At 66.8% G+C, this 230,686-nt stretch carries 199 protein-coding genes, 1 tRNA gene, 1 pseudogene and 1 riboswitch (1 of these 202 running past the window's edge); of the genes and pseudogenes, 79 read left to right on the top strand and 122 right to left on the bottom strand.

The window, feature by feature from the left end; genetic code table 11:
* On the top strand, positions 1-1,348 hold the 3' end of the coding sequence (locus DD559_RS03870; RefSeq protein ID WP_133243769.1) for an autotransporter outer membrane beta-barrel domain-containing protein. Its footprint begins 4,397 nt before the window's first position; the window shows 1,348 of its 5,745 coding nt (coding positions 4,398-5,745); its start codon lies off the left edge, out of view; the stop codon is at positions 1,346-1,348.
* A gap of 76 nt (positions 1,349-1,424) precedes the next feature.
* Here DD559_RS03870 and asd read toward each other — a convergent pair whose 3' ends face one another.
* Positions 1,425-2,276 (bottom strand): archaetidylserine decarboxylase, encoded by an 852-nt coding sequence (gene asd, locus DD559_RS03865; protein WP_116468024.1) that lies wholly within the window; start codon positions 2,274-2,276, stop codon positions 1,425-1,427.
* Between the two features lie 349 nt (positions 2,277-2,625).
* Between asd and DD559_RS03860 the strand changes: the two genes are divergently transcribed.
* On the top strand, positions 2,626-3,033 hold the full coding sequence (locus DD559_RS03860) for a VOC family protein (protein ID WP_116468023.1): 408 nt from the start codon (positions 2,626-2,628) through the stop codon (positions 3,031-3,033).
* Here DD559_RS03860 and DD559_RS03855 read toward each other — a convergent pair.
* From DD559_RS03855 to DD559_RS03840, 4 genes are read right to left on the bottom strand one after another with little or no spacing between them, the layout of a single operon-like run.
* A complete protein-coding gene (locus DD559_RS03855) occupies positions 3,021-4,424 on the bottom strand; it encodes an MFS transporter (protein ID WP_240610108.1) in 1,404 nt (467 codons plus the stop codon). The genes DD559_RS03860 and DD559_RS03855 overlap by 13 nt on opposite strands.
* Positions 4,408-6,093: a GMC oxidoreductase gene (locus DD559_RS03850; RefSeq protein ID WP_116470697.1), complete on the bottom strand. Its 1,686-nt coding sequence runs from the start codon at positions 6,091-6,093 to the stop codon at positions 4,408-4,410. Before DD559_RS03850 ends, DD559_RS03855 begins: the two co-directional genes overlap by 17 nt.
* A gap of 14 nt (positions 6,094-6,107) precedes the next feature.
* Entirely contained in the window at positions 6,108-6,740 is a 633-nt protein-coding gene (locus DD559_RS03845; protein ID WP_116468022.1) for a gluconate 2-dehydrogenase subunit 3 family protein, read from the bottom strand.
* A 59-nt stretch (positions 6,741-6,799) separates the two neighbouring features.
* A complete protein-coding gene (locus DD559_RS03840) occupies positions 6,800-9,103 on the bottom strand; it encodes a TonB-dependent receptor (protein WP_116468021.1) in 2,304 nt (767 codons plus the stop codon).
* Positions 9,104-9,332: 229 nt separating this feature from the next.
* Here DD559_RS03840 and DD559_RS03835 point away from each other — a divergent pair, with 229 nt between their 5' ends.
* The 5 genes from DD559_RS03835 to DD559_RS03815 all read left to right on the top strand — a co-directional run bounded on the left by DD559_RS03835 (position 9,333) and on the right by DD559_RS03815 (position 14,382).
* A complete protein-coding gene (locus tag DD559_RS03835) occupies positions 9,333-10,100 on the top strand; it encodes a TIM barrel protein (protein ID WP_116468020.1) in 768 nt (255 codons plus the stop codon).
* Positions 10,101-10,107: 7 nt separating this feature from the next.
* Positions 10,108-11,445, top strand: a complete 1,338-nt coding sequence (locus tag DD559_RS03830) for an MFS transporter (protein WP_116468019.1) — start codon at positions 10,108-10,110, stop codon at positions 11,443-11,445.
* Positions 11,446-11,574: 129 nt separating this feature from the next.
* The gene (locus tag DD559_RS03825) at positions 11,575-12,594 is read left to right on the top strand and encodes a sugar phosphate isomerase/epimerase family protein (RefSeq protein ID WP_116468018.1); all 1,020 of its coding nucleotides are present in this window, start codon (positions 11,575-11,577) and stop codon (positions 12,592-12,594) included.
* A 13-nt stretch (positions 12,595-12,607) separates the two neighbouring features.
* On the top strand, positions 12,608-13,000 hold the full coding sequence (locus DD559_RS03820; RefSeq protein ID WP_116468017.1) for a C-glycoside deglycosidase beta subunit domain-containing protein: 393 nt from the start codon (positions 12,608-12,610) through the stop codon (positions 12,998-13,000).
* Positions 13,001-13,170: 170 nt separating this feature from the next.
* Positions 13,171-14,382: an MFS transporter gene (locus tag DD559_RS03815; protein WP_116468016.1), complete on the top strand. Its 1,212-nt coding sequence runs from the start codon at positions 13,171-13,173 to the stop codon at positions 14,380-14,382.
* 60 nt (positions 14,383-14,442) lie between these two features.
* On the opposite strand, the gene DD559_RS03810 is transcribed toward DD559_RS03815, so the two are convergent.
* Genes DD559_RS03810 through DD559_RS03800 form a run of 3 tightly spaced genes read right to left on the bottom strand, consistent with a single transcriptional unit; the run spans position 14,443 to position 18,500 of the window.
* On the bottom strand, positions 14,443-16,818 hold the full coding sequence (locus DD559_RS03810; protein WP_240610106.1) for a beta-glucosidase: 2,376 nt from the start codon (positions 16,816-16,818) through the stop codon (positions 14,443-14,445).
* A gap of 8 nt (positions 16,819-16,826) precedes the next feature.
* The gene (locus DD559_RS03805) at positions 16,827-17,393 is read right to left on the bottom strand and encodes an NADPH-dependent FMN reductase (RefSeq protein ID WP_116468015.1); all 567 of its coding nucleotides are present in this window, start codon (positions 17,391-17,393) and stop codon (positions 16,827-16,829) included.
* A 3-nt stretch (positions 17,394-17,396) separates the two neighbouring features.
* Positions 17,397-18,500 carry an LLM class flavin-dependent oxidoreductase gene (locus tag DD559_RS03800; RefSeq protein WP_116468014.1) on the bottom strand — a complete coding sequence of 368 codons (1,104 nt, stop codon included), beginning with the start codon at positions 18,498-18,500 and terminating at the stop codon, positions 17,397-17,399.
* A gap of 92 nt (positions 18,501-18,592) precedes the next feature.
* On the opposite strand from DD559_RS03800, the gene DD559_RS03795 reads away from it, so the two are divergent.
* Together DD559_RS03795 and DD559_RS03790 are read left to right on the top strand one after the other, a co-directional pair.
* Positions 18,593-19,267, top strand: a complete 675-nt coding sequence (locus tag DD559_RS03795) for a TetR/AcrR family transcriptional regulator (protein ID WP_116468013.1) — start codon at positions 18,593-18,595, stop codon at positions 19,265-19,267.
* A gap of 156 nt (positions 19,268-19,423) precedes the next feature.
* Positions 19,424-19,979 (top strand): annotated as a pseudogene (locus DD559_RS03790) (hypothetical protein).
* A 9-nt stretch (positions 19,980-19,988) separates the two neighbouring features.
* Here the strand turns inward: DD559_RS03790 and DD559_RS19730 are convergent.
* The gene (locus DD559_RS19730) at positions 19,989-20,153 is read right to left on the bottom strand and encodes a hypothetical protein (RefSeq protein WP_165830965.1); all 165 of its coding nucleotides are present in this window, start codon (positions 20,151-20,153) and stop codon (positions 19,989-19,991) included.
* On the opposite strand from DD559_RS19730, the gene DD559_RS19555 reads away from it, so the two are divergent.
* Positions 20,140-21,084 carry a helix-turn-helix transcriptional regulator gene (locus DD559_RS19555; protein ID WP_133243768.1) on the top strand — a complete coding sequence of 315 codons (945 nt, stop codon included), beginning with the start codon at positions 20,140-20,142 and terminating at the stop codon, positions 21,082-21,084. The two genes, DD559_RS19730 and DD559_RS19555, sit on opposite strands and share 14 nt — an antisense overlap.
* Positions 21,085-21,093: 9 nt before the next feature.
* On the opposite strand, the gene DD559_RS03785 is transcribed toward DD559_RS19555, so the two are convergent.
* Both DD559_RS03785 and guaA read right to left on the bottom strand, forming a co-directional pair.
* Positions 21,094-22,293, bottom strand: coding sequence for a tyrosine-type recombinase/integrase (locus DD559_RS03785; RefSeq protein WP_116468012.1), 1,200 nt, complete (start codon positions 22,291-22,293; stop codon positions 21,094-21,096).
* 307 nt (positions 22,294-22,600) lie between these two features.
* A complete protein-coding gene (gene guaA / locus DD559_RS03780; protein ID WP_116468011.1) occupies positions 22,601-24,160 on the bottom strand; it encodes a glutamine-hydrolyzing GMP synthase in 1,560 nt (519 codons plus the stop codon).
* Between the two features lie 239 nt (positions 24,161-24,399).
* Between guaA and DD559_RS03775 the strand changes: the two genes are divergently transcribed.
* From DD559_RS03775 to DD559_RS03765, 4 genes are all read left to right on the top strand, one after another.
* Positions 24,400-25,158 carry an NPP1 family protein gene (locus tag DD559_RS03775; protein WP_165830964.1) on the top strand — a complete coding sequence of 253 codons (759 nt, stop codon included), beginning with the start codon at positions 24,400-24,402 and terminating at the stop codon, positions 25,156-25,158.
* Between the two features lie 246 nt (positions 25,159-25,404).
* Positions 25,405-25,578 (top strand): hypothetical protein, encoded by a 174-nt coding sequence (locus DD559_RS19725; RefSeq protein WP_165830963.1) that lies wholly within the window; start codon positions 25,405-25,407, stop codon positions 25,576-25,578.
* A gap of 43 nt (positions 25,579-25,621) precedes the next feature.
* The gene (locus tag DD559_RS03770; protein ID WP_116468009.1) at positions 25,622-25,909 is read left to right on the top strand and encodes a hypothetical protein; all 288 of its coding nucleotides are present in this window, start codon (positions 25,622-25,624) and stop codon (positions 25,907-25,909) included.
* Positions 25,910-25,933: 24 nt separating this feature from the next.
* Entirely contained in the window at positions 25,934-26,479 is a 546-nt protein-coding gene (locus DD559_RS03765) for a hypothetical protein (protein ID WP_116468008.1), read from the top strand.
* On the opposite strand, the gene DD559_RS03760 is transcribed toward DD559_RS03765, so the two are convergent.
* From DD559_RS03760 to DD559_RS03735, 6 genes are all read right to left on the bottom strand, one after another.
* On the bottom strand, positions 26,469-28,616 hold the full coding sequence (locus DD559_RS03760) for a prolyl oligopeptidase family serine peptidase (protein ID WP_116468007.1): 2,148 nt from the start codon (positions 28,614-28,616) through the stop codon (positions 26,469-26,471). The two genes, DD559_RS03765 and DD559_RS03760, sit on opposite strands and share 11 nt — an antisense overlap.
* A 181-nt stretch (positions 28,617-28,797) precedes the next feature.
* Entirely contained in the window at positions 28,798-29,448 is a 651-nt protein-coding gene (locus DD559_RS03755; RefSeq protein WP_116470695.1) for a DUF1013 domain-containing protein, read from the bottom strand.
* Positions 29,449-29,578: 130 nt separating this feature from the next.
* Positions 29,579-30,601, bottom strand: a complete 1,023-nt coding sequence (locus tag DD559_RS03750) for a glycosyltransferase family 4 protein (RefSeq protein ID WP_116470694.1) — start codon at positions 30,599-30,601, stop codon at positions 29,579-29,581.
* 23 nt (positions 30,602-30,624) lie between these two features.
* Positions 30,625-31,503 (bottom strand): UDP-2,3-diacylglucosamine diphosphatase, encoded by an 879-nt coding sequence (locus DD559_RS03745; RefSeq protein ID WP_116468006.1) that lies wholly within the window; start codon positions 31,501-31,503, stop codon positions 30,625-30,627.
* Positions 31,504-31,646: 143 nt separating this feature from the next.
* Positions 31,647-33,302 (bottom strand): flotillin family protein, encoded by a 1,656-nt coding sequence (locus tag DD559_RS03740; protein WP_206364439.1) that lies wholly within the window; start codon positions 33,300-33,302, stop codon positions 31,647-31,649.
* A 39-nt stretch (positions 33,303-33,341) separates the two neighbouring features.
* Positions 33,342-33,962 carry a YqiJ family protein gene (locus DD559_RS03735; protein WP_116470693.1) on the bottom strand — a complete coding sequence of 207 codons (621 nt, stop codon included), beginning with the start codon at positions 33,960-33,962 and terminating at the stop codon, positions 33,342-33,344.
* 143 nt (positions 33,963-34,105) lie between these two features.
* Between DD559_RS03735 and DD559_RS03730 the strand changes: the two genes are divergently transcribed.
* Positions 34,106-34,531 (top strand): hypothetical protein, encoded by a 426-nt coding sequence (locus tag DD559_RS03730; protein WP_116468004.1) that lies wholly within the window; start codon positions 34,106-34,108, stop codon positions 34,529-34,531.
* Here the strand turns inward: DD559_RS03730 and DD559_RS03725 are convergent, their stop codons facing one another.
* On the bottom strand, positions 34,532-35,539 hold the full coding sequence (locus DD559_RS03725) for an NAD(P)H-quinone oxidoreductase (protein WP_206364438.1): 1,008 nt from the start codon (positions 35,537-35,539) through the stop codon (positions 34,532-34,534). It lies immediately after the preceding gene.
* A gap of 78 nt (positions 35,540-35,617) precedes the next feature.
* Between DD559_RS03725 and DD559_RS03720 the strand changes: the two genes are divergently transcribed.
* Positions 35,618-35,815 carry a DUF1192 domain-containing protein gene (locus DD559_RS03720; RefSeq protein WP_116468003.1) on the top strand — a complete coding sequence of 66 codons (198 nt, stop codon included), beginning with the start codon at positions 35,618-35,620 and terminating at the stop codon, positions 35,813-35,815.
* A gap of 138 nt (positions 35,816-35,953) precedes the next feature.
* On the top strand, positions 35,954-38,275 hold the full coding sequence (clpA, locus tag DD559_RS03715) for an ATP-dependent Clp protease ATP-binding subunit ClpA (protein ID WP_116468002.1): 2,322 nt from the start codon (positions 35,954-35,956) through the stop codon (positions 38,273-38,275).
* A gap of 76 nt (positions 38,276-38,351) precedes the next feature.
* On the opposite strand, the gene DD559_RS03710 is transcribed toward clpA, so the two are convergent.
* The gene (locus DD559_RS03710; RefSeq protein WP_116468001.1) at positions 38,352-39,539 is read right to left on the bottom strand and encodes a DUF418 domain-containing protein; all 1,188 of its coding nucleotides are present in this window, start codon (positions 39,537-39,539) and stop codon (positions 38,352-38,354) included.
* 284 nt (positions 39,540-39,823) lie between these two features.
* Between DD559_RS03710 and DD559_RS03705 the strand changes: the two genes are divergently transcribed.
* From DD559_RS03705 to DD559_RS03695, 3 genes are all read left to right on the top strand, one after another.
* Positions 39,824-41,356 carry a GGDEF domain-containing protein gene (locus DD559_RS03705; RefSeq protein WP_240610360.1) on the top strand — a complete coding sequence of 511 codons (1,533 nt, stop codon included), beginning with the start codon at positions 39,824-39,826 and terminating at the stop codon, positions 41,354-41,356.
* 52 nt (positions 41,357-41,408) lie between these two features.
* Complete coding sequence (locus tag DD559_RS03700) at positions 41,409-41,615, top strand: hypothetical protein (protein ID WP_116470690.1); 207 nt, start codon at positions 41,409-41,411, stop codon at positions 41,613-41,615.
* A gap of 121 nt (positions 41,616-41,736) precedes the next feature.
* Positions 41,737-43,416 carry a long-chain-fatty-acid--CoA ligase gene (locus DD559_RS03695; protein ID WP_116468000.1) on the top strand — a complete coding sequence of 560 codons (1,680 nt, stop codon included), beginning with the start codon at positions 41,737-41,739 and terminating at the stop codon, positions 43,414-43,416.
* A gap of 18 nt (positions 43,417-43,434) precedes the next feature.
* On the opposite strand, the gene DD559_RS03690 is transcribed toward DD559_RS03695, so the two are convergent.
* Together DD559_RS03690 and DD559_RS03685 are read right to left on the bottom strand one after the other, a co-directional pair.
* Complete coding sequence (locus DD559_RS03690; RefSeq protein ID WP_116467999.1) at positions 43,435-44,259, bottom strand: glutaminyl-peptide cyclotransferase; 825 nt, start codon at positions 44,257-44,259, stop codon at positions 43,435-43,437.
* Positions 44,260-44,324: 65 nt separating this feature from the next.
* Complete coding sequence (locus DD559_RS03685) at positions 44,325-45,812, bottom strand: ArnT family glycosyltransferase (RefSeq protein WP_240610105.1); 1,488 nt, start codon at positions 45,810-45,812, stop codon at positions 44,325-44,327.
* Positions 45,813-46,033: 221 nt separating this feature from the next.
* Here DD559_RS03685 and DD559_RS03680 point away from each other — a divergent pair, with 221 nt between their 5' ends.
* The 5 genes from DD559_RS03680 to DD559_RS03660 all read left to right on the top strand — a co-directional run bounded on the left by DD559_RS03680 (position 46,034) and on the right by DD559_RS03660 (position 51,601).
* On the top strand, positions 46,034-46,924 hold the full coding sequence (locus tag DD559_RS03680) for a glycosyltransferase family 2 protein (RefSeq protein WP_116467998.1): 891 nt from the start codon (positions 46,034-46,036) through the stop codon (positions 46,922-46,924).
* A complete protein-coding gene (locus DD559_RS03675; RefSeq protein ID WP_116467997.1) occupies positions 46,899-47,702 on the top strand; it encodes a ChbG/HpnK family deacetylase in 804 nt (267 codons plus the stop codon). Before DD559_RS03680 ends, DD559_RS03675 begins: the two co-directional genes overlap by 26 nt.
* Positions 47,703-47,771: 69 nt before the next feature.
* Complete coding sequence (locus DD559_RS03670) at positions 47,772-48,284, top strand: RNA polymerase sigma factor (RefSeq protein WP_116470688.1); 513 nt, start codon at positions 47,772-47,774, stop codon at positions 48,282-48,284.
* Positions 48,274-49,233: a FecR family protein gene (locus tag DD559_RS03665; RefSeq protein WP_240610104.1), complete on the top strand. Its 960-nt coding sequence runs from the start codon at positions 48,274-48,276 to the stop codon at positions 49,231-49,233. Before DD559_RS03670 ends, DD559_RS03665 begins: the two co-directional genes overlap by 11 nt.
* Positions 49,234-49,309: 76 nt before the next feature.
* Positions 49,310-51,601 carry a TonB-dependent receptor gene (locus tag DD559_RS03660; RefSeq protein ID WP_240610103.1) on the top strand — a complete coding sequence of 764 codons (2,292 nt, stop codon included), beginning with the start codon at positions 49,310-49,312 and terminating at the stop codon, positions 51,599-51,601.
* Here DD559_RS03660 and DD559_RS03655 read toward each other — a convergent pair.
* Positions 51,585-52,949 carry a sensor histidine kinase gene (locus DD559_RS03655; protein ID WP_116470687.1) on the bottom strand — a complete coding sequence of 455 codons (1,365 nt, stop codon included), beginning with the start codon at positions 52,947-52,949 and terminating at the stop codon, positions 51,585-51,587. The two genes, DD559_RS03660 and DD559_RS03655, sit on opposite strands and share 17 nt — an antisense overlap.
* A gap of 8 nt (positions 52,950-52,957) precedes the next feature.
* Positions 52,958-53,647: a response regulator gene (locus DD559_RS03650; protein ID WP_116467995.1), complete on the bottom strand. Its 690-nt coding sequence runs from the start codon at positions 53,645-53,647 to the stop codon at positions 52,958-52,960.
* 111 nt (positions 53,648-53,758) lie between these two features.
* On the opposite strand from DD559_RS03650, the gene DD559_RS03645 reads away from it, so the two are divergent.
* Genes DD559_RS03645 through DD559_RS03635 form a run of 3 tightly spaced genes read left to right on the top strand, consistent with a single transcriptional unit; the run spans position 53,759 to position 59,594 of the window.
* Positions 53,759-54,997: an efflux RND transporter periplasmic adaptor subunit gene (locus tag DD559_RS03645; protein WP_240610102.1), complete on the top strand. Its 1,239-nt coding sequence runs from the start codon at positions 53,759-53,761 to the stop codon at positions 54,995-54,997.
* The gene (locus DD559_RS03640) at positions 54,994-58,164 is read left to right on the top strand and encodes an efflux RND transporter permease subunit (protein ID WP_116467993.1); all 3,171 of its coding nucleotides are present in this window, start codon (positions 54,994-54,996) and stop codon (positions 58,162-58,164) included. Before DD559_RS03645 ends, DD559_RS03640 begins: the two co-directional genes overlap by 4 nt.
* The gene (locus DD559_RS03635) at positions 58,161-59,594 is read left to right on the top strand and encodes an efflux transporter outer membrane subunit (protein WP_116467992.1); all 1,434 of its coding nucleotides are present in this window, start codon (positions 58,161-58,163) and stop codon (positions 59,592-59,594) included. Before DD559_RS03640 ends, DD559_RS03635 begins: the two co-directional genes overlap by 4 nt.
* Positions 59,595-59,600: 6 nt before the next feature.
* Here the strand turns inward: DD559_RS03635 and DD559_RS03630 are convergent, their stop codons facing one another.
* Together DD559_RS03630 and DD559_RS03625 are read right to left on the bottom strand one after the other, a co-directional pair.
* On the bottom strand, positions 59,601-60,848 hold the full coding sequence (locus DD559_RS03630) for a YceI family protein (protein ID WP_116467991.1): 1,248 nt from the start codon (positions 60,846-60,848) through the stop codon (positions 59,601-59,603).
* Positions 60,849-61,021: 173 nt separating this feature from the next.
* Positions 61,022-61,699: a c-type cytochrome gene (locus tag DD559_RS03625; RefSeq protein WP_116467990.1), complete on the bottom strand. Its 678-nt coding sequence runs from the start codon at positions 61,697-61,699 to the stop codon at positions 61,022-61,024.
* 102 nt (positions 61,700-61,801) lie between these two features.
* Here DD559_RS03625 and DD559_RS03620 point away from each other — a divergent pair, with 102 nt between their 5' ends.
* Positions 61,802-62,692 (top strand): prephenate dehydratase, encoded by an 891-nt coding sequence (locus DD559_RS03620; RefSeq protein ID WP_116467989.1) that lies wholly within the window; start codon positions 61,802-61,804, stop codon positions 62,690-62,692.
* 352 nt (positions 62,693-63,044) lie between these two features.
* Here DD559_RS03620 and nudC read toward each other — a convergent pair whose 3' ends face one another.
* Genes nudC through DD559_RS03600 form a run of 3 tightly spaced genes read right to left on the bottom strand, consistent with a single transcriptional unit; the run spans position 63,045 to position 66,234 of the window.
* Positions 63,045-63,914, bottom strand: coding sequence for an NAD(+) diphosphatase (gene nudC / locus DD559_RS03610; protein WP_116467987.1), 870 nt, complete (start codon positions 63,912-63,914; stop codon positions 63,045-63,047).
* Positions 63,911-65,194 carry a serine hydrolase domain-containing protein gene (locus tag DD559_RS03605; RefSeq protein WP_116467986.1) on the bottom strand — a complete coding sequence of 428 codons (1,284 nt, stop codon included), beginning with the start codon at positions 65,192-65,194 and terminating at the stop codon, positions 63,911-63,913. Before DD559_RS03605 ends, nudC begins: the two co-directional genes overlap by 4 nt.
* Positions 65,191-66,234: an A/G-specific adenine glycosylase gene (locus tag DD559_RS03600; protein ID WP_116467985.1), complete on the bottom strand. Its 1,044-nt coding sequence runs from the start codon at positions 66,232-66,234 to the stop codon at positions 65,191-65,193. Before DD559_RS03600 ends, DD559_RS03605 begins: the two co-directional genes overlap by 4 nt.
* Before the next feature lie 28 nt (positions 66,235-66,262).
* Between DD559_RS03600 and DD559_RS03595 the strand changes: the two genes are divergently transcribed.
* Genes DD559_RS03595 through smc form a run of 4 tightly spaced genes read left to right on the top strand, consistent with a single transcriptional unit; the run spans position 66,263 to position 71,710 of the window.
* Entirely contained in the window at positions 66,263-66,799 is a 537-nt protein-coding gene (locus tag DD559_RS03595; protein ID WP_116467984.1) for a DUF721 domain-containing protein, read from the top strand.
* Position 66,800: 1 nt separating this feature from the next.
* Positions 66,801-67,496: a DsbA family protein gene (locus DD559_RS03590; protein ID WP_116467983.1), complete on the top strand. Its 696-nt coding sequence runs from the start codon at positions 66,801-66,803 to the stop codon at positions 67,494-67,496.
* A gap of 26 nt (positions 67,497-67,522) precedes the next feature.
* Positions 67,523-68,284, top strand: a complete 762-nt coding sequence (locus tag DD559_RS03585; protein ID WP_116467982.1) for a thioredoxin domain-containing protein — start codon at positions 67,523-67,525, stop codon at positions 68,282-68,284.
* Positions 68,285-68,302: 18 nt separating this feature from the next.
* Positions 68,303-71,710, top strand: coding sequence for a chromosome segregation protein SMC (smc, locus tag DD559_RS03580; RefSeq protein WP_116467981.1), 3,408 nt, complete (start codon positions 68,303-68,305; stop codon positions 71,708-71,710).
* 304 nt (positions 71,711-72,014) lie between these two features.
* On the opposite strand, the gene DD559_RS03575 is transcribed toward smc, so the two are convergent.
* From DD559_RS03575 to truB, 4 genes are all read right to left on the bottom strand, one after another.
* The gene (locus DD559_RS03575) at positions 72,015-72,452 is read right to left on the bottom strand and encodes a hemerythrin domain-containing protein (protein WP_240610100.1); all 438 of its coding nucleotides are present in this window, start codon (positions 72,450-72,452) and stop codon (positions 72,015-72,017) included.
* Positions 72,453-72,617: 165 nt separating this feature from the next.
* Positions 72,618-74,954, bottom strand: coding sequence for a polyribonucleotide nucleotidyltransferase (gene pnp, locus DD559_RS03570; RefSeq protein WP_116467979.1), 2,337 nt, complete (start codon positions 74,952-74,954; stop codon positions 72,618-72,620).
* 180 nt (positions 74,955-75,134) lie between these two features.
* Positions 75,135-75,404, bottom strand: coding sequence for a 30S ribosomal protein S15 (gene rpsO, locus DD559_RS03565; RefSeq protein WP_010544825.1), 270 nt, complete (start codon positions 75,402-75,404; stop codon positions 75,135-75,137).
* Positions 75,405-75,427: 23 nt separating this feature from the next.
* A complete protein-coding gene (truB, locus tag DD559_RS03560) occupies positions 75,428-76,321 on the bottom strand; it encodes a tRNA pseudouridine(55) synthase TruB (protein WP_116467978.1) in 894 nt (297 codons plus the stop codon).
* Positions 76,322-76,530: 209 nt separating this feature from the next.
* Between truB and DD559_RS03555 the strand changes: the two genes are divergently transcribed.
* Positions 76,531-78,798, top strand: coding sequence for a TonB-dependent receptor (locus DD559_RS03555; protein ID WP_116467977.1), 2,268 nt, complete (start codon positions 76,531-76,533; stop codon positions 78,796-78,798).
* An 81-nt stretch (positions 78,799-78,879) separates the two neighbouring features.
* On the opposite strand, the gene DD559_RS03550 is transcribed toward DD559_RS03555, so the two are convergent.
* From DD559_RS03550 to rimP, 6 genes are all read right to left on the bottom strand, one after another.
* Entirely contained in the window at positions 78,880-79,464 is a 585-nt protein-coding gene (locus DD559_RS03550) for a thymidine kinase (RefSeq protein ID WP_116467976.1), read from the bottom strand.
* Positions 79,465-79,524: 60 nt separating this feature from the next.
* Complete coding sequence (gene rbfA / locus DD559_RS03545; protein ID WP_116467975.1) at positions 79,525-79,926, bottom strand: 30S ribosome-binding factor RbfA; 402 nt, start codon at positions 79,924-79,926, stop codon at positions 79,525-79,527.
* A 352-nt stretch (positions 79,927-80,278) separates the two neighbouring features.
* Positions 80,279-83,167: a translation initiation factor IF-2 gene (gene infB / locus DD559_RS03540; protein ID WP_116467974.1), complete on the bottom strand. Its 2,889-nt coding sequence runs from the start codon at positions 83,165-83,167 to the stop codon at positions 80,279-80,281.
* Positions 83,168-83,171: 4 nt separating this feature from the next.
* Entirely contained in the window at positions 83,172-83,876 is a 705-nt protein-coding gene (locus DD559_RS03535) for a DUF448 domain-containing protein (protein ID WP_116467973.1), read from the bottom strand.
* Positions 83,877-83,933: 57 nt separating this feature from the next.
* Positions 83,934-85,553, bottom strand: coding sequence for a transcription termination factor NusA (gene nusA, locus DD559_RS03530; RefSeq protein WP_116467972.1), 1,620 nt, complete (start codon positions 85,551-85,553; stop codon positions 83,934-83,936).
* Between the two features lie 6 nt (positions 85,554-85,559).
* Positions 85,560-86,114: a ribosome maturation protein RimP gene (rimP, locus tag DD559_RS03525; protein ID WP_116467971.1), complete on the bottom strand. Its 555-nt coding sequence runs from the start codon at positions 86,112-86,114 to the stop codon at positions 85,560-85,562.
* 220 nt (positions 86,115-86,334) lie between these two features.
* Here rimP and DD559_RS03520 point away from each other — a divergent pair, with 220 nt between their 5' ends.
* Entirely contained in the window at positions 86,335-87,615 is a 1,281-nt protein-coding gene (locus tag DD559_RS03520) for a PQQ-dependent sugar dehydrogenase (protein WP_116467970.1), read from the top strand.
* Between the two features lie 43 nt (positions 87,616-87,658).
* On the opposite strand, the gene DD559_RS03515 is transcribed toward DD559_RS03520, so the two are convergent.
* Together DD559_RS03515 and DD559_RS03510 are read right to left on the bottom strand one after the other, a co-directional pair.
* Positions 87,659-88,036, bottom strand: a complete 378-nt coding sequence (locus tag DD559_RS03515; RefSeq protein ID WP_116467969.1) for a PaaI family thioesterase — start codon at positions 88,034-88,036, stop codon at positions 87,659-87,661.
* On the bottom strand, positions 88,033-88,485 hold the full coding sequence (locus tag DD559_RS03510; protein WP_116467968.1) for a PaaI family thioesterase: 453 nt from the start codon (positions 88,483-88,485) through the stop codon (positions 88,033-88,035). The genes DD559_RS03515 and DD559_RS03510 overlap by 4 nt, the downstream gene beginning before the upstream one ends.
* Positions 88,486-88,564: 79 nt before the next feature.
* Between DD559_RS03510 and DD559_RS03505 the strand changes: the two genes are divergently transcribed.
* From DD559_RS03505 to DD559_RS03495, 3 genes are all read left to right on the top strand, one after another.
* The gene (locus DD559_RS03505; protein WP_116467967.1) at positions 88,565-89,341 is read left to right on the top strand and encodes a crotonase/enoyl-CoA hydratase family protein; all 777 of its coding nucleotides are present in this window, start codon (positions 88,565-88,567) and stop codon (positions 89,339-89,341) included.
* Positions 89,342-89,464: 123 nt separating this feature from the next.
* Positions 89,465-90,535, top strand: coding sequence for a chorismate synthase (gene aroC, locus DD559_RS03500; protein ID WP_116467966.1), 1,071 nt, complete (start codon positions 89,465-89,467; stop codon positions 90,533-90,535).
* A 124-nt stretch (positions 90,536-90,659) separates the two neighbouring features.
* Positions 90,660-90,950 carry a hypothetical protein gene (locus tag DD559_RS03495; protein WP_116467965.1) on the top strand — a complete coding sequence of 97 codons (291 nt, stop codon included), beginning with the start codon at positions 90,660-90,662 and terminating at the stop codon, positions 90,948-90,950.
* Between the two features lie 57 nt (positions 90,951-91,007).
* Here DD559_RS03495 and DD559_RS03490 read toward each other — a convergent pair whose 3' ends face one another.
* Both DD559_RS03490 and DD559_RS03485 read right to left on the bottom strand, forming a co-directional pair.
* Positions 91,008-92,297 carry an adenylosuccinate synthase gene (locus DD559_RS03490; protein WP_116467964.1) on the bottom strand — a complete coding sequence of 430 codons (1,290 nt, stop codon included), beginning with the start codon at positions 92,295-92,297 and terminating at the stop codon, positions 91,008-91,010.
* Between the two features lie 142 nt (positions 92,298-92,439).
* On the bottom strand, positions 92,440-95,763 hold the full coding sequence (locus DD559_RS03485; protein ID WP_116467963.1) for a PAS domain-containing protein: 3,324 nt from the start codon (positions 95,761-95,763) through the stop codon (positions 92,440-92,442).
* 163 nt (positions 95,764-95,926) lie between these two features.
* On the opposite strand from DD559_RS03485, the gene DD559_RS03480 reads away from it, so the two are divergent.
* Positions 95,927-96,934, top strand: coding sequence for a fumarylacetoacetate hydrolase family protein (locus tag DD559_RS03480; RefSeq protein ID WP_116467962.1), 1,008 nt, complete (start codon positions 95,927-95,929; stop codon positions 96,932-96,934).
* Between the two features lie 42 nt (positions 96,935-96,976).
* Here the strand turns inward: DD559_RS03480 and DD559_RS03475 are convergent, their stop codons facing one another.
* The 3 genes from DD559_RS03475 to DD559_RS03465 all read right to left on the bottom strand — a co-directional run bounded on the left by DD559_RS03475 (position 96,977) and on the right by DD559_RS03465 (position 103,084).
* Positions 96,977-100,273 carry an error-prone DNA polymerase gene (locus DD559_RS03475; protein ID WP_116467961.1) on the bottom strand — a complete coding sequence of 1,099 codons (3,297 nt, stop codon included), beginning with the start codon at positions 100,271-100,273 and terminating at the stop codon, positions 96,977-96,979.
* Positions 100,274-100,278: 5 nt separating this feature from the next.
* Positions 100,279-102,306: a Y-family DNA polymerase gene (locus DD559_RS03470; RefSeq protein ID WP_240610099.1), complete on the bottom strand. Its 2,028-nt coding sequence runs from the start codon at positions 102,304-102,306 to the stop codon at positions 100,279-100,281.
* Positions 102,307-102,370: 64 nt separating this feature from the next.
* On the bottom strand, positions 102,371-103,084 hold the full coding sequence (locus DD559_RS03465; protein WP_116467960.1) for an ImuA family protein: 714 nt from the start codon (positions 103,082-103,084) through the stop codon (positions 102,371-102,373).
* A gap of 247 nt (positions 103,085-103,331) precedes the next feature.
* Here DD559_RS03465 and DD559_RS03460 point away from each other — a divergent pair, with 247 nt between their 5' ends.
* The 5 genes from DD559_RS03460 to DD559_RS03440 all read left to right on the top strand — a co-directional run bounded on the left by DD559_RS03460 (position 103,332) and on the right by DD559_RS03440 (position 108,445).
* A complete protein-coding gene (locus DD559_RS03460; RefSeq protein ID WP_116467959.1) occupies positions 103,332-104,603 on the top strand; it encodes a 3-methyl-2-oxobutanoate dehydrogenase (2-methylpropanoyl-transferring) subunit alpha in 1,272 nt (423 codons plus the stop codon).
* Between the two features lie 205 nt (positions 104,604-104,808).
* Positions 104,809-105,813 (top strand): alpha-ketoacid dehydrogenase subunit beta, encoded by a 1,005-nt coding sequence (locus tag DD559_RS03455; protein WP_116470684.1) that lies wholly within the window; start codon positions 104,809-104,811, stop codon positions 105,811-105,813.
* 5 nt (positions 105,814-105,818) lie between these two features.
* A complete protein-coding gene (locus DD559_RS03450) occupies positions 105,819-107,132 on the top strand; it encodes a dihydrolipoamide acetyltransferase family protein (RefSeq protein WP_116467958.1) in 1,314 nt (437 codons plus the stop codon).
* Positions 107,133-107,250: 118 nt separating this feature from the next.
* Positions 107,251-108,171 carry an alpha/beta hydrolase gene (locus DD559_RS03445; RefSeq protein ID WP_116467957.1) on the top strand — a complete coding sequence of 307 codons (921 nt, stop codon included), beginning with the start codon at positions 107,251-107,253 and terminating at the stop codon, positions 108,169-108,171.
* Positions 108,172-108,247: 76 nt separating this feature from the next.
* Positions 108,248-108,445, top strand: a complete 198-nt coding sequence (locus DD559_RS03440; protein ID WP_116467956.1) for a hypothetical protein — start codon at positions 108,248-108,250, stop codon at positions 108,443-108,445.
* A 44-nt stretch (positions 108,446-108,489) separates the two neighbouring features.
* On the opposite strand, the gene DD559_RS03435 is transcribed toward DD559_RS03440, so the two are convergent.
* Complete coding sequence (locus DD559_RS03435; RefSeq protein WP_116467955.1) at positions 108,490-109,008, bottom strand: thioredoxin family protein; 519 nt, start codon at positions 109,006-109,008, stop codon at positions 108,490-108,492.
* 234 nt (positions 109,009-109,242) lie between these two features.
* On the opposite strand from DD559_RS03435, the gene DD559_RS03430 reads away from it, so the two are divergent.
* Positions 109,243-111,648, top strand: a complete 2,406-nt coding sequence (locus DD559_RS03430) for a TonB-dependent receptor plug domain-containing protein (RefSeq protein ID WP_116467954.1) — start codon at positions 109,243-109,245, stop codon at positions 111,646-111,648.
* A gap of 19 nt (positions 111,649-111,667) precedes the next feature.
* Here DD559_RS03430 and DD559_RS03425 read toward each other — a convergent pair whose 3' ends face one another.
* The 3 genes from DD559_RS03425 to DD559_RS03415 are packed head-to-tail and all read right to left on the bottom strand — an operon-like array spanning position 111,668 to position 113,168.
* Positions 111,668-112,396 (bottom strand): alpha/beta fold hydrolase, encoded by a 729-nt coding sequence (locus DD559_RS03425; protein WP_116467953.1) that lies wholly within the window; start codon positions 112,394-112,396, stop codon positions 111,668-111,670.
* Between the two features lie 53 nt (positions 112,397-112,449).
* The gene (locus tag DD559_RS03420) at positions 112,450-112,950 is read right to left on the bottom strand and encodes a PIN domain-containing protein (RefSeq protein WP_116467952.1); all 501 of its coding nucleotides are present in this window, start codon (positions 112,948-112,950) and stop codon (positions 112,450-112,452) included.
* Entirely contained in the window at positions 112,950-113,168 is a 219-nt protein-coding gene (locus DD559_RS03415; protein WP_116467951.1) for a type II toxin-antitoxin system prevent-host-death family antitoxin, read from the bottom strand. The genes DD559_RS03420 and DD559_RS03415 overlap by 1 nt, the downstream gene beginning before the upstream one ends.
* A 201-nt stretch (positions 113,169-113,369) precedes the next feature.
* Here DD559_RS03415 and DD559_RS03410 point away from each other — a divergent pair, with 201 nt between their 5' ends.
* Positions 113,370-114,734 carry a cation:proton antiporter gene (locus DD559_RS03410; protein ID WP_116467950.1) on the top strand — a complete coding sequence of 455 codons (1,365 nt, stop codon included), beginning with the start codon at positions 113,370-113,372 and terminating at the stop codon, positions 114,732-114,734.
* 9 nt (positions 114,735-114,743) lie between these two features.
* Here DD559_RS03410 and DD559_RS03405 read toward each other — a convergent pair whose 3' ends face one another.
* Both DD559_RS03405 and DD559_RS03400 read right to left on the bottom strand, forming a co-directional pair.
* The gene (locus DD559_RS03405) at positions 114,744-116,270 is read right to left on the bottom strand and encodes a tryptophan halogenase family protein (RefSeq protein ID WP_116467949.1); all 1,527 of its coding nucleotides are present in this window, start codon (positions 116,268-116,270) and stop codon (positions 114,744-114,746) included.
* A 26-nt stretch (positions 116,271-116,296) separates the two neighbouring features.
* Positions 116,297-117,274: a phosphatase PAP2 family protein gene (locus DD559_RS03400; RefSeq protein WP_116467948.1), complete on the bottom strand. Its 978-nt coding sequence runs from the start codon at positions 117,272-117,274 to the stop codon at positions 116,297-116,299.
* Positions 117,275-117,446: 172 nt separating this feature from the next.
* Between DD559_RS03400 and DD559_RS03395 the strand changes: the two genes are divergently transcribed.
* The 5 genes from DD559_RS03395 (at position 117,447) to DD559_RS03375 (ending at position 124,695) form a co-directional block, all read left to right on the top strand.
* On the top strand, positions 117,447-119,498 hold the full coding sequence (locus DD559_RS03395; protein ID WP_116467947.1) for a pilus assembly protein TadG-related protein: 2,052 nt from the start codon (positions 117,447-117,449) through the stop codon (positions 119,496-119,498).
* Entirely contained in the window at positions 119,495-119,995 is a 501-nt protein-coding gene (locus tag DD559_RS03390) for a TadE family protein (protein ID WP_116467946.1), read from the top strand. The genes DD559_RS03395 and DD559_RS03390 overlap by 4 nt, the downstream gene beginning before the upstream one ends.
* On the top strand, positions 119,992-120,417 hold the full coding sequence (locus DD559_RS03385) for a TadE/TadG family type IV pilus assembly protein (protein ID WP_116467945.1): 426 nt from the start codon (positions 119,992-119,994) through the stop codon (positions 120,415-120,417). The genes DD559_RS03390 and DD559_RS03385 overlap by 4 nt, the downstream gene beginning before the upstream one ends.
* Positions 120,418-120,628: 211 nt before the next feature.
* A complete protein-coding gene (locus DD559_RS03380) occupies positions 120,629-120,850 on the top strand; it encodes a hypothetical protein (protein ID WP_116467944.1) in 222 nt (73 codons plus the stop codon).
* Between the two features lie 113 nt (positions 120,851-120,963).
* Positions 120,964-124,695 (top strand): LamG-like jellyroll fold domain-containing protein, encoded by a 3,732-nt coding sequence (locus DD559_RS03375; RefSeq protein ID WP_116467943.1) that lies wholly within the window; start codon positions 120,964-120,966, stop codon positions 124,693-124,695.
* A 156-nt stretch (positions 124,696-124,851) separates the two neighbouring features.
* Here DD559_RS03375 and fabI read toward each other — a convergent pair whose 3' ends face one another.
* From fabI to DD559_RS03340, 6 genes are all read right to left on the bottom strand, one after another.
* Entirely contained in the window at positions 124,852-125,655 is an 804-nt protein-coding gene (gene fabI / locus DD559_RS03370) for an enoyl-ACP reductase FabI (RefSeq protein ID WP_116467942.1), read from the bottom strand.
* Positions 125,652-126,602 carry a YihY/virulence factor BrkB family protein gene (locus tag DD559_RS03365; RefSeq protein WP_438270415.1) on the bottom strand — a complete coding sequence of 317 codons (951 nt, stop codon included), beginning with the start codon at positions 126,600-126,602 and terminating at the stop codon, positions 125,652-125,654. The genes fabI and DD559_RS03365 overlap by 4 nt, the downstream gene beginning before the upstream one ends.
* Positions 126,603-126,620: 18 nt before the next feature.
* Positions 126,621-127,553 carry a DnaJ C-terminal domain-containing protein gene (locus DD559_RS03360; protein ID WP_116470683.1) on the bottom strand — a complete coding sequence of 311 codons (933 nt, stop codon included), beginning with the start codon at positions 127,551-127,553 and terminating at the stop codon, positions 126,621-126,623.
* Between the two features lie 38 nt (positions 127,554-127,591).
* The gene (locus DD559_RS03355; protein WP_438270365.1) at positions 127,592-129,142 is read right to left on the bottom strand and encodes a UdgX family uracil-DNA binding protein; all 1,551 of its coding nucleotides are present in this window, start codon (positions 129,140-129,142) and stop codon (positions 127,592-127,594) included.
* Positions 129,143-129,145: 3 nt separating this feature from the next.
* The gene (locus tag DD559_RS03345; RefSeq protein WP_116467940.1) at positions 129,146-129,631 is read right to left on the bottom strand and encodes a hemerythrin domain-containing protein; all 486 of its coding nucleotides are present in this window, start codon (positions 129,629-129,631) and stop codon (positions 129,146-129,148) included.
* A gap of 81 nt (positions 129,632-129,712) precedes the next feature.
* On the bottom strand, positions 129,713-130,960 hold the full coding sequence (locus DD559_RS03340; protein WP_116467939.1) for a putative DNA modification/repair radical SAM protein: 1,248 nt from the start codon (positions 130,958-130,960) through the stop codon (positions 129,713-129,715).
* An 86-nt stretch (positions 130,961-131,046) separates the two neighbouring features.
* On the opposite strand from DD559_RS03340, the gene DD559_RS03335 reads away from it, so the two are divergent.
* Positions 131,047-132,252, top strand: coding sequence for a glycosyltransferase family protein (locus DD559_RS03335; RefSeq protein ID WP_116467938.1), 1,206 nt, complete (start codon positions 131,047-131,049; stop codon positions 132,250-132,252).
* Between the two features lie 24 nt (positions 132,253-132,276).
* On the opposite strand, the gene DD559_RS03330 is transcribed toward DD559_RS03335, so the two are convergent.
* The 9 genes from DD559_RS03330 to DD559_RS03290 form a co-directional block, all read right to left on the bottom strand.
* Positions 132,277-132,687, bottom strand: coding sequence for a hypothetical protein (locus tag DD559_RS03330; protein WP_116467937.1), 411 nt, complete (start codon positions 132,685-132,687; stop codon positions 132,277-132,279).
* Positions 132,688-132,747: 60 nt separating this feature from the next.
* The gene (locus DD559_RS03325; protein WP_116467936.1) at positions 132,748-133,281 is read right to left on the bottom strand and encodes a demethoxyubiquinone hydroxylase family protein; all 534 of its coding nucleotides are present in this window, start codon (positions 133,279-133,281) and stop codon (positions 132,748-132,750) included.
* Positions 133,278-133,772, bottom strand: coding sequence for a disulfide bond formation protein B (locus DD559_RS03320; RefSeq protein WP_206364437.1), 495 nt, complete (start codon positions 133,770-133,772; stop codon positions 133,278-133,280). Before DD559_RS03320 ends, DD559_RS03325 begins: the two co-directional genes overlap by 4 nt.
* The gene (locus tag DD559_RS03315) at positions 133,769-135,097 is read right to left on the bottom strand and encodes a S41 family peptidase (RefSeq protein WP_116467935.1); all 1,329 of its coding nucleotides are present in this window, start codon (positions 135,095-135,097) and stop codon (positions 133,769-133,771) included. The genes DD559_RS03320 and DD559_RS03315 overlap by 4 nt, the downstream gene beginning before the upstream one ends.
* Positions 135,098-135,162: 65 nt before the next feature.
* Positions 135,163-136,335, bottom strand: a complete 1,173-nt coding sequence (locus tag DD559_RS03310; protein ID WP_116467934.1) for a murein hydrolase activator EnvC family protein — start codon at positions 136,333-136,335, stop codon at positions 135,163-135,165.
* Between the two features lie 3 nt (positions 136,336-136,338).
* Positions 136,339-136,761 (bottom strand): 23S rRNA (pseudouridine(1915)-N(3))-methyltransferase RlmH, encoded by a 423-nt coding sequence (locus DD559_RS03305; RefSeq protein ID WP_116467933.1) that lies wholly within the window; start codon positions 136,759-136,761, stop codon positions 136,339-136,341.
* A 24-nt stretch (positions 136,762-136,785) separates the two neighbouring features.
* A complete protein-coding gene (rsfS, locus tag DD559_RS03300; RefSeq protein WP_116467932.1) occupies positions 136,786-137,139 on the bottom strand; it encodes a ribosome silencing factor in 354 nt (117 codons plus the stop codon).
* 26 nt (positions 137,140-137,165) lie between these two features.
* A complete protein-coding gene (locus DD559_RS03295; protein WP_116467931.1) occupies positions 137,166-137,825 on the bottom strand; it encodes a nicotinate-nucleotide adenylyltransferase in 660 nt (219 codons plus the stop codon).
* A gap of 16 nt (positions 137,826-137,841) precedes the next feature.
* Positions 137,842-139,110 (bottom strand): glutamate-5-semialdehyde dehydrogenase, encoded by a 1,269-nt coding sequence (locus DD559_RS03290; RefSeq protein WP_116470681.1) that lies wholly within the window; start codon positions 139,108-139,110, stop codon positions 137,842-137,844.
* A gap of 48 nt (positions 139,111-139,158) precedes the next feature.
* Here DD559_RS03290 and DD559_RS03285 point away from each other — a divergent pair, with 48 nt between their 5' ends.
* Complete coding sequence (locus DD559_RS03285; RefSeq protein WP_116467930.1) at positions 139,159-140,220, top strand: DUF3667 domain-containing protein; 1,062 nt, start codon at positions 139,159-139,161, stop codon at positions 140,218-140,220.
* Between the two features lie 3 nt (positions 140,221-140,223).
* On the opposite strand, the gene DD559_RS03280 is transcribed toward DD559_RS03285, so the two are convergent.
* The 8 genes from DD559_RS03280 to DD559_RS03245 all read right to left on the bottom strand — a co-directional run bounded on the left by DD559_RS03280 (position 140,224) and on the right by DD559_RS03245 (position 150,455).
* Positions 140,224-140,595 carry a hypothetical protein gene (locus DD559_RS03280; protein WP_116467929.1) on the bottom strand — a complete coding sequence of 124 codons (372 nt, stop codon included), beginning with the start codon at positions 140,593-140,595 and terminating at the stop codon, positions 140,224-140,226.
* Positions 140,596-140,668: 73 nt separating this feature from the next.
* Positions 140,669-142,630: an ATP-dependent zinc metalloprotease FtsH gene (ftsH, locus tag DD559_RS03275; protein WP_116467928.1), complete on the bottom strand. Its 1,962-nt coding sequence runs from the start codon at positions 142,628-142,630 to the stop codon at positions 140,669-140,671.
* A gap of 69 nt (positions 142,631-142,699) precedes the next feature.
* Positions 142,700-143,716 carry a tRNA lysidine(34) synthetase TilS gene (gene tilS, locus DD559_RS03270; RefSeq protein WP_116467927.1) on the bottom strand — a complete coding sequence of 339 codons (1,017 nt, stop codon included), beginning with the start codon at positions 143,714-143,716 and terminating at the stop codon, positions 142,700-142,702.
* Positions 143,694-144,611 (bottom strand): tol-pal system YbgF family protein, encoded by a 918-nt coding sequence (locus DD559_RS03265; protein ID WP_116467926.1) that lies wholly within the window; start codon positions 144,609-144,611, stop codon positions 143,694-143,696. The genes tilS and DD559_RS03265 overlap by 23 nt, the downstream gene beginning before the upstream one ends.
* 79 nt (positions 144,612-144,690) lie before the next feature.
* Positions 144,691-145,623: a helix-turn-helix domain-containing protein gene (locus DD559_RS03260; RefSeq protein ID WP_240610097.1), complete on the bottom strand. Its 933-nt coding sequence runs from the start codon at positions 145,621-145,623 to the stop codon at positions 144,691-144,693.
* A 127-nt stretch (positions 145,624-145,750) separates the two neighbouring features.
* Positions 145,751-148,027, bottom strand: coding sequence for a phosphoenolpyruvate--protein phosphotransferase (gene ptsP / locus DD559_RS03255; RefSeq protein ID WP_116467924.1), 2,277 nt, complete (start codon positions 148,025-148,027; stop codon positions 145,751-145,753).
* 79 nt (positions 148,028-148,106) lie between these two features.
* A complete protein-coding gene (locus tag DD559_RS03250; protein WP_206364436.1) occupies positions 148,107-149,138 on the bottom strand; it encodes an NAD(P)H-dependent flavin oxidoreductase in 1,032 nt (343 codons plus the stop codon).
* A gap of 45 nt (positions 149,139-149,183) precedes the next feature.
* The gene (locus DD559_RS03245) at positions 149,184-150,455 is read right to left on the bottom strand and encodes an aspartate kinase (protein ID WP_116467923.1); all 1,272 of its coding nucleotides are present in this window, start codon (positions 150,453-150,455) and stop codon (positions 149,184-149,186) included.
* A 58-nt stretch (positions 150,456-150,513) separates the two neighbouring features.
* Here DD559_RS03245 and ubiG point away from each other — a divergent pair, with 58 nt between their 5' ends.
* Positions 150,514-151,245, top strand: coding sequence for a bifunctional 2-polyprenyl-6-hydroxyphenol methylase/3-demethylubiquinol 3-O-methyltransferase UbiG (gene ubiG, locus DD559_RS03240; protein WP_116467922.1), 732 nt, complete (start codon positions 150,514-150,516; stop codon positions 151,243-151,245).
* Between the two features lie 21 nt (positions 151,246-151,266).
* On the opposite strand, the gene DD559_RS03235 is transcribed toward ubiG, so the two are convergent.
* On the bottom strand, positions 151,267-151,821 hold the full coding sequence (locus DD559_RS03235) for a hypothetical protein (protein ID WP_116467921.1): 555 nt from the start codon (positions 151,819-151,821) through the stop codon (positions 151,267-151,269).
* A 106-nt stretch (positions 151,822-151,927) separates the two neighbouring features.
* On the opposite strand from DD559_RS03235, the gene ung reads away from it, so the two are divergent.
* The gene (gene ung / locus DD559_RS03230; RefSeq protein ID WP_116470679.1) at positions 151,928-152,626 is read left to right on the top strand and encodes a uracil-DNA glycosylase; all 699 of its coding nucleotides are present in this window, start codon (positions 151,928-151,930) and stop codon (positions 152,624-152,626) included.
* Between the two features lie 13 nt (positions 152,627-152,639).
* Here the strand turns inward: ung and DD559_RS03225 are convergent, their stop codons facing one another.
* The 6 genes from DD559_RS03225 to DD559_RS03200 form a co-directional block, all read right to left on the bottom strand.
* On the bottom strand, positions 152,640-153,305 hold the full coding sequence (locus DD559_RS03225; protein WP_116467920.1) for a PEPxxWA-CTERM sorting domain-containing protein: 666 nt from the start codon (positions 153,303-153,305) through the stop codon (positions 152,640-152,642).
* A 184-nt stretch (positions 153,306-153,489) separates the two neighbouring features.
* Positions 153,490-155,364 (bottom strand): phosphomethylpyrimidine synthase ThiC, encoded by a 1,875-nt coding sequence (thiC, locus tag DD559_RS03220; protein WP_116467919.1) that lies wholly within the window; start codon positions 155,362-155,364, stop codon positions 153,490-153,492.
* Positions 155,365-155,411: 47 nt separating this feature from the next.
* A riboswitch (TPP riboswitch) is annotated at positions 155,412-155,522 on the bottom strand.
* Positions 155,523-155,590: 68 nt separating this feature from the next.
* On the bottom strand, positions 155,591-156,292 hold the full coding sequence (locus DD559_RS20050) for a PEPxxWA-CTERM sorting domain-containing protein (RefSeq protein WP_240610096.1): 702 nt from the start codon (positions 156,290-156,292) through the stop codon (positions 155,591-155,593).
* A 151-nt stretch (positions 156,293-156,443) separates the two neighbouring features.
* Positions 156,444-157,298, bottom strand: a complete 855-nt coding sequence (locus DD559_RS03210) for a MipA/OmpV family protein (RefSeq protein ID WP_116467918.1) — start codon at positions 157,296-157,298, stop codon at positions 156,444-156,446.
* A 57-nt stretch (positions 157,299-157,355) separates the two neighbouring features.
* The gene (locus DD559_RS03205) at positions 157,356-157,781 is read right to left on the bottom strand and encodes a DUF2141 domain-containing protein (protein ID WP_116470678.1); all 426 of its coding nucleotides are present in this window, start codon (positions 157,779-157,781) and stop codon (positions 157,356-157,358) included.
* On the bottom strand, positions 157,705-158,502 hold the full coding sequence (locus tag DD559_RS03200; protein WP_116467917.1) for a sterol desaturase family protein: 798 nt from the start codon (positions 158,500-158,502) through the stop codon (positions 157,705-157,707). The genes DD559_RS03205 and DD559_RS03200 overlap by 77 nt, the downstream gene beginning before the upstream one ends.
* 81 nt (positions 158,503-158,583) lie before the next feature.
* Between DD559_RS03200 and DD559_RS03195 the strand changes: the two genes are divergently transcribed.
* Entirely contained in the window at positions 158,584-159,021 is a 438-nt protein-coding gene (locus DD559_RS03195) for a YqfO family protein (protein ID WP_240610095.1), read from the top strand.
* 140 nt (positions 159,022-159,161) lie between these two features.
* A complete protein-coding gene (locus DD559_RS03190; RefSeq protein WP_116467915.1) occupies positions 159,162-161,627 on the top strand; it encodes a TonB-dependent receptor domain-containing protein in 2,466 nt (821 codons plus the stop codon).
* Here the strand turns inward: DD559_RS03190 and DD559_RS03185 are convergent.
* Positions 161,604-162,473 (bottom strand): CatB-related O-acetyltransferase, encoded by an 870-nt coding sequence (locus tag DD559_RS03185; protein WP_240610094.1) that lies wholly within the window; start codon positions 162,471-162,473, stop codon positions 161,604-161,606. The genes DD559_RS03190 and DD559_RS03185 overlap by 24 nt on opposite strands.
* Positions 162,474-162,618: 145 nt before the next feature.
* On the opposite strand from DD559_RS03185, the gene crtY reads away from it, so the two are divergent.
* From crtY to DD559_RS03165, 4 genes are all read left to right on the top strand, one after another.
* Positions 162,619-163,776 carry a lycopene beta-cyclase CrtY gene (gene crtY, locus DD559_RS03180; RefSeq protein WP_116467914.1) on the top strand — a complete coding sequence of 386 codons (1,158 nt, stop codon included), beginning with the start codon at positions 162,619-162,621 and terminating at the stop codon, positions 163,774-163,776.
* Entirely contained in the window at positions 163,776-165,257 is a 1,482-nt protein-coding gene (locus DD559_RS03175) for a phytoene desaturase (RefSeq protein WP_116467913.1), read from the top strand. Before crtY ends, DD559_RS03175 begins: the two co-directional genes overlap by 1 nt.
* A 167-nt stretch (positions 165,258-165,424) precedes the next feature.
* A complete protein-coding gene (locus tag DD559_RS03170) occupies positions 165,425-166,006 on the top strand; it encodes an LOG family protein (RefSeq protein ID WP_116467912.1) in 582 nt (193 codons plus the stop codon).
* Positions 166,006-166,929: a phytoene/squalene synthase family protein gene (locus DD559_RS03165; protein ID WP_116467911.1), complete on the top strand. Its 924-nt coding sequence runs from the start codon at positions 166,006-166,008 to the stop codon at positions 166,927-166,929. Before DD559_RS03170 ends, DD559_RS03165 begins: the two co-directional genes overlap by 1 nt.
* A gap of 9 nt (positions 166,930-166,938) precedes the next feature.
* On the opposite strand, the gene DD559_RS03160 is transcribed toward DD559_RS03165, so the two are convergent.
* Genes DD559_RS03160 through ftsE form a run of 4 tightly spaced genes read right to left on the bottom strand, consistent with a single transcriptional unit; the run spans position 166,939 to position 169,740 of the window.
* A complete protein-coding gene (locus DD559_RS03160) occupies positions 166,939-167,622 on the bottom strand; it encodes a lysophospholipid acyltransferase family protein (protein WP_116467910.1) in 684 nt (227 codons plus the stop codon).
* The gene (locus DD559_RS03155; RefSeq protein ID WP_116467909.1) at positions 167,622-168,158 is read right to left on the bottom strand and encodes a YdcF family protein; all 537 of its coding nucleotides are present in this window, start codon (positions 168,156-168,158) and stop codon (positions 167,622-167,624) included. Before DD559_RS03155 ends, DD559_RS03160 begins: the two co-directional genes overlap by 1 nt.
* Entirely contained in the window at positions 168,158-169,042 is an 885-nt protein-coding gene (locus tag DD559_RS03150; protein WP_116467908.1) for a cell division protein FtsX, read from the bottom strand. Before DD559_RS03150 ends, DD559_RS03155 begins: the two co-directional genes overlap by 1 nt.
* Positions 169,039-169,740: a cell division ATP-binding protein FtsE gene (gene ftsE / locus DD559_RS03145; protein ID WP_116470676.1), complete on the bottom strand. Its 702-nt coding sequence runs from the start codon at positions 169,738-169,740 to the stop codon at positions 169,039-169,041. The genes DD559_RS03150 and ftsE overlap by 4 nt, the downstream gene beginning before the upstream one ends.
* Before the next feature lie 161 nt (positions 169,741-169,901).
* Here ftsE and DD559_RS03140 point away from each other — a divergent pair, with 161 nt between their 5' ends.
* Positions 169,902-170,606 (top strand): zinc-ribbon domain-containing protein, encoded by a 705-nt coding sequence (locus tag DD559_RS03140; protein WP_116467907.1) that lies wholly within the window; start codon positions 169,902-169,904, stop codon positions 170,604-170,606.
* Here the strand turns inward: DD559_RS03140 and DD559_RS03135 are convergent.
* The gene (locus DD559_RS03135) at positions 170,578-171,936 is read right to left on the bottom strand and encodes an MATE family efflux transporter (protein ID WP_116470675.1); all 1,359 of its coding nucleotides are present in this window, start codon (positions 171,934-171,936) and stop codon (positions 170,578-170,580) included. The genes DD559_RS03140 and DD559_RS03135 overlap by 29 nt on opposite strands.
* A 129-nt stretch (positions 171,937-172,065) precedes the next feature.
* On the opposite strand from DD559_RS03135, the gene DD559_RS03130 reads away from it, so the two are divergent.
* The 4 genes from DD559_RS03130 to DD559_RS03115 all read left to right on the top strand — a co-directional run bounded on the left by DD559_RS03130 (position 172,066) and on the right by DD559_RS03115 (position 176,898).
* Positions 172,066-172,152: transfer RNA gene (locus DD559_RS03130), tRNA-Leu, on the top strand.
* A 171-nt stretch (positions 172,153-172,323) separates the two neighbouring features.
* Complete coding sequence (locus tag DD559_RS03125; RefSeq protein ID WP_116467906.1) at positions 172,324-174,888, top strand: TonB-dependent receptor; 2,565 nt, start codon at positions 172,324-172,326, stop codon at positions 174,886-174,888.
* 78 nt (positions 174,889-174,966) lie between these two features.
* The gene (locus tag DD559_RS03120) at positions 174,967-176,313 is read left to right on the top strand and encodes a M28 family metallopeptidase (RefSeq protein ID WP_116467905.1); all 1,347 of its coding nucleotides are present in this window, start codon (positions 174,967-174,969) and stop codon (positions 176,311-176,313) included.
* Positions 176,314-176,361: 48 nt separating this feature from the next.
* Entirely contained in the window at positions 176,362-176,898 is a 537-nt protein-coding gene (locus DD559_RS03115; protein ID WP_116467904.1) for an NADPH-dependent FMN reductase, read from the top strand.
* A gap of 130 nt (positions 176,899-177,028) precedes the next feature.
* On the opposite strand, the gene DD559_RS03110 is transcribed toward DD559_RS03115, so the two are convergent.
* From DD559_RS03110 to argH, 5 genes are read right to left on the bottom strand one after another with little or no spacing between them, the layout of a single operon-like run.
* The gene (locus DD559_RS03110; RefSeq protein WP_116467903.1) at positions 177,029-177,979 is read right to left on the bottom strand and encodes a zinc transporter ZntB; all 951 of its coding nucleotides are present in this window, start codon (positions 177,977-177,979) and stop codon (positions 177,029-177,031) included.
* Entirely contained in the window at positions 177,976-178,731 is a 756-nt protein-coding gene (locus tag DD559_RS03105; RefSeq protein WP_116467902.1) for a precorrin-2 dehydrogenase/sirohydrochlorin ferrochelatase family protein, read from the bottom strand. The genes DD559_RS03110 and DD559_RS03105 overlap by 4 nt, the downstream gene beginning before the upstream one ends.
* Entirely contained in the window at positions 178,728-179,987 is a 1,260-nt protein-coding gene (gene lysA / locus DD559_RS03100; protein ID WP_116467901.1) for a diaminopimelate decarboxylase, read from the bottom strand. The genes DD559_RS03105 and lysA overlap by 4 nt, the downstream gene beginning before the upstream one ends.
* 34 nt (positions 179,988-180,021) lie before the next feature.
* Positions 180,022-180,261 carry a hypothetical protein gene (locus DD559_RS03095; protein ID WP_116467900.1) on the bottom strand — a complete coding sequence of 80 codons (240 nt, stop codon included), beginning with the start codon at positions 180,259-180,261 and terminating at the stop codon, positions 180,022-180,024.
* Complete coding sequence (gene argH / locus DD559_RS03090; RefSeq protein ID WP_116467899.1) at positions 180,258-181,634, bottom strand: argininosuccinate lyase; 1,377 nt, start codon at positions 181,632-181,634, stop codon at positions 180,258-180,260. Before argH ends, DD559_RS03095 begins: the two co-directional genes overlap by 4 nt.
* A gap of 148 nt (positions 181,635-181,782) precedes the next feature.
* Here argH and DD559_RS03085 point away from each other — a divergent pair, with 148 nt between their 5' ends.
* The gene (locus DD559_RS03085; RefSeq protein ID WP_368389677.1) at positions 181,783-182,217 is read left to right on the top strand and encodes a TlpA family protein disulfide reductase; all 435 of its coding nucleotides are present in this window, start codon (positions 181,783-181,785) and stop codon (positions 182,215-182,217) included.
* Positions 182,218-182,224: 7 nt separating this feature from the next.
* On the opposite strand, the gene DD559_RS03080 is transcribed toward DD559_RS03085, so the two are convergent.
* The 5 genes from DD559_RS03080 to hflK all read right to left on the bottom strand — a co-directional run bounded on the left by DD559_RS03080 (position 182,225) and on the right by hflK (position 189,539).
* Positions 182,225-184,171: an OPT family oligopeptide transporter gene (locus DD559_RS03080; protein ID WP_116467897.1), complete on the bottom strand. Its 1,947-nt coding sequence runs from the start codon at positions 184,169-184,171 to the stop codon at positions 182,225-182,227.
* Positions 184,172-184,331: 160 nt separating this feature from the next.
* Positions 184,332-185,930 carry a helicase HerA-like domain-containing protein gene (locus DD559_RS03075; RefSeq protein WP_116467896.1) on the bottom strand — a complete coding sequence of 533 codons (1,599 nt, stop codon included), beginning with the start codon at positions 185,928-185,930 and terminating at the stop codon, positions 184,332-184,334.
* 67 nt (positions 185,931-185,997) lie between these two features.
* Entirely contained in the window at positions 185,998-187,515 is a 1,518-nt protein-coding gene (locus DD559_RS03070; protein WP_116467895.1) for a Do family serine endopeptidase, read from the bottom strand.
* 96 nt (positions 187,516-187,611) lie between these two features.
* The gene (gene hflC / locus DD559_RS03065; RefSeq protein WP_206364435.1) at positions 187,612-188,463 is read right to left on the bottom strand and encodes a protease modulator HflC; all 852 of its coding nucleotides are present in this window, start codon (positions 188,461-188,463) and stop codon (positions 187,612-187,614) included.
* Positions 188,460-189,539 (bottom strand): protease modulator HflK, encoded by a 1,080-nt coding sequence (gene hflK, locus DD559_RS03060; protein ID WP_116467894.1) that lies wholly within the window; start codon positions 189,537-189,539, stop codon positions 188,460-188,462. The genes hflC and hflK overlap by 4 nt, the downstream gene beginning before the upstream one ends.
* Positions 189,540-189,612: 73 nt before the next feature.
* Between hflK and DD559_RS03055 the strand changes: the two genes are divergently transcribed.
* Positions 189,613-190,569 (top strand): P-loop NTPase, encoded by a 957-nt coding sequence (locus tag DD559_RS03055; RefSeq protein ID WP_116467893.1) that lies wholly within the window; start codon positions 189,613-189,615, stop codon positions 190,567-190,569.
* 4 nt (positions 190,570-190,573) lie between these two features.
* Positions 190,574-191,008 carry a CoA-binding protein gene (locus tag DD559_RS03050; RefSeq protein WP_116467892.1) on the top strand — a complete coding sequence of 145 codons (435 nt, stop codon included), beginning with the start codon at positions 190,574-190,576 and terminating at the stop codon, positions 191,006-191,008.
* Here the strand turns inward: DD559_RS03050 and DD559_RS03045 are convergent.
* The 5 genes from DD559_RS03045 to DD559_RS03025 form a co-directional block, all read right to left on the bottom strand.
* Positions 191,003-192,127: an aminotransferase class V-fold PLP-dependent enzyme gene (locus DD559_RS03045; protein ID WP_116467891.1), complete on the bottom strand. Its 1,125-nt coding sequence runs from the start codon at positions 192,125-192,127 to the stop codon at positions 191,003-191,005. The genes DD559_RS03050 and DD559_RS03045 overlap by 6 nt on opposite strands.
* Positions 192,124-192,888: a tryptophan 2,3-dioxygenase gene (locus DD559_RS03040; RefSeq protein WP_116467890.1), complete on the bottom strand. Its 765-nt coding sequence runs from the start codon at positions 192,886-192,888 to the stop codon at positions 192,124-192,126. The genes DD559_RS03045 and DD559_RS03040 overlap by 4 nt, the downstream gene beginning before the upstream one ends.
* A 10-nt stretch (positions 192,889-192,898) precedes the next feature.
* Complete coding sequence (locus DD559_RS03035) at positions 192,899-193,864, bottom strand: alpha/beta fold hydrolase (protein ID WP_116467889.1); 966 nt, start codon at positions 193,862-193,864, stop codon at positions 192,899-192,901.
* A 99-nt stretch (positions 193,865-193,963) separates the two neighbouring features.
* Positions 193,964-194,833 carry a hypothetical protein gene (locus DD559_RS03030; protein ID WP_116467888.1) on the bottom strand — a complete coding sequence of 290 codons (870 nt, stop codon included), beginning with the start codon at positions 194,831-194,833 and terminating at the stop codon, positions 193,964-193,966.
* An 87-nt stretch (positions 194,834-194,920) separates the two neighbouring features.
* Positions 194,921-196,741, bottom strand: a complete 1,821-nt coding sequence (locus tag DD559_RS03025; protein ID WP_165830961.1) for an ABCB family ABC transporter ATP-binding protein/permease — start codon at positions 196,739-196,741, stop codon at positions 194,921-194,923.
* A gap of 89 nt (positions 196,742-196,830) precedes the next feature.
* Between DD559_RS03025 and DD559_RS03020 the strand changes: the two genes are divergently transcribed.
* Entirely contained in the window at positions 196,831-197,067 is a 237-nt protein-coding gene (locus DD559_RS03020; RefSeq protein WP_116467887.1) for a hypothetical protein, read from the top strand.
* A 3-nt stretch (positions 197,068-197,070) separates the two neighbouring features.
* Here DD559_RS03020 and DD559_RS03015 read toward each other — a convergent pair whose 3' ends face one another.
* Positions 197,071-197,979, bottom strand: coding sequence for a prephenate/arogenate dehydrogenase family protein (locus tag DD559_RS03015; protein ID WP_116467886.1), 909 nt, complete (start codon positions 197,977-197,979; stop codon positions 197,071-197,073).
* Complete coding sequence (gene hisC / locus DD559_RS03010; RefSeq protein WP_116467885.1) at positions 197,979-199,073, bottom strand: histidinol-phosphate transaminase; 1,095 nt, start codon at positions 199,071-199,073, stop codon at positions 197,979-197,981. Before hisC ends, DD559_RS03015 begins: the two co-directional genes overlap by 1 nt.
* A gap of 90 nt (positions 199,074-199,163) precedes the next feature.
* Between hisC and metX the strand changes: the two genes are divergently transcribed.
* From metX to DD559_RS02995, 3 genes are read left to right on the top strand one after another with little or no spacing between them, the layout of a single operon-like run.
* Positions 199,164-200,288, top strand: a complete 1,125-nt coding sequence (metX, locus tag DD559_RS03005) for a homoserine O-acetyltransferase MetX (RefSeq protein WP_116467884.1) — start codon at positions 199,164-199,166, stop codon at positions 200,286-200,288.
* On the top strand, positions 200,285-200,878 hold the full coding sequence (gene metW, locus DD559_RS03000) for a methionine biosynthesis protein MetW (RefSeq protein ID WP_084584672.1): 594 nt from the start codon (positions 200,285-200,287) through the stop codon (positions 200,876-200,878). Before metX ends, metW begins: the two co-directional genes overlap by 4 nt.
* Positions 200,875-201,738: a pirin family protein gene (locus DD559_RS02995; protein WP_116467883.1), complete on the top strand. Its 864-nt coding sequence runs from the start codon at positions 200,875-200,877 to the stop codon at positions 201,736-201,738. Before metW ends, DD559_RS02995 begins: the two co-directional genes overlap by 4 nt.
* 220 nt (positions 201,739-201,958) lie before the next feature.
* Here DD559_RS02995 and DD559_RS02990 read toward each other — a convergent pair whose 3' ends face one another.
* The 10 genes from DD559_RS02990 to DD559_RS02945 all read right to left on the bottom strand — a co-directional run bounded on the left by DD559_RS02990 (position 201,959) and on the right by DD559_RS02945 (position 211,158).
* Positions 201,959-202,420 carry a hypothetical protein gene (locus DD559_RS02990; RefSeq protein WP_116467882.1) on the bottom strand — a complete coding sequence of 154 codons (462 nt, stop codon included), beginning with the start codon at positions 202,418-202,420 and terminating at the stop codon, positions 201,959-201,961.
* A gap of 71 nt (positions 202,421-202,491) precedes the next feature.
* Positions 202,492-204,168 carry a GMC family oxidoreductase gene (locus DD559_RS02985; RefSeq protein WP_116467881.1) on the bottom strand — a complete coding sequence of 559 codons (1,677 nt, stop codon included), beginning with the start codon at positions 204,166-204,168 and terminating at the stop codon, positions 202,492-202,494.
* A gap of 26 nt (positions 204,169-204,194) precedes the next feature.
* Complete coding sequence (locus DD559_RS02980) at positions 204,195-205,040, bottom strand: sugar phosphate isomerase/epimerase family protein (protein ID WP_116467880.1); 846 nt, start codon at positions 205,038-205,040, stop codon at positions 204,195-204,197.
* The gene (locus DD559_RS02975) at positions 205,037-205,597 is read right to left on the bottom strand and encodes a gluconate 2-dehydrogenase subunit 3 family protein (protein WP_116467879.1); all 561 of its coding nucleotides are present in this window, start codon (positions 205,595-205,597) and stop codon (positions 205,037-205,039) included. Before DD559_RS02975 ends, DD559_RS02980 begins: the two co-directional genes overlap by 4 nt.
* Entirely contained in the window at positions 205,594-206,421 is an 828-nt protein-coding gene (locus DD559_RS02970) for a 3-keto-disaccharide hydrolase (RefSeq protein WP_116467878.1), read from the bottom strand. The genes DD559_RS02975 and DD559_RS02970 overlap by 4 nt, the downstream gene beginning before the upstream one ends.
* Before the next feature lie 16 nt (positions 206,422-206,437).
* Entirely contained in the window at positions 206,438-207,346 is a 909-nt protein-coding gene (locus DD559_RS02965; protein ID WP_116467877.1) for a hydroxypyruvate isomerase family protein, read from the bottom strand.
* Positions 207,343-207,708 (bottom strand): c-type cytochrome, encoded by a 366-nt coding sequence (locus DD559_RS02960; RefSeq protein WP_116467876.1) that lies wholly within the window; start codon positions 207,706-207,708, stop codon positions 207,343-207,345. The genes DD559_RS02965 and DD559_RS02960 overlap by 4 nt, the downstream gene beginning before the upstream one ends.
* On the bottom strand, positions 207,705-208,853 hold the full coding sequence (locus tag DD559_RS02955) for a Gfo/Idh/MocA family protein (protein WP_116467875.1): 1,149 nt from the start codon (positions 208,851-208,853) through the stop codon (positions 207,705-207,707). Before DD559_RS02955 ends, DD559_RS02960 begins: the two co-directional genes overlap by 4 nt.
* Positions 208,850-209,914, bottom strand: coding sequence for a sugar phosphate isomerase/epimerase family protein (locus tag DD559_RS02950; protein WP_116467874.1), 1,065 nt, complete (start codon positions 209,912-209,914; stop codon positions 208,850-208,852). The genes DD559_RS02955 and DD559_RS02950 overlap by 4 nt, the downstream gene beginning before the upstream one ends.
* Entirely contained in the window at positions 209,911-211,158 is a 1,248-nt protein-coding gene (locus DD559_RS02945; protein WP_206364434.1) for an MFS transporter, read from the bottom strand. The genes DD559_RS02950 and DD559_RS02945 overlap by 4 nt, the downstream gene beginning before the upstream one ends.
* A 127-nt stretch (positions 211,159-211,285) precedes the next feature.
* Here DD559_RS02945 and DD559_RS02940 point away from each other — a divergent pair, with 127 nt between their 5' ends.
* Positions 211,286-212,287, top strand: coding sequence for a LacI family DNA-binding transcriptional regulator (locus tag DD559_RS02940; protein WP_116467872.1), 1,002 nt, complete (start codon positions 211,286-211,288; stop codon positions 212,285-212,287).
* A gap of 1 nt (position 212,288) precedes the next feature.
* Here the strand turns inward: DD559_RS02940 and DD559_RS02935 are convergent, their stop codons facing one another.
* Positions 212,289-213,227 carry a 3-keto-disaccharide hydrolase gene (locus DD559_RS02935; protein WP_116467871.1) on the bottom strand — a complete coding sequence of 313 codons (939 nt, stop codon included), beginning with the start codon at positions 213,225-213,227 and terminating at the stop codon, positions 212,289-212,291.
* Positions 213,228-213,567: 340 nt separating this feature from the next.
* Between DD559_RS02935 and DD559_RS02930 the strand changes: the two genes are divergently transcribed.
* Genes DD559_RS02930 through DD559_RS02920 form a run of 3 tightly spaced genes read left to right on the top strand, consistent with a single transcriptional unit; the run spans position 213,568 to position 216,174 of the window.
* Entirely contained in the window at positions 213,568-214,731 is a 1,164-nt protein-coding gene (locus tag DD559_RS02930; protein WP_116467870.1) for a KpsE/RkpR family capsule polysaccharide export protein, read from the top strand.
* A 1-nt stretch (position 214,732) separates the two neighbouring features.
* Positions 214,733-215,530 carry an ABC transporter permease gene (locus DD559_RS02925; protein ID WP_116467869.1) on the top strand — a complete coding sequence of 266 codons (798 nt, stop codon included), beginning with the start codon at positions 214,733-214,735 and terminating at the stop codon, positions 215,528-215,530.
* A complete protein-coding gene (locus DD559_RS02920; protein ID WP_116467868.1) occupies positions 215,527-216,174 on the top strand; it encodes an ABC transporter ATP-binding protein in 648 nt (215 codons plus the stop codon). Before DD559_RS02925 ends, DD559_RS02920 begins: the two co-directional genes overlap by 4 nt.
* Positions 216,175-216,261: 87 nt before the next feature.
* Here the strand turns inward: DD559_RS02920 and DD559_RS02915 are convergent, their stop codons facing one another.
* The 6 genes from DD559_RS02915 to DD559_RS02890 are packed head-to-tail and all read right to left on the bottom strand — an operon-like array spanning position 216,262 to position 226,509.
* A complete protein-coding gene (locus DD559_RS02915; protein WP_240610093.1) occupies positions 216,262-217,434 on the bottom strand; it encodes an AGE family epimerase/isomerase in 1,173 nt (390 codons plus the stop codon).
* 31 nt (positions 217,435-217,465) lie between these two features.
* The gene (locus DD559_RS02910; RefSeq protein ID WP_206364433.1) at positions 217,466-218,644 is read right to left on the bottom strand and encodes an HAD-IIIA family hydrolase; all 1,179 of its coding nucleotides are present in this window, start codon (positions 218,642-218,644) and stop codon (positions 217,466-217,468) included.
* Positions 218,645-218,667: 23 nt separating this feature from the next.
* Positions 218,668-219,717, bottom strand: coding sequence for a GHMP family kinase ATP-binding protein (locus DD559_RS02905; protein ID WP_116470671.1), 1,050 nt, complete (start codon positions 219,715-219,717; stop codon positions 218,668-218,670).
* Between the two features lie 16 nt (positions 219,718-219,733).
* The gene (locus DD559_RS02900; protein ID WP_116470670.1) at positions 219,734-220,699 is read right to left on the bottom strand and encodes a GDP-mannose 4,6-dehydratase; all 966 of its coding nucleotides are present in this window, start codon (positions 220,697-220,699) and stop codon (positions 219,734-219,736) included.
* Positions 220,700-220,714: 15 nt separating this feature from the next.
* The gene (locus DD559_RS02895) at positions 220,715-224,170 is read right to left on the bottom strand and encodes a glycosyltransferase (protein ID WP_133243767.1); all 3,456 of its coding nucleotides are present in this window, start codon (positions 224,168-224,170) and stop codon (positions 220,715-220,717) included.
* Positions 224,167-226,509, bottom strand: a complete 2,343-nt coding sequence (locus DD559_RS02890; protein ID WP_133243766.1) for a hypothetical protein — start codon at positions 226,507-226,509, stop codon at positions 224,167-224,169. The genes DD559_RS02895 and DD559_RS02890 overlap by 4 nt, the downstream gene beginning before the upstream one ends.
* A gap of 390 nt (positions 226,510-226,899) precedes the next feature.
* Between DD559_RS02890 and DD559_RS02885 the strand changes: the two genes are divergently transcribed.
* Positions 226,900-227,751: a class I SAM-dependent methyltransferase gene (locus DD559_RS02885; RefSeq protein WP_165830960.1), complete on the top strand. Its 852-nt coding sequence runs from the start codon at positions 226,900-226,902 to the stop codon at positions 227,749-227,751.
* Between the two features lie 43 nt (positions 227,752-227,794).
* On the opposite strand, the gene DD559_RS02880 is transcribed toward DD559_RS02885, so the two are convergent.
* A complete protein-coding gene (locus DD559_RS02880; RefSeq protein ID WP_206364432.1) occupies positions 227,795-229,066 on the bottom strand; it encodes a 2OG-Fe(II) oxygenase in 1,272 nt (423 codons plus the stop codon).
* A 245-nt stretch (positions 229,067-229,311) separates the two neighbouring features.
* Between DD559_RS02880 and DD559_RS02875 the strand changes: the two genes are divergently transcribed.
* On the top strand, positions 229,312-230,127 hold the full coding sequence (locus DD559_RS02875) for a class I SAM-dependent methyltransferase (protein ID WP_116467862.1): 816 nt from the start codon (positions 229,312-229,314) through the stop codon (positions 230,125-230,127).
* Positions 230,128-230,686: the final 559 nt, after the last annotated feature.

Below are 230,686 nucleotides of genomic sequence, written 5' to 3'. Positions count from 1 at the left end.
CGCGCTGGCGGGCACGTCGACCGCGCTGTTCGAAATCACCCCAACCATATCGGACAAGCTCGTCGTCAACGGCACGGTATCGATTGCGAACGGCGCGACGTTGCAGATCGTGCAGACGGGCAATGTCACCCCCGGCACCTTGTTCGATCTGATCACCGCGAGCGGCGGCATTTCCGGCAGCTTCAGCACTATCCAGACGGGCGGCGCAGGCTTCGGCCTGTTCTCGCAGAGCGGAGGCCGCATCCGTGTGATGTCGACCTTCGTTGCCGCCACGGGCTTTAGCGGCGCGGCGCGGCAGAGCCTGGACTATGTCAACGGCGTGCTGCTGGGCGGACGGGCGGCGCCGGCGCTGATCGCCGCGGCCCCGCAACTGCTGACAGGTACTGGCGCCAGCGACGCCGCCGCCTTCGTGCGTATTACGCCGCAAGCCTATGCCGCCACCCGGCAGATCAGCATCGAGAATGGCCTCACGCTGGCCGATGCGGCGCGCGGACAGGCCTTTGCGCCAGTACGCGAAACGCCGGGGCTGTTCAGCTTCGCGAGCGCGCTGGGCGGTACGCGGACGCTTGAGGGCGATCCCACCGGGGGCGTGGCGCGCACCACGACCAACGGCTATGGCTTCCTGGCGGGCATCGGCTTCGGCGATACCCGATGGTCGGTCGGCGCCTTTGGCGGCTATATGAATAGCCGGCAGACCCTCGCCGATCTGGGCGCCCGGACGAATGCGGACGGCGTTGTGGCCGGGGTGCATGGGCGTGTGCGCTATCGGGGCGTCGGCCTCAAGGCGACGATCGCCTATGACGGCGCGCAGGCGGACACCCGCCGCGTGCTGCCGGTGGGCAGCGCCGACGGCCGCTATGATCTGCGGGGCTGGACGGCGGATGCCAGCATCGACACGCAACTGCGGTTGTCCGGCGGCTGGTCGCTGCGGCCGGCAATCGGCGCGACGGCGATCCGCACCACCCGCGAGGCGGCCGTCGAGCAGGGCGAAAGCCCGCTCGCGCTGACCGTGGCGAAGCGGCGCGACACCGCCGTGTTCGTCGATGGCGGCATCACCTTCGCCGGTGCCGCGCAGGCCGGCGCTGCGGGGTCGATCCGGCCCTATCTGACGCTTGGCGCGCGCTACCAGATTCGCGGTCGCGTGCCCTACGCGGCCGCCGGTCTCGCTGGCGGCGATATCGCCCTGCTCGGGGAAGGCGCGACCCGAGCCTCCTTGCTTGCCACGGCCAAGCTGGGCGCCGATGTCGTGCTATCGCCCAGGCTGGCGCTGTTCGCCGTGCTGTCGGGCGAAAGCGGCGATGCGGACCACCGCGCAGCCGCTCGCGGCGGCGTCCGCCTGGCGTTCTGACGTCGGACAAGGCCCCGCGCCAGATGCGGGGCCACCCGTCCTTGGGCTGGGGCGAGGTAGGCCCCGCCCGACGCCATCAGGCTCGGTGATCGCCCATGCGCTCGCCGAGCCGTACCGGCCGTTCCGGCGCCCAGCTTTCCTCGAACGTGATCGCGCCCTGACGGAAGAGCAGCACGACCGTCGAGCCGAGCAGGAAGCGGCCCATCTCTTCCCCCTGCTTCAATAGGATGTCCCGATCCGTATAGACCCATTCGCCCAGCGCATGGGTACGCCGCGCATTGACGATGCCGTGCCACGCCGTCGCCATGCTGCCGACGATGGTGGCACCGACCAGCACCATCGCGAAGGGACCATGCTCCGCGCTGTCGAACAGGCAGACGACGCGTTCGTTGCGCGCGAACAGATTCGGCACCCCCCGCGCGGTGACCGGGTTCACCGAGAACAGGCTGCCCGGAATGTGGATCATGCGGGTCAGCCTGCCCGTGCAGGGCATGTGGATCCGATGATAGTCGCGCGGCGAGAGGTAGAGGTTGGCGAAGCTGCCGTGCCGAAACGCAGCGGCCAGCGCAGGATCGCCACCGAGCAATGCGGTGGTCGTGAAGCGATGGCCCTTGGCCTGGACGATGTGGTGGTCGTCGATCGCCCCCACCTGGCTGATCGCGCCGTCGACCGGGCAGACGAAATCGGCGCGCGCCAGCGGGCGGACGCCTTCACGCAACGGGCGCGTGAAGAAATCGTTGAAACTGGCATAGCCGGCGATGTCCGGAATTGCCGCCTCGCCCATGTCTACCCCATATCGGGCGACGAAGCGGCGGATCAGCCATCGCGTCATTGGCCCACCCCGCGCGCGGGCGACCCGACCCGCCAGAAGGGTGAGGCGCTGTTTCGGCAAGGCATGTTGCAACAGGACGGCAAGGCGTTCGGACATATCGGCCCCTTAAAGTGCCCCCCGCTGTAGCAGCCGATGGCGCTCGGGTGCGAGCCTCTCCTGCGACACGGACGGCGATCGCCCACGCCCTGGTCAACCTGCTCCCAACCACATTTGCCGCCCCCGGCCGGGAATACGAAGGACCGGCGCGCAGCACCCCGGAGGAGAAGGGCGGGACCATGCCCAGGCGCACATCGATAATAGCATAATTCGATTATTATTCAGTATTTTAAATAATATCCCAGCAAACAGTGCCGTGAAAAACACCCCGCCTCCGCTCAAGAGCGCCCAAACGGACACTCGATCTATGTGACGAAGCTTCGTATCTTGTTGGGACGGGAGAGAAACGATGTCCGCTGGGAACCAGACCCCCTTTCATCTTGAGGCGCTTGATCACATCGTTCTCCGCGTTGCCGACGTGGAGCGGAGTATCGGCTTCTATTGCGACGTCATCGGCTGCACCGTCGATCGACGGCGCCCGGAGTATAATCTCGTGCATTTGCGAGCGGGCGCGTCCATGATCGATCTTGTCGGAAACGCAGGGCGCGCGGGCGTTGGTGACAATGTCGACCATTTCTGCCTGCAGATTTCACCGTTCGATGAGGCGGCACTCCTCGCGCACCTCGCGGGGCAGGGCGTTGCGACCGAGCCGCCGATCGCGTCGCGTTATGGTGCGCAAGGCACCGGTCGATCGCTGTATCTTCGCGATCCCGACGGGAACCGCGTCGAACTGAAGGAGGCGCTTCAGTCCGCGTAGATGCGCGCGGGAAGCCGCGCGGCCATCACGGCACCCATACCTAGCAGCACGATGACGACGACGATCGACGGTATCAGACTATGGGAATCCGACAGCCGGAAATAGGCGGCACCGACCAGCGCGACGCCGGTCACCCCGCCCATCTGCTGCACCGTCTTGATGATCCCGCTCGCGGAACCCGCGTCGGCACGATCGACTTGAGCAAGGATCAGCGGCGTCGCCGGGCCGCTGCTCATCCCCATGCCGATTCCCGCGGCAAGCAGCACCGGCACCAGCAGCGCGAGAGACAGACCAGCGCTCTCGATCCAGGCGAGCGACGCCCCGGCACAGAGCCCCAGCAGGCTATAGCCGACCACCAGGATCCATTTTTCGGCGCGCCGCGCCAGCCGCCGGCCGATCAGGCCCATGCCCAACATCACGCCCGCGCTGAACGGCATGTGGATCAATCCCGTCTCGAATGGCGAGAAATGCGCCACCCGCTGCAGGGCATAGGCAAACAGGAACAGGAAGCCGGTATTGGCGGCCGAGAAGAGCAGCAGTAACATGATGCCGGTTCGGAACAGGCGATTGGCAAGCAGATGCGGTGGGAACAGCACCGCACCGCCCCGCGCCGCTCGGCGCTTGAGCCGCGACCAGGCAAAGAACAGCAACGGCAAGCCCGCCAGCAACAGCCCAAGCAAAGGCCCGTGCAGCCCGTCCTTCTCCGCCTGCAGCAGCGGAAAGAGCAGCGCCAGCATCGCAGCACCGAAACTCAATGTGCCGACAAGATCGATCCGTGTCGAGGCATCCCGCCGGCTTCGCGGCAGCGTCCACCATCCAGCAACCAGCGCAACGACGCCGATCGGCATATTGATCAGAAACACGCTCCGCCAGCCGAGCCCGCCAATATCGGCGGCGATCAGGAAGCCGCCGAGGATAGGTCCGGCGATCGACGAAAGGCCGCCGATAACACCGAACCAGGCAAGCCGCCCGATCCGCTCGACAGGCGCGTAGAGCTGCTGGATGACCGCCAGCACCTGCGGCGCCATCAGCGCGCCCGCCCCGCCCTGCAGCACACGCGCAACGATCAGCGCGTTACCATTCGGCGCAATCCCGCAGCCGAGCGAGGCAAGCGTGAACCCGGCCACCCCGATCAGGAACAAGGTCCGACTGCCGAACAGATCGCCGAGCCGGCCGGACAGCATCAGCAGCAACGCGTACGGCAGCACATAGCCCGCCACCACCCACTGGGCGAACGCGCCCGATCCGCCGAACTCCGCCTGGATCGAGGGCAACGCCGTGTTGACGATCGTCACGTCGACGATCTCCAGCACCAGCGCGATGATCAGCGTGAAGAAGGCGAGGCTCTTCTGCCGCTCGGTGAGGGGGGCGGGATCAGAGCGTGCCGGCACGCAGCTGCTCGACGGCGTAGTTACAGGCCCGCGCCGTGAGCGCCATATAGGTGAGCGACGGGTTCTGGCACGCCGAGGAACTCATCTGCGCGCCGTCGGTGACGAACAGGTTGGGGATGGCATGCGCCTGGCTCCAGCGATTGAGCACCGAGGTGGCCGGATCCCAGCCCATCCGCGCGCCGCCCATCTCGTGGATCGCGGTGCCCCCCGGCCCCGGCCGATCGAAGCCAAGGATCACATGGCCACCCGCCGCGGTCAGCATTTCGGCGGCGTCGGCCTTGGCCTGGGCGAGCGCCGCCTGCTCCTCCTTGCCGAACGCAAAGGCGATGTTGAGCTGCGGGATGCCGCGACCGTCGGTCTTCACGGCATCGAGGGTCAGGCGATTGGAGGCGCGCGGCACGCAATCGGCGAACCCGACCAGCACCATTTTCCACGGTCCCACCTGGCGCAGCTTGGCCTTGTAGTCGGCGCCGATACCGGCCTCGCGCTTGCCGGCGGTCCAAGTGGATTGCAGCGCCCCGCCCTGGAACGAGAAGCCGCGGGTGTGGCCGATGCCGTCCATCACGTCCAGATTGCGGTAGCGGGGCACGATCACGCCGGTCGGGCGGTTGCCGAAGGTCGTATGCGCCTCGAACCCCGGCATGATCGCCATGGCCGACAGCGTGTTGGCATGATCCATGATGTGCGTGCCGAGCACGCCGCTTTCGTTGGCGAGGCCGTGCGGCATCGCCTCGCTCGCCGAGTTGAGCAGCAGGTGCACCGAATTGAACGCGCCGGCATTGAGGAACACGATCCGCGCCGAGGCCGCGCGCCGCCGGTTCGAGGCGGTGTCGATCCAGCGCACCCCGGTGACGCGCCGGGTGACGGGATCATAGTCGATCTTCTCCACCACCGCGTCGGTCACCACCGTAAGCCGGCCGGTCTTCTGCGCGGCGGGCAGCGTCGACGACTGGGTGGAGAAATAGGCGCCATAGGAGCAACCGCGCGCGCAGATGCTGCGATACTGGCACTGCGCCCGCCCCTCCTCGGGCTTGGCCTCGGTAAGGTTGGCGGTACGGCCGATCGTCAGGCGCCGGCCGGGGAATTTCTCCGCCAGCACGCCGCGGACATGCTGCTCGACCACGTTGAGTGCCATTGGCGGCTGGAACTTGCCGTCGGGCAGCTGCTTCAGCCCCTCCGCCGCGCCCGAGACCCCGATGAAGCTCTCGACATGATCGTACCAAGGGGCGAGATCGGCGTAGCGGATCGGCCAGTCGGTGCCGTGCCCGTCGCGCTTGTTGGCGCCGAAATCATAGTCCGACCAGCGATAGGATTGGCGCCCCCAGGTCAGCGAGCGCCCGCCGAGCTGGTAGCTGCGAAACCAGGTGAAATCGGTTCCGTCCGCCGTCGCGTAGGGATTTTCGCGGTCGTTGACGAAATGGCCTTCGGTGAACTCGGTGAAATGCCGGTTGAGCATCTGCACCGGATAATCCTGGCGGTAGCGCGCCGTGTCGCCGATCCCGCGGAACGGCATTTCCCAAGGCGCCTTGGTCTCGGTTTCGTAATCCTGCTGGTGACGGATGGCGCGGCCGCGCTCGACCATCAGCACGCGCAAGCCCGCCTCGGTCAGCTCCTTGGCCGCCCAGCCGCCGGTGATGCCGGAGCCCACGACGATCGCGTCGAATTGCATCGCTTCCCCCGCCATCAGCCGAAATCCACCGCAGTCCAGTCGCTGGACCAGGCGTGGGTGGCCGGCGTGCGCGGCAGGTCCGGATCCCAGCGGCCGGGCACGAGTTCGTAGTTGAGTTCCTTCGATCCGCCTACCTCTGACGTGTAATAGCCGGTGAGGATCAGGCCCTTGATCGTCCGCCAGGGATGGGAGCGGACGCCCTCGCCAAAGGCTTCGCCGTCCAGCGCCTGGAGCGCAGCGATGCGCCGGGCGGGATCGGCCTTCTGGAAATCACCGGACGCGCGCTGGTCGAGCTGCGTCTCCAGCCAATCGAGATGGCGCAGCGATCCGTCGCGCCGCTGGAAACTGGCGAGGTTGGGCATCGCATCCGCGGCGAGCGGCGCGCGCGATCCCTCCAGCCCATGGGCGAGCGCAAGGATCACGAAGTCGCCGACGCCGACATCGCCGGCCCCGGCGGTATCGGTGCGCGGGATCACCAGCTGCGACACGCCCGCGATCATCGCACGTTGGCGGTCGCTTGGCTCGTCCGAGGGATCGAGATCGGCAAAATGGGCAACTGCCGCGGGGATGCCAACCGCCATCGCAAGCAACGCCGCCCCACCGAAGAAATCGCGACGGCTCCACCCCGCCGCCTGCCGCTCCGCCATCCTTGATCCTCTCCCACACGCACAGGGTTTGGGGCGACAGCGCGTGCCGCCCCGCCCGATCAGAAGTCGATGCCGAGACGAACGCCATAGGTCCGCGGCGGCGTGAACTGCCAGTTGTAGATATTGGCGACTCCCGGCACCACGGTGTTGCCGGCATAGGCAATCAGGCGATAATTCTCGATGTTCCGCACGAACGCCTGCACGCTGTAATGCTTGTTCGCCGGCTTGTACTCGAGACTGAAATCGCTCTGCGTGTGGCCGATCTGCTTCGAGTCGTTATAGTTGTAGAAATCGAGGTAATAGTTTCCTTTATAGCGCGAATAGGCCGAGGCCGTGATCGTGCCGGCACCGCCAAGATCGAACACATGATCCCAGCCGACCGAGACGATCGCGTTGGGCGCCTGGGGCAGACGGTTGCCGCCGAGGTCGACCGTAGGCGGCGTGGCCGGCACGTTGCCGTTGGTAAAGGCCGCGACGCTCGCCTGGAACTTGCGGTAGGTCGCGTGCATCAGGTTCACGGCCAGCGAAATCGTGTCGGCGCGACTGGGATGCAGATTGGCCTCCGCCTCTACCCCGTAGATCTTGGCGCTACCGGCGTTGAAGGTCTGCGCACCGACGACGGGATTGAGCAGCACGTCGTTCTGCAGATCCTTGTAGTCGTAATAGAAGCCCGCGACGTTCAGCGTGTTGTTGCCCGCGAAGCGCAATTTGGCGCCGCCCTCATAGGCGGTGTTGTTTTCCGGGTTGAACGTCTTGCCGGTGCCGTCGAAGCCACCCGCCTTATAGCCGGTCGAGACCTTCGCGTAGAGCAGCGTATCGGCATTGGGCTTGTAGTTGAGACCCGCCAGCCAGGTGAACTTGCTGCCCGAATAATGGAGCGGGGTGCTGGCGGAGGGCTGGTTGGTCAGCTCGATCGGACCGCTGTTGAACGCGAAGAAATAGTTGGTGAAGGTCGCGCTGCGTATGTCATGCGTGTAGCGCGCGCCGCCCACGGCGGTGAGTTGGGTAGTGAGCGGCACTTCCACCTGCGCGAAGCCCGACACGCTTTCGCTCAGCGTCGGATGGCGGAAATAGTTCACATAGGAGCCGTTGGGGCCGATGAACGGGCTGTAAAGGCCGCCATTGGTGTCCTGCTTCTCGCGGAAGTAGAAGGCGCCAGTCTGCCATTCGATGCCGTTCACATTGCCGTTGAGGCGCAACTCGTGGCTTTGGGTCTTCACCCGGCCGCCGAAATTGGTGAAGGCGAAGGCCGGCGACAGCGTGTTCTGCCCGGTGTTCTTGGTGCTGCGATAGCCGCCCGTATAGGTGAGCGTCGCGGGGCCGAAATCATAGGCGACCCTTGCACGCGCGGCGGTCGAGATCTGGTGCAGCGAACCCACACCGATCAGCGGCGAGGCATAGTTGCTGCGATCGATCTTCGACAAGGTGGTGGTGTTCTTCGGCACACAGCCGACGCCGCCCGGCACGGTATAGGCCGCCGCCCAGCCATTGGCGCAGCTGGTAGTGCTCGAACCCGGATTGTTGGCGGCGCTCGCCATGTCCTGCCAGGCCTGGGCGGCCGGGATCAGCGTCTGCTCGACATGCTCCACCGCCGCATCGATGGTGAAGCCCGCCGCCGGCTTGAGGCGCAGGCTGACACGGCCGCCACCGGTATTGTCGGTGTCGCTTTCCGCGGTCTTGCTGGGCGTGAACGCCGGAGTCGGGCTGAACGGCGTATTCGGATGCGTGGTATACCCGTCGTGCGAGCGGTAGAAGCCGGCGACGCGCACTCCGCCGACATCGCCCAGCGGCACGTCGACACCGCCGTCCACCAGCACCTGGTTGTAGTTGCCATAGCTGGCCGAGGCGTTGACCGCGAAGGTATCGCCCGGCTTGCGCGTGATGAAGTTCACCGCGCCACCGGTCGAGTTGCGGCCGTACAGCGTCCCCTGCGGCCCACGCAGCACCTCGACGCGGTCCAGGTCGAAGATCGCGGCGTTCAGGATGGTCGGGCGGTTGATATACTCGCCGTCGATATTGACCGCGATCGACTGGTCCTGCGCCTCGTTGTTGGTCAGCGAGCCGACCCCGCGCACCGAAACGCGGGTGTTGTTGGTGTCGTTGGTCACCTGCAGCGCGGGCGAGACCTTCTGCACCGAGGTGAAGTCGGTGACCCCCTTGTCCTTCAGGGCATCGCCAGAGATTACCGAGATCGCGATCGGCACATTCTGTACGCTCTGTGCGCGGTTCTGCGCGGTGACGATGATCTCGTCGGTGAGCTGCGGATTGTCCTGCGGTGCGGTCGGCGCCGTCTGCGCCTGCGCAATTCCGCCCGCCAGCGCACTGGCGCTCGCCATCAGCACGAGCACGGTCCTGCCGTTCATGATCTCTCTCCCGCTCTCGATGGCTTTGTGCCACCTGAAGTAAAATATGCGTTCTAAAAAATCGCGTCTGCTGGTCGTTGTCAAGCGGATTCGAATGGCCGTTCGCAATTCCAGAAATTAGCATTGACAACGATCAAAAAGAATCATTGTTCTAATACTGAAATGCCGCCATCCTGCGGCAGCTTGGTCGAGCCCACACTCAAAGGTGCGCCGATCCGGAGAGGACGACATGCTTCTATCCCCTTGCATCGAATGGATGTTTGCCGAAGCCCATGCCGATATGGGTGATCGCATCCGGGCCGCGGCCGCGGCGGGTTATTCGGCCGGCGAGTTCCACTTGTGGCGCGACAAGAACCTGGAGTCGGTTGCCGCAGCGCTTCGTGAGACCGGCAGCAAGCTGACCGGCGCCTGTGTCGATCCGCGCCGCAGCCTGGTCGATCCGGCGCAGCAAGACGAGTTCGCCCAGGCGGTGGAGGAAAGCCTTGCCGCCGCCAGGACGATTGGCTCGCCGCCGATGATCATCGCCTCCGGCTTCACCCGCGAGGGCGTGAGCGAAGGAGAACATTTCGCCGCCGCCGTGGCCGCCCTCAAGCGCGCCGCCGCGCTGGCCGAAGCCGCCGACGTGATGCTGGTGCTAGAGCCGCTCAACGACCGGGTCGAGCATCCCGGCATGTGGCTGGTCTCCACGACCAAGGGATTGGACCTGATCGAGGCCGTTGGCAGTACGCATCTGCGGCTGCTCTACGACGTGTACCATTCCCAGGTGATGGGCGAGGACATGGAAGCGGTGCTGCGCGGCCGCATCCATCTCGTCCACCATGTCCAGGTCGCCGACATGCCCGGCCGCAACGAGCCCGGCACCGGCACCATCGACTGGGGCAAGGCGATGCAGACGCTGCGCGACCTCGGCTACACCGGCGCTATCGGGCTTGAATATCGCCCCACCCTGCCCCCCGCCGAGTCGCTGGCGGCGACCCGCGCGGCACTCGGGCTCTGAGGACGCCATGTTGGTCGCCTCGCCCCCGCGCGAACCGCGGCTGGGGCTGGTCGAGCGGCTGAGCTACGGGTTCGGCGATTTCGGCTACAGCCTTCCCTACAACATGGTGGGGGCCTTCCTCCTCTATTACTATACGGTGGTGCTGCGGCTTCCCGCGGCCGCGGTGGGCACGATCTTCCTCACTGCCCGGCTGTTCGATGCCGTCGTCGATCTGGGCGTGGGCGTGCTGCTCGATCGCACGCGCAGCCGCTGGGGCCGCGCCCGGCCCTATATCCTCTTCACCTCCGTGCCCTATGCGGTGGTGTTCGTGGCGATTTTCCTGGTGCCGGCCGGCAGCGTCAACGCGCAGCTCGCCTGGGCCTTCGTCACCTTCAACCTGCTCGGGCTGCTGATGTCGTTCGGCTCGATTCCGTACACGGCGCTGCTGCCGATGATGACCGCGGATACCGACCAGCGGCTCAAGCTCGGCTCGATGCGATCGATCGGCACCTCCGTCTCGGTGATCCTCGGCACCGCCGCCACGATGCCGCTGGTCGGCCTGCTGGGCGGCGGCAACGAGCGCAAGGGCTTCCTGCTCACCGCGCTGCTGTTCGGCGTGCTGGCACTGGCCGCCATGCTCGCGCTGTTCCGCAACTGCCGCGAACGCCATGTCGGCGATGCCGATGCCGCCCCCGCGCCTGCCCCCACCGCGATCGGCGAGATGCTGCGCAACCGCGCCTGGTGGGTGTGCTTCCTGTTCACGCTCCTCTATTTCGTCCGCTTCGGCGCGATGCTTTCGGTCACCGCCTTTTTCGCGATCGAGGTGCTCAAGCGGCCCTGGATGATCTCGGTGATGCTGCCGGCAATCTCGGGCATGCTGCTGCTCGCGGCGTTCGTCGCCCCGCCGATCCTGTCGCGGACCGGCATTCGCGGCGGCTCGCTCGGCGCGTTGGGGCTCTCGCTGCTGCTGTTCGCGCTGCTGCCCTTTGCCGAAGCGTCGCCGATCGCCTTCCTGTCGCTCTACCTCGCCGCGTCGATGGCGACCTCGATCACCATCACGGCGATCTTCACGATGATCGCCGAGTCGGTCGATTATCATGAGGCCCGGTTCGGCAGCCGCAACGAGGGGCTGCTCTCGGCCGGCGTCAGCCTCGCGACCAAGATCGGCATGGCACTGGGATCGGCCGCGATCGCCTATGCGCTCGCCTATGCGGCCTATGCGCCAGGCGCGGTTACCCCGGCAGCCGTGCTGACGATCCGCTGGGCCTATTATGGCGCGCCGCTGCTGCTCCTGTCGCTGCAGGCGCTGTGCATCCTGTTCTGGCCCGCGCGCACGGCACGGGTTGACGTCGCCCTGCAAATATAGAACAATCATTCCAATCAGGGCGTACAGCGCCCCAGGGGAGAGGTTCAAGAAAGGCGCGGACCCAGCTGTGGGTGTCGCCACCTCCCCCGCATCACCGAAATCCACCGTGAGCTCGAAGAGGTGAATGCGATGAGCAGCATCAAGCGGGGCGTCAGCCTCTACAGTTTCCAGAACGAGACGTTCCAGGGGAAGATGTCCCTGGAGGATTGCGTGCGCACCTGCGCCGAACTCGGCGCCAACGGCATCGAGATCATCGGCGAACAGACCTTCTGGGGCTGGCCCGAGGTTGGCGTGGAGGATGCGGCGGTCGCCGAATGGCACCGGCTGATGCAGGCCTATGGCACCACGCCGGTCAGCCACGACTTCATGCTCGATTACAAGCGCTACAAGGGCCGCGAAATGCCGTTCGACGAGCAGGTCGCGAGCGTGAAGAACGACATCGACTTCGGCGCGCGCCTGGGCATGAAATATATCCGCGCGCTGGTCTCGATCGCGCCGGAAGTGCTGGTCGCCGCGGCGCCCTATGCCGAGGAAAAGAACATCAAGATCCTGATCGAGGTGCACGCGCCGCTGCACTTCGACCATCCCTGGATCATCCGCCATGCCGAGGCCTTCGAGAAGGCCGGCTCGGACGCGCTCGGCTTCCTGCCGGACATGGGCATGTTCCTCTTTGCCTATCCGCGCGTGTGGAAGGAGAAGTTCCTGCGCGTCGGCGTGCCCAGGCACATCGCCGACTATATCGAGAAGGCCTATGAGGACCGCGTCCTCTCCGAGTACGTGATCCTCAACGTCCAGCAGATGGGCGGCACCGGCCCGGCGATCGCCATGGCCGAGGTGACGCGCCACAATGCCGCGTTCGAGCCCAAGCGGATGCTCGATTACATGCACCGCATCCACAACATCCACGGCAAGTTCTACGAGATGACCGCCGACTATGTGGAGCCGTCGATCCCCTATGACGAGATCGTCGCGGTGCTCCAGAAGGGCGGCTACACCGGTTATATCTGCTCCGAATATGAGGGCAATCGCTGGATCGAGGACTTCGAGGAACCGGATTCGGTCGAACAGGTGCGCCGCCAGCAGGTGATGCTCGCCCGGTTGCTCGGCGAAGCCACCGTGCCGTCGCTCAAGACCCCCATCGCAGCCTGAGGAGCGCCTTCCCATGATGGACAACAAGATGATCTGCACCGAGCAGTTCGAGAACGTCGTCGAAGGCGGCGAGACGATCGGTTTCGCGTTCCTGGGCCGGCTGCCTTATTATCGCGGGCTCGGGCTCTCGATGGTCGAGGACATCCAGGTCAGCGTCGACGGCGAGGAGATCGCCCGCGAGGCCATCCGCTTCTCGGTACGCGGCAAGACCTACACGCTGGACGAGATGGAAACCGTCTATGACGACCGCTGGAACTTCGGCGAGAAGGCGCGGATCATCGCGCTGAAGCCCGGCGGGCTCGCGCCCGGGGCGCACAAGATCAGCTTCGCCGTGCGGATGCGGGTGAGCTACCTTCCCTTCGTCCCCACCACCCGCGACACCAAGGAACTCGCGCTCGCCGCCTGAGCGCAGCCGTTTCTCCTCCTCGGGCGCCCCGGCTTGCCGGCGGCGCCCTTTTTTTGGGTCCGTTCCAGCCCCTGCTCCCAAAATTTCATTTTGAAATTATCGTTCTATTTTGATATTCCGCAAGGACAAGCAAGCGCACGGACACCGGCGCACGAACGATTGGAGAGAGGATGAAAGCGATTCGCGCGTTCTGGGAAGACCTGACGCTCAAGCCGCAAGGCTTCACGATGATCATCGCAGGTTTTCTGCCGGTGTTCGCAATCATCGCCATGTTCCCGCTAGTCGCCGCGATCATCGGCCATTTCCACGACGATCCAAATGCCGCGATCAAGGTGCCTGCGATGGTCACGGCGCCCGGCTACGCCATCGCACTGCTCGCGCCCTTCGCGGGCCTGCTGTGCGATCGCTTCGGCCGCCGGCGTATCCTGCTGGCCTGCACCTTCTTCTACGGCGTTGCCGGCACCGCGCCCTTCTTCCTTGAAAGTCTAGACTCGATCATCGCCACCCGGCTGGCGCTGGGCGTGTGCGAAGCCGGCATCCTTACCATCGTCAACACGCTGATCGCCGACTATTGGGCCGATAGCAGCCGCCGCAACTGGCTGATGCTGCAGGGCATCGTCGGCCCGGCGCTGCAGCCCGGCGTATTCGTGCTGGTCGCGAGCGTCGCCGCGGTGCGCTGGAACGGCGGCTTCCTCGTCTATCTGATCGCGTTCCCGATCTTCCTGTCCATGTACTTCTTCCTGTTCGAGCCCAAGCGCGAGCAGGTGGCTGCGCAGGAAGGCGCCCGCGCGCTCGAAGCGCCGGGCCCCTTCCCGGCCGGCGCGGCGGTGCTGGTGGGCGCGGTGACGCTGTTCGCCTCGATCCTCTATTACGTGTTCATCGTGAACGGCAGCATCGCCTGGAAGGAGGTTGGCGTCACCGATCCGCTGCAGGTGAGCACGCTCACCGTGGTGCCGGCATTGTTCATCATCGTCGGCTCAATCCTGTTTCGCATCGTCTCGCGCTTCAACAATGCGGTACAGATCGCCGCCTTCCTCGGCATGCTGGGGATCGGCCTGGCCGGAATCGGCCTCGCCCGCTCGGTGACCGCGATGCAGCTGTCGATGGCCTTCCAGCAGACCGGCGCGGGCATGGCGATCCCGGCATTGATCGCCTGGTCGCAGAGCAAATTCGGCTTCGCCCATCGCGGCCGGGGCATGGGGGTGTGGACCAGCGCCTTCTTCCTCGGTCAGGCGATCTCGCCGATCATCGTGGGCAATGTCGCCGGCGCGGCGGGATCGATGCAGGGGGCGTTCCTGGCGCTGGGACTTGTGGCGATCGTCGCAGCGGTGCTGGGATTCGGCCTTGGCACCCGCGCGCCGCTGCGGGCGGCGACGGCGTGACGCACAAAAAAAGGGGAGCGTGTTGCCCGCTCCCCTCTTCCTTGAACCCGTGCGTCAGCGTCACCGGGTAACCGTAACCTCAAGCCCGGAAGCTTCGGCGGAGGCCGCGACACGCAGCGACACGGCGCCCCGTATCTCCTGCCAGCCAGCGCCCTGCCAGATCCGAAGCGCGCGCGGCTCCAGCGGTACGCGCACCACACGCTGCTCGCCCGGCGCCAACCGCACCTTGGCAAAACCGACCAGCGCGCATTCGGGCGCGTCGCGATAAACCTGGACGACCTCGGCGCCGGGACGATCCGACACATTGGTGACGGTCACCGTCACCGCGTCGTCCCCCGCCGCAGCATCTGACCATGCGAACCGCGCATAGCCGAAGCCGCTGCCCAGCGGGTATCGCGCCGGCGTGCCGTTGGCGATCAACCCGCGATAGCCGAGCTTCGTGCCCTCGCCATAGACCAGCCGGCCATCGGCCTGGGGCACCGTCCCATAGCCGCAATAGTCCGCCTCGGCGCGGGCGATCGATACCGGCATCCGGCCGCCGGGCTCGCGATCGCCGGCGAGCACGCTGGCCAGCGCCGGCGCGAAGCCCTGCCCGGGATACCAGGCGACCAGCAGCGCCGCCGCCCGCTCGCCCCATTCGGCGTCGAAGGCATGGCCGACATTGACGATCGCCGCCGTCCGCGGATTGGCGGCGCACACCGCCTCGATCAGCCGCAGCTGCTCGGGCGCCAGCCTGGTATCGGGCCGGTCCTTGCTCTCGACGCTGGAGTCGGAGGTTTCCCCGATCACCAGGAACACCGCGTCGGCGGCACGCGCCGCCTCCACCGCCCGCGCCAGCATCGCCTCGGGGCTGTCCGGCGTGCGGATGCCGTACCACAGCCCCTGCACCCGCGCGCCGACATAGTGGAACTCCACCGTCACCAGCACCTCGCGGCCCGCCGCCAGCGCCACTTCCACCGAGTCCGCGTCGCCGGCCTTGAGCACGCCCATCACGTCGCCCGCCGCCAGTTCGCGGCCGGCACGCAGCACCTCGCGCCCGTCGACCAGCATCCGCGCCACGCCGGTGCCGCCCAGATAGAAGCGATGCACCCCGTCGGTCGCCGGCGTGAACCGCCCGCGCGCCCGGATCGAGCCGGGCGCGTCGAACCGCCCCTGGGTGTGGACGCCGACGAACCAGACCAGCGAATTGGTCGCCCGCGTCTCGCTCGACAGCGGCGTGCCGGAGCAATCGGTCGTCGCGAAATAGTCGAGTGTCATGCCCGTCGTGCAGCCATCGCCCAGGTCGCGCGCGGGCTGCACCGGCATCGCGGGCAGGCGCGGCTGCGGATCGACGCCGGGTTCGTAGACGATCTCGCAGGCATCGCCATAGCGCGCACGGATCGCCTCGATCGGCGTCGGCGTGTCGGGCGCGACCGCGATCTTGGCGAAGGTGCCGCCCTGGTAGCAGGGGGCGGCCGCGTTCGGCCCGATCACCGCGATCCGCCGCACGCTGTCCGGCGCAAGCGGCAGCATCCCGCCCTGGTTGCGCAGCAGCACGAAGCCCTCGGCCGCCGCTTCCTCCAGCATCAAGGCGGCCACCTCGGCCGGCAGCGGGTTCGACTTGGCGCCGGTCACCCGCCGCGCCGTCGCCGCCACCCGTGCCGCCGCATCGGCCACCCGCTCCGCCGATACCGCGCCCGCCGTCACCGCCGCAGCGATCTTCGGACCCATGAAGCGGGCCGGCCCGGGCATTTCCAGGTCGAGCCCGGCGGCGATCGTCCCTTCGGTCGAGTGGGTGCCGAACCAGTCGCTCATGATCAGATAGGGAAAGCGCCACTCCCCCTTGACGATGTCGGTCAGGACATGCGCCTGCTCGGAGCACCAGGCGCCGTTCAACTTGTTGTACGCGGCAAGCATGCCTGCGCAACCGGCCGCCGCCGCCATCTCGAAGGGCAGCAGATAGACTTCGCGCAGCGTCCGCTCGTCGACCTGCGCGTCCACCGTATCGCGCGCCGTCTCGCTGTCGTTGCAGACGAGATGCTTGGCCACCGATCCGGTACCGGTCGATTGCAGCCCTTCGATCCAGCGCGCGCCCAGCACCCCGGCGAGCAGCGGATCCTCGGAGAAATATTCGAAGGCGCGCCCCGCCAGCGGGCTGCGCGCGAGGTTGAGGTTGGGCGCCAGCAGCGCGTCGACACCGCGCGCGACCGCGTCGCTGCCCACCACCTGCCCCATCCGCCGCGCCGTATCGCGGTCCCAGCTCGCGCCGATTGCGGTGGGGCACGGGGTGAGCAGCGATACGTCGCGCTCGTCGACATTGCCGCTCGCCACCCCCATCGGCCCATCGGCCATGGTGAAGGCGGGGATGCCCGCCTCCGGCACCGCCACGCTCTGCCACATTGCCGCGCCGGCGGTGAGCGCACAGCGCTCCTCGAAGCTGGGTTCGCGCATCGTCATACCTTTTCTCAAGCGGCGGGCGCGAGCGCGAACGCCATCAGCTGCTGCGCCTGCACCGCAACCATCTGCGCCACGCTCGCATCGACGATCGTGCCGTCCGGGCCGAACGGCTTCTGTTCGATCGAATTGAGCGCGATGCCCGCCGGCGTCGGCCAGCCGCGCATCGCGTGGACGATGCCGCGCAGCGCCGCGAGCGTCACCCCGCCCGCCTGCCAGCCGGCGGCCGAGACGATCAGCCCCACCGGCATCCCGTCGAAATAGACCCGGGCGTCGCCGCGCGTATCCTCCAGCAGGTCGAGCGCGTTCTTCACCACGCCCGAAACGCCGCCATGATAGCCGGGCGTGGCGATCACCAGTGCATCGGCCGCGCGTACCGCCGCGACCAGTTCGGCCTGTTCGGGGCTGCGGCCGGGCGCCTCGGGGTTGAAATGCGGGAGTTCGGCAAGCGCAGGCCCGCCGAACATCCGCGTCTCCGCCCCCAGCCGCGCGCATTCGGCGAGCACCGCCCGCGCCAGCAATTCGCTCGACGAATTGGCGCGCAGCGTGCCGCCGATGCCGACGATCCTGCGGGCCATGGCTCAGCGCCCCTTGAAGGCGGGCATCACCTTGCGCGACAACAGGTCGAGCGTCTGGTTGGCATAGGCCAGCCGCTGTTCGGTCAGCGGGCCGGTGGTGGTGCCGCACAGGATGTTGCCGATGCCCAGCTCGGCATAGGGCCGCAGATGCTCGATCACCGTCTCCGGCGAGCCATAGAGGCACCAGGTGCCGATCCAGCCTTCGTGCAGCGCGCTGATGTTGACGTCGGTCTTCTTGTTGGCCTCGCCGGATTCCGCGCGGCGGTTGAATTCGTTCTCGCGGTCTACCGCGTCCTGATAGCCCTGGAGGATGATCTCCAGCTCCTCGCGCGCCTGCGCGTCGGTCTCGGCGAGATGGACGCACTGGTAGCTGTGGGTGCTCCAGCTCAGCGCATCGGCGATCACCGCGTCCGGATGCCCCGCCTCGAGCAGCATCGCCTTATAGGTGTCGAAATACTTCTTCACATGGGAATAGGGTTCGGTGCCGTAGATCTGCGGCGGGGTGAAGGCCGGGATGAAGGCCGGCCAGCCGTTCACCGCCGCGCGCCGCGCGCTGCTTTCCTTCATCGCCACCGGCATCAGCCGCGCATGTTTTTCGCCATAGGGCGCCGGCGTGATCCGCTGCAGCACGCGTCCCTGGTGGGGGCCGTTGTCGATCTCGATCGCAGGGTCGTCCATCTGCTTGGCCCATAGCGCCTCGGCCAGCGCCAGGTTCTTCTCCGCGATGGCGCCCGCATCCTTGTAGTTGACCGCGAAGCCGATCATTTCCTCGGGCGTCGTGCCGGATCCCACGCCGACCAGCAGCTTGCCCTTGGTCAGATGGTCGAGAATGCTCACGCGCTCGGCAAAGCGCACCGGATGGTGGAGCGGCACCGACACCACAGAGAAGCCGAAATGGAGATCGGGGTGCTTGGCGGCGAGATAGCCGGCCAGGATGAAGCTGTCGCTCGCCACCGGCATATAGCCGTTGAAGTGATGGTCCGGCATGAAAATGGCGTCGAAGCCTGCTGCTGCTGCCCGGTCCGAATGATCGATCAGGTCGGTGATCAACCGGCCGTCCTGGTCGGGGCTCGTCGAGCGAGCATTCAGAAATACCGAGAAGCGCATGGACACTCTCCCAAAGATGCCTGGGCGATTGATTCGAAGCCCATGACAATTAGAATTGACGTTCCTATTTTGATAGGGTTTGTCTGAACGCAATGTCAAGCCAGTCGACCAAGAGGAAACCGCGTTCCCCCCTCGCCGTGGAGCAGGTGGGCCGCGTGCCGCAGCAGGGGCGCAGCAAGGCGTCGTACGAGCGGATGTTCGCCGCAGCGCGGACGTTGATGCTGGAGCGGGGGGATGAGGAATTCACGCTGATTGAGGTGAGCCAGCGCGGCAATGTCTCGATCGGTTCGATCTATCTGCGCTTCGAATCGAAGGACAATCTGGTTCGCGCGGTTATCTGCGAAGCGCTGGAGGAGATCGTGTCTGCCGAGGAGGCGATGTTCGAGCGGCTCGCCGATGAGGCGCGCGACCTGGGCGAATTCGTGCCGCGCTACGTCAACGATTATGCCGAGGTTCTTCGCGTCAACGCACCGCTGTTGCGGCTGGCGATGCGCCGCGCGGCCTTCGATCCGCTGATTTCGGCGCCGGGCAAGCAGGTCGCGGACCGTTCGGCGGCGGGGGCCAATCGTGCCATGCTCCGGTTCTCCGCGGAGATTGGCGGCGATGCTGCGCTGAAGGCTGACTCGGTGTACCACATCATCTTCGCCACGCTTGCGCGCGAGCTGAGCCTTGGTTCTACGGCAGAATCGGCGCGAAACTATGATTGGGAGCCGCTAAAGCGCGAGCTTGCGCGCATGTGCCTCGCCTATCTGCGGCAACAGCCTTGATCGCGGAAACACCGCATCTGCCCGCTAGTCTCGAGCTCCAGGACCGCGGCGCTTGTGATCGGGCACATCAGCGACACGCCGTCGACCCTATGCTCCCAGGTGTTTGGTCCCAGCATGTGATGCAGTAAAATGATCGCCGTCGGAGCCGGGGGCACTATGGGCCAGATTCTTCACGGCAGCGCCAAGACCACGCGCGCCATTCGCAGCGAGCTACAGTGATCGCAAGCTTCGATCGCGAGCCTCGCGAAGCGGTATGGGATCAACGAGAAGACAGTCCTGAAATGGCGGCATCGGCAGTCTGGGGAAGATATGCCGATGGGTCGGAAGCAACGGCGCAGCACGGTGCTCCCTCCCATGGAAGAGGAGCGATTGTCCCGTGGCGCGTTGCGCGTACAGGCCCGACTGCCGTTGGATGATGACTTCGTCGCGCTGAAGGACGTCATCCCCCAGTTGACGCGTTCGGCCCTGCACCGTTGCCTGCAGTGCCCGGTACCCAAGGCAGACCGCGAGAGGCCCCAAGTCCTTCCATTACGCCTCGATTCACGAACTGCGACGGCACGTCGCAGAATGGCTCATCGCATACAACTTTGCCAAGCAGCTTGAGGCGTTGAAGTTCAGGGCACCCTACGAGGCCATAAACGCGCTCTGGATATCAAAGCCCGACGTAGTTACCATCAAGCCGACCCATCACATGCTGGGACCAAACAACTAGGGCTGGGACTCACAAAAACCACATGACGCTGGCGGCGAGGTGTATGCTGCCGAGGAAGACGGCGGCGGTGCGGTCATAGCGCGTGGCGAACGTAGCGCCCTCATGCCCGTACCTGCCCATGCAGGTTGCTTCTGCGAGAAATGTTGTCATTTTGGTTGACATGGCGATGATCATCCCCCGCGTGAATCCCGAATGTGACGCCGACGTAGCTCTTGCCATTGGGCGTATTTATAGACGTATTCGCCGCAGATCTAAGACAAGCACGAAAATTCGCTTGATCAGAATGCACCTTGATCCTGCTCTTAAACGATTTGAAAGGTTGGTGCCGCGCTCGCTAAGAACATACCTTTCGTGGCATTATCACGGATCACTAGCGGAATACACTTCCCGATGCGGCTTTGATCAGGCGTATAAGGGTCAGAGACTTTTTACACGTATATACGTAAAGTTACAGCGCAGCCTACCAGATTCCTATGAACCACTTTACATTACGCTGGAAAGCGTTCTAACTTTTTTAGATTACTGCTGCTTTTCTTCGCTCAAACCTCGCAATCTTGTAGACACCGCCATTAGCGCTAACCGACGCTTGGATTACTGCAGATTTTGCGGGGCGCCGGCTGAGTACAAGGCTTTTCTCGACGGCGATCACTCTTTCAAGGAAGAGGATCCAGAGGATAAGCTAAGGTTGAGCAATTGGTACTGCTCCAAACACAAGCCATGGTTGTCCGAAGGGAATAGCAATTCTCTCTACCGGCGTGCGCTCAGAAGCAAAGCTTCGTTTGACATGGATGTATTTAGACTACGAATGGCGATAGGTGAGCCACTCAGGGATCCGTGGAGAGACAATGAGGATCTGATCGAGATATTTTTACGAAAATACATTCAGGAACATGAAATTGATTTGGAAGATTACGCATCCATAAGGGAGCACGCTAGAGCGCTCACGGATCAGTCTATGACTGATCAGAAAAAGATTGTCTGCGCCCTTCTTTATCTAGGGAAGAATCAATCTCAAATTTCTGAGCATTTAGGTATCACACGACAAGCAGTTTCCAAAATAAAGAAAAGCATTCACCCATCTTATATTTACATTAATAACGCCTGAGGGTTTTGGCTAACCGCTGATGTTGGCCCTCCAGTTGTCGATCATGTCCGCCCAATCCTGCAACATTTCGGTTCGCTGCTCGCGGTACTCAGCCTTGTTGTACACCGCTCGGACACCACGCTGCTCGTGGGCCAAGCACTTCTCGATCCAGTCCGTGTTGTACCCCGCTTCATGCAGCAGCGTGCTGGCGGTGCGCCGCAGATCGTGCGGTCCGAACTTGGCAAGCGGCTTGCCGTCCTTCTGCGCCAATCGATAGGTCAGCGTCAGCACCTGGTTGAGCGTCGCACTGCTCATCGGCAGGTCGGAATCGTAGCGCGACGGGAGAACGTACTCCGATCCACCGGCGAAGGTTTTGAGCGCGATGAAGATATCCAGCGCCTGCCGCGACAGGAAAACCAAGTGCGGATTGCGCCGCTTCATGCGCTCCTTGGGGATGGTCCACAGCGCCTCGCTGAAATTGATCTCGCTCCACTTGGCGTTGGTCAGCTCGCTCTTGCGGACCATGGTGAGCAGCAGGAGCTTGGCCGCGGCCCGAATGGAGGGGCTGGTGCCGATCCGCTCGATGTACTGGTACATGAGCGCGATCTCGTCGGGCGTCAGTGCTCTGTCCCTCGGCTCGAAACGCGCGATCGTGGTGGGACGGACCAGCTCCGCCGGGTTCTCCACCTTCTGGCCGCGCTCGATCGCCCAACGGAACACCTGGAACACTACCTCGCGAGCGTGGACGGCCGTCGCCGGCGCGCCGCGTTCGACAATGGCATCGGTCAGCGCGCGCAGATCTTCATGGGTGATCTCGGGCAGCTTCTGGTTGCCGAACTTCGCCTTGAGCTCGCGCTCGAAGATGGCACGCCGCATGTCGCGCGTAGACTCCGCCATCTGGTAGCCGCGGAGCCATTTGTCGGCCCAAGCCTCGAACGTGTCCGCATCCTTGATGCGGGCCTTGTTCCGCGCCTTCTCCTTCGCCGGCGATTTCCCCGCCGCGACCATCTTCTTGGCTTCGTTGAGCTGCTCGCGCGCCTCGGCCAGCGTGATTCCACCAACGCCATACCGGCCGAAGGTGATCGTCTCCTGGCGACCGTTGATCGCGTAGTTGTAGCGGAACGAGATCGATCCTGCCGGCGTGACCGCCACGTACAGCCCGTCCCGGTCGTTCACCTTGTAGAGCTTCTCCTTGGGCTTCAGATTCCGCAGCTTGGTATCGGTCAGCATGCGAACCGCTCCAACACGCCGAAAAATACCATGCTCTTAGACCCCCGATTTTCGACCATATTCCGCTTGCAACTCAGACGTTTAGAAATTTTCAGTACCATGCACGCGCTCTGAAGCGGGCATGGTATCGCTGCCCTCGCTAGCCTGTCAGCGGTTCGCATACCATTAATCGTGCCATTCAAAATACGTGCTTGCCGCTGCCAGACAGTGCCCGACACGACATGGCCTAAACGCAAAAAAGCCCGCATTTCTGCGGGCTTTTCCGTGTCTTATTGCCTCTCGATGCCGGCTCGTGCCGAACGTGAGATCATTCCCACTCGATCGTGCCGGGCGGCTTGCTGGTATAGTCGTAGGTCACGCGGTTCACGCCGCGGACCTCGTTGACGATGCGGGTCGAGACGCGCGGCAGGAAGCCGGCGGGGAACTCGAAGGCTTCGGCGGTCATGCCGTCGATCGAGGTCACCGCGCGCAGCGCCAGTACGCTGTCGTACGTGCGGCCGTCGCCCATCACGCCCACACTGCGCACCGGAGTGAGCACCGCGAAAGCCTGCCAGATCGTGTCGTAGAGGCCCGCGTTGCGGATCTCTTCCAGATAGATCGCGTCGGCCTTGCGGAGGATGTCGCAGCGCTCCTTGGTGACCTCGCCCGGAATGCGGATCGCGAGGCCCGGCCCCGGGAAGGGATGGCGGCCGACGAACACGTCCGGCAGCCCGAGTTCGCGGCCCAGCGCGCGGACTTCGTCCTTGAACAGCTCGCGCAAGGGTTCGACCAGTTGCATGTTCATCCGCGCCGGCAGACCGCCGACATTGTGGTGGCTCTTGATCGTCACCGACGGGCCGCCGGTGAAGCTCACGCTCTCGATCACATCCGGATAGAGCGTGCCTTGCGCCAGGAAATCCGCCCCGCCGATCTTCTTCGCCTCGGCCTCGAACACGTCGATGAAGGTCTTGCCGATGAACTTGCGCTTCGCCTCGGGATCGGTGACGCCGGCGAGCCCGCCGAGGAACAGCGCCTCCGCATTCACATGGACGAGCGGGATGTGATAATGCTCGCGGAACAGGGTGACGACCTGCTCGGCCTCCCCTGCCCGCATCAGGCCGTGGTCGACGAACACGCAGGTCAGCTGGTCGCCGATCGCCTCGTGGATCAGCACCGCCGCCACCGCCGAATCGACGCCGCCCGACAGGCCGCAGATCACCTTGCCGTCGCCCACCTGCTGGCGGATCTCGGCGATCTTGGCGGCGCGGAACTCGGCCATGGTCCAGTCGCCCGACAGGCCGCAGACATGGCGCACGAAGTTCGCCAGCAGCCTGGCGCCGTCCGGCGTGTGCACCACTTCCGGGTGGAACTGCATCGCATAGTAGCGGCGCTCGTCGTTCGCGATCACCGCATAGGGCGAGCCGGGGCTGGTCGCGACCGGGCGGAAGCCGGGAGCGAGCCGGACGACCTTGTCGCCATGGCTCATCCACACCTGGTGGCTCTCGCGCGCGTGCCAGAGCCCGTCGAACAGCACGCAGCTGTCCTGGATCTCGATGAAGGCGCGGCCGAACTCGCCGCTGTCGCCCAGCACGACCTCGCCGCCGAGCTGGTGCATCATCACCTGCTGGCCGTAGCAGATGCCCAGCACCGGCAGGCCGCTGTCGAAGATCTCCTGCGGCACCCGCGGGGACCCCTGCTCCAGCACCGAGGCGGGCGAGCCGGACAGGATCACGCCCTTGGGCTTCATCCGGGCAAAGGCCTCGGCGGCGGTGGTGAAGGGCGCGATCTCGGAATAGACCCCGGCTTCGCGAACGCGGCGCGCGATCAGCTGGGTCACCTGGCTGCCGAAATCGACGATCAGGATGGAGTCGGTGTGCTGGAGCGTCATGGCTGGCCGATAGGGAGCGATCGCCGGACTGTCAAAGGGGATGCTGCAGCGCGACGCGCAATGTTGCACCCCGCACGCGCACCCGCGCCGCCAACGCCGTCGTCATACCGCAACAAAATTGACCTAAAACATTCAAAATACAAATATTTTATACGCTCACGTCCCCACCCCGATGGCGCGGCGCTCTTCCCGGACGTGATCGGAACAGGCCGGTCATGCACCATGGGTGGGGGTTCGCAATGCATTGGAGCGTGCAGTTCTTCATGATCGCGGCGGCGAGTTTGTCGCTCGCATCGCCAGCGGCAGCCGATGTGCTCGACCATGACAAGGTCCAGCAGATCGCCGCCGCGGCATCGGCCGTGGAATTCTATTACCAACCGATGATCGCCGACGGTCCGGACGCGTGCAACAACTATCCGGCGGTCGATCAATGGGGCAATGTCAATGGCGGCCTCAATCCTTCGGGGGCGCCGGATGGACATTGCCGCGGCACCAACGGCCAAGTTTACTCCCGCATGGCCGAATATTACAACAAATGCGCCATCCTATACGCCTATTACTTCCCGAAGGATCAGCCGCCAAACTATCTGGGCGCCTTTGCCGGCCATCGCCATGACTGGGAAAGCATCGTCGTCTGGACCGAGGGCTGCTATGTCGGCGCCAAGATCGTCAAGGTGAATTACTCGACGCACGGCAAATATTCGGTCAACACCAATCCGCCGGTTTTCATGGGCGCGACGGGATATCTGGCCAACGGCATCCACCCGAAGCTGACCTACCACGCGACCTATCTCGGCTTTGCCGACCATGTGCTCGATCCAACGATCGATACTGGCCGAACCCAGCCGCTGATCAGCTGGGATCGCCTGCCGGCGGCCGCGAAGAACACGCTCAACACCTATGATTTCGGCGCAGCCGACGTGCCGATGAAAGATGGCGGCGCGTTCTGGAGCAACCTGCAAAAGGCCTGGGCATCGACCGACGTCCATAATCCCTGAGGCCCGAACACGCGACCGCAAGGCCCGCCGGGCCGCCGCGACGTGGCGGCCCGGCGGTGCGTCGGGGGATCGACGCCGCCCGCCTTCCGAAACGGGGCAGGGTACAAACGGCGATTACATCGGCTGCGGGGGTTACGCCGGCGCCCCGGCATCCCCATATCAACACAATCGCGGGCAAGACGCTTTCGTAAGCGCCTGCGGCTGAGAGACGGATGCGCTCCCGCTTACATGCGCTGGAGTGCTGCCATGGACATCAACGATCTTCTTTCCCGCCATCAGATTTCGCTGATGCGCGCCAGCGCTGCCGGTTGCGTGGAGGCACGCGTGGCCCATCACGGCCTGGCCCGCGGCTATGCAGATCGCATCCGCGAATTGCAGGCACGGGCCGGTGCAGGCCTGCTGCTGCGAGAGCCGCATTGATCGGCGCCCCGCCCTTTCCAGCCTCGCACAAGGAACGCGCCGCATGAACGAACCGATCGCCGATCCGGCAGAAACCCCTGCTGCGAAATCCCTCCGCCAAGGCCCGTTCCGGCGCAAGTTCACGGCGGTTCGGCTGGCCCCGGAAAGTGCCGAGCGGCAAAGCCGCGTCGCGCTGCTGGCCTGGAACACGTTGGGCGGCGAACAGGCGATGGCGTTCCTGAACGCGCATGACGATGCCCTGGGGGGCCGCCCCCTGGATCTCGCGGTGGCCAGTGCCGATGGCTGCGAAGCCGTGGAGCGCGCCATTGCGGCGCGCGCAGCGGCGCGCTGAAGGCTGCGGCGCGCGCTTCCTCCGGTGCGGGATGAATTCGCCCGCGCCCATGCGACCCTCCGCAACGGCGCAGCATTCCTCGCCAAGTGGATGATGGCGCAGGACGCCGCCGGCAGCCATGCCGGGCCGCACGGTCATCGCCGGCGCTCGCGCGTAATCGCCAATGGCTTGCGCGAACTCGATCGCTTTCTCAACCTGCTGGTCGACGAAGCCTGCTGGCGGCATGGCCTGCCCGCACAGCCGCGCCAGCGCAACACGGCGAACAAGCTCGGCAGCTTCCGCGCCGCGCTGGGCCTCGAACTGGCGGAACGTCCCCAGCTGGAAGCCCTTGCACGCACGCGGGACCTGCTGTTCCACTGCAACGGCATGGCCCTGCGTGGCGATCGGCGCGGCGAACGGCTGCTGACGCTCGGCTGGCCGGGCAGCGACGACGCGGCCGCGCTGGCGACAGTCGCCACCGGTTCGGTCATCATCGTGACGGGCAGCGACATGGCCAGCGTGTGCGGCTTGTATCAACAGCTGGCCGATGCCCTGCTGGAGGGCGGAACGCCCCCCAGCATCACGGCCTGATCGGCAGCCCCGTCCATGCTGCGGCGAAGGCCCACAGGTCGGCGGTTTCCTCGATCACCTTGTCGGTCGGCTTGCCCGATCCATGGCCTGCCCGCGTCTCGATGCGGATCAGGTGGGGTTTGTCACCGATATCGGCATGTTGCAGCGCTGCGGTATATTTGAAGCTGTGGCCGGGGACCACGCGGTCATCGGTATCGGCCGTGCTCACCAGGATCGCCGGATAGGCCACCCCGCTCCTCACATTGTGATAGGGCGAATAGCTGTAGAGGCGCTTGAAATCGGCTTCCTTCGAAGGATAGCCAAAATCATCCACCCAGTAGCGGCCGGCGGTGAACCGGTCGAATCTGGTCATATCCATCACGCCCACGGCGGGCAGCGCCGCCGCGAACAGATCCGGCCGCTGGTTGGTGACGGCCCCGACCAGCAGGCCGCCATTGGATCCGCCCTGGATCGCCAGTTGTCCCTTGCCGGTCACGCCCTGCGCGATCAGCGTCTCGCCCGCAGCGATGAAGTCGTCAAAGCCGTTCTGCTTGTTCGCCAGCCGGCCGCCATCGTGCCACGCCTTGCCATATTCGCCGCCGCCGCGGATGTTCGCCACCACGAACACGCCGCCCTGCTCCAGCCAGGCCAGCCGTCCGGCGGAGAAGCCCGGGGTGATCGGGATGTTGAACCCGCCATAGCCATAGAGGATGGTCGGCGCCGGGCCGGTGACGCTCTTCTTGCGCACGATGAACATCGGCACGCGGGTGCCGTCCTTCGAGGCATAGAAGCGCTGCTCGACGGCGTAATCCTCCGGCTTGAACGCCACCTTCGGGGTCGCCCAGGGCGTCGCCTTGCCGGTCGCCACGTCGTAGCGGAAGATCGTCGTCGGATAGTTGAAGCTGGTAAAGGCGAAGAAGGTTTCGCCCTTGTGCGGATCGCCGCCAAAGCCGCTGGCGGTGCCGATCCCGGGCAGCGCGACGGTGCCGTCCGCCGCGCCGTCGAGCGTATAGCGCCGTACTTCGGTTGCCGCATCCACCATATAGTTCAGGATCAGCCGTTCGCCGACGATCGTGGCGCCGGCCAGCGTCTCCTTCTGCTCCGGCACCACTTCGTGCGGCGTCAGCGCAGGGTCGGCCAGATCGATCGTCACGATGCGCTGGCGGGGCGCGCCGGCATCGGTGGTGAACCAGAATTTGGTGCCGACATTGCCGATCGCCGACCATTCATTGGCCAGCGTACCGATCACCGTCTTCGCCTTCCACGCCGGATCGGTGAGATCGACGATGTGGACGAGATTCTTGTTGTCGGTGCCTTCGCTGGTCGAGATCACCAGATAGCGGCCATCGTCGGTGATGCCGGCATAATGGCTCTGCTTCGGGGCCGCCGGCGTATCATAGACTAGCCGATCGGCGCTCTGCTGCGTGCCGAGCTTGTGGAAATAGACCTTGTGGTTCTCGGTCAGCGCCTGGAACTTGGCGTCGGCCGGCGGCTCGGGATAGCGCGAGTAGAAGAAGCCGCTGCCATCCTTCGCCCAGGACAGGCCCATGGTGTATTTCGCCCAGTTGACCGTGTCGCCGGTTTCCTTGCCGGTCGCGACGTCGAGCACCTTGACCGTCCGCCAGTCGGTGCCGCCGTCCTGGATCGAATAGGCCAGCAGCTTGCCGTCCTCGCTGGGCAGCCATTCGGCGAGCGCGGTCGCGCCGTCCTTCGACCAGCCATTGGGATCGATCAGCACCCGGCCCGTGCCGTCTAGGCCGTCGCGCACGAACAGCACCGCCTGATTCTGCAGGCCGCTATTGTGCGCATAGAAATAGCGCCCCCCCTTGTGCTCGGGCAGGCCGAAACGCTCGTAATCGAACAGCTGCTTGATTCGTGCCTTCAGCACGTCGCGGCCGGGCAGCGTCGCCAGATAGGCGTCCGTCACCTTGTTCTCGGCTGCCACCCAGGCGGCGACCTCGGGATCGTTGCGAACGTCGTTTTCCAGCCAACGATAGGGATCGGCGACCTGCACCCCGAACTGTTCGTCGACCACGTCCACACGGCGGGTGTCGGGATAACGGATCTTGGTCATCGGCGCGTTGGTCTCCGGCGGGGTCTGGGCTTGGATGGGAGCGGCGGTGGCGAGCAGTAACGGCACGATCAATGCACGGCGCATCAAGGAAGCTCCTTCAGGATGCGCGGGACCTTAGGCACAGGACCGCGCCCGCTCAAGCGCGGCGCGAGGCGTTCGAGGGCAAGGATCGGGGAAGGGTCGCTCCAGCGGGCCGAAAGGCCGCGCGCCGGGAACCATGGCCGCAGGGGCCGGCACCGATGGCGGGCCGGCCCCTGCGCGAAGATCAACGCTTGAAGAGATTCTCGGCAGTGCGCTCGATCGGCGCTTCATAGGCCTCGGGCGTATGCGTCGCGGCATAGCGCTCGGCGCGGAGCTGTTCGATCAGCGCCTCGCGGTCGCCTTCCAGGCGGGTATCGGTCGGCGCTTCGATGCCGGCGGCCTTGGCGGCCTTCGATACCAGCGCGTCCAGCTCGCGCTGCGAGCACAGGCCGAGCGTCACCGGATCCTTCGGCACGATGTTGCCGATATTCCAGTGGGTGCGATCGCGGATCGCGGCGATGGTGGTGCGGGTGGTGCCGATCAGCTTGCTGATCGCGCCGTCCGAAACCTCGGGGTGGTTGCGCAGGATCCAGGCGATGCCGTCGGGCTTGTCCTGCCGCTTGGAAACCGGCGTGTAGCGCGGCCCCTTGGTGCGGCGGACCTGCTCGGGGCCCTTCTGCATCTTCATCACATAGTTGGGATCGCGCTGCCCCTTCTCGATCTCCTCCATCGTCAGCTCATGCGCACGAACCGGATCGCGGCCGGTGAGCTTGGTGGCGGCAGTATCGTCGGCAATCGCCTGCACTTCGAGGATGTGGAGCCCGCAGAACTCGGCGATCTGCTCGAACGACAGCGACGTGTTGTCGACCAGCCAGGAAGCGGTCGCGTGCGGCATCAGCGGCTGGGCCACGGTCAAATCTCCGGAACTTGAAACAATAAGGGCCGCCCATCACGGGCGGCCACATTGCGTCCTGATGTAGGCAAGGTTGCCCGCCGGGGCAAGCATTTCCACGATTCGACGATTTTCAGGCCGCAGCCTTTTCCCCATCGATCGGCACCAGCGCGTTCAGGAACTGATGGGCGCTGGCTTCCCAGGTGAAGCTGCGGCCATAGGCGGCGCAGGCGGCCCGGTCGAGGGTGAGCGCCCGATCGATGGCGACGGCGAGATCCTCGTCCATCACGCCCGTCTCCGGGGTGAGCACATCAACCGGCCCCGTCACCGGATAGGCGGCGACCGGCGTGCCGCACGCCAGCGCCTCGATCATCACCAGGCCGAACGTGTCGGTACGACTGGGGAACACGAATACATCGGCACCGGCATAGGCGGCGGCGAGATCGGCGCCGAACTGCGCCCCCAAGAACAATGCATCCGGATAGCGCGCCTCCAGCATCGCCCGTGCCGGGCCATCGCCCACCACCACCTTGGTGCCGGGCCGCGCGATCTTGAGGAACGCCTCCAGATTCTTCTCCACCGCAACCCGGCCGACATAGAGCATCACCGGCCCGGCCAGCGCCGTCATCCGCGGATGCGGCGGCAGGCCGGGGTGGAAATGGGCGAGATCGACGCCGCGCCCCCAGTGCCGGACCTGGCTCAGCCCGTGATCGACCAGCGACTGGCGAATCGACGCGGTGGAGGCGAGGATGGTCGCGCTGGGTGCGTGGAACCAGCGGATATAGCGCCAGATCCACTCCGCCGGCACGCCCGAGCGGGCCGAGACATAATCGGGGAACTGGGTGTGATAGGCGGTGGTGAACGGCCGCTTCTGCCGCAGGCACCAGCGCCGCGCGGCGACGCAGAGCGGCCCCTCGGTGGCGAGGTGGATCGCGTTCGGAGCGAACGCCTCCAGCATCGCGCCCACGCTCGCCACGCTGGTGATCGCCAGCCGGATCTCGGGATAGGTGGGGCACGGCAGGGAATAGAATCGGTCGGGCGATACCACCATCACCTGATGGCCCTGGCTTTCCAGCACCCGACGCACCGATTGGAGCGTGCGGACGACGCCGTTTACCTGGGGCTCCCAGGCATCGGTTACGATTGCGATACGCACGGCTTCGGTCCTCGCCGCTGCCGTCACGCCGCCGCCAGTCTGACCTCGGACTCTGGCTGCGACTCGCGCGCTGCCATTTCTTCGGCCCAGTGGAGAATTTCCATGGACCCGTCGTAATGCTCCACCAGCGCGGTGCAACCCTCTACCCAGTCGCCGTCGTTATAATAGGCAATACCGTCGATCGCGCGGATCTCCGCTTTGTGGATATGCCCGGCGATCACGCCGTCAACGCCGCGCGCACCTGCCTCCCGCGCCACGATTTCCTCGAACTTGGAAATGAAGGACACAGCGTTTTTCACTTTCTGCTTGGCATATTTGCTAAGCGACCAATAGGGCAGCCCCATCCAGCGCCGCACCCGGTTCAGCCAGCGGTTGAGCGTCATCATCATTTCGTAGGCAGCGTCGCCAAGGTGCGCGAGCCAGCGGTGCGAGAGCGTGATCGCGTCGAATTCGTCGCCGTGCAGCACCAGCAGGCGGCGGCCATCGGCGGTAGTGTGGATCGCCTGGCGCTTGATCTTCACCCCGCCGAAATCGAGCCCGGTGAACTGGCGGAACATCTCGTCATGATTGCCGGGAATATAGACGATCTCGGTACCGCGCTTCGCCCGCTTCAGCACCCGCCATACGATGTCATTGTGCGTCGCCGGCCAGTAGAAGCGCTTCTTCATCGCCCAGCCGTCGATGATATCGCCGACAAGATACATCTTCTCGCTGTCGACATGGTCGAGAAAATCGATCAGCATCTCGGCATTGCAACCGCGCGTGCCGAGGTGGACGTCGGATATCCACACCGCCCGATACTTGCGGCGACTGGTGATCGCCCGCTCCGGTATCGTCGGAGTCGATGCGTGAAAGTCCGCCAGACCGGCGACATCGAACGAAAGCCTGGTGATCGCGGCCATTGCCAACTTCCCGTGGATCGCTGTGCTTACCCGGGATTCGCCTATGCCGTGGCATTGTTACATTTCGAATCGTTCGGATTTCATACGTCTGTCACACAGGCGGCACGGGGTTGCGTCGCGCGCAACGACGCAACCCCGCGCACCTATTCGCTGGCCGGCGCGGCGGCCGGTGCGCCCACCTGCGCAGTGGCGCCCGCTACCAGCGTGTCGAGCGAGCTGCCGTCAAAGCCGAGCTCGCGCATCAGCCCGTCGATCACCGGTGCCTGCGCCCGATAGCGCAGCGCCGCTGCAACCGCCGAGTTGGCAAGGTTGCGATCGCCCTCGCCCTCGCCGCCGGTGCCGGCCACCGTTCCGCCACCGCGCCCATTCAGGCCATCGAGCTGCACGATCTTGATCGAATCGATCGCCTCCAGCGGCTTAGCCGCTTCGCGCACCAGATCGGGCAGCACGTTGAGCAGCGCCAGCTTGGTCTGCAGCGAGACCTGGTCGGACGAAAGCAGGTTGGCCGCCTCGTTCACCGCCCGCTGGCCCGCCGCTTCCACCTCGAAGCGGACGCGGTCGGCCTCGGCCTTCAGCTTGGCGGCCTCCGCCTCGCCCTCGGCGGCCAGTCGCGCCGCTTCGGCGCGATCGGCGGCAGCGGCCTTCTCCGCCTCCGCCTGCACCTTGATCGCGATCGCGGCGCGCTCCGCCTCGCGGGATGCGTCGATCAGTTCGATACGCTTGGTACGCTCGGCAACCTCGGCCTCGCGGGCGGTGCGCACGCCTTCCTCCGCCACCACGGCTTCGGCACGGGCCTTGTCCGCCACCGCCCTTGCCTGGCTTTCCTCGCGGCTCTTGTTCTGCACCGCGATCTGCTGTTCCTGCCGGGCGAGTTCGAGCGCCTGCGCCTGCGCGATCTTCGCTTCCTGGATCGCGCGGTCGGCCTCGATCTGCTGGGCGTCGATCTGGCGCTTTGCCTCGATCCGCGCCTGTTCGGCCTCGCGCTGGCGCGCCGCCTGCTCGCGGGCGACCTCGGATGCCTGCTCGGCGCGGCGCACCTCCAGCTCGCGCTCCTGCTCCAGCCGGGCGAATTCGGTGTCCCGGCCGATCAGGAAGGACTGCCGCTGCGCCTCCAGATTCTTGGTCTCGATCTGCACCCGCGTATCCTGCTCGATATCGTTACGCGCCTTTTTGCGCAGTTCGATCTGCTCGGTCAGCTTGGTCAGGCCCTCGGCGTCAAACGCGTTGTTGGCGTTGAAATGCTCGATCGAGGTCTGATCGAGGCCGGTCAGCGAGACGCTTTCCAGCTCCAGCCCGTTCATCGCCAGATCGGCGGAGCTGACCTGCTGCACCTTCTGCACGAAGTCGCTGCGCTGTTCGTGCAGCTGCGCCATCGTCATACCGGCCGCAACGGAGCGCAGCGCGTCGACGAACTTGCCCTCCACCAGTTCCTTCAGCAGATCCGGGTTCATCGTCCGCATGCCAAGCGTCTGCGCGGCGATCGCGATCGACTGGGCGTCAGGCTTTACCCGCACATAGAATTCGGCCTTCACGTCGATGCGCAACCGATCGAGCGTGATCAACGCGTCCGAATTCTTGCGCTCCACCGCCAGCCGCACGGTGTTAAGGTTCACCGGCATGGTTTCATGAAACACCGGCAACACCAGCGCGCCGCCATTGATGACGACCTTTTCGCCACCGGCGCCGGTGCGCACGAAGCCGACTTCCTTGGACGCGCGCTTGTACAGCTTGGCGAAGATGATGCCGATGACGATCAACGCCAGCAGCGCCGCGCCCGCATAGGCGACATAGGGCAACATCGAAGAAGCTCCTTGGGGAACAAGTGACTGCATGATTTCTCAGTCCTCGAGGCGGGGCAGACGATGGTCGCCCCAGGAAATGGCACGGAAGGTCTCGCCCTCGCGCCGGATCAGCAGGACGGCCTCGCCCTGCTCGAAACTCTGGCCGGGGCTGTCGGGCTCGACCATGACGTAATGGACCTGCCCATAGGCATCGTGCGCCTGCGCCCGCGCGGGAGAGCCGGGCGCCGCGCGGCCGATGACGATGCGGGCGGTGGTGCCGATCAGGCTTTCGATCGGCACGGCGGTGGTAAGATCGCGGGGCAGCAGCCGGGCAATCCCGCGGACGGCAAGCCCCGTCAGCGGCAGGGATGCGAGCGCCACTGCGGGCACCGCGATCCAGCCGCCAAGCGCAGCGCCGCGCCAGTCATGCGCCGCCTGCTGCACGCAGAGGCCAAGCACCCCGAAGATGCTGAGGAACACGACAAGCAGGATCAGCAGCGGCACCTGCCCGAACCCCAGCCACCCGAGCATATCGATCGAAGCGTCGCCATCGATATCGGAATCGAGTTCCGCCCAGTCCCCGCCGAGCCCGAGCAGCTGCACCGCCCCGATAAACAGCATCAGCACGAGCGCCGAGACGAATGCGACGCTCCCGGGCGCGAAAATGACGTCGAACAAAGCTCCCTCCCGATCCGGGCCCATCCTAGGGCGGCGGGAAAAACAAGCGAAGCGAAATCGGTTCCAGGGGCCCCTTTGTTTCTTTCAAGAAATGTTCGCAGGCCGCGGCGATCCCTCTAGAATTGAGAGGAGAAAGGATCCTGATGTCCCTCCAGTCCCTCGACGTCTGCACCCGTGAATCGCTGGACGCGGCCCGCGCGATGGCCGCCCTTGTCGATCGCCAGAGCAGTTCCAGCGAATTTGCCGCCGCGCGCGAGCGCTTCATGGCGGCAATGCGCAGCCACCATGCGACGACCGATGCCGTGCTGCTCGCGCCGCTGCGCGAAAGCGACGATTGCGCGCATCATGCGATGGCGCGGCGCGCCACCGAACAGGATCTTGCCCGCCGCGAGCTGGTGGCCGAACATTTCGCCGCCTGGCCAGCCGAGGCTATCCGCGCCGATGCGCCGCGCTATCGTCGCGCGGTGCGCCAGTTGCTGCGGATGCTCGAACGGCGGAACGCCTACCAGGAACAGGTATTGCTGCCGATGGCGATGGAAGCGCTGGCGATGCGCCGCGAGGCCGCCTGATTACAGCGTATCCCAGATCGTCAGCACGATCTTGCCGACATGCGCCCCGGCCTCCATCCGCCGGTGCGCCTCCGCGGCTTCGGCGAAGGGATAGGTGCGATCGATCACCGGCTTCAACTTGCCTTCGGCGACCAGCGGCCAGACGGTGCGGCGCAGTTCGTCTGCCACCAGCGACTTGAATTCCACCGATCGGGGGCGCAGCGTCGATCCGGTCAACGTCAGGCGGCGGCGCATCACATCCCATAGCGGGATGGTCGCGGTAGCCCCGCCCTGCACCGCGATCGAAACATGGCGGCCTTCCTCGGCCAGGCATTGCAGGTTGCGCGGCACATAATCGCCGCCGACCATGTCGATCACGATTTCGACACCGCGGCCGCCGGTGAACGCCTTCACCTCCTCGACGAAATCCTGCGTCTTGTAGTTGATCGCCAGATCGGCGCCGAGCGCACGAGCTGCCGCGCATTTGGCGTCCGATCCCGCCGTCACGATGATCTTCAGGTCGAACAGCTTGGCCAGCGCGATCGCCATCGTGCCGATGCCGCTGGTGCCGCCATGGACCAACACCGTTTCCCCCGGCCCGGCCCAGGCCCGCTCGAATAGGTTCGACCAGACCGTGAACAGCGTTTCCGGCATGGCTGCGGCTTCCACCATGGTCAGCGCCGGCGGGACCGCCAGGCACTGGCCGGCAGGGGCGACCGCATATTCGGCATAGGCGCCGCCGGCGATCAACGCGCAGACCGGCTGCCCGAGCAGCGACTCGTTCACCCGGGCGCCGACTCCCACCACCGTGCCCGCGATCTCCATACCCAGAATGGAAGGTGCGCCCTGCGGCGGCGGATATTTGCCCTGTCGCTGCAGGATTTCGGGCCGGTTGATACCGGCGGCTGCGACTCGGACCAGCACCTCCCCCTCCCCCGGCTGAGGGATCGGCCGCGCCACCGGCACCAGGACTTCGGGGCCGCCCGGCGCATCGGGGTCGATGGCCAGCATCATTTCGGCTGCGATCATCGGTTAGCTTCTTTTTAACCTAAGGAGAAATCCGGCGCCTTATTGACATCGCACCGCACCGGGTCAACGTTTCGTCACATGGACGCCGACGAAAATCTGCCGCGTCGTTCCGACGACCTTGCGGTGCAGCTGACCAGGCAGGATCTCGATCCCTTCTCGGTGGCTGAACTGGAAGCGCGAATCCGTGTTCTGGAAGGCGAGATCGCCCGATGCCGCGGAAAGATTCAACAGGCCGTTCACCACCGCGCAAGCGCAGACGCTCTATTTAAGAGATGAGCGTCACGGCACCGGAACTCGGGCGATACGCCACGATCTGCCGGTGTGGGGCCGCAGCGCTTGATGCAAAGCCCTGCCCTCCCGACATTAGGGACAACGGGCTTAGCACCCTTTCGGCCCGACTGGAGTTGTATCCAAATGCCTAGTTTCGCCTCCGCTCTTGAAGCCACCCTCCACAAGGCGCTCGAGGCAGCCTCTGCCCGCCGCCACGAATATGCGACGCTCGAGCATCTGCTGCTCGCGTTGATCGACGACGAACATGCCTCCAAGGTGATGAGCGCGTGCGGGGTGGACCTGGGCGAGCTGAAGACCACCGTGGCGCATTATCTCGATACCGAGCTGGAAGCACTGAAGGTGGACAACGCCACCGATCCCTCCCCCACCAGCGGGTTCCAGCGCGTCGTCCAGCGCGCGATCCTGCACGTCCAGTCCTCGGGCCGCGACGAAGTGACCGGCGCCAACGTGCTGGTCGCGCTGTTCAGCGAGCGCGAGAGCTATGCGGTCTATTTCCTGCAGCAGCAGGACATGAGCCGGCTCGATGCCGTCAGCTATATCAGCCACGGCGTCGGCAAGGGCGGTGCCACGCCGGCCGAGACCAGCACCCCCAAGGGCGCTGCCGAGGAAGACAAGTCGAACAAGCAGGAGGCGAAGACGGGCAAGGGTGAGAGCGCGCTCAAGCAGTTCACCGTCGACCTCAACGAGAAGGCGAAGATCGGCAAGGTCGATCCGCTGATCGGCCGCGCGTCCGAGGTTGACCGCACCGTCCAGATCCTCTGCCGGCGCAGCAAGAACAACCCGCTCTATGTGGGCGATCCCGGCGTCGGCAAGACCGCCATCGCCGAGGGCCTGGCGCGGAAGATCGTCGAAGGCGAGGTTCCCGAGGTGCTGAAGGACGCGGTGATCTACTCGCTCGACATGGGCGCGCTGCTTGCCGGCACCCGCTATCGCGGCGACTTCGAGGAACGCCTCAAGCAGGTCGTCTCGGAGCTGGAGAAGCTGCCGCACGCGGTGCTCTTCATCGACGAGATCCACACCGTGATCGGCGCGGGCGCGACCAGCGGCGGCGCGATGGATGCGTCGAACCTGCTCAAGCCCGCGCTGTCGGGCGGCTCGATCCGCTGCATCGGCTCGACCACCTACAAGGAATTCCGCAACCACTTCGAGAAGGACCGCGCGCTGCTCCGCCGCTTCCAGAAGATCGACGTCAACGAGCCGTCGGTCGAGGATACGGTGAAGATCCTGGCGGGCCTGCGCTCGGCGTTCGAGCAGCACCATTCGGTGAAGTACACGCCGGACGCGATCAAGTCGGCGGTGGAGCTGTCGGCGCGCTACATCAACGACCGCAAGCTGCCGGACAAGGCGATCGACGTGATCGACGAAGTCGGCGCGATGCAGATGCTGGTGGCGCCGTCCAAGCGCAAGAAGGTCATCACCCCCAAGGAGATCGAGCAGGTCATCGCGACCATGGCGCGCATCCCACCGAAGACCGTCTCGTCGGACGACACCAAGGTACTCGCCAATATCGAGCAGGATCTGAAGCGCGTCGTGTTCGGCCAGGACAAGGCGATCGAGGTGCTCAGCTCCGCGATCAAGCTCAGCCGTGCGGGCCTGCGCGATCCGGACAAGCCGATCGGCAACTATCTGTTCTCGGGTCCCACCGGCGTCGGCAAGACCGAGGTGGCGAAGCAGCTGGCCAACCTGCTCGGCATCCCGCTCCAGCGCTTCGACATGTCCGAGTACATGGAACGCCACTCGGTCAGCCGGCTGATCGGTGCGCCTCCGGGCTATGTCGGCTATGACCAGGGCGGCCTGCTGACCGACGCGGTCGACCAGAACCCGCATTCGGTGCTGCTGCTCGACGAGATCGAGAAGGCGCATCCGGACCTGTTCAACATCCTGCTGCAGGTGATGGACAACGGCAAGCTGACCGACCACCACGGCAAGACCGTCGACTTCCGCAACACCATCCTCATCCTGACCACCAATGCCGGTGCGTCGGACATGGCGAAGGAAAGCGTGGGCTTCGGCGAGCTGAGCCGCGAGGACGTGCAGGAAGAGGCGGTGAAGAACCTGTTCACCCCCGAATTCCGCAACCGCCTCGATGCGATCGTGCCGTTCGGCTATCTGCCGCCGGAAGTCGTCGCCCGCGTCGTCGACAAGTTCGTGCTCCAGCTCGAACTCCAGCTCACCGACCGCGGCGTCCACATCCATCTGGACGAGGAAGCCAAGGCGTGGCTCACCAAGCGCGGCTATGACAAGCTGTACGGCGCCCGCCCGATGGGCCGCCTGATGCAGGAAAAGATCAAGCAGCCGCTCGCCGAGGAGCTGCTGTTCGGCAAGCTCGTCCATGGCGGCGAGGTCAATGTGAAGCTGAAGGACAATGCGCTGGCGTTCGAAATCACGCCGGCCGCACCGAAGAAGCCGAAGAAAGGCAAGAAGGCCGAACCCGCAGGGGCCTGAGGCCAGACGCCACTTTCACGACGATCGAGCCCGGGGCGCCGCTTCCCCGGGCTTTTTCGTGCGCGTCATACAAGGATCAGGCGCTTGGCGCGTTCCGGCGGAACGGGATGTCCAGGCTCCGATAGGTCAGTACGCGCCACACCCATTCGATCGGGCCATAGCGGAAACGGGCCAGCCACCAATGCGCCGCCCCGATCTGCAACGCCGCGGCGGCCAGTCCGACGCTTAGCCGCGTCGCCGCGTTCCAATCATCGTACAGTCCCAGGCCATAGCCGTAGAACAGCGGCACAAAGACCGCCGATTGCAGGATGTAGAAGGTCAGCGTCAGCCGCCCCGGCGCCGCCAGCGGCTGCACCAGCCACCGCGCCCTGCCGTCATACAGCGCGATCACCAGCAGCGCCCAGAAGGCGGTTCCGGCCAGATCGAGCCACATGTTGATCAGGGCCCAGCAGGCGCGCTCCGCCGCCGCGCCATAGCCCAGCGTCGCGAAGGCAAGGCGCAACGGCTCGCGCAGCAGGAACATCAGCACCGCACCTCCGGCCGCGAGGGGAAGGGCAACGCGCCGCCATCCGCGGCTTCTCGCCAGGTCTTCGAAAAAGCGGGTCCGGCCCAGCACCAGGCCGAGCAGATACAGGCCCAGTATCTGCACGAGGCGGCCATATTCCACGAAGAACCAGTATTTGGACTGCTGCCCCTGCCAGAGGTTGACGCGGAGCACCTGCCACAGGTCGCCGGAAAGATAGATCGGCATTCCCGGATCGACCGACGACAATGCCACCCCATTCGCCCAGGCGGCGCCGCTTGCCGCAGCAACCAGTTGCACAATCAGCGAGGGTCCCGCAAAACAGAAGCACGCCGCAGCCAGCAGCAGCCGGTTGCTGCGCACCCGATTCACCAGCAACAGCACGAAGCCGAGCGCGGCCAGCGTCTGGATAATATCGCCCCGGTAGATAAGCGAATGCAGGAATCCGATTCCGAACAGGATCAGCAGGCGCCAGGCGAAGCGTGCGCTGAAATCCACGCCCCGCGCCGCGGCGCGGTCCATCAGGATGAAGAAGCTGAAACCGAAACACAGCGCCAGCAGCGAAAAGCTCTTGCCCATGAACAGCGCGAAGACGGTTTCGGAGATGATGCCTGGCTTTTCCGTCGCCCAGAAAAGCTCGTAGCTTTCGATGATGTGGACTAGGAACAACGCCATGAGCGCGAAGCCCCGCAAAATGTCGACGACATCGAGGCGATCCAAGGAAGCGCGGGGTTGATTCATTCCGTGTCGCAATCAGACTCTCGAGGAACTCGTGCGCTGCCTCTCTCGATCGGGACACCGGCGTGAGGAGCGGGCCAGCACAGCCGGCGGCTTTACGCCTTGTTCGTCGAACGGGCGTATCAGGAAGGGTGATGCCACCCGCCTGTCTCCTACGGCTGCTGTCGATCGCGCTTGGCGCGATGCTTCTTGGTATCGTGCCACGCCCCGCCCTTGCCCAAGCGGGCGTTGCGGGTCAACCACTTGCGGTCTGCGTCGCCCGCGACACGGGGCAAAGTGTGGCAGCGATGCTGCACCATCCCGAAGCCTTTGATTGCACCACGCCGCAGCACCGCTTCGGTGCCGGGCACTATTGGGTGCTCACCGCGCCGATCGATCGCCGATCCACCTTCACCGCTCCGCTGGTTCTGCGCTTCGCCAGCGTCTGGCAGGATCGCCTGACGATCCATATCGAATATGCCGATGGCGTGATGAAAAGCTGGTCGAGCCCGGCCACCGGCATCACCCCGCTAATCCAGCTCGGTGCCTTTGCTCAGCTGCCCCTGCCTGTCCGCGAACCGGCAGTTCGCCGCGTGCTGTTCCACGTCGAGAACGCCGCGAACATCCGCGGCATCGTGATGGATCCGCGATTGGCAACGCAGGCCGATTCGGCGTCAGCCAACCTTGCGATGGCCGCGCTTTTCGCATTCCTGGCCGGTATCTCGCTGGCACTGATCGTCTATAATTTCGCGCTGTGGTGCGCGATGGGCCACCGGTTTCAGCTGCACTATTGCATGCTGCTCTCGGCAATGCTGGCCTACACCATCACCTCGTCGGGGGCCTTTGCCTGGATGGTACCGGCGATCGCGAACAACGATCGGCTGCGCTTGAACTATCTGTTCATCGGCCTTGCCGGCGGCGCTGCCGCGCTGTTCACCCGCAGCTTCTTCGAAGACCAGCCGATGCCGCGCTGGCTGGATAGGGCTACCGGGATCGTGGCAGCCGCGGTGCCCTTGGGCGGCTTCAGCGTCGCCGCATTCGGCGCGCTGAACCTGCGCCTGGCCGACATGCTCCATTCGCTGGCCTGCGCCGGGCTGCTGGCGATCGTGGTCCCGACCCTTTGGGGAGCGTGGCGTCAGCGTTCCAACTTCCTCTGGCTGTTCGCCTTATCGTGGACCGCGCCGATCCTGCTGGCGGGCACCCGCGTGCTGGCGGCCCTGCGCATCCTCCCCTGGAACTTCTGGATCGACAATTCGACGATCCTGTCGATGGGCGCGGAAGCGCTCCTGTCGTCGCTGGCGGTCGCCTATCGCATCAAGTTCCTGCGCGACGAGCGGGATGCGGCGATCACCCGCGAGGTGGTGGCCCGCCGCCTCGCCGATATAGATCCGCTCACCGGCCTGCTGAATCGGCGCGCCTTCCTCCAGCAAGCGATCGGCCGGACCGGCCGGCAACAGCTGCTGCTGATCGACATCGATCATTTCAAGCGCGTCAACGAAACGCTGGGGCATGATGGCGGGGACGAGGTGCTGCGGCTGTTCGCCCGCGCGCTCCGCACCGCCTTGCCGGCCAGCGTCCTCATCGCGCGCATGGGGGGTGAAGAGTTCGCCCTTCTGGTCAGCGCCGAATGTTCGATCGATCCCGAACAATTGCTGTCGCGGTTGCGCACCGTGCGGATGCCGTTCGACGTCCGGGTGACGGCCAGCATCGGCATCTGCGCCGGTCCGCTGGCCAACGATCTCGACTGGAAGTCGCTGTATCGAACCGCCGATCGGGCCTTGTTCGAAGCCAAGGCTGCCGGCCGCGACCGCACCCGCACCATGGATTACGGCATCGCGTGAACTTGCTGGCATTCCCGGAACCGCGTACGATGCGCGGCAAGGGAGAGTGGATATGGCACGGTATCGTTGGTGGGCAGGCGTTGCAGTGATCGGCGCGATCGCATTCTTCGCATTGCGCGTCGAACGGCCCCATGCCGATCTGCGCATCCTCACCCATCGGGTTGGCGACACGGCACCGCAGCAGGTCCAGGCCGCGATCGATGTCGGCATCGTCGCCGTTTCGGTGATCGTGACGTGGAGCCGCGAACTCGCCCGTTGATGCCCGCCGCTACGGCATCCTGACGATCTGCGGTGGCCATTCCCAGCGGGGGTAAGTGCCCCGGGAAATAGGGAGAAAACCGCGCTTGCATGGCCTTCCCGGCCTGCTTACAAAGATGTCAATGATAGAGTCCGAACAGGTCTGGAAGACCGCTTATCGGCATCCAGGAGAGTGGGATCGCAGCTACGCGCCGCGGTCCATGGTCGATCTTTTCGAGGAGAGCGCGAATGCCCATCCGCACGCCCCGCTGCTCGATTTCATGGGTCGGATATACAGCTATGGCGAGGTGCAGGATGGCGCGAACCGCGTAGCCTGCGGGTTACGCGCGCTGGGCTATGGTCCGGGCGACCGCATCGGATTGTTCCTGCCCAATGTGCCCCATTATGTCGCGGCCTATTACGGCATCCTGAAATTGGGTGCGACGGTGGTGAATTTCTCGCCGCTCTACTCGGTCGAGGAACTGGCGGCGCAGGTGGCGGATTCCGGCACGCGGCTGCTGTTCACGCTTTCCGCCACGGCGCTGTTGCCCACCGCATTGAAGGTGCTGGAAAAAAGTGGCCTGGAGCGACTGGTCGTCGGCTCCGTCGCGGGGGCGCTGCCCACCACCAAGTCGATCTTTTACCAGTTGTTCCGGGGAAGCGAAGTCGCGCCGCGGCCGCAGGATCCCCGTATCCAGGCCTTCTCGGCGCTGATCCACAATGCGGGCGACTGCCCATCCCATGCGATCGATCCCGAACGCGATGTCGCGCTGATCCAATATACCGGCGGCACCACCGGCACGCCCAAGGGGGCAGTGCTCACCCACCAGAATCTTTCGGCCAATGCCCGGCAGGTGGCCGATCTCGATCCCGAACGCGGCCAGGCGGACGATTCGGTGCTGGGCGTGCTGCCGTTCTTCCATGTCTTCGCCAATACCTGCGTGCTCAACCGCACCGTCATCACCGGCGGGCGTATCGTGATGCTCCCGCGCTTCAACGCGCAGCAGGTGCTCACCGAACTGCGCCGTACGCGGCCCCGCTCGCTGCCCGGCGTGCCGACCATGTATCAGGCGCTGCTCGATGCGCCGGGCATGAAGACCGGCGACTTCTCGTCGTTGCGCTTCTGCATCTCGGGCGGCGCGCCGCTGCCCGAACAGCTGAAACTCAACTGGGAGCGCATCACCGGCGCCCATATCATCGAAGGCTATGGCCTGTCGGAAAGCTCGGGCGTCGTCTCTGCCAACCCATATGTCGGGCTCAACAAGCCCGGCACGATCGGCCAGCCGATCGCCGGCACCCGGGTACGGCTGGTCGACAAGGAAGATCCCCACAAGCCGGCACCGCCGGGCGAGCCGGGCGAGATCGTCGTCCAGGGACCGCAGATCATGCGCGGTTACTGGAACCGGCCGGAAGCCGATGCCGGCGTGTTCGTCGACGATCACTGGCTACGCACCGGCGATGTCGGCATCATCGATGCGGATGGCTATATCCAGATCGTCGACCGGCTGAAGGACATGATCGCGGTCGGCGGGTTCAAGGTGTTCCCCAGCCAGATCGAAGCGGTGCTTTATACCCATCCGGCGGTGAAGGAGGCGCTCGTGCTGGGCCTGCCCGATGCCTATCATGGCGAGCTGCCGCACGCCTATGTCGCGCTCAACGACGGCGCCCAGGCCGATGCGACGGAGATGTGCGCATGGCTCAACGCCCAGCTCGGCAAGCATGAACGGGTGAAGGAAGTCGTGATCCGCGAAAGCCTGCCGAAGACGATGATCGGCAAGCTCAGCCGGAAGGATCTGCTGGCAGAGGTGCGGGCCGGCCGCTGAGCGCCGGCCCCGCCCGTGCTACGGGCGGGCGCAGCTGGTGAGCTTGGCGGCTTCCGCCGAGTCGCGCACCCGATCGCCCTCGCGCACCTGGTAAAGCTGCGGCCACAGCTTGCCGGTAACGAACAGCTTCTTGCCGGCGGCGTCATAGGCGATACCGTTGGCGACATCGTCGGCACCGCGATCCTGCGGCCCGAGCGCGGTGACGTCGAGAAAGCTGAGCACCTTGCCGCTGCCGGGATCGATCTTCGCGATCAGGTTGGTCTGCCAGATGTTCGCGTAGATCGTGCCATCCACCCATTCCAGCTCGTTCAGATTGGCCACCGGGCAGCCATTGGCGGTCACTCGCAGCGTCGAGGTGACCTGCATCGACGTGGGATCCAGGAAGCGCAGCACCGGCGTGCCGTCGCTCATGATGATCGCCTTGTCATTGTGGGTCAGGCTCCAGCCTTCGCCGGTGTAGGAAAAGGTGCCCCGCGGCTCGAACGTGTCGAGGCCATAGACGAACCCGGTCTGGTCCTGCCAGGTAAGCTGGTACAGCTTGTCCCCCCAGGCGACGATGCCTTCCCCGAAATAGGGCGCAGGCAGCGCCTGCTCGCGCTGCACCTTGCCGGTCGCCAGATCGAGCTTGCGGATGAACGATTCCCCGACGCGTCCGGTGCTTTCATACAGCGCGCCATTTTCGATGAAGAGGCCTTCGGTGAAGGCGCTGCGATCGTGCGGCAGCGTCGCCACCACCGTGGCGCGATAGACCGGAACACCGCCCGGCTGGATCTGGGTATAGGCAACGGCGGCGCCCGCGATCAGCACCAGGGCCGCCAGGATCACCAACAGGATACGCTTCATCGCTCGCTCTTCCGTAAAGGGCCCGCACCGCCACCAAGCCGAGCGCGGCGCGCATGTAAAGCCCTTTACGGCGCCACTGCGGCCTGGCGACGTACATAGACGAGTAGCCGGCTATCCTCGCGCGGCCGCACCAGCACCAGGCGATACTCGCGCGCGAGCAGCGGTTGCATCACCGCGAGGCTGCTGGCGTTCCATGCCGATAACGGCGGATCCATCGTCACCACCACCGGCGGCCGGCGCGCCATGATCCGGCGCACCTCCGCCGCCTCGTCGATGCCGGTCGCGCCCTGCTCGGCGGCATAGGCGAGCGTGGAGGGAAAGGCATAGGCGGTCGGCACACAGGCATGCGCGAGATGGTAGAGGATCGCATCGCCGGCGAAGACATAGGGGCAGCCCTGCCCCGAATGGCGCGCGATCACCTGTGCGACCGCGCGTGCGGCGGCGCGATCGTCCGGCTCGGTCACGCCGTGGAACCCGCCCAGGATCCCCGCCGCCAGCGCCATCCCTGCCAGCGCCGCCCGCGACCGCCCCAGCACCGGCGCCGCCAGGATCGCGAGCGGGACGAGCAGCGGCAGGGCATAATGATCGAAGAACGCGCCGATCATCGCAAACCCGATCAGCGCGGCCACCAGCCAGCCGAGCGCGAGGGTCCGTTCGGGGCGCGGCGCCCCGTGCAGCAGCGCGGCGACACAGGCCAGGAACGGCGATAGCTGCGCGGCCGTACCCGCCAGCCGCCCCGCGATCTTCGCCGCGGGATAGCCCCGGCGCAGCGCGACCGAGGCGAAGTTGGAGAACCAGAAGGCGTCGAACGCCACCGGCCCCAGCGCGTGATACCCGATGATCGCCGCCACCGTCGGCGCCATCCCCAGCAGGGCCCAGCATAGGCCGGCCCCGGCCGTCGCCGCCCAGCCCGCGCCCGCACGGCGCAGATAGAAGAGATGCGCCAGCCCGAAGCACGCGCCCTCCACCACCGGCGTGTATTTCGTCTGGATCGCCAGCCCCGCCAGCAGGCACGCCGCGGCGCCCTGGCCGAGGATCGTCCGCCGCCGCCCCTCGCGCGCCAGCGTCGGCAGGCGGAGCATGAGCGTGCCGGCAAGCGCCATGAACAGGTTGTAGAATACCGGCGACTGGCCGCCCCGGCCGCTCAGGAACCCAAGCCACACCAGATAGGCGAGTGCCGCCGCCACACCGCCCACCGGCCGCGCACCGAGCCGGCCCGCCGCCACCGTGATCGTGCCGGCGGTCGCCGCGGCGAACAGCGTCGCCACGATCTGATAGGCCAGGATGCCGTCCCCCGGCAGCAGCCGGATCGCGGCGAACAGCAGGAACAGGCCAGGCGGCTTGCGATCCCAGAAATCGACATAGGGCAGCGCCCCGTGCAGCATCCGATCGCCCACCAGCAGATAATATTGCTCGTCGACATGGATCACCGGGTTGCCGAAATCATGCGCCCGGATCGCGAACGCCACCACGAGCAGCAGCAACCACACCGCCCCCCGCTGGCGCCAGGCGCCGCCGCCGTCCTTGCGGCCCTGCGTTCCGTTCGTTTCCACCGGCCGGCCGATTAGCCGCGCCGGCGCCCTGGGTCATTCGCGATATTTTTCCTGCCCTTGGTGCGGATTGCGTCTGCCATGTCGTTATCCTGCGACGGGGACGGCCGGCCAAAAAAAGCGACCGCGGCAAGTGAGGTTCGGCCCCGCACGCAACGTCTTTCGATCGGGCGGAGGGGATGCGTGTCGGTACGTGCCGATGCGGTGCCCATCCACGCGCTTCGATGGGACATGAACCGATGTATCTCGATCTTTCCAACGGCCGCCGCTTCGGCCCCGCCGGAGGCGGAAACTCCACGGGCGAAATCGCCTGGACGATCCTGATACCCTTTTTCAACGAGCGCGACTTCCTGGCGAGCACGATCGCCAGCCTCGCCAGCCAGACGGAGCCGTTCACGCTCGTCCTGATCGACAATGGCTCGACGGACGACAGCGCGGAGGTCGCCCGCGCCGCGTGCCGCGCCCATCGGCTTGAGTATCTGTTGATCACCGAACCCACGCCCGGCAAGGTCGCGGCGCTTCGCAGCGGCTTGGGCTGGGTGCGGACGCGCTGGGTCGCCACCTGCGACGCCGATACCATATATCCCAAGCATTATCTGGCTGCCGCACAGGCCATATTGTCCCGTCCGGGCAATGTCGTCGCCGGCGCCTATTTCGTGCCTGCGCATATGAGCGAACATGCGCGCGCGACCGAAGCCACCCGCTTCCTCACCGCCGCCCGGCTGCTGCCGCGCCAATGCCATGCCGGCGGGGCAGGCCAGGCATTCTGCGCGCGTACGTTGCGCGCAGCAGGCGGTTTCGATACAATATTGTGGAACTTCGTTCTGGAGGATCACGAAGTGATCCACCGCATGATGCGGAAAGGCCATATGGGCTATTCGCGGGAAATGTGGTGTATCCCCTCGCCACGCGAACGGGACCGTGATTCCATCCGGTGGACGCTGCTCGAGCGGCTGCTCTATTCCGCGGCTGCGCCGATTGCGGGCGACTGGTTCTTCTATTCCTTCCTCGCGCGCCGATTGCAGCGCCGGCGTCTGCTCAGCAACCGAATGCGCGAACGGCAATATCACCATATCGAAGGACCGACGCTTGTCCCGCCTCATCCTGTGTGCTGACGATTTCGCCTATTCGCCCGAGATCAGCCAGACGATCGTAACGCTCGCCCAGGCGGGCAAGCTCAACGCGATCAGCTGCATGGCCGCAATGCCAGGCTGGCACGCCGATGCGCAACTGCTTGCCGGGCTGCCCGCGCATGTCGAAATCGGGCTGCACCTCACGCTTACCGGCGAAGTACCGCTCACCGCCATGCCGCGGTTCGCGCCGAAAGGGCGGATGCCGGATATCGATCCGCTCACCCGCGCCGCCGGACGCTGGCGACTGCCGCTGGGCGAAGTGGTCGGGGAAATCGCGGCGCAGTTCGATGCCTTTGTCGGCGCGCTGGGCCGCCAGCCCGCCTTTGTCGACGGGCATCAGCACGTCCATGCGCTGCCGGGAATCCGCGACCTGGTACTGGCGGAAACCGCCGAGCGGGCGCCCGATGCCTGGATCCGCGACTGCACCGATCGGCTGCCGGCGATGCTCGCCCGCCCCTTTGCGGGCAAGGCGATCGGCAGCGCCTGGCATTGCCGTGGCCTGCGCGCCGCCGCCCGCGCCAGGGGCTTGCGGACCAATGCGAGCTTCGCCGGGCACTATGATTTCGCCGGCGACTATCGCGCCCTGTTCCCGAAGCTGCTGCTCCGTCCGGGCGCCACGCACCTGGTGATGTGCCATCCGGGTGCCGGAATGCGCGCCGGCGATCGCATCGCTGCGGCACGGCGCGTCGAAGCAGAAGCCTTGCACGATCTGCCGATCGCCGACATGGCTGCGGCACAGGGTCTGGCATTCCCCGCCTGACCCCGGTGCGGGATCGGTGCGGTAGTGGTGGACGGCGGCCTCAAGGCAGTATTTCTTGCGCAACGGCCGATGCTGCTGCGGCTGCTGGTCGCGCGCCTCGGAAACCGCGAGGATGCGGAGGATGCGCTGCAGGATATGTGGCTGCGCATCGATCAGCTCGCGGATGGGCCGATCGCCCAGCCGGCGGCGTTCCTGTTCCGGGTCGCCGCGAACCTGGCTACCGATCGGCGGATCGCCGCCAATCGGCGCGGCGCGCGCGACGCCGGCTGGCTGGAAACCCAGCCGGACGACGCGGACCTTCCCGATCCCGAACGCACGATGGTGGCCCGCAGCGAATGGCAGGCGGTGGAACAGGCCATCGGCGAGATGCCCGAACGCATGGCTACCGCCCTGCGCATGTTCCGGCTGGAGGAGCGGCCGCAACGCGAGATCGCCGGCCATCTCGGCATCAGCATCAGTGGCGTCGAGAAGCTGCTCCAGCGCGCCTACCGAAAAATTCACGACCGGCTCGATAGCAATGATGCGGATTTGCGCGAGGCACGTCGTCACGAAAGGGAAAGGGGTGCGGACCGTGCAAGCTGATGCCACCGACGTGATCGACACCGCCATTGCATGGCACCTGCGCCTGGCCGAAGCCGATGCACGGGCCTGGGCCGATTTTGTCGCCTGGCTGGAGGCGTCTCCCGCCCATGCCGCGGCCTATGATCGCGTGGCGGCGGAAGACCGCCTGATCGCAGCCGCGCCCTTCCGATCGGGCGAGGATGCACGGGCCGGGAATGACAATGTCCCCGCGCCCGCATGGCGCCGCTGGGCCGGGCCGCTGGGGGGTGCCGCCGCCGCGGCCGCGATCGCGGCCATTTGCCTGCCCATGCTGCTCCCGATGCGTGCCGCCCCCTATCAGGTCGCCACGCGCGACGGCGAGCGACGCACCCTGTCGCTCGAAGACGGCACCCGCATCCAACTGAGCGGCGGCACGCGTCTCGTGCTGGATCGCAACGATCCCCGCATCGCCACGCTGGAACAGGGCGAGGCGCTGTTTCATGTCCGGCACGATGCGGCGCGCGCCTTCACGGTCAAGGTGGGCGAAGTCGCGGTGCAGGATCTGGGCACGGTGTTCGATGTCGCCCATGCCGGCAGCCGGCTGAACGTCGCCGTTGCCGAAGGGTCGGTGCGGTTCCAGTCGCGCGGGCCCGCCGTCACGCTCAAGCCCGGCGACGCGCTTTCGGCCCGCGCCGATGGCACCAGCATCGTCCAGACGCGCATCGCCCCGCAGCAGGTGGGCGGCTGGCGCGACGGCACGCTCGGCTTCGATGGCCAGCCGATGCACGAGGTTGCGGGGGCGCTGAAACGGCTTTACGGACTGGAAATTGCCCTGGAGGGCAGTTTGTCCGAACGGCCATTTACCGGGCTGGTCCGCTTTTCCGGCCAGGCCGAGCGCGACGTACCGCATCTGGCCGAACTGATCGGGGCTTCGTGGCGGCGTGACGGTAAGCGGTGGATCCTATCGAGCGAAACGCCGGCCACGCCTTAGCCTTGTTCCTCGGCTGGCGCTTGCGCCGGCGCTGATCCTCGCCACGCCCGCTATCGCGCAACGCAGCACGGTCGCGGTGCCGCCCACCACCCTCGATGCCGCCCTGCGCACCCTCGCGCGGCAGACCGGCGCGGAGATCGTCAGCACCGAAGCCGGCCTTGCGGAGATCCACACCCGCCCGCTTCAGGGCACCATGCCGACGGAAACGGCACTTTCGCGGCTGCTGCGCGGCACCGGGCTGCGCGCCCAGGCGCTCCGTGGCGGTGGCTATCGCGTGGTCCGCGTCCGGCCTCCGCGTCCGCCGGTCGAACGCGGCCGGGCGCCCGGGCGCATCGCGGCAGCGACACCGCCACCGCCCGCGCCGGAGGCCGACATCGTCGTCACCGCCAGCAAGCAGCGGATCGCCCTGCTGCGCTATCCGGGCAGCCTCACCGCGCTGCCCGGCACGCCGGCATCCCCGGCGCTGGCGACGGGAACGCTCAGCGATGCGGTCCGTCAGGTACCGATCCTGCAAAGCACCCAGCTCGGCAACGGCCGCAACAAGGTGTTCATCCGCGGCATCGCCGACAGCAGCTTCAACGGCAGTACCCAATCGCCGACCAGCATCTATCTCGACGATGTCCAGCTCAACTATTCCGGGCCCGAGCCAGGGTTGCGCCTGTACGACATGGCGAATGTCGAGGTGCTCGAAGGGCCGCAAGGAACGCTTTATGGCTCCGGCGCGATCGGCGGGGTGATCCGGTTGACGTCGAACTCGGTCGATCTTCATGCGATCGCCACCGCGGCGACGGCGGGCGTGACGATGACGAGTGGGGCGGAAGCCGGATTCGATCTGGCCGGGATGCTCAACCTGCCATTGGCGCGGGACGCGGCAGGCCTGCGCATCGTCGGCTATGGGGTGCGCGACGGCGGCTTCCTGCGCGACCGCGATCGCAACCTCCGCAACGTGAACCGCGCCGAAACCGCCGGGGGCCGCGCCGCGCTGCGCGTCGATGCGGGCAATGGCTGGCTGGTGGATGCCAGCGGCGTCGGCCAGTGGATCGACGCGCGGGACGGCAACTATGCCGAACGGATCGATGGCAATCTCGCCCGCCGCACGGTTATCGCCCAGCCTTTCGCCAACCGATTGCTGTTCGGCCGCCTGGTCGCCACCAAGGATTGGGATAGCGGCCTGCGCTTCGTCTCCGCCTCGGGGATCGTCGGCTATGATACGCGCGAGACCTTCGATGCCACGCTGCGCACGCCGGGCGGTATGGTCGCCAGCCCGTTGACGATCTATCGCGCCAACCATGAAAAGCGGCTGCTCAGCCAGGAAGCACGCCTCTCGCGCTCGCTGCCCAACGGCAACAGCTGGGTGGCGGGTTTCAGCCTGGTGAGCGATCGCGACATCCTGTCCCGCAGCGCCAGCATTCCCGGCCTCGAGCGCACCATCCTCGGCGTCACGAACGTCACCAATGCAGGGTCCGTCTTCGCGGAGGCGACCTTCGCGTTCACCGACCGGTTCTCGCTGACCGGCGGCGCCCGCCTGACCTCGGCGCGCACCGATGGCGATCCTTCGGCCACGCCGCGCTCGGCAAATTTCGTGAAGGGCCGGCTAACCCAGCGCGTCGATCCCACGCTCGCCGCGTCGTGGCGGCTGCGGCCGGCGCTCGCCTTGTTCGCGCGTTTCCAGAGCGGCTTCCGCACCGGCGGCCTGGCGGTCGCGCCCGGCGTCGGCCGCGTTGCGGACTATAAATCCGATGCGATCCAGGTCGCCGAGATCGGCGTGCGCAAGCTCCGCAGCGGTGCAACCGGCATCGCCTTTTCGGGCAGCGCCTCGATCGCGCACTGGACGAACGTGCAGGCCGATCTCATCACCCAGCGCGGCCAGCCCTATACCGCCAATATCGGCAATGCGAACATCCGCGCACTAGAAGGCAATCTCGATTGGGTTCCGGTGCCGGCGCTCCGCCTGCAAGCCGCGTTCCTGCTGACCGACAATCAGGTGCGCGGGCAGATTGCGGACCTGTCGAAGCGCAACAATCGCCGGCTGCCCGAAACGCCGCCGATTGCGGTCCATACCGGCCTCTCCTATGTTTGGACGTCGCATCGGCTCCATCCCCGGATCGGCGTGTCGGGCGACTATATCGGCCGCTCGGTGCTGGGCACCGGCGATTTTCTCGACATAAGTCAGGGGCGGTACTGGACGGCCGACGCGTTCGCCGCGATCACCTGGCGCAAGGCGGATTTCAGCCTTGTGCTCAACAACCTCACCAATCGCCAGGCCAACCAGTTCGCATTCGGCAACCCGTTCAGCCTGGGTGTGCGCGATCAGGTAACGCCGCTCCGGCCCCGCAGCCTGCGCGTCGGGATCACGACCGGCTGGTAGACCCGCTGCCTGCCAACGGGAAGCACAGGGTGAAGCACGCACCCTCGCCCGGCCGGCTCGCGACCGCCAGCGTGCCGCGATGCACCTCCATGATACGCCGCACGATCGACAGGCCCAGCCCGGCGCCGTCCGACCGGCGATGATCGGCGCGCCAGTAACGCTGCAAGGCCTGCTCCGGATCGGACGCGGCGATACCGGGCCCGTCGTCGCGGACGGCGATCGTGCCATCGGCATCGAGCTCGACGCGGACATGCGTCCCCGCCGGCGTATGGCGGCCGGCATTGCTGATCAGGTTGGCCAGCGCCAGCCCCGCCAGCACGCGATCCCCCCGGATCATCACCGGCGCATCGGGGGCATCCAGCGCGATCGTCTGTCCACCCGCGAAGATCGACGGCGCCTGTTCGGCGACGATCGAGCGCGCGAGTTCGCCTGCGTCGAACGCGACGAAGCGATCGCGTGTCACGGCTTCCAGTGTCGCCAGATCCTGCAGTTGGGCCACGACATGGGCAAGCCGGTCCGCCGAGTCGCGCAGCCGTCCCCGCAACGCCGGATCCGCCACCGCATCCAGTTCCAGCCGATGCGCAGCCAGCGGCGTGCGCAGCTCATGCGCGACATTCGCAACGAACTCGGCCTGGTTGCGGAAACTCGCCTGCAAGCGCGCGAGCAAGTCATTGGTCGCGCGCGCCAGCGGCACCACCTCCAGCGGCAGCCCGCGTTCCTCCAGCCGCACCTCCAGCGTCTGCGCACCGATGGTTTCCGCGCGGTGCGATGCCGCCCGCACCGCGAACACCAGGCGCGCGATCAACAGGCTGTTGATCACCGGCAGCAGCAGCAGCACGGCGATCAGCACCGGATCGAACCGACGGACGAAGGCGTGCATCACATCGTCCAGGATCGCACCGGGCACGGCCTGATCCTGCGTCACGATCACCCATAGCGGCTGGCCGGCGGCGCGGACGGGCAGGCTGATGCCGACAAACGCACCCGCGCGGAACGAAGCACTGCGGTCGCCGCGGGGCGCATGGTGCCACGGCACCTGCTCCAGGTCCGGGCTGGCCGCGACCACCTGCGCGCCGCCGTCGACGATCACGAAGGCGCGGCCGTCATAGGGCGAGGCATAGATCCGGGCGAGATCATGCGGCAGGTGCAACACCGGCCGATTTCCCGCGATCCGCAGATTGGCGGCGATGGCGCGCGCCTGATGGGTAAGGTTCCGGTGCTGCACCCGGCGGGCTTCGGTCCGCAGGAACCAGGTGAGCAGCATCGGCAGCACGACTGCCACGACCACGATCGCCCCCAGCTCGAGCAACAGGATGCGCGCGATCAGCGATCGGGGCCACAACTTCATGACCTGTTTCATCCCGCGGCGGAATCGGCGGCGATTCGAATCATGTAGCCCACGCCGCGGATCGTTTCGATCCGCACGGTGGCGCCGGCGGCTTCCAGCTTGCGGCGTAGGCGGTGGGCCTGCACTTCCAGCGCATTGGAACCGACCGGTTCCGTAAGGCCGTACAACTGGTCCTCGGCGAGCTGCTTGCTCACCACCTGGCCGGCACGCCGCAGCAGCAGCGATGCGAACTGCCGCTCGCGGGCGGTCAACAGCACGGGCACCTCGCCCACCACCAGATCGCCGGACACCGTATCGAACCGCAGATTGCCGATCCGCAATTCGGCGGCGGCAAGCTGGCCCTGACGGCGCAGCACCGCGTGCAGCCGGGCGACAAGCTCTTCGATATCGAATGGCTTCACCAGATAATCGTCCGCCCCCGCATTCAGCCCGGCGACGCGTGCATCGAGCGCGCTGCGGGCGGTGATCGCCAGCACGGGGACGGTGTGGTGCTGGGCACGCAGCCAACGGATCAGCGACAGGCCATCGCCGTCCGGCAATCCCAGATCGAGCAATATGGCCGCATATTGGGCGGCTTCGATCATCTGGCGGGCATCTGCGATAGACCCCGCCACGTCGCTGTGAATACCGCGTCCGCGCAACGCGTCCGCCAAGGCAGCGGCCAGCGCAGGTTCGTCTTCCACCATCAACAGGCGCACGATGCCGGCACTCCGTAAGCTCCCAGTAAGCAGAACCCTCTAATGGCGCGATGCACAATCGACGGCAATGTGCTTGCAGTGTCGTGAAACCGGATCGCAGAAGGGATTATCGTGTCTGGAAACATCGCGGAAAGCGCGGAACTGCCCGCCACGCCCCGTCTTCTCCCCCGTGCCCAGATGCTATTGCTCGGCGCGATCCTGGCTGCGGTACTGGTGATCGGTGCGATAGTCCTCGCCATCCAGGCGATGCTGGCGCCCAAGCCGGTTCCGGAGACGAAGCTGCCGCCGGGCACCTTCCGCCCGACGACCGAACAACTTGGCCAGATGCAGTTCGCGCCTGCCCGCACCGGCACGAATGCGGATCTGGTGCGCGCCAGCGGCTCGATCCTGCCCGACGGCGATCACAGCACACCGATCGTCCTGCCCTTTTCGGGGCAGGTCCTGCAGGTGCTGGTGGAACCCGGCCAGCGCGTGACGCGCGGCCAGCCGCTGCTGCGACTCGCCTCGCCCGATCTGGTCGATGCGCGCAATGCGCTGCGCAACGCCATCGCCCAGCGCACCAATGCAGCGGAAGCGCTGCGCGTTGCCCAGGCCAATCTCACCCGGCAAAAGGCGATCACCGAAACCGCCGGCGGCGCGATGAAGGACTATCTCCAGGCCCAGGCCGATTTCGTCGCTGCACAGTCGGCCGCACGCCAGGCAGATTCGGCGTTGCGCGCCGCGCAGGACCGGCTTGCGCTGTTCGGTAACGCCAGCGGCAACGGCACGTCTGCCACGATCACCTATCCTGCCCCGGTGTCGGGCATCATCGCCGATCGTAACGTCGCTCCGGGCCAGTATCTCAGCGCCGGCGCGGCCAGCCCGGTGATGACGATCACCGATCCGGCACGCGTGTGGCTGGTCGCCCAGCTTCCCGAAAGCCAGGCCGCCGCGATCCGCCTCGGCGATCAGGTGACCGTCACCACGCCGTCGCTGCCGGGCCGCACCTTCACCGCAACGATCGACAACGTGGCCGCCGGGCTCGATCCGTCCACCCACCGCCTGCCGGTGCGCGCGAGCATCGCCAATCCCGATGGCGCGCTGAAGCCGCAGATGTTCGCTGCCTTCACCATCCGTCAGCCGATCGGCGGCGGGGAATCGGGCGTGCTCGTTCCCGCCATCGCGGTAATCCATGAAGGCGATGATGCCCGCGTCTGGGTGCGCACCGCGAACGGCCTGCTCGTGGGTCGGCCGGTGAAGATTGCCGAAACCGAATCCGGCTTCACCCGGGTGCTCAGCGGCTTGAACCCGGGCGATCAGGTCGTGACCCACGGCGCGCTGTTCGTGAACGAGGCAGGTCTCGACCAATGAACAAGCTCGTCGAACTCGCGCTGCGCCAGCGGATGCTGGTGCTCACCCTGTTGATCGGCATGATCGCAGCGGGGGTGATCGGCTTCGTCAACCTCAATATCGAAGCCTATCCCGATCCGGTACCGCCGATGGTGGAACTGGTGACCCAGAGCGAAGGCATCTCCGCCGAGGAGATGGAACGCAACATCACCACGCCGATCGAAGTGGCGATCGCGGGCCTGCCGCACCTTACGGCAGTGCGCTCGATCTCGCTGTTTGGCCTATCGGACGTGCGGATCCAGTTCAGCTATGACGTCACGCACGAACAGGCCCAGCAGATGGTGCTCGGTCGCCTGTCGCAGCTCGGCACCCTGCCGAACAATGCGCAGCCGCTGATCTCGCCCACCAGCCCGATCGGCGAGATCTATCGCTATCGCCTCACCGGCCCGAACGGCTATTCGGTGATGGACCTGAAGACCATCCAGGATTGGGTGCTGCAGCGCCGCTTCAAGCGCATCCCCGGGGTGATCGACGTGACCGGCTGGGGCGGCAAGCTGCGCTCCTATGAAGTCCGCCTCGATCGCGACAAGCTCGTCGCGCATGGCGTCACCGTCCCGCAGGTACTCGCAGCGATCGGCAAGAGCGACGCCAATGTCGGCGGCCAGACGGTCAATTTCGGCGAGCAGGCGGCGATCGTCCGCGGCGTGGGGCTGATCCAGTCGGTCGATGCGATTCAGAACGTGCTGGTGGGCACGGCCGGCGGCACCCCGATCCTGCTCCGCGAAGTCGGCACCGTGGCAATCGGCAACACGCCGCGGCTCGGCATCGCCGGTGAAGGCCAGGATAACGACGTGGTGATGGGCATCGTGCTGATGCAGCGCGGCGCGCAATCGCTGCCGACGATCACCCGCGTCAAGGCCGAGATCGAATCGATCAACGCCAGCGGCATCCTGCCGCCCGGCGTGAAGATCGAACGCATCTATGATCGCTCGGATCTGATCGCGGTTACCACCCGCACGGTGATGCACAACCTGTTCGAAGGCGTGCTGCTGATCTTCATCCTGCAATGGCTGTTCCTCGGCAATCTGCGCAGCGCGCTGATCGTCGCGATCACCATCCCCTTCGCGCTATCGGTGGCGGTGCTGATCCTGGTGATCCAGGGCGAATCGGCCAATCTGCTGTCGCTTGGCGCGCTCGATTTCGGCCTCGTCGTCGATGCCGCCGTGATCATGGTGGAAGCCGTGTATCGAAGGCTGGCAGACCGATCGCACGCGATTTCCGAAGGCCGCATTCATGCGACCCCGGCAAATCGCTTCTCGGCGATCCTCCACGCCTCCAGCGATGTAAGCCGGGGCATCTTCTTCGCCGCCGCGATCATCATCGCCAGCTTCCTGCCGCTGTTCACGCTCACCGGCGTGGAAGGGCACATCTTCGGGCCGATGGCGAAGACCTATGCCTATGCCATCGCCGGCGGCCTGCTGGCGGCCTTCACCGTCTCCCCGGTCCTGTCGGCCCTGCTGCTGCCGGACAAGCTGAGCGAGGTCGATACCTGGGTGGTCCGCCAGATCCGCCGGGTGCTGGAACCCGCGATTTCCTTCGCGATCGCCAACCGGCTGCTCACCTTCGGCCTCGCGGGGCTGCTCGTGCTCGGTGCGTTCGGCACCGTGCGGGTTCTGGGCGTCGAGTTCCTGCCGCATCTGGAGGAAGGCAACCTCTATATCCGCGCAACGCTGCCGCCCTCGATCTCGCTCGAGGCCGGCCAGCCAATCGTCAACGGCATCCGCAAGATCATCGCGGAATATCCGGAGGTCGATCGCGTTACCTCCACGCACGGTCGTCCCGATGACGGCACCGATCCCACCGGCTTCTTCAATGCGGAATTCTACACCCCGCTGAAGCCGGCCGATCAATGGCCGGCGGGCGTGACGAAGGAAAAGCTGACGGCGGAGCTGCAGGCCAAGCTCCAGGCCCGCTATCCGGGCGTCGAGTTCGAATTCTCGCAATATATCGAAGACGGCGTCGAAGAAGCATCGTCCGGCGTGAAGAGCGCGAACTCGCTCAAGATCTATGGCGCTGATCTTACCACGCTCGAATCGGTTGCGAACCAGATCAAGGCGCAGATGGCGAAGGTGAAGGGGATCACCGATCTGAGCGTGTCCGATTCGCTTGGCCAGCCGACGGTGCGGATCGATATCGATCGGGCTGCCGCGGCGCGCTACGGCCTGACGCCGGACGACATCAACGCCACCGTTTCCTCGGCGATCGGCGGCCAGTCGAGCGGCGACCTGTACGAAAAGTCGACCGACCGGCATTTCCCCATCACCGTCCGCCTCGATGCCGCGCAGCGCAACGACATGGAATCGATCCGCCGCATCACGATCGGTGCGCCCACGCCGAACGGCAACGGCCTGATCCAGGTGCCGCTGTCGGAAGTCGCGAAGGTACACCTCACCACTGGTGCCTCGTTCATCTATCGCGAGCATCAGGAACGCTACATGCCGATCAAGTTCAGCGTCCGTGGGCGCGATCTGGGCGGTGCGATCGACGAAGCGAAAGCCCGCATCGCCAAGAACGTGCAGCTGCCGCCGGGCTATCACCTCGAATGGGCGGGCGAACTGGGCAACCTCACCAGCGCGGTGGCGCGGCTGGAGGTGGTGGTGCCGATCAGCCTGGCGCTGATCCTGGTGCTGCTGTTCGCCAATTTCGGTTCGGTGCGCGATACGCTGCTGGCGTTCAGCGTGATCCCGATGGCGATGGTGGGCGGCGTGCTGGCACTGGCGCTGACCGGCACGCCGTTCAGCATCTCCGCCGCGATCGGCTTCGTCGCGCTGTTCGGCATCGCCGTGATGGACGGCATCCTGGTGGTCAGCACGTTCAACCAGAACGTCAACGAAGACATGGATCATGACGCTGCCATGGCGGTGACGGTGCGGCACAGCCTGCGGCCCGTGATCATGACCTGCCTCGCTGCGGCGATCGGCCTGCTGCCCGCCGCGGTTTCCTCCGGCATCGGCAGCCAGGTGCAGAAGCCGCTGGCACTGGTGGTGGTGGGCGGCATGACCCTCGCGCCGCTGCTGATCCTGCTGGTACTGCCGCCGCTGATCCTGCGCTTCTCGCGTCACCGCGGCGCCCATGGCCACACCGTTCGCCGGCACCATGCCGATGGCACCCCAATGGAGCAGGCATGATGCGCCCGCAGTCCCTTCTCCCGCTCGTCCTGCTTGCCGGCTGCACCGTCGGTCCGCATTCCCTGACGACCCCGGTGCCGCTGCCGCCCGCCCAGACGCCCGGCGCGATCACCCCGGCGAGCGGGGCGGCGCAGCAGCTCGGCGCCGTCCCGGCGATCGTGCCGAACTGGTGGCAGAGCTTCGGCAGCGCCAAGCTCGACGCGCTCGTTGCGCGCACCCTGGCGCATAACGATGATCTGGCGGCGGCCGAGGCAAGCCTGCGCCAGGCCCAGGAAATGGCCCGGGTCGCGCGTGGTGCGCAGGCACCGCAAGTCGATGCCGGCTATCAGGCGCAGCGCACCCAGGTCTCACGATCGCTGTCGAACCCGCTGGCCGATCAGAATACCTTCCTCTACAGCTTCCACACCGCCCAGCTGACCGTCGCCTATCCGATCGACCTGTTCGGGGCGGGCCGCAACAAGGTCCGCTCGGCGCGGGCGGCGGCGGAAGTCGCGGCGCACCAGCTGCGCGCGGCACAGGCCACCGCGATCGCCAATCTGGTGCAGGCGGTGATCGATCATGCCGCGCTGGTCGCCCAGATCGAGGCGACGCGTGCCGCCATCCAGGACAATCGCACGCTCGTCGCCCTGCTGGAGAAGCGCCGGAACCTCGGCGATGTCGGGGAAGCCGATGTCAGCGCGCAGCAGACCGCCCTTGCGACGATCGAGGCAACGCTGGCGCCGCTCGAACGACAACGCCAGCATCAGGCCGGCCTGATCGCAACGCTGGCGGGCGATGCACCGGGCACGGCCGTTGCATTGCCGAGCCTCGCCGAACTGCACCTTCCCGCGACGCTGCCGCTTGCGCTGCCGGCCGAGATCGTCGCCAATCGGCCGGACGTTCGCGCCGCCGAGGCCGAGGTGAAGGCCGCCGCCGCGGACGTCGGAAGCGCGATTGCGGCCCGCCTGCCCTCGCTTACGCTCACGGGCAATGCCGGCGGTTCGTCGACGCGCTTCTTCGACATGTTCAAGGGCAGCAATCCGTTCTTCTCGATCGTCGGCGGCCTTACCCAACCGATCTTCCACGGCGCGCAGCTGAAGCATCAGCAGCGTGCGGCGGAGGCCGCGCTGGATGCCGCGAAGGCACAGTATCGCGCCGCGGCGCTCCAGGCCTTCCTGGACGTGGACGATGCGATCGCCGGGCTGCGCACGGATGCGGAAGCGCTCGACGCCGCCGCCCGCGCCGATGCCGCCGCCACCCGCACCCTGGCGATGACCCGTCGTCAGGTGGAACTCGGCGCGCTTGGCACGTTGCAATTGCTGAACGCATCGTCCGCCGCCTCGCAGGCGTCGGTACAGCTGGTCCAGGCAAAGGCGGCGCGCCTCACCGACAGCGTGGCGCTCTACCTCGCATCCGGCAGCACGCCCGCCGATCTCGCTGCCGCGCGCTGACCCCGGTCAGCGCGCGCTAGCGTCGAACCGGAAGCTGACCGCAACCGGATCGGCGATGGTCGCGGCGTCGCTCCACTGGCCTTTGCCCACGCCGAACGCGAGGCGGCGCACCGTCGCGGTGCCGGCGGCCCGGGCGCGATCGCCATCGATCACCAGCGTGAACCGCACCGGCACGGGCCGGGTGAGCCCCGCCAGCGTCAGCGCACCATCGGCGACATAGCCGCTACCCTGTTTGCGGATGCGGGTTGCGGTAAAGCGCGCATGGGGGTGCCCCGCCACACCGAAAAAGTCGTCGCCGCGCAACGTATCGTCCCGCTCCGCATCGCCGGTCGCCACGGAAGCCAGGTCGATATCCACGCCGATCCGGGAATTGGGCAGATCCTCCGGGCTGAAGCGGATATCTGCGGTCCAGCGGGTGAAGCGACCGTTGATCGCCTCCCCGCTATAATCGGTGCGGAAACCCAGGGTGCCGCCAGGGAGCACCCGCCAGCGCCGCACCGCCGCCGTCGTGGCATTCGGCGAGGGCAACGCCGAAGGGCTTGCCGTGGGGGCCGCAGCCGGTGCCGCCGGCGCAGCCGCCGGCAAGGCCTCGGGCGCTGGGGCTGCCGCAGCCGGCGGCTGGGGCGTCGCCCCCGCGCGACGATAGCTGGCCGAGCCGGCGAAGAACGCCGCGGCACAGGCAGCCAGTGCCGCAATCGCCGCCACCGTGAGCGCGGGACGGCGCGCCACCGCCTGCGGCATCATGCGCCCGATCACGTCATCGCGCAGCAAATGGTGCCGCAGCGCACCTGCGACGTGCAGGACAAACAAGCCTGCCAGCAGCCACCCTACCAGCCCGTGGATGACCTCGGCCGGCGCGTGCATCGCCATGCCGACCGGCAGATGCGGCAGGGGAATCAGTCCGAACAGCAAGGTGGGCAGCTTCACCCGCGCCGTCGAAACCAGAATCCAGCCCGAAATCGGCCCGACGATCATCACGCCGTACAGCAGCAGGTGGACCGCACCGGCCAACGCCCGTGCGGCAGGACTGGCGTCCAACGCCGCCGGCCGCTGCACCGCCAGCCGCACGCCGAGCCGCGCGAGCGACAGGACCAGGATCAGGATACCGACCGATTTGTGAAACTGGAACGCAGCGAACAGCGTCGAACGGGGCAGATCCTCCAGTGCCCAGCCCAGCCCGAGCTGGAACAACAGCAGCAGGGCCAGCGCCCAGTGCAGCAGGATGGCGACGGCGCTATAACGTTGCGGGCGCATTTCCACGAACCTCCTCATGGCTACGGCACCCGCCGACCATGCCGGCTGGCTCCCGGGCGTTCATGCCGGGCCCGTAACGGGGCAACCTTGCCCAAGCCCTCCAGGATCGGCAAGGGGCCGGATGGTCCCGACGCCCGGCAGCAGCATCGCGGGCGCTCGCGGCGCCTGCGGAATCAGCGCTTCTTTTCGGCCTGAACCGCTGCCTGCGGATCCTTGGAAGGGGCGCCCTCGGCAGGCGTCGCCTGACTGACGTTCACCGAAACATCGGCACCTTCGGCGGCCCCGTTGCTCTGCACGCCGGCATTGTCGGGCGCGCCGCTCGCCGCCGGGGCAGCCGGCAAGGGCAGGTTGGAACCCTGCTTGTTGAGGTAGAGGATCACGTCCGCGCGCAATTGCGGGTCCGAGATGCCGGCGAAGGTCATCTTGGTGCCGGGCGCGAACTTGCGCGGACTGGCGAGCCACGCGTCCATTTTTTCGAGATCCCAGGTACCGCCCACGCCCTTCAGCGCGTCCGAAAAGGCAAAGCCGCCCTTGCCCTGCGCGATCCCCTCGCCCAGCGTGGCATAGAGATTGGGGCCGATGCCGTTTGCGCCACCCTGATTGATCGTGTGGCAGGAAGCGCACTGCTTGAACCCGGCCTCGCCCTTGGCAAGGTCGCCACTCGCCAACCGAACCGGCAGCGGGGCGGCTGCGGCGGCACCGCCAGCCCCCTCTTCCTCCGCCTCGACATAATAGCCGGGCTTTTCGGGCGCTTCGGAATGGAAGATCTTCGCGCTAACGATCGAAAGTCCCAACGCGGCGATGCCGCCCGCCAACGCCCAACCTGCGATCGTATTGAAGCGATCTTGCATTATCCGCTCCCGCCTGTGCTTTGATTTCATCTTTAGAGCGCTGCCGCGTCCGAAAGCAAGCGGACTTGCGGCGCCAGCGTACGAAGGCTAGCGCGCCCCTCCATGGAGAATTTCGCCGCCCCCGCACGCCCGATCGTCGCCCGGATGCTTGCCGACGCCGCTGCCGCGCCGAATCGCGCCGTGGCTTTTCAGGGCGCGCCTGGCGCCAATTCGCATGTCGCGGTGCGTGAAGCCTTTCCCGACGCGCTGCCGCTACCCTGTTTTTCCTTCGACGACGCGATCGATGCGGTGAAGGAGGGGCGGGCCGATCGCGCGATGATTCCGATCGAAAACTCCCTGCACGGCCGGGTAGCCGACATCCATTTCCTGCTGCCCGAATCCGGCCTGTCGATCATCGGGGAGCATTTCCTGGCGATCCGCCATACGCTGATGGGCACCGGTCCCATCGACGGCGTGCGCGAGGCAATGAGCCATCCCCAGGCGCTCGGCCAGTGCCGCCACTGGCTGAAGGCCCACGGCATCGCGCAGGTCGCCTATCCCGATACCGCCGGTGCGGCCGCGATGGTGGCAGAGTTGGCCGATCCCAAGGTGGCGGCGCTTGCGCCGGCCCACGCGGCCGAACTGTACGGCCTCAACGTGCTCGCCAGCGACATTGCCGATGCCGCGCACAACATGACCCGCTTCGTGATCCTTTCCCGCGATGCGCCGGGGGTCACCGGCGAAGGTCCGTTCATGACCTCGCTGATCTTCGAGGTGAAGAACATCCCCGCCGCGCTCTACAAGGCGCTGGGCGGCTTCGCGACCAACGGCGTCAACATGACCAAGCTGGAGAGCTACCAGCGCGAGGCGAGCTTCTCGGCAACCGAATTCTACGCCGACATCGTCGGCAGCCCCGACGACGCAGGCGTACTCCGCGCGCTGGAGGAGCTGGGCTTCCACTCGAAATGGGTGCGGCTGCTCGGCACCTACCCGCAGGCACGGCCGCGGCCGTAAAGAAAACGGCCGAAAAGAAAAAACCGTATCCTCCCCCGCCAGGGGGAGGTGGGCCGCGCAGCGGCTCGGAGGGGGAGGAAGCACGACGGTTCGAGAGGTTCTGGCATCCTCCCCCTTCGTCGCCTTCGGCGCCACCTCTCCCTGGCGGGCAGGGCAATCGCATTTGGCCAAAATACATCGTCATCCCCGCGAAGGCGGGGATCCATTGGCGCTGATGCTGAGGTTCTTTCCCCCGGCGCTCAGGGCAATGGATTCCCGCCTTCGCGGGAATGACGATCGCTTTTCGAAATCCGCCGGCCCCTGGCTTCATATGCGATCCCCCTGCCCGGGCGGGGGAGGATACCGACCGAACCTACGCCCCCTCGGCCCAGGCCCTGAGCAGCGTATAGGCGATCGCGTATCCCGGCGGCGCGAGGAACGGCGCCTCCGGAGCCCGCGCCAGCGCTAGGCGCACCTGCGCGCGATCGAACCAGCCGGCATGTTCCAGCTCGTGCGGGTCGATCGCGATATCCTCGTCGAGTGCCTCGCCGATGCACGCGATCATCAGCTGCGACGGGAACGGCCAGGGCTGGCTGGCGACATAGCGGACCTTGCCGACGCGCACGCCCGATTCCTCCAGCGTTTCGCGCCGCACCGCATCCTCGACGCTCTCGCCCACTTCCAGGAAGCCGGCGAGCGCCGAATAGCGATGCGGCGGCCAGCTCGGCTGGCGGCCGAGCAACACCCGGTCGCCACGCTCGGCGAGCATGATCACCACCGGATCGACGCGCGGATAATGCTCGGTCCCGCAACTGGGGCAGAGCCGTCCCCAGCCGGCGCGGAAGATGTCGGTCGGCGTGCCGCAGCGGGCGCAGAAGCCGTGCCGCGCGTGCCAGTCGATCAGGCTGCGCGCTGCCGCATAGTTGGCGGCGTCCTCCGCCCGGAAGGCGTCCAGGATCGCCGAAAGCTCGGGCGGACGCCCCGGCGGCAGCGGGGCGCCGGGCGCCAGCGTCTGCACGAAACGCGGCGCGCCGTCGATAAAGCCGAGGAACAGCAAGGGCTGGGTCGCGGCATCGAGCCCCGTCCAGACCAGGCGCCCCTCGCCGTCGAGCTGCGGCACCAGTCCGTCCAGCAGCAGCAGCCGCGCGCGCGGATCGTCCAGCGCCGCCGCCAGCAGTTCCGGCTCATGGCGGACGCGGTCGTTGCGATCGAGCGTGCCGCCGGTGAAGCCGGGGGCGATCACTTGGCGAGATCGGCGTAGATGGCGGCGCGCACCGGCACCTTGAGGCCCAGTTCGCCGAGCAGGATGTTGACCATCATCGTCGCGCGGACCTGATTCTTGGGGTCGACCCAGGCGAAGGTGCCGGCAGCACCGGACCAGCCATAGGTGCCCTTGGCCGCGCCGCCCGGCTGGTCGGCGAGGAACACCGATCCGCCCGCGCCGAAGCCCATCGGCACACCGGTATCGCGCGCCATCACCGCGAGCAGCGTCTTGTCGACGCCCGGCGGCAGCAGGTCGGACATGGCGAGCGCCGCCGTCTCGGGCTTGAGGATGCGCACGCCGTCCAGCGTGCCGCCATTCTGCAGCATGTGCAGGAACCGGTCATAGTCTCGGGCCGACATGGCGAGCCCCGCGCCACCATAGGGGAAGCTCGGCTTCTTCAGATAGACCGAGGTCGCGCCCGGATCGATCGGCAGGCGGTTGCCGCCCACCATCATATATTCGTCGGCCAGACGGCCCGCTTCGCCGGCCGGCACCGTCCAGTAGCTGGAGGTCATCTTGAGGGGGGCGAGGATGCGGGTGTTGACGAAGCTGTCGAACGGCATGCCGCTCGCCACCTCGATCACCCGGCCGAGCACGTCGAGGCCGATCGAGTAGCTGAACTTGGTGCCCGGCTCGGCGATCAGCGGCAGCGTCGCGGTGCGGTTGGCGAATTCCTCCAGCGTCGCCGGGCGGGCGGGGCGCGCCGTCGCCTCGAACGAATCGCTCACCTGCGCCGGGTTGATGCCCAGCCGGTTATATTCGTTGAGCAGCGGCCCCTTGGTGACGACGTTGTAGCCGAGCCCGGCGGTGTGGGTCAGCAGGTGGCGAACGGTGATCGCCTTGGTCGCCGGGCGGCTGGTCAGGTCCTTCGTCGGGTCGACCAGCACTGTCATATTCTTGAACGCCGGGATGAAGTCGCTGATCGGCTGGTCGAGCTTCAGCTTGCCTTGCTCGATCAGGATCATCGCGGCGATGCCGGTGATCGGCTTGGTCATCGAATAGACCCGCCACAGCGTGTCGGCATTCACCTTGGGCGCGGTGGCGGCGTCGGCCATGCGGCCCTCGCTCACCACGGTCATCGGCGCCTGGCCCTTGGCATAGGTGATGACGATGCCGGGCACCTTGCCCGAGGCGACAGTCTGGCGGGCGAAGGTCTCGACCTGGCTGGGTGCCGGCGTGGCGGCGGTCTGGGCCTGGACCAGCGGCACCTGGAGCAGCAGCGCCGCCCCGATGAGTCCGAACGTTCGCTTGGCCGTCATCGCAGTCTCCGTATCGCTTTGGCCGCCTTGGCGAAGACGGTGGGCAGGCCCGCCGACTCGATGTCGGCGACCGGCCACCATTCGCCGGGGGGTGCGCTTGCATGGCGGGGGATTGTTGCAGTCGCAAGCGCCACTTCCAGGTCGAAATGGGTGAATCCGTGGCGGACGGTTTCGTTCAACATCCGCCACGCCGTTGCCATCGGCGCCTCGGCCATGCCGGGCGGGGTGTCCACCCACGGCCCGGTGGGCAGCGCGCGCATCCCGCCGAGCAGGCCCTTGTCCGGGCGACGGACGAGCAGCACTTCCCCGTCCCGCTCCAGCCAGAACATCGTGCCGTGGCGCTGCGGCTTGGGGACCTTCTTCGCCTTGACCGGATAGGCCTCGGGATCGCCCCGCGTGCGGGCCTTGCAGCCAAAGGCGATCGGGCAGAGCAGGCATTTGGGCGCGCGCACGGTGCAGATGCCGCTCCCCAGATCCATCATCGCCTGGGCAAAGTCGCCGGCGCGGGCGTCGGGGGTGATCGTGTCGGTCCGCTGCCGGATCGCCGGGCGCGATCCCGGCAGCGGCGCAGCAATCGCGAACAGCCGCGACACCACCCGCTCGACATTGGCATCGACCACCACCGCCCGCCGCCCGAACGCGATCGCGGCGATGGCGGCGGCGGTATAGTCGCCGATGCCGGGCAGCGCGCGCAGGCCAGCCTCGCTATCGGGCAGCTCGCCCAGCCGCGCCACCTCGCGGGCGCAGGCGAGCATGTTGCGGGCGCGGGCATAATAGCCAAGGCCCGCCCAGGCGGCCATCACATCGGCATCCGCTGCCGCCGCCATCGCCGCGAATCCCGGCCAGCGCGCGGTGAACGTCTCGAAATAGGGGATGACGGTGGCGACCTGGGTCTGCTGCAGCATCACCTCGGACAGCCACACCTTGTACGGGTCGGTGGCATTGGCGCCGGGCGGCGCGCGCCAAGGCAAGCGGCGGGCATTGGCGTCGTACCAGGCGAGAAGCGCGGGCGCGATCGATTCAGGAGCGTTGTCGGGCACGCCCTGCCTATGGCATGGGAGGCGCACAATGACGAAGCCCCCCCGCACCACCACCCGCCAGCCGCGCCCCGAGCCGAAGCGTTCGAATCGCGTGCGCGCGGTATCCGAGCTGTTGCCGGACGTGGGCGGCGCGGCATTCCGCAAGTTCGGCTTCGTGCAATCGGCGGTCGTCAGCCGCTGGGCGGAGATCGTCGGCGAGCGCTATGCCCGCGTCTCCGCCCCCGAATCGATTCGCTTTCCCCGCGGCAAGCGCGAGGAAGGCGTGCTGGCGCTCACCGTCTCGGGCGCCTTCGCGCCGATGATGCAGCATATCGCGCCGGAGATCATCGAGCGGGTGAACCGCTTCTTCGGCTATCCCGCCGTCGCCAAGCTGGCGATCCGCCACGGTGACCTGCGCGCGCCCAAGGCCAAACCGGCGCCGCCGCCCAGCCTGAAGCCCCTGCCCCAGGCAATGGGGGACAGCCTGCGCGGCATCGCCGATCCGGAACTGCGCGCGGTGCTCGAATCGCTGGCGGCCGGCGTCGCGGCGCAGGAGGAAACCCCGGTGTTCGGCCGGATCGATTGAGATGATGCAACGACTTTTCACCCTGATGCTTGCCCTGGTGCCGCTCTTCGCGCTCGGCGCCGCGCCCGCCCCGCAGCCCGACTGGCTGACCACCGTCGTCGCCACGCCCGAGGGCGGCTATCGCCAGGGCAATCCCAACGCGGCCGTAAAGCTGGTCGAATATGGCTCGCGCACCTGCCCGACCTGCTATCGCTTCGCCGAAGAGGGCATGCAGCCGCTGCGCGATCAGTATATCGCGACCGGCAAGGTCAGCTATGAGTATCGCGATTTTCTCGTGCACGGCGCGCCGGACCTCGCGCTGGCCTTGCTCAACCAGTGCGTCGGCACCCAGCGCTTCTTTCCCGTGCTCGACGCGATCTATGCCAATCAGCCCCAGTTCGAGGAGCGACTGATCGCCCTCAGCAAGACGCCGGAGCGCGTGCAGGCCTGGCAGAAACTGCCGCCGGGCCAGATGGCGACCCGCTTCGCCGAGGCCTTGGGGATGATCGCCTTTGTGAAGACACATGGGCTAGCCGAGGCCAAGGCGCGCCAGTGCCTCGCCGATCCCAAGGCGATCGCGCGCATCGCCAAGACGCAAGCCGATGGCGTCAACCGGTACAAGGTAGATGGCACCCCCAGCTTCTTCGTCAACGGCCGGCGGACGCGTGCGTTCAGCTGGCCCTATCTCGAACCCGAACTGCGCGCCGCCGGCGCCTGACCTGCTGTAAACCGGAGACTGATTCCATGCGCTTCGCCCTAGCCCTTCTTCCCCTCGTGGCGCTTGCCGGCTGCAACGGCAGCAACAACGCCGCCGGCGGCAACAGCAGCGCCCCAGTGCAGGCGGCCGCGCCCGTCGCCGGCGTGCCCGCCCCTGCCGGCAAGCAATGGACCGATGTTGTCGAGAAGACCGCCGACAACGGCTTCCGCCAGGGCAATCCGAACGCACCGATCAAGCTCGTCGAATATGGCTCGCGCATGTGCCCGTTCTGCGCCCAGTTCGGGACGACCGGCGTCGAACCGCTGCGCGAAAAATACATCAAGACCGGCAAGGTCAGCTACGAATATCGCGACTTCCTGATCCACGGCGCGCCCGATCTCGCGCTGGCGCTGCTCAACCAGTGCGTGCCCACCGATGCCTTCTTCCCGATGCTCGACCAGATCTATGCCGGGCAGGAAGGGTTCGAACAGAAGATCATGAGCCTGCAGCAGACCAGCCCGCAGGTGCTCGACCAGATTCAGCAGATGCCGCCGCCCCAGGCCGCGGCCGGCTTCGCCCAGGCGCTGGGCATGGTCGATTTCATGAAGCAGCACGGCCTGCCCGAGGCCCAGGCCAAGGCCTGCCTGGCCGATCAGAAGAAGATCGAGGAGATCGCCAAGGTCAACGCCGATGGCGCCAACGTCCATGGCGTGAATTCCACCCCCAGCTTCTTCATCAACGGCAGCAAGGCCGATGTGAACACCTGGTCCGATCTGGAGCCGCTGCTCCAGAAGGCCGGCGCGCGCTGATCGCGCGCGCCTGAGCCCATGCAGATCAAGCGGCTGCGGCTGACGGGCTTCAAGAGCTTCGTCGATCCGGCCGATCTGCGGATAGAACCGGGGCTGACGGGCATCGTCGGCCCCAATGGCTGCGGCAAATCCAACCTGCTCGAAGCGCTGCGCTGGGTGATGGGCGAAACCAGCGCCAAATCGATGCGCGGCAGCGGCATGGAAGACGTGATCTTCGCCGGCACCGCCACCCGGCCCGCCCGCGATTTCGCCGAAGTCGCGATCGTGGCCGAGCTGCCGGAGCAGCAGGACGAACTGGAGATCATCCGCCGTATCGAGCGCGGCGCCGGATCCGCCTATCGCATCAACGGCCGCGACGTGCGCGCGAAGGACGTCTCGCTCGCTTTCGCCGATGCCGCTACCGGCGCACATTCGCCTGCCCTTGTCAGCCAGGGGCGGATCGGCGCGATCATTGCCGCCAAGCCCGGTGACCGGCGCGCGATGCTGGAGGAAGCCGCGGGAATCGCCGGGCTGCACGTCCGCCGCCGCGACGCCGAGCAGAAGCTGCGCGCGACCGAGACCAACCTCACCCGGCTCGACGAGCTGATCGGCGAGCAGGAACAGCGCGCCGCCGCGCTCAAGCGCCAGGCGCGGCAGGCGGAACGCTATCGCGAGCTTTCCGATCGCATTCGCGTGGCGGAGGCGCGGATGATCTTCGCGCGCTGGCGCGATGCGGCAACCGCGGCGGAGGCCGCCCGCCAGGAAGCCTCCGATGCCGAGGCGCTGGTCGCGGCGCGCAGCGAAGCGCAGGCGGCGGCGGAGGCCGCCCAGCTCGCCGCCGTGGAAGCGGTCGCGGCCCTCCGCACGGAAGCGCTGCGGCTGCGGGATGCCGCAGGCGAGGCCCAGCACCGGCTGCAAGCGCTCCGCAGCGCCCGCCATGGCGTCGAGCGCCGGATCGCCGAACTGGCCGAAGCCGGGCGGCGGCTGGACGCCGATCGTTCTCGCGAAGCCGCGCTCGCCCGTGACGCGGCCGACGCGATCGAGCGGCTGGCGGACGAACAGGCCGCACTGGAAGCGCGAATCGCCGAAGCGGTCGCGCGGGTGCCGTTGCTCGAGTCGAGCTGCGTCGAGGCCGAACGCGCCGCCCGCGACGCCGAAGTCGCGCTATCGCAGGCGCTGGCGCAGCAGGCGAGCGAGGCAGCCGAAGTGCGCGTTGCCGACGCCGCACTCGCCGCCGCCCGCGCCCGCATGGAACGCAGCCAGCGCGATCAGGCGCGGATCGAGGCCGAAGCGCACATGCTCGCCGATGCCGAGCCGCTTCACGCCGAGCGGCAACGTGCGGCCAGCGCCCGTGTCGAGGCGCAACACCAGGCTGAAGCCGCGCGCGACGCGCTCACCCGCGCCGATGCCGAGGAGCGCGCGGCGATCGAGGCACGCAATGGCGCCCAGGCCGCCCGCGCTACCGCCCATGCCGAACTCGCCCAGATCGACAGCGAAGCGGCCGCGCTCGCCAAGGCGACCAAACCCACCGGCAAGGATCGGCTGCTCGACCGGGTCACCGTGGCTGACGGCTATGAGCGCGCGCTCGCGGCGGCGCTGGGCGACGATCTGGAGGCCGGGCTGGAGGCCAGCGCCGAGCGCCATTGGGGGGGCGCCGAGCCGCTGCCAACCGATCCGGGTCCGCCCGCGGGCACCGCGCCGCTGACGGCCCACGTCACCGCGCCCAACGAACTCGCCCGGCGATTGGCGCAGGTCGTGGTATGCGAAACCGATGCCGGCCAGGCGCTCGCTGTCGGCCAGCGCCTGGTGACGTTGCAAGGCGTGCTTCGCCGCTGGGACGGCTATCGCGCCCGCTCGGGCGGCGCCGCGGCGGCGCAGCGGCTGGAGCGAGTCAATCGGCTCGCCGCCTTGGAACGCGCACGGCCGGCAGCGCAGGCGGCGCTGGATGCGGCGGCGGCGGCGCTCAGCCGGATCGAAGCGACGATCGCAGAGGCACGACGCAGTGCGGCCGAGAATCGCAGGCGCCTCGATCAGGCCGAGCTGGCTGCCCGCGAAGCGACGCGCGCAGAGGATCGCGCCGCCGGCCAGCTCGAACGGCTCGAAGCGCAGCGCGCCGATCTCGATGCACGGCGCAGCCGGATCGTCGCCGAACTGGCGGACGCACAGGGCGAATTCGCCCGCGCCGACGCCGCGAAAGCCGCGCTGCCCGATGGCGCGGCAACGCGCGCGAAGGTGGCAACGCTCTCCCGCGAGGCCGATTCGGCGCGCGCCGCCGTCGCCGGCGCCCGTGCCGAGCGGGTGACGCTCGACCGCGACCTCGCCCAGGCGCGCGAGCGACGCGTCGCCGCCGATGCCGAAGCGAAGAGCTGGAGCGCCCGCGCCGCCGATGCCACGCGCCGATCGGCGGAGATGAATGCGCGGGCGGCCACCCTGGCGCAGGAACGCGAGGCGATCGCAGCCCGCCCCACCCAAATCGCCGCGCAGCTCGGCGAAGCCGAAGCCGCCAGCGAAGCGACGAAGCGCGACTTGGCCGCCGCCCAGGCTGCCGAAGCCGAAGCCGAAGCCGCGCTGCGCGCCGCCGAGGGGGCGCTGCGCAAGGCAAGCGAAGCGCTGTCCGAAGCCCGCGAACGCCGCGCCGGCGCCGCCGCCCGCGCCGAAAGCCAGGATCTGCGCCGGGTGGAGATGGGTCGCGTGTCCGGCGAGCGCTTCGAATGTCCGCCGCCGCTGCTCCCGCCGCGCCTGGGCTTCGAGGCGGAAAGCGTACGCAACCCGCAGGAAGAGGCGGCCACGCACGACAAGCTCGCGGTCGAGCGCGAGCGTCTGGGGCCCGTGAACCTCGTCGCCGAAACCGAGCTGGCCGAACTGGAGGCCGCGTTCGGCACCAATGCGCGCGAGCGCGACGAACTGATGCAGGCGGTGCATCGTCTGCGCGGATCGATCGGCACGCTCAACCGCGAGGGGCGCCAGCGCCTGCTCGCCGCGTTCGAAGCGGTGGACGGGCATTTCCGCACGCTGTTCACCACCTTGTTCAACGGCGGCCAGGCGCATCTCGCGCTGATCGATTCGGACGATCCGCTCGAAGCCGGCCTGGAGATCATGGCGCAGCCGCCGGGCAAGAAGCTGCAATCGCTCACCCTCCTGTCCGGCGGCGAGCAGGCGCTGACCGCGGTCGCGCTGATCTTCGCGCTGTTCCTTACCAAGCCCTCGCCGATCTGCGTGCTCGACGAAGTCGATGCCCCCCTCGACGATGCCAATGTCGACCGCTTCTGCGATCTGCTGGAGCGTATGACGCGGGAGACCGCGACTCGGTATCTGATCGTCACCCACAATGCGGCGACGATGGCACGAATGCACCGGCTATTCGGCGTCACGATGGTCGAACGCGGCGTCAGCCGGCTGGTGTCCGTCGATCTCGGCGGCGCAACCAGCCTGTTGGCTGCGGAATAGCCGCGCCGTTAGCGCATGTTCACGTTGACCGTTACGGTCAAAGGCTCGGAAAATGCGGCAATCAACGCCTGATACCAGGCTGCATGGATACCGACGCATCCAGCCTCTCCCCGTCATCCCGGCTTACGCCGGGGCGACGCTGTGGGGGACGCGGATGGGGTCTTCTGCGTGCAGCCTGGTATTGGAGCGTCTTCGCCCACGGTGAAAACGCTCTATCGCGCGATGTGATATTGCCCTGGCGGGACGTTGCCGCTTCGCGGTTGCCCTGCGCCGTCACGGCGGGTCAACATCCTGCCATCTCGCTTTAGTGGTAGCTGGGCGTGCTCGGCTCGGTCTGGAGCGCAACGGCGACGAGCAGGCTGTCTTCCAGCTGCACACGCCCGCGCAGGCGCGGCATCATCGCGCGAGTCGCCTGGACGAAACCATCGCGGTCGGCAGCGATCTGCTCGGTGGTCCAGTGCACCAGATACTCCTTCCAGTTGCACTTCAGCCGTTCGAACTCGTCTCGAACCTGATCCACCTTGCCACGCGAAATGCCGGGCTGGGCGGAAAGGGCGAGCGTGTAGATCGTGGCATCTTCGCGGTCGAGATGATCGGCGACAGCGTGAAGCAGATGATCGAGCGCGAGCGAGAGTTTTTCCGGTTCCGCCGTGGTTTCGATCAACCCCGAAAGCCGCCGTGCGAGAATATCGATCGTTTCATGATCGCGTCGCAGGTCGGCAATCGTCGTATTGGCCATCATCGCCATTCTCCTGTTCGCGGCAATCCGCGACACCTCTCCAATCCTACCCCTCGGATCGATACAGTAGCTGCAATTTCCTAAAAGTTAAACATCCCCGATGGGGAACACAAAAAAGGGGTCCGGCAATGCCGAACCCCTTCTTCATGCCCTTGCGAGCCTTGCCAATCAGTCGCGATCGCCGGTCAGGAACGCCGGCAGGCCGATATCGCCGCCATCGTCCTTGGCTTCGCTGCGCTCGCCACGCGGACGATCGCTGCGTTCGCGGCGCGGGCCGCGATCGCCGCCCTTGCCGCCTTCGCGGCGGCGGTCGCCACCACGATCGCCGCGATCGCCGCGATCACCCCGATCACCCCGATCCCCACGGTCGCCGCGCGGCTCGCGCGCGGGGCGGGTATCTTCCAGCTCGGCGCCGGTTTCCTGATCGACGACGCGCATCGACAGGCGAACCTTGCCGCGCGGATCGATCTCGAGAACCTTGACCTTGACCTCCTGGCCTTCCTTCAGAACGTCCGCGACCTTTTCGACGCGCTCGTTCTTGATCTCGGAAACGTGGACCAGGCCGTCCTTGCCGCCCATGAAGTTCACGAACGCACCGAAATCGACGAGGTTGACGACCTTGCCGTCATAGACCTTGCCGACTTCCGGCTCCTCGACGAGGCCCTTGATCCACTTGATCGCGGCTTCGATCTGCGCCGGATCGGACGAGCTGACCTTGATCACGCCCTCGTCGTCGATGTCGACCTTGGCGCCGGTGGTGGCGACGATCTCGCGGATCACCTTGCCGCCGGTGCCGATCACTTCGCGGATCTTCGACTTGTCGATCGTGAAGGTCTCGATGCGCGGCGCGTGCGCGGAGAGCTCGGCGCGGACTTCGCCCAGCGCCTTGTTCATCTCGCCCAGGATGTGCGCACGGCCGGCCTTGGCCTGGTTGAGCGCCGCTTCGAAGATCTCCTTGGTGATACCGGCGATCTTGATGTCCATCTGCATCGTGGTGATGCCTTGCGCCGTGCCGGCGACCTTGAAGTCCATGTCGCCCAGGTGATCCTCGTCACCCAGGATGTCGGACAGGATGGCGAAGTTCTTGCCTTCCAGGATCAGGCCCATGGCGATGCCCGAGACCGGACGCTTGATCGGCACGCCGGCGTCCATCATCGCGAGGCTGCCGCCGCACACCGAGGCCATCGACGACGAGCCGTTCGACTCGGTGATGTCGCTGGTCAGGCGGATCGTGTAGGGGAAGTCTTCCTTGGCGGGCAGCACCGGGTGCAGCGCGCGCCATGCCAGCTTGCCATGGCCGACTTCGCGACGGCCCGGCGCGCCGAAGCGGCCCACTTCGCCGACCGAATAGGGCGGGAAGTTATAGTGCAGCATGAAGTTCTGGTAGCTGAGGCCGTTCAGGCCATCGATCATCTGCTCGGCGTCCTTGGTGCCGAGGGTGCAGGTGGCGATGGTCTGGGTCTCGCCGCGGGTGAACAGCGCCGAGCCGTGCGCGCGCGGCAGGAAGTGCGTCTCCGCCTCGATCGGGCGGATCTGCGTGGTGGTGCGGCCGTCGATGCGCTTGCCGTCCTTGAGGATGGCGGTGCGGACGATCTCGGCTTCCAGCTTCTTGGTCAGCTTGATGCCGGCCATCACGTCCTGGGGGGACAGGCCGTCCTCGGTGAACTGCGCCTTCGCCTTGGCACGCGCCTCGTTGAGCGCGTTCGAGCGGGCCGACTTGTCGGTCAGCTTGTAGGCGGCGGCGATGTCCTTGCCGATCAGCTTCTTGATCTTGTCCTTGAGCTTCGCATTGTCGTTCGACGACGCGATTTCCCACGGATCCTTGGCCGCCTGCTCAGCCAGCTTGACGATCGCCTTAACAACCTCACGGCAAGCATCATGCGCAAACAGCACGGCGCCGAGCATGACCTCTTCCGAAAGCTCCTTGGCTTCGGATTCGACCATCATCACCGCGTCATAGGTGGCGGCGACGACGAGATCGAGCTCGCCCTCAGCAACCTGCGCGTCGGTCGGGTTGAGGATGTATTCGCCGTTGACATAGCCGACGCGCGCCGCGCCGATCGGGCCCATGAAGGGCACGCCCGACAGGGTGAGCGCTGCCGAGGCCGCGATCATCGAGAGGATGTCGGGCTCGTTCTCGCCGTCATAGCTCAGCACCTGAGCGATGGCGTTGATCTCGTTGTAGAAGCCTTCCGGGAACAGCGGGCGGATCGGGCGGTCGATGAGGCGGGAGACCAGCGTCTCCTTCTCGGTGGCGCCGCGCTCGCGCTTGAAGAAGCCACCCGGGATGCGACCGGCGGCCGAGAATTTTTCCTGATAGTGGACGGTCAGCGGGAAGAAGTCCTGGCCTTCCTTCACGCTCTTCGCGGCGGTGACGGCGCACAGCACCACGGTTTCGCCGAGGGTCGCGATCACCGCGCCGTCGGCCTGGCGGGCAACCTTGCCCGTTTCGAGAGTCAGCGTCTTGCCGCCCCACTCGATCGATACAGTCTTCTTGTCGAACATGTCGTTTCCTTCACTCCCCGGTGCCAATCACGCGGGGGGCCTATGCGTGAGCCGTATGTGGCTCGTGGGACCGACCGTATTGCCGGATCCCCCGTTCGTCCCCGGCGCCTTTCGCCCGGGACCGCCGATGCGTTATCGCACCGGAATGACAAAAAGGCGACCCGAAGGTCGCCTTTCCGTTTACTTGCGAAGACCGAGCTTCGCGATGAGATCTGCGTAGCGCGCCTGGTCCTTCTTCTTCAGATAGTCCAGCAGGCTGCGGCGCTTGTTGACCAGCATCAGCAGACCGCGGCGCGAGTGGTTGTCCTTCGCGTGGGTCTTGAAGTGCTCGGTGAGGTTGGCGATGCGCTCCGAGAGGATCGCGACCTGCACTTCGGGGCTGCCGGTGTCGCCCTCGTTGCGGGCGTGTTCCTTGACGAGCGCTTCCTTGCGCTCCTGCGTGATCGACATGGCGTTTCCTTCGACATCTATGGCTACAGGTTGAAGCCGCGGACGACCCGGATGTTTCCGGCTTCCGCCTCTACCAGCGCGACGGGGGTGTCCCCGAGCAGCGCGAAATAGAGGCCATCGTCTTTGGCAATCCCGACCAAGACCCGCCCCTGACGGAGCAGCCCTGCCTGATCGGGGGTGAGGGGTAGAGCCGGGATGTCGTCCAGCCCCGCCCTCAGCGGCAGGCAAATGTCTTCAAGGCGCCGCTCCTTAGCGGCATCCGCCAAAGAGTCCAGCGAAATCGCTTGGGTCAAGGTGAAGGGACCGGCCTTGATCCTTCGGAGATAGGTGACGTGGCCGACGGTTCCAAGCGCCTGGGCGATGTCGCGGGCGAGGCTGCGGATGTATGTGCCCTTGGAGACATGGGCGCGCAGGGTGGCGAACTGCGCACCATCCTCGTTCTGCCAAGATAGATACTGCAGATCGTGGATGGTGATCCGACGAGTCGCCAATGTAACTTCCTGACCCGATCGCGCAAGGTCATAGGCCCGCTCGCCATTGACCTTCAGTGCGGAATAGGCGGGCGGCAGTTGGTCGATCTCGCCTAGAAATTGCCCGAGAACATCCTCGACGTCCGCGCCATCGACGAACGCCTCAGACGTCGCAATCACCTTCCCCTCGGCATCGAGCGTGTCCGTCTCCACCCCGAAGCGGATGGTGAAATCATACACCTTGTCGCTGTCGAGCATCCGGCCCGCCAGCTTGGTCGCCTCGCCCAGCGCGATCGGCAGCACGCCGGTCGCCAGCGGATCGAGCGTGCCGCCATGGCCCACCTTTACCTTGGCATAGCCGCCCTCGCGCAGCGCGCGCTTCACCGCGCTCACGCCTTGTGTCGAGCCGAGCCCCAGGGGTTTGTCGAGAAGGATCCAGCCATGCATGGCGGCGCCATAGGTTCGCTTCGGCGCGGGCGCAAATCACGACATTATTGCAACACCCAAAGGCAAACCGTTCGGGCGTAGCCCGAAACGCTTGCTGCAGATGACGGTTCCGCTACAGGCGCGCGAAAAATCAGCGACATCGACAAGAAACGATCGCGACACTGCGCTGGAGAGGACGAGCCATCACAGCACGGGGACTCGATTCCGCCATGACCACCGCTACCCTTCTCCGCGTCCTGCTCCTCTGCAGCGCCGCGCTCACCACGCCTTCGGCGCTCGCCGCGACCGCTCATAGCGAAACGCCCGCCGTTCGGGGCGCCCAGCCCGACGAGACCGCGCCGCAGGATAGCGGCGACATCGTCGTCACCGCACAGCGCCGCACCGAAGCCGCCAAGGACGTGCCCGTCGCCGTCACCGCGATCGGCGGCGAGAAGCTCGACGTGCTCAACTCCTCGGGCCTCGACGTCCGCTTCCTCTCGGCGCGCACGCCCAGCCTCCAGATCGAAAGCTCGTTCGGCCGTACCTTCCCGCGCTTCTACATCCGCGGCCTCGGCAACACCGATTTCGATCCCAACGCCGCGCAGCCGGTGTCGGTGGTGTACGACAATGTCGCGCTCGAAAACCCGATGCTCAAGTCGTTCCCGGCGTTCGATCTCGCCCGCGTCGAAGTGCTGCGCGGGCCGCAGGGCACGCTGTTCGGCCGCAACACGCCGGCCGGCGTGGTGAAGCTCGAATCGCAGCGCCCGACCGATCAATATGAAGCCAAGGGCAGCGTCAGCTGGGCGACCTACAACACGGTCAATGCCGATCTCGCGCTCAACGCGCCGCTCGGGGGCGGCTTCAGCCTGCGCGTGTCCGGCCTCGTCCAGCACCGTGACAACTGGGTGGTGAACGACAGCACCAGCAAGCTCAGCGTCGCCAATCGCAAGCTCGAAGGCTATACCGATCGCGCCGGCCGCGTGCAGCTCAGCTACACCAGCGGCGACTTCAACGCGCTGCTCAACGTCCATGGTCGCGACCTCGAAGGCACGCCGCGCGTGTTCCGCGCCGGCCTGTTCCAGCAGGGCTCGAATAACTTCTCGGCGGGCTTCGATCCCAAGCACGTCAAGCTCGACGGCTATACCAGCCAGTGGCTGGAGCAGTGGGGCAGCAACCTGCAGCTCGACTATCATTTCGACGGGATCGGCACGCTCTACTCGATCACGTCCTACGAGCGCGCCAAGGTGCAGAGCACCGGCGACGTCGACGGTGGCGACACCTATGGCTTCCCGGCGCTGGGCTTGAACAAGGCCCTGTTCCCGTCGAACACCGGCGGCATCACGAGCCCCAAGGAGTTCAGCCAGGAACTACGCTTCGCCACCGACCAGTTCGGCGCGTTCCGCGGCCAGGCGGGTCTCTATTATTTCGACCAGAATCTCGATTACAGCGAATATGGCTATGACCTGGGCGGCGGCGCGCAGACCCAGAATATCGGCCATGTGAACATCAACGAGAATTACGGCGTGTTCGCCTCGGGCGAGTTCAAGGCGACCGACGCGCTCACCCTGCGGGCCGGCGTGCGCTATTCGCATGACCGCAAGAACGACGTGATCACCGGCTTCGGCCCGCTCACCGCTGGTCTGACGCTGCCGGTGCAGACGAAGGTCAAGGGCGAGGCGGTGACCTGGGACGCCAGCGCCACCTATGCGCTGACCCCCGACGTCAATGTCTATGCGCGCTTCGCGACCGGCTATCTCGGCCCGGCGATCCAGGACCGCGTGACCTTCGGCTCGGTGCCGACCACCGCCGGCAAGCAGTTCACCAAGTCGGCCGAGGCCGGCGTGAAGGGGGCGCTCCCGGCCAAGGGGCTGAACTATGCGCTGACCGGCTACTGGTTCCGCACCGACGACCTGCAGCTGACCGCGGTGGGCGGCGCGAGCAACGCCAACCAGCTGCTCTCGGCCGATCACGTCAACGGCTACGGCGTCGAGGCGGAGTTCAGCTACCGCCCGGTGCGCGGGCTCGATCTCAACGCAAGCGGCAGCTACAACTTCACCCAGATCCGCGATCCCAAGCTGGCCGTGGCGGCGTGCGGGTCGCTGTGCACGATGACCGATCCGACCTTCACCGTCGGCACCAGCACCTTCGCCCGGATCGACGGCAACCGCCTGCCCCAGGCGCCGCGCTTCGTGCTGAACGCCACCGCCCGCTACGGCGTGCCGCTGGCGAACGGTGGCGAGGTCTATGCCTATACCGACTGGGCGTATCGCAGCGAGATCAACTACTTCCTCTACGAGGCCAAGGAGTTCCGCGGGCGTTCGCTGCTCGAGGGCGGTCTGCGCATCGGCTATCGCGCGCCGGAGGGCTATGAGGTGGCAGCGTTCGCGCGCAACATCCTCAACCAGATCCGCGCGCAGAGCGCGATCGACTTCAACAACCTGACCGGCATGATCAACGAGCCGCGCATCATCGGCGGCGAGATCCGGTTCCACTTCTGATCGGGGGCGCGGTGGGTTGGCTCCCGGCCGCGCATTCGGTTCCAAGGGCGTCGCGGAGCAATCCGCGGCGCCCTTTTCGCATCAGCCGATCGCGCCGCGCCGCGCGACGAAATGGCGGCGGCAGAGCGCGACATAGCGGTCGTTGCCGCCGATCTCGCGCTGTTCGCCTTCGCGCACCGCCCGGCCCTCGGCATCGACGCGCAGGTTCATCGTCGCCTTGCGACCGCATTCGCAGACCGACTTGATCTCGACCAGCGAGTCCGCGATCGCCAGCAGCGCCGCCGCGCCTTCGAACAGCACGCCTCGGAAATCGGTGCGCAGGCCGTAGCAGAGCACGGGTATCTCGTCCTCGTCGCACACCGCCGCCAGCTGGCGCACCTGCGCGGCCGAGAGAAACTGTGCCTCGTCCACCAGCACGCAGGCGATCGGCGCGGCATCGCGCGCAGCCTGGACGATGCGGCGCAGGTCGGTTTCGGCGTCGAAGGGGGTGGCATCGGCATGGATGCCGAGCCGGGAATCGATCACGCCGTGCCCGACACGATCATGCACGCCCGCCGTGAACAACAGCGTGTGCATGCCGCGCTCGCGATAGTTGAAATCGGCCTGGAGCAGCGTGGTCGATTTGCCCGCGTTCATCGAGGCGTAGTAGAAATAGAGCTTGGCCATCGCGGCATCACACCAGAAGTGGCGCCGATGTCCAGTCCGCCGCGGCTGCGAGCGGAGCGATCAGCCCTGATCGTCCTCGCCGAGATCGCGTGCGACATTGGGCGCGCGGAGGAGCTGGTCGATATGGCTGCCCTCGTCGAAGCTCTCGTCCGCCAGGAACTTGAGCTTGGCGGCGTATTTCATCTTCACCCGGTGCGCGACTTCGCGCTGGAGGAAGGCGGTGTTGGTGCGCAGCGCCTTGAGCACCGCGTCCTCGTCCTTACCGAGCAGCGGCTTCACGAACACCGTCGCGTGGCGCAGGTCGGGGGACATCCGCACCTCGGTCACCGAAACCATGTGCTTCGCCAGCACCTCGTCATGCACGTCACCGCGCTGGAGGATCTCACTGAGGATATGGCGCACCTGTTCGCCCACGCGCAGCACGCGGACGGAGCGGGTTTCATCGGTGTCATTCTGGCGCATCTTGTGATTCTGACCGGTTTTCGCTATCTAAAGAGCACTGCAACTGTGACCGTTGGTACAACGTCACTTCCTGAGCCCGGGTGTTCCAGCGCCCGGGCTCAAAGCATTTTGGGCTCCCGGCGTTCCAGCACCGAGAGCCCGCACTGGGTTATCTGCGGCTTAGCTCAATGAGCTTCGCCACCAATCCGAGCAACGCGACGATAAACGTCGCGAAACCCAGAACCAGACCTGCAACTGTTTCTATTGGCACATGAACCACCTCCTTCCCGGCCGCAGGTGCAGCCGGAAAGGAAGCGTATCACAGGCGAGGGCCACCGAGGAACAAAAGGTGTCCTTCGGCAGCCTCACCCCATTACAGCGTACGTTCGCGCAGCTCGACTTCGTAGGTTTCGAGGTAGTCGCCGGCCTTGATGTCCACGAAGTTCTGCGTGAACGTCACGCCGCACTCGAGACCGGCGCGCACTTCGGCCACGTCGTCCTTGAACCTGCGCAGCGAGGCGATCTCGCCGGTGTAGATGATGACGTCGTTGCGCGTGATGCGCGCCTTGAGCGCCTTGCGGATGAAGCCGTCGACGACCAGCAGACCGGCCGCCTTGCCGTGCTTGCCCGCCGAGAAGACTTCCTTGATCTCGGCGCGGCCGACGACCGTTTCGAAGGCTTCCGGACCCAGCTCGCCCGCCATGCCCGCGCGGATCTCGTCGGTCAGGTCGTAGATGACGTCGTAATACTTCAGCGCCACCTTGTTGCGATCGGCGATCTCGCGCGCCTTGGCATTGGCGCGGACGTTGAAGCCGATGATCGGCGCACCGCTGGCCGCTGCCAGCGACACGTCGCTCTCGGTGATACCGCCGACGCCCGAGTGCAGGATGCGCACGCGGATGTCGTCGTTGCCCAGCTTGCTGAGCGCACCCACGATCGCCTCGGTCGACCCTTGCGTGTCGGCCTTGACCACCACCGGATATTCGATCGCCTGCTTGTCCTTGAGCGCGGAGAACATGCTCTCCAGGCTCGCCGGTGCCTGCGTCGTGCGCTTCTGGAGCAGCACGCCCTGGCGATATTCGGCGACTTCGCGGGCACGCGCCTCGTTCTCGACCACCTGCAGCGGATCGCCCGCCGACGGCACGCCCGAGATGCCGAGCACCTCGACCGGCATCGCCGGGCCGGCTTCCTTGATCTGCCGACCCTTGTCGTCGATCATCGCACGCACCTTGCCGCTTTCCGCGCCGACGACGAACACGTCGCCCACGCGCAGCGTACCGCGGTTGACCAGGATCGTCGCAACCGGGCCGCGGCCTTTGTCGAGCTTGGCTTCGATGACGGTGCCTTCGGCCTCGCGATCCGGGTTGGCGCGCAGTTCGAGCAGTTCGGCCTGGAGCTGGATCTTCTCGATCAATTCGTCGAGGCCGATCTTCTTCAGCGCCGAGACTTCGACGTTCTGGACGTCACCGCCCATTTCCTCGACCACCACTTCATGCTCGAGCAGACGCTCGCGCACCTTCTGCGGGTTCGCACTATCGAGGTCGACCTTGTTGATCGCCACGATCATCGGCACGCCGGCCGCCTTGGTGTGATTGATCGCCTCGATCGTCTGCGGCATCAGCCCGTCGTTCGCCGCGACCACCAGCACGACGATATCGGTGACATTGGCACCGCGCGCGCGCATTTCGGTGAAGGCTTCGTGGCCCGGCGTGTCGAGGAAGGTGATCTTCGACTTGTCCTTCAGCGTGACCTGGTAGGCGCCGATATGCTGGGTGATGCCGCCGGCCTCGCCCTTCACCACATCGGTGCCGCGCAGGGCATCGAGCAGCGAGGTCTTGCCGTGATCGACATGGCCCATGATCGTGACGACCGGCGGACGCGCCTGCAGCGTATCCTCGGGATCACCCTCGGTATCGATCTGCAGATCGACGTCGCTGTCGCTGACGCGCTGCACGTTGTGACCGAATTCGGTGACGAGCAGTTCGGCAGTATCCTGATCGATCGACTGATTGACCGTGACCATCATGCCCATCTTGAACAGGGCCTTCACCAGATCCGCACCCTTTTCGGCCATACGGTTGGCGAGTTCCTGTACGGTGATGGCATCGGGCACCACCACGTCGCGGACCTGCTTGATCTGCGGCTCGCGCGGACTGCCATAGGAGCGGCGATGCTCCTTCTCTCGCGCGCGCTTCAGCGCCGCGAGGCTGCGGGCGCGGGCGCCGTCGTCGCCGCCCAAGGCACGGGTAACGGTGAGCTTGCCCGACTGACGACGATCGTCACCCTTGCGATCGCGCGACGGCTTGGCCGGATCCGCACCGGGGCGGCGCGGCGCGGCGCCGGCGGGTGCCGGACGCGGCGCACCACCGCCAGGCGCGGGACGCGGGGCCTGATTCTGCGTGGGCTGTTGCTGCGGCTGCTGCGCAGGCGCTGCCTGCTGCGGCTCGGGCTTGGGCGCCGGCTTTGGTGCGGGCTTGGGGATTTCCGGACGCTGGACAGGCGTGAAGCGACGCGGCGCCGGCAGCGACGCATCCAGCTGCAGCGTGATTGGCCCCTGCGGGATAGGACGCCGCGGCGGCTGCGCAGGTGCAGCCGGCTTGGACGCGGCTGCCTGCGGCTGCGCAGGCTTGGGTGCCGCCGGCGCGGCAACGGCTGCCTGCGGAGTCGGGGCCGGGGCGGGCGCCGCCGACGCTGCAACCGGCGCAGGCGCGGGCGCTGCTTCAGCGATCACCTCGGGCTTCGGTTCAGGCGCGGGAGCGGGCGTCGGTTCAGGTATCGGTGTCGGCGCAGGCGTCGGCGCGGCGGCAGCCTCGGCTTCGGCGCGCGCACGCTCTTCAATCCGGCGACGCTCTTCCTCGACTGCCTCGGCACGGAGGCGTTCCTCGCGGCGGCGCGCTTCCTCCAGCGCCTGCATGCGCTGCTCTTCGGCCTCGCGCAGCAGCTTGGCCTGGCGCTCCTGCGGAGACAGATTGTCCATCGGCTTGCGCGGTGGCGGCGCCGCCGGGCGCGGGGCCTGGGAGGCCGGCGCGCGCGGAGTCTGAGCAGCCGGAGCGGCGGCGGGCGCAGGCGCGGGAGCCGGCGTCGCCTCGTCGATCGGCGCACCCTGCGGGCCGAGGACACGGCGACGCTTTACCTCCACGACCACGGTGTTGGAACGGCCATGGCTGAAGCTCTGCTTCACCTTGCCGGTTTCCACCGTGCGCTTCAGACCCAGCGGCGCGCGCATGCCCAGTTTCGGCTTGTCGTTTTCGGTGTCGCTCATGCGGCTACTCAAGTTCCTCAGTAATGTTCGTCGTCAATGGCACGGCGGACGGAAATGCCGATGCGCCTTGCGATTCGGTTTCGCAAGGCACGGAAGCAGGTTCGGGTCCGATAAAGTGCAGCCAACGATCGAGCGCTTCGCTCGTCCGTTGCGCCGCCCGGGCGTCGATGAGTCCGGCGTGTACCACATTTTCGCGGCCTAACGCCAAGGACAATATGGTACGCGGGAGCGGCAATGTTAACCCCTTCAGGGGCGAACCTTCCCGATCCGAACCAACCCGCCACGCCTGTGCGAGTCGGCGACTGCCGTCTTCGCCGGCGTCGGATGCGTGCAGCAGCAAGTGGAGCCGGCCGCTGCGCGCGGATTTTTCGATCCGCTCCGCGCCGATTACCACATAGCCCGCCTTCGCCTCCAGTCCCAGCCGGTCGAGCGCAGCGCGCAGCAGTTGGGCGGCGATCCGATCTTCCAGATCGTCGGGGATGCGAATCTCGGCGGTACGGAAGCTGCGCGACAGCGCCGCCCGCAACCGCCCCTTATCACGCGACGCCGCGAGCCCCGCCTTGTCGACGGAGATCCAGGCACCGCGGCCCGGGGCCTTGGCACGAATGTCGGGCAGCACTTCGCCCTCGGGCGAAAGCACGAGTCGGATCAGCCCTTCCCGCGGCGCTTCCTCGCGCGACAGGATGCAGGTGCGAACCGCGTCGGTCATCGTCCCCTCCCGTTGCCGAGAGGGGGGACGACCAGTGCCAATGTCAGTCGGCGCGTATCATTGTTCGGAGTCCGCAATTGCGTCCTCCTCGCCTGCCTGCGCAGGTTCTTCATCGGCGAACCAATGGGCGCGGGCCGCCATGATGATCTCGTTGCCCTGTTCGTCGCTCAAGCCATACTCCGCCAGGATGCCGCCCTTGGGCTCCTTGCGCGGGGTATCGTCGCCGCGGCGACGGGGCTCGGCGCGCTTCTTCTCGACCAGCTCGTCGGTCGCCAGGTCGGCGAGGTCGTCGAGCGTCTTGATGCCCGCCTTGCCGAGCGTGACCAGCATCGCTTCGGTCAGGTACGGCATGGTGGTCAGCGCGTCCTCAACGCCGAGCGCACGGCGCTCCTCGCGATTGGCTTCCTCGCGGCGCTCCAGCGCTTCCTGGGCGCGGTTCTGGAGTTCCTGCGCCAGGTCCTCGTCGAAGCCCTCGATCGTCGCCAGTTCCTCGACCTCGACATAGGCCACTTCTTCCAGCGCGCCGAAGCCTTCGGCGACCAGCAGCTGGGCCAGCGTCTCGTCGACGTCGAGCTCGTTCTGGAACATCTCCGAACGCTCGACGAATTCCTTCTGGCGCTTCTCGCTCGCATCCGCCTCGGTGAGGATGTCGATCGCCTTGCCGGTCAGCTGCGAGGCCAGGCGCACATTCTGGCCGCGACGGCCGATGGCGAGGCTCAGCTGATCGTCGGGGACGACGACTTCGATGCGATCCTCTTCCTCGTCGATCACGACGCGGCTGACGTTCGCCGGCTGCAGCGCGTTGACGACGAAGGTGGCGGTGTCCGGCGACCAGGGGATGATATCGATCTTCTCGCCCTGCATTTCCTGCACGACGGCCTGCACGCGGCTGCCCTTCATGCCGACGCAGGCGCCGACCGGATCGATCGAGCCGTCATGGCTGATCACGCCGATCTTGGCGCGGCTGCCCGGGTCGCGGGCAGCCGCCTTGATCTCGATGATGCCGTCGTAGATTTCGGGCACTTCCTGCGCGAACAGCTTCTTCATGAACTCGGGATGCGCCCGGCTCAGGAAGATCTGCGGACCACGGTTCTCGCGGCGGACGTTGAGCACCACCGAGCGGACGCGATCGCCGACGCGGACGACTTCGCGCGGGATCTGCTGGTCGCGGCGGATCACGCCTTCGGCGCGGCCTAGGTCGACGACGATGTGGCCGAACTCGACGCGCTTGACCACGCCGGTGATGATCTCGTTGACGCGATCCTTGAACTCTTCGAACTGACGCTCGCGCTCGGCATCGCGAACCTTCTGGAAGATGATCTGCTTGGAAGCCTGCGCCTGGATGCGGCCGAATTCGATCGGAGGCAACGGATCGACGATGAAGTCGCCGACCTTCGCGCCCTTTTGCAGCTTCTGCGCGCCCTTCAGGTCGACCTGCTTGAAATAATCATCGACCTGCTCAACGACTTCGACAACGCGCCAGAGGCGCAAGTCACCGGAAATCGGATCGAGCTTCGCGCGAATGTCGTTCTCGACACCATAGCGGTTCTTCGCCGCGCGCTGGATCGCATCTTCCATCGCCTCGATGACGATGGCCTTATCGATCAGCTTTTCCTTCGCGACCGAATCGGCGATGGCGATCAGTTCGGCCTTGTTGGCGGAAATGGCGGTGGCCATTCGGGCTTATCCTTCTACTTCAATAATCTTGTCGGCGCCCTCGGCAGAGAGCGGCGCGGTGGCGGCGATCAACCGGTCGGTCATCGTCAGCTTCGCATCCTCGATCGCCGCGAACGGGAGCACATGGCTCGCCTCGTCCTGCGTTACGATCGTCACGGTTTCAGCCTCTGCATCGATGCCGGCCAGGTCGCCCTTGAACTGCTTGCGCCCGTCGAGCTTCTCGGCGAGGGTGATCCGCGCCTCATGCCCCTTCCAGTCGGCGAAATCCTGCAGCCGAGTGAGTGGTCGGTCGATGCCCGGCGAGCTGACCTCCAGCCGATAGGCATGGTCGATCGGATCACGACCCTCGGCTTCCAGCCGGTCGAGCAGGTCCGAGATGCGGCGCGACAGATCGGCGCAATCGTCGATCGTCAGCTGGCGCGTATCCGGACGCTCGGCCATGATCTGCAGCGTGGGATCGCTCTGGCCACCGAACATCTTCACGCGCACTAGGGCAAAGCCCAGCGCCTGCGCTTCGGTTTCGATCATCTTGGCCAGTTCGGCGAGATTCGCCACGCACATCTCCAAATAGGGGTTCAAGCAGCTTCAGCGCCGGAGCCTGGCGGCCCCGACCTCGATCATGTTTGACGATGTCCGAGAAAAGCAGCCGCGATATACGCAATCCTTGCCATGGGAGCAAGAGGGACGCGGCACCCTTGCATCTTTTCACAGCGGATAGACGTTGCAACTTGTTGCAAAACCGGCTGCGTTCGTGGCCGAGCCCTAGCCGGAGACCCTGTCCATGCCCCGTCCGCTGCTGTTGATTCCCGCGCTCTTCGCCGCGGCCTGCTCGTCGCCGGGCTCGAACGCCCAGGCCCCGGCCGGCACCAACGCGACGCCAACCCCGCTGCCATTGCCGAGCGGTACGCCGGTATCGTTGCCGGCCAGCACCCCGTTCACCGCGACACGCGTCGCCGATTTTGATTCGCCCTTCGCGCTTGCCTTCCTGCCGGATGGAGTCGCGCTCGTCACCGAAAAGGCCGGGCAGATCCAGCTCTGGGAAGTCGGCCAGAAGGCACAGGCAGTAACCGGCGTGCCCAAAATCGCAGCCGGCGGCCAGGGCGGCCTGCTCGACGTGGCCCCCGCGCCCGACTTTGCAAGCAACAACACGATCTACTTCACCTACGCCGAACCGCGCGCGAACGGCAGCGCGCTGGCGCTCGCCCGCGCCAAGCTGACCCGCGGCAAGGCGATGGCGCCGCGACTCGACAATGTGGAGGTGCTGTTCCGCTCCGGTGCCGACGGCAACGGCGGGCAGTTCGGCGCCGTCATTGCGTTCGCGCCGGACGGCAAGTCGCTGTTCCTCTCGTCGGGCGAGCGCCAGCGCTTCACGCCCGCCCAGGACCCGAATCAGGCGATCGGCAAGATCTTGCACCTGACGCTCGACGGCAAACCGGCCGCGGACAATCCCGACGCCGGCAAGGTCGGCGCCACCACCGTGCAGGTGATCGATCCGCCCGAAGACAGCGAAGCCGCCAAGACCGCCAAGGGCCGCCCCTTCGCGTTCGACGGGCCCAACCCCGCGCCTGCGTCGATCTGGAGCAGCGGCCATCGCAACCCGTACGGCCTCGTCTTCGATGCGGCCGGCAATCTGTGGGAGCATGAGATGGGCCCGCAGGGCGGCGACGAGCTGAACCTGATCGTGAAGGGCCACAACTATGGCTGGCCCAATGTCTCGTTCGGCGAGAACTACAACGACAAGCCGATCCACAAGCCCAAGTCGGGCGATGGTTATGAGCTGCCCAAGCTCTACTGGGTGCCGTCGATTTCGCCCTCGGGGCTGATCTACTACACGGGCAGCGAGTTCCCGCAGTGGAAGGGCTCGCTGCTGATGGGGGCGATGTCCGGCCAGGCGCTGATCCGCATCGCGCTCGACGGCACCAATGCCCGCAAGGCGGATCAGTGGGACTTGGGGATGCGCATCCGCGACGTGGCCCAGGCGCCCGACGGCTCGCTGTGGCTGCTGCAGGACGGCGCCAAGGGCGATGGCGGCTGGCTGATGCGGGTCAGCCCGAAGAAGTGAGATCGTAAATTCCTCCCGGGGCGCAGCTCGGGGAGGATTTGCATTACCGAACGATCAGGAAATTCATCCGCGCCGCCGCGATCGGCCGATCCTCCTCATCCTGCCACGCGATCGCGCTGACATTCGCCACCCGATTGCCCAGCCGCGTCACGGTGCCCTTGGCCCGCGTCTCCTTCTCGCGGCCGCCGCGCATGTAATCGACGGTGACGTTGACCGGCTTCACCTTCGCCCCGTCTTCCGCCGCCAGCGCCTGAAGCAGCGCGCCAACCGCGGCCATCTCGAGCAGCCCGCCGATCGCACCGCCATGCAGGAACCGCGGTCGACCGACCACATCGCCCGAAAACGGCATCACCAGCACCGGCGCATCCCCACCCGGCTCGACCGTAAGCCCCAGCAGCTCGGCATAAGGAGGAAGCTTCACCAGTATCCCTCCGCCGCCATGAAGGTGCCGGCGACATGCGCCAGCGGATCGGCCGGATCGCCGTCATGCGCCTGGCCGCGCACGAACGCGATCGAACGCGTCAGCCGATAGCATTCGCACCGCCCGATCACCGTCTGGCCGGTGCGCGCCGGGCGCAAATAGTCGATCCGCAGGTCCAGCGTCGCATGCGGCAGGAACCTGCCCGCCTTCAGCCACACCGCGACGCTGCTCGCCATGTCCATCAGCGCGAGGATCGGCCCCGAGGCGAGCACGCCGGTCTCCTCCTGCCCGACCAGGTCGGCGCGCCCGGGCAGCTCCAGCTCGGACCATTCCTCGCCATGGTCGCGGTGGGCGATGCCCAGGCGGCTGCCATGGTTGGGAAAGCGGAGCGCGAAGAAGGCGCGCGGATCGAACCGGGGCGGCGCCGCGGGATCGCTGGACTGGGACATACCCGTTTTTCTAGCGCCACCGTCTTGCCCGCGCAAATGCTTCGCCGCACATTGCCCGGGAACGAGAGAGGATGCCGGAATGAACGACCGCGTAACCTGGACCATCGAAGGCGGCGTGGCCGATGTGCGACTGCACCGGCCGGACAAGATGAACGCGCTCGATCCGGCGATGATCGAAGGGCTGCTGACGGCAATCGAGACGCTAGGCCAGACCGTCAGCCTGCGCGCGGTGGTGCTTTCCGGCGAAGGCCGCGCCTTTTGCGCCGGGCTCGACATGGCGAGCATGGCCAATGTCGGCAGCGGCGTCGACATCGCGGCGCGGACGCACGGGCTGGCCAACAGCTACCAGCAGGTCGCCTGGGGCTGGCGGGCGCTGCCGGTGCCGGTGATCGCGGCGGTGCACGGCGTCGCATTCGGCGGTGGGCTGCAGATCGCCAGCGGGGCGGACATCCGAATCGCCGCCCCCGATACCCGGCTGTCGGTGATGGAGCTGAAATGGGGCATCGTACCCGACATGGCGGGCTTCGTGCTCTGGCGCGGCACGGTGCGCGACGACGTGTTGCGCGAGCTTACCTATACCGCCCGCGAGTTCGGCGCAGCAGAGGCGGAGAGGTTCGGCTTCGTGACCCGGCTAGCCGACGATCCGCACGCCGAGGCCCTCGTGCTCGCCCATGCCATCGCCGGCCGCAACCCAGACGCGATCCGCGCCGCCAAGCGGCTCGCGAACCATGAGGGCGACGCTGCCGCCGTGCTGCTGGCCGAAAGCGTCGAGCAGGCGGCGCTGCTCCGCACACCCAACCAGATCGAGGCAGTGATGGCCAACCTGCAGAAGCGAAGTCCCCAGTTCCGCGACTAGCGCGCCCATACCGCAGCCTCAAATGCCCGCGCCGCTCGCCCCGTGTCCGCCGAACGGGTTGCAGCCGCGCGCGACACCTGCGAAACGGCCCGCGGTTTCAACCCAGACGGAGGGCGTGCGCCGATGTCGTTCAACAGCTTCGGTCGCGTATTCCGCTTCACCACCTGGGGCGAGAGCCATGGCCCCGCACTCGGCGCCGTGGTCGATGGCTGCCCGCCGGGGCTGACGCTCAGCGAGGGCGACATCCAGCCCTTCCTCGATCGCCGCCGCCCCGGCCAGTCGCGCTTCACCACCCAGCGGCAGGAGCCGGACCAGGTCCGCATCCTCTCCGGCGTGTTCGAGGGGCGCACGACCGGCACCCCGATCGCGCTGCACATCGACAATGTCGACCAACGCTCCAAGGACTATTCGGACGTCGCCAAGGCTTATCGGCCCAGCCATGCCGATTATGCCTATGATCAGAAATACGGCTTCCGCGACTATCGCGGCGGCGGCCGTTCCTCGGCGCGCGAAACCGCGGCGCGGGTGGCGGCAGGCGCCGTCGCACGGCTAGTTATCCCGGAAGTGATGATTACCGCCTGGGTCGAAGCGATCGGCGGCGATGCGATCGACTATGCGAAGTTCGACGCCGCCGAGATCGGCAACAACCCGTTCTTCTGCCCGGACCCGGACGCCGCCGCGCGCTGGGAAGCGCTAGTCGATGCCGCGCGCAAGGACGGCTCCTCGCTCGGCGCGGTGGTGACCTGCGAGGCGACCGGCGTTCCCGCCGGCTGGGGGGCACCGCTCTACGCCAAGCTCGACAGCGAGCTGGCGGCGGCCTGCATGTCGATCAACGCGGTGAAGGGATTCGAAATCGGCGACGGCTTCGCGGCGGCGGCCCTGCGCGGTGAAGAGAATGCCGATGCGATGCGACCGGGCAATGATGGCGGCGTCGCCTTCCTCGCCAACCATGCCGGCGGCATTGCCGGCGGTATCGCCACCGGCCAGCCAGTGCGGATGCGCGTAGCGTTCAAGCCGACCAGCTCGATCCTGATTCCGGTCGAGACCATCACCCGCGACGGTGAAGCGAGCGAAATTCGCACGAAGGGGCGCCACGATCCTTGTGTCGGCATCCGCGGGGTTCCGGTGGTAGAAGCAATGGTCGCGCTGGTGCTGGCAGACCAGAAATTGCTGCATCGGGCACAGATCGGCTGATCTTGGCGTCGATTCACCCCCGGTCCGTTGCTCAAGGGCGATAAGCCGAAGCGGCGAGAGTAAACTTTCACATCATCTTGGCGTTAAGGTTCCGTTGGCACGATCAACAGAAGGATGCCGAGTAATGCTTATCAAGACTATGTTTGCCGCCGCTGCCGTGATCGCCGCTCCCGTCGCGTTCGCGCAGGATACTACGCCGAGCCAGACGGCGCCGGGCCAGACCACCACCGCACCGGGCCAGCCCGATCCGGGCACGACCACGTCCCCGGCTGATTCTTCGGCCAACACGCAGCCTGAATCGCCGTCGAGCACCACCACCACCCCGCCGTCAGATTCGACGACCACGACGACCACTGATTCGACGAGCAAGGACGAAACGGCACGTCCAGGCGAAGAGCCCAAGCATCACCGCTAATTCGCGGTAACGCCTAGACGCCCGGCCTTGCCCTATGGAAGGCCGGGCGTCTTTGCGTCAGTCCGCGAAGGGATCGCGGACGAGGATGGTGTCCTCGCGCTCAGGGCTGGTCGAGACCAACGCCACCGGGCACTGGATCAGCTCCTCGACGCGGCGGATATACTTGATCGCCTGCGCCGGGAGATCGGCCCAGCTCCGTGCGCCAAAGGTCGATTCGGACCAGCCTTCCGTCGTCTCGTAGATTGGCTCCACCGCCGCCTGGTCGGGCGCGCTGGCGGGGTAATAGTCGAGCACTTCGCCGTTCAGGCGATAGCCGGTGCAGACCTGGATCTCCTCGAACCCGTCGAGCACGTCGAGCTTGGTCAGCGCGATGCCGGTGATGCCCGAGACCGCGACCGACTGGCGCAGCAGCACCGCATCGAGCCAGCCGCAGCGGCGCTTGCGGCCCGTGACGGTGCCGAATTCGTGGCCTCGGGTGCCAAGGCGATCGCCAACATCATTGTCCAGCTCGGTCGGGAACGGCCCGGAGCCGACGCGGGTAGTGTAGGCCTTGGCGATGCCGAGCACGAAGCCCACCGCCCCCGGCCCCATGCCGCTGCCGCTCGCCGCGGTGCCCGACACGGTGTTGGACGAGGTGACGAACGGATAGGTGCCGTGATCGATGTCGAGCAGCACGCCCTGCGCACCTTCGAACAGGATCCGGCGGCCGCGCGACCGCGCCTCGTTGAGCATCTTCCACACCGGCTGCACGAACGGCAGCACGAAGCCGGCGATGCCGCGCAGTTCCTCGACCAGCGCCTCCCGGTCGATCGGCGGCTGCCCGAAGCCGGCGCGCAGCGCATCATGGTGCGCGGCGAGACGATCGAGCTGCGGCCCGATCGCATCGAGATTGGCGAGGTCGCACACCCGGATCGCGCGGCGGCCGACCTTGTCTTCATAGGCCGGGCCGATGCCGCGACGGGTGGTGCCGATCTTGCCGGCACCGCTGGCATCCTCGCGCAGCGCATCGAGATCGCGGTGGAAGGGCAGGATCAGCGGGCAGGTATCGGCGATCTTGAGCGTATCCGGCGTCACGTCGACGCCCTGATCACGCAGCTTCTCCACCTCGGCCTTCAGCGCCCAGGGATCGAGCACCACGCCGTTGCCGATCACGCTCGGCGTGCCGCGCACGATACCCGAAGGGAGCAGCGAGAGCTTATAGACCTTGTCGCCGATCACCAGCGTATGGCCGGCATTGTGCCCGCCCTGAAAGCGGACCACCACATCGGCGCGCTCGGCGAGCCAGTCGACGATCTTGCCCTTGCCTTCGTCACCCCATTGGGCGCCGATCACTGCCACATTTGCCATGGATACACGTCCTCCGCCTGCCGGGCGGACCCTGGCCGCCCTTCGACAGGACTCGGCGGCAGGGACTGGTCAAACGGACGCGTCGCCCGAAGCCGCGGCGCGCATGGCGAAAGCGGCCCCGAAGGTCAAGCCTTTCCTGCCGTCAGCCGTCCAGCGCAGCGCGGATCGCCACCGCCAGCGCTGCCACGTCGAACGGCTTGGGCAGGATATCCTCGTCCGTATCGCCGCTCGGTTCGTCGGGCGCATAGCCGCTGGTCAGCAGCACCTTCAACTCGGGACGGCGCTTGCGCACCCGCCCGGCCAGTTCGCGACCGCTCATCTCGGGCATCACCACATCGCTGAACAGCAACGATACCGGCTGGCCCCGCTCGATCAGGCGCAGCGCCTCGATGCCATCGCGCGCGAACAGCACGCCATAGCCCAGATCGCGCAGCGCCTCGACGGAGAAGCTGCGCACGCGCTCCTCGTCTTCGACCACCAGCACGATCTCTTCCGGGCACCCGCGCGGCAGTTCGCGCACTTCGCGGGCATCGACGGGCGCCGGCACCGCTTCGGGGCGCGCCGGCAGCAGCACGCGTACCCTGGTACCAACGCCTTCCTCGCTTTCGATCGTCACCTGCCCGCCCGACTGGCGCACGAAGCCGAACACCTGGCTAAGGCCAAGGCCGGTGCCCTTGCCCAGCCCCTTGGTGGTGAAGAACGGATCGAAGGCGCGGGCAGCCACCGGCCCCGGCATACCGATGCCGGTATCCGCGATCAGAAGCTCGACATAGTCGCCGGGCGCGACATCGTGCGATTCCGCGCCTGCACCGTCCAGCGTCACCTGCCGCGTCTCGATCGTCAGCGTGCCTCCCTCGGGCATGGCATCGCGGCCATTCACCGCGAGGTTGAGGACGACATTTTCCAGCTGGTTGCGATCGGCCACCACCGGCGCAAGCTGATATGCCAGCTGCGTTTCGATCACCACGCCTTCGCCGAGCGTACGGATCAGCAGCTCGATCATCCCGCTCAACATGTCGTTCACGTCGAGGGCGGTGGGGGCAAGCGGTTGCTGGCGCGAAAAGGCGAGCAGCCGCTGGGTGAGCGCCGCTGCACGGGTAGCGCCATCGCGCGCGGCCACCAGATAGCGTTCGATATCCGATCGGCCCTGGGCCACCCGCCGTTCCAGCAGATCGAGCGCGCCGATCACCACCGCGAGCATATTGTTGAAATCATGGGCGATACCGCCAGTCAGCTGGCCCACCGCCTCCATCTTCTGCGCCTGGCGAAGCTGCGCCTCGGCCGCCATCAGCCGTTCGGTGCGCTCGCGGACCGCGGCCTCCAGTTCCTCGCGCGAGCGGGCGAGGACTTCGCGAGCGTCGACGATATCCTGGATGTCGGTGCTGGTGCCGAACCAACGAACGATGCGGTCGCTCTCATCGCGCAGCGGCTGCGCGCGACCCAGCGCCCAGCGATAGGCGCCGCTATGGTGCCGCATGCGATATTCGATGCGGTACAAATCGCCGGTGCGGATGCAATGGTCCCACACCGCCGCAGCGCGGGCCTGGTCGTCCGGGTGGAGCACCTGGGCCCAGGCTTGGCCATCGGTGCTGCCGAGCGGTACCCCGGTATACTCGTACCAGCGGTCGTTATAATAATCGACGAACCCGGCCGCATCGGCCGCCCAGACCATGTGATCGATCGAATTGGTGATCGCGCGGAACTTCGCCTCGCTTTCGCGCAGCGCCAGCACGGCATCGGCGCGCTCCACCGAATCCCAGGTGGTTTCCACCACCGTTTCGATGAACGCGATCTCTTCCGCCTGCCATGCGCGCGGGCCATCGGCATTGGCGTAGAAGGTCGCCACCCATTGCCCGCCGCGCAACAGCGGCACCCCGATCGCCGAGGGGGAAATCCTGCTCAGCTCGGTCTGCGGATACTCGGCGCTGCTGTCGCTGAACGTGATGGTGCGCCCCTGGCGATAGCGCTCGATCAGCGGCGCTACCGCGTTCAGTGTCCACTGGCCGGTCAAGGGCGGCAGGCTGCCGCTCGTCCAGCAGGGGCCGAGATGGATGACCTCCCCTGCCACCCGATAGAAGCCCACGCGCGCAAGCCCCAGCTTCATGCCGAGTTCCTGTGCCGTCATCTGCATGATCGCATCCGGCGTCTCGAGCGCACGTTGCCGTTCCGCCAGACCGTGCAGGAAGGATTGCGCCTCGGTAATGCCGCGCAGCTCATCGGCGGCTTCCTGCGCGGCCTCCTCGGCCCGCTTGCGATTGGTGATATCGAAGCTGACGCCAGGGAATCGGATCGGCCGACCCCGATCGTCGAAGATGCAGTTGCCCTGGGTCAGCAGCCAGCGCACATCGCCATCGCCGCGCACGACGCGGAATTCCACCATCAGCGGCGTGCCACCGGAAAGCGCCTGCTGCACCTCGGCAAGCACCATCGCCCGATCGTCCGCGTGGATATAGGTGAGCACCGATTCGAAGCCGCCGCCCGCCGCCACCCGCTCGGGTTCGATGCCGAACAGCTTGGCGAACCGCCTATCCCCGGTGATCCTGCCGGTTTCGATGTTCCATTCCCACGTCCCGATCCCGATCGAGGTGTTAAGCGCCAGTTGCAGGCGCTCCTCGCTCACGCGCAACGCCTCCTGGGTAAGCGCGCGCTCGGTCACGTCGCCGACGGCGACGAAGATGCCGGTTGTGGAGCCGATGCTGTTCTTGATCGGCTGAAACACGAAATCGACGACGCGCCGTTCCGGCTCGGCATCGCCATGGCGGCGCAACAGCACGCTTTGCCCGAGCGCGCGATAGGGCTCGCCGTTGCGATACACCTGATCCAGCAGGCCGACGAAGCCCTGATCGATCACCTCGGGCAGCACATCGGCCACGCGCCGGCCGATCACATCGTCCCGCCCGACCAGTTCCAAATAGGCCGGGTTGGCGATGGTGAAGACGTGTTCCGGCCCATCCAGCAACGCCACGGCACCGGGCGCCTGCTGGAAATAGTCGCGCAGCCGTTCCACCTCGGCCCGCTGCTCGCGTTCGGCGACCACCGCGCGCGTGGTTTCGCTCCCCTGATTGAGGATGCCGAGAACGCGGCCCTCCCCGTCTCGGATCGGCGTGAGACTGTAGTTCCACCAGGTTTCGCGCGGCACGCCGTTGCGGACCATCATCAGCAACTGATCGAACGTCGCCACGCCCCGCCCGGTAGCACGCACCTGCTCCATCTGCAGGCCGACGACATCCCAGATATCCGACCATACTTCCGCACCGGGCCTGCCCAGTGCCCAGGGATGCCGATCCTCGGGAATATGCGCCCAGGCATCGTTGTAGAGCAGGCGAAGCTCCGGCCCCCAGTAGATGGCGGTGGGGAAACTCGACGCAAGCGCCATATCCACCATCACCCGCAGCGGTTCCGGCCAGGTTTCCGGCGGGCCGAAAGGATGCGCGGCCCAATCGAGCGCACGAATACGCTCGGCCATTTCACCGCCATGGTCTAGGAAACGGAGCGGAGGGGGCATGTGCAATGCGATGATCATGGCCCCGTGCGAAGTCAACTCGGCTGGGCAAAATACGTAAGGCCGGCAAAAGGTTCCAGCCCTGCCCTAGTTGCGTTATGGCGCGATGCGAAGGAGATGGTGTCGAATGAAACTAGCCAGCCTCAAACAGGGACGCGACGGCAAGCTCGTCGTGGTATCCAACGATCTCGCCTGGTGTGCCGATGCCAGCCATATCGCCCCCACGCTACAGGCCGCACTCGACGAGTGGGTGCGGGTGGAGGGCGATCTGCGCAACCTGGCCACCGATCTCGAGCATGAAGCCATCCCGATGATGCGCTTCCACGAGCGGCAGGCGGCGGCGCCGTTGCCGCGCGCCTATCAATGGGCGGATGGATCGGCCTATGTGAACCATGTCGCACTGGTGCGGCAGGCGCGCGGCGCCGAGCTGCCCGAGAGCTTCTGGCACGACCCGCTGATGTACCAGGGCGGCTCCGACGGATTCCTGGGGCCGCGCGATGCGATACCGCTCAAGGACGAGAGCTGGGGCTGCGACCTGGAAGCCGAAGTGGTGGTCGTCACCGGCGACGTGCCGCTGGGCGCGAGCCGCGAGGAGGCGCTGGCGGCGGTGCGGCTGGTCGGCCTGACCAACGACGTGTCCTTGCGCAACCTGATCCCCGGCGAACTCGCCAAGGGTTTCGGCTTCTTCCAGTCCAAGCCGGCCAGCGCCTTCTCGCCGGTGTTCGTCACCCCCGATGCGCTGGGCAGCTGGTGGCAGGACGGCAAGCTGCACCGCACGCTGATGGTCGACCTCAACGGCAAGCCGTTCGGCCGCGTGGCGGCAGGCGAGGACATGACCTTCGATTTCGGCACGCTGATCGCCCATGCGGCGAAGACGCGGGCGCTGGGCGCGGGCACGATCATCGGATCGGGCACCGTCTCGAACCGCGACGCCGATGGCGGCCCGGGCAAACCGATCGGCGAGGGCGGCAAGGGCTATTGCTGCCTCGCCGAGGTCCGCACCGTCGAGACGATCCTGCGGGGCGCGGCGGAAACGCCGTTCCTCAAGGCCGGCGACACGATCCGCATCTGGGCGGAGGACGACAAGCACCATCCGATCTTCGGCACGATCGAACAGACGGTGGTCGCGGGCTGATCCGCGCGGGAGCGACGTCCGGTAGCGACGCCGCTCCCGCCATCAGTGGAAATCGTGCGACTTGATCGGGATGATGTCCTCGCGCCGGGAGGGCCAGCTCTCGGGCGTGCGCTGCTTGGGATAGGCGGGGGCGGGATCCTGCGCGCGGGTGACCTTGCGGTCGCGCGAATCGATCGTGCCGCCATGCGTCGCGCCGTCGCCGGGCATCGTCATCCGCGGCAGGTCGCGTGCGCCGACGCTGCGCAGCAATTCGGTGAGGTCGGTGATCGTCTCGGCGATCAGGTGCAACACCTCGCCCTCGCGCTGGAGCCGCCCCCGCACGGAGATCATCGGCGCGGCGAGGATGATCGGGCGATAGAGCGCAAAGCGTGCCGGCCAGACGATCGCATTGGCGATGCCGGTCTCGTCCTCCAGCGTCAGGAAGATGCTCTTGGCGCTGCCCGGCTTCTGGCGGACGAGCACGATGCCCGCCACTTCCGCCCGCGCGCCGTCCTTGAGCGCCCTGAGGTCCCCGCACGGGCGGATGCGCCGCGCCGCCAGCGTGCCGCGGAGGAAGTGGAGCGGATGCGCGCGCAGGCTCAGCTGGGTGGCGCGGTAATCCTCCACCACTTCGCGGCCGGCGGTGAGGGGAGTGAGCGTCACCGCAGGTTCGGCGGCCTGGACAGGGCCTTCAATGGCGGCGAACAACGGCAGCGGCGCCTGATCGAGCGCCTTGATCGCCCAGAGCGACTGGCGGCGGTCCTGCCCGAAGCAGCGGAACGCATCGGCCTGGGCGAGCTTCTCCAGCGCGGCGGGGGAGACGCGGGCGCGGCGCCAGACGTCCTCGATCGAGGCGAAGGGCCGCTCGGCGCGGGCGGCGAGGATCGCATCGGCATCGCGCGCGGACAGGCCCTGCACCACCCGCATGCCGAGGCGAAGGGGAAGGCGGGAGGGGAGCGCAGGCGGGCAGGATCGGCCCAGCACCCGCGTATCCCAGTCGCTGTCGTTGACGCACACCGCGCGCACCTCGACGCCATGCTCACGCGCGTCACGCACGATCTGCGCCGGGGCATAGAACCCCATCGGCTGGGCGTTGAGCAGCGCCGCACAGAAGATGTCGGGATGGTGGCACTTCATCCAGCTCGACGCATAGGCGATCTTGGCGAAACTCGCCGCGTGGCTCTCGGGAAAGCCATAGCTGCCAAAGCCCTCGATCTGCTTGAAGGTGCGTTCGGCGAAGTCCTGCGTGTAGCCCTTCTTGAGCATCCCGCTGATCATCTTCTCCTTGAAATGGGTGACGCCGCCGGTCGACTTGAACGTCGCCATCGCCCGGCGCAGCGCATCGGCCTCGGCGGGTTCGAAGCCGGCACCGACGATGGCGACCTTCATCGCCTGTTCCTGGAACAGCGGCACGCCGAAGGTCTTTTCCAGCACGTCTTTGAGCTCTTCGCTCGGATACTCGACCTCCTCCTTCCCCTCGCGCCGGCGGAGATAGGGATGGACCATGTCGCCCTGAATCGGCCCAGGCCGCACGATCGCGACCTGGATGACGAGGTCGTAAAACACCTTTGGCTTCAGCCGTGGCAGCATCGACATCTGCGCGCGGCTCTCGATCTGGAAGGTGCCGAGCGTATCGGCCTTCTGGATCATCGCGAAGGTGGCGGGGTCATCCTCCTGCATCGCGTCCGAGGCGAGCGTCAGCTGCACCCCCTTGTGCTGCTCCAGCAGATCGAACGCCCGCCGCATGCAGCCGAGCATGCCAAGCCCGAGAATGTCGACCTTCATCAGGCCGAGTTCCTCGATATCGTCCTTCTCCCATTCGATCACCCGCCGGTCGACCATCGCGGCGGGTTCGATCGGCACGATCTCGTCCAGGTTCGCCTGGGCCAGCACGAAGCCGCCGGGATGCTGCGAGCGGTGGCGCGGCGTCCCGATCAGCTGACGGGCAAGGTCGAGCGTCAGCGCCAGCCGCGGTTCGCTGGCGTCGAGGTTGAGCGCGGCGGCATCGGCCTCGCTCACCCCCTCGTTCGACCAGCCCCAGACCTGCCCCGCCAGCCCGGCGGTGACGTCCTCGGGCAGCCCCAGCGCCTTGCCGACCTCGCGCACCGCCCCCCGCGTGCGGTAGCGGCTGACCACCGCGGTGAGTGCGGCGTGGCGCGCGCCATAGGTCTCGTAGATCCACTGGATCACTTCCTCGCGCCGCTCATGCTCGAAATCGACGTCGATATCGGGGGGCTCGTTGCGGTCTGCGGAAAGGAACCGCTCGAACAGGAGCTTGTGCACGACCGGGTCGATCGAGGTGACGCCGAGCAGGAAGCAGATCAGCGAATTGGCCGCGCTGCCGCGTCCCTGGCACAGGATCTCCTGCGCGCGGGCATAGCGGACGATCGAGTGGACGGTGAGGAAATAGGGCGCGTAGCCGAACGTCTCGACCAGCCGCAGCTCCTTCTCGAGCAGCTCGGCATAGGCGGGCGGCGGCCCCTCCGGGAATTTCACGGCGAGCGCATCGCGGGTGAGCTTGGCCAGCGCCTGCTGCGGGCTGCGGCCGGACATCACCACTTCGTCCGGGTAGCGATAGAGCTTGCCGAGTTCGCGTGGGGAGAAACTGCAGCGCTCGACCACTGCCTCCACCGCCTGCAGCGCCTCGGGCCAGGCGGCGAAGCGGCGCGCCATTTCGTGCGGGGGCTTGAGATGCCGGTCGGCGCTGCGGGCGCGGCGGAAGCCGAGATCGTCGACGGTGGTGGTGTGGCGGATCGCGGTCATCACGTCGTGCAGCATCCGCCGGTCGGGGTGATGATAGAGCACATCGCCGGTGGCGAGCGGGGTCAGGCCATGCGCCGCGGCGGCCTCTGCCAGCCCATGCAGCCGCACCGCCTCCTGCGGGCGACGATGACGGGTGAGCGCGACATGGCCGCGCGCCCCGAACACATCCGCCATCCAGCGCAACGCCGCCGGATCGCCATTGTCCGCCATGCCGGGCACCAGCGCCGCGATGAGGCCGTCGGCATGGCCGGCGACATCCTCCCAATGGAGGAAGCACTGCCCCTTCTCGCCATGCTGCGCATCCGCCCGCGCCTTGCCGATGCTGAGCAGCCGGGTGAGCCGCGACCAGGCCGCCAGATCCTCGGGCCAGACCAGCACCCCGCTGCCGTCGGTCAGGTCCAGCCGGCAGCCGGTGACCAGCCGCACGCCGGTCTCTTCCGCCGCGACCAGCCCGCGGACGATGCCGCCGACGCTGTTGTGATCGGTGATGCCGAGCGCGGGCATGCCATAGGCCGCCGCCGCCTCGAACAGCTCGGATGGCGCGGAGGCGCCGCGCAGGAAGGAATAATGGCTGGTGACCTGGAGTTCGGAATACATGGGCCTCACCCGAACAGGCCGTGCAGGTACCAGCTGAGATCGCCGGTAACGCTGCGCTCGCCATCGCCCTGGCGGAACAGCCAGTAGCGGCGGCCGCGTTCGTCCTCGACGCGGAAATAGTCGCGCGTGGCGTGCGTCTCGGCGGCGCGCTTCCACCATTCGCCATGGATGCGCTCGGGCCCGTCGGCGCGGACCACCTCGTGCCGCTCGCCGCGCCAGGTGAAGCGGCGCGGCGGCTGGTCGGGGAGGGCCGCGACGACATGGTCGAGCCGCTCGGGCCGGCGGAGCAGGCGGATCGGGCGGGGCCAGTCGGGGTGCCAGGGCGGCAGCGGGGCATTGCGGTCGAGCTGGCGGACATCGTCGGCCTTCATCGGCGGGGCTTCGCGCTCGGGCGGATCGAGCGGCGGCAGGGCGGCCGCCGAGCGTTCGGGCACGTCGCTTTCCACCGGCCGCATCCGCCACAGCCGCGCCATGCCGATCCGCGTCGCCAGCGTGTCGATCAGCGGCGCAAGATCGGGCACCGTCTCGGCATCGAGCCGCTCGTCGACCGGCAGCGCGCCGAGCGGTTCGCTGCGCAGCAAATGCAGCGTCATCGCATCGAGGCCATAGCCGGGTTCGATCTGGTCGATCCGGCGCGCGAGCAGGCGGAGGAGATGCGCGGGATCGCGGCTGGCGCGGGCGAGGCCAATGCCGATCCGTTGCGGCACGCCGTCGACGCGGTCGGCGACCAGCCCGATGCGGCGCGCGCCCTGCCCCGCCTCGGCCAGCGCTTCGGCGAGGCGGTGGACGAGATCGCCCAGCCAGTGCGCGATCGCCTCGGGGGTGGCGATCGGCTCGGCGAAGCGCTGGGTGACGGCGATCGGCTCGGGCGGGGTGACCGGGGTGACCGGCTCCGGGATACGGCCCAGCGCCTGGTCAAGCCGCGCGGCGATCGTGGTGCCGAAACGCCGGACCAGCGGCGCGCGGGGAAGCGCGGCGAGCTGGCCGATGCTGTCGACGCCGAGCCGGTGGAGCAGGTCTAGCGCATCGCCCTCCAGCCGCAGCGCCTCGACCGGCAGCGGGGCGAGCCAGGCGCCATGCTCGCCGGGCGGGCAGCGCAGCAGCGTCTCGGAGCGAAAGCGCGCGAAGGCCCAGGCGGCGCCAGGGGTATCGGCGACGGCGATCTTGTTCGCGAAGCCCAGCCGGGCGAGCAGCGCGTGCAGCCGGCGCAGCATCCGCGCCTCGCCGCCATGGAGATGGGCGACGCCGGTCAGGTCGAGGAACAGCAGGTCGTCGCCGGCGAGGGTGACGCTCGGCGACCAACGCCGGGCGAGGCTGTGCGCCAGCCGTTCGAGATCGGCACGGTCGCCTTCCGAGTCGGCGGGGTCGATGCGGAGGACGGGCACCAGTGCGCGAGCCTGGGTAAGCGCCATGCCGATGCGGATGCCCGCGGCCATCGCAGCCGGACATGCCGCTGCGACCTCGCTGCGGCTGCCGGTGCGGCGCGAGAGGATGCGACCATCCGCATCGGCTGCATCCACCGCGACGGACGTCCGCCGGTGACTCCCGCGCTCCCCCCGCCCCCCATCGTCATCCCCGCGGAGGCAGGGATCCATTGACTCATCGGTCGAAGCTGGAGCCGCAACGGCACGGCGAATGGATCCCCGCCTTCGCGGGGATGACGATGTAGAGGTGGATGGGGTGGGCGCAGCAACGGACGGCGCAGCCGCACGCGCCGCCAGCGGCAACCGCGCCACCCCGCCCGCCATCGCGCCGCCCTCGTCGGGCCGCATCCGCTTGAAGGCATGGTCCGCCGCCTCGCTACGCCGGCCGAGCTCGCGCAGCGGCGGCCGCTGGTGCGGCGGGAGTGCCGCGATCGCAGCATCGCGCGCGGCCCGCGCCCAGCGCGCGCCCGGCCGCCAGCCGCCGCCGCGCTGGACGGAGCAGGCAGCCTCCTGTTCGGCAGCGGCGAGCGCTTGGACGGAAGCGAGGTGCTCGTCGCCGGCGTTCCCCGCAAGCGGGAGGGGAGCACAGGTAGTGGCGGAATCCGCCATCCTGCCGTCAGCACATCCGGCAAGGGGGACGGCAACGAAAGTAGCAGCGCCCTGGTGCGCCCGCTCAGGCGGCGGCAGCGCGCGCCGCTCGGCCCGCCGCACGCGGTCGAGCGACCAGTGGGGCAGGAAGAGCGCAGCGACCCGTTGCATCGCAGGCCTCCACCAAGAGTTGGAACGATTCCCCCCCGCGTTGCCGCGCCAGCGACAGCTCCCAGCGCGGCCGGCCGACCCCCTCCACCGGCAGCGGCGCCGAGGGCGCGCAGCCGATCCGCCAGCGCGTCACCGCCGCCGATGGCGCGCCCAAGGGATCGCTCCCTTCGCGGGCATGGCGCTTGAGCAGCAAGGCAATCGTACGGCCCCCCTCAGCCACCAATTGCAGCCGCCGCGTCGCCGGCATGGCGAGCCGCTTCACCTCGCCGATCACCGCGCCGAGGCCGCGATGGCGCAGCCCCTCCTCCATGATCGCGAGCAATTCGTCGTCGTCGCGCGCCTCGGCATAGATCACCCGCTTGGGATCGAGCCCTACCTGCGCCAACCCAGGCGCGAACAGATCGCGCCGCCGAACCACCCACAGCACCGGCCCCCAGCAGCGCGCGGCGATTCCGCCGAGAAAGGTGGTGGCGGCGCAATCGTCGGTCAGATCGGGCGTGGCGCCCGAAATCTCGTGCAGCGCATCGAGCCGCAGCCCCCCGTCCGCCAGCTTCGAATCGAGCCGCTCCAGCCCGAAGGGCAGCACCGGGCGCCGACGGAATCCGGTGCCGTCGATGGCGCTGAGCATTGCGCGCAACTGGTCGAGGGTGGCAGGATCGGGCACGGCGACTCGCTCGGGGGTTGATGACAGGTCCGACTCGTTCGTTCCTATTTTGTTCCAATTGGCGCGCGAGTCAATCGGACTCGATGTCCCAAATTTTTAGGCCAGCCCTGCTGCCCCATCTCGACAGGCGCGTTGAAATTTTATAACAGCGTTGCGCAATTCGAGTTCGTGCGTTGTCCGTGGCGACACGGCCGTTTTTGATGGAGAGACCATGACGGTGGACGCCCCGCGCGCCAACCTGCCGCCGCTATCGCTGCATGTGCCCGAGCCGCGCTTTCGCCCCGGCGACGAGGCCGATTTCAGCGATCTCGTCGTGCCCCCCGCCGGCGCCGCGCGCCGCCCGGACACCGCAGAGCCGGCCGATCGCTTCCACGAACTCGCTTACGGCCTGGTCCGCGTCCTCGATGACGCGGGCAATGCTGTGGGCCCCTGGGATCCGCGGCTCGATGCCGAGGCGAAGCGCAAAATGCTGCGCAGCATGGCGCTGACCCGCGCCTTCGACGAGCGCATGTTCCGCGCCCAGCGCCAGGGCAAGACCAGCTTCTACATGAAGTCGACCGGCGAGGAGGCCGTGTCGGTTTCCGCCGCGCTGGCGATGGCCGGCGACGACATGTGCTTCCCCAGCTATCGCCAGCAGGGCATCCTGATCACCCGCGGCTATCCGCTGGTCGAAATGATGAACCAGATCTACTCGAACCGGGGCGATCCGCTACAGGGCCGGCAGCTGCCGATCATGTATTCGTCGAAGGAGACCGGCTTCTTCTCGATCTCCGGCAACCTTGCCACGCAATATCCGCAGGCGGTGGGCTGGGCGATGGCGAGCGCGGCGCGCGGCGACACCCGCATCGCCGCCACCTGGTGCGGCGAGGGCTCGACCGCGGAAGGCGACTTCCACTCGGCGCTGACCTTCGCCACCGTCTATCGCGCCCCGGTGATCTTCAACGTCGTCAACAACCAGTGGGCGATCTCGAGCTTCTCCGGCTTTGCGGGTGCCGAGGCGACCACCTTCGCGGCGCGCGCGATCGGCTATGGCATCGCCGGGCTGCGCGTCGACGGCAATGACGCGCTTGCCGTCTATGCGGCAACGCAATGGGCGGCCGAGCGCGCGCGGACCAACCAGGGCCCGACGCTGATCGAGCATTTCACCTACCGCGCCGAGGGCCACTCCACTTCGGACGATCCCAGCGCCTATCGCTCGGCCGGCGAGCCCAATGCCTGGCCGCTCGGCGATCCGATCCGGCGGCTGAAGGATCATCTCATCGGCCTCGGCGAATGGGACGAGGAACGCCAGGCGGCGATGGACCTCGAACTCGCCGAGACGGTGAAGCGCGCGCAGAAGGAGGCCGAGAAGAACGGCATCCTCGGCCACGGCATGCACCAGCCGTTCGAGACCATGTTCGAGGGCGTCTTCGAGGAGATGCCCTGGCACCTGAAGGAACAGAGCGACCAGATGATCGCCGAGCGCAAGGCGGCCGGCATATGAGCGGCGTGGTAGGCTTCACACCTTCTCCCTTGATGGGAGAAGGATACCGCAGCTTGGCGGCTCTGCCGCCTAGCGGAGGTTGGATGAGGGTGAGCGCGGCGCAGCCGCGCGCGATTTGCATGCGCAAATCGCCCCCTCACCCTTCCGCGGCTTCGCCGCTCCCTCCCTCTCCCACAAGGGGAGAGGGAGCATGACGACGACCCGCATGAACATGATCCAGGCGATCAACGCCGCCATGGACGTGATGATGGAACGCGACGACCAGGTCGTCGTGATGGGCGAGGATGTCGGCTATTTCGGCGGCGTGTTCCGCGCGACCGCCGGGCTCCAGGCCAAATACGGCAAGACCCGCGCGTTCGACACGCCGATCACCGAGATCGGCATCATCGGCGTGTCGATCGGCATGGGCGCCTATGGCCTGCGCCCCGTGCCCGAGATCCAGTTCGCCGATTATATCTACCCCGCGCTCGACCAGCTCGTGTCCGAAGCCGCCCGCCTGCGCTACCGCTCGAACGGCGACTTCACCGCGCCGATCACGGTGCGCTCTCCGTACGGCGGCGGCATCTTCGGCGGGCAGACGCACAGCCAGTCGCCAGAGGGCATCTTCACGCACGTGTCCGGCATCAAGACGGTGATCCCGTCGACGCCCTATGACGCCAAGGGCCTGCTGATCGCCGCGATCGAGGACAACGACCCCGTCCTCTTCCTCGAGCCCAAGCGCATCTATAACGGCCCGTTCGACGGCCATTATGATCGCCCGGCCAAGAACTGGACCGCGCACCCCGCGAGCGAAGTTCCGACAGGCTATTACCGCGTCGAACTCGGCAAGGCGGCGACCGTGCGCGAGGGCGAGGCGGTGACGATCCTCTGCTACGGCACGATGGTCCATGTGGTTGCCGCGACGATCGAGGAACTGGGCGTCGACGCCGAGATCCTCGACCTGCGCACGCTGGTGCCGCTCGACATCGAGGCGATCGAAGCCTCGGTCAAGAAGACCGGCCGCTGCATGATCGTCCATGAGGCGACGCGCACTTCCGGCTTCGGCGCCGAGCTTTCGGCCCTGGTGCAGGAGCGCTGCTTCTACCATCTCGAAGCGCCGATCGCCCGCGTCACCGGCTTCGACACGCCCTATCCCCACAGCCTCGAATGGGCCTATTTCCCGGGTCCGGTGCGGATCCGCGAGGCGCTCAACAACCTCCTCAAGGACTGACGCCCATGGCTCGTTTCACCTTTCGTCTGCCGGACATCGGCGAAGGCATTGCCGAGGCCGAGATCGTCGCCTGGCACGTGAAGATCGGCGACCGCGTGGAGGAGGACCAGCAGGTCGCCGACATGATGACCGACAAGGCCACGGTGGAGATGGAATCGCCCGTCTCCGGCGTGGTGGTCGAGCTCGCCGGCGCGGTGGGGGATCAGGTGCCGATCGGCTCGGCGCTGATGGTGATCGAGGTCGAGGCTGCGGCCGAGGCGGAGACGCCGGTCGAGGAGCAGGTCGAGGCCGAAAATCCTGGGGTTGAAGAGGCGACGGACGCTGCGCCCAGCGCTCCCCTCCCGCGTGCGGGAGGGGCCGGGGGTGGGCCCTCGCTCGCCACCAGCGATGCACCCGCGGATGCCGGGGGCCCACCCCCCAGCCCCCTCCCGCACGCGGGAGGGGGGGCGCAGGAGACCAAGATCCTCGCCTCCCCCGCCGTGCGTGCCCGTGCGGCAGACCTCGGCATCGACCTCGCGCAGGTGAAGCCCGCCGAGGGCGACCGCATCCGCCATGCCGATCTCGACGCCTTCCTCCGCTATGGCAGCGCGCAGGGCTATCACGCGCCGCACGCCTCCCGTGCCCGCGAGGACCAGCCGGTGAAGGTGATCGGCATGCGCCGCCGCATCGCCGAGAACATGGCCGCGTCGAAGCGCGCCATCCCCCACTTCACCTATGTCGACGAGATCGACGTCACCGCGCTGGAAGCGATGCGCGGCGACCTCAACGACAATCGCGGCCAGCGCCCCAAGCTGACCATGCTGCCGTTCCTGATCGTCGCCTTGTGCCGCACCCTGCCCGACTTCCCGATGCTCAATGCCCGCTATGACGACGAGGCCGGGGTGGTCACCCGTCATGGCCGCGTCCATCTCGGCATGGCAACGCAGACCGATGCCGGGCTGATGGTGCCGGTGATCCGCGACGCGCAGGACCGCAACGTCTGGCAACTGGCCAGCGAGATCACCCGCCTGGCCGACGCCGCGCGTACCGGCAAGGCGAAGTCCGAGGAGCTGAGCGGCTCCACCCTCACCGTCACCTCGCTCGGGCCGCTCGGCGGCATCGCGACGACGCCGGTGATCAACCGGCCCGAAGTGGCGATCATCGGCCCGAACAAGATCGTCGAGCGCCCCATCTTTCAGGGCGACGACATCGTCTGCGCCAAGCTGATGAACCTGTCGATCAGCTGCGACCACCGCGTCGTCGACGGCTGGGATGCGGCGAGCTTCGTCCAGGCGGTGAAGAAGCTGCTGGAAACCCCGGTGCTGCTGTTCGCCGACTGACCCTGCAATCCGATGCTGCACGACGCGGTGCAGCATCGGATTCAGTAGACAAACCTCCGCGTTTGCCGCGATATGGTAGCGCTAACGAGTCGAAAATCGACGACCAGGGGAGGTTTGCATGAAACGCGTGTACGTGCCGCTTTTCGCCGCCGCGCTTGCGGTTGCCCTGCCGGGCATGGCGCTGGCCCAGAAAGACAAGATGACGCCGATCGCCACGCCGGCCCAGCCGGGCGCCATCGAACTCGGCACCGGCCCGCTACCCGATGCCAAGGCCGCCGAAAGCTGGCACAGCCAATATGGCAGCGTGTTCGCCCGCAACGTCACCGTCGCCACGCTGACCCCGTTCCTGCCCGACCCCGCCAAGGCGACCGGCACCGCGGTCGTCGTGGCGCCCGGTGGCGGCTTCGTCACCCTCTCGATGGAGAATGAAGGCTGGGATGTCGCCAAGGCGCTTGCGGCACGAGGCGTCGCCGCCTTCGTGCTGAAGTATCGGCTGAATCAGTCACCCCAGGATCTCGCCGCCTATGAAGGCTATATGCGCGATCGCTTTTCGGGCGGACGGCCGGCGCGGCCCGATCCGGCGGCGATGATGGCCGGCATCGCGACGCAGGTCGCCGATGCCCGCGCCGCCTTTGCCCTGATCCGCCGCCGCGCGGCGGAATGGCACGTCGATCCCGATCGCATCGGCATGGTCGGCTTTTCGGCAGGCGCGATGCTCACCATCGCGACGGCGATGCACGGAGGCGACGCCAAGCCCGCCTTTATCGGCAATGTCTATGGCCCGCTGGCGGCGATGCCGGTTCCGGCCGATGCGCCGCCGATGTTCGTCGCGATCGCCGCCGACGATCCTTTCTTCGGCAATGGCGGGTTCGGCCTGATCGAAAGCTGGCGCACCGCCAAGCGCCCGGTGGAGTTCCACCTGTTCGAACAGGGCGGGCATGGCTTCGGCATGTATCCGAAGAAGACGACGAGCACCGGCTGGTTCGACGAATTCGCCCGCTGGATGGCGATGCACGACTGGATCAAGCCGGCGGCCTGAACGCGGGGACGGGACCCTGGTCGCGGGCAATGCGTTGATGCACCGCAAGGGCCTATCGCCCCGACAGGAGACGTGCATGACCGAAGCGACCAGCACCCCCGTATCGAACCGCAAGACTGCGCTGACCGACGATATCCGCGCACATTTTTCGGGCGGGGGCAGGATCGTCGACAAGGCGAAGGGCTTTGCCAAGGCTCGTCCCTGGACCAGCGCCGCATTTGTCGGGATCGCCGCCATCGCCGTGTTGAACGGGCTGCGCGGCGTCCGCCCCTGATACCATGGCCCTGGTCCGCCCCGCACGGGCGGACCAGAAGGCAGCTATCGCACCCATTGCGCCAGCCAATCGGCCAGCGCCTGCGGCGAAAGGCTGCGAGCATCGGCCAGGGCCGACACCTTGCCGCCATTCTTGAGCCTGCCGGTCTTGGGATCGACGACCAGCAGCGCGGGGACCCCTTCCAGCGTCTTGCCGGCGCCATAGCGGGCCGGGATCTGCATGTTGCGATCGAAGCGGCCGATATCCACCGTCACCACCTCGTAATGACGGGCGACCCAGCGCTTCAGCTCCGGCAATTCCATCGTGCCCGCAAGCAGCCGGCAATCGAGGCACCAATTGCCGCCCAGATCGATCAGCAACAGCTTGTTGCCGCGGAGCGCGCGGCCCCGCGCCGCCTTTACCGCCGCTTCCGCGTCCGCGGTTTCGACATAGGGCAGCGGCAAGGGTTTGGGCAGCGCATCGAAGCTGGCGATGCGCACGCGCGGCGGCGCGTCAGGCGCCGGTGCAGCCGCCGGCAAGGCGAGGGCAGCAGCAAGCAGCAGGGCTGAGGTCTTCAAGCGCATGGCAACTCCAAGAGGTTGCACGCCGGGCGGCGCGGGCGGTTTCTAGACTCTATGCTATTATTGTGCGGCGCAAGCGGCGTACCCAGAAAAAGCTTCGCCCCCGCAAAGCGCCGCTTGCGACGCCCTGACCATCGGCTGCCTACCCACGCTTTGCGCCACCCTATCTTTTCTTCCTGAACACCTACCGAAAAGATGGATAATCCCTTTTTGAACAGGTTTGAAAAGGGGTTGACCATGCGTTCGTTCCGCAATGTGCTGCTGATTGCAGCTTCCGCCAGCGCGCTTGCCGCCGGCCATGCCCAGGCGCAGGCCGGCAGAAGCGACGCTCCCGCCGCCGTTGCCGACGACGGCCAGGAAGAGATCGTCGTCACCGGCACCCGCAGCGAAGGCCGCTCCCGGCTCGACACCGCCTCGCCGGTCGATGTGCTGAGCAACCAGACGCTCACCCGCCAGGGAACCACCGAACTGGGCGCGGCGCTGGCCGCGGTCGCGCCCTCGATCGACTTCCCCCGCCCCTCCGCCACCGACGGCACCGACGCGATCCGCCCGGCGACGCTGCGCGGGCTTTCGCCCGATCAGGTGCTGGTACTGGTCAATGGCGGGCGCGTGAACAGCTCGGCCCTGCTCAACATCAACGGCTCGGTCGGACGCGGCTCGGCAGCGGTGGATCTCAACACCATTCCCACCGCGGCGCTGGAGCGGATCGAAGTGCTGCGCGACGGCGCCTCGGCCCAATATGGATCGGATGCGATCGCCGGCGTCATCAACCTGCGGCTGCGCGAGGCGCGCTCGGGCGGCGCCGCATCGGCAACCTATGGGATCTATCGTACCGACATCGACACCGCCCGCGGCAGCCGCAGCACGACCGGCGAGCCGGTGTTCACCGCCTCCGCCTGGCAGGGCTTCGGCTTCGGCAGCGACGGCTTCGTGACGATCACCGGCGAATATGTGAACCGCAAGCCGACCAACCGCGCCGATTTCGATCCCCGCGTCACGCCCAGCCGCGTCACCGGCCGCTTCGGCGATCCGCAGGTGGAGCAATATACCGGCACGATCAATGCGGGCGCCAGCATCGCCGATGGCTGGAAGCTTTATGGCTGGGCGAGCTACCAGGATCGCGACACGCGCAGCGCCGCCTTCCCACGGCTGGCAAGCCAGATTCCGGCCGCCGTCCAATCCGTCTATCCCAACGGCTTCCTGCCGATCATCAACACCAAGTCGACCAATGCCGTCGGCACCGTCGGGATCAAGGGCGATGTCGGCGCCTGGGGCATCGACCTGCATGTCGGCTATGGCCGCAACAAGATCGCGTACCGCACGCAGAATTCGGCCAACTACGCCTATGGCGCGGCAACCCAGAAGAATTTCTACGATGGCGCGCTGATCTTCGACCAGTGGGTGGCGAATCTCGACGTGCGGCGCACCTTCGACCTGTTCCAGTCGCTGAACCTCGCCTTCGGTGCCGAGGGACGGCGCGAGGGCTATAAGATCACGGCGGGCGAACCGGCTTCCTATGACGCGCCGGAGCCGCGCAACGGCCTTGCAGCCGGTGCCCAGGGCTTTGGCGGGTTCGCACCCGTCAACGCCATCGAACGCTCGCGCCGCAGCGTCTCCGGCTATCTCGATCTCGAGGCGCAGGTGACGCAGGCGCTGCTGATCGACGTGGCGGTGCGCGGCGAGCATTATTCGGATTTCGGCGACACCGCCAACGGCAAGGTCTCGGCCCGCTACGACGTGGCGCCGTGGTTCGCGCTGCGCGGCACCGTCTCCACCGGCTTCCGCGCGCCGAGCCTGCAGCAGCAATATTTCACCTCGGTCGCACAGGTTATCCAGAACGGCACGCCGATCCTCACCGGCACCTTCCCCTCCACGGCACCGGTCGCGGCGGCGCTGGGCGGCAAGCCGCTCCAGCCGGAGAAGTCGACCAACCTGTCGATCGGCACCGTGCTGCGTGCCGGCGGCTTCGACCTGAGCGTCGACGCCTATGAGATCCGGTTGCGCGACCAGCTGGCGCTTTCCGAAAATATCCAGTCGACCTTCAGCCCGCAGGTCGCGGCGATCCTGGCGCCGTTCAACGTGCCCTCGGCCCGCTTCTTCATCAATGGCCTGCGCTCGCGCACGCGCGGTATCGACGCGGTGCTGCATTATCGGCTGGGGACGCCGAGCGATGCCGCCGGCGCGTTCGATTTCACCCTGGCCGGCAACGTCAACGACATCGTCGTCACCCGCGTGCCGACCAACACCGCCACGGTGAACCCGGCGCCGGTGCTGTTCGCGCGCAGCCGCGTGCTGACCATCGAACAGGGCACGCCAGGCGAGAAGGTGACCGGCACGATCGACTGGAGCAAGGGGCCGATCGGCGTGACCGTGCGCGGCACCTATTATGGCGACGTCAACCAGCCGGGCACCAGCGCGGCGGCGGACATCCACACCGGCCAGCATCTGATCAGCGACCTGGAGCTGGGCTATCAGCCGCGCAAGGGCGCCCAGATCGCGATCGGCGCCAGCAACCTGTTCGATATCTATCCCGATCGCACCATCCCGGCGAACAATTCGACCGGGGTGGTCGGCTTCCCCTTCTACTCGCCGTTCGGCTTCAACGGGCGCTATCTCTATGCCCGGCTCGGCGTGAACTGGTGATCCCGGCGGCGGGGGCGGCTCAACCCGCCTCCGCCAGTCCCGCGCCGCGCAGCCAGTCGGCAATGGCCGCGGCCACCGCCTCCGGCGCTTCCATCGGCATCATATGACCGGCACCGGCCACGATGCTGAGCGTGGCGTGCGGCGCCAGATCGTGCATCGCTTCGTGCTGCGCCGGCGGCGACCAGCGATCATGATCGGCGGAGGTCAGCAGGACCGGCCCGGCATAGCCCGCCAGTACCGGCCCGGCATCGGCGCGGCCCAGCAACGCCTCGATCTGGCCGAGATAGGCCTGAAGCGTATAGCCGGCCACCATTTCGCGCAGGGACGGCATCAGTGCTTCGATCCGATCGGGTGCTGCCCCCATCATCGGCGGCAGCCATGCTTCGGCCAGCGCCGCCATGCCCTGCGATCGCGCGATATCGATCAGGCGCTGCCGCCCCTCGCGCTCACCCGGGGCAGGCGGGTGAACGCCGGTATTGGCGAGGACGAGGCCGGCGATCCGCGCCGGCGCCTGCCGCACCGCCTCCAGCGCGACGCGCCCGCCCATCGAATGGCCGATCAGCACCAGCGGCCCCTCGGTCTCGCGCAGCACCGCCGCAGCCATCGTCGCCAGCATATCATGGCCGGGAAAGGCGAAGATCCGCGCCGGCAGGCCCTTCGGCAGCCGCTCGGCCACCGGCTCCCACACCCGCGCGTCGCTCAGCAGCCCGCAAAGAAAGGCCAGAGTCGGGGGCGATTCGCGTGTCATGCTCTCTCCTGCGCTTGATTGGATCCAATCTATTGCAGAAGATCGTGCCGAACTCACCCGCGAATGAACAGATTCCGCAACCAGGCCGGGCCGCCCTTCGTCGCTGCCCGCCAGTCGCCCGCGTCCTGCTCGACTTCGGCGGGGTCGTAGCGGCGGGGATCGAACAGCTTGATCCGCGCGCCGCGATAGGCGGCAGGCTCGAACGTCACCAGCGTCAGCCCCTGGTCGAGCGCGGTCGCCGCGACCAGCGCATGGCGGGTGCTCGCGATCGGGACCTGCCCCCGCCGCCGCGCGACCGCGAGGTCGACCGGCAGGAAATGCCCCTCGAACGCCGGCACGAGCTGCGTGTCGATCCAGTGTCGCAGCGCCTTGGCACCCTCCCCCCGCGACGATTCGGCGGCGGCGGCCAGCGCCTCGATCTCCGCCAGCACCAGCACCGAGACGAACAGCTGCTCGCGCGGCACCCCCGCTGCCCAGGCCGCCAGCCGCGGGTCGGCCCGTCCGGCCTTGGCGTTGCGCAGCTCCAGCAACACGGGCGTGTCGAGCAGGTACATTACCAGCGTTCGTCGACGAGGGGGGTGTCGAACGGCATCGGCGCGGCCAGCGCATCGACGATGCTTTCACGCTGGCCGGCGACGGCACGGAAGCTGGCGATGCTCATCAGCACATGGGTCGGCCGGCCGCGATCGGTGATGAACACCGGCTCGGTGCGCGCGAATCGCTTCGCGGCGCTGACATCCTGGTTGAATTCGCGGCTGGTGATCACCTTCATGGCACCGTCTCTCCCCGATGCTGGTAGCGCTAATAGTGTAGGTACGTACCTATGCTGTGGAAGCGCGGCAACACTCCCGGCAGGTCACGAAGAAATCGGCGGGGCGTGCATCGATCGCCCCTTGCCCGATCGTGCCGGAACGGTTCCTTAGGCATGCGTGACAGCGCAGCAGATGCCGGCACGCGAGGGGATCCGAATCGAATGCATGAACTGCTTGCCGGCGCGTGGCACGCGCTCACCGACGTCCTGAACCCGCACGGGCCGGCCGTGCACGCCGCGAAAAGCTATGCGCCCGGCGACTACAGCATCCATTTCTTCCTGCAGCTCGCCATCATCCTGCTCGCCTGCCGCGTGGTCGGCTGGCTGGGGCAGAAGCTGCTGCGGCAGCCACAGGTGGTGGGCGAAATGATCGCCGGGGTGGTGCTCGGCCCCTCGCTGTTCGGGCTTTTCTTCCCCGATCTCCAGCTCGCGATCTTTCCCAAGGAAACGCGCAACGTGCTCTATGCCGGCGCGCAGCTCGGCGTCGGGCTGTACATGTTCATGGTCGGGCTCACGCTGCGGCTCGATCACTTCCAGTCCAAGGCGAAAAGCGCGGCGGGGGTTTCCGCGGCCGGCATCGCCGCCCCGTTCCTGCTGGCGGCGCTGATAACCCCCGGTCTGCTCACGGTACCGGGGCTGTTCACGCCCGGGATCAGCCAGGCCAATGCCACGCTGTTCCTGGGCGCCTGCATCGCGCTCACCGCTTTCCCGATGCTCGCCCGGATCATCAACGAACGCGGCCTCGCCAATTCGGCGCTGGGCACGCTTTCGCTGACCGCCGGGGCCTTTGACGACGCCGCCTCCTGGTGCGTGCTGGCGCTGGTACTGGCGACGTTCGGCGCAGGTGCGGGCGTGGCGGTGCTCGCGATCGGCGGCGCGCTCCTCTACGCCAGCTTCATGCTGGTCTTCGGCCGCCGGCTGCTGGCGCCGCTTGGCCGGATGGTCGAGACGCGCGGCGAGATGACGACGCCGGTACTCGCGATCACCCTGATGCTGTTCTGCCTTTCCGCCTTCTTCATGGACGCGATCGGCATCCATGCGATCTTCGGCGGATTCCTGATGGGCGTGTGCATGCCGCGCGGGACCTTTGTCGCGGAGCTGAAGCGCAAGGTGGAGCCGCTGGCGGTGGTATTGCTGCTGCCGATGTTCTTCACCTATTCGGGGCTGAACACGCGGATGGACATGGTCAATTCGCCGGCGCTGCTGCTGATCGCGCTGGGCATCCTGGCGGTGTCGATCCTCGCCAAGTTCGGCGCCTGCTGGGCGGCGGCGCGGATCGCCGGCGAGGATAACCGCACCGCGCTCGGCATCGGCGCGCTGATGAACTCGCGCGGGCTGATGGAGCTCATCATCATCAACATCGGGCTGCAGAAAGGCATTATCGGCCCCACGCTGTTCTCGATGCTGGTGCTGATGGCGATCATCACCACGGTGATGGCGACTCCGCTGTTCGAGGCGGTCTATGGCCGCAGGGCGCGCGAAACCGGCGAACTGGACGCGCTGGACGACGGGCTGGCCACGGCCTGATCCCGCCGCCTAGCCGCCGAGCTGGCGGATCAGGTCGCGGTGCGCCGGCAGATCCGCCACGGCCTGCGCGCCGAAACTGCGGATGCGGGCGAATCGGCGCGCGGCCGCCGCATCGTTGGGAAAGGCGGCGCGCCCGGCGGACAGATCGGTGTGGAAGCCCATGCCGTAAAGGACATATTGGTAGTTGAAATAGGCGAAGCTTTCGTGGTCGATCACGAAATCGAACCGGCTGGGCGGGCGAAAGCGCCATTGCTCCAGCAGCGCGGCAAGGCTGTCCGGGATGCTCGCCGCATCGGCATTGTCGCGCCAGAACGGCTCTTCGCGTCGGCTCAGGCAATAATGCAGCTTCAGGAAATCGACGATCCGCAGATAGCGCGCCGCCATCCGCGCGTTGAACCGGGCGGCGGGCGCATCGATCGGGCCGGCATGGGGGAAGAGTTCGGCGATCATCGCCGCCGCCGTCTCGATGAACACCAGGCCGGTGGCTTCCAGTGGCTCGACAAAGCCGGCCGACAGCCCCACCGCCACGCAGTTCGCCACCCATTGGACGCGTCGAAAGCCCGGCTCGAACGGAATGGTCCGCGCCGAGAAGCGATCATGGCCGATATGCGCGCGCAGCACCGCCGCCGCATCGTCATCGCGCAGATGGGCGGAGGAATAGACGCAGCCAATGCCGCGCGCGGCCTGCAACCCGATGTCCCACGTCCAGCCCCCGGCATGGGCGGCGGCGATGGTAACGGGCTGGATGGGGCCGTCCGGCGTCTCGGCGGCAATCTTGCAGGCGAGCGCCCGATCGGCGAACAGCACGTGCCGCACGGAATGGAACGGGCTGCCCAGCGCCTTGCCGATCAGCGCCGCTTCGAAGCCCGAACAATCGACATACAGGTCGGCCGCCAGCGCGCCATGCTCGCGGGTGAGGACGCGGGCGATGCCGCCCATGCCATCCGGCTCCACACCGACCAGCCGGCCCTCGATATGGCCGACGCCCAGTTCGATCGCCCGCGCCTGCAACAGCGCCGCCAGCCGGTTCGCATCGAAATGATAGGCATAGGGCAACGCGCCGCCGAACGGATCCTCCTCCGCCCGCTTCGGCGCCCGCCCGCCTTCGATCACTCGGTTCTGGATCGTCATCGCCGCGGCGAAGGGCGGCCGAGTCGCTTCAGGCTGGAGGAGCCAATAGGGCACCAGCCCCGCACCCTCGGCATAGAGCGGCGCCTCGAAAGGATGGAGGAACCGGTGGCGCGTGCCATCGGGCAGCGGCGCGTGGCGCCAGTCGTCGAAGCGAATGCCCTGCTTGAACGTGGCCGAAGCGGCGCGGACAAAGGCGCGCTCGTCGATACCCAGGAACGCCAGCGTCGCGCGCAGCGTGGGAAACGCCCCTTCACCGACACCGATGATTCCCAGCTCGGGCGATTCGAGCACGCGAATCTCGAATGCCGGCTGCTGCGCGATTTCGAGATAGCGGGCGAGATAGGCGGCGGTGAGCCAGCCTGCCGTTCCTCCCCCGACGATCAGGATACGTCGCCTGCCCTGCATGGCCCCTTGCTACGGCGCGGGGCGCGCTACGGCAATGCGCGGCGACGGGCGATCAGCGCGGAGGCGCAACGCAGCCCCACGATCGCCACGCCGGCGCCCAGGATCATGTCGATCAGATAATGGGTACCCTCCACCGGCGTGGAAAGCACCATGGCGCTGGTGATGGCGATCAGCAGCCAGCGCAGCGGGCCGCAGCGCCAGGCAGTGGCGATATAGAGCGTGGCCGAGGCGGCGTGGAAGCTCGGCGCGGAAACCAGCCCGCGCAGCTGGCCCAGGTCGACGACATGCACCTCGCCCAGGCGCAACGCGGGGATCAGGTCCGGCTGCCACAGCTCGCTGAGCGGCATATAGGGGATCGGGCCCTTCCACAGATAGGAAAGCGGCCCTACCGCCGGCATCTGGCTGAACAGCGTCAGCGTGATCATCGCCGCGATCCAGAAGGCCGCCAGGAAGCGGTGCGCCTCGCGCCGCTGCCCGGTACAGGCGAACCAGCCGAGCAGCAGCGCCGGCGTCAGAAAAATGCTCTGATAGGCGGCCATGCCCAGCAGCTGCAGCGATCGATGCTCGGCGACCAGGCGATACCAGGCCAGCCAGTCGAATCGCATCGCCAGATCGAACTGCTGAAGGGTCGCATCGGCAAAGCCCTCGCTCAGTGCCGCGACCGGATAGCTGCACAGCGCGCCGGTCAGCGCCATGGCGGTGAACAGCGTGAAATACTCGGTCGCGTCGGCAACCGCCCGGCTCCACGGCCGGCCGATGCGCGCGCAGGCGAAGCGGATCAGCGGTACCGCCGCCAGCACCGCATAATAGGGGATATTGCTGCGCGCGAACGGATCGACGACGAGTCCGGCCGCCCAGAGCAGCAGCGCGCAGCCGGCAAGGCTGGCAACGATGGCGCCGCGTACCTGCCCGGCCGAAAAGCCGACCCCCGCATGGGGATCGCTGCTCGCGATCGGAAAGGCCGTGGCGGTATCGACGACGGCAGAGCGGAAGGGATCGGTCAAGGGCAGGCTCGTCTGGTATCGGGCAGGTCGGACAATCGACCCGCAAGGCTGGAGCCGCACGCGTGCCGTATCCGTACCTAACCCGGCGAGGCGCTGCCGACTAGCCCGGCTCGCCGCATTGCGAATGGACCGCGTAACCATTTGCAAGCGAATTGGTGATAGCGCCGGAGCCATGGTGTCGGAGACGCCCCTTCCCGCGCATCGATTCCCGAACCGACTCGCCGCGAACCGGCGCGGGACGGTGGCGGTGATCGGCGCCCTGGCGCTGACGACCTTGCTCGGCATCGGCGCGCTCTCGGTCGATCTCGGCCGGGGATACAGCCAGCGGATCGTCAACCAGCGCACCGCCGATGCCGCCGCGATCAGCGCGGCCATCGCCTACAAGGCCGCCGCCTCGAGCGAAGCGGTGCTGCTGCCGACCGCGCAGGATCTGGCCGTCGCCAACGGCCTCGGCGATGCGACGGTGAGCGCCACCCTGGTCCAGGACATGCCGACCAGCGGCAGCCGCGCGGTGAAGGTGACGATTTCCACCCCCGTGCCGATCGCGATCGCCTCCGCGATCGGGTTCCGCGGCAGCTACACCGTCTCGGCCACCGCCTATGCCACGCTGGCCGCCGCGCCGGGCATCGCACCGCCCTGTTTCCTGGCGCTCGGCTCGTCCGGCATCGGCATCGCGACCAGCGGCGGCGCCACGATCGAGGTCTCCGATTGCGCGGTCGCCGCGGTCGGCGACATCAGCAACCTGGGCACCCGCATCGCCGCGAAGAATATCGTATCGGGCAGCGGCAGCGTGACCAACGACTGGGGCACGCTGAGCGCGACGCTGCTCCGCTATGCCGGCACCTTCTCGAACCCCGCCTGGAACAGCGGCATTCCAGCGAGCGACAAGATCGTCAAGGCCAGCACCGCGCTCGCCGATCCGCTGGCCAGCAATGCCGATCTGCAGAGCGCCCGCCAGGCGATCGGCACCAGCACCGCACCCCGCACGATCGCCAACCCTTCCACCCCCGCGGGCGCCGATTGGGTGATCGGCTGGTCCCCTTCCGCCAACGTCGCCCCCTATCGGCGGGGCAATTCCGCCAACTATGTGATCCCCGCCGGGACCTATACGATCGGCCGCCTGACGATCGACGGCGGGCTGAACGTGCAGTTCCAGAGCGGTTCGAAGATCACCGTTGCCAACGGCGTCGCGATCGGCGGCGGATCGACGGTGGCGTTCGGCGATGTCGACCTGAAGGTGAATGGCGGGTTCGACAGCGGATCGAGCGGCGTCACCTTCGGCAAGGGCAGCCTGGCGATCGGCAGCGGCACCGTCACTTTCGCGGGCACCAATGCGTTCGGCGACGGCCCGGTCACGATCAACAGCGCGCTTTCGCTGGGCGGCGGCACCTCGCTGACGCTGGGCGCCGGCGCCCATGCCTTTGGCGCGCTCAGCATCGCCGGCGGCGGCTGGCTGAAGATGGGCGCAGGCGATCTCGACGTGCGCAGCGGTATTGCGATCGACGGCAATTCCACGCTGGCGGCCGGTGCCGGCAGCTATCGGCTGGGGCCCGACGGTTCGGGCCGCGCGCTCTATCTGGCCGGCAGCGCCGTGATGCTGATGGACGATGGCGAATTCAGCGCCAACGGCGCGATCGTCACCGAAGGCGGCAGCCGGCTCGTCTTCGGCAGGGCCGCCAACCACCTCGTCAACGGCGACATGCACATCGCCGGATCGGCGCTGTTCTCCCCCGGCCGCTACACCATTGCCGGCAATCTGGCGAACGGCACCGGCGGCACCACCTGGCCCTACACCTCGCCCGTGACGGGGCTGCGCTACGGCAGCATGATCGATGGGGTCGACGTGTCCGGCTTCGATCTTGCCGGCGTCAATGTCAGCTTCGTGCTGAGCGGCACGGTCAATCTGGGCGGCGGCGCCAAGAACAAGCTGCTGGCGGCATCTGCCGGCGTGGCGGGCGGCGCGATCGCCGACCTGCTGATCGACAGCCTCACGACCGGCGGTACCAGCTGGGCGGACGGCGCCAGGAACATCTTCTCCGGCATCGTCCACCTCCCCGCATCGGACGTCACGCTCTCCGGCGGCAGCACCACCCTGTCGGGCGGCCAGTGCTTCGTGCTGATCGCCCGATCAATCACCGCCAGCGGTGGCGCGGCGGCAGGCTCTCCCTGCACCAGCATCGCCGGCAGCGGCGGAGTCGGCAGCGATATCGGGCTGGTACGATGAGCGGCCGGCGGCGACCCGTGCTGCGCGACCGGCGCGGCGTCGCGACGATCGAGTTCGCCCTGCTGACGACGTTCTTCTTCGCGGTGATGCTGCTCGCGCTCGATTTCGGCGCCTATTTCGTCCAGCGCAGCCAGATCGGCAGCGCGGTTTCGGCCGCCTCGCTATCGGCCTTCGGCGCCCGCACCAGCATCCCGTTCACCGATCTTCCGGGCTATGTGCAAAGGGCCGCGCGGATGCCCGGGCTCCAGGTATCGGTGCGCTGCAACGGCAGCATGCGTTGCGCCAACAGCGCCCGCAGCTGCGCCTGCCTCACCAGAACCGGCAGCTTCATCGGCGCCACCTGCGGCGCCGGCTGCGGCAGCGGCAGTACCGCCGGCGCGACAGCGGGCTATTATCTGCAGATCACCGCCACCACCCCCTATCGGGCGATGGTGCTGCCGAACGGCGTGCTCAACGGCACGCCGATCACGCAATCGATCACGGTGCGGGTGGAATGAGCACGCCCCGCCTCGCCAGCGATCGCCGCGGCGCGACCGCGGTCGAATTCGCATTGCTCGCCCCCGTGTTCCTGCTGCTGCTGTGCGGGATGATCGAAATCGGCCGGATGCTCTGGGCGAAGCAGGTGCTGACCGAAGTCGCCTATGGCGCCGCGCGCTGCGCATCGCTCGAGGGCCAGTGCAAGACGGCGGCCGACATCCGCAGCTTCGCCACCAGCCGGGCAGCGGGTTGGGGCCTGAAGCTCGATCCGCAACAGGTGGGCTATACGGCAATCACGCTGTGCGACGGCAATGCCGGCAACGCCCAGGTGACGCTGCGTTATGCCCTGGCTTCGCCGATCGCGGGCCTGGTGCCGGGGCTGGCCGGCGATGTCGAAGCGCGCGGCTGCTTCCCGCGCCTCAACCAGGGCGTGACCCCATAGCCATCGGCGGGCCATCGCCCGGCAGGGCAATGGCCGCTTCCGAGCCACGCGCCGGGGCGCCCAGCGAACGCCTGGAGACGTTTACCGATAGACCCCTTCCCTGCGCCCATGGTTTCGGCGCGTCGGCGTGCATTTCGTCGCAGAATCGGCCGGGCGGGGGTTTTTCCGCATCCGATCCTCCCTAGCTTGCGGGCGATAGCGGGAGGCGCGAATGCACTCGATTCCAACGATGATCGCACCCGAAGCGATTGCCTGTATCGCCGAAGGCCGCGATCCCACGCCCGCCGAACTGGAACGGCTTGCCCGCCGCATCCATGGCGAGCTGCACGGCGCCAAGCCTGCCTTTGCCTGGGGCGCGGCTGGTGCGGACAGTTCGGCCGATCTCGTCAGCCGGCGACTTGCCGAAGCGGCGTTGCGCGGCAGCAGCCGCTGAACGCGCCGACGGCCATTGGCAGGCCGATCTGAAATTGCTACCGGTGTCACCAAGCCACCTTTCGGCGTCGGCGTGCGCGGATCGGGGATAAAATAACGGCTTGGGAGGGCGAGATGCGGCTGGTGGGGATTTCGGCATGGCTGCTGGCGGCGGCGCCCGCCCTGGCGCAGACCGCGCCCGAGGACGGCCTGCTGTTCCATCTTTCCGCAGATACCGGGCTGACGGCCGATCGCGCCCAAGGCGATCCCGTCCCCAATTTCCGATCGGGCGTCACGATCGTGCCGGACGGCGCGATCGGCGGCGCCGCGCGCTGGGACGATCAAGGCTATGTCGCCTGGAACGCCCCCGGCAACATGCACGCCGCGCGGGGCACGCTCGCCTTCTTCTGGCGGGCACGAACGCCGCCGGGCGAAGCGCCCTTCGTCATCTTCCGCGCCGGATTCGCCGATCATAGCAGCTGGGACATGGCGTTCCTGCGGATCGACTGGAACGGCCATGGCTTCGATGCCTTCGTGACCGATGCGAATCTGTCGCGCCTCCGCGTCTCCTTCCGGCTCGATCGGGTGCCGACCGCGGCGGAATGGCAGCACCTCGCCTTCGCCTGGGACGAGACCTTGGGCGTCCGCCTGTTCCTCAACGGCCGCGAAGTGGCGCGCCGCGACCAGAAGGCCGATCTCGATTCCGGGCTCGATCAGTTCGGCATGGCCGGCCGGGTCATCAGCCCGCATCAGGTGCAGAGCCGCTACAACTTCATGCGCGGCAGCGATCTGGACGAGATCCGCGTCTATGATCGGATGCTGGCCGCGGCCGATGTCGCGGCGCTGGCCGCCCGCAGCCTGCCGGGCGCGCCGCCGCCGCGCGACGCCGCCGCGGAGCGCGCCGCTTGGCTGCATCGCTATGGCTGGGACCGGGGCGCGCCGCCCCCGCTCGCCGATCGGGTCACGCGGGTGCGCAAGGTGGAGTTCGCCGATGCCCGCGATCTGAAGCAATGGATGTGGAAGGGCGTCGACGGTATCGCCGAGACGACCTGGCCCGGCGTCTATAACCGCTCGCGCCTGGCCGGCCGCAGCGATTATTTCGAACTGCCGGATTGGAACACCTATGTCGAAGGCGGCAAGGCCTATACGCTCACCGTCCCGGCGGACGAGGCGTTCAACCGCGTCGAGATCCGTGGCGCCGCCTATGGCGGGCTCGCCTGGTCAGCCGATGGCGCGCACTTCGCGACGCTGGCGGATCGGCCGCAAGGCGTGGTCCGCTCGGTCGATGCACTGCCCCTGCACAGGGGGGGCGTGCTGCGCTTCACCAATAGGATGCAGGAACAGCCGATCCAGGAGTTCTGGGCCTATCGGATCGATGGCGGGCCGGAACCGGAAGGCAGCTTCAAGCTCCGCTACCGGGTAAACGCCAAGGCGGCGGCCAACCTGGCCGCCCTGGACGGGCTGAACCGATACATTGCCGGCCGCTTCGCGCCCGAGGAGCGCAGCACCGTCCTTGCGATGCCCCGTTCCGGCGTGCGCGCCGCGGTGGGCGCCGGGGCGGCGGGCGACAGCGGCGCCGCCGTGCGGCCGGCCAATGCCCGCCCGATCGTCCATATCCTGATCCCCTCGAACCTGAACCAGGCCCCGCCCGACCAGCCGCTTGCCCGCGCCTTCAACTATGGCTGGCGCAATCTGCATGACGGGTTGGACGGCATCGCGATCGACCTGCCGGCACTGAAGGCCACGCCCAATGCCGAAGGGCTGATCCCGCTCAACATCCGCGTCCACGATCCGATCTGGCCGCAGCGCGACATGCTCGATCTGTCGGTATCGGTACGCCCCGGCGAGGCACGGACGCTGTGGCTGGATCTGCGCGACCGCATCCTCAGCGACGACAGCCTGTTCCTGACGATCGCCGCCGCCGCGGCCGATTTCGATGCGGATTCGCTCGACGGGACCGAGATCCGCCTGGTCTTCAAGCCCCGCGCCGAGGCGGTGGCCGAACATGTCGCCGATCGCTTCCACCAGGTGAAGGACAATTGGGGCTTCCTGGTCGAGGAACACACCGCGTCCGAGCGCGCCGCGCTCTATCGCCGGGTGCGCGCCGACGCCAGCGATCTGCTCCGCGTCGATCCCGAGCACAAGGAGATGCGCGCCTATTGGGCCGATATCGACTATCGCCCGGAGAACATGCCCGCCGAGGCGCTTCCCCCCATTCCCGCCGGCGTGCCCGCCTGGGCGGCCCGGCAACTGCAGGATCTGCGGCTCACCCGCCGCTTCGTCGAATGGTGGATCGACAAGCGCCAGGTACCGTATGGCGATTTCGGCGGCGGGATCAGCGATGATTCCGATCTGGTGCAGCAATGGCCGGGCCTGGCGCTGATGGGCGTGATCCCGGACAAGGTGAACGCCTCGCTGCGCGCGCTCGACGACGCCGCCTATCGCAACGGCATGATCGAGGACGGGCTGGGCACCATCACCACCGATGAACTCCACGCCTATGAGGAAGGGCTGAACGCCGACGCGGCACGGCTCTATCTCAACTGGGGCGAACCGAAGACGATGGAACGGCTGTTCGCCACCACGCGCGCGCTCGGCAAGGTCATCCTGCGCAACCCGGCGGGACATCTTCACTTCGCCAGCAACTGGTACGGCGCGCGCAAAATCTATCGCGAAGGCGCGTTCGAATGGCAGAAACCCTATAGCTATGTGGTCCTGCACGCGCCGATCCTGCTCGGCGTGTTCAACGGCGCTCCCCAGGCGCGCGGGCTGGTCACCGGACTGGCGGACGGCTGGCTCGCCCATGGCACGCCGGCGGAAGACGGCCGCTGGCGCTTCCCGAACGAGATCAACTGGCGCACCGATGCCACCCGCGCGGGCGATGGCGGCGGCGTGAGCGTGCCGTTGCAGACCGCCTGGGCGGCGTGGCGCTTCACGGGCGATGCGCGCTATCTCCGCCCGCTTCAGGCGCGGCCGCAGGCCGTGAGCGAAATCAACGAAAATGGCGCGCTGTTGCCCGAGACGCGGGCGATGGTCCCAATCCAGGGCAATGGCGAGGCGGCGCGCATCGCCGCCTGGACGACCAGCGGCGACCCCGCCCCCCTGGTGCCGCTGCACGAGGCGGCGATTCGGGAGAAATCGGCCCGCCTCTACATGATGACCGAGGGCCATTGGTGGAGCGATCGCGTCGAGAGCGAGACACAGTGGCTCCAACGCGAACGGCTGGGCGGCATCGCGCTCCGCCGCAACCAGACCTATCCCGGCCACACCGTCAGCTGGCGGTTCGCGGACGACGATGCGGCCGAACAGGTGGCGCTGCTGGTACCCGGTGCCAGCCCCACCGCCTTTGCAGTCGAGGCCTTCAATACCGGCACCGCGACGCGGGATGCGGTGATGACGACGTGGAACGTCACCCCAGGCCGCTGGACGATGCGCGCGCCGGACGGCAGCGTCACCACGCTCCCGCTCGGCCGCTCCAGCGACGTGCCGATCCGCTTCGCGCCGGGCGCCAGCCGCTACGCGTTCACGCTCGAAGCAGCCGGCGATCCCGTCGAGCGCCGTCCCGATCTCGGCATCGGTCGTGACGACATCACGCTTCAAGGCCGGTGGTTGATCGCCACGGTGCACAGCCTGGGCCAATCCCCCACCCCCCGAGGCACCATCACGGTCCGAGGGGCCAAGGGCGTACTCGGGCGGGCGGCGATCCCGGCGCTGGAAGCGCCGAGCGATCTGAAGCCACGGACCGCGACCGTGAAGGTCCGGCTCCATCCGACGCCCGATCTCGCATCGCTCACCGTCGAGGTCGCGCTGCCCGACAGGGTCGCGGAAGTTACACGGCACAATAATCGTGTCGTGCTGGGCGATTGACGATGAGGCTCGGCCGAGGACGACGCATCGGCCACGGCGGAAAAGAACCGGGCGGCTTCGCCGGGTGGCACTGGCCCGACGTCGTTCCGTCGTCGGTCACCAACCGGCAGGGCCCGGCCCGGCGCGGCCAACGCGCCGGACCGGGCACCCGAGGGCTCAGGCCAGCGCGATGTCCGGCGCGTCCTCGGCCTTCATGCCGATGACGTTGTAGCCGGCGTCGACATGGTGGATCTCCCCGGTCACGCCCGAGGCGAGGTCCGAGAGCAGATAGAGGCCGGCGCCGCCGACATCCTCGATCGTGACGTTGCGGCGGAGCGGCGAGTTCAGCTGGTTCCACTTGAGGATGTAGTTGAAGTCGCCGATGCCGCGCGCCGCCAGCGTCTGGATCGGGCCCGCCGAGATCGCGTTGACGCGGATATTCTCCGGCCCCATGTCCATCGCGAGATACTTGACCGAGGTCTCGAGCGCCGACTTGGCGACGCCCATCACGTTGTAATGCGGCACCACCTTCTCGGCGCCGTAATAGCTCAGCGTCAGCAGGCTGCCGCCGTTCGGCATCATCTTCTGCGCGCGCTGCGCCACCGCGGTGAAGCTGAACACCGAGATGTTCATCGTCATCAGGAAGTTGTCGAGCGTCGTGTCGTAATAGCGCCCGCGCAGCTGGTTCTTGTCCGAGAAGCCGATCGCGTGGACGACGAAATCGATCGTCGGCCAGCGCGCCGCCAGCGTCTCGAAGGTGGTGTCGAGCGCGGCCATGTCGGCCACGTCGCAATCGATGAGGAAATCGGAGCCGACCTGCTCGGCCAGCGGCTTCACCCGCTTGAGCAGCGCGTCCCCCTGATAGGAAAAGGCCAGCTCCGCACCCTGGGCGTGCAGTGCCTTGGCGATTCCCCATGCCAGTGATTTGTCGTTGGCGAGGCCCATGATGAGCCCGCGCTTCCCTTGCATCAATCCGGTCACGTCTTCTGAATCTCCTGTGCTTGATCCCCCTCTAGACCGGCTTCGGGCATTTCCGCCAGAGCGGCGTTGAGCTCCGCCCCTACGACGAGGCCGAGGCCCACCAGGAAGAAGAAGATCAGCGCGACCATCACGCCCGCAAGGCTGCCATAGGTGGCGCCATATCCGCCGAGTGCGGCCAGCACCCAGGGCAAGCCGCCCGTGACACTGAGCCACCACAGGGTGGTGAACAGCGCTCCGGGCCATTTCGGGTAACAGCGCGCGCGATATTGCGCCGGCGTCAACGCGTAGAAGAGCACATAGAGCGCGCCGAACAGCGCCAGCCCCGGCAGGGCGCGGCCGGCAGCGGCAAAGCGCTGCGCCTCCGTTGCCCAGGGCAGGATGCGGTACAGAAACTGTTCGACCCCGGTCAGGATAACCTGGAAGGTAAAAGCCATCATCACCATCACCACCGCCGCCACGATCATGCCGATCGATGCGAGCCGATAGCGCCAGAAGGGCGTGTTCGAATGCACGCCATAGGCCTGGCGCAGGATGCCGCGGATCGTTTCGATGAAGCCCGCGGTCGTCCACAATCCGACGACCGCGCCCAGCCACAACAGCCCGCCGGTGCGGCTGTTCAGCACCTCGATCACCGGCTGGCGCAACAACGCCGCGACGTCGCTCGGCACGGTCTGCAAAAATGCTTCCAGCGCATGGATACCGGCGCCGGTGCGGCCGACCAGGCTTGCCAGCGCGGTTGCCACGATGAAAAACGGAAACAGCGTTACCAGCGAGAGATAGGCCAGGTTACCGGCATAGGTGAATCCTTCGTTGAAGGTCCCCAGCGCAATCCGCTTGGTGATTTCCACCATCCGGTCGGTGATGCCAAGATCCTGCAACCGCCGCGGAATCCCCCCGCCCGTCCGAAGCCGCCGCCCTTCGGGCGAATGCGGAGAGATTGAATTCAGCGGTTCTTCCACAAGGGATCAGACGCCCATGCGCGCGCGTGGGTTCCCCTTGTCCTGCCAGCTCTTGGCGAATTCGACCAACGCTTCGTCGTGCGCCGGCAGTTCGACCATCAGCGTTACGAACAGATCGCCACGCCCGCTCCCCCTTTTGTGGAAGCCGCGCCCCTTGAGGCGCAGGACCTTGCCCGAACTTGCCCCCTTCGGCACCGTCAGCATCACGGGGCCGTCCGGGGTTGGAACGCGCACCTGCGCACCGAGCACGGCCTCGTTGAGCGTCACCGGCAGGTCGAGCCGGATATCGTCGCCATCGCGGGTGTAGAATCGATGCGACTGGATCTCGATCGTTACGATCGCATCCCCCGGGCCGCCCGGGCCTTCCTCCCCCTTGCCCGCGAGGCGCATCTGCGTGCCTTCCTCCAGGCCGGCGGGCAGCTTGAGATCGATCGTCTTGCCGTCTCGCAGCGTGATCCGCTGGGGAGCGAGCTTCGCCGCGTCCTCGAACGAGACGGCGAGCCGATAGGCGATATTGGCGCCCTTGGGCTGGGGGCGCCGGCCAAAGCCGCCAAAGCCGCCGCTGAACCCGCCACCGCCGCGTTTGCCGCCGCCGAACAGTCCTTCGAAAATGTCGCCGAGATCCGCTTCTCCGCCACCGAAATCGAACTGTCCGCCGCCGGGGCGGAATCCGCCGGCGCCGCCCGCACCGGCGCCAAAGCCGAACGGCGCGGTGGGGTTGCCATCGCCATCGATCTCGCCGCGGTCGAAACGGGCGCGCTTGTCCTTGTCGGTCAGCAGGTCATAGGCTTGGGTGACCTGGCTGAACTTCTCCGAAGCCTTCGGATTATCCTTGTTGCGATCGGGATGCAGCTCCTTGGCGAGCTTACGATAGGCCTTCTTGATCTCGTCCTCGCTCGCGCCGCGCGCCACCCCGAGCGTACCGTATGGATCTGCCACCAATATCCCCAATGCATCCAATGCCGATTGCCCGCCCCTTACAGGACGGGGGTTAAAGCCGAAACATCGGCCTGAGGATCGTTTCGCGCAAGGGGCATCGCGCCGTCGAGCAGGGCCCGGGCGCCGCGCAGATCGGCGACGAAGTCGCGATAGGCCTGCGCGGCCGCCTCGGCGTCGGGCAGGCGCAGCAGGTAGCTCGGGTGCACGGTCACCCAGCCGGTGGCGCCGTCGGGCAGCGCAAGCTTCTGGCCGCGCAGCCTGGAAATCGTCGCCGCCTTGCCGGTGATCTGGCGCGCGGCGGTGGCGCCGAGCGCCACGACCAGCTTGGGGCGGACCAGCGCGACTTCCTGCGCGTACCACCAGCGGCAGGCGGTGATCTCGCCGGCATCGGGCCTGGCGTGGATTCGGCGCTTGCCGCGCGGCTCGAACTTGAAATGCTTGACCGCGTTGGTAATGTAGAGCTTGCCGCGATCGATTCCCGCCGCGTCCAACGCGCGATCGAGCATCTGCCCGGCAGGGCCGACAAATGCGCGGCCGGCAAGATCCTCCTGGTCGCCCGGCTGCTCGCCGACCAGCATCATATCGGCATCCAGAGGGCCCTCGCCGAACACCGTCTGCGTCGCCGGCGCGTAGAGCGGGCAGCGGGTGCACGCCGCCGCCTCGTCGCGCAGTGCCTCCCAGGCGCCCTGCACATTGCCGCCGACGGAATGGCGCGCCGTCTCCACCATCGCCGTCTCCCGCGCCCGGGCGCCGGCCACCAGTTCCTTGACCAACGCCGTCTCGGGCATGTTCTTCCAGTATTTGCGCGGCATTTCCTTCAGCATCGCACCGGTCTTCAGCCGCGCCGGATTGAAGATGGCGGCATAATAGGTCTTCCACACCGCCTCGACCGGATCGTCGGCGGGGGCGTCGCCGCGGCTGGCCGCCGGGCCTTCACTGAGCGTGGTACCGTCCCAATGGAGCGACACTTCGGGGGTTAGGATCGACCAGCGCATGTTCGCGAACCGCTCGACGAAGAAGCGGGCATTGGCCCGGACGATGTGATGTTCGGGTTCGAACCAGGCAATGAAGCGGGGGCCGCCCTCGTCGACCAGTTCGCGGAAGCGGACAAAGGCGCGCATCTTGTGAATATCGCGGCGTACCGCCTTGGCCATAAGCTCCAGCCGACGGACCAGCGGGTCTGCGCGGTCCTCGATCCGGCGCGGATCGGTGGCGAGCAGCGTGTAGAGCAGGGCAAAGCGCTGCGAGTCCGAATGCAGGATGACCGTCTGGGCGAGGTCGAGGAAGGCGCGGGGGACTTTTAGACGAGCGTCCCCCTCACCCTTCCCACTGCCTTCGGCAGCGGGCCCCTTCCCTCTCCTACAAGGGGAGAGGGAGTTGGACGCCAATTCTCCCTCTCCCCTTGTGGGAGAGGGAGGGAGCGCCGAAGGCGCGGAAGGGTGAGGGGGAGTCGGGGCAAACAGATCCCCCGGCGCATCCCCAACCCGCCAAACCACCTCCGCCGGCGCAACATGCGCCTGGGCCAGCGCCCGCGCTGCATCGCGCCAGCCTTCGAAATCATCCTCGGCGGCAAGCGTGACGGCGCGCAACGCTTACTCGCGGTCGTCGCCCGGCGGATGGGCTTCGGCCCGCGCCAATTCCTTGGGCTTGCGCTTCTCGAAGACCTTGCCCAGCCGCTCCTCCTCTTCGGAAGACAGCGCCTTCTCGGCCGTCGGGAACATCTCTTCCTCCTCCTCGTCGATATGGTGGAGGTACCGATCCTTCATCGCCCGGAACTTGGTGAGCCAGCCGGAAGACGCCATGTCGATGTCCATCAGCTCGCCGAGCATGTCGTCGACTTCCTTATGCTCGGACACCGAATGCCGCGCGTCCTCGCGCAGATCCGGATCGGCGAGCATCGTCGCATATAGCGATTCCTCCTCGGCCGCGGCATGGGACTGGAGTTCGAGGCGGAGCTGCTCGAACAGGTCGCGCCGCTCCTGGCTGTCGCCGGTCGTGACGTCGATCCTGGCGATAAGGTCGCGCTGACGATCATGGTCGGCGATGAGGTCGGCGAAGATGCGCGATTGCTTGGCCATGTGGGTCTCTCCCTGGTTTCCCAGCCCCAACCGGCCGCACGCGACTAGGTTGCTCGCGCGAGTCGTTCGCAAGCCCCCCCATCATGCCGCAAAAAGTTCGAGTTGCTCGGTTTTCGGCGCCAACCAGGCGCGCAGATCGGCCTTGTCGGTCAACGCCACGGGCCGCCAGTCGGCGGTGACGAGGAACGGGCGGATCTTCGCCAGCGAGACGGTGAGCCGGGCGACATCCTCCAGCCGCAGCCGCCGCCATTTTCGCGCCGCAAGGATCGAGGCGACCGCCTTGGTGCCCAAGCCCGGCACGCGCAGCAACGCCTCGCGCGGGGCGCGGTTGACGTCGACGGGGAAGCGGTCTCGGAAGCGCAGCGCCCAGGCGAGCTTGGGATCGATGTCGAGCGGCAGCATCCCCGTCGCCGGGTCCACCGCCTGCGCCACTTCGTCCGGGCGGTACGCGTAGAAGCGCATCAGCCAGTCGGACTGGTACAGCCGATGCTCGCGCATCAAGGGCGGGCGCTGGAGCGGCAGCACCGCGCTCGCATCGGGAATCGGGCTGAACGCCGAATAATAGACGCGGCGCAAACCGAAACGATCGTACAGCCCGGCCGCGCGGCCGATGATATCGCCGTCCGTCGCGGCATCGGCGCCGACGATCATCTGCGTCGACTGTCCGGCAGGCGCGAACCTGGGCGCCGAGCGGTAGCGTTTGCGCGCATCCGCCCCGTCCTCGATCGCGCTGCGCATCCCCAGCATCGCGCCTTCGATGCGCGGCGCGGATTTCTCGGGCGCCAGCCGCGTGAGCCCGGCCACCGTCGGCAGTTCGACATTGATCGAGACGCGATCGGCATGGAGCCCCGCCTGGTGGACCAGCGCCGGGTCCGCATCCGGGATCGTCTTCAGGTGGATATAGCCCCGGAAATCATGGTCCTCGCGCAAGCAGCGCGCGACCTCGACCAGCTGCTCCATCGTGTAGTTGGACGAACGGATGATACCCGAGGAGAGGAACAGCCCCTCGATATAATTCCGCCGATAGAAATTGAGCGTCAGATCCACCACCTCGGCCGGCGTGAACCGCGCGCGCCGCACGTTCGAGCTCTTGCGGTTGATGCAGTAATGGCAGTCGAAGATGCAGCTGTTGGTCAGCAGGATCTTGAGCAGGCTGATGCAGCGCCCGTCCGGCGCATAGGCGTGGCAGATGCCCATCCCGGTCGTGGAGCCCAGCCCCTTGCCATCCTTCGACGTGCGCCTGGTCGTCCCCGAAGACGCACAGGACGCATCATATTTCGCGGCATCGGCAAGAATCGCCAGCTTCGCACGGGTATCGAGTTGCGCCATTTGTTCCTTTTATGTTCCGAAACTCGCCGTGTCCAGATGGACGCTCGGCTATCGGCCCTGTACCAGCGAGGGCGAAGGGGTTCGGGATGATTCAGCGGATCGATGGGCGCGCCCGCGCGCTGGTGCTCACCATGGCGCTCACCTGCGTGCTCAGTTGGTGGTTCAAGGCGCATTGCACCGCGCATGGCTGGGTGAACGCCATCCAATATACCACCGGCTGCTATAGCGACGCGGTGCCGTTCTGGGGGCAGCGCCATGTCGATCAGGGGATGATCCCCTATTTCCAGACGCCGATGGAATATCCGGTGCTTACCGGGCTGCAGATCTGGCTCGAAGGCGCGTTGGCGCGCGGCCTTTTCGGCACATTCGCCAACGCCGCTACGTTTCTGGCCGCTGTAACCCTGGTCAATGCGCTGCTGGCGGGGCTGATCCTGTGGATGTTCCTGCGCGCCGGCATGGATCGGACCCGCCTGTGGCTCTGGGCCGCCGCGCCGCCGCTGATCCTCTATCTCGGGCATAACTGGGACCTGGGAGCGGGCACGCTCGCCGTCGCGGCGCTGCTCGCCGCCCGCCGCCAGCAACTGGTACTGGCGGCGGCGCTCGCGGCGCTTGGCGCGGCGGCGAAGCTGTTCCCGGTGCTGCTGCTGCCGCTGATCGGCCTTTCCGCACTGTTCGCGCCCGGCCGATCGTGGCGGGAGCGGATCGCCACGGCCGCCACCTGCACGCTGGTGGCGATCGGCACCTGGGCGGCGGTGAACCTGCCGGTCGCGCTGGCGGCGCCGGAAAACTGGTCCGAATTCTACCGTTTCTCGCAGGAGCGTGCGGGCACCGCCGGATCGGCGTGGGAAATCCTGGCGGCGCAGCAGTTCTGGAGCACGGGGATCGCGGAGCGCAATCTATATGCGGCGCTGGCCTTTGTGGCAGGCGCGGCGGCGATCATCGCGCTGGGCTGGCGGCAGCACCGTGCGCAGCTGTGGGTGCTGTTCACCCCCGTGCTCGCCTGGTTCATGCTGACGAACAAGGTGTATTCGCCCCAGTTCGACCTGTGGCTCTACCCGATGCTGGTGATGACGAGCCCCCGCCTCAAGCCGCTGGCGCTGTTCGTGATCGGCGACATCGCCGCCTATTTCGCTGAGTTCTGGTGGTTTGCCGGCCTGGAGGGAGCCTGGCCCTATGCGACGCCGCACGACATATTGATCGCCGCGAGCGTGCGCGGCATCGCGATGCTGTGGCTGATCGCGGACGCGGTGCGATTGCCCGCGCCCGCCTGGATCACGCGCGCACCGGCTTGATCCGGGGCCGGATCGGGGGCCGGATCAGGGCAACGGCAGGTCCGTCTCGGCCTTCTTCTGGGCGCGGCGCTCGGCGCGCGCAGCCGTGGCGCGCTGCACGAAACATCCCGTGCCCCCGCCTGCACCCACGGTCGAGCAGCTGCCGGTGCCGAAATTGCCGGCGGTCAATGCATCCTGAGACCGCACTGCCCAGCTTTCCCCTTTCTGCGGGGAGGTCGGCGTGGTGTCGCGGATCGTCTTGGGGATGCGGAAACGCTCGCCCTCGTCGAGCCGCTGGCACACGACGATTTCCTCCCCGTTCTTGTTGGTCGGGCATTTGTCGTTGCCATAGATGATCAGCACGCCGTTCTGCACGGCATTCTGCGCCTGGGCGGCACCGGGCAGCAGCAGCGGGGCCGCTACGGCCGCGGTGATGAAAGCGATCGTCTTGAGCACCCTGTTTCTCCTCTGCCCTAATCCGTTCCACTATCGTCGCAGACGCCTTAACGCCTGCTTTCAGATCCGCTTCGAAACCGCGATGGCGAATCGACAGCCGGCCCGGATCATCCCCGATAATAACGGATAGGCCGGCACATTCTCCGCACCCGATGCGATCGCCGTGTCGCGATGTTCGATTTCTTCGTCGCGAAAGCGCGCGACGGCGTCGCGCAGTTCCGGATCCTCGTCGCCCAGCTGCTCCAGCTGCTGCTGGTAATGCAGGTCGATCTCCGTCTCGATCGCGGCGGTGCACGCCATCGCCGCCTGCGGCCCCATCGCCGCCGTCACCACGCCCAGCCCGAACCCGGCCACATCCCAGAAGGGCTGGAGCAGCGTCGGCCGCACGCCGCGCTTCGCGATCATCGCGTCGAAGAAGGCGCGGTGATGCTCTTCCTGATTGGCCATGCCGTTGATCGTGCGCGCCGCCGTGGTACGGTCGCCCATCACCGCCAGCTGCCCCGCATAGATGCGGGTGGCGCCATATTCGCCCGCCTGGTCGACGCGCACCATCGCCGTGCGGCTTTCGCGCCGATCGCCCGGTTTCCAGCTCATCGTACCGGCCTCCTGATTGCGAGCAGAGCGATAAGCGCCGCGCCGCCCAGCGAGAAGATGGCATTAAAGCCAGCCAGGCTGATGCCGGCCATCGTCCATTGCGGCACGTCGCAGCGCACGATCGGCCGGCGCAGCGCTTCTGTCAGCATGTCCATGGGCGAGCCCTGGGTCGGCGCTGCCGTGCAGGCAGTGATGCCCTGCCACCAATGATATTCGGTGCCGGCATGATAGACGCCGATCGCGCCGCTGATCGCGATCAGCACCGCGGCGAGCAGCACCAATGCCGTCACCGCGCTGCGCCCGCGCACCGCAAAGGCAAGCAGCGCAACCACGATCGCAGCCAGATGCGGCCAGCGCTGCCACACGCACATTTCGCACGGCACCAGACCACCCAGAAACTGCGATCCGATCGCCCCGCCCAGCAGCGCCAAGGGCAGCAGCAACGCGATCCAGCGGGCAAGCGCCGGGGTCGTCCGCGGCATCACGCTCATTTGCCTTTCCCCGCAGCGCCGGTCTGCGCCAACCGCCCGATCGTCTGCAGGGCATAAGCGAGCTGGAAATCCTCGACGCCCTTCTTCTTCAGCTCTTCCGCGGTGGCGGCAAAGCGGGGATCGGTGGTGGTATCCTCTTCCAGCACGCCGTCATCCACCTTCTGCTGGTTGATCAGGTGGCGCCGCAGATCGGCTTCGCGCAGGATCGGGCGCGACTTGTAATCGGGATCGGAAAGCTGCGGGACCAGGATATCCGGCTTGATGCCGCCTTCCTGCACCGAATGGCCGGACGGCGTGTAGTAGCGCGCGGTGGTCAGGCGCAGCGCGGCGCGCTGGCCCATCGGCAGGATGGTCTGCACCGATCCCTTGCCGAAGCTGCGCACGCCCATCACCAGCGCCCGGTGATGGTCCTGCAACGCGCCGGCGACGATCTCCGATGCGGAGGCGGTACCCGAATCGACCAGCACGATCACCGGCAGCCCCTTGGCGAGATCGCCCGGGAACACGCTTTCGGCGTAATAGCGTTCGATATCCCCCTTCTCGCGGCCGCGCTGCGACACGATCTCGCCATGGCTGAGGAAGACATCGGAAACGGCGATCGCTTCGGTCAGCAGGCCGCCGCCGTTCGCCCGAAGATCGACGATATAGCCGAGCGGCTTGTGTCCGAGCTTCTTGTCGATCTCCTGGATCGCCAGCGCCGTATCGCCGCCGGTACGCGCGGTGAAGGTGTTGATGTTGATGATGCCGATGCCGTTCTTCACCTCCCACTTCACCGGCTTCTGGGTGATTATCTCGCGGGTCAGGGTGAATTGCAGCGGCTTGTCGGTGCCGGGGCGCACCACCGTCAACGCGATCTTGGTCCCCGGCTTCCCGCGCATCTGGGTGATCGCCTCGTCCAGGCTGCCACCGACGATGAACTTGCCGTCGAGATGGGTGATGAAATCGCCCGACTTGATGCCCGCGCGCGCCGCCGGCCCGTCCTCGGTCGGCGCGATCACCTTCACCGCGCCGTCCTGTTGCGTGACGGTGAGGCCAAGGCCGCCGTAATTGCCCTCGGTCTGGATCTTCAGATTATCGAAGTCGAGCCCATCGGCATAGCTGCTGTGCGGATCGAGCGCCGCCAACATGCCTTCGATCGCGCCCTTCACCAGCGTCTTGTCATCCACCTTGTCGACGTAATTCGCCTTCACGGTGTTATAGACTTCCATGAAGGTATCGAGCTCACGGTAGCTGCTGGTGTCGACTCCCGCCATGGCGCCGGATGTTATGGGAATGATCGCAAGCGCGCCGACGGCGGCGGTAACCTGTAGAAACGAACGCAGCATCAAGAGACTTTCCGGTAAGGCGACCCGCCTGATCTAGGAGACGATAACGGCTTTTGCACGGCCTGTCAGTCGAGCAATTGGGTCAGGTCCAGCGGCTCGCCCCGCCGGCGCAGCTCGACCGTGATCGCCGGCGCATCGCCTCGCCCGGCGCTGCCGATCCGCGCCCCCTGCGCCACGCGCATACCCGCCCGGACCTCCAAGGTGGCGAGCCCGGCGATCAGGCTCGTCCAGCCCTTGCCGTGATCCAGGATCACGACCCCGCCATAGCCGGGGAATGGCGCGGCATAGGCCACGGTGGCGGCGGACGGCGCGACGACCTGCGCACCCGGCGCAACCGCGAAGCGCAGGCCCCGGGCCCGCACCCCGGCCGAGGAAAGCTCGCCAAATCCGGTGACGAGCCGCCCGACAACCGGCAGGCGATAGGGTGCCGGGGCCCGGGCCGGTACCGGCGCCGCATCGGGCCGCGGCAACGGGCCGGACAGCCCCAACAATTGCGCCTGGAGCTGTTCGTCGCTTTCGGTGCGCCGGAAATGCGCTGCCAGGTCTCGCGCCGCCTCCCCCAACGCCAGCGCGCGATCCGCTTCCGCCAAGGCGCTGCGGCCGAGCACCGCCGCTCGCAACCGGTGGGACGCCTCCAGTTGCACCGCCGCCAGCCGCGCTCGCTCCAGCCCGGCGGTGCGGGCCGCGCATTCGGCGGCAGCGGCGGCAGCGGCGGAGCGCAGCTTCCGCGATCGATCGAGATCGGCCCGCACACCAGCGCTCCGCGCCTCGATCGCCGGCAACAGGCTCGCCAGCGTGGCGCGGACATGCACCATATCTTCTGCCGAACCCGGCTGTGCGAGCGCAAGCACCGCCGGGCGGCGGGCCATCGCCTGCAGCGCCGCCACCAGTTCCAGCGCCGGGCGCTGGCGCTCGCCAAGCGCTGCGCGCTGCCGCTCGCGCAAGTGATCGAGCAGGGCGAGCCGCGCCTGGGCAGCCGCGAGGGCCGCTTCGGCAGCCGTTACCCGCTCCGCCGCGGCATCCTGTTCGGCGCGCGCACGCGCAGCCTGATCGCGTTCGGCTGCCGCCGCCCGGTCGAATGCCACCGCGCGCGCTTCCGCCGCGCGGGCCGCTTCGCCGGCATCGAGCAACGCGCGCGCGCGGACCTGGGTGGTATCCGGGCGCGGCTGGCCCAGCGCACCCGCCGCGGCAATCGCAGCCAGCGCCGCCGCCAGGATCAGGCTGCGCCGCGGCCCCATGGTTCAGCCTTCACGGTGATAGGGATGGTTGGCAAGGATCGACGCCGCCCGCCACAATTGCTCGGCGAGCATCGCGCGGGCCATCATATGCGGCCAGGTCGCCTTGCCGAAGGAAAGCAGCATGTCCGCCGCCTTTCGATCGACATCGTCGAAACCATCCGCCGCGCCGATCAGAAACCGCGTCTCGCGCACCCCGTCGTCGCGCCAGGCGCCCAGCCGGGTGGCCAGCGCTTTGGAAGGCAGGTTCTCGCCGAGTTCATCGAGCATGACGACGCGGGTACCGGGGGCCAGAATGGGCATCTTGCCCCCGGTATCGGGCAATTCGGTGACGCGCACCGGCCAGGTCACCCGCTTCAGATAGCGGTCGACCAGCTCGGCCTCGGGGCTGCGCCCGATCCGGCCGCGCGCGACGATGTGCAGCAACATGGCGCGCGCGCCTTCGGTTTCAGATCAGGCCTGGCCCTCGAACGACCACATCCGCTCGAGATTGTAGAAGCTGCGCACTTCCGGGCGGAACAGGTGGACGATCACGTCGCCCGCATCGATCAACACCCAGTCGGCGGCCGGAAGGCCTTCGACACGCGGCGTGCGGCCCTGCTCTGCCTTCAGCTTCTCTGCCAGCTTCATCGCCATCGAGGCGACCTGCCGGGTCGAGCGACCCGATGCGATCACCATGTAATCGGCAATGCTGCTCTTGCCGGCGAGCGGGATCGAGACGGTTTCCACCGCCTGATCGTCTTCCAGCGAAGTGAGCACGAGCCTATGCAGCGCTTCGACGCTGTCGGCGTCGTTCGAACGCTGCATATTGGGGGATGTGGCCAAGGTTGCTCCTAGTCTAGCGACGTTCTGTGCGATGTGAGTGGAGACGGCGTCGGCGCTTCCTCTTCCATGCGTGGAGAAGTGCCGAGGAATCGCCGGTGCCAGGCAGGATCGGCAGCCCGAAGGCGCGTTGCCGACGTCGGATCGGGGCGGAAGCGCAACAGCACAAGTGCCGGCAATCTCCATCGCGTCCAATGTTTCGCCTGACCTGCGGGCCGCACAGCGCGCCGCAGCCAACCCATTGCAGGACTTGCATGGGCACCGCGATCATAGCCCGGACGCGCGATAACCGCAATCGGAACCTGACGGGCGATGTGCCGCCACCGTTCCCAGCGATGGAACTGCGCCAGATTGTCCGCCCCCATCAGCCAGATGAAGCGGTGATTCGGATAGAGCCGGGGCAGCCTGGTGAGCGTATCGGCGGTATAGCGGGTCTTCAGTTTCTTCTCGATGGCGGTCGGCCGGATCGGCGCATGCCGCGCCATCGCCCGTGCCGACGCCATGCGCGCCTGGAACGGCGCCATGCCGGCCTTGTCCTTGAGCGGATTGCCGGGCGAGACCATCCACCACACTTCATCGAGATCGAGCGCGCGCAGGGCATGGAGCGACAGCCGCCGATGCCCGCGATGCGCCGGATTGAACGAGCCCCCGAGAAGTCCGATGCGTTTCAAAGGTTTGGAGAAACGCTCAAGGCCGCGCCTGGCCGGTGCCGAGCACAAGCCACTTGTACGTCGTGAGCCCCTCCAGCGCCACCGGCCCGCGCGCATGGAGGCGACCGGTGGAAATGCCGATCTCGGCGCCCAGCCCGAACTCGCCGCCATCGGCGAACTGGGTCGAGGCGTTCCACATCACGATCGCACTGTCGACGCCGTTGAGGAAGCGCGCGGCCGTGTCCGCTTCCTCGGTGAGGATCGCGTCGGTATGGTGCGAGCTGTGCGCGGCGATATGCGCCATCGCGGCGTCCACGCCGTCGACGAGCTTCACCGAGAGGATCGCGTCGAGATACTCGGTGTCCCAATCCGCGTCGGTCGCCGGCCGCACGCGCATGTCGAGCGCCTGCACGTCAGCATCGCCGCGCAGTTCGCAGCCGGCGTCGGCCAACGCGGCGAGGATGGGCTTGGGGTCGCCGAAGGCGCGGTCGATCAGCAGCGTCTCGGTCGAGCCGCAGATGCCGGTGCGGCGCATCTTGGCGTTGACCGCAAGCTTCACCGCCATCGTTGGATCGGCGGCGCGGTCGACATAAGTGTGGTTGATGCCGTCCAGATGCGCGAGCACCGGTACCCGCGCCTCGGCCTGGACCCGCGCGACCAGGCCCTTGCCGCCGCGCGGCACGACCATGTCGATCAGCCCTTCGGCGGTAAGCATCGCGCCCACCGCGGCGCGATCGGTGATCGGCACCAATTGGATCGCATCGGCGGGCAGGCCGGCCTGGGTGAGACCCTGCACCAGTGCCGCATGGATCGCGCGGTTGCATCGGATCGCCTCCGACCCGCCGCGCAGGATCGCGGCGTTGCCGGACATCAGGCACAGCGCGCCTGCATCGGCGGTAACGTTGGGACGGCTCTCGTAGATGATCCCGATCACCCCGATCGGCACGCGCACCCGCTTGAGCACCAGGCCGTTGGGCCGCGTCCGCTCGTCGATCGCGCTGCCCACCGGGTCTTCGAGGCCCGCGACCGCTTCGATGCCGGCCGCCATATCCTCGATCCGCTTGGCATCGAGCAGCAACCGGTCGAGCATCGCGTCGGACAGGCCGTTCGCCTTGCCCGCAGCCATGTCCTCGGCATTGGCGGCGAGGATCGCGCCTTGCGCCGTGCGGATCGCTGCAGCGGCGGCGCAAAGGGCGGTCGCCTTGGCCGGGCTTGGCATCGCCGCCAGCACGGTGGCGGCGGCACGGGCGCGGCGGCCCATGTCGGCGATCAGCATCCGGGTGTCGGGCGTATCGATATCAGCCATGCTGCGGTCGCTAGCACGAAGCGCGCGAAGCTGGTAGCCTTTGGGCCCATGGGGGAATTCGACGCAGCCGGCGAACTGGTGATGGGAGGCCTGCTCGGCCGTGCGGTGGAGCCGCATGCCGGTGAGGACCATGGGCATGGCACGATCTGCCTGAATTGCGGCACGGCGCTGATCGGCCCGCATTGCCATGAATGCGGGCAATCGGGGCATGTCCACCGCTCGCTGGGCGCGATCGGCCATGAACTGCTGCACGGTGTCGCGCATTTCGAGGGCAAGATGTGGCGCACCCTGCCGCTGCTCGCCTGGCGGCCGGGCGACCTGACCCGCCGCTACGTCGCCGGAGAGCGCGCGCGCTTCGTCTCGCCGATGGCGATGTTCCTGTTTTCCATTTTCACCATGTTCGCGATCTTCCAGATCCTCGGTATCTCGACGCCGACCGAACTGGACAGCGCGACGGTGAAGCCGGCGGCCGCGGTCCAGCAGGCGATCAAGAAGCAGGAGGATCGCCGCGACGACAAAGTCGCCAAACTGGCCAAGCTGGCGGCGAACGATTCCGATCGCGCGGAACTGCAAGACGATATCGCCAAGTTGAACGGCGAGATCGCCGGGCTGAAGGCGGCGGCCGAGCGAATCCCGCAAGGGGCGGACCGGGAAGAGATGTTCACCGCGCATACCGGATGGCACACGCTCGATCACGGTATCGAGAAGTGGCAGAAGAACCCGGCCCTGATGCTCTACAAGCTGCAATCGAGCATCTACAAATTCTCGTGGTTGCTGATACCGCTGTCGCTGCCGTTCGTGTGGCTGCTGTTCTTCTGGAAACGACAGTATAAGCTGTACGACCATGCGGTGTTCGTGACCTATTCGATCGCAGCGATGTCGCTGCTGTTCATCGTCATCACGCTGCTGAACGCCCTCCATGTGCCCAGTGACGCGCTGGTCTTTGCCGCATTGGTGCTGCCGCCGGTACATCTCTGCCGACAGCTGAAGCAGGCCTATGGCCTGCGCTGGGGCTCGGCGATGCTGCGCACGGTCATATTGCTGTGGTTCATCACCATCATCGCGATGCTGTTCCTCACGATCCTGGCGCTGCTCGGAATCATGGGCTGAACGCTACCGGCAGGGATAGCGGCGGTGCATCATCGCCGCAAAAGCTGCGCTGACGCTCACATTGCGCTTGGCAGGCGGAATCCTCTCGAACTCGGCGATCAGTTCGTCGCTGCCCATCTTCACCTGCCCCTTGGGCGGCGGGCAGCTGCGCGGGCGCTTACCAGCGGCGGCCGCAGCGGCAAGATCGGCGCGATACGCGGCAGAGGCAGTATCGATTTCCTGCTTCAGCAATCCGATATCCGCCGAAAGCATCGCCATCGGCCCCTTGGCCTTGAGCGCCGTCACCTTGGCGAGAAAGTCGGCGACCGTCATCGCATTTGCCGGCGCGGCAACCAACCCGAGCCCCACCGCAACCGCCATCATCGCCTTGCGCATACGAAAACTGCTCCCGGATGGTGTATCCGGGAGCAGTTTCTAGACCAACCGGGCAATCGCCGGCAATCCGGGCTCAGGCCCCCTGCGGCGCAGGGTTACCGAACGGCCCCTTCAGCCGCCGCGTCTTCGGGATCGAGGTGCCGCCCGCAACCGGCATCCCATGCAGGCCGGTCGGATCGCCGCGATCCAGCGTCTCGCCAGCGATGAGCTTCTTGATCTCCTCGCCGGTCAGCGTCTCATATTCGAGCAGCGCCAGCGCGATCGTGTGGAGCTGATCGATATGGTCGCCCAGGATCTGGCGCGCGCGGTTGAGGCCCTTCTCGACGAAACGCTTCACCTCGGCATCGATCAGCCGCGCGGTCTCGTCCGACATCGGCTTGGAGCGCTGCACCGAATAGCCGGTGAAGCTGTCCTCGCTCTCGGAGAAGTCCAGGGGCCCAAGATTGTCCGACAGGCCCCATTTGGTGACCATCGCGCGGGCAAGGCGGGTCGCCTGCATGATGTCGTTCGAGGCGCCCGAGCTCACCTTGTCGTAGCCGAAGATCAGTTCCTCGGCGACGCGGCCGCCGAACGCCACGGCGATGTCGGCATGCATCTTGTCGCGGTGATAGCTGTACGAATCACGCTCCGGCAGCGGCTGCACCATGCCCAGCGCAAAGCCGCGCGGGATGATCGTCGCCTTGTGGATCGGATCGGCGGTGGGCTCGTGCGCGAACACCAGGGCGTGGCCGGCTTCGTGATAGGCGGTCATCCGCTTCTCGTCGTCGGTCATCACCATCGAACGGCGCTCGGCACCCATCAGCACCTTGTCGCGGGCGTCGTCGAATTCCTGCGCCGCCACCAGCCGCTTGCCGCGACGCGCCGCGAGCAGCGCCGCCTCGTTGACGAGGTTGGCGAGATCGGCACCCGAGAAGCCCGGCGTGCCGCGCGCGATGACGCGGGCGTCGACGTCCGGTGCGATCGGCACCTTCTTCATGTGGACCTGCAGGATCTTCACGCGGCCCTCGATATCGGGGCGCGGCACCTGCACCTGGCGGTCGAAGCGGCCCGGACGCAGCAGCGCCGGATCGAGCACGTCGGGGCGGTTGGTCGCGGCGACGATGATGATGCCTTCGTTCGCCTCGAAGCCGTCCATCTCGACCAGCAGCTGGTTCAGCGTCTGCTCGCGCTCGTCATTCTGGTTGCCCAGCCCTGCGCCGCGCGAACGGCCGACCGCGTCGATTTCGTCGATGAAGACGATGCACGGCGCCGACTTCTTGGCCTGCTCGAACATGTCGCGGACACGGCTGGCGCCGACGCCGACGAACATCTCGACGAAGTCCGAACCCGAAATGGTGAAGAAGGGCACGCCCGCCTCCCCGGCGATCGCGCGGGCGAGCAGCGTCTTGCCGGTGCCGGGCGAGCCGACGAGCAGCGCGCCCTTGGGGATCTTGCCGCCGAGGCGTGCGAACTTCGACGGATCCTTGAGGAACTCGACGATCTCCTGCAGCTCTTCGCGTGCCTCATCGATGCCGGCGACGTCGTCGAAGGTGACCTTGCCTTCCTTCTGGGTCAGCAGACGGGCACGGCTCTTGCCGAAGCCCATCGCGCCCGAGCCCGAATTCTTCTGCATCTGGCGCAGCACGAAGAAGGCGATGCCGAGGAAGAGCAGGAACGGCAGCGACTGGACGAGGATGTACTGCCAGATCGAGGGCGTATCCTCGGGCCGGGCGTTGATCACCACGCCCTTGGCGCGCAGCGTCTCCACCAGCTTGGGATCGCCGGGATTGTTCGTTCGGAACTTGCCCTCGTTCGTGTTGCCGGTGATCGCGCCGCTGCCGACCGCGATGTTGACATCCTTGATGTCGCCTGACTCGACCTTGTCGAGGAAGGTCGAATACGGGATGGCATTGCCCGCCGGCTGCGTCGGCCCGCCCTGGAACAGCGTAACGAACAGCGCGAGCGCCGCGAGAATTCCCACCCAGATGAGCAGGCTCTTCATCCAGGGATTGTTGCCCCCGTTTTCCGGACCTTGCTGCTTGCCGTTTTCGCTCATCGTGTACCCAGTACCTTTCCAGCCTCTAAGATAGGCATGGGGGCGTTAATGACAATGGAACAACGTCGATCACCGTGATCGGCGCGGCGGCGCGGGCGCAAAGTGCCAACGCTGCCCCGGACGCACCACGACTCCCGAGAGCGTCGCCACCTCCCCGGCATCCACCGCCGCGATCAGGCGGTCAAGCCCGGAACCGCGCGGTGGCGCCCCGCTTCCAAGCGATGCGATCGCGCGCGCCGCCAGGCGACGGACAAGCTCGCGCGGCAGGCCCGCCATGTCGAGCAGGGCAGCGCTCTCGGCGAGCTCGGCCCGCGCCCGCCATTCGCGGTCCACTACCCAGCCGAGCGCGGTTTCCGCATCGCGCAGATTGCCGGCGGCCCGCGCCAGCCGGGCGGCCGGCAGTTCGGGGGTGGCGGCCAGCAGCGCCCGCATCCGGCTGCGATCATATCGCGGGTGGCTGTTCGACGGATCCTCCACCGGCACGATCCCCGCCGCGGCCACGCAGGCCGCCAGTTCCGCACGCGACCAGGCGAGCAACGGGCGGACCAGCAGCGCCGCTCCGCGCTCCGGCCCAAGCCTGCGTGCCGGCAGCATTGCCGCCAGCCCGGAGAGGCCGGCACCGCGCCGCGCCCGCATCAGGAAGCTTTCGGCAAGGTCGTCCTGTTGGTGCGCAATGGCAACCCAGCGCGCACCGGCCGCCGCCGCCCAATCGGCAAGGCAGCGATAGCGGGCTGCCCGCGCACGATCCTGCACATTGCCGCGCGCAAAGCTTTCGGGCGGCGGCCGAAGCACCTCATGGGGCACGCCGATGCGCGTGCACAGGGCCCCGACCTCCGCCGCTTCCTCGGCTGATTCGGGGCGCAAACCATGATCGACGGTGGCGGCGATCACTGCATCGGGAAATGCCGCGGCTGCGAGCAGCAGCAGCGCAAGACTGTCCCCGCCCCCCGATACGGCAAGACCGATCATACTTGCCGGGCCAGGCACTTCGCCCGCGAGCGCCACCCAATCCGCCCGGAACCGGGCGATATCCGCGCCGGCGATCGCGCCGGTCAGCGGTGCGTCACTTGCAGCGCTGATCGGCACGGCCCTTGGCGACGCCCGCCTTCATTTCGGCCGAGAGCTGATCGCCATAGACCTTGGTCAGCTCTTCATAGACCTTGCAGACCTCGCCCGCCGGCTTGTTCAGCTTCACCAGCGCCTGCGCCAGATAATAGAGGCTGTCCGGTGCACGCTCGCCGTTCGGGTCCTTCTTGTAATTGTCGTAGAAGGCGACAGCGGCCAGGCTCGGCGCATTATCGTCCAGATAGGCGCGGCCGATCAGGTTGCGGGCATAGCTGGCGCGCTTGCTGCTCGCATATTTGGTCGTGACCTGTTCCAGCGCCTTGCGGGCCTCGGGATAGAGCTTCGCCTGCCAGAGCCGGAATCCGTAGAGGTACAGGTCTTCGGCCGCATCGCCGCTGTTCGGCCGTTCCACCGCGGCCACCTTGGCGGCGCGATCGGCGCTGGGCTTCGCCGCCGCGGCGGCGGGGCGCGGCGCCGGATCCCCGGCGGCTGCGACATCAGCATCGGTGGGCGCTGCATCGGCCTGGACCGGCGGTGTTTCCAGCGCCTTCAGCCGACCGTCGGTGGCCGCCTTGTAGGCGCCGAACGCTTCCTCCAGCTGGCGAACGCGATACTGATTCTGCTCCACCTGGCCCGTCAGCGTCTGGATCTGTCCTTCCAGCGCCGCCACCCGCTGGGTGAGATCCGCCAGCGGGTTGGTGGCCGGCACGCCGGGGGCGGTCGTATCGACCTGGGGCGTGATCTGGGGCTCCACGGTCGCCCCGGCGCCACCGGGAAACACCTTGCGCTGCACGGCGCGCATCTCGCGCTCCAGCCGATCGACCCGCTGGTCGATGCCGCCCTGGGCTTGCGCCTGGGCCGTGCCGTTGAAGCCGAAGGCCGCGAAGGCCAGTGCTGCTGCCAGTGCGATACGCATGTCAAATAATCCCTGGAACATTGCCCGGCAAAGGGCGCGCCGCCGCTATAGCCAAGCGACGGGACCGAGCGCCAGTCCCTCAGGGGTTGGGAACGTTCCCTGCGGGGCTGGGCGTGCTGGTAGCCGGGGCGGGACCGGCCGAATAATCCACGCTGTCGGGCGCGCGTGGCCCCAGCCGGCGCTGCGATCGCGGTGGCGTGGTGCCGGCCGCCGGCGCAGCGGCGGGCGCTGCCGGCGTGGGCGCTGCGGACTGGCCGCGCGCACGCAGGGCAGCCGAGCTGACCTCTGCTTCCACCGTTTCCACCTTGGTGCCGAGCGGCGCCACTTCGCTGCCGTTGATCAGCACCTGCAGTTGGTCCGGCCGGCCGGTGCGCAGCCGGGGCTGCACGGCATCGTCGGGCACCTCATAGCGTTCGCCGGCGGCAAGTTCCTTCTCCGCAAGCCGGTTGCCGGCGGCGTCGGTAACCCGGATCCAGGCGGGTCCACGCGCAACCAGCGTCACATGCTCCACCGCCGGCGTGCTCGGCGTCGGCGTGGGGGCTGCAGCCGCCGCGCTGGGGGTCGGCGTCGGCGCCAGTTCCTGCACCAGGCCGTCGCCGGGCGATCCGCCACGGAACAGGTTGGTGCCATACCAGATGCCGATTCCCAGCACGATCACCACCGCGACGATTACGCCGAACCAGGCCAGCCCGCTTGGCGCGGTACGCTGCGGCTCCTGCAGTGGATATTCGGGCTTCGGCGCGGCGCGTTCCTGCCCGCCCACTTCCTCGCGCACGTCATGGGCGATCGACACTTCGTCGGCCCCGACGGCACGGGCATAGGCCTTGGCAAAACCGGTAGCATAGGTGATCGACGGCAGACCGGCATAGGTGCCCTGCTCGATCGCCTCGAGATGGCGCTGCGGAATGCGGGTGCGTGCGGCGACTTCCGCAAGGTCGAGCCCCTGCGCCTCGCGTGCGGCGCGAAGACGATCGCCCGGCCGCGTGGTGGATGGCGTGGTTTCGTCGGGCATATCGCCTTGCATTCTGTCCTCCGGCGAACGAGTTGGACCCCTTGTGCCGCTCGCCTTGTCTCGGGCAGGGGATGCCCCCTCGGTGAGGCCGCTGTCAACGTCGCGGCGAAATGATTCCGCCGATCGATCAGGCCAGTTCGACGCCCTGCGCCTCGGCCCATTCGCCCAGCATCGTACGAACGGACCGTTCGGGCCGATCGAGCATCCCCTGCACCGCTGCCATCGCGGCGCCACGATCGAGAGAACGCAGCATTGCCTTGATCGGCCCCACGGCCGCGGGCGTAATCGAAAGCCGATCGATGCCCAGGCCGATCAGCGCCAGCGCCTCCAGCGGCCGGCCGCCCATCTCGCCGCACACCGCCACCGGCACCTCCGCCGCGCGCGCCTGCTCACTCACCCGCCGAAGGAAGCGCAGGATCGCCGGACTCAACCAGTCGTAGCGCAGCGCCAGCTTGGGGTGTGCGCGATCGGCGGCGAACAGGAACTGCGTCAGATCGTTGGTGCCGATCGACAGGAAGTCGAGCCGGGGCAACAGCTGGTCCAGCACCTCGGCCAGCGCCGGCACCTCCAGCATCGCGCCATAGCGGATGACATTGGGCAGCTTGCGCCCCCGCGCCGCGAGCCAAGCGCGCTGCGCCTCGAACAGCGCCCGCGCCTCATCAAACTCCCAAGGTTCGGAAACCATCGGGAACATCACGTTGAGCGTGCGGCCCGCACCCGCTTCGATCAACGCGCGTGCCTGCGCCTTCATCAGGCCATCGCGATCGAGCGCCAGCCGCAGTGCGCGCCAGCCCATCGCCGGATTTTCCTCTTCCCCCTCCGCATCGTGGTGGAGATAAGGCAACGCCTTGTCGCCGCCGATATCGACGGTGCGGAAGATGACCGGCCTATCCCCTGCGGCTTCCAGCACGTCGCGATAGAGCCGACGCTGCTCCTCCCGCTGCGGCAGCGTCGCCGAAACCAGGAACTGGAACTCGGTGCGGAACAGGCCGATGCCGTCGGCACCGGTCAGGTCCAGCGCAGCCACGTCGTCGCGCAGGCCGGCATTGACCATCACGGTCACGCGGTGGCCGTCGCGCGTCACCGGCGCTTCGTTGCGGAGCTGCGCGAATACGGCGCGGCGCTTCTGGCTGAGCGACAGCTTCGCCTCGAACGCCTCCTCGATGGCCAGGGTCGGCCGCACGAACAGGCTCTCCTCGCCCACGTCGAGCAGCAGGAAATCGCCCTCGGCCACTTCGCGCCGCACGTCGCGCACCCGGCCCAGCACCGGCACGCCCATCGCCCGTGCGACGATGGTGACGTGCGCGGTCAGCGATCCTTCCTCCAGCACCACGCCCTTCAGCCGCCGGCGATCATATTCCAGCAGCTCGGCCGGCCCCAGATTGCGCGCGATCAGGATCGAATCCTGCCGAAGTCCCAGTTGCGCGGCGGTGCCCAGCTGGCCGGAAACGATGCGCAGCAGCCGGTTGGAAAGATCCTCCAGATCGTGCATCCGATCGCTGAGCAACGGATCGTCGATCTCGCGCATCCGCATCCGGGTACGCTGCTGCACCCGCTCGATCGCCGCCTCGGCGGTCAGGCCGGAATCGATCGCCTCGTTGATGCGACGGCTCCAGCCTTCGTCATAGGCGAACATCTTGTAGGTGGCGAGGATCTCCTCATGCTCGCCGCCGCTGCCGAACTCGGCCTGGCTGGTCATGCGCTCGATCTGGTCGCGCATCTTGTCGAACGCGGCATAGACCCGGTGGCGCTCGGCCTCGATATCCTCGGCCACCGTATGCTCGATCACGATGCGCGGCTGGTGGAACACGGCCACGCCGCGCGCCATGCCTTCCACCAGCGGGAACCCCCGCACGCTGCTGGCGCTAGTCGGCTGGAGCCGCGTGGAGGTTCCGCCCGCCACATCGATCAGCTCGGCATTGGCGATCAGCTCGGACAGGACCATCGCCACGGTCTGCAGCGCCTCGATCTCGATATCGGCATAGCGCCGGGGATCGACATGCTGCACCGCCAGCACGCCCACCGCCCGCTCGCGCCGGATGATCGGCACGCCGGCGAAGCTGTGGAAACGCTCTTCGCCCGTCTCCGGATTATGGACGAAATTGGGGTGGCTGGTGGCCTCGTCGAGGTTCAGCGTCTCGACATTGGCGGCGATGGTGCCGACCAGCCCTTCGCCCAGCCCCAGCTTGGTGACGTGCACCGCCTCCTGCTTCAGCCCGCGCGTGGCGAACAGCTCCAGCACGCCTTCGCGCAGCAGATAGATCGAACAGACCTCGCTGTGCAGCGCCTCGCCGATGATGTTGACGACGGCATTGAGCTTGGACTGCGCCGGCAGCCGCTTCGCCATCAGATCGTGAAGGCGGGTGAGGATTTCCCGGGCGGAGGCGGCTGCGGTCAAGGCCATGTGTCAGCGCTATCAGATTGTGCCCGGCCGCGCCAACCGGGTGTGCAGCAAAACTGCCCCCCGGGGCGCCTGGTAGCCGTCAGGCGGTGCGCTTTTCCAACGCGTGCGCCGCTTCGGCGACGAGCGCGGCGATGATGTCCGCCACCGGCTCTTCCTTGGTAACCATGCCCACCGACTGGCCGGCCATCAGGCTGCCATGCTCGACATCGCCGTCGATCACCGCGCGGCGCAGCGCGCCGGCCCAATAATGCTCGATCTGCAGCTGCGCCTCGCCCATGGCGATCGCGCCTTCGTCCAGCGCCTGCGCCACTTCGCGCTGCTTGGCGGTGAAGGCGTCGCTGCCGGCGTTCTTGAGCGCCCGCACCGGTATCACCGGCAGGCGCGGATCGATCTGCACGCTGGCGATCGCATCGCGGGCGGAGGCGCGGATGAACGCCTTCTTGAAATTCGGATGGGCGATGCTCTCGGTCGATGCCGCGAAGCGGGTGCCGAGCTGCACGCCCGCCGCGCCCATATCGAGATAGCCGGCGATCGCCTCGCCGCGGCCGATCCCGCCCGCTACGAAGACAGGCACCTGCTCGGCGATTTCGGGCAGGATCTCCTGCGCGAGCACGCTGGTCGAAACCGGGCCGATATGGCCGCCGGCTTCCATGCCCTCCACGACGAGCGCATCGACGCCCGAGCGGATCAGCTTCTTGGCGAGGCTGAGCGCGGGGGCGAAGCAGATCAACTTGGCGCCATTGCCCTTGATCGCATCCAGGCTGCCCGCCGGCGGCAGTCCGCCCGCCAGCACGACATGGCCGACGCCATGCTTGGCGCACACCGCGATCAGATCGAACAGCTGCGGGTGCATGGTGATCAGGTTCACGCCGAAAGGCTTATCGGTCAGCGCCTTGGTGGCGGCGATCTCGGCGTCGAGCAGGTCCGGGCTCATCGCGCCGCACGCGATCACGCCGAAACCACCCGCATTGGAAATCGCGGAAACAAGATTGCGCTCCGAGACCCACGACATCGCGCCGGCAAGGATCGCCACCTCGCTGCCCAGGAATTCGCAACCGCGCGCCATGCGGCGGGCCAGGCGCTCGGCGCCGATCGTCAGGGTATCCGTCATGATCCGCGCCTAGCCGTGCGACCCGCCTTTCCGCAAGGCCCTCCGTCAGGCCGCGACTTCGTCCGCGTCCAGCCCGTAGGCGGTGTGCAGCACGCGCACCGCGAGTTCGGTGTAATCCTCTTCGATCAGCACCGAGACCTTGATCTCGGACGTGGTGATCGCCTGGATATTGATGCCGCGCGCGCCCAGCGTCTGGAACATCGTCGCCGCGACGCCCGCATGGCTGCGCATCCCCACGCCGACCACCGATACCTTCGCCACGCGGGTATCGTGGCTGATCTCGCTGAAGCCGATCGCGCCGCGGGCCTGGTTGAGGATTTCGATCGAACGGGCCAGGTCGGCCGCCGGTACCGTGAACGTCACGTCGGTCGCGCTGGCGCTGCCGGCGCTCTGGTGCGCGATGTTCTGGATGATCATGTCCACGTTGATGCTGGCATCGGCGAGCGGGGTGAAGATCGATGCCACCGCGCCGGGCTTGTCCGGCACCGCGGTCAGGGTGATCTTGGCCTCGTTCTTGTCGTGCGCGATGCCGGTGATGAGCTGGCGTTCCACGTCCTGAATCTCCTCTTCGCCCACGATCATCGTCCCGGGCAATGTATCTGCCATCGGCGCGTCGTCGCCTGTGAAGGACGAGAGCACCTGCACGCGAACCCCTTCCTTCATCGCCAGGCCGACCGAACGGGTCTGGAGCACCTTGGCGCCGACGCTGGCGAGTTCGAGCATTTCCTCATAGGTCACGCGCTTCAGCTTGCGTGCGCGGGGCACGATGCGCGGATCGGTGGTGTAGACCCCGTCGACATCGGTGTAGATGTCGCAGCGATCGGCCTTCACCGCCGCCGCCAACGCCACCGCCGAGGTATCCGATCCGCCGCGGCCGAGCGTGGTGATCCGGCCCTTGTGCACGCCCTGGAAGCCCGGCACGACCGCGACTTCGCCCGCGTTCATGCTGGCGAGCAGCGCGTCGGTGCCGATATCCTCGATGCGTGCCTTGGCGAAGGCGTCCGAGGTCTGCACCGGCAGCTGCCAGCCGAGCCAGGAGCGCGCCGGCACGCCGATCGCCTGCAGCGCGATCGCCAGCAGGCCGCTGGTGATCTGCTCGCCGGCGGAGACGACGACGTCATATTCCTTGGGGTCATAGAGCGACGAGGCCTCGCGGCAGAAGCCGACCAGCCGATCGGTCTCGCCCGCCATCGCCGATACGACCACCGCGACCTGGTTGCCCGCCTCCCACTCGCGTTTGACGCGGGCGGCGACGCTGCGGATACGCTCGATCCCGGCCATCGATGTGCCGCCGAACTTCATTACGATACGCGCCATGGCTGGTTGCTTGTTTCCTGCCCTTGGGAGAGATGGGCGTGCCTGATAGGAGCCAGCGATGCCGAACGCAACAATAGCTACGATTGACCCCCGTGAAGCGGAACATTTCGGTCGTCTGGCGACCGATTGGTGGAATCCTAAGGGCTCCTCCGCCATGCTCCACAGGCTGAATCCTGCGCGGCTGGGCTATATCCGCCGCGCGATCGACGCGCACTGGTCGGGCGATTCGGCCGATTTCATGCCGCTGACCGGCAAGACCGCGATCGACGTGGGCTGTGGCGCCGGCCTCTTGTGCGAACCGCTCGCCCGGCTCGGCGCGCGGGTGACCGGCGTGGACGCGGCGGGCGAGAATATCGGCGCGGCGCGGGCGCACGCCGAACAATCCGGGCTGCCGATCGACTATATCCATGGCGGCATCGAGGATCTGGCCGGCCGCCAGTTCGACCTCGTCACCTCGATGGAGGTGATCGAGCATGTCAGCGATCCCGCCGCCTTCGTGCGCGGGTTGGCCGGGGCGCTGGCCGATGGCGGGCTGATGGTGCTTTCCACCCCCAACCGCACCCCACTTTCGCGCCTGGCGATGATCACGCTGGCCGAGGGCACCGGCGCGATCCCCAAGGGTACGCATGACTGGCGCCGCTTCCTCAAGCCCGAGGAACTGGAGGCGCTGCTGGCCGATGCCGGCCTGAAGGTGATCGACCGCCAGGGCCTGACCTTCTCGCCCACCCGTGGCTTCGTCGTCGGCGCGCAGGATGCGCTCAATTATCTGGTCACCGCCGTCCGCGCCTGATGCCCGGACGGCGGTGCCGAATCACTTGTTCAGATCGAGCAGCAGGATCGGCCCGATATCGAACACCTGCTTGGCCGTGGCGAGCTGGAGCGAGATGTTGAGGGCGCCCGCCGCATAATCGCGATCGGCAACCCCGCTGGCATGGACCATTTTCCATTCGCCGGTTGCCTCGGCCTCGCCCTTGAACACCGGGGTATAAGGCTCCTTCGACAGGCCGAGCTGGATCCCGGCGATCCTGGCGCTCGCAGCCCCCTCCGGCAAGGTCGACGCGCGGACCCACACCGCGATCACCAGCTTGTCGCCCTTTTTGATCGGCTGGTTGACGCTCGAGGTAAGGCCGACCGTCCAGGGCTGGTCCGATGCTGCCGGTATCGCGACACGCAGGGCACGGCCGCCCTGCACGCTCTTGTCCTTCACCACCGCCGGCTTGGTTGCGAGGCCATATACGGCGAAGCTCTCCGGCGCCGGCGTGTTCAGGATCTGCTTGGCAACATCGCTCTGCTGCTGACCTTGCGCGCGCGCCGGCAGGCCAACGACAGACAGGCAGCACGCGATGGCAACGAATAGCGATTTCATGATTACCCCTCCATTATCTTCGTTTCCTTGCAGGCTACCGCGACCGTCAACGCTGTCAAGATGCTGTGATTGACAGGCCTGCCCCGGCACCGGACAGAGTATGCGCATGTCGACGATCAAGCTGCACCCGAGCTGGCTGGGCCCACTCGAACAGGAATTCGCCCAGCCCTATATGGCCGCACTCCGAAGCTATCTGCGTGCGGAGAAGGCGGCGGGGAAGCGCATCTTCCCGGCGGGAAGCGAGTGGTTTCGCGCGCTGGACTTGACGCCGCTGGAACAGGTGCGCGTGGTGATTCTGGGGCAGGACCCGTATCACGGCGAGGGGCAGGCGCACGGCCTGTGCTTCTCGGTGAAGCCCGGTGTGCGGACGCCCCCTAGCCTCGTGAACATCTACAAGGAGATGGAAACCGATCTCGGCATTCCGCGCGCGCAGCACGGCTTTCTGGAGCATTGGGCCAAACAGGGGGTACTGCTGCTCAATGCCGTGCTGACGGTGGAGATGGGCCGCGCCGCAGCACATCAGGGGCGCGGCTGGGAACGTTTTACCGACGCGGTGATCCGCCTGGTGAATGCCCGCCCGGAGCCGGTGGTCTTCCTGCTCTGGGGCAGCCATGCGCAGAAGAAGGCGGCATTCGTCGATTCGATCGATAGGGGCGGCCGGCATCTCGTGCTGAAGGCACCCCACCCGTCGCCGCTCTCCGCCCATTCGGGCTTTTTCGGCTGCCGCCATTTCAGCAAGGCCAACGCCTTTCTCGAAAGCATCAACCAGAAGCCGATCGACTGGGCGTTACCGCCCTACGCGTGACGCGACCCGGAGTTCAGGCGGTGCAAGACACCGGCATCGAAGGCCGACGCCGCCGGCGCAGGGCAGCACCGGCAAGCGCGAGGCCGCCGATCAGCATGGCCCAGGTCGCCGGCTCCGGCACCGCCCCGCCCGAACCCGTCGTCGTGAAACCAAGGCTCCAGCCCCGATCGACCAGGCCGACATCCCCGGCGGCGGTATCGAAGGCCAGCAAGGTCCACCGGCCATTCGGGTCAAGCCCGTTGAAATCGGCAAAGCTGATCACGTCGGTGACGCCATTGATCCCATAGGAAAACCAGTTGGAAGCCCGATAGCTGCCCGACGTAACGGGGCCGAGATCGAAGGCGGGAAAGGGGAGCAAGCCGCTGGCGGAATCGCGGAACGTCACCGTCGCGTTGCTGACGGCATTGGCACCGCCGGCCCCGCTCCAGAAGACCAGTCCGCGCTGGAGGTCTTCCGCCACCAGGCCGAACACCAGATCCTGGGAATAGCTGTGGCTCACACCGTCCAGCGTGAGCGAAAGGCCGGTAATACGCCCCAGCAGCCCCGCCACATCGATCGAGCTGGTGGTGATGCCATTGTCCGGGATGCTGATCCGGTCGCGGTTCACAAAGGTCTGCGCGCCCGCCGGTACCGAGAACCATGCAAGCACCAGCGCGAAAGCCGCCATCCTGAAGTGCATCTGCGTTCCCCTTTTGCCTGACTGGATCGTGCGACCCCACGGGTCGATCACCGCAAACCTTCTGGCCAGTCGCGGTTAACATTCAGTTAACCTTAAGCTTTCGGAATCGCATGGGGCGGGCAATGGTTCCACCACCCCTGAGAGCGGCCAGCCGGGCGGCGAAGGCCAGCCCGGCTGGCCTCCATCAATCGTGCTCGCGGTCGCCGGCACCTATATAGAGCTCGCTGCCGGTCTCGCGGAACACCTTGCTCATCTCGGCCATGCCCGCTTCGGCCTCAGCAGGCGCCGCCGGGGTCGCCGCCAGGAAGCTGTCCGCCGCCTGGTTCTGCTTCGCCGCGAAGTCGCGCACTTCCTGCGTGATCTTCATCGAGCAGAATTTCGGCCCGCACATCGAACAGAAATGCGCGGTCTTGGCGCCTTCGGCCGGCAGCGTCTGGTCGTGATACTTCTCGGCCGTGTCCGGATCGAGCGACAGGTTGAACTGGTCGCGCCAGCGGAACTCGAAGCGCGCGCGGCTCAGCGCGTCGTCGCGCACCTTGGCCGCCGGATGGCCCTTGGCGAGGTCCGCCGCGTGCGCCGCCAGCTTGTAGGTGACCACGCCCACCTTCACATCGTCGCGATCGGGCAGGCCCAGATGCTCCTTCGGCGTGACGTAGCAGAGCATCGCCGTGCCGTACCAGCCGATCATCGCCGCGCCGATGCCGCTGGTGATGTGGTCGTATCCCGGCGCGATGTCGGTGGTCAGCGGCCCGAGCGTGTAGAACGGGGCCTCGCCGCACGCCTCGAGCTGCTTGTCCATGTTCTGCTTGATCTTGTGCATCGGCACATGGCCGGGGCCCTCAATCATCACCTGCACGTCCTGTTCCCAGGCGCGCTTGGTGAGTTCGCCCAGCGTGTAGAGCTCGGCGAACTGCGCCTCGTCATTGGCATCGGCGATCGAGCCGGGGCGCAGGCCATCGCCCAGCGAATAGGCGATGTCATAGGCCTTCATGATCTCGGTGATCTCGTCGAACCGCTCGTAGAGGAACGATTCGCGGTGATGCGCGAGGCACCACTTGGCCATGATCGAGCCGCCGCGCGACACAATGCCGGTGACACGCTTGGCGGTCATCGGGATATAGGGCAGCCGGACGCCGGCATGGATGGTGAAATAGTCGACGCCCTGCTCGGCCTGCTCGATCAGCGTGTCGCGGAAGATCTCCCAAGTCAGCTCCTCGGCGATGCCGCCGACCTTCTCCAGCGCCTGGTAGATCGGCACCGTGCCGATCGGCACCGGCGCGTTGCGCAGGATCCATTCACGGGTGTCGTGGATGTTGCGGCCGGTGGAGAGGTCCATCACCGTGTCCGCGCCCCAGCGGATCGACCAGACCAGCTTGTCGACTTCGGAGGCGACGTCGCTGGCGACCGCCGAGTTGCCGATATTGGCGTTGATCTTGACCAGGAAGTTGCGCCCGATCGCCATCGGCTCGCTTTCCGGGTGGTTGACGTTGTTCGGGATGATCGCCCGGCCCCGCGCCACTTCGTCGCGGACGAATTCGGGGGTCACATAATCGGGGATCGCGGCGCCCCAGTCCTGGCCGTCGCGGATATATTCCGCCAGCCGCTCGCGGCCGAGATTCTCGCGCTCGGCGACATATTCCATCTCGGGCGTGATGATGCCGCGCCGCGCATAGTGCATCTGGGACACGTTCATGCCCGGCTTGGCACGCAGCGGCCGCTTGGTCACGTTCGGGAACTGCGGCACGCCGGCCGAGCGGTCCGGGCCCTTCAGGCCGTTGTCCTCGGGCTTCACCTGGCGGCCGTCATAGGCCTCGACGTCGCCGCGGCCGAGGATCCAGTCGCGGCGGATCGCCGGCAGGCCGGCCATGATGTCGATGCGCGCATCGGGATCGGTATAGGGGCCGGAGGTGTCATAGACGCGCACCGGCGGCTCGCCGCTGCTCGGCTCGAGATGGATCTCGCGCATCGCGACGCGGTGCTTGCCGACATGGATCTTGCGGCTGCCGCGAATGGGGCCGGTGGTAACGCCGATTTCGGTCTTGGCGGGAATGTCGGCCATGCTCGTCTACTCCTTCGGGCGGACGTAGGGAGAGCAGATGGACCTCGGGGAACAAGACCCTCCCTCCCTACGCCGGTGTCAACCGGATCAGGTTCAGCGGGTCGAAGGCTGCAGCCTTCCTCTCAACCGCTGCGCCAGCGGTCCCCCGGGGAATGCATGGCCTGTACGCGGAAGCGGCGCGACGGGCAATCCCGGCGCGCCGCCATCCTGCCATAGATCAGGAAGATCAGGCGAAACGAGCACTGCCCCGGCTTTGCCGCCGACGCAGCGCGCCGCCTGCAAGGCCAAAGCCGCCGATCAGCATCGCCCATGCCGCCGGCTCCGGCACACCGGACGCGGTGCCTTGGCTGAAACTCGCCTGGAATTGTACGTCGCCCAACGCCCCGGCGCTGGCATCCCAATCGCGCGCGAACAATGCCGAGGCTCCACCCAAGGGGTTGGCATATACGAATTCGCCGCCCGCATAGGCGTCGCTGCCGAATCTGCCTGCGCCGGGCATCCACGACGCGCCCGTGTTCGACGGCTGCGCCAGATCCTGCGTGGTGAGGAAGGCGACATAGCGCCGGCCAGCGACCAGATTGACCGCCCCGACATCAAAGCGAAGCGCATCGAACGCCGTACCCGTCGTGCCGCCAAAGGTGCGGGCATCGCTGGCGTAATAGGCGTTGCCGATCGCCCGGCGCCCGCTCCATGCATAGACATAAGCGCGCACATTCGCTGCGCCACCACCCAAATAGAAGGTAAAGCTGTTCAACGCATTGTCACGGCCGACCGTGAAGGTCTGGCCATAGACCGGCGTGAAATCGGCGCCGAAATCACCAATCTTCGTCGAATAGGCACCGCTGGTGTCAATGGTAGACGCCGCAGCGGAAGACGCGATCGTTACGAACGCGAAACCCAGAATTCCCAACAGTGCAGGCCGTTTCATGCCACCCCCCAATACGCCCTGCCGCCGCCGCGAAAAACCGCGCCCAAGATTCCGGCAGAACCTTAGCTTTGCAAAGTAACGTGCAGAAGTTGGCCGAGCAATTCGGAAGGTTCAGGCAAATGAACCGTTCGGCGCATTTGCCTGTCTCGAATCAGAACGTGTAGGCGAGGCCGATCGCGCCATACCATTGGTCGCGCGATCCGGCGATCCGCACAACGGGCGAATCGGCCGCATCCTCCAGCAGTCGCCGATAGCCGACGCCGCCCACCATCGAGAGACCGTGGAGCAGATCACCGGTGAGCGAGACATTGCCGATCGCCGCGAGGGTCCAGTCCTTCCAGCCCTTGCGCGCAGTATAGACCGGCAAGCCGCTGACGGCACTGCCCGCCGGGGTGACGCCGAAATAGGTCTGGGCGTAGCCGTCGCCCATGTAGTTGGCGGACCAGTTGAGCGCGACGAATGCCTTGCGGCTAAGCGGCGTGCTGTAGCTTACCGACGGCGATACGATGTAGCTTTTGTGGACGGTTCCGACGTCGTGGATATAGGACACGCCCACGGTCAGCTTGTCATAATCGCTGGTAATCAGGCCCTGTTTGCCGATGCCGACAAAGCCGCCCGCCTCCGCTGCCGCCTTGATCTTGCCCAACGCCTGCACCTGCCGGTCTTCGATCCGGGCGGTGCGGTTGAGGTTGAGGTTCAGCACCGGCCCGGCCTGGAAATCCCAACCCGGCCCGGCGCTATCGGCGATCAGATCGGCCCAGGCACGGCTGCCCAGCACGGCGAAATTGATCCCCGAAACGGTACCGCGCACCGCCGGGGCGACAGTGACCACCGACTTGTCGGAACCGTCATAGCTGGGCACCACCGCCAGTCCGGCACCGACGGTAACCGTATCGCGGGAAAGATCGGGGGCCGGTTCGGAGGATTGCTGCGCCAACGCGGGCGCCGCAACGATCAGGGGAAGCAGCGCAAGGGCGCGGCAGGACGCAGCACGAACAGAAATCATTGAAAACTCCGGGGACGGATGTTGCACCGGCGAAACGCTGGCGATCCCGCGCAGTTCCTACAGCAGGTAGCGGATGCGGACTTCCTGCCGATCGCTGCCACCCGTCAATGGGAACTGCGCCGCGGTGAAGCGCGGCGGGCCGAAGCCGATCGCAGGATTGCGCGAAAACCCGAATCCCTCGCGCGGTATGCCCATGACCGTATCCAGTCTGCCGTTGCCATTGGCATCATGGATCACCGCCACCGCATAATCGCCCGGCGCCAGCGCGGTGACCCGCAATTGGGCGCTGCTCGCAGGGATGGTGCGCTTGATCGCCCCGCCGCCATCGCGACAATCCGGGAACACGGCCGGTGCCGGCGCGATACACACCTGCAGCAGCCCGCGGCTGGAGCGCAGCTTGGTGAAATCAATCTCCAGCGTCGCGAGCGGCGATCCGCCCCCCAGGATCGGGAACAGGGCCAGCGCCGCTACCGCGCGCCGCATGTTCGAACCGGCCAAGCCCCTGATCGGTGCCGCAAAGCCGGTCCCAGAACCGGAAATAAAGCCCATAATTGCACCCATATCGCTCGTGATGGCGCTGATGGTGGCTCGCGGTGATCAACCACGCACCCAGCGGCCCCCGCCACATCCAGGCCGGGAAGATTTCCCAGCCCATATGATTGGTCACCCCCATAACCGTCATCACCGTCAGGACCAAGCCAAGCGCGGCGACATGAATGGGAATCACGAAGACCAGCAGGGGTATGACGATGGCGCCCGACAGCGCCTCACCCCAGTGAAAGCTCATCGCCGCCCAGGCGGTGGGCGGACGGCTGGCGTGGTGCACGGCGTGATAGCGGCGGAACAACGCGGGGCGGTGCATCGCCCGGTGCGTCCAATAGAACCAGCTGTCGTGCGCGAACAGATAGAGCAGCACCGACACCGGCAGGTACCAGAGCGGCCAAGCATGCACGTCGGTGTAGATCCGCGTCCAGCCATGGTGCTGCCACCCCCAGGCGACGATGCCGGCGGGAACCCCGTAGATCGCTGCCGAACCCAGGCTCCAGCCGATTTCCTTGCGAATCTGCCGCTCCAACCCGGCATAGAGGCCCGGGTGGCGCAACCGCGTCGCCAGCGCGAACCCCGCCGACGCGGCAAGATATCGCAGGCCGACGATCGCCGTCATGGCAATCGCGGAAGCGAGCAGGGCAAAGGCGATGTTCATTCGCGATCCTGCTACGCCTTCGTGCCCGTCGCGGCAATGCGATACGAAAGCGCATGGCCTGCCCCAAGGAGTATGCAATTGATGGAATTCCGCTCGCTGCACACCCGGCGCGTATGCGTGCTGAAGGTTCACGTGCCTGTCTCCGCCGCAACGCTCGCCCGGCTCGCCGCCGGGGACGCCGATGCGATGGCGGAGGCCCCGGCCTTGTCGGCGATCCTCGCCATCATTCGCGAAACGGACCCGCTGGGCGATTTCGGCGCCTATCGCTCGGTGGTGGAACTCAGCCTGGGGTGGGAGATGTTCACACCGGCGCCCGCGGCCCGGCCCAGCCTTGGCGCGGCGGGCATCGAAAGCCATTCGCCGACCGTCATCCTTCACGTCCACCTTCCGGCGGAAGGCAGGGCGGAAATCGAAACGGCCATCGCACGGATCGTCGATGCCCATCCCTGGGAAGTGCCGGTGATCGAGATCGCATCGGCCGATCTGATCGTTGCATCGCCGCAGGCAAGTGAACCATGAACCGGCCTGTTGCCGGGATGAATGTTGCTGCAATGTAACAGTCGTACTTCTACGAAGCCGCTCGGACCGAATCTTTAAACCCCTCGAAACTACCTTTGCGACCGCCAACAGGAAATGTCCCTGGAGCGGGAGCGAATTGTATGAAACTGCGTTACTTGTTGCTGGCGTTCTGCTCGAACGCGATCGTGTACCCGGCGCTGGCCCAGTCCGGCAGCGACACGCCAAAGCCGGCCAGCACGGCGCAGGTTCCTGAGAAGGAAGTCTTTTCGACCGGCGTCGCGAAGGGCCGGGACCGTCTGGACAGCGCGACCTCGACCAGCGCGTTCCGCGCCAGCGAGTTCGAAAAGCTGGGCCCGCGACCGCTGGGCGACCTGTTGCGCACCATGCCGGGCCTCCGTGTCGAAAGCGGCATCGGCGAGGGCAACGCCAACTATACGGTGCGGGGCCTGCCGCTAGCAGCTGGCGGTTCGAAATACATGCAGTTCCAGGAAGACGGGCTGCCGGTGCTCGAATTCGGTGACATCTTCAACGTCGCGGTCGACGTATTCATGCGGCCCGACTTCAACATCGCCGCAATCGAATCGATTCGTGGCGGCTCGGGATCGACCTTCTCGTCGAACGCGCCGGGCGGCGTGATCAACCTCATTTCCAAGACCGGCGATACGCGCGGCGGCGCCGTGCAGTTCACCACCGGTCTCGATTATGGCGAGAAGCGGATCGACATGGATTATGGCCAGCCGCTCGGCAATGGCTGGCGCTTCCATGTCGGCGGCTATTACCGCGCCGGCGAAGGACCGCGCGACATCGGCTTCACCGGCTACAAGGGCGGCCAATTCCGCTTCAACGTCACCAAGCAGTTCGCCAATGGCTATGTCCGCGTCAGCGGCAAGTGGCTCGACGATCGTTCGCCGACCTTCGCACCCTATCCGATCCGGATCACCGGCACCAACGACAAGCCGGTGATCAGCAACGTCGGCAATTTCGACATCCGCCGCGATTCGCTGCTGTCGCCATTCATCGGCCCGGTGACGACGCTGGACGGCGACAACAAGCTGGCCCGCTACGACGTCGCCAATGGCATGCATGCGAAGAGCAAGTCGATCGGCCTGGAAGCGCAGTTCGAAATCGCCGGCTTCACGATCAGCGAGCGGGCCCGCTATTCGGCCAATTCGGGCGATTTCCTGCGAATCTTCCCCTCGAATGTCGGCCCGATCGCAACGATCGCTGCCTCGCAGGCCGGTGCCGGCGCCACCGCGACCTATGCCAGCGGCCCGAACATCGGCCAGGTCGTGCCCGTCGGCGCCAATGGCAACGGCCTGCTCGCGTTCAGCTATATGGCGCAGACGCGCGCGCGTTCGCTGGACAACTTCACCAACGACATCCGCGCCACCCGCGTCTGGAAGATTGGCAAGGGCGACCTCACCGTTACCGGCGGGCTCTACAAGGCAAACCAGAAACTCTACGCGCAGTGGCTGCATTCGGGCATCGACACCGACGTGGCGGGCGACGGCCAGACCAAGATGGTGAACGTCACCAGCGCCGGCGGCGTCGCGCAGACCCAGGAAGGCTATTACACTTTCAGCCGCAACGGCAGCAAATTCCGCCGCATCTTCGACGTCTCGTACGACATTCTCGCGCCCTATGGCTCGGTGAACTATCATGTCGGCAAGCTCTCGATCGGCGGCAGCGTGCGCTATGATCGCGGGCGGGTGCGCGGTTCGCTGGTCGGTGCGGATCTGGGCGGCGGCCGCGTCGGGCTGACGCGCTTCGATATCAACGGCAACGGCGTGATCTCCGCGCCGGAGACCCGCGTCGCCTTCCTGCCGCTCGATGCGCCGGCACCCGTGAACTATAATTACGGCTATTGGAGCTATTCGAGCGGCATCAACTTCCGCGTCGCAGAACCTTTCTCGGTCTTCGCCCGCTACAGTCATGGCGCCCGCGCCAACGCCGACAAGATCCTGTTCACGCCGGCGGTGAGCACGATCACAGGCGGCGTGACGGATCCCGCCGACAAGGACGACGGCGTCACCCAGCTGGAAGGCGGTTTCAAGTTCCGCAAGGCTGGTGCGACGCTGAACGTCACCGCCTTCCGCGCGACGGCCGAGGATCACAATGTCCTTAACGGATCGGCCAACCAGACGATCCGCAGCTATCGGGCGACCGGCGTGGAAATGGAAGGCAGCTATCGCCGCGGCATCTTCAGCATCACCGCTGGCGCCACCTATACCACCGCCAAGATCACCAGGGACCAGCTCGATCCGACGCTGACCGGCAAGGAACCGCGCCATCAGCCGGCATGGACGCTGGAGGCGACCCCGCAGATCGAGCTGCGTCGCGTGACGCTGGGCGCCAACGTCGTGACGATCACCAGCAGCTATGCGCAGGACAGCAACCTGCTCAAGATGCCGGGGTTCACCGTGGTCAATGCCTTTGTGGTGGTGAAGCCGATCGATCGGGTGCGGGTGATGCTGAACGCCACCAACCTGTTCGACCAAGTCGGCTTCTTCGAGTTCAACCAGAGCGAAGTGCCTGCGAACGGCATCGGCTGGGGCCGTTCGATCAACGGACGCACCGTGTCGCTATCCGCCAAGCTCGACTTCTAAGTAACACGAGTCTGGCGCCGAAGGATCGGCAATCGGCGCCAGCCATCCGCTCGCCGTATCGAAACGACAAAGGGTCACCTTGTCCTCGGCGTCGATATGCGCAAGCTTGCCAGCATAGGGCACGGCCTGTCCGCTGACGATATTGCGGTCGATCATGGTTAACGCCTGGTCGATATCGGTGAAGTCCACCCCTTCCAATGCGCTGACGCCATAGTTCCACCACTTCAACCGCAGCAATTCGGCGACGATCGTCGGTTCGAAGCGATATCGCAAGATACGCGCGGGCACGCCGCCGACGATCGCGTATGGGGGCACGTCCTTGACCACCACTGCGCGAGATCCAATCACTGCACCGTCTCCGACCGTCACGCCCCGACGGATCAGCGCACCTTCGCCGATCCATACATCGTTGCCGATGACGATCTTCTCGGCGCGCCCGGCAATATGTGCGCCATAGAGTGTCGCAGCTTTCTCGATCCACGCTGCGTTCCGATCCCGAAATGCGGCGAGTTGCTGCCACTCAAACTCGCCCTCGAAAATCGGGTGGGCGGACAGGAAATCGGTAGGATGCTCAACCTGTCCCATGGTTACATTCTGCGCGATGGCACAGAATCGGCCGATACTGGCGACATGTCGGATCAGTGATTTTCGGCCTCCAAGGTAGGTGAAGCCGCCAATGAAATCTGCAACGAAAGTACCCTCCTTCAGATTGCAGGGTGCTTCGATCAGCGTCTCGGCTTTGGCGCCTGTCCATCCGAAGCACACGCGCTCCTCGACATGGATAGAAACCGCGCGACAACGCTGCCTATCCGCTACAGAGAGCATATTCTGTTCGCTATATAACATATAGTTAGCCCCTCTACCTTACTATAGATGGAGTGGCCGGCGATCGAGCGCTCCCGGGCATCGATTCGGCGCAGTTCTCGCCGTTTCACCGCGTGGCACCAAAGGCGGGGTTCCCACACCCCTGGCGTTCGGCTAGGCGACAGCCATGCCTTCAACCATCAGTTGCGACGTCGCCATTGTCGGCGGCGGACTTGCGGGCGGGCTTATCGCGCTCGCAATCAGGAAGAAGAAACCGCATTGCTCCGTCCGGCTGATCGAAGGCTCGGAACGGATCGGCGGCAATCACCTGTGGTCGTTCTTTGCCGACGATGTGGCGCCCGAGCATCGCTGGCTCGCAGCGCCGCTGATCAGCCATGGCTGGTCGAGCTATGACGTGGCCTTTCCAAGCCATCAACGCACCCTGCCGGCCCGCTATTATTCCGTCGAATCCGATCATTTCGACCGGGTGGTGCGCGAGTCGCTGGGCGAAAAGGGGCTGCTGCTCGGCCGCGAAGCGGCAGATGTCACGCCGAACGCCGTCGCGCTGGCCGATGGCGATCTGGTCGAAGCCGACGGCGTGATCGATTGCCGCGGCGTCGGCGATACCAGTGCCCTGCAGCTCGGCTGGCAGAAATTCCACGGCGCCGAACTCGCGCTGGCCGCGCTCAACACGGTGCAGCGCCCGCTGATCATGGACGCAACGGTGCCGCAGATCGACGGCTATCGCTTCGTCTATTGCCTGCCGTTCAGCCCGACACGGATGTTCGTCGAGGATACCTATTACAGCGACACGCCTGAACTCGATCTGCACCTGACGAGCGGGCGTATCGAAGCCTATGCCGATGCTGCCGGCTGGCAGGTCGATCGCGTCCTGCGCGAGGAAGTGGGCAGCCTGCCCGTGGCGATGGGCGGCGATCATGCCGCCTATTGGGCGGCGGGGGGCCGCGGCATCGCCAAGGCGGGGATGAAAGCGGGTCTGTTCCACCCGATGACCGGCTATTCCTTCCCCGATGCCGTGCGCACGGCGGCGCTGATCGCGGAGGAAAAGGACTATGCGGGCGCGGCGCTGCACCAAATGCTGTATGGCTATTCCCGCGCGCTCTGGCGCAAGCGCGGCTTCTATCGCATGCTCGCCGCGATGTTGTTCAAGGCGGCCGAACCCGAGGAGCGCTATCGCGTGCTGGAACGATTCTACCGTCTGGATGCAGGATTGATCCAGCGTTTCTACGCTGCCCAGTCGACCTGGGGTGATCGCCTGCGGGTGCTTTCGGGCAAGCCGCCGGTGCCGGTAGGCCGCGCCCTTTCCGCGATCTGGAACCGCTGATGCGCCGCGCTGTCGTGATCGGCGCCGGCTTCGGCGGCCTCGCGCTTGCCATCCGGCTGCAATCGGCTGGCGTCGATACCACGGTGATCGAGGCACGCGACAAGCCCGGCGGCCGCGCCTATTACTGGGAACGCGACGGCTTCACCTTCGATGGCGGACCGACGGTGATCACCGATCCCGACGCGCTGAAGGAGCTGTGGCGCCTTTCGGGCCATGACATTTCGGAAGACGTGACGCTGAAGCCCGTCACCCCCTTCTACCGCCTGTCCTGGCCCGACGGGACGACCTTCGACTATACCAACGACGATGCGATTCTGGTGGGCGAGATCGCCAAGCTCGATGCGGGCGACATCGCCGGCTATCGCAAGTTCCTCGACTATTCGGCGAGCGTCTATGAGGAAGGCTATGTGAAGCTGGGCGCCAAGGCGTTCCTGGACTTCAAGTCGATGCTCAAGGCGGCACCAGCGCTGATGCAGCACCAGGCCTGGCGCTCGGTCTATTCGATCGTCTCGAGCTTCGTGAAGAACGAGAAATTGCGCGAGGCGCTGTCGTTCCACACCCTGCTCGTCGGCGGCAACCCGATGGCGACCAGCAGCATCTATGCGCTGATCCACAAGCTGGAGCGCGACGGCGGCGTCTGGTGGGCCGAGGGCGGCACCAACCGGCTGATCGCCGGCATGATCCGCCATTTCGAACGGCTGGGCGGCGCGGTGCGGATCGGCGATCCGGTCGACGAGATCCTCACACTGGGCGACCGCGTGGTCGGCGTGCGCACCAAGAGCGGCGTCGAGGTGGAAGTCGATGCGGTCGCGAGCAACGCCGACATCGTCCACAGCTACCGCGACCTGCTGCGCAACTCGCGCAGCGCGCGGCGGACCGCGGGCAAGCTGATCAACAAGCGCTATTCGCCGTCGCTGTTCGTGGTGCATTTCGGACTGCGGGGCACCTTCCCCGACATTCCGCACCACATGATCCTTTTCGGGCCGCGCTATAAGGGGCTGCTCGACGACATCTACACGCACGGGGTGATCAGCGAGGATTTCTCCCTCTATCTCCACCATCCGAGCGCGTCGGACCCGAGCATGGCGCCGGAAGGCCATTCGACCTTCTACGTGCTGGCACCCGTGCCGCATCTCGGCAAGTTCCCGGCGGACTGGAGCCAGGTCGGCCCCATTCTGGAGCAGCGCATCCTCGCCGAGGTGCAACGCCGCCTGATCCCGGATCTGGCGGAACGGATCGTCACCAAGTTCCATTACGCCCCGACCGATTTCCGCGACGACTTGGCCGCACATCACGGATCGGGCTTCAGCCTGGAACCGATCCTGACGCAAAGCGCCTGGTTCCGGGTGCACAATCGCGACGATGCGATCTCGAACCTGTATTTCGTTGGGGCGGGTACCCATCCTGGCGCGGGCATCCCCGGCGTGGTCGGCAGCGCGAAGGCGACGGCCGAGCTGATGCTGGGGGAAATGGGCTCTTAAAGCCCCTCCTCCTGAGAGGAGGGGTTGGGGGTGGAGGGATTCCAGAACGTCTGTTGGTCTCTGTGAGCACAGCCCCACCCCAACCCCTCCCCTGAAGGGGAGGGGCTAAGAAGAAGTCTCTCCCTCCTCGCCAAAACGCGCTATCAGCCGCGCCACAGGAGCACAGCATGAAGCGTATTGCCGTCTATTGCGGTTCGGCCAGCCCGGCCGATCCGGTCTATATCGAGGCGGCCCGCGCGCTGGGCCGCAGCTTGGCAGAGCGCGGTATCGGCGTCGTCTATGGTGGCGGCCGGATGGGCCTGATGGGTGCGGTCGCCGATGCGGCGCTGGAGGCCGGCGGCGAAGTAATCGGCGTGATCCCCACCCTGCTCGTCAACGCCGAAGTCGCGCATCGCGGGCTGACCTGCCTGGAGGTCTGCGAGACGATGCACGAGCGCAAGGCGCGCTTCACCGAACTGGCGGACGGCTTCATCAACCTTCCCGGCGGCACCGGCACGATGGACGAATTGTGGGAGGCGATGAGCTGGGCGCAGCTCGGCTATCACGCCGACCCGATCGGCCTGCTCAACATCGCCGGCTATTACGACAAGCTGATCGAATTCTGGGCGCATATGGGCAGCGTCGGCTTCGTCCGGCCGCAGCATCAGAGCCTGTTGCTCGTCGATTCGACCATCGACGGGCTGCTCGCCAAGATGGCTGCCGCCCAACCGGTGGTGCCGATCGCGCAGCTGCGCCGCGAACAGCTGTAATGCGCTTTCCCGGCCGTGATGCAATCGTCGCGACTGCGGGCGAATCGATCGCCCGCGGCTCGCGCAGCTTCGCCGCGGCCAGCAAGCTGTTCGATCCGGCGACGCGCGAGCGCGCCTGGCTGCTCTATGCCTGGTGCCGGCGCTGCGACGACATCGCCGACGGGCAGGACCATGGCCACGGCATGACGATCGTCGCGGACCCGCAGGCGCGGCTGGCGGAGATTCGCGAACGCACCGCGGCGGCGCTGGCCGGCGATTGGGTGGGCGACGCAGCCTTCGATGCGCTCCGCATCGTGGCGCACGAAACCGGCATGCCGCACCGCTTCGCCTGGGACCTGATCGACGGCTTCGCCCTCGATGCGGACGGCTGGCGCCCGCAGACTGAGGACGATCTGCTGCGCTATTGCTACCATGTGGCGGGCGTCGTCGGCTGCATGATGGCGGTGGTGATGGGCGTCGCGCCCGAGGACGAAGCGGTGCTCGACCGCGCCTGCGATCTCGGCCTCGCCTTCCAGCTCGCCAACATCGCACGCGATATCGGCGAGGATGCCGACGCCGGCCGCTGCTATCTGCCGGCCGCCTGGTTGCAGGAAGTGGGACTGCAGGCCGAGACCCCTCTGGCGGACCGCAACGCGCTGGCCATTCTCGGCACCCGGCTGGCGGATCGGGCCGAAGGCTATGAGAGCAGCGCGCGCGGCGGGGCGGCGGCGCTGTCGTTCCGTTCGGCCTGGGCGGTGCTGGCGGCGGCGGACATCTATGGCGGCATCGCCCGCAAGGTCCGCGCGCGCGGGGCCGAGGCATGGGACAGCCGCACCACCACCTCGGGCGGCGAGAAGCTCGCGGCGATCCTCAAGGCTTGGGGCGCGACCCGCAAGCGCACCCCGACGCCGCGCCCCGCCGGCCTGTGGACACGCCCGCGCTGAGGCTTCGCCTTACCCGTTCAGCGCGTTGATCGCCGCGTGCACCCGCGCCTCGATCTCGCGCCGGGGCAGCCCGGCCGGGATCGGCGCGCCGAAGCGGAACACGATCTCGCCCTTGTGCATCAGCCCCTTGCGCGGCCAGACATGCCCGCTCTTCACCGCCACCGGGACCACCGGCAGGTCCAGCGCGCGATAGAGCCCGGCAAAGCCGGAGCGCAACGGCGGCGAAGCCCCTGGCGGCACACGGGTGCCTTCGGGAAATATCAGTACCGAACGGCCGCTCGCGCGGGCCTTGCCGGCCTCCCGCATCATCGATCGCAAGGCCGCGGCATTGGCGCTGCGATCGACGACGATCGTGCCGTAGCGTTGCGCCGCCCAGCCCCAGAGCGGGATCCTGGTCAGCTCGCGCTTCATCACCGTTGCAGGACTGCCGAGCATCCGGGTCAGCTCCAGCGCCTCGAAATAGCTTTCATGCTTTCCGGCGAACAACACCTGCCCCTCGGGCACCGTCCCTTCGATCCGCAGCCGCGCGCCGATGATCGTCCGCACCGACCATTGCAACAGCCGCGCCCACACGTTCGAATAGGCGCGCAGGAAACGCGTGCCGAACAAGGCCGCAATGGGTACGCACAGCACCAGCACCACCGACACGCCATAGAAAAACAGCCGGAACCCCCAGGTGCGCAGCACGTCCATCAGTTGACCCCCACGAGCAGCGCCCCCCGGCGCACCAGATATTTGTGATACTCGCGCAGCAACATCCGCCAGCCCGGGCGGCTGGGAACCCCGTCGCCCACGATCGTCACGCCGCTGAGCACATGCGCCAGCTCCAGTCGGGCGCGCGGCATGTGCCAATCCGATGTCACCAGCCGGACGCTGCGATAGTCATGCTCGCGCACCCATCGCGCGGTTTCATCGGCATTGGAGCGCGTATCCACCGCTTCGTGGCCCAGGTCCACGCAGCAGCGGAACAGGCCGCCATCGGCCGAGAACTGCGCCGCCAACTCGCGCGGGCGCACATCGGGGTTGACCCCGCTTACCAGCATCCGCCGGGCATCCTGGCGTCGCAGCGCGTTCAGCCCGCGCTGGATGCGTCCGGGGCCGCCGGTAAGCACCACCACCGCGTCGGTCGAATGCGCGCCCAGCGGCTTGCCCAGGCTGAGAAGGAACACGCCGAACCCGGCGCCCCAGCCAAGGGCCAGCAGCAGCACCAGCAGGAAGAGCCGCCGCATCAGAGCTGCCTCGCCAACGCTCGGAGTACCGCCATCCGCGCCGCCGCCGTCGCCAGCAGGGCGAATGCTGCCGGCAGCAACGCTAGCACCCCCCAATCGGCGGCGCCCAGCCCCGCGCCGCCCAGCACGCCAAAGCCGATCTGCGCCAGCCGCGCCTGCAGCAGCGCGACCAGCGCCAGCGCCGCGCCGGCGCCGGCGGCACCGCCCAGCAACGTATCGATGGCTATCCGGCGCTGGAACAGCCGGGCGATCTGGTGGTCGGTGGAGCCGAGCATATGCAGCACTTCGATGGTATCGCGGTGCGTGTCCAGCCCCGCGCGCGTGACCAGCAGCACAACGCCCGCCGCCGCGGCCGCGATCACCAGCACCAGCCCTATCGCCACCGCCCCCAACGTCGCCAGGAAACGGCGCACCGGTGCCAGCCACGCCGCGCTGCGATCCACGCGAACATCGGGCGCGACCGATCGCGCCGCCGCGATCGCCGCCGACACGCGATCGGCCGGCACCTCCACGTCGATCAGCACCGGCATCGGCAGATCGGGGTCGAGTCCCGAATCGCCCAGCCAGGGTCGAAGCAGCGCCGCAAGCCGCTCGCGATCCGCCTCCACCACCCGCTGCACGCCGGGCATGGCATTCAGCCGCGCCACCAGCGCCTGTGCCCGCGCATCGCGCACCCGCGCGTCGGGCTCGACCAACTGCACCACGAGCTTGCCGGCAAAGCCACGATCGAGATCACCGACCGCCCGGGTGACGCCCAGGCCCAACGCCGCACTCAGCACCGTCAGGAACAGCATGATCGCCATGATGCCGATCATGATCCGGGCGTGATGGCCGCGATCGAGCAGGCCGCGATCGATCGCGCGCTGGGGAACCAGGCCCTTCATGCCTGCCCCGGCGGGTGCAGCAGCGCACCTGTCGGGTCGACCAGCCGGCCCTTCTCCACGCGCATCCGGTGCGCCTGGGGAATTCGGCCGATCAGGTGCAGGTCGTGCGTCGCCATCACCACCGTCGTACCCAGCCGGTGCAGCGCTTCGAACAAATGGAGCAGCCGATCGGCCATCTCCGGATCGACATTGCCGGTCGGCTCATCGGCAACCAGCAGTTCGGGACGCGCGATCACCGCGCGGGCGATGGCAATGCGCTGCTGCTCGCCGCCCGATAGCGTGGGCGGCTTCGCGGTCGCCCGCGCGCTCAGGCCCACCCATTCCAGCATCTCGCGCACCGGTGCGTCGATCGCACTTTCCCGCACGCCGGCCAGCCGCAGCGGCAGCGCGACATTGTCATAGGCCGAAAGATGCGGGACGAGCCGGAAATCCTGGAACACCACACCGATCCGGCGGCGCAACGCCGGCAGGCTCCGCCGGGGCAGCGCGCCGGCATCTTCGCCGAACAGCCCGATCCTGCCGCGCGTCGGCCGCTGCGCGAGGTAGAGCAGCCGCAACAGCGATGTCTTGCCCGCCCCCGAAGCACCGGTCAGGAAATAGAAACCGCCCTTGGCAAGCGTGAAGCTGACATCCGACAGCGTTTCCGCCCCGGTGCCATAGCGCAGGCCAACCTGTTCGAAATGCACGATGTTTGCCATGCGCCGTGCGGCCTGCCCCTTTTCTTGATCCGCTGGAGCTGCCGCCATCGCACAGGCCCCGATGCCGCTCAAGCCGGCGCCAAGCCGCTTGCTGGCGGGAATCGGCACGGCTAGTCTTCGCATCCGGCGCGTTTCTGGTCGGGTAAAAGGGGGCCGACGGCATGATCTTGGAATGTAGCCAGTGCGGATCGCGCTATGACGTGCCGAGTTCGGCGATCGGCCCGGACGGCCGCACCGTTCGGTGCGTGAACTGCAAGCACAGCTGGTTCCAGGCGCCCGAGGCGCCAGCGTCGTTCCAACCCGCGCCCGAAGCGGTGCCGGCGCCGCCCACCGTGGCGGAGGAATCGGCGCCCCCGCCGCCGCCCATCGTCGATCCGGTGGAAGCGGCGCCAGAAACGCCGAACTATGATCCGTTCATCGATCCGCCGCCCGCCCCCCGGCGAAACCGCCTGCCCTGGACGATCGCGGCGATCGTCGCCACGCTGTCCGTACTCCTGGGGGCTGCCGCGCTGCTCCACTGGAAGGCGCCGGGCCTCGCGGCGCAGATCGGCCTGAATTTCGGCGCAACCGAAACGCCCCTGCTGTTCAGCGAGAAGAACGTCGAACTCAAGACCCGCGTAGACGGCAGCCGACTGTTCATCGTCTCCGGTAAGGTGCTCAACCCCACCCGCACCGCCCAGCATGTGCCCGATATCCGCATCCGGCTGATGGATGGGGCGAGCCGGGAAGTCTATGGCTGGCGGATCACGCCGGCGACGCGCACGCTCGATCCGCAGGCGAGCATGGAATTCAACGGCGCCAAGGTGGACGTGCCGGCCGAAGCCAAGGTCGCCCGGCTCAGCTTTGCGAGCGAAATCGGCGAGTGACCTGGAACAGCCGCCCGCCGTTCAGCAGCGCGGCGGCAACCATGCCGAGGCCTGAAGCCAGCACCAGTCCCTGCGCGCCATAGCCACCGCCCACCAGCAACAGGCCCAGCCCGCCGGTGACGACAAAGAAGGCGAGGATGCCGTTGATCCCCGCCGCCACCTGATCGCCCAGCGAACGCAGCGCATAGACGAACACCACCTGGATCCCGTCGAACAGCACGAACGGGGACCATAGTACCAGCATCGGCGCGGCGATCGCGTGCACATCGGCATTCGCCGGGAACCCCTGCACCGCCAGCATGGGCATCAGGATCAGCACGGCGGCCAGAAGCCCGGTGGCGATAGCCGCCAGCACCGCCGCAATCGCGGCGCGCCTCGCGGCTGCCTGCGGCGCACCTTCGCCCACCGCGTTGCCCACGCGCACACCCGCGGCCGATCCAAGGCCCAGCGCCACCGCGAAGGTGACGTTATGGATCGAGAACACGATCTGGAAGGCATGGGCCGTTGATTCGCCGAGTTGGGTCGACAGCGCGATCAGGATCGAAAAACCCACCAGCTCAAGCCCGGAAGCGATCGCCGGCACCACGCCGAACCGCGCCAGAGCCCAGGCGCCAGCCCAATTGGCCGGCTGCGCCAAGGAATGCAGCGCGTGTACGCCGCGTGCCTGCGCGCGCGGCAGAGTCCAGGCGGCGGCGACCATGCCCACCGCGCCCAGCGCCGATGCGATCACCGTTGCGGCCGCAGCCCCCACTGCGCCCATAGCGGGCATCCCCCAGGCGCCCGTCGCGAGCAGCCAGGCGAGCGCCCCGTTGACGGGAAGGATCGCCAGATTGACGGTGGTGACGCGGGCCGGCCGGCTGACGCCTTCGAGGAAGAAGCTGGCGGCGATCGTCACCAGCTGGAACGGATAGGCCAGCGCCATCATGCGCACCACCGGTGCCGCCACCGGCACCAGATCGGGCGCAACGCCCGCCATCGCCAGCAACGGGGCCGCAAAGCCGAACAGCAGCGCGCCGCTCGCCAGCCCCAGCATCAGGGCCAGCAACAGGCCGCGATGCAGCACCTGCCCGGTGCCGCGCAGATCGCCCGCCCCATCCGCGCGCGATACATGCACCAGCACGCCCGAAAGCGCGCCCAGCCCCATCACGATTCCCGGAAAGGTGATCGTGCGGCTGGCGCCCAGTGCCGCCACCTGATGCGTGCCCGTCAGGCCGACGACCACGACATCGGTCACATGCAGAATCGTCCAGTTCAACCCTGTGAGGATCACCGGCCAGGCGAGCGCTAGAATCCGGCGCGTCTCCGCGGCGAGGGGCGTGTTGGCAGACATGTCTTCGCGCATAGGCGCATGATCGCCGTCAAGAAAGCCGCACAAGGCGGGTTGCCAGCCCGGTTTCGCTTTGCTAGGGGCCGCTGCCTTACCAGCCGCTGGTATGGAAATGCCGGCGGAAATTCACGTGCGGTCGTGGCGGAACTGGTAGACGCGCAACGTTGAGGTCGTTGTGGCCGAAAGGCCGTGGAAGTTCGAGTCTTCTCGACCGCACCAGTGAACAAAGACGATGGGGGCTCCGGCCCCCATTTTCGCATCCGCGCACTGCGCCGCGACATTTATCGGATCCTCCGGCACAGTTTTGCGACATGTGCGTCGTACCCGCCAAACGATGAAGGGCGGGCCTGCGGGCCCGCTTGTGATTCGGTAACAAGGGACGGAACAACGATGAAGCGACTGGGGACCACCCTGGCAGGTCTGTTGGCGGGCGTATCGCCGCTGGTGGCACAGGCACAGACCACCGCGCCGCAGCAACAACCGAGCAACAGCCCCGCCCAGGCCCCGGCGCAGGAAAGCGATCCCTATACCGACGAGATCGTCGTCACCTCCTCGGCGCCGCGCGGCGCGGTGCAGAGCGACATTCCGCCGGAGATCCAGCTCAACCAGGCCGATATCCGCGCCTATGCGGTGTCGTCGGTAGCCGATCTCCTCAACGAACTCGCCCCGCAGACCGGCAGCGGGCGCGGCAGCGGCCGGCCGGTGGTGCTGCTCAACGGCCGTCGCATCTCCAGCTTCGCCGAGATCCGCGACCTGCCGACCGAGGCGATCGAACGCGTCGACATCCTGGCCGAGGAAGTGGCGCTGAAGTTCGGCTATTCGGCCGATCAGCGCGTCGTCAACTTCGTGCTGCGCGAACGGTTTCGCGCCCTCACCACCGAACTCGAAGCCGGCGCGCCGACCGAAGGCGGCAACAGCACCCAGCAGGTGCAAGCCGATATCCTCAAGATCAACCGTGATCGCCGCGTCAACCTCGACGTGAAGTACCAGGGCAATTCGGCGCTGCTCGAAAGCGAGCGCAACGTGCTGCCGACGATCGGCGACGGCAGCGGCGTCAACCAGGCGCCGTATCGCACCCTGGTCGCACCGAGCCAGGATCTGAACATCAACGGTTCCTATGCGCGCGATCTGAACGCGAAGCTGGGCGCGACGATCAATGGCACGCTCGAAGTGCAGCAGAGCGAGGCGCTTCGCGGCCTGGCGCTCTCGCAGGTGGCGGCGCCGCTCGCGCTGCCCACCGACCCGAGCCCGCTTACCGCCAGCAGCCGCACGATCACCGCGCATCTCGGCACGACGCTGAACGGCGATGGCCTGCCCTGGGGGAACGCCTGGAGCTGGTCGATCGTCGGCAATTACGACCGCACGAGCAGCAACACGATCACCGATCGCGGCTTCGATGCCGCAGGCGCCGCGCGGCCCGCCGATCGCGGCGAATCGACCTCGAACGTCGGCGGTGTCGATGCGCTGCTCCGCGGGCCCCTGTTCAAGCTGCCGGCGGGCGACGTCTCGACGTCGCTGCGCCTCGGCGGTTCGCTCAGCAGCTTCGACAGCACCGCGTTCCGCGGCGGCCAGCCCAGCGATGCGTCGCTTTCGCGCAACATCGCCAGCAGCCAGCTCAACATCGACCTGCCGATCGCCAGCCGTCGCCGCGACGTGCTCCAGCCGCTTGGCGACCTGACGATCAACGGCAACGTCGCCGTGCAGCATCTGTCGGACTTCGGCACGCTGACCACCACCGGCTATGGCGTGAACTGGTCGCCGCTGAAGCCGGTGCGGCTGATCGCCTCCTGGACCGATACCGAGGATGCGCCGACCACCGGCCAACTCGGCAACCCGGTGATCGCCAGCCCCAACACCCGCGTGTTCGATTATCGCACCGGCCAAACCGTCACGGTGACGACGATCACCGGCGGCAATCCGTTGCTCCAGGCGGAAAAGCGGCATGTGATGAAGCTGGGACTGGAGCTGCGCCCCTCCGAAAAGACCGACCTGTCGTTTCGCGCGGATTACGTCACCACGCGCATCCGCAACGACATCGCCTCGCTTCCCGCCGTGACCGCGCCGGTCGAAGCCGCCTTCCCCGATCGCTTCGTGCGCGATGCGGACGGCGACCTGGTGAGCATTGACAATCGCGCGGTGAACTTCGCCGAGAACAATACGCAGCAGCTTCGCTGGGGCTTTAACCTCTCGGTGCCGATCAAGTCGTCGCTGGAAAAGAAGATCGCCGCGCTGCGTGCCCAGCGCGAGGCGGAGCGCGCCGCCGCCATCGCCGGCGGCAAGCCGCTGCCGCCGGAGGGACGCGCCGGGCTGTTCGGCCAGCAGCCAGGGCAGAATGGCCAGCCCGGCCGCCCGCCCTTTGGCGGCAGCCTGTTCGGACCGCCGCCGGCGCCGCCCACGGGCGCGACACCGGGCGGCGGCGGCGGATTCCGCGGCGGCCGGGGCGGGTTCGGCGGCCCGAACGGCGCGCTGGCCGGCCGGATGCAGTTCAGCCTCTATCACACCTGGTATTTCAAGAATCAGATCAAGATACGCGACGGCGTGCCGATCCTCGATCTGCTGAACGGCGATGCCGCCGGCAACAATGGCGGCCAGCCGGCGCACCAGATCGATGCGCAGGCCGGCTTCACCAAGAACGGCGTCGGCATCCGGCTCGGCTACAAATGGCAAAGCAGCACCACCGTCTTCACCGGGCTGAACAACACCGACCGCCTGAATTTCGGCGATCTCGGCACGTTCAATCTGCGGGTCTTCGCCGATCTGGGCCGCCAGATAAAACTGGTGCGCGAGCATCGCTGGCTGCGCGGCACCCGGGTCAGCCTGGGCGTCAGCAACCTGCTCAACACCCGCCAGCGGGTGACCGACCAGACCGGCGTCGTCCCGGTCAACTACCAGCCCGACCTGCTCGACCCGACCGGGCGGGCCGTAACCCTGAGCATTCGCAAGCTGTTCTTCTGATCCGGCACCGGCGCGGCACCCGGTTGCGTGCCGCGCCGGCTTGCCCCATTCCCGTTCGGCAAGGACATGGGGGTGCACATGAATCGTGGGTGGCGGTTGGCGGCATGGGCCGCGGCGAGTGTGCTGGCGGTGCCGGCCGCAGCGCAACAGGCGGAGGTCAGCGCCGACTGGGTCCGCGCCCATGAAGCCTTCCTCGCCGGCGACGAACTGCGCGGACGCGGCAGCGCGACCGCCGACGAAGCGATCGCCGCGGCCTATGTCGCCGCCCAGTTCCAGGCCTTTGGTCTTCAGCCCGCGCCGGGCATGAACGGCTATCTGCAGAAGGCCGAGATCGTGCGGCTGAAGCTCAAGGCCCCGGCGACGCTGACGGTGAACGGCACGCCGATCGCGGGCGCCACGCTGTTGATGGGCGACGGCAAGGGCGCCGAAGGGATGCTGCGCGTCGTTCCCGCCAAGGCGCTGTCGCGCGCGGCGCCGGCCGATATGCTGCTCGTCACCGGCGATCAGCCGGCAATGCAGATCTATCGCACTGCCGCCCGGATGAAGAGCGCCCGCGCCGTCCTGCTGCGCGAATCCGCCGACACCAAGGCTCTGGTCGAACGACTGGGCGGCACTCCCCGCCTGCCGGGCTTCCTGCGGGGTACCGAACCCGAAGCGCGCCCGGCGCTCATAGTGCTGCCCGCCGCCGCATTCGATGCCCTGACAAGACAGGGCGGCGCGAACGCGGCGCTGACCGTGCCGATCGAGGAAACCACCAGCACCACCACCAATGCGCTCGGCTGGTTGCCCGGCACCGATCCCCAGGCTGGCGTGTTGCTGCTCAGCGCCCATCTCGACCATCTCGGCATTCAGCCCGACGGCACCGTGATGCACGGTGCGAACGACGATGCCTCCGGCACCACCGCCGTGCTGGAACTCGCCCGCACGCTGGCGGCGCGCGGCCGCACCCGACGCAGCATCCTGTTCGTCGCCTATGGGTCGGAGGAAATCGGCGGCTATGGCGCGCGCCATTTCATCGCCCATGCGCCGGTACCGCTCGACCAGATCGTCGCCAATGTCGAAATCGAGATGATCGGCGCGCAGGATCCCAAGCTTCCCGCCGGCACGATGATGATGACCGGCTTCGAACGCTCGACCTTGGGCGAAACGCTGAAGGGGCACGGCGCACTGCTCGCCGCCGACCCCTATCCGGACGAAAATTTCTTCCAGCGATCGGACAATTATGCCCTCGCGCTGAAGGGCGTGGTCGCCCACACCATTTCGGGCTGGGCGGTGGTGCCGACCTATCACAGCAAGGACGATACGATCGCCAATATCGACATCGCATTCATGACCCGGGCGATCCAGTCGCTGGTCGCCCCCCTGCACATGCTGGCCAATGGCGACACCAGGCCGGCATGGAAGCCGGGCGGAAAACCCGAATGACGGCGCCAACGCTGGCGCCCCGCGCCGGCTTGCTCTAGCGAGTATCTCATGCACACGCCTCACATCGTCGCGCTGGGCGGTACGCTGCGCGCCCAGTCCAGCACCGGAAAGCTGCTCGCCGCCGTCCTCGCCCGTGCCGAGGCGCGCGGCGCGCGCACCACCCTGCTCACCGGCCCGGATATCGTCTTCCCGCATTTCGAGCCCGAGCATGGCGAGAGCGACGAAAAGGTGATCCGCTTCGTCGAAGCGTTGCGCAGTGCGGACGCCGTCATCGTCGGCTCGCCGGGCTATCACGGCACGCTTTCGGGCCTGGTGAAGACCGCGCTCGATTATGTCGAGCTGCTCAGCCGCGACGACCGCGTCTATTTCGACGGGCTTCCCGTGGGCCTGATCGCAACCGCGGCAGGCTGGCAGGCTTCCGTCTCCACGCTGCAGGCGCTGCGCACCATCACCCATGCCCTGCGCGGCTGGCCGACGCCGATGGGGATCGCGGTGAACACGGTCGAGACGCCGGACGTCGAGGCGCATTGCCAGGGCTCGCTCGACATGATGGTGGGGCAGATCTTCGATTTTCTGAAGCGCTGAGGCGCGGGAACACCCCACCAGCCGTCATTCCGGCGAAAGCCCAAATCCATTGGGGTCGCCGATAAGGCTGCTGCTGCAACGGCGTGGCGAATGGATCCCGGCTTCCGCGGGGATGACGGTTATTTGCGAGTCACTCGAACCAGTGCCGGCGGAGAAAATGGCCGGTGATGCCCAGCGCCATCGCCAGGCAGACCCCCACCACGCCCCAGAACGCCCAAGGCTCGTGTGCGTAGGGGATACCATCGACGTTCATCCCCAACAGTCCGGTGAGGAACGTCAGCGGCAGGAATACCATCGCGACGATGGCGATCACCAGCGAGCGCTGGTCGAGCAGCTCGCCGCGCAGGTCGGTGAGCGTCTCATGGGTCAGCGCGGCGCGTTCGCGGATGCTCTCCACTTCTTCGGCCATGCGCGCGGCACGGTCGGCGGCGGCGGAGAGGTGCAACCGGTCATCGTCCCGCAGCCAGTCGCCGGGCAGCCCCGCCAGCTTCTCGATCGCCGCGCGTTGCGGGTTGAGAAAGCGGCGATAGCCGATCGCCTGCACCCGCACCTTGTTGACCATCCGCCGCAGCTCGAACGCCCGGTGGCCGGAAATCTGCTCCTCGCAATCGTCGAGCGAATCGCCGAGCTCGGCGACGACCGGATCCAGTTCCTCGGTGATCGCCTGGGCGAAGGCAGCGATCAGGTCGCCGGGATCGAGGATCTTGTGCGATTCGACCTCCTCGCGCACCGCCTGCAACGCGCTCAGATGCTTGCGCGTCACCGAGAAGACGCAGCCGCCCATCGCGTAGATGCGGATCGATGCCAGCGGATCGGAGGCGGTGGTCGCCTCCGACGAAAGGCCGCGCAGATTGATCACCGCGCCGTCGCCCACCGCGTCGCAGCGCGGCCGGGTTTCGGTCGCGGTCAACGAATCGATGACATAGGGGGAAAGCTTCGCCTCGCCGCTGAGCCAGAGCTGGGCGCGCTCGTCATTGGTGGTGAGATGGATCCAGGTGAGGCCGCCATTCTGCCCGAGCGCCGCGCGCATCGTCGGCTGCTCTACCTTGCCGTCCTTCACTACATAGGCGAACCCGCTCAACCCGCCATCTCCAGCCAGAGCGACAGGCCTTGGCCGGGATCGGCGGGGGGACGGGCGAAGATGCGCGCGGCATCGGCGCGCGCGCGGTTGAGGATGGCGTCGGGCACGTCGCCAAGATGGAAAAGCCGATCGGCTTGCGCAAGCAGCCGGGCCTGACGGAGCGTGAGATCCTCCGGATCCGGCGAGGTCAGCCGCAGCGTGACCAACTGCGCTTCCGACGCGACGCCCTCGGCCAGCCAGCGATCGACATCGCCGTCGCCCGCGAGCAGGTCCAGCATCCCGCCCTCCCCGAGCGCATCCGCCAGCGCGCGGCGGCGCGCACCGGCATCGGGCCAGCGTGCCTTCATCGCCCCGCGGCTGCGACCCAGCCCCCGGGCGAGCGCGCCGAGACTCGCCGGCAACAGCGCCTCCAGCCGCTGACGGAGCGCTGCGGCCAGCCCCGCCGAGACCCCGCCGGTGCCGATCGCGATCAGCACCGGATCGCGGTCGACGACCGCCGGCAGGGTGAAGTCGCACAAGTCGGGCCGGTCGACGCAATTGACCAGAAGCCCACGCGCCTTGAGCCGCGCGACCACCGCTTCGGGTTCGTCGAGCGCGACGATGGCGAGCGCGGCCGTCTCGCCCTCGCCCACCACCCGCGCGCCGGCGCGGTCGAGCAGGCGGCGCTTGGCGTCCGCCGGCTCGCCCGCGCCGACCAGGATCACCGGCCGCCCCGTGAGCTTCACGAACAGGGGCAGCGCGGCGAGGGTCACTTCAGCCAGTCCGGCACGTCTTCGGCGGCCATGATCTCCTCGGCGGAGATGCGGCCGGCGACGATGGCGTAGCGATCGCCCGAGACCAGCACCTCGGGCACCAGCGGGCGGCTGTTGTACGTGCTGGCCATGGTCGCGCCGTAGGCACCCGCCGTTTCCAGCACCGCGAGGTCGCCGGCCTTGACCGCATCGATCTCGCGCGCCTTCACGAAAACGTCGGTGCTTTCGCACACCGGCCCGGCGACATTGGCGACGAAGCGCTCGCCATTGGGCTTCACCGCCGCGAAGCCGTGATAGGCATCGTACAGCGCCACGCGGGCGAGATCGTTCATCGCGGCATCGACCACCACCCAGGGATAGACCTGCCCCGGCTTCACCCACAGCACTTCGGTGACGAGCACGCCCGCGCTGCCGGCGATGGTGCGGCCCGGTTCGAACATCAGCTCGACGTCCCAGTCCTTGGTCGCCCGCGCAACCATCTCGGCATAGGCCTCCGGGCTCGGCGGCACCTCGCCCGGGCGATAGGCGACGCCGAGGCCGCCGCCGAGATCGACATGGGTGATGGTGTGGCCCTTGGCGCGCAGCTCGGCGAGCAGCCGGCCGACGCGCTCGAACGCGGCCTCCAGGGGGGCCAAGCCGAGCAGCTGGCTGCCGATATGCACCGCGATGCCGTGCAGATCGAGGCCGGGCAGCTTGCCCAGGCGATCGAAGATTTCCGGCGCCTCGCCGATCGGCAGGCCGAACTTGTTCTCGGCCTTGCCGGTCGAGATCTTCTCGTGCGTGCCGGCATCGACATCGGGGTTGACGCGCAGCGCCGCCCGCGCGGTTAGGCCGCGCTCCGCCGCGAGTGCCGCCAGCACTTCGCCTTCCTCGACCAGCTCGAGGTTGAACTGGCCGATCCCGGCCTCCAGCCCCTTCACCAATTCGCGCCGGGTCTTGCCGACGCCCGAGAAGACGATGTCCTTGGGCGCCACGCCGGCGGCCAGCGCACGCGCCATCTCGCCGCCCGAGACGACATCGGCACCGAAGCCCTCGTTCGCCAGCAGCTTGAGCACGGCAAGGTTCGGGTTGGCCTTGATCGCGAAGGCGAGGTGGATGCGCCCCAGCGGCTTCAGCGCGTCGCGAAAGGCGCGGGCATTGGCCTGGAAGCGTTCGGTGGAATAGACATAGACGGGCGTACCCACCTCGGCGGCGATGCGCGCGAGGGGCAGCGATTCGACGTGCAGTTCGCCGTCGATCATCGAGAAATCGGTCATGGGCCTCTGGGTGCGGCGCGTGCGGCCGCAAAAATCAGTTGGGTGGCAGGTCGAACTCGTCGCTCCGCCGCGCTTCGGACGCCTGGATCAGGTCGTCGCTGCGCGCGGGGCGGGTCTGCGGCTCCGGTTTGAGAAGTTGGGGAGGCGTGGGCGTCGCGCGGGCGCCATAGGGCGCTACCGGCAGCGAAGCACCCGGCCGCGGGGCCAGGGATTCGCGTGCACCGCAACCGCCGAGCGCGAGCGCAAGGCCCGCGAGCAGCATGTGCCTCCTCATGCTTCCTCCTCACGGCCCTTGCGGGCCGCCGCTATCGCCGCACGAACCCGTGCCGGCGCCGTACCGCCGAAGCTCGTCCGGCTGTTCACCGATGCATCGACACTGAGAACGCCGTACACGCGTTCATCGATCCGCGCATCGATTTCCTTGAGCGCTTCGATCGAAAGCTGGTCGAGCCGGATGCCCTCAGCCTCGGCCTTGGCCACCGCGCGGCCGGTGATGTGGTGCGCCTCGCGGAACGGAATGCCGCCTGCGCGCACCAGCCAGTCGGCCAGGTCGGTCGCGGTCGAGAAGCCGGCCTCGGCCGCCGCGCGCATCCGCTCCAGCCGGAAGGTGGCGCTTTCCACCATGCCGGTCATCGCCGCGATGCTCAGGCCGAGCAGGTCATGCGCTTCGAACACCGGCGGTTTGTCGTCCTGCATGTCCTTCGAATAGGCGAGCGGCAGGCCCTTCATCGTCATCATCAGGCTGAACAGCGCACCGCTGATCCGCCCCGAATGCCCGCGGACCAGCTCGGCCGCGTCGGGATTGCGCTTCTGCGGCATGATCGAGCTGCCGGTCGACCATTGGTCGGACAGCGCGACGAAGCCGAAGGGCTGGCTGGCCCAGATCACGAACTCCTCGGCCAGCCGGCTGAGGTGCAGGCTGCACTGCGACGCGGCGGTCAGGTACTCGAGCGCGAAGTCGCGGTCCGAGACCGAATCGAGCGAGTTGCGCGTGGGGCCGTCGAAGCCCAGCGCCTTGGCCGTCGCCTCGCGATCCAAATTGAAGCCGGTGCCCGCCAGCGCCGCCGAGCCCAGCGGGCACAGGTTCATGCGGGCGCGGGCATCCTTGAGCCGCGAGCGATCGCGCGCGAACATCTCGAAATAGGCCATCAGGTGATGACCCAGGGTCACCGGCTGCGCGACCTGGAGATGGGTGAAGCCCGGCATCACGCTGTCGGCATGCTGCTCGGCGCGGGCGAGCAGCGCGTCCTGCAGCGCGCCCAGCGCCGCATCGGCCTGGTCGATCGCGTCGCGCACCCAGAGGCGGAAGTCGGTCGCGACCTGGTCGTTGCGCGAGCGCGCGGTGTGGAGGCGGCCCGCAACGGGACCGATCTTCTCCGCCAGCCGGCTTTCGGAGAGCATATGGATGTCTTCGAGCGCGAGGTCCTCGGGCACGCCGTTGGCGGCGAAGTCCTCGGCGACCTGGTCGAGTCCCGCGCTGATCGTCGCTGCGTCCTCGGCGCCCACGATCCCCTGCCTGCCAAGCATCGCGACATGCGCCTTGGAGCCGCGCAGATCCTGCCGCCACATTCGCTTGTCGAAGGGAATAGAGGCGTTTATCTCGCGCATCACCGCGGACGGGCCTTCGGCGAAGCGCCCTCCCCACATGGAATTGGAGCTGTCCTTGCGCTCGGTGATCGGTCTTCTCCTTCTGGGCACCCTCGCAGTTGCGGGGTGCGATAAGCAATCCCAGCCTTCTCAGCAAGCGAACGAAACAAGCGGACCGGCAAACGCCGCTGCGCCCGCGCCAAACGGCATGGTCGATCGCAGCCAAAAGGGCGAAACGGCGCCAACGATTCCCTTCACCGATGCCGCGGGCAAGAAGACGACACTGGCCGCGTTCAAGGGCAAGCCGGTGCTGCTCAACCTGTGGGCGACCTGGTGCGTGCCGTGCATCAAGGAAATGCCGACGCTGGACACACTGGCGGGCCGCATGGGCGACAGGCTGGTGATCCTGCCGCTCAGCCAGGACCTGAAGGGGATGGAGGTCGTCGGCCCCTTCTTCCAGAAGAACGGGTACAAGCAGCTGAAGCCCTATCTTGATACCGATACGGCATTCAGCGTCCAGCTCGGCGCCAACCTGCCGACGACGATCCTCTATGATTCGGCCGGCAAGGAAGTGTGGCGCGTCGCCGGCGAATTCGACTGGGCCGGCGACAAGGCCTCGGCGCTGATCGCCGAGGCCAAGTAGCGATGCTCTATCGGGCCTGGCGCCGGGTATAGGCGTAAAGCGCGCCGGTAAGTGTCAGGAAAGCCAGCGTACCGCCCGCCAGCGCATAGGGCGCAAAACCCGGCCCCACCAACGCCAGCGGCGATTCGCTGCCGGTTTCATAGACGATGCCGGCATAGAGCACGCCGAACAGGCTGTCCCCGACGATCATACCGGTGGCCATCAGCACGCCCATCCGCTTGACGAACTCGGGGTCGCGCGCGCGATCGGCGGCGCGATCGTAGAACCAGCCGATCACCGCGCCGATCACCACGGTCAGCGTCACCCCCATCGGCAAATAAATCCCCAGGCCCACCGCCAGCGGCGGCAGCCGCAGCTTGCTGGTGCGTGCGAGCAGTTCGTCCACCAGGATCACACCCGCGCCGATCAAGGCGCCAATGCCGATCAGGTCCCAGCGCAGGTCGCCGCCGAGCACGCCCTTGGCGAGCGAGGAGATCAACGCCGCCTGCGGGGCGGGCAGTGCATCGGCGCTGGCGCCCGGCACCCCGGCGAAACCGAACGAGGCATTCAGCACACTCAGCACCGGCGGGATGACGAGGCTGCCGAAGACCACGCCGAAGATCAGCGCCACCTGCTGCTTCCACGGTGTCGCGCCGACCAGCTGGCCGGTCTTGAGGTCCTGGAGATTGTCGTTGGAGATGGTGGCGACGCCGAACACGATGCCGGTAACGATCAGCGCATAGGCGATCAGCGCCTGGGTCGTGCCAGGATCCAGATTACGCCCGAACATGCCCACCAGCATCAGCGAAGCGGCGACGACCGAAAGGATGCCGATGCCGGAGACCGGGCTGTTCGATGCGCCGATCAGGCCGGCCATGTAGCCGCATACCGACGCGATAACGAGCCCGACGACCAGCACGAACACCAGCGATCCGGCCACCAGCAGCCCTGCCGAAGCAGAAAGCGGGCCGACCGAGAGCACGCTCCACAGCAGCCAGCCGATCGGCAGCAGCATGAACAGCGTGACCAGCCCGACGATGCCGATCGGCAGGTCGCGCTCGCCCACCGCCACTACCGCGCCGCCACGCGCGGCCGCGGAGGCGGCGAGGGAAGAGCGGATGCCTCCGATCACCGGGCCGATGATCTTCAGCAGCGTCCAGATCGCCGCCATGCCGATCGTGCCGGCGCCGAGGAAGCGCACGTCGCTGCGGAACACCGCGCTCGCCACTTCCTCGGCGGTGCCCGGCACGCCGGCGCTCAGGATCGGCAGCGCGATCCACCAGCCGATCGCCACGCCCACCAGGATCGCGATGCCGACGGTGAGGCCGATCAGATGGCCCGCCCCGATCAGCGCGAATTGCAGGCCGCCGATGATGCCGGTGGAGCCTGCGCCGGCTTTGAAGAACATCGCGCCCTCTTCGGCGGCCAGCTTCATCCTGGTCAGGATGGCAAAGCCGGCCGAGGCGAGCGCGTTGACCACGATCACCGCGAGCCCGCGCGCACTTTCCTCGGCGCCCTCGCGGCTGCCCGCGCCCACCTGCAGCACTTCCGCGGCGGCACGACCTTCGGGATAGGGCAAATCGGGCGAGTCGACGACGAGCGCCCGGCGCAGCGGCACCGAGAACATCACGCCCAGGATACCGCCGAACATCGTGATCGCGGCGGTTTCCAGATAGGGGAAGCCGTTCCACCAGCCGATCATCACCAGCCCCGGCAGCACGAAGATGATCGCCGCCAGCGTCCCCGCCGCGCTGGCGACGGTCTGCACGATATTGTTCTCGAGGATGGTCGAGCCGGGAAAGAAGCGCAGGATCGCCATCGAGATCACGGCGGCGGGGATCGACGTGGCGAAGGTGAGCCCGATCTTCAGGCCCAGATAGACATTCGCCGCCGTGAACAGCAGCGTGATCGCGCCGCCGAGCAGCACGCCTCGCAGCGTGAGTTCAAGCGGCGCGCGAGCGGGGGTTGATGCCATGCGCGGCGGACTCCGGAAATGAGGGGAAGACGGCGGGGCACGCGCTCCGGCACCGCGACACCCGGCCGCGGCGATCAGATCGGATCAGCATGGAAACCCCGCCATCGCATTGCGGCCATGGTGGCACCGGCGGCCGCGAAAGGACAGGATTTTCCTGCGTTCAGCCGCGGAACAGACCGCCCAACACACCGCGCACCACCTGCCCAAGCACTCCGCCGCCGCTCTTGCTACCGAACACCGCCTTGCTGACTTCGTTCGCCACTGCCCGGCCGGCGGCGGAGGAAGCGGAGCGGGTGGCCGATCGGATCGCCCGGTTGAGCGGGTCGTTCGCCACGGCGCGCTCGGCGGCGATGCGGGCGCGCTCCTCCTCCTTGGCGCGGCGGGCAACTTCCTTGGCCTGGGCGGCGGCGGCCTTCTCGGCGGCGTCGCGGGCCTCGGCCTCGGCGGCAGCGGCGCGAGCCTCGGCGCGCTTGGCGGCGAGCAGTTCCTCGGCGGAGTCGCGGTCGATCGCCATGTCATATGCCGCGCCCACCGCGTCCGTTTCCACCAGCACCTTGCGCTCGTCCGCCGCGAGCGGGCCGACGCGCGAGGCCGGTGGGCGGATCAGCGTGCGCGATACCGGCGCGGGTGCGCCGTCGGCCTGCAGCAGCGAGACCAGCGCCTCGCCCACCGCGAGCTCGGTGATCGCGGTTGCCACGTCGAGGCCCGGGCTGGCGCGGAACGTCTCGGCGGCGGCGCGGATCGCCTTCTGGTCGCGCGGCGTGAAGGCGCGCAGCGCATGCTGGATGCGGTTGCCGAGCTGGGCCGCCACGTCCTCGGGAATGTCGATCGGGTTCTGGGTGACGAAATAGACGCCGACGCCCTTCGATCGGATCAGCCGCACGACCTGCTCGATCTTCTCCAGCAGCGCCTTGGGGGCGTCGTCGAACAGCAGATGCGCCTCGTCGAAGAAGAAGACGAGCACCGGCTTGTCCGGATCGCCGATCTCGGGAAGCGTCTCGAACAGTTCGGAGAGCAGCCAGAGCAGGAAGCTGGCATAGAGCCGCGGGCTCGCCATCAGCTTGTCGGCGGCGAGGATGTTGATCACGCCGCGGCCGGTGTCGTTCTGGGCGAGGAAATCCTGGATGTTGAGTGCGGGTTCGCCGAAGAAATGGGCGCCGCCTTGGGCCCGTAGCTGAAGCAGCTGACGCTGGATCGCGCCCACGCTCTGCTTCGAGACATTGCCATAGCTGGTGCTCAGTTCCTCGGCCCGTTCGGCACAGTGGGCGAGCATCGCCTGCAGGTCGTCGAGGTCGAGCAGCAGCAGCCCCTCGGCATCGGCGACGTGGAAGGCGATGGTCAGCACGCCTTCCTGCACTTCGTTTAGGTCCATCAGCCGCGCGAGCAGCAACGGCCCCATTTCGGAAACGGTGGCGCGGATCGGATGGCCAGCCTCGCCGAACAGGTCCCACAGCTGCACCGGCGCGGCGCGATACTGCCAGTCGCCATCCCCGATCGCCCGCGCTCGCGCCGCAAAAGCCGCGTGCGGCTTGGCGAGCGGGGAGCCCGCCATGCCCAAGCCGGCCAGGTCGCCCTTCACATCGGCGACGAACACCGGCACGCCAGCGGCGGAAAACCCCTCGGCCAGTCCTTGCAGGGTCACCGTCTTGCCGGTGCCGGTGGCACCCGCGATCAGCCCGTGGCGATTGGCGCGGCGCAGGTTCAGTTCGATCCGATCGCTGCCCGACACACCAACGAAAAGGCCCGCTTCCTGCACCATGTCCCTGCTCCTTGTTCGGTGCAGGCATAGGCAAGAAACGGGCCCTGGTCAGCCGCTTTGCGGCGGATCAGTTGCCGGCGATGCCGACCGGAATATAGTTGCCGACGTTGCGGCGCTGGACGAACAGGATAATCTGCTTGCGCCCCGCTGCCTTCGCGGCGGCCACCAACTTGCTCAGATCGGCGGGGGTGCGCAACGGCTGCTGGTTGGCCGTAACGATCACGTCACCGCGCTGCAGGCCCTTGCCCGCGGCATCGCTGCTCGGATTGACGCCCAGGATTACCAGGCCGCCGATCGACGGATCGACACCGATCGACCGGGCGATCTGGGGGGTCAACGGGGTGACGCCGATGCCGAGCGAGGCGCTCGCCGCCGACGTTGCGCTGTCGTCACCGTCATCGCCATCGGCACCGTCCTGATCGTTTGGATCGAACTGGGCGAGCTGTTCGTCCGGCGGGCGGGTGCCGACGGTCACCGTAACGGTCTGGCGCTTGCCGTCGCGGATCAGCTCGATCGGCACGCGCGTGCCAGGCGTCACGTTGGTGACGATGTAGGACAGCGTCTGCTCCGGCGTCACGTCGCGGCCGTTGACCTTCACGATCACGTCGCCCTGCTTGATGCCTGCCTTGTCGGCCGGCTGGCCCGGCTCGACGCGCGCGACCAGCGTACCGCGATCGGTTGGCAGGCCGAAGCCGGCCGCGAGGTCCTTGGTCAGGTCCTGCATCTGGATGCCCAGATAGCCGCGGGTAATCGTCTGGCCCTTCATCAGCTTGTCGATGATCGGCTTGGCTTCTTCTGCCGGAATCGCGAAGCCGATGCCGACATTGCCGCCGGTGGGCGACAGGATCTGGGAATTGATGCCGATCACGTTGCCGTTGAGATCGAACATCGGGCCGCCCGAATTGCCCCGGTTGATAGAGGCATCGGTCTGGATGAAGCGATCATAGGCCCCGGCGCCGGTCACGCGGTGCGTGGCGGAAATGATGCCGGCGGTGACGGTGCCGCCCAGGCCGAACGGGTTGCCGATCGCCAGGATCCAGTCGCCTACCCGCGCCCGGCTCGAATCGCCGAACCGGACGAACGGCAGGTTGGCGCCGTCGATCTTCAACACGGCAAGGTCGGACGCCGCGTCATGGCCGATAAGCTTGGCCTTGAAATCGCGGCCGTCGGAGAGGGTGACGGTGATCGATTCGACCACCGCTCCCTGCGCGCCCGCCGAGATGACATGGTTGTTGGTGACGACATAGCCGTCGGCCGAAATCACGAAGCCCGAACCCAGCGACTGCGCCTCGCGCGTCACCGGCTGGCCCTGGCCGCTGCCGAACCCGAACATTTCGAGCGGGGTGCCGGCGAACGGGTTGGCATTCACCTTCACCCGCTGCGTCGTAGAGATGTTGACGACCGCAGGCTGGAGGCGCGCCACCAGGTCCGCGAAGCTCATCGGCGCGCCGGCCTTGGGCGCCATCGCCTGGATCGTGCCCGGCTCGTTCTGCGCGGTTTGCGCGCCGGCGGGCTGGTTGAGCGAGAGCGCGGTGGCGGCGCCACCCAGCAGAATCGCAGTAGTCAAGGCGTAGGCGTAACGCACGGGGTCATTTCCTCTCGAAAGGAATGGTATTCGTCTCAAGCCTGGCTTCTACGCAGCGCGGCTGAACCGGATTTGAATATGAACGAGCGGACAGGCTCATCGTTGCCCGGTGAACTCCTTCAGATACGCATTGTTCGGCGACAGGATGATCTGGCTCTCGCCCTTGGCGTCAGGGCTCAGGAAGGTGGTCCGATAGGACTGCATCGCGCGATAGAAGTCGTAGAAGTTGGGGTCCTTGTTGAAAGCCGCGGCATAGATCTGCGCCGCCTGCGCCTGGGCGTTGGCGCGGATGATCTGCGCATCCTTCAGGCCCTGGGCCTTGATCGTCTCCGCCTCCTGGCGCCGCGCGCTCGCCATCCGGGTCAGCGCGCTGTCGAGCGGCGAGCCCGTCGGCAATTCGGTCTGCTTGATCCGCACGTCGACAATCGCGACGCCATACTGGCTGGCGAGGCGCTGGAGCGAGGTCTGGATATTGTCCATTACCTGCCCACGCTCGGGGCTCAGCAGCACCTCAGAACGGCGCTTGCCCAATTCGTTGCGCAGCGACGAGCGCAGCAGCGGCTGCAGTTGCTCCCGCAGCCGCTCTTCATTGCCCACCGTCACCACCATGCGCAGCGGATCGGTGATCCGGTAGCGCGCATAGGCATCGATCTCGAGCCGCAGTTGATCGGTGGACAGCACCGGTTCACCGGGCAGTTCGACGTCGAGCACGCGCTTGTCGACCCAGACAAGGCGGTCGACGAACGGAATGCGGAATACCGGGCCGGCGCCGGTGCGGCCGAAATTCTCGCCGTTCTGATAGGCGTTGACGGTGCGGTACGGCTTCTCCAGCCGCAGGACGACTGCCTGCTTGGTCTCCGGGACGATCGAGACGGTGCTCATCAACAGGATGAGCAGCAGGATCACCGCGACGACGAGCGAGATCGGGTTGCGGATCCAGCCGGTCACTTGGCGTCTCCCTTCGCGGCGTTCGGTTCGGTGCCGCCGCGTCCGCGCAGTTGCGGCAGCGGCAGATAGCTGTTCACGCCCGGCGCCTCGATGATCGTCTTGTTGGTACGGGCCAGCACGGACTCCATGGTTTCATAATACAGGCGGCGCTTGGTCACTTCGGGCGCCAGCTTGTACTGCTCGTAGATCTTGTCGAACTCGGCCGCCTCGCCCTGTGCCGCGGCGATCACGCGCTGGGCATAGGCGTTGGCATTGTTGCGGTTGGATTCGGCTTCCTGCGTGGCGGCCGTCACGGCCTTGAAGTCCTCATCCACCTGGCTAGGCGCCGCGGCCTTCTGCACGGCCACGCCCTGGATGCGGATGCCGGACTGATATTCGTCCAGGATCTGCTGCATCAGCACCTGCGCCTCGGCTTCGATCTGCGAGCGGCCCTCGCCGATCGCCTCGTTCAGCGAGGTGTTGGCGATCACTGCACGCATCGCGCTTTCGGCGGTGGCACGCACGGTTTCGCGCGGATCGGAAAGCTGGAACACATAGAGCGGCGCACTGCGCACGTCCCACCGCACCGAATAAGCAAGATCGACGATGTTCTGGCCGCCGGTGAGCATCAGATTCTCGCCGCTCGCCGGGAAGTTCTCGGTACGAATATTGCCGACGTCGACGACATCGACCAGCTGGAATGGCGCCGGCAGCGTGAACCGGATGCCGGGATCGAGCGTGCCCGAATAGCGTCCGAGGAACGTCACCACGCCCTTTTCGCGCGGACCGATCGGGTGGATCGAGGTGAACATTACCCAGATGCCGATCAGCGCCGCCAGGATCAACAGCCACAGCCGCGATCCGCTCGGCACGCCGGGGAAGCCGCCACCGCCGCCGTTGCGGGCGCGGCGCCACAACTCGTCGATCGCGCTCGCACTGCCATTCCCGGTACGCCGGCCGCCGGGCGGCACCGACCAGGGGTTGCGCGGCCCGCCGCCCTTGTCCGAACCGCCGCCATTGCCGCCGCCCCAGGGACTTTTGGGCGCCTCATTGTGGAAGGTGCCGGACAGGATATCTCGGCCAGAACTATTCGCCATGCCAGCCTTTATAAGGACGGATCCGCGGATTTACAGTGGCAGTCGACGATTGTCTCCCTATGTGTCCGGCGCCATGACCACGCCCGACAGCCTCTCCGCCGCCCTCGCCTCCGTGTCCGCGGGGCGCGCCACTGCCCGCCTGACCGGGGGCCGCGCCGATATCGTGCTCGACGTCACCGACCTGGCGCCCGAGGTGCAATCGGCACTCGAAGCCGATGTCCGCGCCGCCGCCAGGGCGCTGCCGGAGGTGCAGGACATAAGGCTGTTGCGTACCAGCGAACGGCGCACGCGCCGCATCCTTGCGGTGGCTAGCGGCAAGGGCGGTGTCGGCAAATCCACCGTCTCCGCCAATCTGGCCATCGCGCTGGCACGCAAGGGCCTGAAGGTTGGGCTGGTCGATGCGGACATCTATGGCCCGTCGCAACCCAAGCTGATGGGCGTTGATGGCATTCGCCCGCAAGCCCGCGAGAAGACGCTGCTCCCCATCGAAACCGCGCACGGCGTACGGCTGCTCTCGATGGGCGGCCTCGTCGTCGAGGGGCAGGCGATCGCCTGGCGCGGGCCGATGGCGGGCGGCGCGCTGGGCCAGCTTGTCGATGCCGATTGGGGCGATACCGAGCTGCTGGTACTCGATCTGCCGCCCGGCACCGGCGACGTACAGCTTACCATGATCCAGAAGCACAAGCCGGCGGGCGCCGTGATCGTTTCCACCCCGCAGGACCTCGCGCTGATCGACGCCGCCCGCGCGATCGATCTGTTCAACAAGGCCGGCGTCCCGATCGTCGGGCTGGTCGAGAACATGGCCGGCTATTGCTGCCCGCATTGCGGCGGCATTTCCGATCCGTTCGGCAGCGGCGGCGCGGAGGCAGCGGCCGGCGCGCTCGGCATCCCGTTCCTCGCCCGCATTCCGCTTGCCATGGCGATCCGCATCGCGTCGGACGCCGGCGCGCCGCCGGCCGCAGGAAACAGCGAAGCCGCAGCGCCATTTGGAGCCTTGGCGGATTCGGTCTATGAATGGATCAAGAGGTAAAATTATGCCGCTGGCTCGTGACGAAGACATCAAGGCGCTGCTCGAAGAAACGCGCACCATTGCGATGGTTGGCGCTTCCGATCGGCCGAATCGTCCCAGCAACGGCGTGATGCTGCTGCTCCAGCGGCACGGTTTCCGCGTGATCCCGGTCAATCCACGGATTACCGGCGAGCATATTCACGGCGAGTTCGTCTTCCGCGATCTCGATCAGATCGGCGTACCGCTCGACATGGTCGACATTTTCCGCAAGTCTGAAGATGCCGGCGCGGTGGTCGATGCAGCCATCGCTGCCGGCGCCAAATCGGTGTGGATGCAGCTGGACGTCGTCGACGAAGCCGCCGCCGCCCGCGCCGAGGCCGCTGGCCTGAAGGTGGTGATGAATCGCTGTCCGGCGATCGAGATCCGCCGCCTCGGCCTCACCCCCGTCGCCGGATCATAGCGCGGCGAGCGCAGCCCGCAGCCGCACCACATCGCGCGCGTCCTGATACAGCCCCAGTCCGATCCGCAGCACGTCGCCGCGCACGTCGGTAACGATGTCGTCCCGCGCCAGAGCAGCCTGCCATGCCGCGGCGTGCTGGGAGCGTAACGCAACGAATCGCGCCTGCGGCGCATCCGCCGCCGCCGGGTTCAGCCGTTCGGCATCGAGCGGAAACCCGTCGAGCAACTGCGCGCGCAGCGGCGCGACATGGGCGTTGACCGCCGCCGTCGTCAGCCCCTCGCGCGCCAGCATCGCCCGCACCGCCACGAACCGGTACAGCCCGGAAGGGTCGAAGGTCGCGCCCAGGAACCGGCGAGCATCGGGTGCATAGCCGATCGTGCCCGGCGGCAGCGCCAGGTCTTCGAATTCGGCATACCAGCCGGTGATCTCGGGCCGCGGGCCATAGCCGGGCGGCGCATGGAGGAAGCCGACGCCCTCCCCCGCCATCGCATATTTATACCCGCCAGCGACGTAAAAGACCCGGTCGGCCACCGCAGCGAGGTCGGTCTCGATCGCCATGAACCCGTGATAGCCGTCGATCAGCACCCAGGGCCCCTCCGGCCGGGCGAGCGCGGCGAGATGGGCGATGCCGTCGAAGACATGGCCGGTGCCGAACTGCACCTGGCTGGCGACGATCCAGTCGAACCCACCGCCGCGTGCCGTTTCCACCAGCGTCTCGATCGGCACCCGCGTGACGATCGCGCTGCCCGCTTCCTCCCAGCGCCGCGACTGGCGGCGGAAGCTGTGGAACTCCCCATCGCTGGCCAGGATGCGCAACGGCCGCGCCGCCCCCATCGCGGAGGCGACCCGCACCAGCAGTTCGTGGGTGTTGGAAGCGAACACGATGGTGGAAGGGTCCGGCAGACCCAGTTCGGCGGCGGCTTCGGCCTGCGCCGCCGGCCAGATATCCTCCATCACGCGGCCCCATTTCCGGTCGGCCAGCCGCGCGGCATCCTCCCACGCCGCCTGCTGCCCCAGCCAAGAAGCATCCGGCCAGAGATGATGGCTGTGTGCGGCGAAATGCAGCCGATCGGGCGCCGCGGCCAGCGCCCGCTGGAACAAATGCTTGAACCCGCTCACAGATCGGTCCTGAGCGACCAGAGTTCGGGAAAGGCACGCTTGGCCAGGGTCGATTCCAGATAGGAGACGCCGGCCGTCCCGCCAGTGCCCGGCTTGCCACCAATCACCCGGCTCACCGTTAGCACATGCTTGTGGCGCCATGTCGCCAGGGCATCGTCAATATCCACCAGCTTTTCGGCGAGCTGGTACAGGTCCCAATAGCGGGTCGGATCACGATACACCGCCGCCCAGGCCAGGCGAACCGGGTCGCTGGCCAAATAGGGCTGGCGCCAATCGCGGTCCAGCACCGCTGGCGGCAGCGGAAAACCGGCCGCCGCCAGGGCAGCATTGGCATCGTCCCACAGACTGGGTTCGGCGGCGGCCGCGATCGTCAACGGCCCCGGCACCCCGCCGCCGCGCAGACCGAGCATCGTCTCGACCGCGCGGAACTGATCGGACTGGAAGCCGGAACTGGGGCCCAGCACTTCACGGAAGCGGGTGTAGTCGCTTGGCGTCATCGTCGCCAGTACGTCCCAGCTCAGCGTCATCACCGCCTGGATGCGGCTGATCCGCGCCAGGCCCTTATAGGCCTCGATCAGCTTGCCACCGCGCACCAGCGCCTTGGCAAGCCGCAGTTCGGCGATGATCTGCTTGAGCCACAGTTCCTTGGTCTGGTGGATGATGATGAACAGCAGCTCGTCATGCCGGTCCGAGCGGGGATGCTGGGCGGCGAGCAGGTCGTCGAGCGCAAGATAGCGCCCATAGGTCATCGCTTCGGTCATGCCGGACAGGCTAATCCGCAATGGCCTGGCGGTCGACCCGCTTGTCGGCCGCCAGGATCGATCGCAGCCAGGCTTCGGTCTGCTCCGGATGCGTCACCGGCAGCATATGGCCGCCATCGACCAGGGTCAGCCGCGCGCCGGCGATTTCCGCCGCGGTGCGCTCGCCATGCTGCGCCGGATCCAGCACCCGATCCCCGCGACCGAACAGGATCGATACCGGCATCGCGATCTCCCCATAGCGCGGCACCATCGCCTGCATCGCCCGCGTCGCCATATTCACTTCGAAACTGCCCATCTGATAGGCCTGGGGCCGCGCCGACAGCGCGCCCCCACCGGCGGTTGCGAAATCGGCCGGCACCGGATCGGGCGCGAACACCGCCACAGCGTTTCGCCGCGCGCGTGCCAGTGCCGCCGGCACTGCCAGGGTCCAGGAAAGCAGTTCGCGCAGGCCCGGCGGCGTCATCAGACCGCGGAACACCGGCGGCAGCCGCTCCGCCACCTGGCTTAGCGGCGCGATCAGAGCGATTCCGCCGATCCTCTCCGGCACCGCCAGCGCCAGGGCCAGCGTCACCGCGCCGCCCATCGAGTGGCCGACGACCAGCGGCCGCTCCAGGCCGAGCTGCGCGATCAGCTCGGCGATCATCCGCGCCTGCCCCGCCAGGTCGGGCCGCGCACCGGTGAGGTGGGAATGCCCCCAGCCCGGCCGATCGACCAGGATCACGCGATGGTCGTGCGCCAGCCGCCCCGCCAGCGAATGACTGAAGTTGCGCAGTTGCCCCATCAGCCCATGGATCATCACGATCGCCGCGCCTTCCACATCGCGCGGCCCCAGTTCCACGACATGCAGCCGCGCGCCCGCCACATCGACGAAGCGGCCATCGACCGGCACCAGTTCCTCGGCCTTGCGCGCCACCCAGGCAGTCCAGCCGGCCAGGCCCAACACACCGATCCCGGCGGCTCCGAATGGTATCAGCATCTGCCCGTCTCCTCGCCCCTGCCAACGCGCGGCGGCCAGATTTTGGCCCGTGGCGCCGTCCCTCGTCCGCTACGGGGGCAGCGCCTCTATCATCGCGTACTAGCGGATATAGCCGCGTTCGCGCAGAAATGCCTTCAGATCGGCCGGAAAGGGCGCCCGGTTCCAGGTCGACTCCCGATCATAATGGGCCAGCATCACCCGCCATGCCGCCGCAAACTGCCCAGCCCGCGCCGCGTCCGCGACATAGCCGGCGCACGCGCCGTTACGCTCGCTGTCCAAGGATGCGGGCGCGGTGCAATAGGCGCGTGCCTCCGCCATCTGCATCAGCACCAACGGCCGCAAGCCGGGTGCCTTTGAAACGTCGACGGTGCGGCCGGCGCGGATGTTCAGCACCAGCGGCGGCGGCATGCTGCCGGCATAGCTGGAGAAGCGGTACAGGAAGGCGTCGTCGGTCAGCACGAAATCGGCAATGCCGTCGCCGGAAAGGTCGATCGGGAATTCGTCGAGCGCTGCGTCGAACATGTCGCTCGACTTGCCGTCGACACCGCGGTGGGTGAGCCGCACCACGCGATAGCCTTTGCCCTCGGGCACCGCCACATCGATCACGCTGCAGCAATGCGCGCCGCCGGTGAAGCTCTCGAGCAGCACGGCTGGCGCCTTCACCTTCGCGTCCACCCGCCCGATTCCGAAGCGCCAGCCGATGCCCGGCTCGCCGCGCAGCACCACCGGCGCCATGCCCGAGCGGGTGAGGGTGACAATGGCAAACCGCTCGTCGGGATTCGCTGCCTCGCTTGCGGTGACCGTCAGCCGCAAGTCGTCGCTGGCATAGGTCACCGGGCCCTGTTTGGGCTGCCATTCGATCAGGCTGCGCCACGGCATTGCCTTGGGCTTGGCGACGGCGATCTGGGCGGAAACGGGGGAAACGCAGGCAAGCACCGCAGCGAACGCGGCAAGGGCGAGTACGCGCATCGACAAGGCTCCGATTCGAGGAACGCACCCGAATACCCTGTCCGCCAAACTCCGTCCATCGACGAAATAAAACACTTCGTCGCAGATTTACTCCGCGACCGGTGCCTCACCTTCCTCGCGCTCCTGCGCCTGCCGGGCCCACATTTCGGCGTAGATGCCGCCTTCGCGCAGCAGCTCGGCATGGGTGCCCTGCTCGACCACGCGGCCCGCCTCCAGCACGATGATCCGGTCGGCATGGACCACGGTCGACAGCCGGTGCGCGATCACGATCGTGGTACGGCCCTGCTCTATCGATTCGAGTGTCGCCTGGATGTCGGCCTCGGTGCGGCTGTCGAGCGCGCTGGTCGCTTCGTCGAGGATCAGGATCGGGGGGTTCTTCACCAGCGTGCGGGCGATCGCCACGCGCTGCTTCTCGCCGCCGGAGAGCTTGAGGCCCCGCTCGCCCACCCGCGTGTCGAGCCCGTCGGGAAGCGCCTGGATGAAGTTCGCAATCGAGGCGCCGCGCACCGCTTCGGCGATCTGCTCGGGCGTGGCGCCCTCGCGGCCATAGGCGATGTTGTAGCCGATCGTCTCGTTGAACAGCACCGTGTCCTGCGGCACGATCCCGATCGCCGCGCGGAGGCTCGCCTGGGTCACCTCGCGAATGTCCTGGCCATCGATGGTGATGCGGCCGCCGGTCACGTCGTAGAAACGGTACATCAGCCGGGCGAGCGTCGACTTGCCGGCGCCCGAAGGGCCGACCACGGCGACGGTGGCGCCGGCCGGAATGTCGAGATCGATGCCTTTCAGGATCGGGCGATCGGCGTCATAGCCGAATTGCACGCCCTCGAAGCGCACATGCCCCTGCTGCACTGCGAGCGGCTGGGCGTCGGCCGCGTCCTTCACTTCTGCCCCGGTATCGAGCAGGTCGAACATCGCGCCCATGTCGATCACGCCCTGGCGGATCGTACGATAGACCCAGCCGAGCATGTCGAGCGGGCGGAACAGCTGGCTGAGCAGCGTCGACACCAGCACCACGTCGCCCGGCGTGAAGCGGCCGGTCGACCAGCCGAACACCACCAGTGCCATGCCGGCGGCGAGCATCAGGTTGGTGATCACCGCCTGGCCGATATTGAGCCAGGCCAGCGAATTCTCGCTGGTGACCGCGGCGTTCATATAGGCCGTCATCGCCTTGTCGTAGCGCGCGCTCTCGCGGGCTTCGGCGTTGAAATATTTGACGGTTTCGAAGTTGAGCAGCGAATCGACGGCGTGCGCGACGGCGCCGGTATCGAGGTCGTTCATCTGCTCGCGCAGCTTCGAGCGCCAGTCGGTCACCCATCGGGTGAAGGCGATGTAGACCACCACCATCGCCAGCGTGCCGGCGACCAGCCACCCGCCGAAGCGGGTACCGAAAATGCCGAGCACCATGCCGAGCTCGAGGATCGTCGGCGCGATGTTGAACAGCAGGAAATAGAGCATCGTGTCGATGCTCTTGGTGCCGCGCTCGACCACCTTGGTGACCGCGCCGGTGCGGCGGTTGAGGTGGAAGCGCAAGCTCAGCTGGTGGAGATGGCGGAACACGTCCGAGGCGAGCCGGCGGGTCGCATCCTGCCCCACCCGCTCGAACACGGCGTTCCGCAGATTGTCGAACAGCACCGTGCCCAGCCGCGCGGCGGCATAGCCGGTGACGAGTGCTATGATCAGCCACACCGCGTCACGCGGTCCCGAGGCCATCCGGTCGATCGCCCCCTGCAGCGCGAAGGGTGCGCCATAGACCTGCACCAGCTTGGAGCAGAGCACGAGCAGCAGCGCCAGCACGATCCGCACCCGCAGCCCCGGCGCATGGCGCGGCCAGAGATACGGCAGGAAGCGCTTCATCGTGCCGAAGATGGGCCGGTCGAGCTTGGCGGACGAGGTTTCGGGAGGCATCTGCCCTAATCTGGGACGCGGGCAGGCATGACGCAACCACGGGAACAGCCCGGAGGTCTGTCCGTTCAATCAGGCAGGAGGTCACGATTATGGACCAACTGCTCTACGTGCTGGCGATCATGGGCTGCAGCGACGATGCGCAGGCCTGCCGCCAGGTCCGTCTGGAACCCGCCCGCTATACCTCGCAAGTCGCCTGCCAGGAAGCGATGGAAGGCGCGCTTCGTCGCGCGACCGATGTCGACTATCCCGTCGTACAGGCCGCGTGCCAGCGCCAGAGCCAGCAGATGGTATCGCGCGAGCCGCAACGCCCGGTGACGGGGAGCTGACGCTTATTCGTGCGACCGGCCGAAGTCCGGCCGCGCATCGTCCTGGCCCTGGTCGATGATCGAGCGGCGGATCGCGCGGGTGCGGCTGAACAGTTCGAACAGCTCGTCCCCCTTGCCCCAGCGGATCGCGCGCTGGAGCGCGGTCAGGTCCTCGGTGAAGCGCTGGAGCATGTCCAGCACTGCCTCACGGTTGCTCAGGAAAATGTCCCGCCACATCGTCGGGTCCGACGCCGCGATGCGGGTAAAGTCGCGGAAGCCGCCTGCCGAATATTTGATCACTTCGGACTGGGTGACTTCCTCCAGATCCGACGCGGTGCCGACGATCGTATAGGCGATCAAGTGCGGCAGATGGCTGGTAACCGCGAGCACCCGATCGTGATGCCCCGGCTCCATCGTATCAACCGTAGCGCCCAGCCGCCGCCAGAATTCGCTCACCCGTTCCACCGCGAGCGAGTCGCTGCCCTCGGGCGGGGTGATGATGCACCAGCGATGGTGGAACAGCGAGGCGAAGCCGGCGGTCGGGCCGCTATTCTCGGTACCGGCAACCGGGTGGGCCGGGATGAAGGTCGCATCCGGCAGCGCTGCGCGCACCGCCTCGATCACGCTGCCTTTCGACGAGCCGACGTCGCTTACGATCGCGTCTGCGGGCAGGTCGGCGGCGATGTCGGCGGCCGCCGCCCCCATCGCGCCGACGGGCACGCACAGGATGACGAGGTCGGCGTCGATCACCGAGGTGCCGGCGCTGTCCGCCACGTCGTCGCACAGGTCGATCGCCACCGCCGTTGCGCGCACGGACGGATCGGCGTCATAGCCGGTTACGCGCACGCTCGGCATGTGCTGGCGGATGCCGCGGGCGATCGACGAGCCGATCAGCCCGAGGCCGAGGATGGTGACGCGCGCGAAGGGCAGCATCAGGCGCCGAGCAAGCGGCGCAGCGAGGCCGCCACGCCCTTGATCTCTTCCTCGGTGCCGATGGTGATGCGCAAGCCATGCGGCAGGCCCTGGCCGGGCAGCCAGCGGACGATATAGCCGTCCTCCATGAGGTGCTTGTAGGCCTGCTCGCCGGTCACTTCGCCCTCGAACAGGACGAGCTGGAAGTTGGCCTTGGAGGGCACCGCGCGGACGCCCTTGTTGCCCATGCTGGCGATCTCGTCGGCGAACCACTGGCGCCACTGCGCATTGTGCGCACGGCTGTGCTCGACGAAATCCTTGTCGCCCAGCGCCGCGACGGCCGCGCGACCCGCGCCGATGCTGAACGCGAAGGGCGCGCGAATGCGGTGCATCGCGGCGATGATGTCCGGGTGGCCATAGCCCCAGCCGACCCGCTCGGAAGCCAAGCCGAAGATCTTCGAGAAGGTGCGCGTCACCAGCACGTTGGGCTGGGTGCGGGCGAGGTCGAGCCCGCCGTCGTCGTCTTCGGGATCGAGATATTCGGTATAGGCTTGGTCGAGCACCAGCAGCACGCTCTTGGGCAGCGCGGCGTGGAGGCGGGCAATCTCTTCGCGTGCGGTGTAGGTGCCGGTCGGGTTGTTGGGATTAGCGAGGAAGACGACCTTGGTCTTCTCGGTCACGCAGGCGAGGATCGCGTCGACATCGGTTGCATAGTCGCGATCGGGCGCCACCACCGGCGTCGCGCCGACCCGGCGGGCGGCGATGTCGTACACCGCGAAGCCGTAGCGGACATAGATGATCTCATCGCCCACCCCGGCGAACGCGCCGGCGGCGAGGTGCAGCACCTCGTCCGAGCCGGTGCCGTAGACGATCCGCTCGGGCTCGACGCCGTAATGTGCGCCGAGCGCCTCGCGCAGCGCGAAGGCGCTCGCATCCGGATAGCGCTCCAGCTCGGTCGCGGTGGCGGCATAGGCGTCGCGCGCGGCCTGGGGCGTGCCGAACGGATTCTCGTTGGACGAGAGCTTGGCGGCGGGCTTGCCCGAATCGGTGGTGGCACGGCCCGGGACATAAGGGGCGATGGCCATCACCCAGGGCTTGGGGACGGGTGCGTTCATGGGGCGGGGGATTGAAGGAATGGCGGCCGATTGGCAAGCCGTGTGGCGGGGAAGCTTGAACGTCCGCGCGCGTCCGCCTAACCGCCGGATATGTCCGATGATCCGCGTTTCGGCCTTCGCCGCTCGGTAACGCTGCCGGGGCCGCTGCGCCTCGACGGCGGCGTGCTGTTCTCGCCGGTCGACATCGCCTACGAGACCTATGGCACGCTGAACGCCGACGCGAGCAATGCCATCCTGGTGTGCCACGCGCTGACCGGCGACCAGCATCTTGCCTCCGAACATCCGGTCACCGGCAAGCCGGGCTGGTGGGCGCGGATGGTCGGGCCCGGCAAGCCGATCGACACGAATCGCTGGTTCGTGATCTGCTCCAATGTTCTGGGCAGTTGCCTCGGCTCTTCGGGCCCGGCGACGATCAACCCGGTGACCGGCCAGCCCTGGGGGATGCAGTTCCCGGTCATCACCATCCGCGACATGGTGCGCGCGCAGGCGATGCTGCTCGACCATTTCGGCATCGATCGGCTGTTCGCAGTGGTCGGCGGATCGATGGGCGGCATGCAGGCGCTGAGCTGGGCGGCGACCTTCCCCGAGCGGGTGCGCGCGGCGGTGGTGATCGCGTCCGCAGCCCGGCACTCGGCGCAGAACATCGCCTTCCACGAAGTCGGCCGCCAGGCGATCATGGCCGATCCCAAGTGGCGTGGCGGCGCCTATTACGCGGCGCAGGACCCGCCTGCTGCGGGCTTGGCGGTCGCGCGGATGGCGGCACACATCACCTATCTGTCGGAAGCGGGGCTCACCGCCAAGTTCGGCCGCAAGCTGCAGGGCCGCGAGGCCAAGACCTTCGGCTTCGACGCCGACTTCCAGGTCGAGAGCTATCTGCGCCACCAGGGGCTGGCGTTCGTCGACCGGTTCGACGCCAATTCCTATCTCTATATCACCCGGGCGCTCGATTATTTCGACCTCGCCGAGGAGCATGGCGGGCTGCTCGCCAACGCCTTCCGTGCGTCTAAGGCAAGGTTCTGCGTGGTGAGCTTCGATACCGACTGGCTCTATCCCACCGCGGAGTCGCGCACGATCGCCCATGCGCTCAACGCCGCGGGCGCACCGGCCAGCTTCGTCGAGCTTAGCTCGCCCTTCGGCCATGACGCTTTCCTGCTGGAAAGCCCCGAGCTCGACCGCGTGATCGGCGGTTTCCTCGCCGCGGGAGAACGGCCATGACCCTCCGCCCCGACCTCGCGATCATCGCATCCCATGTGAACCGCGGCGCCCGCATCCTCGACGTCGGCTGCGGCGACGGCGCGCTGATGGCGGCGCTGCGCGACCAGCATGGCTGCGACGCGCGCGGGCTGGAACTTGATCCCGTCAACGTCGCGGCGGCCGTGGGCCAGGGCCTGTCGGTGATCCAGGGCGACGCCGATACCGATCTGGCCGATTATCCCGACGACAGCTTCGACTATGCGATTCTCAGCCAGACGCTGCAGACCACCCGTCGTCCCGACTGGGTGCTGGAGCAGCTGCTGCGGATCGGCCGCCACGCCTTCGTCTCCTTCCCCAATTTCGCGCATTGGCGGGTGCGCGCCTCGCTGCTGTTCGGCGGCCGCATGCCGGTCACCCGGCTGCTGCCGATCGCCTGGTATGCGACGCCCAATATCCACCATGTCACCGTCGACGATTTCCGCGCGCTGGTGAAGGAGCGCGGCATCGCCATCGAGGGCGCCTGGTTCCTCTCCGGCGACCAGCAGACCGGATCGGGCATGGCCAACCTCCTGGCGGAACACGCCGTCTTCCTGTTGAGGCACGATCGATGACCGACGTCACCCTGCTTTCCGCCCATGCCGCCTATCGCGACGATATCGGCGACCTCGTCACCCGCCGGCCGGTACCGGGGCCGGGCCTGGAGCAGATCGGCGCCTTCCTGTTCCTCAACCATCACGGGCCGCAGACCTACGGGGCGAACAATCGCGGCCTGCCGTTCGGCCCGCATCCGCATCGCGGGTTCGAAACGGTCACCTTCATCCTCGAAGGCTCGCTCGCCCATACCGATTCGGCGGGCCATGAAAGCATCATCCGCGCCGGGGGCGTGCAGTGGATGACCGCCGGGCGCGGCATCGTCCATGCCGAGGTGTCCCCCGCCGAATTCAAGCGCGACGGCGGCCCGATGGAGATCCTCCAGCTCTGGGTGAATCTGCCCGCCGCGCTGAAGATGCGCGCGCCGCGCTATGTCGGGCTGCAGGCGGACGCCTTTCCGGCGTTGACCACGGGCGAGGGGGCGACGCTTCACCTCGTCTCCGGCAGTTTCGCCGGGCATGCCGGACCGATTGAGTCGCTGACCGGCGTGTTCCTGTGCTGGGCCGAACTGGCCCCGGGCGCGACGCTGACCTTCGACGGCCTCGCGGGGCGCGACCTGTTCCTCTACGCGGTCCGCGGCAGCGTGAAGGTCGGCGATCGCGCGCTGCCGAACTGGCACCTTGCCAGCCTGTCCGCGGGCGATACCCTGACCCTTCACGCCGACGAGCCCACGCTGATCCTGTTCGGCCATGCCGCGCCGATCGACGAGCCGGTCGTCGCCCATGGCCCGTTCGTGATGAACACGGTGGAGGAAATCCGCCAAGCCTATGCCGACTATCAGCGCGGCACCTTCGGCGTGGCGGAGATCGTCGCGGGTTGAGGCGCCGGGCCTTGGAAACCCTTTGGAACGTCGCAAACGCGCGCATTTCGAGACGGCACCGGCCCGGAAAATGCGCCACGGCGCATTTCCGGACTTTCTCTCATCCCAAGCTGCACGGACGGCAAGCCATTCCCCAGCGTTATGCCCGCGCAAGCCGGCATCTCCCGCGGGTGGCGGGGATCGCGATGCGCACGCGGGCGTACATCGATGCAGCGTGGTGTTATGTTCCCCGGCCCCAGTTCACCGTCACGCGGGTACCGCCGTCATGGCGGTCCACCACGATCATCACGCTGCGCCGGGCTTCGTCACCCGCAGCATACATCGTCTCGCTCTCTCGGCGATAGCGCAGGCCGGATGCATTTGCCTGCGCGCGGGACCAGCCGAGCACGTCGCGCGGGGCCGCCATCGTCTCATAGACGATCGTTCCGCTCACATGCCCCTTGGCCAGCCCATCCGGCCCGGCGACGCAGCGGGTGATTTCCGCACCGGCGTATATCGGCACGAAATCCGGCCGGTTGCTACAATCCACCGCCGCGGCCACGTTCGCGGACGTGCCCTCCGCCGCGGCGACTGCCACGTTCTGGGCCACGGGGTCGTCGGTGGTGCGCTCGCCCCGCCCGCAACCGGCGAGCAGGACGAGGCACAATATTGCGCCGATACGATTCCGCCCAGGATATGCCATGGCCGCCTGCCCCTTCGCCCGCGACGGGAGTGTCGCTGCGGGCCGTATAACGCGCCTGCCGCCCTTTCGGATCACCCCTGCCGCAGCTGCCGTACCGCATGATCCGCCGCCCGCACGGTCAGCGCCATGAAAGTCAGCGACGGGTTCACGCAGGAAATCGACGCCATCTGCGCACCATCGGTGACATAGACATTGGGCGCATCGTGCGCGCGGCTGAAGCCGTCGAGCACCGAAGTGCGCGGATCCGCGCCCATGCGCGCGCCGCCCATTTCGTGGATCGCATCGCCCGGCACATGCTCGCCTTCATAGCTGCGGATGTTGGTCAGGCCCGCCGCCTTCAGCATCGCCTCGCCCTGCGTACGCGCATCGGCCATCATCCGCAGTTCATTCTCGCGGAAGGTCACGTCGAAGCGCATCAGCGGCACCCCGAACCGATCCACCTTGCTCGAATGGAGCGACACGCGGTTGTCCTTGTAGGGCAGGCACTCGCCGAATGCGCCCATCGAGAAGCGCCACGGGCCATACCGGCGCATCCCGTGCTTCATCGCCGCCCCGAAGCCGACCGGCGCCGCAGGATCGCGCCGAGCGCTGCCCTGATAGCCATAGCCGCGCCGGAAGCCCACGCCTTCTTCACCGCCCACGTTGCGGAAGCGCGGAACATAGACGCCACCGGGGCGGCGGCCATATTCGATCAGGTCGGTCATTCCCGGAATCTCGCCTTCCACGCCGACGCGGAAGATGTGATCCATCACATAGCGGCCCAGCGTGCCACTGCTGTCGAAATGGCTGCGGTCGCTGCCCGGCGCGCGGGAGTTCATCAGGATCTGCGTCGATGCCATCGCCGATGCGCAGACGAAGACGAGATCGGCCTGCACCACTTCCGCCTGGCCGCTCTTGGCGTCGACATAGCGCACGCCTGTCGCCCGCTTCTTCACCGGATCATATTCGATGTTGGTGACGACCGCGTCGGATTTCAACGTCAGCCGGCCCGTCGCTCGCGCCGCCGGCAACGTTACCGCCTGGGTGGAGAAATAGGCTCCGAACGAACAGCCATTGCCGCATTGGTTGCGCAGCTGGCACTTGGTGCGGCCCTGTTCAGGCTTGTCCTCGGTCAGGTTGGACAGACGAGTATGGATCAGCTTGCGGCCCGGGAACTGGGCCTCAAGCCGCTGCTTCAGCCACTGCTCGGCGACGTTCATCGGCATCGGCGGCTGGAAGTTGCTGTCCGGCAGATGCGGCAGATTCTCGCGCGAGCCGGAAACGCCGATATAGTCTTCCACCTTCGCATACCACGGCGCGATGTCGTCATAGCCGATCGGCCACACGCCATCCACGCCCTCGCGCTTGTTCGCCTCGAAATCCTCTTGGCTCCAGCGAAAGCTCCAGCGGCCCCAGATCAGCGACTTGCCGCCGACCGCGCCCGGCCGGATCCAGTAGAATTTGCTGCCTTCGTCATAGGCATAGGGGTTCAGCCGGTCGTTGTTGTAGAAGCCCATGCTGCTCGGCGCGACATAGCCATGGCGGGCGATGAAGTAGTCCTTCTCCACCAGCGGCTTCGGCATCATGTTGCGGGCCGGCACCTCGAAGGCGGGCTTGCCGTCATAGGGATAGCCTTCGCCATGCTCGACCATGCGGCCCCTGTCGAGCATCAGCACCCGCAATCCCTTTTCAGTCAGCTCCTTGGCGGCGAAACCGCCGCTCACGCCGGAGCCGATGACAATCGCATCGAACCTGTTGGTTGCAGCCATGGTGTTCCCCTCCCGGGATATCGTTCTCAGAAGCGCAGTGCGCGGAGCGTTTTGAAGCTGGTGGTGATGTCGGGCAGATAGGGGGCGGGCGCCTGATCGTTCTCGACATAGAAATGGCGCACGCCGGCCCCGGCCTTGCGCTGGAACAGCGCGGCGAAGTCGATCGTGCCGGCGCCGACCGCGGTCATGCTGCGATCGGGGCGCATGTCCTTGACGTGATAGGCATAAATGCGGCTGCCGATCCGATCGATCAGCGCCGCCAGATCCTGCCCGGCGAACTTCGCCCAGTAAAGGTCGAGCTCGATCTTCACCAGCGCCGGATCGGTTTCCTTCAGGAACCGCTCATACAGGCTCACGCCGCCCGGCTGGGTTGTGAATTCGAAATCATGGTTGTGATAGGCGAAGCCCAGCCCTGCCTTTTTCAGATCGGCGGCGAAGCGGTTGAAGTTGGGCAGCGCCTTCTGCCAGCCCTCCTCGGTGCGATGCTCGGCGGTCATGTAGGGCAGCACCACCGTATCGGCGCCCAACGTCTTGGCCCGCGACACCGCCTGCTCGAACTGGCCGAGCAACGCATCATAGCCGACATGGATCGACGGAGAACGAAGGCCTGTCTCGTCCATCGTCCGGCGCAGCATGGTGGTGTCCATTGCTTCATAGCCGCCGCCGCCGAACTCGACTTCGCGATAGCCGATCTTGGCGATCGCCGCGAGCGTGCCAGCGGGATCCTTCTGGAAGATGTCCCGCACCGTATAGAGCTGGATGCCGATCGCGGAGAGCGATGCGGCCTGTGCCGGCGGCACGATCCGATCGAGAAGAGTGGCGGCGATGGCGCCCCCGGCGCCCGCGAGCAGAGTACGACGGCGGATCATCATGCGCTGTACACCTTGTTGACCTGAGAATAGGGAAAGGCACCGTTATATTCGCCGGGAACCGGCAGATACTCGCGCTCCTGGGTGATGCCGATTTCGGAGGTGTAGTATCCGGCGATCACCAGTTGCCGGAACGCCTCGAAAAAGGCCTGGCCACCGGGGATGGCCCCGTTCATCGCCAACGTAAGCAGCGCATCCTGCTGCTCGGGCGTCGCCTTCGCCGCGGCAACCTTATAGTCCTGCTGGGCGCGCGCCTCGATCGCGTCGAGCCCGGCGAGGATCGGCACCCGGTCAGCGGGCAGCGCCCAGTCGGCGAGCAGCTTCTCGATAAAGGCGGGAACGCCCGCGGCGATTGCGCCCGGTGTGTCGGTGGTGGGGATCACCCGCTCGCTCAGCGCCGTCATCAGTAGATGCTGGGCGGGCGTGAACACCGCTACGCTCGGCGGCCCCTCGCTGATTAGCTCGGGCGCCGTCACTTGCGCCGCCCGCGCGATGGGCGCGAACAGACCGGCGCCGAACATGGCCGCAACGCCGGCCAGGGCGGTTCTGCGATCGATCATTTGGCTTCTCCAGGAAGATCCTGGGCAATCGCCGCTTCGGGCAGCGGCCGCACCCAGATGTTGCGGAACGAGACCGGCGAATCATGATCCTGCAATTGGATCGGCGCCGCATCGGGGTGCGCCTGATATTGCGCGACATTTCGCCAGATGGTGGTGCCAAGCATCGCCTGGTGGTTCTGCACCAGCACGCCGTTCAGGAAGGCGGTGATATAGGCCGGCCGTACCAGCTTGCCATCGGCGGCGAAGCGCGGGCGTTCGAACACGATATCGTAGCTCTGCCATTCACCGGGCTTGCGCGACACATTGGCCAGCGGCGGCTTCCAGCCATAGACGGCGCCCACCGTGCCATCGGCATAGGTAGGGTTCTGGTAGCCGTCGAGGATCTGGATCTCGTAGCGCTGCATGAACCAAATGCCGCTGTTGCCACGATCCTGCGAGCTCTTGGTCGGCGGATTGGGCGAGCGGAACTCCAGGTGGAGCTGGACGTCGCCAAAGCTTTGCTTGGTAATCAGCGCGTTCTCGCCGCCACTGCTCGCGCGGCTGGGCACGGTCAGCACGCCATTCGCCACCGGCCACGGCTTGCGTTCGGCCCGCCAGGCATCGAGCGAGCGGCCGTCGAACAGCACGATCGCATCGGAAGGCGCGCCGCCCGGCTGGGCGGCAGGTACGACCACAGCCGGCGCCGGGCGATCCGAATCATGGACGTGCCAGCTGCCGCCCGGCAGGATCGGCGTATCTTTGAAGCCGGGCTTTTCCTGTGCGGCGGCAGGCGCGGCGGCCAGCGCCGTCAGACCTGCGAGCAGCGCCATGCTGCATCTCGACATCGCTTTTCTCTCCCCCTCAGCCGGCGTCGATCGCGCGATAGGCGGCGATCAGCCGCTCCTCGCCCGCCCGACCTTTGATCGAATTGCCATGTTCCATTCCGATCACCCCAGCATAGTTGCGTGCCCGCAGCCAGCGAACGATGGTTGCGTAGTTGATTTCGCCGGTCCCCGGTTCGTTGCGGCCGGGATTGTCGCCGAACTGGATGTAGCCGATCTCGTCCCAGCACATGTCGAGCGTCGGGATCAGGTTTCCGGACTGAATCTGCTCGTGATACAGGTCAGCCAGCACCTTGATCCCCGGGCTGTTCGCCCCCCGCGCCACCGCATAGCCCTGGGCGATGCTCTGCATGTAGACGCCCGGATGGTTGGTGCGGGTGTTGAGCGGCTCCATCACCAGCGCGAAGCCATGGGATGCGACGATGTCACCAGCGCGGCGCATGGTGTCGATCACCCGCGCCGTCTGGATGTCCAGCGGCACCTTGGGATCGAGGAAGCCGGTGACCACCGTCACCCGCGTGGCATTCAGCCGCTTGGCGACGTCGATCGAGGCGCGGATGTCCGCCAGGAACGCCTCGCGCTCGGCGCCGTCATTGGCGCCAAGGATCGGGCGGGACTGCGCCCATTTCGGCATGGCGGCGACGAACACGCCCATGGTCATGCCGCGGCTGGACAATGCCTTGGCCATCGCCACCTGCTCGTCGACCGGGCGGCCGGCGGCTTCATTGTCTTCCCAGGCGGTGAAACCCTGGTCGGCAGCGAAGGCGATCTGCTCCAGCCGGTTGCCGCGGCTGGCGAAGCTGCCCTCGTGCGGCGCGAAGTGGAGCGAGAAGCGCGCCGCGTTCGACTGGCCGCGCGCGGCGGCGGAAGACGCCGCCAGCGGGGCAGCGGCAGCACCCGCCAGCACGGTGCGGCGCGAGACGCTCATTTGCCGCCCGCGGCCTTGAGATAGGCGATGATCTGGGCGCGCTTGGCGGCATCCGCCATGCCGATCGGCATCCGGGTGCCGGGCACCTTCTTCATCGGCGCGGCGAGGAACTGGTCCAGCGTCGCCGCATCCCAGGTCAGCTTGGAATTCTTGAGCGCGGTGGAATAGTTGAAGCCGGGCAGCGATGCCGCCGGCCGGCCAACGACGCCGTTCAGATTGGGACCGACGCCGTTCTTGCCGCCCTTCTCCACCGTGTGGCACGCTTTGCACGCCGCGAAGGCGGGCGGGGCCGCAGTCTGCGCCCAGGCGGGAGCACTCGCCGTCAGCGCCGCACCTGCAACAAGGGCCATCCAAAACTTCATTTACGCTCTCCGGGTTCGATTTCGGTCCATTTTTGGTCGGCGTTCGCGTTGGCGATCATCGCCTCCACAAAGGCCATGGTGCGCAGCCCATCGGCCAAACCGGGACAGCCGCTGCCCGCTTCGCCGCGAATGGCGGCCGCGAAGCCGCGATAGAGGTTGGCGAAGGCCTCGACATAGCCTTCGGGATGCCCGGCCGGGGTGCGGAGGAGGGGGGTGGTGCTCGCCCCCAGGCCGGGACCACCCGCGCGGACGGTCTCTGCCGGGCGATCGAGCCAGCGCAGCGTCAGCGTGTTCGGCTCCATCTGCGCCCATTCCAGCCCGCCGCGCTCGCCATGGATGCGCAGGCGCAGGCCGTTTTCCTCGCCCGCCGCGACCTGCGTCGCCTTCAGCGTTCCACGCGCGCCGCCCGAGAAGCGCAGCAATGCACTGACATCGTCATCCAGCCGGCGGCCGGGGACATGGATGGCGAGTTCGGCCGACAGCGTCTCGACGCGCAGGCCGGAAACATGCTCGGCGAGGTGGAAGGCGTGGGTGCCGATATCGCCCAGGCAGCCACCCAGACCAGCACGGGCCGGATCGGTGCGCCATTCGGCCTGCTTGTTGCCTTCGGTATCGAGCGACCCGCTGAGCCAGCCTTGAATATATTCCACCTGCACCAGACGAATGGCGCCGAAATCGCCGCGGGCGACGCGCGCGCGCGCCTCCTCGACCAGCGGATAGCCGCTGTAGGTGAAGGCAAGGCCGAAGCGCTTGCCGCTCGCTGTGGCGGCGGCTGCGATGGCGCGCGCTTCGCCGCCGTTCATCGCCATCGGCTTTTCACAGAAGACGTGGAAGCCGGCATTCAGCGCGGCGATGGCGACCGGCGCGTGGAGATGGTTCGGCGTGACGATCGCCACCGCATCGATGCGCTCGCCTTCGGGCAGCGTGGCTTCGCCCGACAGCAGCGCGTCATAGGTCGGATAGACCCGCGCCGGATCGAGCCCGAGCAGATCGCCGGTGCGCGCATTCTTGCCCCCATCGGTGCTGAACGCGCCGGCCGCCAGCCGCCAGTCGCCGTCGAGCGCCGCCGCCATGCGGTGCACGGCGCCAATGAACGCGCCTTCGCCGCCGCCGACCATGCCGAGCTTCAGCGGATGCCGGGTCATGCGTCGCCGCGCCCCAGCCCGAGCAGATTACGGATCGCTGCCTTGTCGACACCGCTTGAGGCGAAGTCATCGAACGCGCGCTCGGTGACACGGATGATGTGGTCGCGGATGAACGGCGCGCCTTCGCGGGCGCCGTCCTCGCTGTTCTTCAGCGCGCATTCCCACTCGATCACCGCCCAGCCGCGATAGCCGTACTGTGCAAGCTTGCTGAAGATGCCGACGAAATCGACCTGCCCGTCGCCGGTCGAACGGAAGCGGCCGGCGCGGTTCGCCCAACTCTCATAGCCCCCATAGACACCGCTGCGACCGGTGGGATTGAACTCGGCATCCTTCACGTGAAAGCACGAGATCCGGTCGTGATGACGGTCGATGAAGTCAAGATAGTCGAGCTGCTGCAGCACATAGTGCGACGGATCGAACAGGATGCGCGCGCGGGGATGGTGGTTCACCGCCTCCAAGAAACGCTCCCAGCTGGCGCCGTCATGGATGTCTTCGCCCGGATGAATTTCGAATGCGCAATCGACGCCCGCTTCCTCGAACACGTCGAGGATCGGCAGCCAGCGGCGGGCGAGTTCGGCGAACGCCTCTTCCACCAGCCCAGCCGGACGCTGCGGCCAGGGATAGACATAGGGCCAGGCCAGCGCGCCCGAGAAGGTAGCGTGCGCCTTCAGCCCCAGACGGGCGCTGGCGCGCGCGGCGAGCTTGACCTGCTCGACCGCCCATGCCTGGCGCTCGGCCGGCTTGCCGTGGAGCTCGACCGGCGCGAAGCCGTCGAACAGCGTGTCGTACGCCGGGTGGACCGCGACCAGCTGGCCCTGCAGGTGGGTCGAAAGCTCGGTCGGCTGGATGCCGAACTTGTCGAGCCGGGCGCGCAGATCGTCGCAATAGGCCTGGCTCTCGGCCGCCTGCTGCAAGTCGATCAGGCGCGGGTCGCACGGGATCTGCACCCCGACATAGCCGAGGCCGGCTGCCCATTCGGCCATATGGTCCAGCGTGTCGAACGGCGCCGTGTCGCCGAGGAACTGGGCGAGGAAGATGCCCGGGCCCTGCATCGCGGTCATGCGTGCGTCTCCGTCTTGGTGTTCTTGAAGGTGAACTGGAACAGCAGCGCGATCACTGCCGCGGCGATGGCCGGGTACCACCACATATGCTGCCAGTCGGCGATCGTCGGCGTGGCCGGCAGCTGGGCATAGAGCAGCCCGCCGATCTGCGAGCCGAGCAGCATGCCCACGCCATAGGTGAACAGCGTCAGCATGCCCTGCGCCTGCGCATTGACTCCCTTGGGCGTCGCGATGGTGCCGGTGTAGATTGCGCCGGCGACGAAAAAGAAATCGTAGCAAACACCGTGAAGCGCGACGCCGGCATAGATCGCCCAGATGCCCGCGCCGCCATCGCCGATCGCGAACAGCGCGTAGCGCAGCGCCCAGGCGACCATGCCGACCAGCAGCAGCGGCTTCACCCCGAAGCGGCGATAGAGCCACGGCATCGAAAACATGAACACCAGCTCGGACATCTGGCCGATGCTGAGCGTGCCGCCGACATTCTCGATCCCCGCCGCGCCGACATAGGGCGAGGCATAGGCATAATACATCGCGAGCGGGATGGAGATCAGCGTCGCGCAGAGGATGAAGATCAGGAACGAGCGGTTGCGCATCAGCCCGAAGGCTTCGGTGCAGAACACCTCGGCGGCGAGGCTCTTGCCCTGCGGCGCGTCAGGCGTGACGTTGGGCAACGTGATGCTGTACAGGCCGAGCGCGAGCGAGGCGACGCCGGCGATCTGGAAAATCTGCGGGCTGGCGGACAGGTGCGCCCAGCCGATGAGCAGCCCCGCGACGATCCAGCCGAGCGTGCCGAAGGCGCGGACGAACGGGAAACGATCGACTCGCTCGCCAAAGCTCTTGAGCGCGATCGTGTTCGCCAGACCCACCGTCGGCATGTAGAGGATCATGTAGCCGAGCAGCAGCCAGACGAAGCTGGCGCCATGCTCGGGGGTGAGCAGCGTGGGCAGCACGAACAGCAGCACGCCGCCGACGAGGTGGAGCACCACCATCAGCATCCTGGGGCTGAGGAACCGCGCGGCCGCCATGCCGAGCAGGAACGATCCGACGATCGAGGCGATCGGGCCGACCGAAAAGGCGTTGGCGATCAGGCTGCCCAGCCCGACCGTCTGCATCACCAGCCCGAGCGTGACGTTCCACGCCCCCCAGACGAAGAATTGCAGGAACATCAGCGCACTCAGGCGCCCCGTCAACAATCCCGATACCGGCTGCGCGTGGTTCGCAGCCATCCCTTCAGCAGCGGCCATGCGCTTCCTCTCCCCCGGACGCGGCTGTGCCGCCGTTCGAATCGCAGCCTATGCAGGCTCGGCGATGATGTAAAGGATTACATCGTTTCCTGTCGACACGATCCGCCGCAGGCGACATGACAAGCGGATGACGACGATTATCGAGGTCGCGGCCGCTGCCGGCGTTTCGACGGCAACCGTGTCGCGCGTCCTCAGCCAGCCCGATCGGGTGGCGGAGGCGACGCGGGTACGCGTACTCGAAGTCGTTGATGCGCTTGGATATCGTCCCAATGTCGCGGCACGCACGCTGCGCACGCTGCGCGCCGCCAAGATCCTGCTGACGGTGCCGGATATCTCCAACCCCTTCTTCGCCAGCGTGATTCGCGGTGCCGAGGAAGCGGCGCGCGACGCCGGCTATGCGGTGGTGCTGGGCGACACCCGCCACGATCCCGAAGTGGAGGACCAATATGCCGAGATGCTGCTGCGCCGCGAAGTCGACGGCCTCGTCTTCCTCGGCCACCGCCTGCCGGCCAGCCTCGTCTCGCTGGTAGCGGCCAAGGGCGGCATCGCCCCGATCGTCAACGGGTGCGAATACAGCCCGGATATCGGCGTGCCGAGCGTGCATATCGACAATGCGGCCGCCAGCGGCGACGCGATCGAACATCTGGTCGCGCTTGGCCACCGCGATATCGGCGTGATCACCGGCACCCCGATCAGCCCGATCAGCCGCGACCGCCTGGCCGGCGCGATGCGGGCGGCAGAGCGCCATGGGCTGGCCGCGCGCCTGCAGGTGCGGGTGGGCGATTATTCGGCGGACTCCGCCTGCCGCGAGGCGCGCGCCCTGCTGGAAGGTGCGGTGACCGCCATCTTCTGCTTCAGCGACGAAATGGCGGTCGGCGCGATGAGCGCGGTCACCGCGGCGGGGCTGGACTGCCCCCGCGACATATCGGTGATCGGATTCGATGATCTGCCGCTCGCCCGCTTCTTCCTCCCCGCGCTCACCACCATCGCCCAGCCGAAAGGCCTGATCGGCCGCCACGCCATCGAATTGCTCGTCGATATCCTGCGCGGCGGCGAACCGCGGCAGCGGCAGGTGACGCTCGCGCACGAACTGGTGGTCCGCCGCAGCACCGCGCCGCCGCCGCACTGAATCAGTCCCGCGCCACCACGATCCGCGGCAGCCTGGAAATCGGCTCGACCATGATGCGCCGGAACCAGGTTTCGGCGCCTTCCGACTGCAGCTGGATCTGGCCGTGCGTCAGCGGCGTGCGGCTGCCGTCCGCCGCGATCACCGCCAGATCGCGCACCTCGGCCACCGGCACGCCGTTGACGACATGGATGGCCCGATCGCCCAGCACATACAGGTCCAGCGTGTTCCATTCCCCCACCGGCTTTTCGGCGTCGCGCGCCGCCTCGACATTCCAGGTCGGCGTGCCGTTGACCATCTCCACCACCCGACCATCGGTGCGGAAGCGCAGATGCGGCGCGATCAGGGCGGGATCCACCCCGGCGGTGCTATGCGCGCGCATCTGGCGGCCGACCATCACGATCATCCCGGTCGAGCCGCGCATGATCTCGAACTCGGCGGAGGGGCGCCAGGTGCCGAACACCTCCCCCGGCCGGCCATGGGTGTGATAGAGCAAGCCGTTATTCTGCGGCAGAGCCTGGCGCGGCGCATAGGTGCGCGCGCCCCATTTGAACTGCAGTCGCAGGTGATAGTCGCGCAGATCGGCGGTGTGGACCAGGCTCCCCCAGGTCTCGCCCCTGATCCAGATCGCCGGCTCCCCATCGACGGTGCGCACCGCGAAGTCGCCGCTGGTGTCGCGGCCAGTGCCGATCGGTGCCGCCCCCGGATCGGCCTTGTAGGTGATCGACGGATCGGCATAGCCGAGCCATGGCTGCCATTCGCGCAGGCTATGCCCGTCGAACAACATGCGCGGCCTGCCCGCCGGCGGCGGGATATCGGCGACCATCAATCGCTGCGGCGCCCCGCTCGTACCGCCGACGACGGCACGGGCCTGCTCCAGCGATTCCTGCGCAGGCGCGGCGGCAGCCGGAAGCAACAACAGCAACGCCCATGTCCGCATCATCGTCCGCTCCCCTTGTGCCGGCATGGCCTAACCACATGGCTGCCATGCATATTTCCGCGATTCCCGGCTACTCGAGATGGTAGCGCTATCGCGGCTCGGAGCAACCCACGACAGGGTCGTAGATTGGCCCGCCGCAGCGCATTGTGACGATGCCTCGACGCTACCGCCTGGCTGCGGCGATCCACCCGGACTCCGCGCCGCTGCAGCGCTGAACCGCATCCCATGGGGAAGGCGGCTCCCCTATTGCAGCTTGCGTGCATGACGGGGATGCCTTAGCGCCATCACGATCGATCAAAGCGGCCAGGCCCTGGCGGCCTGCAAGGATATATCCAGAGTTCCTATGAACGTTGAACACTCGTTCGTAATAGACAATGTCGGCACCAGCCGCCGTTCGCCGTTCGGAGCATGGCTGAAGAAGTATCGATGGTTTCTGATATTTGTTGCACTGCCAACCGCACTATCCGCGATCTATTATGGCTTTATTGCGTCAGACATCTACATTTCTGAATCGCGCTTTGTCATTAAAAGCCCGGATCAGAAGCGGTCCCAGACGTCGACGTTGGCGAACCTCATCCAGACAACAGGCTTGTCGGGCGGACAGGAACAGACCAACGAAGTGCTTTCCTATGTGCGTTCGCGCGATGCCTTGAAGGCGCTCGAGCAGGACCCGAACATCCGCGCACGCTATGCCACGCCCAAGGCGGACTTCCTTTCGCGATTCCCGCAACCGCTTTCGACCAACTCGTTCGAGCATTTGTACAAGTTCTATGGCAAGATGGTCGACGCCAGCCTGGATCACGAAACCAACGTTGCCGTTATCCGCGTAAAGGCGTTCAGCCCCAACGATGCCTATGACATCAACCGGCGCCTGCTTGGGTTGAGCGAAGCGCTGGTGAATCGCCTGAATGCCCGCGCCCAGGAAAAGGCAGTTGCCGAGGCGCAAAAGCAAGTCGACCAGGCGACGCAGCGCGTGAAGCGCGCCCGCGTCGCCCTGGGGCAATATCGCAACCAGCAGGCGCTGATCGATCCCGCCAAACAGGCGGTGGGGGCGCTCGAAATCTCGAATACCCTGATCGCCCAGCGCGCGGCGCTGCAGGCGCAGGTCGAGCAGATGGAGCGGACCGCGCCCAACAATCCCTCGCTTTCCGCGCTGCGCAGCAAGGTGCGCGCCATCTCCGATCAGATCGCCTCGCAGGACAGCCGCGTTGTCGGCCCCGGCAACGGAATCGCATCGAAGATCGGCGGTTATGAAAACCTCCTTGTAGAACAGGAGTTTGCCACCCAAAGCCTGAACGTTGCCAATGCATCGCTTGTCCAGGCGGCGGGCGACGCGCAGCGCCAGCAATTCTATCTGGAGCGGGTCGTCGATCCCAATCTTCCCGATATGCCGCTGCTCCCCCAGCGGCTGCTGAACATGCTGGTGGTCTTCGCGGTCGCAACATGCCTGTATCTGATCGGCTGGATGCTGGTCGTCGGCATTCTCGAGCACGCACCGGACAATTAAGATGGAGACGTCCAACCTCGATCGCCTTCGGCGCGGTGCGCAGGTTCAGCTCCGTGTGATCCAGGCCCTGATGATCCGCGAGCTCACGACCCGCTTCGGCCGTGAGAATATCGGCTTTCTCTGGATCATGGTCGAGCCGCTGCTGTTTGCTGGCCTCGTCGCGATCATCTGGCGCTACATGAAGGGGCCGGAGGAACACGGCATCGGGATCATCGCATTCGTCGTGTCCGGCTATATTCCCATCACGCTATTCCGGCATGCGATTTCCAAGTCCGTCAGCATCTTCATCGCCAACGGCGCGCTGTTGTATCACCGGCAGATCCATCTCTACGATTTCATTTTCGTTCGCTTCATGATCGAGATGATCGGCGGCATGATGGCCTATCTCTTCATCGCGACCGTCCTCATCCAGTTCGATGTCTTCCCGGTTCCGAACGATATCGGCCTGTTCATGGCGGGCTGGCTGTTATACGCGCTGTTCGTCCTGTCCCTCTGCTTCATCATCGCGCCGCTTTCGGAGATGTCGGAGGTTCTTGAGAAATTCATCCCGGTGACGACCTATGTCATGCTGCCGTTCTCGGGATCCTTCACCATGTCTTCGTGGCTCACGCCGACATTGCGCGAATATCTGATGTATTCGCCGTTCGTGAACGCGGTGGAGATGATGCGCAAAGGGCTGTGGGGCAACAAGGTCGAGGCCTATTATGATCCCTGGAACCCCATTCTGTGCTCGATTGTCGCCACCGCGATCGGGCTTATGCTGTGCCGGCATGTTCGCAAGACGTTGACGGTCGAATGATCACCTGTCGCAACGTCAGCAAGGCCTATGGCCGCGGGGGGCACCGGAACTTCGTCTTCCGGGATGTGGATTTCGAAGTCGCGCATGGCGATCGCATCGCGTTGCTCGGCCGCAACGGCGCGGGCAAGAGCACGCTGATCCGCCTGATCGGCGGCGTCGAAATGCCGACGAGCGGGCGCATCGCGCGCAACATGTCCGTATCCTGGCCGCTGGGATTCACCGGCGGGTTTCAGGGAAGCATGACCGGCTACGACAATGCCCGGTTCATCGCGCGAATCTACGGACAGGACTATGCCCGAACGCGTGCCTTTGTCGAGGAATTCACCGAGCTCGGGGCGCAGTTGCGCAAGCCGGTGAAAACCTATTCGTCGGGAATGCGCGCGCGGCTTGCCTTTGCGCTTTCGCTTTCGATCGAATTCGAATGCTACCTTATCGACGAGATCATCCTCGTCGGCGATCAGAACTTCCAGAGGAAGTGCATGGTCGAGCTTTTCGAGAAACGCAACGACCGCACCATGATCCTGGCATCGCACAGCAACGAGTTCGTTCAGCAATTCTGTACCCGCGCGCTCGTCCTCCAGAGCGGGCGGGCCGTCCCCTTCGACGACGTCGCCGAGGCCGTTGCTGCATATAGTGCACTCTGACGATCGGCGGCGGGGCGCTGGAAAGCAGCGCCACGAAACGGACCCTGCGGCCCCCATCGTGATCGCCGCTTTCGATGCCGTCGACGGTCAGGCGGAGATCGCCGCCCCCATCGTTGCGCGGTGCAGTTCCAGAACCGCACAGGCGATGTGATAGAGCGAGCTACCCGGTGCAAGTTCTTCCACCCAGCTACCGTCCGCCTTCAGCTTGTCGCGCCAGAGGCCGGGGATCGCTACGTCGAAATATCGTTGCAGGCCGGCAACCGCGGCAACGGCCTCGACCGCTTCTTCGGCAGCGCCCAGGCGTTGGAACCGTGCCACCGCCGCCTTGATCCGCTCCGTTTGCGGCCACAGGCGCGCATCCGCGTTGCGAACGGTACCGTCGACCAGCACCTCGTTGATCGCCACGCCCTTGGCGATGCCGGTGCGCCGGGCAAAGCCGGTAAGCGCGTCGGAAATGGCGGCGCCTTGCGGCCAGCCGCCTTTCGCCATGCGCTCGAACAGCCATGCCCATTCGAAGCAATGGCCAGGCTCTGCGATCTTCCCTTCCTCACCGGCGGCGGGCACCAGCCGATCGTCGAAATATTCGAGCAACGCACCGCTCTCGCGATCGAGGAAGCGGTCGATCGCAAGACTGCCGATGGTCTGCGCGAGCGCTTCGAATCGCGCGCGCCCGCTGGCCTCGGCAAGCGCCTGTGCCGCTTCGAACAGATGCATGTGCGGGTTCTGGCGGCGGATTCGGCTGTCGACGATCTCGCCTTCGGTGAACCCGCCGGCCGGATGGCTCCAATGGCGCTCGAGGACGGACAGAAGCGCTTCCGCCACATCGAAACAGTCGCTCCGCTGGAGCGCCGCGCCGGCAGCGCCCAGCGCGAACAACACGAAGGCCTGGTCGTACAGGTCGGCCCGGCCATCCAGGGGGGCGCCATTCGCATCGAGCCGGTGCACGAAGAAGCCGTCGGCCCGGCGCGCGCGGGCGATGAGGAGATCGATCGTCTCCCCCACCAGCGCCTGCCATGGCCCCTGCCAGCCCATTTCCCCGATCGCGCAGAACGAGAAGATATGGCGTGCCTGAACGAAGGTACGAAAATAGCTCGGATCCGCGATGCCGGCCAGCGAGATCCGTTCGGCGAACAGGCCGGACGGCGTACGCCCCCGCGTCGCCCACAAGGGCGCCGCTACGTTGCATAGCCAGTCCCTGCTCTCCGCCGCTGCGGCACGCAAGTCGCCAAGCGGCCCGCGATCATAAACGTCCATCGTCATCAGAAACTCGTTCCCCGGTCGGCTGTTCAGTTCACGTCAAGCGCGGGGCGAGAAACGCCCGCAGATTTCCACCTTCGAAGCGGTGCGCGGCGATCCCGGCCGCCTCGGCGGCGGCGAGGTCGGTTGGCTGGTCGCCTACCAGCAGGCTGTTCGCCCGATCGACCGGCCAATGCGCCATCAGGTCGAGGATCATGCCCGGCTCCGGCTTACGCCACGGATGCGGACCCCGATAGGGTTCGACCACCCCGTCCGGATGATAGGGGCAGTAGCGCCAGTCATCGACGACGGCGCCTTCGGCGCGCAACTGCTCCCCCATCAACCGATGCAGCCGCTGCACGTCGGCCTCGGCATAATAGCCGCGCGCGACCCCGGCCTGGTTGGTGACGACGAACACATAATATCCCCGCGCGTTCGCGAGACGAACCGCGTCCGCCGCCCCCTCCATCCAGCGGAGCCGATCGAGCGAGCCCACATATCGGTCATCATGGTTCAGAACGCCGTCGCGATCCAGGAACAGCGCCGGCCGCCGGCGCTGCGCCGGAATGGCCGATTGCGCCAGCGTATAGGTTTCCGGCAGGCCGATATCGAGGAAGAATCCATCATAGCGCCGCGCGCGCAGTTCTCCGCGCGCGATCAGCGCGGGCAACAGATCTTCCTCGATCGAAAAGCGCCCCGCATAGCCGTCGAGATCGCTGCGGCGCAGAAGATACACGCCGCCGTTGATCAGTGCCGGCCGCTCGCCCGCACCGCGCGGCCGGATCGCCACGACCTGGCCGTCCGGCCCGACATCGAGGCTCTCATACCGGTCCGCCGCAGGAACCGATCGCGCGGCAACGGCCGCATGCGATCCGGCGACACGCGCCAGATCCAGCCAGTGGAAATCGAACCAAGTGTCCCCGTTGAGCAGCAGAAAGCGCTCGTCCAGCAGCGGGCGGGCCCAGGCCAGCGCGCCGCCCGTGCCCATGGGTTCGGGCTCCACCGAAATGTCGATGCGCACCCCTTCGGGAAGCGTTTGCGCGCGGGCATCGACATAGCGCTGCACGACATCGGAACGAAAGCCGGCGAGCAGCAGGATATGCTGAAATCCCCGCCGGACGGCTTCGCCGATCAGCACGTCGATGAACGGCCGCTCCCCCACCGGCAGCAGCGGCTTGGGCGTCTCGCGCGTCAACGCGCCGAGCCGCGTGCCCAGGCCACCGAGCAGGATCACGCACTGCCGAGGCGGGCTTACGCTCATGCCCGCACGGACCAGGCTTCGGCGCCGTCGAAGGTGAGCTTGACCGAGCTCGCCTGGCCGCCATGCTCGTTCAGGTTGCGGATCAGGCCGTAGCGGCGCTCCGGATCCACCAGCAGCATGATGAAGCCGCCGCCGCCCGCACCGGAAACCTTCCCGGCCCAAGCGCCGCTCTCCATCGCCACGTCGAGCAGGCGCTCCACGGTGGAATTCGATACGGAGGAAGCGGTGCGCTTCTTCGACAGCCACGAGTTTCGCAGCACCTCGGCGGTCTTGCGGATATCGCCGGCCAGCAGGTCCACCTTCATCCGGTGCGCGTGATCCTTGATCTCATGCATGGCAGCGACCGTAGCGTCGTTCAGTTCCTGCAGGCCGCCGACCTGCTGCCGGATGATATCCGCCGATTCGCGCGATTGGCCGCTGAAGCAGATCACCAGCGACGATTCGAATTCATTGAGATAGTCGGACCGCAACCGCAGCGGATTGACGATGACCCCAGCGCCATCCTTCAGGAATTCGATGAAGTTGAATCCACCGAACGCGGCCGCATACTGATCCTGCTTGCCGCCCATCAGGCCAAGCTGCCGGCGTTCGATATCATAGGCGAGCGACGCGACGTCATAGGGGCCGAGCGGCAATTGCATCGCGTGCCGAAACGCCTCGATCAGCGCGACCGTCAACGCCGACGAAGCCCCCAGGCCCGAACCCGCGGGAACGTCGATCGTCGTCGTGATCGTCACCGGCTCGGCCCTGCCACCATTATATTCGAGCATCATGTGGCGATAGACCGCACGGTGCAGGCAAAGCCCTTCGCGGATATCGAAGTCCAGCGAACAGGGCAGGCTTTCCTGCGCGGCAAGGTCGTCCGCCTTGAAATGGATGTCGCCCCGGCGGTTCTTCGTCAGATGCGCATAGGCATAGCGATCGATCGTGGCATTGAGCACCACGCCGCCATGCACATCGCTGTAGATCGCGAGATCCGTACCGCCGCCGCCAAGCCCCAAGCGCAGCGGCGAGCGCGCCCGGACATTCGCCGAAAACCAATGCATGCCCTGAACCGCCCGATCAACCATGACGACGATATTGTTCCTGTTCATACGCGAAAACGTCCGCAAGCGTACGACGCAAATCCAGCTTGGGACTCCACCCAGTATCTCGGCGGATCTTGGTCGTATCGCCGAAAATGATCGCTTCATCGGAGGGCCGCAGGAGCGCGGGATCCTGCTCCGTCGGCAATCTCCGCCCAGCCGCTTCGAAATACATCTCGAGGATGTCGGATATCTCGTAGGCTATGTCGGCACAGATGTTATAGGCTTCGCCGGGCGTGCCCTTCCTCGCCAGCGCGATCAAGGCATCCACCATGTCCCGAACGTCGATGATGGCGCGCTTCGTCTTCAGGTTGCCGTGCCGCACCGGCACCTCTTCATGCAGGCTCCGCACGACGGCTCGTCCGAAATCGGACACGACATCATTGCGCTTGCGGGGGCCGGTGCAGTTGAAGATGCGCGCGCGAATACAGCGCAACCCGTGATTGAAGTGATATTGGTGGCCCAGCAGGTCCTGCGCCACCTTGCTCACCCCATAGGGATGCAGCGGAAGAAGAGGCGCATCTTCCCCGATGGGGATCCGGTCCGGGGTCAGGCTGGCGCCATATTCGGCCGACGAACAGGCGATCACGGTCATCGGATCATAGGCGGCGTCGGTCTTTCGAACCGCCAGAATCGCCTCGAAGACGTTGATGGTACCTTCCACATTGACGCGGCACGTCCGCCAAGGATCGGTCCAAGAAACCGTCGGGAGGCTCTGCGCCGCGAGGTGATAGATTTCCGTCGGGCGATGCGCTTCGATCAGGTCGAACACTGCCTGCCGATCACACACGTCGAGCGGTGTGAACGCCACCGATGGATCCACCGTCGTCATGTCGATGGTCGGATCGAGGAACGTGGCGAGTACCTCATGGCCTTCACGGACCAGGATTTCTGCAAGGTGGGATCCCATCATCCCACCCGCGCCGGTAATCAGGATCTTCACCATTCTACTCCGTGGTTAGTGTCGGCGCGGCATCAGGCGGCGGAACAGCGATTGCAGAGCCGCCTTGGAGTAATGACGTAGTATGAAGTCGAGCGCCGCATCGGCGCGCAACATTGCCTGCCTGCGATCCGAAAGCGCCAGCAACACCGCCTCCGCCAATTGCTCGGCGGTTTCCCCGACGAACAGGTGCCGGTCCGGCGCCTCGATGCCCTGGGCACCGGTAGGCGTGGTCGCCACCGGAACCCCCATCGCCATCGCCTCGATCACCTTGCCCTTGACCCCGGCGCCAAACCGCAGCGGCGCGACCGCGATCGTCGCCTCGGCATAGAGGCGCATCAGCCGCTCGTCCGAAACGAAGCCCAGAACGTTCACGCCCGGCGAGGCAAGATCGAGCACCTCTGCCGGCGGCTTCGAACCGACCACGTCGAGAACGACATCGGGTCGACGCGCGCGGACGAGCGGCAGCACCTCCTGCACGAACCAGAGGATGCCTTCGCGGTTCGGCGTGTGATTGAACCCGCCGACGAAAAGCAGACGCGGAGCCCCCTGCATCGAAAAGGTGGCGAGCCGCTTGCGCGATTGTTCGACCTGATCCCGATCGAACAGGAACACCGGATTGGCAATGAACTCCCGCTTGCCGCCGATCGCGTTGCGAACGAAATCGACCTCTTCGGGCGCAGGATAGAATATGACGTCGCTGCCGCGGCAGACGCGGAATTCCAGATCGCGCATCGCATCAATCGCACGCTGGTCGGTCTCTTGCCCCAGCGCCTTGGCCGCTTCCATGCGTTTGAAATGAAGATCGTGGCCATAGTACAGGATCGGTGCGGTCGTGTGCTGCCGGATCGAATCGATATAATTGGTGGCGATATGCGGGCGGCTCAGAAAGACCGCATCATATAGATCGGCGCGCGCTTGCAGAAACGCATCGAAACCATCGCGGAATTCCGGTCCGTAGATCACTTCAACACCGAGCGCCTGAAGGCGGGGCGTATATTCCGGATCGCGCCACAGATTGTCGGGCCAGAAGGTGACGATACAGTCATCTTCCAGCAACGTGTTGATATACTGATAGATCGTCCGTGAACCGGCATCCTGGTCTTCCTGCGGCACATAATGATCCACCAGCAGGATGTGTCGCTTTCCGGAGGATCGATCCCTGGCGCGCAACACTTCGTGGGCATTGGGATAGTGATCGCGCTCCAGCACCGACCGCCAGCGTTCGAACAAGCGCTCCTGATTCTGGACCTGATAGGCTTTGATGCCGCTCGCCAGATCACGGCCATGGCTGCGGCCCTCGTGGTGGATCACCTCCGCCGCGGGGTTCATCAGCGTCCGGTAGCCGGCGTCGCGCAGCCGGAAGGCGAGATCCGAATCCTCGCAATAGGCGGGGCTGTAGAGCGGATCGAAGCCGCCCATTTCCCGCCAGACGGTCATCGGCAGCGCGATGGCCGCTCCGGAGCAATAGTCGACGTCCTTCAGATAGGAGAATTCGGGCGCCCTGGGGCGCTGCCCCCGCCCGAAATTCCAGGCGGAACCGTCCCGCCAGAAGATGCCGCCGGCTTCCTGCAGCGTGCCATCCCAGTTGATGAGCTTCGCCCCCACCAGGCCAACCCGCTCCATGCGTTCGAAGGGAGTGACCAGTGCATCCAGCCAGCCCGGCAGCACGATGGTATCGTTGTTGAGCAGTACGACATACCGGCCACGTGCAGACCGGGCCGCTTCGTTGCAATTGCCGAGGAAGCCGTGATTCTTCGCGTGGCGAACGTGCCGCACGCATCCGCCGATCGCGGGAATCAGCGTCGCAGTCGCATCCGTCGAGCAATCATCGGCGACGATGATTTCGTAGCTGAACCGGGACGAGGCGTTCAACACGCTGACAACGCACAATATCGTATCAAGAATATTGTTGTAGACGGGGATGATGATCGAAACGTCCGGCTCCCCGCTGGTGGCCTTCGCCACCTGTTCGGCAAGCGCGCGGGCATGGCCGACCAGCATCGAGGCCGCGTCGGACGATGGAAACGCGTCCGCCGTTTCCTCAAAGGCCGCCATCACCGAATAAAGGTAGCGGACGCCTTCCAGAAAGGCATCGCCATAGACGGGCAGCAGGAAATCCCGTGTCGTCTGGGGAAGCCAGTAATTTTTGAGCGGCGGCGGCGGCCAGGATTCCGGCAGCGCGAGGGGAGGGAGAATCTGGCGCGCGGGGGCCGGCGCGCCGGCACTCGGCGCGACGGACGGCTGCGCGCGCAGTTCCGATAGAAGCGCGGCCAGATCGATCTGCGGGGCATCGATGACCGGCTCGCCATGGAGCAGATAATCCAGGATGCCGCGATCGCGAAGCGCGGCCGGAATCCAACGCCGCGCACGTTCGCCGACGCCCGGGATCGGGCAATCCCGCCCCTCCGCCTGGCCGAACGCGAGATAATGCGTCAGCGGTTCCACCCCGGCGTCTCGAACGTCGGGATAGCGATCAAGATACAGCGCGGGATCGAACACCGGATTGGGGCGCCGCCCCTCCCGCCAGCCGTAGAGAAGATAGTGCTGCAACGGGCTGATATTGCCGTCGGCGCGGACATCGGGATTGCGCCACAGATACCAGTCATTGGCAAACCAGGGATGCGGATCCCGGCCTTCGCGCCAGCCTGCCGTCAAATAGTGGCGTAGCGGCGAAACCTCTCGCCCGAAGAGGAAGCAGCCGTTCGCGCGATACGCCGCCGCATCGAAAAGAGGATGCGGATCGACGTGCCACAGGCTTCTGCTGCGACGATATCGCGCGCGGGAGACACCCGAAAGCTGCGGGTTGCGCGAGCGGATCCATTCGGCATCGAAGAGATAGGCCGGCACCGGCGGCTGGCGCCATTGCCGGATCGACCAGGCTTCGGGGGCCACGACTGGCGGAATCTGGCGGACCATCTTGCGCTTGGCGTCCGCCAGTTCCTGCCGGACATTGCGATGAATGGTACGAAACGTGCTCCGTTCCCGTGCTTCGCTGTCGCTCAGGCCCTCCGCATTGGCCAGCAATGCCGGAATCGCTACCGGTGCCACCGCCGGAAGCCCCGCCCCTGCCGCCGCCGTGCGGTGCTTGATCTGGTCGAGTTCACGCCGCATCGCGGCGGTTTCCTGCGCGAACGCATCGCACCGACGCTGCAGCATCCCGAGTTCGGCATCGGAGCTGGCGATTTTGGCAGCGGCGCCGCTCAGTTCTTCCCGCAGGCGGGTGAGATCCTGCCCGGTCGCGCCATCACCGGCCACGCCGCCCGGCGTCTCGGGTTGCGACCGCGGCGACGGAGAACGCCCCAGCCGTTCGCCCAACCACAGATAGTGACGGGCGGGATCGACGCCGGACTGCGCGACATCGGGGTATTCGCGCAGATACCACTCCGCATCGAAGCTGCCGGATTCGCGCAGGGCACGGACGTTCTCATCGGAAACGTCACTCAGACAACGCCAGTCCAATCGGGAAGTCACCAGGTGCGTCCTTCAAAGATTCCGTGATGCGCATAATGGTCCAGGGCGTCCCAGCCGGCCTGGGCGACATCGGGATTCGCAGCATAATAGGCGGAATAGTCAATCATTCCGGTACGTTCGGCCCTCGCGCGAATCAACCGCCGCCGCATTCCCAGCGGCACCAGCCAGATCCAGCGCGGCAGGCGGCGGTTGAACGTTACGAAGTCCGTAAGCCATTTTGCCTGCACCTGCACAGCTTCGACCTGCTCCAGCGCGGCTTCGGCCCGCACCTGTGCGGCTTCAACCTGCACCTGCGCGGCTTCAGCCTGTTCCGCGCGCACGGCATCGATGGTCGATTGCATATGCTGTTCCAACTGCTGCTGCAGTTGCACCAGGCTGGCCATTTCGCGCTCATATCGAGCCGCACGGGCGCCCGCATCGGAAACCTGGCCGGAGAGCGTGACGAGTGCACGCTCCCGCTCCGCCAGTTGCTCCTGCAGCGCGGTCGCTCTGGAGGCCGATTGTTGCGCCTCCCATTCGGCATGCAACTGCCGCGACTGCGCATCCAGCATTGCCCGTGCCTGGCTGCCAAGTTCTTCGGTCAGCCGGTTGACGGCATCGCGAAGCGTCGCCCGCTCGGCCTCGGCATGGTCCAAGGCGGAACGCAGCAACGCCTGGCTGCGCTGCTCCAGAGCCACTTCCGCCCAGGCCTGCGCGGCTTCCTCCTTGCGCTGGAGGAGCGCACTGGCCATTTCGGCGACCTTGTTCTCAAGCGTCACGATCTCGCCGCGCAGCGATTGAAGCAGCGCTTCCCGTTCGGCGGCACCAGCCGCCACGCGCCCGAGTTCGCTCGACATTCGGGCGATTTCGCCAAGCAGTCCCTGCTCCCGGCCCTGCGCGCCCCGCCGCTCCTCGCGCCGCAGACCCTCAAGGGCTGCGATATCGTCCCGCAGCCTGGTGGTCGCAGCCTGTTCCGCCTCAAGACCGTGACGGGCGGCTTCAAGCGCCGCCTCGGCCTGCGCCAGGTCCAACTGCGTTCGCTGGGCATCGGCGCGGTACCGCGCTTCCGCCGCTTCGAGTTGCTCCAGCAACGCCTGCCGCGCCGCATTGCTTTCGTTCAGCGCAGATTGAAGCACCTCACGAAGCGCGGCATCGGCGGCGCTCGCCGCCGCCGCTTCGGAAAGGCGATCCATTTCCTCCTGCAGGCTCTGCTCGCGGTTCTGTGCCGCCGTGCGCTCGGTGATCAACCGGCTCGAGAGAGCATCGACATCCGTGCGCAACGACGCGGCTATGGCGCGTTCGCCCCGAAGTTCCTCCCCGACCGTCTTGAGGGCGGCCTGCGATTCCGCCAAGGCACGCTGCAGCTGCTCGGCATCGGCAAGGTCCGGGCGCCGTTCGGCAAGCTCGAGCCTTTCGATCAGCCCTTGCCGAGCCTCGTTGCTTTCGTTGAGCGCTAGCTGCAGCGCATGCTGTATCTGCTGGGATGCCTCGATCTCGGCACGAAGCTGTTCCAGCGCGACGGTAGCCGCGCCCTCGTCGTCCGCGCGCTGGGTTTCGCCCGCCTCCCGTTCGGCATGGTGCAGCAGAACCAGGCCGAAGCTGGGGGCTGCCACGTCGAATTCGGCGCGCACCTGGTCCAACGCCGCATAATCGGCCGGATCCTCCCCCAATTCGCACCAGCGCTTCAAGATCGTATAGGTCTGCCGGACCCAGAGCGGCGAACGATGCCCCAGGGGAAGCGCCTCTTCCACATTCTGGTGCCGTGCATCGCGGGTCAGGAATCCATCGACTTCGGCGGCTGCAAGCACCGTCTTGCGCGGCCATACCAATCCGGTCGCCTCTTCCATCGCACGGCTTACCTGCGCCCAATCCGCGAGCAGTTGGTCATAGGCGAAGATATGGCGCGCGCGGCCTCGGCTCGCATGTTCCGCTTCCAGCACGTGCCGCAGCCACAAAAGCAAGCCGAAGCCGATATCGAGGCCATCGCGCTTCTGCAGCGATTGAGCGACCTCAAACGGATTGCGGATCGGCATCGCGACAATGACCTCGCACCCGAAATGCGTCAGCACGTCGAACCAGAAGGGCGCGATCCGGCAGATCCGCGGATCCTTGACAACGAACAGGGGGGAAGCACCGAATTCCGCGTTCAGCACGCCCAGCGCCCGATCCCGATAGCCGTCCCGCACCGGTGAGGCGTACCAGTCCTCGCTGAACGGCATCCAATCGTCCCAGCGACTTCCGGCCGAGGTGAGGATCTCGTCATTGAGCGATGCGACGGAGGCCGATTCCCAGTGCCCGGTAGCATTGCTTTCGCTTGGCGGCATCAGATCGACCGGAAGCGAGCACCCAAGCAGGTTCATGACCCGCGCGAACGCACTGGTGCCCGAGCGATGCATTCCGAGAACGGCAATACAGATCTTCCCCGGGACGCTATCGCTTCGGCGGTCCCCGCCCGCCGATGGCGAGGATTCGCCGGTCTTAATACCTCCGCGCGTATTCACTCCGGCCCCCAACATCAAGCTCCCGGTTCGAAGGCGCCGCTCGTTCGCCTCGCTCCCCATCCTACCCCTTAGCGTTCTTCCGCAACGCGCATCCGGCATCCATAGGACGTCGCCTTTGGACAGTAAACTGCAGCGCAGCAGCTCCGACACGATTTGGTCGCCGGATACCAACAAAGGGGAGCGAATGGTTTCGTTTGCGCAATCAAGTTGCGGGAAAATTTGGCGAATCCGTCCACGCTCTCTAAATGGGTGGAAACGCTGCAGTTGGAGCGACGGGGGTTTGCGTTGGATCTATCGCTGGATTTTCACGACATGCACTCTTGGAATGTGTTCCGTGGCACATTCCAACAGACGATCGACAGCGAGAAAATCGCCGCGATGGGGCGGCAGGTCCTGGCACATGGTTTCATCGAGCCGCTGACGGGCAGCATCGCGAAACCCGAGGAAATCATAGCCGGATCGGGCTTGCGCGAAGGACTGTCCTACCAGGGCATCGCATCGCGGGTTCGGGCGGTTCTCTCGGCCAGCGAACGGGCGATGGCCGAGTCCGGCGTCGTCTCCGCCCGCGCCTATGCACCCGAGGCAATGTCCGCATTCGCGATGAAACTGAAGGCCCATTTCCCGCGATGCATCAGCACTGAATACACGACCGATCCGGAAGAACGCGATTGGCTGTACCCGATCCCGTTCGGCGACCTTTCAGACCTGTTTCTGGAAAGCGACCGCTTTGATCTGGCCTGCACCAGCGACCTTCTGGAATATGTGCCCTCCATGGACGATGCGCTCGCCGAGCTCCGCCGGATCCTAGCCCCCGGCGGATGGCACATCGGCACCGTCTCGTTCCGATATCTCCATCAGGATTCCGAGCGACGGGCGGAAAGGATCGGGGATCGCATCGTCCATCATCTGGAAGCGATCCATAACGGCCCCCCGGACAGCGCGAAGGGCACGTTGATGTTCGAGCAACCGGGCTGGGATATCCTCGATCGCGCCCGTGCAGCAGGCTTCCGCAAGGCCTTCATGCGATTCCACCTGTCCGCGCGCCACGGCATCTTGGCGGAAGACACGGGCGGCGTGTTCGTACTGTGCTGCCAGAAATAGCCCATGCGCCGCCGCTACGCCGAACCCAGACGGCCGAAGCGCTTCAGCGAAACTCCACCGCACTCAACTGTACGCTGATCTGTCGCATATCGCTTTCGGAACCGCGGCGCGTTCGATCGACCTCCAGCACCACATCAAGCATCTCTCCCGGTGCAAACGGGCCGGGTATTTCCATTTCCGTGAAGGCCGGACCGGCAGCGACCGTCGCTCGAACGCCGTTCACCGTCCCGGTTATCGCCGTCGAATAGTCGATCGCATCGAGCTGCCAGAATCGAAAGACCAGCGTGGCGGCAGGCCGGTCGATGCGTAGCTGGAAACTCGTGCGCTCTCCCATCCAGCCGTCCGGATAGATCGGTTCGCGCACGGACAGGATCGTTGCAGCGCCCGCCAGGGGCAGCCGGCTGGCCCGCTTCCAATCACCGATCTGACGCTTCAGATCCTCGATGACGGACGAGAAGCGATATTCGCGCTTGTACATCTGTTTGAGATAATCGTGCCGCTGCTCGAGATTCCTGTTCACCTCTTCCATGTCCGCCTCCGTCAGCACGTGGCCGGCGCGAATATGGCTTGGCAATGGCGGCGGAACATAGACCGTACCGTGCTCCGGCGCCGTCTCTTCGGCTGGGCGCGATTTGGTATAAAGATAGATCGTAAAGCTCTTCCGGCTACGATGCCGCTCTTCGGGAGGCAGGGAAACCCGCCCGACGGAGTGCCAGCTGCTTTCAGTCGTCTCGAAGATGACACAACGGTTGAACTCCGGGATAACCGTCTTCTTCTGATCGTTCTTGAGATCCCAGGGATCCGTATGGAAGCTGATATCCCCCGCCCATTCCGGCTGCCAATCCTTGTTCAAATAGATGATGGCATTCAACCGACGATGATAGGCGGTATGGGGGTGGATATTAAAGTCATAATGCGCCTCTAGCCCCGCGCCATGAAAGTTCTCATGGGTACCTGCGCCATAGTACCAGGGATCATACTGTAGATCATCGATACCGGTGATTCGCTGCATAAGGGAAATAAACTCTTCCCCCTGAATATAGGTATCCACATCGAGGTAGATCCCGCCGATTCCCCGGACATCTGACACCGCAGACTTGGCGTTATGCACGCCAAATTCGTTCACTAGTTTCGAAGTATCTGAAACTGCTGGGAATTCGGCGAGCATCTGATCAGCGACCGGCGTCATCAGAAAATCATCGATGACGACGTGGCGGAATGGAGATGCGGACAGAAAGCTCTCTCGGATACTATCAGCCCGTTCCAACACGACCGGATTCAGCAACGATCTCTGCACAATGCCCCGCTTCTGCACATGCGTAGAAATATTTGGAAATCTTATGAACTGGCGATTGCCAGCATTCAATAGAGCTTTTGCTGTTTTGTTTCAGGATGTGCCAGCCCGTTGGGCATACGCGGACACAAAGCGAAAGCGGCTGGCGGCTCCTCCGTTTCCTCTATAAGCTGCGATCGAACGTAATTTTCCGAAATTGCGGGCGCGCGCATTGCGTGCGCGCCGCACCGGAGGAAATCGACAGCTTTCCATTAACTGGATGAATCATGGAAGTATTTTCTGATTTCGAAGGGTTTGATGCGTGGATGGCCTATCATGGCCAGCATGTCGGTGAAGCATTGCAGACCTGTACTGGCGCGGTCGAGACGATGTTGTCGCGCGGCTTTAAAGAGCCCTTGACCGGATATGCGAGCCATCCGGACGAAATTGGCGCGACCAGCAGTTTGCGCGAAGGGATGACGTTTCGTGGGATTTCCTCCCGCCAGCGCTCGGTGATGCGCGACATCGAAATCATCTGCGAGGAGAATCGGCTCCATTCGCCGAGAATATTCGCGGCCGAAGCGGTGACCCCCTTCGCCCTGCGCTTGGCGGGCCTGTTTCCGCGCTTCCTGGGAAGCGAGTACACGACGGACCCCGAGAAGCTGGACTGGTTGTATCCGATACCCAGGGAAGATCTGTGTGATCTTTCGCTGAAGTCCGACATGTTCGACGTTATCGTCACCAACGAGGTGCTGGAACATGTCCCTTCGATCGATGCCGCCCTGGCGGAAATATACCGCGTGCTACGACCTGGTGGATGGCATGTCGGCACGGTTCCTTTCTATTATCTGAGCGAAAAGTCGGAGCGAAGAGCGATTCTACGGAACGACGACATCGTGCATCTGCTTGAGCCAGAATATCATGGCGACCCGATGAATAACGAAGGTGGCGCCCTCGTATTCGAGATTCCCGGCTGGGATATTATCGAGCGCGCCAAGGCTGCGGGATTCAGCCGTGCATTTATGCGGCACCGCATCTCTGCGACATACGGCGTTGTATGTGAGAATATCGGTGGCGTCTTTACCTTCTGCTGTCAGAAATAGCGGATCGCGGAGGTCTTCCCGGCGGCACTGCTCCTTGTACTTGGCTGCATGGTCTCTGACACGCTGGGGAGACTCGCGGAGGCGGGAATCGGAATCGATGGCGTTGCAGCGTAGGAATGCGATGCCATGGGAACAGCGATCAGCGTGCGGGGACGGAAGCGTACCGCGAGGCGCGCCAGCACAGCAAGGAGTATGGTTCCAGGATGCAGCGCGCCGCGGGTGAGACGAACGCCGTGCCGCGGTGTTGGGCTGGATGGTCTCGCGGCAGATGATGGGGGAAGCTGTTCCGGTCGCCCGCTGCCGCACGATCGCCCGGCTGAGGTATGAGAGGGGCCGGACCAGCCCAAGGTTCCGCCGATGCGTCGCATCGTTGCACTGGCTGCGGAGCGCCGGCGGGCGCACGTCGGCGCCCACATCCGTTGCTGATGCCGCCGCTGCGCCTTGGAAACCAGGCATAAAAAAGCCGCCTCAGGGGTAGCTGAAGCGGTTTGGTGTGTTGGTGATTGGTTGCGGGGGCAGGATTTGAACCTGCGGCCTTCAGGTTATGAGCCTGACGAGC

It is taken from the genome of Sphingomonas pokkalii, assembly GCF_003096275.1.
Lineage (GTDB): Bacteria > Pseudomonadota > Alphaproteobacteria > Sphingomonadales > Sphingomonadaceae > Sphingomonas > Sphingomonas pokkalii.
Note: the sequence above shows the minus strand (reverse complement) of the source record. Positions and strands in the feature narration are given on the sequence as shown.

Coding starts and splice junctions, on each gene's coding strand:
- DD559_RS03640 (WP_116467993.1), top strand. CDS start 54,994: ATGAACAAGCTCGTCGAACTCGCGCTGCGCCAGCGGATGCTGGTGCTC.
- DD559_RS02875 (WP_116467862.1), top strand. CDS start 229,312: ATGGAAGTATTTTCTGATTTCGAAGGGTTTGATGCGTGGATGGCCTAT.
- DD559_RS03030 (WP_116467888.1), bottom strand. CDS start 194,833: ATGCGCGTACTCGCCCTTGCCGCGTTCGCTGCGGTGCTTGCCTGCGTT.
- DD559_RS03435 (WP_116467955.1), bottom strand. CDS start 109,008: ATGCGCTTGAAGACCTCAGCCCTGCTGCTTGCTGCTGCCCTCGCCTTG.
- DD559_RS03575 (WP_240610100.1), bottom strand. CDS start 72,452: ATGATGGCCAATACGACGATTGCCGACCTGCGACGCGATCATGAAACG.
- DD559_RS03760 (WP_116468007.1), bottom strand. CDS start 28,616: ATGCGCCGTGCATTGATCGTGCCGTTACTGCTCGCCACCGCCGCTCCC.
- DD559_RS03340 (WP_116467939.1), bottom strand. CDS start 130,960: ATGGCGCAACTCGATACCCGTGCGAAGCTGGCGATTCTTGCCGATGCC.
- DD559_RS03185 (WP_240610094.1), bottom strand. CDS start 162,473: ATGTTATATAGCGAACAGAATATGCTCTCTGTAGCGGATAGGCAGCGT.
- nusA (WP_116467972.1), bottom strand. CDS start 85,553: ATGGCCACCGCCATTTCCGCCAACAAGGCCGAACTGATCGCCATCGCC.
- DD559_RS02905 (WP_116470671.1), bottom strand. CDS start 219,717: ATGCATTGGTTTTCGGCGAATGTCCGGGCGCGCTCGCCGCTGCGCTTG.
- DD559_RS03730 (WP_116468004.1), top strand. CDS start 34,106: ATGTCCCTCCAGTCCCTCGACGTCTGCACCCGTGAATCGCTGGACGCG.
- DD559_RS03420 (WP_116467952.1), bottom strand. CDS start 112,950: ATGTACCTGCTCGACACGCCCGTGTTGCTGGAGCTGCGCAACGCCAAG.
- DD559_RS03305 (WP_116467933.1), bottom strand. CDS start 136,761: ATGTTGCTGCACATCGTCGCGCGCGGCCGGATCGGGCGCAGCCCCGAG.
- DD559_RS03655 (WP_116470687.1), bottom strand. CDS start 52,949: ATGAAGTTGTGGCCCCGATCGCTGATCGCGCGCATCCTGTTGCTCGAG.
- DD559_RS03285 (WP_116467930.1), top strand. CDS start 139,159: ATGGGGGAATTCGACGCAGCCGGCGAACTGGTGATGGGAGGCCTGCTC.
- DD559_RS03235 (WP_116467921.1), bottom strand. CDS start 151,821: ATGAAATCGCTATTCGTTGCCATCGCGTGCTGCCTGTCTGTCGTTGGC.
- DD559_RS03815 (WP_116468016.1), top strand. CDS start 13,171: ATGAAAGCGATTCGCGCGTTCTGGGAAGACCTGACGCTCAAGCCGCAA.
- DD559_RS03205 (WP_116470678.1), bottom strand. CDS start 157,781: ATGCGGCGCGCGGTAGCGGCGCTGGCCCTGTTCCCGATCCTGGGGGGC.
- DD559_RS03630 (WP_116467991.1), bottom strand. CDS start 60,848: ATGCGCCCGCAACGTTATAGCGCCGTCGCCATCCTGCTGCACTGGGCG.
- DD559_RS19730 (WP_165830965.1), bottom strand. CDS start 20,153: ATGATCATCGCCATGTCAACCAAAATGACAACATTTCTCGCAGAAGCA.
- DD559_RS03585 (WP_116467982.1), top strand. CDS start 67,523: ATGCGCTTCGCCCTAGCCCTTCTTCCCCTCGTGGCGCTTGCCGGCTGC.
- DD559_RS03455 (WP_116470684.1), top strand. CDS start 104,809: ATGAACATGATCCAGGCGATCAACGCCGCCATGGACGTGATGATGGAA.
- truB (WP_116467978.1), bottom strand. CDS start 76,321: ATGCATGGCTGGATCCTTCTCGACAAACCCCTGGGGCTCGGCTCGACA.
- DD559_RS03415 (WP_116467951.1), bottom strand. CDS start 113,168: ATGAAGGTGATCACCAGCCGCGAATTCAACCAGGATGTCAGCGCCGCG.
- DD559_RS03250 (WP_206364436.1), bottom strand. CDS start 149,138: ATGACGGATACCCTGACGATCGGCGCCGAGCGCCTGGCCCGCCGCATG.
- DD559_RS03325 (WP_116467936.1), bottom strand. CDS start 133,281: ATGAGCTGGAAACCGGGCGATCGGCGCGAAAGCCGCACGGCGATGGTG.
- metX (WP_116467884.1), top strand. CDS start 199,164: ATGTCCGATGATCCGCGTTTCGGCCTTCGCCGCTCGGTAACGCTGCCG.
- DD559_RS03410 (WP_116467950.1), top strand. CDS start 113,370: ATGCATGAACTGCTTGCCGGCGCGTGGCACGCGCTCACCGACGTCCTG.
- DD559_RS02955 (WP_116467875.1), bottom strand. CDS start 208,853: ATGACCCGGCATCCGCTGAAGCTCGGCATGGTCGGCGGCGGCGAAGGC.
- DD559_RS03245 (WP_116467923.1), bottom strand. CDS start 150,455: ATGGCGCGTATCGTAATGAAGTTCGGCGGCACATCGATGGCCGGGATC.
- DD559_RS03080 (WP_116467897.1), bottom strand. CDS start 184,171: ATGGCATCAACCCCCGCTCGCGCGCCGCTTGAACTCACGCTGCGAGGC.
- DD559_RS03020 (WP_116467887.1), top strand. CDS start 196,831: ATGGACCAACTGCTCTACGTGCTGGCGATCATGGGCTGCAGCGACGAT.
- DD559_RS03680 (WP_116467998.1), top strand. CDS start 46,034: ATGGGACATGAACCGATGTATCTCGATCTTTCCAACGGCCGCCGCTTC.
- aroC (WP_116467966.1), top strand. CDS start 89,465: ATGTCGTTCAACAGCTTCGGTCGCGTATTCCGCTTCACCACCTGGGGC.
- DD559_RS03635 (WP_116467992.1), top strand. CDS start 58,161: ATGATGCGCCCGCAGTCCCTTCTCCCGCTCGTCCTGCTTGCCGGCTGC.
- DD559_RS03320 (WP_206364437.1), bottom strand. CDS start 133,772: ATGAGCGTGATGCCGCGGACGACCCCGGCGCTTGCCCGCTGGATCGCG.
- DD559_RS03440 (WP_116467956.1), top strand. CDS start 108,248: ATGACCGAAGCGACCAGCACCCCCGTATCGAACCGCAAGACTGCGCTG.
- DD559_RS03450 (WP_116467958.1), top strand. CDS start 105,819: ATGGCTCGTTTCACCTTTCGTCTGCCGGACATCGGCGAAGGCATTGCC.
- thiC (WP_116467919.1), bottom strand. CDS start 155,364: ATGGCCGACATTCCCGCCAAGACCGAAATCGGCGTTACCACCGGCCCC.
- DD559_RS03490 (WP_116467964.1), bottom strand. CDS start 92,297: ATGGCAAATGTGGCAGTGATCGGCGCCCAATGGGGTGACGAAGGCAAG.
- DD559_RS03055 (WP_116467893.1), top strand. CDS start 189,613: ATGACCACGCCCGACAGCCTCTCCGCCGCCCTCGCCTCCGTGTCCGCG.
- DD559_RS02970 (WP_116467878.1), bottom strand. CDS start 206,421: ATGTCGAGATGCAGCATGGCGCTGCTCGCAGGTCTGACGGCGCTGGCC.
- ubiG (WP_116467922.1), top strand. CDS start 150,514: ATGCCGAACGCAACAATAGCTACGATTGACCCCCGTGAAGCGGAACAT.
- DD559_RS03840 (WP_116468021.1), bottom strand. CDS start 9,103: ATGAACGGCAGGACCGTGCTCGTGCTGATGGCGAGCGCCAGTGCGCTG.
- DD559_RS03705 (WP_240610360.1), top strand. CDS start 39,824: ATGCTGCACCATCCCGAAGCCTTTGATTGCACCACGCCGCAGCACCGC.
- DD559_RS03375 (WP_116467943.1), top strand. CDS start 120,964: ATGCGGCTGGTGGGGATTTCGGCATGGCTGCTGGCGGCGGCGCCCGCC.
- DD559_RS03200 (WP_116467917.1), bottom strand. CDS start 158,502: ATGAACATCGCCTTTGCCCTGCTCGCTTCCGCGATTGCCATGACGGCG.
- DD559_RS03260 (WP_240610097.1), bottom strand. CDS start 145,623: ATGCCCGACGAAACCACGCCATCCACCACGCGGCCGGGCGATCGTCTT.
- clpA (WP_116468002.1), top strand. CDS start 35,954: ATGCCTAGTTTCGCCTCCGCTCTTGAAGCCACCCTCCACAAGGCGCTC.
- DD559_RS03670 (WP_116470688.1), top strand. CDS start 47,772: ATGCTGCTGCGGCTGCTGGTCGCGCGCCTCGGAAACCGCGAGGATGCG.
- DD559_RS03510 (WP_116467968.1), bottom strand. CDS start 88,485: ATGTCCCAGTCCAGCGATCCCGCGGCGCCGCCCCGGTTCGATCCGCGC.
- DD559_RS03405 (WP_116467949.1), bottom strand. CDS start 116,270: ATGCAGGGCAGGCGACGTATCCTGATCGTCGGGGGAGGAACGGCAGGC.
- DD559_RS03555 (WP_116467977.1), top strand. CDS start 76,531: ATGACCACCGCTACCCTTCTCCGCGTCCTGCTCCTCTGCAGCGCCGCG.
- DD559_RS03800 (WP_116468014.1), bottom strand. CDS start 18,500: ATGCGCTTCTCGGTATTTCTGAATGCTCGCTCGACGAGCCCCGACCAG.
- DD559_RS03425 (WP_116467953.1), bottom strand. CDS start 112,396: ATGACACGCGAATCGCCCCCGACTCTGGCCTTTCTTTGCGGGCTGCTG.
- hflK (WP_116467894.1), bottom strand. CDS start 189,539: ATGGCGAATAGTTCTGGCCGAGATATCCTGTCCGGCACCTTCCACAAT.
- DD559_RS02920 (WP_116467868.1), top strand. CDS start 215,527: ATGATCACCTGTCGCAACGTCAGCAAGGCCTATGGCCGCGGGGGGCAC.
- DD559_RS03075 (WP_116467896.1), bottom strand. CDS start 185,930: ATGGTGCAGGAAGCGGGCCTTTTCGTTGGTGTGTCGGGCAGCGATCGG.
- DD559_RS03345 (WP_116467940.1), bottom strand. CDS start 129,631: ATGGCCAAGCAATCGCGCATCTTCGCCGACCTCATCGCCGACCATGAT.
- DD559_RS03825 (WP_116468018.1), top strand. CDS start 11,575: ATGAGCAGCATCAAGCGGGGCGTCAGCCTCTACAGTTTCCAGAACGAG.
- hisC (WP_116467885.1), bottom strand. CDS start 199,073: ATGAACGCACCCGTCCCCAAGCCCTGGGTGATGGCCATCGCCCCTTAT.
- DD559_RS03845 (WP_116468022.1), bottom strand. CDS start 6,740: ATGGCGGAGCGGCAGGCGGCGGGGTGGAGCCGTCGCGATTTCTTCGGT.
- DD559_RS03470 (WP_240610099.1), bottom strand. CDS start 102,306: ATGGCGGATTCCGCCACTACCTGTGCTCCCCTCCCGCTTGCGGGGAAC.
- DD559_RS03465 (WP_116467960.1), bottom strand. CDS start 103,084: ATGCTCAGCGCCATCGACGGCACCGGATTCCGTCGGCGCCCGGTGCTG.
- DD559_RS03690 (WP_116467999.1), bottom strand. CDS start 44,259: ATGAAGCGTATCCTGTTGGTGATCCTGGCGGCCCTGGTGCTGATCGCG.
- DD559_RS03550 (WP_116467976.1), bottom strand. CDS start 79,464: ATGGCCAAGCTCTATTTCTACTACGCCTCGATGAACGCGGGCAAATCG.
- DD559_RS02890 (WP_133243766.1), bottom strand. CDS start 226,509: ATGAACCTGCTTGGGTGCTCGCTTCCGGTCGATCTGATGCCGCCAAGC.
- lysA (WP_116467901.1), bottom strand. CDS start 179,987: ATGACCGATTTCTCGATGATCGACGGCGAACTGCACGTCGAATCGCTG.
- DD559_RS03430 (WP_116467954.1), top strand. CDS start 109,243: ATGCGTTCGTTCCGCAATGTGCTGCTGATTGCAGCTTCCGCCAGCGCG.
- DD559_RS03380 (WP_116467944.1), top strand. CDS start 120,629: ATGCACTCGATTCCAACGATGATCGCACCCGAAGCGATTGCCTGTATC.
- DD559_RS03625 (WP_116467990.1), bottom strand. CDS start 61,699: ATGCAAGATCGCTTCAATACGATCGCAGGTTGGGCGTTGGCGGGCGGC.
- pnp (WP_116467979.1), bottom strand. CDS start 74,954: ATGTTCGACAAGAAGACTGTATCGATCGAGTGGGGCGGCAAGACGCTG.
- DD559_RS03040 (WP_116467890.1), bottom strand. CDS start 192,888: ATGACCGAAGCGATGACCTATGGGCGCTATCTTGCGCTCGACGACCTG.
- rbfA (WP_116467975.1), bottom strand. CDS start 79,926: ATGCGCCAGAATGACACCGATGAAACCCGCTCCGTCCGCGTGCTGCGC.
- DD559_RS03590 (WP_116467983.1), top strand. CDS start 66,801: ATGATGCAACGACTTTTCACCCTGATGCTTGCCCTGGTGCCGCTCTTC.
- DD559_RS02925 (WP_116467869.1), top strand. CDS start 214,733: ATGGAGACGTCCAACCTCGATCGCCTTCGGCGCGGTGCGCAGGTTCAG.
- DD559_RS03015 (WP_116467886.1), bottom strand. CDS start 197,979: ATGCTGCCCTTCGCGCGCGTCACCATCCTCGGCCTCGGGCTGATCGGC.
- DD559_RS03770 (WP_116468009.1), top strand. CDS start 25,622: ATGAACGAACCGATCGCCGATCCGGCAGAAACCCCTGCTGCGAAATCC.
- DD559_RS03595 (WP_116467984.1), top strand. CDS start 66,263: ATGACGAAGCCCCCCCGCACCACCACCCGCCAGCCGCGCCCCGAGCCG.
- DD559_RS02985 (WP_116467881.1), bottom strand. CDS start 204,168: ATGGCTGCAACCAACAGGTTCGATGCGATTGTCATCGGCTCCGGCGTG.
- DD559_RS03210 (WP_116467918.1), bottom strand. CDS start 157,298: ATGATTTCTGTTCGTGCTGCGTCCTGCCGCGCCCTTGCGCTGCTTCCC.
- DD559_RS03805 (WP_116468015.1), bottom strand. CDS start 17,393: ATGGCCCGCAGGATCGTCGGCATCGGCGGCACGCTGCGCGCCAATTCG.
- DD559_RS02965 (WP_116467877.1), bottom strand. CDS start 207,346: ATGAGCGTCTCGCGCCGCACCGTGCTGGCGGGTGCTGCCGCTGCCCCG.
- DD559_RS19555 (WP_133243768.1), top strand. CDS start 20,140: ATGGCGATGATCATCCCCCGCGTGAATCCCGAATGTGACGCCGACGTA.
- DD559_RS02995 (WP_116467883.1), top strand. CDS start 200,875: ATGACCGACGTCACCCTGCTTTCCGCCCATGCCGCCTATCGCGACGAT.
- ptsP (WP_116467924.1), bottom strand. CDS start 148,027: ATGGCCTTGACCGCAGCCGCCTCCGCCCGGGAAATCCTCACCCGCCTT.
- DD559_RS03620 (WP_116467989.1), top strand. CDS start 61,802: ATGGAGAATTTCGCCGCCCCCGCACGCCCGATCGTCGCCCGGATGCTT.
- DD559_RS02930 (WP_116467870.1), top strand. CDS start 213,568: ATGAACGTTGAACACTCGTTCGTAATAGACAATGTCGGCACCAGCCGC.
- DD559_RS03315 (WP_116467935.1), bottom strand. CDS start 135,097: ATGCTGCGTTCGTTTCTACAGGTTACCGCCGCCGTCGGCGCGCTTGCG.
- DD559_RS03710 (WP_116468001.1), bottom strand. CDS start 39,539: ATGAATCAACCCCGCGCTTCCTTGGATCGCCTCGATGTCGTCGACATT.
- DD559_RS03395 (WP_116467947.1), top strand. CDS start 117,447: ATGGTGTCGGAGACGCCCCTTCCCGCGCATCGATTCCCGAACCGACTC.
- DD559_RS03740 (WP_206364439.1), bottom strand. CDS start 33,302: ATGTTGCCCTATGTCGCCTATGCGGGCGCGGCGCTGCTGGCGTTGATC.
- rpsO (WP_010544825.1), bottom strand. CDS start 75,404: ATGTCGATCACGCAGGAGCGCAAGGAAGCGCTCGTCAAGGAACACGCC.
- DD559_RS03165 (WP_116467911.1), top strand. CDS start 166,006: ATGCGCTTTCCCGGCCGTGATGCAATCGTCGCGACTGCGGGCGAATCG.
- DD559_RS03495 (WP_116467965.1), top strand. CDS start 90,660: ATGCTTATCAAGACTATGTTTGCCGCCGCTGCCGTGATCGCCGCTCCC.
- DD559_RS03035 (WP_116467889.1), bottom strand. CDS start 193,864: ATGCTGATACCATTCGGAGCCGCCGGGATCGGTGTGTTGGGCCTGGCC.
- infB (WP_116467974.1), bottom strand. CDS start 83,167: ATGAGCGACACCGAAAACGACAAGCCGAAACTGGGCATGCGCGCGCCG.
- guaA (WP_116468011.1), bottom strand. CDS start 24,160: ATGACGCTCCAGCACACCGACTCCATCCTGATCGTCGATTTCGGCAGC.
- rsfS (WP_116467932.1), bottom strand. CDS start 137,139: ATGCAGCGTTCGAACGACGCCGACAGCGTCGAAGCGCTGCATAGGCTC.
- DD559_RS03535 (WP_116467973.1), bottom strand. CDS start 83,876: ATGACCGACGCGGTTCGCACCTGCATCCTGTCGCGCGAGGAAGCGCCG.
- DD559_RS03775 (WP_165830964.1), top strand. CDS start 24,400: ATGCATTGGAGCGTGCAGTTCTTCATGATCGCGGCGGCGAGTTTGTCG.
- DD559_RS03695 (WP_116468000.1), top strand. CDS start 41,737: ATGATAGAGTCCGAACAGGTCTGGAAGACCGCTTATCGGCATCCAGGA.
- DD559_RS02975 (WP_116467879.1), bottom strand. CDS start 205,597: ATGATCGATCGCAGAACCGCCCTGGCCGGCGTTGCGGCCATGTTCGGC.
- DD559_RS03265 (WP_116467926.1), bottom strand. CDS start 144,611: ATGCGTATCGCACTGGCAGCAGCACTGGCCTTCGCGGCCTTCGGCTTC.
- DD559_RS03115 (WP_116467904.1), top strand. CDS start 176,362: ATGCACACGCCTCACATCGTCGCGCTGGGCGGTACGCTGCGCGCCCAG.
- DD559_RS03830 (WP_116468019.1), top strand. CDS start 10,108: ATGTTGGTCGCCTCGCCCCCGCGCGAACCGCGGCTGGGGCTGGTCGAG.
- DD559_RS20050 (WP_240610096.1), bottom strand. CDS start 156,292: ATGAAACGGCCTGCACTGTTGGGAATTCTGGGTTTCGCGTTCGTAACG.
- DD559_RS03725 (WP_206364438.1), bottom strand. CDS start 35,539: ATGATCGCAGCCGAAATGATGCTGGCCATCGACCCCGATGCGCCGGGC.
- DD559_RS03280 (WP_116467929.1), bottom strand. CDS start 140,595: ATGCGCAAGGCGATGATGGCGGTTGCGGTGGGGCTCGGGTTGGTTGCC.
- DD559_RS03310 (WP_116467934.1), bottom strand. CDS start 136,335: ATGGGGCCGCGGCGCAGCCTGATCCTGGCGGCGGCGCTGGCTGCGATT.
- DD559_RS03520 (WP_116467970.1), top strand. CDS start 86,335: ATGCCCCGTCCGCTGCTGTTGATTCCCGCGCTCTTCGCCGCGGCCTGC.
- DD559_RS03860 (WP_116468023.1), top strand. CDS start 2,626: ATGTCCGCTGGGAACCAGACCCCCTTTCATCTTGAGGCGCTTGATCAC.
- argH (WP_116467899.1), bottom strand. CDS start 181,634: ATGTGGGGAGGGCGCTTCGCCGAAGGCCCGTCCGCGGTGATGCGCGAG.
- DD559_RS02940 (WP_116467872.1), top strand. CDS start 211,286: ATGACGACGATTATCGAGGTCGCGGCCGCTGCCGGCGTTTCGACGGCA.
- DD559_RS03810 (WP_240610106.1), bottom strand. CDS start 16,818: ATGACGATGCGCGAACCCAGCTTCGAGGAGCGCTGTGCGCTCACCGCC.
- DD559_RS03795 (WP_116468013.1), top strand. CDS start 18,593: ATGTCAAGCCAGTCGACCAAGAGGAAACCGCGTTCCCCCCTCGCCGTG.
- DD559_RS02935 (WP_116467871.1), bottom strand. CDS start 213,227: ATGATGCGGACATGGGCGTTGCTGTTGTTGCTTCCGGCTGCCGCCGCG.
- DD559_RS03335 (WP_116467938.1), top strand. CDS start 131,047: ATGATTCAGCGGATCGATGGGCGCGCCCGCGCGCTGGTGCTCACCATG.
- DD559_RS03745 (WP_116468006.1), bottom strand. CDS start 31,503: ATGGCCGCGATCACCAGGCTTTCGTTCGATGTCGCCGGTCTGGCGGAC.
- DD559_RS02950 (WP_116467874.1), bottom strand. CDS start 209,914: ATGACCGCGATGCAGGGCCCGGGCATCTTCCTCGCCCAGTTCCTCGGC.
- DD559_RS03485 (WP_116467963.1), bottom strand. CDS start 95,763: ATGGCCGAGCGTATTCGTGCGCTCGATTGGGCCGCGCATCCTTTCGGC.
- DD559_RS02960 (WP_116467876.1), bottom strand. CDS start 207,708: ATGAAGTTTTGGATGGCCCTTGTTGCAGGTGCGGCGCTGACGGCGAGT.
- DD559_RS03290 (WP_116470681.1), bottom strand. CDS start 139,110: ATGGCTGATATCGATACGCCCGACACCCGGATGCTGATCGCCGACATG.
- DD559_RS03150 (WP_116467908.1), bottom strand. CDS start 169,042: ATGAAGGGCCTGGTTCCCCAGCGCGCGATCGATCGCGGCCTGCTCGAT.
- DD559_RS03135 (WP_116470675.1), bottom strand. CDS start 171,936: ATGTCTGCCAACACGCCCCTCGCCGCGGAGACGCGCCGGATTCTAGCG.
- DD559_RS03785 (WP_116468012.1), bottom strand. CDS start 22,293: ATGCTGACCGATACCAAGCTGCGGAATCTGAAGCCCAAGGAGAAGCTC.
- DD559_RS03195 (WP_240610095.1), top strand. CDS start 158,584: ATGGAATTCCGCTCGCTGCACACCCGGCGCGTATGCGTGCTGAAGGTT.
- DD559_RS03720 (WP_116468003.1), top strand. CDS start 35,618: ATGGACGCCGACGAAAATCTGCCGCGTCGTTCCGACGACCTTGCGGTG.
- ftsH (WP_116467928.1), bottom strand. CDS start 142,630: ATGAGCGAAAACGGCAAGCAGCAAGGTCCGGAAAACGGGGGCAACAAT.
- DD559_RS03225 (WP_116467920.1), bottom strand. CDS start 153,305: ATGCACTTCAGGATGGCGGCTTTCGCGCTGGTGCTTGCATGGTTCTCG.
- DD559_RS03505 (WP_116467967.1), top strand. CDS start 88,565: ATGAACGACCGCGTAACCTGGACCATCGAAGGCGGCGTGGCCGATGTG.
- DD559_RS02945 (WP_206364434.1), bottom strand. CDS start 211,158: ATGGCCGCTGCTGAAGGGATGGCTGCGAACCACGCGCAGCCGGTATCG.
- DD559_RS03125 (WP_116467906.1), top strand. CDS start 172,324: ATGAAGCGACTGGGGACCACCCTGGCAGGTCTGTTGGCGGGCGTATCG.
- DD559_RS03835 (WP_116468020.1), top strand. CDS start 9,333: ATGCTTCTATCCCCTTGCATCGAATGGATGTTTGCCGAAGCCCATGCC.
- DD559_RS19725 (WP_165830963.1), top strand. CDS start 25,405: ATGGACATCAACGATCTTCTTTCCCGCCATCAGATTTCGCTGATGCGC.
- DD559_RS03480 (WP_116467962.1), top strand. CDS start 95,927: ATGAAACTAGCCAGCCTCAAACAGGGACGCGACGGCAAGCTCGTCGTG.
- DD559_RS03820 (WP_116468017.1), top strand. CDS start 12,608: ATGATGGACAACAAGATGATCTGCACCGAGCAGTTCGAGAACGTCGTC.
- DD559_RS03475 (WP_116467961.1), bottom strand. CDS start 100,273: ATGTATTCCGAACTCCAGGTCACCAGCCATTATTCCTTCCTGCGCGGC.
- DD559_RS03190 (WP_116467915.1), top strand. CDS start 159,162: ATGAAACTGCGTTACTTGTTGCTGGCGTTCTGCTCGAACGCGATCGTG.
- DD559_RS03095 (WP_116467900.1), bottom strand. CDS start 180,261: ATGAGGAGGCACATGCTGCTCGCGGGCCTTGCGCTCGCGCTCGGCGGT.
- ung (WP_116470679.1), top strand. CDS start 151,928: ATGTCGACGATCAAGCTGCACCCGAGCTGGCTGGGCCCACTCGAACAG.
- DD559_RS03160 (WP_116467910.1), bottom strand. CDS start 167,622: ATGGACGTGCTGCGCACCTGGGGGTTCCGGCTGTTTTTCTATGGCGTG.
- ftsE (WP_116470676.1), bottom strand. CDS start 169,740: ATGGCAAACATCGTGCATTTCGAACAGGTTGGCCTGCGCTATGGCACC.
- DD559_RS03460 (WP_116467959.1), top strand. CDS start 103,332: ATGACGGTGGACGCCCCGCGCGCCAACCTGCCGCCGCTATCGCTGCAT.
- DD559_RS02915 (WP_240610093.1), bottom strand. CDS start 217,434: ATGACGATGGACGTTTATGATCGCGGGCCGCTTGGCGACTTGCGTGCC.
- DD559_RS03025 (WP_165830961.1), bottom strand. CDS start 196,741: ATGCCTCCCGAAACCTCGTCCGCCAAGCTCGACCGGCCCATCTTCGGC.
- DD559_RS03155 (WP_116467909.1), bottom strand. CDS start 168,158: ATGCGGCGGCTCTTCCTGCTGGTGCTGCTGCTGGCCCTTGGCTGGGGC.
- crtY (WP_116467914.1), top strand. CDS start 162,619: ATGCCTTCAACCATCAGTTGCGACGTCGCCATTGTCGGCGGCGGACTT.
- DD559_RS03605 (WP_116467986.1), bottom strand. CDS start 65,194: ATGACGGCCAAGCGAACGTTCGGACTCATCGGGGCGGCGCTGCTGCTC.
- DD559_RS03140 (WP_116467907.1), top strand. CDS start 169,902: ATGATCTTGGAATGTAGCCAGTGCGGATCGCGCTATGACGTGCCGAGT.
- DD559_RS03170 (WP_116467912.1), top strand. CDS start 165,425: ATGAAGCGTATTGCCGTCTATTGCGGTTCGGCCAGCCCGGCCGATCCG.
- smc (WP_116467981.1), top strand. CDS start 68,303: ATGCAGATCAAGCGGCTGCGGCTGACGGGCTTCAAGAGCTTCGTCGAT.
- DD559_RS02990 (WP_116467882.1), bottom strand. CDS start 202,420: ATGGCATATCCTGGGCGGAATCGTATCGGCGCAATATTGTGCCTCGTC.
- rimP (WP_116467971.1), bottom strand. CDS start 86,114: ATGTGCGTGGCGAATCTCGCCGAACTGGCCAAGATGATCGAAACCGAA.
- DD559_RS03085 (WP_368389677.1), top strand. CDS start 181,783: ATGGTCGATCGCAGCCAAAAGGGCGAAACGGCGCCAACGATTCCCTTC.
- DD559_RS03755 (WP_116470695.1), bottom strand. CDS start 29,448: ATGCCGCACGCGACCGCTTCCTGGCTGGTCGACAACACGTCGCTGTCG.
- DD559_RS03120 (WP_116467905.1), top strand. CDS start 174,967: ATGAATCGTGGGTGGCGGTTGGCGGCATGGGCCGCGGCGAGTGTGCTG.
- DD559_RS02980 (WP_116467880.1), bottom strand. CDS start 205,040: ATGATGATCCGCCGTCGTACTCTGCTCGCGGGCGCCGGGGGCGCCATC.
- DD559_RS03385 (WP_116467945.1), top strand. CDS start 119,992: ATGAGCACGCCCCGCCTCGCCAGCGATCGCCGCGGCGCGACCGCGGTC.
- asd (WP_116468024.1), bottom strand. CDS start 2,276: ATGTCCGAACGCCTTGCCGTCCTGTTGCAACATGCCTTGCCGAAACAG.
- DD559_RS03050 (WP_116467892.1), top strand. CDS start 190,574: ATGCCGCTGGCTCGTGACGAAGACATCAAGGCGCTGCTCGAAGAAACG.
- DD559_RS03175 (WP_116467913.1), top strand. CDS start 163,776: ATGCGCCGCGCTGTCGTGATCGGCGCCGGCTTCGGCGGCCTCGCGCTT.
- DD559_RS03445 (WP_116467957.1), top strand. CDS start 107,251: ATGAAACGCGTGTACGTGCCGCTTTTCGCCGCCGCGCTTGCGGTTGCC.
- DD559_RS03390 (WP_116467946.1), top strand. CDS start 119,495: ATGAGCGGCCGGCGGCGACCCGTGCTGCGCGACCGGCGCGGCGTCGCG.
- metW (WP_084584672.1), top strand. CDS start 200,285: ATGACCCTCCGCCCCGACCTCGCGATCATCGCATCCCATGTGAACCGC.
- DD559_RS03700 (WP_116470690.1), top strand. CDS start 41,409: ATGGCACGGTATCGTTGGTGGGCAGGCGTTGCAGTGATCGGCGCGATC.
- DD559_RS03850 (WP_116470697.1), bottom strand. CDS start 6,093: ATGCAATTCGACGCGATCGTCGTGGGCTCCGGCATCACCGGCGGCTGG.